This window comes from Rhodococcus sp. YH3-3 (assembly GCF_001653035.1).
Taxonomy (GTDB): Bacteria; Actinomycetota; Actinomycetes; order Mycobacteriales; family Mycobacteriaceae; genus Rhodococcus_F; species Rhodococcus_F qingshengii.
The window spans coordinates 711,610-938,668 of the sequence record NZ_BCWH01000001.1 but is presented as its reverse complement, the minus strand read 5'-3'; the positions used below and the strand labels follow the sequence as shown (position 1 = coordinate 938,668).

The following is a 227,059-nucleotide window of genomic DNA, read 5'->3' as shown; positions in this document are numbered from 1 at the left end:
CGGCGCCAGCGATCGGTGGCCGCGCATCACGGCCGTCAGGGGCAGGCCGAGCATGTCTGCCACATCGGCGCCGCGTAGGCCTCCCGGTGCCGGCCCACGCACGACGAGACCGACGTTGGAGTTGTGTCGCACCACCCAGGCTCCGACCTTCTCGGCCGCGACGCATGCGGCCACGGTGGCCGGAACCACCACGAGCACCGAATCCGACATCTCCAACACGGCCTGACCTACCTCGCTGGGATGACGTGGCACGTCGCAGACCACGAGCCCGCCGGAACTGCGACCTGCGTCCAGCACGGCGCGAACGGCGGTCACTGTCGGGCCGTCGATCTCCCGGCGACTGCTCGCCAGAACCCTCAGAAACTTTCCCTTTGCCGGCAGTGCATCGCGCAGCGCATCCGGGGACAACCGCCCGCCCTCGACGGTCAGTGCACCCCAACGTAATCCGGGAGCAGTCTCGATACCCAACAGCACGTCGGCGCCGGAACCGAGTGCGTCGACGTCCACCAACAGCGTCGGGACGTGACGTGCCGCCGACGTCAACGCGACAGCCGCAGCAGTTGCCGAGGCTCCGCCGCCGCCACAACCACCCACCACGCTCACGACGGTGCCGTCACCACTGACGTCGACGTGATCGGCCAGAACTGCGACCAGCGCGTTCTCTTCCTCGGGCAAGGACAGAACGCTGTCGGCTCCGATCGCGGTGGCGCTCTTCCAATCGTCGACGGTCGGTGTGCCGTCGCATACGAGGAACACTCGCGTTCGCTTGGGGGAACGAGCCAGAGCATCTCGCGCCGCCGACGCGTCCAGTACCACCGCCGAGGCCCGGTTCCACTGTTGCCGGGACACGGGATGTTCGGCCTCGTCCAGCCGGCGGTCCACCGCGGCAGCGACGCGTCGCACGCTCGCGAGGATTTTCGCGTCGTCGACGAGAACCAGAATGGGAGCCCCGGTTTCCTGAGAGCTGATCGTCGTGTTCATGACTGCAGAGCCTGAACGAGCACCGGCAGCGAAAACAGTGGGCCGAACAACCCTGTGGACAACTGGGAGGTTGGGGAGAAACAGGCCTGAGACAGAGGACGGCCCCCGCCAATGGGGGGAGGAGGCGGGGGCCGTCTGAGTTCAGCCCCGGGGGGTCGGGCTGAACTAGTTCGAACGAATCGAACAGCAACGATCTTACACCCGCCATCGGCGAGAAATGCAAGCCTGAGCTGCACTGAACTGCTGTTTTTCGCCGAAAGAGGACGCTTGCCGAAGAGCACACGAACCGCCTGTCGGACTATCCTCAATCCTGTGACCGACAAGCCTGCGAACGGACTGAATACCGGGCGGACAGCCGCTTTCTTCGATTTGGACAAAACGATCATCGCGAAGTCGAGCACCCTGGCGTTCAGCAAGCCATTCTTCGCACAGGGTCTGATCAATCGACGCTCGGTTCTCAAGAGCAGCTATGCGCAATTCCTGTTTCTACTGTCCGGCGCCGATCACGATCAGATGGAGCGCATGCGCGAGCATCTGACGGCGATGTGTGCGGGCTGGGACGTGGAACAGGTGAAGGCCGTCGTCGCGGAGACTCTGCACGACATCGTCGATCCACTCGTCTTCGCCGAGGCGGCCGATCTGATCGCAGATCACAAGCTGCGTGGACACGACGTCATCGTCGTGTCTGCTTCGGGTGAAGAGATCGTCGCACCGATCGCCCGCGCCCTCGGCGCCACCCATTCCGTCGCGACGTCGATGAGGGAGGAAGACGGCCACTACACCGGCGAGGTGGACTTCTACTGCTACGGCCCCGGCAAGGTCGAAGCCATGGAAAAACTCGCCGCGGAGTACGGTTACGACCTCGCCGCCAGTTACGCCTACTCCGACTCGGTGACGGATTTACCCATGCTCGAGGCTGTCGGACATCCGACCGCAGTCAACCCCGATCGAGCGTTGCGCAAGGAGGCGGCCGTAAACGGTTGGCCCATACTGACTTTCTCGAATCCGGTCTCACTTCGTGCCCGATTGTCGGCCCAGTCCACGACCACGGTGGCCACTACCGCTGCGGTGGGAATCGCAGCTCTGGTGGCCGGCGCCATGACCTTCGGGCTACTGCGCCGGAAACGCTGAAATCCAAGGCCCACAAACAAAAATTGGTACTTGCTGTGAGCCCGGACACAGGGTACAAAGGAGTTACGGAAGAACGGAAGGCCAGGAACGGCTCGGAAGAGAAGGACCGTTTCCCCAACCGAAATTCCTAGCACGGGCACTAGGGCACCCACGCGGAGCACAAGCCACTATAAGGGCAGAAGCGTTGTGGGCCTGCGAGATTCGTTCAATTTGAGCGAGGACCCCGCACAGGTTGCGGGGACGACCTCAGAAAGTGCGATCCCTCGCCGAGGCCACCCACACAACCCACCGAGCACGCTTGGTAACGAGTAGTCCGTGCTGACGGGCGGCGAAGTCGATTTATCGGCAGCGCCGCCCGTTCGTTATGTTCCGACAGGCGCAATTTGCCGGACTATCCGGTAGCGGCGTCGGCAATCGAAGTCGCCTCTCGCGCACCGGCTTCGAGAGCACCACAGCACAGAATCACCCAGCTGCCGACGCCCGCCGGATTTCCCGAAGCGAATCCTGCCGCGCCGTCCGTGTACGCCTGTGGTCGCCGAAGCCAACTGACCTCGGGGACCCCGAGATTGTGCGGATCCAGCCCCGACGAGACCGCAACCAGACGCGAGGCCGCGCGGGCGACGATGCCGTCAGCGGTGCCGAACGGGCTCAGCGCCAAGAGTTCTCCGTGTACGACGGCCGCCAGAACAGGTGCCGGTGCACTGGTTCCGCCTGTAACGAGTTGGGCGAGAGCGTCCAACCGCTCCCCCACTCCGCGATCCGACCGTGGCCGCCCCAGTTGATCTGCGTCCTCGACGAGATCCGCCGCGGCCAACAGGTGCAGCCGGGCCAGAGCCTGAAGTGGGGCGCGCTTCCACGTCGACTCCATGAGCGGAAGGCTGTCGCCGTCGAGAGCCTGAGCCACGCGCAGAGCACCCGCGAGAATCGGATCACCGGCCATGCCCTCGGTCGGCAATTCGGTGGTGCCACCGGCGAGCGATGCGGAAGCGCGCGCGGCACGAACCGCGGCTTCGGCGGCAGTGGTGGGCCAACCGCGACGGTTGGTCTTGTGCCGATGAACCTCACCCAGAGCATCGCGCGCATGATCGGCGGCGGCGCGTACGCCTGGAAGATCGACGAGGGGCTGCAAGGGGTCCGTCACGATCAACGACGGTACCCTTGCAGCCCCTCTGCGGACTTGCCTACCTACCTGTTGCGTCAGCTTCCCAGCTTGATGGACCCACCGGGAATCGCGTCGAGCAACTTGCGGGTGTAGTCCTGTTGCGGATTACCGAACACGTCGTCGATCGGTGCCGATTCGACGATCGAGCCACGCGACATCACCAACACGTTGTCCGCGATCTGACGAACCACGGCCAGGTCGTGCGTGATGAAGAGGTACGTCAACCCGAACTCTGCCTGCAGGTCGTTGAGCAGGGTCAAGATCTGATCCTGCACGAGCACGTCGAGAGCGGAGACCGCCTCGTCGCAGATCACGACCTCCGGTTGCAGTGCCAACGCTCGCGCAATTGCGACGCGCTGACGCTGTCCGCCGGAGAGCTCGTTCGGGAACCGTCGCATGACCGACTGGGGCAGACCGACCTTGTCGAGAAGTTCGCGGACGCGAGCCTCCCGTTCGGCTTTGGTCCCGACCTTGTGGGTACGCAGCGGCTCTTCGATCGTGCGGTAGATCGAGTACATCGGGTCGAGCGTGCCGTAAGGGTTCTGGAAGATCGGCTGCACTCGACGACGGAACGCAAATGTTTCCTTCGCACCGAGTTTCGACACGTCCTGACCGTCGAAGACCACGTTGCCTGCAGTGGGCTCGAGCAGACCGAGGACCATCTGCGCGACCGTCGACTTACCGGAACCCGATTCACCGACGATCGCCGTCGTGGTTCCGCGGCGGACCTTGAAGGACACGTCGTTCACGGCTGTGAAGTCGGTGGTCTTGCGGAAACCCTTGCGCAGCTTGAACACCTTGGTCAGATGATCGACGACAAGAACGTCGTCGGTCGCCTTGCCGAAGGACTCTGCCGCAGTTTCCTCGGCCTTGACTGCTTCGGCGACCTCTTCCGCCTGTTCTCGAATCTCGGCGCGCACCACCGACGAGCTGAGTCGCTTCGACGCCAACGACGGCGCAGCAGCGACCAGCTTCTGCGTGTACGGATGCTGTGGACGCTTCAGAATCTCCAGTGCCGGACCGGATTCGACGATACGACCCTTGCTCATCACGATCAGATGCTCGGCGCGCTCGGCGGCCAGGCCCAGATCGTGAGTGATGAGAAGAACGGCGGTGCCGAGTTCCGTAGTCAGACCGTCGAGGTGGTCGAGGATCTGACGCTGGACGGTGACGTCGAGCGCCGACGTCGGCTCGTCCGCGATCAGGAGCTTCGGACGAGCGGACAACCCGATCGCGATGAGTGCGCGCTGACGCATACCGCCCGAGAACTCGTGCGGGTACTGGCCCAACCGGCTCTCGGCTTCGGCGAGGCCGGCCTCCTCGAGCAGTTCGGCGGCCCGAACCTTGGCTGCCTTGCCCTTGGCAATTCCGTTGGCGGCCAGTGCTTCCTCGATCTGGAAGCCCACTTTCCACACGGGATTCAGATTCGACATCGGGTCCTGCGGAACCAAACCGATCTGGCTTCCCCGGATGTGGACGAAGTCCTTCTCCGAGACCTTCGAGATGTCCTTGCCGTCGAAGATGATCTCGCCTGCCGTCACCTTGCCGGTGCCGGGAAGCAGATTGATGATCGAGTGGGCGGTGGTGGACTTACCCGAACCCGATTCGCCGACGATCGCGACCGTCTGACCCGGGTAGACGGTCAGGCTGACGCCTCGAACTGCCGGAACCGGACCGGAATTGGACTGGAAAGACACCTCGAGATCACGAATCTCGAGCAACGGAGTTTCCTCCGAGGTGAGAGTTTCCTTGGTGGTCATCGTGCTCACCGCTTCCGCGACTTGGGATCGAGGGCGTCGCGCAGAGCGTCACCCATCATGATGAATCCGAGAACGGTGATCGCCAAAGCCGTTGCCGGGTAGAACAGAATGGTCGAACCCTGACGCAGCGTCACCTGAGCGTTGCTGATGTCGCCGCCCCACGAAACCTCGGTGGACGGAAGTCCGATACCGAGGAAGGACAGCGTCGCCTCGGCGACGATGTACGTGCCGAGCGAGATGGTGGCCACCACGATGATGGGCGCCAACGAGTTCGGGATGACGTGGCGGATCAGTGTCTTGAGCTTCGAGACACCCAACGCTTCCGAAGCCATGACGTAGTCGTTGTTCTTCGCCGAGATCACCGCGCCTCGAGCAATTCGTGCCATCTGCGGCCAACCGAACAGTGCCAGGACGCCGACGACGGTCCAGATGGTGCGATCGGTGAACAGCTGCATCAGGACGATGGCAGCCAGGATCAGCGGGATGCCGAAGAAGATGTCGGCGACACGGGAGAGGATCGAATCGGTCCATCCGCCGTAGAAACCGGACAGCGCACCGAAGATCACGCCGATCACCAGCACCGACGCAGTGACACCGACGCCCACGAGTACGGATGCGCGAGCACCGTAGATGGTGCGCGAGTACACGTCACAGCCCTGGCGGTCGAAACCGAACCAGTGCCCTGAGGTCGGCCCCTGCATGCTGTAGGTCAGGTCGCAGAACCGCGGATCGGTGCTCGTGAACAAGCTCGGAAACGCTGCGATGACGATGACCGCGAGGATGATGATCGTCGAGATGATGAACAGGGGGCGCTTGCGTAGGTCGCGCCACGCATCGGTCCACATGCTGGTCGGCGCCTGATCGAGTTTGACGGCGTCCGTCTCCCCGGGTGCCGCAACTTCGGGCGGTGCCACGAAATGACTTTGCCGGACGGCGCGTCCGGTCTTCACGGTCTCAGACATAGCGGATCCTCGGATCGAGCGCGGCGTACAAGAGGTCGACGAGCAGATTTGCGATCAGGTAGATCACGATGAGAATGGTGACGAACGAAACCACCGTCGGCGCTTCACCTCTGGTCACGGCCTGGTAGATCGTGCCGCCGACGCCGTTGATGTTGAAGATGCCCTCGGTGACGATGGCGCCGCCCATCAACGTTGCGAGGTCGGCGCCCAGGAACGTGACCACGGGGATCAGCGAGTTGCGCAACACGTGCACGCGAACCACTCGTCCACGGGAAAGTCCCTTGGCGGTGGCAGTGCGCACGTAGTCGGCACTCAGGTTCTCCGCCACGGACGTTCGGGTCAGTCGCAGTACGTAGGCGAACGAGACCGAACCCAGAACCAGGGCGGGGAGCAGGAGATTGGTGAAGCTGGTGTTGCCACCGACCGTCGGCGGGACGATGCCCCATTTGACGCCGATGAAGAACTGAGCCAGGAAGCCGATCACGAAGATCGGGATGGCGATGAGAACGAGGCTGAACAGCAGGACGGTGCTGTCGAAGAATCCGCCCTTACGCAGGCCTGCGATGAGGCCGAAGCCGACACCGAAGACGGTCTCGACGATCAGTGCCATGAAGGCAAGTTTCATCGTGATCGGAAATGCCTGTGCCAGAACTTCACTGACAGGTCGTCCGGAGAACGACGTGCCGAAGTCCAGCGTGAAGATGCCCTTCAGGTACAGCAGGTACTGCTGATAGAAGGGGAGATCGAGGTGGTAGCGCTCCCGAAGCTGTGCTGCCACAGCCGGACTGAGCGCCTTGTCGCCCGCCAACGCGGCAATCGGATCACCGGGAAGCAGGAAGACCATGGCGTAGATCAGAAGAGTGGCCCCGAGAAAAACCGGGATCATTTGAAGCACTCGGCGACCGATGTACCAGAGCATCGGATCACCTCCTTGTCGATGATCGTGTACGTCAGCGGACAGTCCGGTGTGAACACGAGTTCGGGACGGCAGGCAGGGCGCCTGCCGCCCCGAACTCACGTTTCAGATGCGGATCGTTCTACGCGTCAGTTCTTTTCGATGTCTTCGTAGACCGGAACACCGTTCCAGCTGATGGTCACGTTGGAAACGTTCTCCGACCATCCACTGGCAGCGTTGCGGTACCACGTCGGAACTGCGGGCAGGTCCTTGAGCAGGACTTCCTGGGCCTGATCGAGCAGTTCCTGAGCCTTCGCCTGATCGGTCTGGCCGGCCGATTCGCGCAGGAGGCGGTCGAACTCGGGGTTGGAGTACTCACCGTCGTTGGAGCTGCCGCCGGTCTGGTAGTTCTGCGCCAGGAAGCCGTACTGCTGCGGGTAGTCGCCCTGCCAACCGGAGCGGAAAGAGCTCTGGATGGTGCGGTCGGTGGCTTCGGTGCGGATCTGAGCGAAGGTGGCGTACTGCTTGCCCTTTGCGTCGATACCGAGGGTGTTGCGGATGCTGTTCGCCGTGGCATCGACCCATTCCTGGTGTCCGCCGTCGGAGTTGTAGGCGATCTCGAAGCTGCCGGACCACGGTGCGATGGCGTCGGCCTTGGCCCAAGCAGCCTTGGCCGCCTCGGGATCGAACTTCACGTTGCTGTTACCGGTCAGCGAGTCGTTCCAGCCCTTGATTGCGGGGCTGGTGAAGTCGAGTGCAGGCGTCCTGGTCTTGTTGAAGATCTGCTGGGTGATCTGATCGCGGTTGATCGCCATCGAGATCGCCTGACGGCGGAGCATGCCCTCTTCGCCGCTGAAGTGCGGCAGGCGACCCGGGATCGTGAACGTCTCGATGGTTGCCGACGGCTGGTTGACGGTGCGTCCGGGCAGGTCCGACTCGAAGGTCGTGACGGCGCTCGGCGGAACCTGGTCGAGAACGTCGACGTTGTTGGCCAGGAGATCGGTGTACGCCGTGTCGAGGCTGTTGTACATGATGAAGTCGACGCCGGCGTTCTTCGGCTTACGGTTGCCGTTGTAGTCCGGGTTCACGACGGTGTCGATGCGGACGTTGTGCTGCCACGCGCCGGTTCCGTCGAGCTTGTACGGGCCGTTGCCGATCGGGTTCTCACCGAAGGCGGTCATGTCCTTGAACGCGACCTCGGGCAGCGGGTAGTACGCCGTGAAGCCGAGGCGATCGGGGAACGCCGACTCGGGCTGCTTGAGTTCGATGGTGAAGGTGGAGTCGTCCACAACCTTCAGACCCGACATGGTCTGTGCCGTCGGAACCTCGGCGGCAACTTCGTCGTAGCCCTTGATCGGATCGAAGAACGATGCCTGAAGCTGAGCGTTGGTGGAGAGGGCGCCGTAGTTCCACGCGTCGACGAACGACTTCGCGGTGACGGGGGTGCCGTCCGTGAAGGTCCAACCGTCCTTGAGCTTGACGGTGAAGTTCTGACCGTCGGTGCTCTCGATGGACTCGGCAACCTCGTTCTCCGTACCGCCGTCTGCGGTGTACGAAACGAGACCGGAGAACAGCGAGTCGAGGACGCGGCCGCCCATGTTCTCACTCGTGTTCGTGGGGATCAACGGGTTCTGAGGCTCGCCCGCCCAGGCGTTGACGACGCCACTGGACGATCCGCCCGACGAATCGCCGGACGAACATGCCGTGATCAGCACTGCCGTCATTCCGAGCGCGACCGCGCCCGTCGCTATGCGTGAGATACGCAAAGGAATTCCTTCCACATCTAAGTGACCCCGAGCATGCTCGCGGCCTGCCGACAGCCGTAACTGCCGGCGTCGTGTCGCCTACAACTGAAAGTGAACGTGACTTCGAGTTGTGGTCGAATAATGGTTTGACAATAGACACATCCGACGCGGGGCGCGCATCGCACCCATTGTCCGCAATTCCAAGGGAAATCTGTCCGCGCCCATTCACTCGTCGGCGGAAGCGACCACCCGTCGCATCAATTCGACCGATCGTCGCAGGACAACGGGTTGCAACGTGATGCAACGGTGCGTTTACGCGAGCTTGTGACTACCCTCACACGGAGTCAGAAAAGTGTCGATCAAAGTGGAAAGAAGGCCGTCAGCCATGACAAGCGCAGCCGAAACAGACGTCCCCCAGGCATATCCGCCGAGCGCAGAGTTCGCTGCGGCCGCCAACGCGGGACCGGAGTTGCAGGCTGCTGCAGATACCGACCGCCTCGCTTTCTGGGCGAATCAGGCTGAGCGCCTTCACTGGCACGAGAAATGGACCGACGTCCTCGACTGGACCGACGCCCCCGTCGCCAAGTGGTTCGTCGGCGGAAAACTCAACGTCGCCTACAACTGCGTCGACCGCCACGTCCTCGCCGGCAACGGCGACCGCATCGCCATCCACTTCGAAGGCGAACCAGGCGATTCCCGCGACCTGACCTACAACGACCTCCTCGCCGAAGTCAGCCGCGCCGCAAATACTTTCACCGACCTCGGCCTCGTCGCCGGTGATCGCGTCGCGATCTACATGCCGATGATCCCCGAAGCGATCGTCACCATGCTCGCCTGCGCCCGCCTCGGCCTGACCCACTCCGTCGTCTTCGCCGGATTCTCCGCCACCGCCCTACGCTCGCGCATCGACGACGCCCAAGCCAAGCTCGTCGTCACCGTCGACGGCCAGTGGCGACGCGGCGCCGCAGCACCCATCAAAACAGCGGTCGACGAATCCGTCGCCGGCGCCGAATCCGTCCAGAACGTGTTGGTGGTCAACCGGACCGGCATCGACGTCGACTGGACCGACGGCCGCGACCTGTGGTGGCACGAAACCGTCGCACAGGCTTCACCCGAGCACGAGGCGCAGGCCTTCGACGCCGAACATCCCCTGTTCATTCTCTACACCTCCGGCACCACCGGAAAGCCCAAGGGCATCATCCACACCTCCGGCGGCTACCTCACCCAGGCCTCGTACACCCACCACAACGTCTTCGATCACAAAGCGGGACAAGACGTCTACTGGTGCACCGCCGACATCGGCTGGGTCACCGGACACTCCTACATCGTCTACGGACCCCTCTCGAACGGCGTCACCCAGGTCGTCTACGAAGGCACCCCCAACTCCCCGAACGAGCACCGCCACTTCGACATCATCGAGAAGTACGGCGTCTCCATCTACTACACCGCACCCACCCTCGTGCGGACGTTCATGAAGTGGGGCCGCGAGATCCCCGACGCCCATGACCTGTCCTCGATCCGCCTCCTCGGATCTGTGGGCGAGCCCATCAACCCCGAAGCGTGGCGCTGGTTCCGAGAGGTCATCGGCGGCAACAAAGCCCCCATCGTCGACACCTGGTGGCAGACCGAGACCGGCGCGATCATGATCTCCCCACTCCCCGGTATCACCGCCACCAAACCCGGATCCGCGATGGCCCCACTGCCCGGTATCTCCGCCAAGATCGTCGACGACGACGCCAAGCCCCTCGGCCCCGGCGGCAACGGCTACCTCGTCCTCGACGAGCCGTGGCCGGCGATGCTCCGCGGCATCTGGGGCGACATGGACCGCTACCGCGACACCTACTGGTCCCGCTACGCCGAAGAAGGCTGGTACTTCGCCGGTGACGGCGCCAAGTACGACGACGACGGCGCACTCTGGGTCCTCGGCCGCGTCGACGACGTCATGAACGTCTCCGGTCACCGCATCTCCACCTCCGAAGTGGAATCAGCACTGGTGAACCATCACGGAGTCGCCGAAGCCGCCGTCGTCGGTGCCGCCGACGAGACCACCGGACAGGGCATCGTCGCGTTCGTCATCCTCCGTGAAGGCGTCGAGAACACCGGCGACGTCCTCATCGCCGAACTCAAGGCTCAGGTCTCCACCGACATCAGCCCCATCGCCAAACCGCGTCAGATCACGATCGTGCCGGAACTGCCGAAGACCCGGTCCGGCAAGATCATGCGCCGCCTCCTGCGCGACGTCGCCGAAGGCCGCGACCTCGGAGACACCTCGACCCTGGTCGACCCCAAGGTATTCGACGCCATCCGCGGCAAGTAGGGCCTTCGGCCCCTGTGCGCCTTTTTGGTAGTCCCCACTACCGGAAAGGCACACAGGGGCGAAGCCCCTCTCGCAACTTCACTTCCTCTTTCGACGTCAGCCAGGACTCCTCGGCTACCCGGATGTCTGCGGCAACCCTCTTGTGCAAGGACTTTCCGCGCGAGGAGAGAAACACGCGTACCTTCCGACGGTCGTCCTCCCCGACTTCGCGGTAGATGAGCGCGAGCGAGACCAACTTGTCCGCAACTCGCGTCAGCGTCGGAGCCGGTGTTCCCGTTCGATCGCGCAGCTCAGCCATCGTCAGCCCCTCGGTCGACGCCAGGGCTTCGAGCGTCATCCAGTGATCAAGAGTGAGATTCTCTGCCGCCAGCGCCTTCTCCGCCGCTGCCGCGGCCATTCGAGCTGCTCGGACCAGCGCAGTCGTCAGCGACGCATCAAGAATTCCGGAGTCACTTTTTCCCACTGATCGCTCCCCCGCTGTTGCGCAGTTCACACTTCTCGGGCAATACTTTCAAATGAAATGATAGTAACCCAGGCCAGGCCGCTGACTCCCGATTCCGGCGGCGACGCATGAGCGCTACCGGCGCGCTCGAACGCGCGCGCAGCGCGGTGTGGCGCCTGGGCATGGTGGTTCCCCTTCAGGGGCCGGCCGGACTGTTCGGCCCCTCCTGCGAAGCAATCAGCGAGTTGGCCGCCCGCGACCTCAACAACTCCGGTGGCGTGCTGGGACGCGAAGTCCAGATCGAAGTGATCGACGGCGGCGCTTCGCCGAGCGTCGTCGCCGCCCGCGTGGGACAACTACTCGACGCCGGCGACATCGACGCCGTCAGCGGTTGGCACATCTCCTCTGTCCGCCACGCTCTTGCACCCGTGGTCGCGGACCGCATTCCGTACTCGTACACCTCGCTCTACGAGGGCGGCGAGGTCAGGTCCGGCATCTACTGCTCCGGCGAAACACCACGGCAGCAGATCGCGCCGGCGCTGAAGTGGCTGCGCGACAACGTCGGAGCGCGTAAGTGGTTTGTCGTCGGGGACGACTACATCTGGCCGCACAGCTCTCTCGGAGCCGTGAGGCAATTCGCCACCGAACTCGATCTCAGCCTTGTCGGCGGTTCGTTTGTCGACCTGGGGCGCGGCAACATGAAACAACTGGTCGAGACCGTCTCGAACTCCGGTTGCGACGGCGTGATCATGCTCCTCGTCGGCCAGGACGCCGTCGATTTCAACCGCGCCTTCGCCCGCCGCGGCCTCGACGAGTCGATGATCCGGTTCAGCCCGTTGATGGAAGAGAACATGCTGCTCGCGAGCGGGCCGAGGGCAACCCGCAACCTGTTTGCCTCCGCCGCGTACTTCCGTTCGATGGTCGACGGCAACTCCATGGATCTTCTCGGGCGCTACGTTGCACTGCACGGCGCGCACGCTCCGGCGCTGAACAATGCCGCCGAATCGTGTTACGAAGGGATACATACCCTTTCGGCCCTGGTGCGGCGCGCCGACAGCACTCATCCGCGTGACCTGGACGCCGTCGTCGAGGGTGCCGCGTACGACGGGCCTCGCGGAACCGTCGAGTTTCGTGATCGTGTTGCACGGCAGAAGATTCAGCTCGCCGTCGCCGACGGACTCGACTTCTCGATCATCGCAACGCTCTGAGATTTTCCCTGAGATCTCCCTCTTGACTTCTGTGGCGCGCATCACTTAGTTTCATTTGGAATCATTTCATTTGAAAGTAACCCGTCCCGAAGTAACCGTCCCGAAGTAACCGGAGGTGCCCGATGGGCAGTGTTGGTTTGCTTTACGTGGGAGCCGTCCTCTTCGTCAACGGACTGATGCTGCTCGGCACAGTTCCCGTTCGATCCGCCTCGGTCCTCAACCTCTTCGTCGGCGCACTTCAATGCGTCGTCCCCACCGTCATGTTGATTCAGGCTCAGGGAGATTCGAGTGCCGTCCTGGCGGCCTCAGGGCTCTATCTGTTCGGATTCACCTATCTCTACGTGGGCATCAGCAATCTCGCCGGCTTCGAGCCGGAAGGAGTCGGGTGGTTCTCGCTGTTCGTCGCGTGCGCCGCGCTCGTGTACTCCTTCCTCTCTTTCACAGTGAGCAACGACCCCGTCTTCGGGGTCATCTGGCTCGCATGGGCAGCGCTGTGGACGCTGTTCTTCCTGGTACTCGGGCTCGGCCACGAGAATCTCAGTCGCTTCACCGGCTGGGCAGCGGTCCTCCTGAGCCAGCCCACGTGCACGGTCCCCGCATTTCTGATCCTGACCGACAACTTCCACACCACACCCGCCGTCGCGGCCGGTTGGGCCGGAGCACTTCTGGTTCTCCTGGGCCTGGCCAAGATCCTCGCTGCACCCAAAACCGCAGTACCCCAATCCCGTCCAGCCTTCAACTGATCGACACAACCAAGGAGTGAAAGACAATGCGACACGGTGACATCTCCTCGAGCAACGACACGGTCGGCGTAGCAGTGGTCAACTACAAGATGCCCCGCTTGCACGATCGCGCCGGCGTCCTCGAGAACGCGCGCAAGATCGCCGACATGATGATCGGCATGAAGACCGGCCTCCCCGGAATGGATCTGGTGGTCTTCCCCGAATACTCCACGCAGGGAATCATGTACAACGAAGAGGAGATGTACGCGACAGCAGCCACCATCCCGGGCGACGAGACCGCGATCTTCTCCGCAGCGTGCCGCGAAGCCGACACGTGGGGAATCTTCTCCATCACCGGCGAACAGCACGAAGACCACCCGAACAAGCCCCCGTACAACACGTTGATCCTCATCGACAACAAGGGCGAGATCGTTCAGAGGTACCGAAAGATCCTGCCCTGGTGCCCCATCGAAGGGTGGTACCCGGGAGACACGACGTATGTCACCGAAGGCCCGAAGGGGCTGAAGATCTCGCTCATCATCTGCGACGACGGCAACTACCCGGAGATCTGGCGCGACTGCGCGATGAAGGGTGCGGAACTGATCGTCCGTTGCCAGGGATACATGTACCCCGCCAAGGACCAGCAGGTGATGATGTCCAAGGCAATGGCCTGGGCCAACAATTGTTATGTGGCAGTTGCCAATGCGGCCGGATTCGACGGCGTCTACTCCTACTTCGGACACTCCGCGATCATCGGATTCGACGGCCGGACGCTGGGTGAAACCGGCGAAGAAGAATACGGAATCCAGTACGCGCAGCTTTCCGTCTCAGCCATTCGCGACGCACGCGAGAACGATCAGTCCCAGAACCACATCTTCAAACTCCTCCATCGCGGCTACTCCGGTGTCCACGCAGCAGGTGACGGAGACAAGGGCGTCGCGGACTGCCCGTTCGAGTTCTACAAGCTGTGGGTCACCGACGCCCAGAAGGCTCAGGAACGCGTCGAGGCCATCACCCGAGACACAGTGGGTGTAGCGGATTGTCGCGTCGGAAACCTGCCGGTCGAGAAGACAATCGAAGCGTAAGGATCTCACTGTGCCTTATATCACCGACATGCTCCATGACCGGAACAGTGCAGCAGCACCACCGCCGGCCGAGGAACGAACCGAACCCGTACCGGTCGGGGCCTTCGACGCTCGCAAGCTCTCGAAAGCCCTGAGTTCCAAGATCGTCGGACAACAGGCCGCCGTCGACGCAGTGGTTCGTGCGATTTCGATCGCGCATGTCGGTGCCACGGATCCGACGCGTCCGCTCGCAAACATCCTTCTCGTTGGCCCGACCGGCGTCGGCAAGACGGAATTGGTGCGGCGCGTGGCCGCAGAACTACGGTCAGGACCCGATGATCTGTGCCGCATCGACATGAATGCTCTTGCGCAAGAGCATTATGCGGCGTCATTCTCCGGGGCTCCACCTGGATATGCCGGTAGCAAGGAGTCCTTCACGCTGTTCGACAAGAACACTGTCGAGGGCGATCCGTACACCCCCGGAATCGTCCTGTTCGACGAAGTGGAGAAGGCCGACCCCACCGTGCTGCGTGCGCTCCTGCAGGTCCTCGACAACGGCGAACTCCGGTTGGCGAACGGTCAGCAGAAGATCTCGTTCCGCAACAGCTACGTGTTCCTGACCTCAAATCTCGGCTCTGCTGCGGTGGCAGAACGTCGGCGCTCTCACCTGCGGCAGCTCGCCGATCGCGTCCGGATCGATCGACCGCGCCATGGTCATCATCTGGTGCAACGCGCGTTGGAGAAGTTCTTCGACCCCGAATTCTTCAACCGCATCGACGAAACCGTGATCCTCGACGAGTTCGACGAACAGACCGCGGAACAAGTGACCCGTCTCGAGATCGAACTGATCACGACTCGGTTGGCCAGGAGAGGCATCGACGTCGAGGTGGAGGACAGCGCCGTCGCCCTGTTGCAACGGCGCGGGTTCGACCCGGTGTACGGAGCACGTGGCCTGCGCCGGACCATCCGGAACGTTTTGGCCGACCCGGTGGCCGCCGCCGTTCTCGACCTTCGGCCGGTCGGGACGCAACCACTCGCCTTGCAGGCGCGGGCAGTTGGTGATCAGATACAGGTAAAGAAAGTCCCATGAGTGCTCGCTCACGTTGCGGATCGAATCCGCAACGTGGGCGACACATTTCAAACATGTCCGCGTAACGCCACCTCCCTAGGTTGGGTGCCTGCACCACAAAGTGCACATGCACAGGCACCCAGGGGAAGTGACGTCATGACAGCAGTGAACGAGCAGGTGTCCGCCGGCGCACCGGACGGGGCAGATCTCGGTGAGAATGCCGCACTGAAGGAGACTCTGGAGGACTACACCCTCCGATTTGCGCCACGCAGCTACCGCAAATGGGGAACCGGCGTCGTCGCGACCTCCGCGCTCGGCGGAATCGCGTATCTCGCAGACTTCTCGATCGGCGCCAACATCGGCATCTCGTACGGCACCGGTAACGCATTGCTGGGCATCGCCGTGTTTGCCGTCGTCATCATGGCGACCGGCTTCCCACTCGCCTACTATGCCGCGCGATACAATATCGACCTCGATTTGATCACTCGCGGAAGCGGTTTCGGCTACTACGGCTCGGTGGTCACCAACGTCATCTTCGCGACGTTCACCTTCATCTTCTTCGCGCTCGAAGGTTCCATCATGGCACAGGGTTTGAAACTGGGGCTCGGGATCCCACTCTCGATCGGCTACGCGGTCTCGACCCTGATGGTCATTCCACTGGTCATCTACGGAATGAAGGCTCTGGCAAAGCTCCAAGTGTGGACGACGCCTCTGTGGCTCGTCATGATGGTGCTGCCGTTCCTGTATCTGCTGTTCAAGCACCCTGATTCGGTGAGCGCGTTCTTCGCCTTCGGCGGTGAGGACGGCGCAAACGGCAAGGGCGTCAACTTCGGATCGGTGATGCTGGCCGCGGGTGTCTGCTTGTCGCTGATCGCACAGATCGCCGAGCAGATCGACTACCTACGCTTCATGCCGCCCAAGACGCCGGAGAACACCCGTCGTTGGTGGGCTGCAGTAATTCTCGCCGGCCCCGGCTGGGTGATCTTCGGCGCGTTCAAGCAGATCGTCGGACTGTTCCTCGCCGTGTACATCATCGCGAACGTCGTCGACGGATCTTCGATCGCCAACCAGCCCGTGCACCAGTTCCTCGAGATCTACCAGGACATGATGCCGCACTGGCTGGCCATGACGCTGGCCGTGATCCTCGTGGTCATCAGCCAGATCAAGATCAACGTCACCAACGCGTACTCCGGCTCACTGGCCTGGACCAACTCGTACACCCGCGTCACCAAGACCTACCCCGGACGCATGGTCTTCGTTCTGGTCAACCTGGCGATCGCACTGATCTTGATGGAAGCCAACATGTTCGACTTCCTCAACACGATCCTGGGCTTCTACGCCAACTGCGGTATCGCCTGGGTCGTGGTCGTCGCCTCGGACATCGCGATCAACAAGTACTGGTTGAAGCTCTCCCCGAAAGTCCCCGAGTTCCGACGCGGGATGCTCTACGACGTCAACCCCGTCGGCTTCGTGTCGATGCTGCTGGCCGCGGGCATTTCGATCCTGGCGTTCTTCGGTGCTTTCGGTTCGGCGATCAAGCCGTTCTCCCCGATCGTCGCAATCGTCATCGCGCTGGTGATGCCGCCGGTCCTGGCCGTCGCCACCAAGGGAAAGTACTACCTACGACGCACCGACGACGGCATCGATCTGCCAATGTTCGACGAGTACGGGAACCCTTCCGGTGAAACGCTTCTGTGCTGCGTCAGCGGAATCGAATTCGAGCGTCCCGACATGCTCGCGTCGAACGTTCCCGGCCCGAACGGCGAGAAGCAGTACATCAGCTCCCTGGCCTTGAGCACCGACAAGACCGGTGAGCACGTCCTGCCTGCTCAGCTTCCCTGACAACTGCTGTGCGCCTTTATTAACCGCCGGGGGTTAATAAAGGCGCACAGCAGGGTTATGCCCCTACATCGTCGAGCGACTCACCCTTCGTCTCACGCATGACCAGCAGCGCGACAAAAGTCAGCGTCGCCGCTACGAGAAGATAGATGCCGACCCAACCGACGCCGTAGTTCTTCGCGAGGTAGACGGCGATGAACGGCGCCACCGCTGCGCCCAGAATACTGGCCGTGTTGTACGCGATTCCCGAGCCCGTGTAGCGGACGTTGGTCGGGAAGAGTTCCGGGAGAACGGCACTCATCGGGCCGAAGGTCAGGCCCATGAGCAGCATGCCCACGATGAGGAACGCCAACATGCGACCGTCGTTCATTCCGTCCGGTTCGAGGAAGACACCGAAGGTCAAGCCGAACACCATGATCAGACCGGTGATGATCAGCAAGGTGATACGACGCCCGTAACGGTCGGCGAGCCAACCCGAGACCGGCACGGCGGCAGCGAAGAACACGACTGCGATCAACTGCAGGACAAGGAAATCGGTGTACTTGAAGCCCGCACCGGTTCCACCGTCGGCCGGCGTCTTGCCGGTTCCGTGGCTGAGCACCCAGGTGGTCATGATGTAGAACAGCGTGTACGTCGCGAGCATCACGAACGTACCGATGATCAGCTGACGCCAACTGGTCTTGAATACCTCGGCGACCGGAGTCTTGACCTTCTCGCCGCGCTCGACTGCGCGCGCGAACACCGGGGTTTCCTCAAGCTTGAGCCGGACGTACAGGCCGATCATCACCATGATTGCGCTGAGCAGGAACGGAATTCGCCATCCCCAACTCAGGAAGGCACCCTCGAGGTCCGGGCTGGAATTGTCGTGGTTCATGAACAACGTGATGATCAGGAACAGTCCGTTGGCCATGAAGAAGCCGATGGGCGCACCGAGTTGCGGCCACATCGCCGCCCAGGCCCGCTTGCCTTCCTTGGCGGTCTCGGTCGCGAGCAGCGCCGCACCCGACCATTCGCCGCCGAGCCCGAGACCCTGGCAGAAACGCATGAGCGCCAACAACGCCGGGGCCAGCAGTCCGATCTGGTGATAGGTCGGCAGTAGTCCGATGAGGAAGGTCGCTATGCCCATCGTCAGCAACGAGCCGACCAGAGTTGCCTTGCGTCCGACGCGGTCACCGAAGTGTCCGAAGAGAATCGAACCGAGGGGACGGGCGACGAACGCGAGTCCGAACGTCGCCAACGACGCGAGAAGCGCGGTGGTGTCGTTGCCCTTCGGGAAGAACAGGTGCGGGAACACCGATACTGCCGCTGTTGCATAGATGTAGAAGTCGTAGAACTCGATGGACGTACCCACCATGCTGGCGACCACGATTCGGCTGCGCGGCACTCCGGCGACGGTATCTGCGTCGCCGCCCTCCGGCTTGGGTGGATTCTCACTGACTGACGTGCTCAAAACATGCTCCTGCGCCGTTATACGAAAGATGTCCAATTGGTGGGATAGTGTCCCAATCAGTAGGAATTGAACACCCGCGGGGTTTTCCGACGCAAATTCGGTTCGCGAATTCGGCTCAGCGGGCAATCCGCGATAAAATTCCGTAAAGGTGAGCCGGGAAGTCTGGTCGGCACGTGCATTCGATGCGTCACAACGTCGATCACGTTCATGTCTGTTGCATCCGAATTCGGTTGCACGAACAAAGGTCGTCCCCACGCGTGATCTCCACCCTGCGTTCCGAACTGTCCCGCTACCTCCGCACCGAAACGGTGGGCGGATCGATCCTCCTGATCGCTGCCGCCCTCGCTCTGATCTGGGTGAACTCTCCTTTCGGTGAGAGCTACATCGCACTACGTGACTTCCAGATCGGTCCGTCCGCACTCCATCTCGACCTCAGCTTGGGCACGTGGGCGCAGGACGGACTGCTTGCCGTCTTCTTCTTCGTCGCCGGCCTCGAACTCAAACGTGAACTGGTGGTCGGCGAACTCGCGGACCGCAAAGCCGCGATGCTCCCGATCATCGCGGCGTGCGGCGGCGTCCTGGTCCCCGCGATCATCGCGGCGTCCATCGGTTTCGGCACGCCCGGCATGGACAAGGGCTGGGCCATTCCCGTCGCGACGGACATCGCTTTCGCCCTCGGCGTGCTCGCGCTGACCGGCTCGAAGATCCCGGCGAGCGCCCGAGTTTTCCTGCTCAGCCTGGCCGTCGTCGACGATCTGCTCGCAATCATCCTCATCGCCGTACTGTTCACCGGTTCCCTCGCGATGTTGTGGCTGCTGACCGCGGCCGCAGCCCTGGCTGCCTACGCCTACGCCCAACACAAACGCATCACGACGCCGTTCCTCTACGTCCCGCTGGCACTACTGACCTGGTACGCGATGCACGAAGCGGGGATACACGCCACACTCGCGGGCGTCGCGCTCGGCTTACTCACCCGGGTGAGGCGCGATCCGGACGAGGAGTACGCGCCCGGTAACCGTCTCGAGCACCGTATTCAGCCCTACTCTGCAGGCTTCTGTGTCCCCGTCTTCGCACTGTTCGCCTCCGGTGTTCCGATCAACGCGGCGGTGCTCGGCGACATTTTCACCGACCCCGTCGGGCAATCGGTCGTCGTCGGTCTTCTGGTCGGCAAAACCGTCGGAATCTTCGGAATTTCCCTGCTCGCGATCAAATTGGGGATAGCAACCAAACCCAAGACACTGGAATTGAGAGACATGTTTGCCCTCTCAGTTCTCGGTGGCATCGGGTTCACCGTTAGCCTGCTTGTAGCAGACCTCGCATTGGACGGGGTCGGCGATGGCAGCGAGGCCGAGATAGCGAAGGCCGCAGTTCTCGTGACATCGTTGGTGGCATCGCTGATCGGATCAGCGCTGCTGTGGCGACGTGGACGAGTTCATGCGGCTCGAGACGACGCTTCCACCGCCATTGCCACGGACGCGAGAGAACTACCTGGAGAGGTCGACAAGTGAGCTTGACCAACGGAGAGAGCCAGCGCTTCACCGGAGATGGAGTACCGAACACGGTCTCTTCCATCCCTCTCACCGATGTGGACGCCCGCACGCCGGGCGAGGCCACCATCGGGGCCCTCGTCAAGGACGCGACCGCACAGGTCTCCACCCTCGTGCGCGCCGAGGTCGAACTTGCCAAGGCCGAGGTGACGGGCGAGGTCAAGAAGGGTCTGCAGGGCAGCGTCTTCTTCATCCTGGCCTTCACGGTTCTGCTGTTCAGCTCGTTCTTCTTCTTTTTCTTCCTGGCCGAGATGCTCGACACCTGGGTGCCGCGCTGGCTGGCGTTCCTCATCGTCTTCCTGATCATGGTGGTGACCACCGCGATTCTGGCGCTGCTCGGTTATCTGCGCGTGCGCAAGCTGAGGGCTCCGGAGAAGACGATCGAATCGCTCAAGCAGGCCAAGAACGTCATCCCCGGCAGCCATGACGACGCAAAGCCGTCGGTCGATTTCAACGCGCGCCGGTAGCGAGTCTGATCGAAAGTGGCAGCCCCAGATCCATCCACCGTCAGGTTCGACGGCCCCTGGATTCACCGGGACATTCACGCCAACGGCATCCGGTTTCACGTCGTCGAGGTAGGCGACGCGGAGCCGGATGCTCCGTTGGTGGTCCTGTTGCACGGATTCGCCGATTTCTGGTGGTCCTGGCGCCATCAGTTGACGGCACTGTCGGAGCAGGGATTCCGCGTCGTCGCGATGGACCTTCGTGGGTACGGCGATTCCGACAAGCCCCCTCGTGGCTACGACGGTTGGACGCTCGCCGGTGACGTAGCCGGCCTCATTCGTGCGATGGGTTACGGCAAGGCCACGCTGATCGGTCATGCCGACGGCGGGTTGGTGTGCTGGGCGACCGCGCTCCTGCATCCACGCCTGGTGCGGTCGATAGCGCTGATCTCGTCACCACACCCGATGGCGCTCAAGAAAGCAGTCGTCCGCGACCCCTATCAGCGCCGCGCGCTTTTGCCCTCGTTCCTGGCCTATCAGGTACCGCTACGCCCGGAACGTCGGTTGACGGCCGACAACGGCGCCGAAGTGGAGCGTCTGGTTCGCTCGCGGTCCGGCCCCACCTGGCCGCAGCAACCCGAATTCGCAGACGTCATGACCAAGATGCGGTCCGCGATCCGGATCCCGGGCGTCGCGCATTCCACGTTGGAGTACCAGCGTTGGGCCTTCCGCAGCCAGCTCCGCCCCGAGGGCCGACGTTTCATGCGTTTGATGGATCAGGTTCTTCGCATTCCGATCGTCCAGATTCACGGCGAACTCGACCCGTACGTGCTCACCCGTACTGTGCGTCGCGACAAGCACTGGGCTCCCGGCGAGAAACTGCGCACCATTGCCGGAGTCGGTCATTACGCGCATCAGGAAGCCCCCGAGCGCGTCAATCGCGAACTCGGGGACTTCCTCCTTACGGAGAAGTGACCGCTACAGGATGCACGCGCCCGTCGGTACGGGCGTCGATGCCGAGGCAGCCGCGTTCAACTGGCGCGAGACTTCCTGCGCGGTGAGGACGAATCCGGTGTCACTGTCGTCGACGGCAGCGCCGAACACGACGCCGAGGACCCGCCCCTGATCGTCGACCATCGGTCCACCCGAGTTGCCCTGCCGGATGGATCCGCGGACGGTGTAGACCTCACGCTGGGTGGTTCCGGCCTTGTAGATGTCCGGCCCGTTCAGGTTCAGGACCTCACGAACGCGGGCTGCGCTGGCCGTGTACGGACCACCGCCGGGGTAACCGAGCACCAACGCGTTGTCACCGGTCCGAGCCTGCTCCGGAGCGAACGGCAGCACCGGCGCGTCCAATCCGGGAACCGCCAGAATCGCGATGTCCACGGCGGAGTCGAAGAGAACCACCTGCGCGGGCAGTGCGCCCTCCATGGTGTCCACGGTGATGCTCTCGGTTCCGGCAACCACGTGGGCGTTGGTCATGACGCGTTCGGGGGCGACGATGAATCCGGATCCCTCGAGCGCGCGCTGGCAACTCGGTGCGACGCCGTTGATGCGGAGAACACTCGGACGCAACTGCGCCGCCAACGGACTGGCGAGAACGCTCGCGTCGGGTGCTTCGACCTCGGTGATGGGCGTGCGCCCGAACGGGCCGATGACGTCCGGCAGGCCGGAGGTGTCGAGCAGCGCCGAGAACTCGGTCGGGATGCGGCGCAGCCACTGCGGCGCCACTTCGTCCACGCTGGCGAGAACGTCCGAACCACGAACAGCTGCGGCAATCTGTCGACGGATCGCGCCGTCGGACTGTGCATTCCGCTGCGCGCCGCGCGTCCGAGCACCATGCCGGCGACCTCGCCGATGATGACCAACACGACGATCAGCGAGATGCCCGCGAGGATGCGCAGCTTGCCTTCGGTGACGTGCACGAGCAGGTGCGGCGCCAACAGAATCCCGGCGACGGCACCGAGGATCACGCCGACGAACGCCAGCGCCGACGCCACCGCGCCCTGACGCCATCCGGACGTGGCCGCGATGAGGGCGACCAGAACGATGGCGATGTCCACCCAACGAGAACCTGTCATCGCGGCACCGCCGAATCCTCGACACCTTCACCGAACTCGGACAGCGCTGTGTCCAGGTCTCTCACGTCCTCGTAATTCCACGGAATCTCCCAGCCCGACACCGTGAACAGCGCCGCGAGGATTCCTGCTGTGAACCCCCAGACCAGCATGCCGTCGGCGCGGAACGCCGGGCCCTGGTATCCGAGGGGATGTCGAACCTGAAACCGGTTGTCTGGGTCGAGCAACGTGCGCAGCGGCACCCGGGCCACCCGTCCGACCTCGCCCTCGTCCTGAATGCCCACCGTCGTCGGCTGCTCCCAGTAGCCGAGCACCGGCGTCACGTCGAAACCCGACGGCGGGATGAAGATCTCCGGCAGCACGGTGAGCGGCTGAACTCCGCTCGGATCGAGCCCGGTCTCCTCCTGCGCTTCACGCAGCGCGGTGCCGACGGGGCCGTCGTCGCCCGGATCGGCGGCGCCGCCCGGGAATGCGACCTGTCCGCTGTGCTGACGCATCGTCGACGCCCGTTGGGTCAGCAGGACGTCTGCGCCCTCCGGCAAGCCGCCGACGGCGAGAGGGTCGGCCTCACGCGGTCCGCCGAAGAGCACGAGCACCGCGGCCGGACGCGTCACGGTGCCGCGCGGCGCGCGACGCTCGAGGACGGGGTTGATCCGATGGGGATCGGTGGGCTGGGTGCTGGCGACAGCGCGCAACCACTCGGGAACCGGTGTGCTCATACGACGACTCCCAGATATTGCGCCGCAGCGGCGGCGATCTCGTCCGCACTGCGGAAGGGTTGGGGCAAGACCTTGGCGACTGTTCCATCCGCGCGCACGAGCACCGACACCGGCAGCACCGGCGGTGCGCCCACTGCGATCCGTACCTTGCCGTCACCGTCCTGGACGCCGGGCAAACGCACCGAGTAGTCGATGAGTCGCGTCAAAGCGTTCTCCTGATTCGGATCCGAATGCACGGTCAGCACGTTGATGCTGCCGTCGGCGCGCTCCGCGAATTCCTGAAGGTACGGAAGCTCTTCGGCGCATGGCGCGCACCAGTACGCCCACAGATTGAGCAGAGTCGGCTTTCCGCCCACCGCTGCGGCAAGGTCGACGGGCGCTCCGTCGGAGACGCAGTCGAGGGTGATTCCGGCGAGAGCCGAGCCGGCAGGCGCTTCGCCGGTCGGAGTCGGGCAGGAAGCCAGAGCCGCCTGGCTACGGAGTTGATCGAGCGATTCCGACGACGGAGTGAACGTCGGCGGCTGATACGCGGACGAGGACGGGCCCGTCGACGTGGGCGTCGTGTCGTCTCCCCCGCGCGGCCAGATCGCCACGACGAGAGCCGCGACGACCACGAGCGCAGCGAGAGACCATCTTCCGGCACTTGTCATCGGCGATCACAACCCTGCCAGGGCGAGCAGATGATCGGTCTCGGGGCCTTTCACCAGGGCCGCGGCCTCGGTTTTGTCGGTCGGGCCGAGACCGTACGACGGGCAGTCCTTGGCCAGAACACACACACCGCATGCGGGCTTGCGCGCGTGGCAGACCCGTCGGCCGTGAAAGATCACGCGATGCGAGAGCAGAGTCCATTCCTTACGTTCGATCAGTGCCCCGACGGCGTGTTCCACCTTGACGGCATCTTCTTCCTCGGTCCACTTCCACCGACGCACGAGCCGACCGAAGTGGGTGTCGACGGTGATTCCCGGAATGTCGAAGGCATTGCCCAGCACGACGTTCGCGGTCTTGCGTCCGATGCCTGGGAGTTTCACCAGATCTTCGAGCTTGTTCGGGACCTGCCCGTCGTGGCGTTCGAGTAGCGCCTGACCGAGTCCGATCAGCGACGTCGTCTTGTTTCGGTAGAAGCCGGTGGAGCGGATGTACTCCTCGAGTTCGGTCCGATCGGCTTCCGCGTATGCCTTTGCGTCGGGATAACGGGCGAAGAGTGCCGGCGTGACCATGTTGACGCGGACGTCGGTGCATTGCGCCGACAGGATTGTCGCCACTGCCAGTTCCAACGGAGTGGTGAAGTCGAGTTCGCAGTACACGTGTGGGAAAGCCACAGCGAGCTCACGATTCATCCGACGCGCCCGGCGTACCAATCCGAGGTGTGATTCTTCCTTCCGCGCACCCCCCGAACGCGGTTTCTTCCGCTGCTCTGAACTGCCTGTCGGGGTGGTCTGCACTCAGACAACTGTACGGATACGACATGAGTGGAGACTCCGTCGTGTCGATTCTGAGACCTTCGACGTGTTTACTTCCCCCTATGCAAGGACTCGCAGTAATTCTCTTTCCGCTACTGCTTATGCTCTTTGCCCTGGCGATGGAACGAGTCGAAGGGCGATTGCGTCGGCTCTCGGTCCAAGAGCATGAAGTAGAAGACTTCCTCGACCAGGCAAGTCACGACGACGTCGCCCGCCTGGCAAGCGATGGGTTTCCCCATGCGTTCGCCCGCTTCCACCGGAGGCGTAAGGGCCGTCAGTCGGAGGCTCCCGAGAGCGCCAGCCTGGACGAAATCCGGACACAACGGGCAAGTTGACGGCCATACAAAGTAGTCACCGCAGCAGATTCCGGAAGAATTTTCGGCTCTTACGTGGCATCAATCACTCGTCGCGAGCTAACGGGACGTAGACTTCGATGCCGTACCTGTTGCATTGAACACAGATTGCATTGGACACAGTGTCTCACTCATGAGGGCTGAGCCTGTGTACGACGGTTTGTGCGCAGCGCGGGTACAAAGATAGATAGCGCAAAAATGACACCACAAACGAACAAATCCCAACAAGGAGCGCACGTGGACGACGTCCTGGCAAGAGCCGGCATCTTCCAAGGAGTCGAGCCCTCAGCGGTAGCGGCGCTGACAAAGCAGCTGCAGCCCGTCGACTTCCCCCGTGGACATGTCATCTTCAACGAAGGTGAACCCGGTGACCGCCTGTACATCATCGTGTCCGGCAAGGTGAAGATCGGTCGACGCTCACCCGACGGTCGCGAGAACCTGCTGACGATCATGGGCCCGTCCGACATGTTCGGCGAACTGTCCATCTTCGACCCCGGCCCCCGCACCTCGACGGCTACGACCGTCACCGAGGTTCGCGCCGTGAGCATGGACCGCGACGCTCTCAAGGCATGGATCCAGCAGCGCCCCGAGATCGCCGAGCAGCTTCTGCGCGTTCTCGCCCGCCGTCTGCGTCGTACCAACAACACCCTGGCCGACCTGATCTTCACGGACGTTCCCGGCCGTGTCGCCAAGGCGCTCCTGCAGCTCGCGCAGCGCTTCGGCACTCAGGAAGGTGGCGCCCTGCGCGTCACTCACGACCTCACGCAGGAAGAGATCGCCCAGCTCGTCGGCGCTTCCCGCGAGACCGTCAACAAGGCGCTCGCTGATTTCGCACACCGCGGATGGCTTCGCCTCGAAGGCAAGAGCGTCCTGATCTCGGATTCCGAGCGCCTCGCTCGTCGCGCGCGCTAGCTCTTCCTGTTCGACTCTTTCGGCCGCTCCCGCTTCGGTGGGGGGCGGCCGAAGTCGTTCACTGGACTCTTGTTGTACCTATCGGTAAAGTCTGTACCGATAGGTACACATCTGATCGAGAGGCCCCGCAATGACCGTCCGAGCACCGATTCCGCCCTTCACTCACGAAACTGCCGTCCAAAAGGTCCGCCTCGCCGAGGACGGATGGAACTCACGCGATCCGCACAAGGTGTCGCTGGCCTACACGCCGGACAGTTGGTGGCGTAATCGGTCGACGTTCGTCACGGGCCGATCCGAGATCGTCGAACTTCTGACCGAGAAGTGGACCCGCGAACTGGACTACCGGTTGATCAAAGAGTTGTGGGCACACAGCGACGACCGCATCGCAGTGCGATTCGCGTACGAGTGGCACGATCACGACGGGCAGTGGTTCCGCTCCTACGGCAACGAGAACTGGGAATTCGACGCCGACGGACTCATGCACCACCGTCATGCCAGCATCAACGACGTTCTCATCGAGGAGTCCGAGCGAAAGTTCTTCTGGGATCCGACCGGACCACGCCCGCACGATCATCCGGGCCTGAGCGAGTTGGGTCTGTGATGAAAGGATGAATCCATGGCCAGACAGGTAGCTGAACGATCGGACACGATTCCCGCTCTCGCGAACGTGTTTCGAATCTACGGGTTCGACGGAGCAAGCCTGGCCGTCATCACCGAACACACCGGTTTAGGCAAAGGCAGTCTCTACAACTTCTTTCCACGCGGGAAGGAAGAGATGGCCGAGGCCGTACTCGACGAGGTCGACGGATGGTTTCGCATCGAAGTCTTCGAACCTCTTCGAGCAGAATCGGTTCCACCGAGGCAGCGCATCCAGAGCATGTTCGCTACCACGGGCGACTACTTTCGGTCAGGGCAACGCATTTGCCTGTTCGGCGCATTTGCACTCGGTGAAGAGCGAAACCGCTTCGGCGCCAGGGTGCGAACATACTTCGACGAATGGACAGCGGCTCTCGAGGCGGCACTCGTCGGTGCCGAAGATTCCATCGGACTCGCCGAAGAAGCCGTGGCCGGGATCCAAGGGGCGATCGTGATGTCCCGGGCCCTGGACGACGGTTCCGTATACAGCCGAGTGACGACGCGACTCGAAGATCGACTGGTACAGGCACTCACGCCGTAACGCATACCGCACGACCACAAAGGCATTTGTGCCGCGGCATCCACCTGGCATGCTCGAAAAAGCATGCACAAGAAGAAAGGAACCCATGCCCTCGTTCGAGACGGTGATCGCATCCACCCCTTCGGGGAAGGTCCGCGGCCGAAAGCGTGACGGTTCCTACTACTTCGGTGCGATCCCCTACGCCAGCGCACCGCGCTTCGAGAAGCCGCGACCGGTGGAACCGTTCTCCGACGTCTTCGACGCCACAGCGCTTGGAACGGTCTTCCCCCAACCACCTTCACGACTCGAACGCATCATGGGGCCACCGCTCCCCGAACCGGAGCACAGCGAGGACAGCTTCACCGTCACCGTCACAACCCCGTCGCTGACCGGTCATCGCCCGGTGATGGTGTGGCTTCACGGTGGCGGGTACTCCAGTGGCGGCGGCTCACTCCCCTGGTACGACGGCGGCGCTTTGTCAGCCGAGGGCGACGTCGTCGTGGTGTCGGTCAACTATCGCGTCGGCGTGCTCGGATACCTCCTCCTCGACGGCGTCAGCGAAGGCAATCTCGGGGTCCACGATCAGATCGCAGCGCTCGAGTGGGTGCGCGAGAACATCGAGGCATTCGGCGGCAACCCAGACTCGGTCACCGTGTTCGGTCAGTCGGCCGGCGCTCATTCCATTGTGAATCTGTTGAGCAGTAACAACTCTCGAACCCTGTTCCATCGAGCAATTCTGCAGAGCACCCCACGGCCGGACCTCAACTTCACGCAGGCTGCCGCGATCGAGAACGGGGAGACGTTTGCCCGACTGCTCGACGGAGATCCTCGGACCGCGCCGCTCTTCCACATTCTCGACGCATTCCGCGGCACGGCTGTCGAGTTCAGCCGGCGGTCCCCCAATGTCGTGCAACCGCCCTTCGCGCCGATCTCCGAACTGGAACCGGTGATCCGAACTTTCGAAACAGCGCCTGACGTCATCGTGGGATACACCCGAGACGAGGGATCTGCTTTCGTGCGCGACGTAGCGGGAGTACCCGATCCCGAACACGTCGCCGAAAAGGCACTGACACAGAACATGTTTGCCGAACCGGCAATGGAGCTGGCCGAGACCTTCACAGCGGCCGGCGCGTCGGTGTACACGTATCGCTTCGACTGGGCACCGACGGACGACGTCTTCGGAGCAACTCACTGCATAGAACTACCCTTCGTGTTGGGAACCGAGCAGTCCTGGCAGGGCTCACCGATGCTGGGCAGCAGCGACTGGCAGAGCATCGACGCACTGGGCCGTCGGATACGCCGGCACTGGACGTCGTTTGCGCACACGGGAAGTCCGGACAGCAGCGAAACCTGGGAGAAGTACACCTCGTCCCAATCGATCGGAATCACCTTCTCCTGAGCAACTTCGGGCGCCTACCCACCCGGAGAAATCCCGTCTAGGATTGCTCCATGGACATGCCCAAGCTCCTCGACGGGCGACTCAAACTCCGCCATCTCCTGCTCGTCGACGCATTGAGCCGTCAGGGCAGTGTGGTCGGCGCCGCTGCCGCACTTCACATCACGCAACCTGTCGCGACTCGGAGTCTGCACGACATCGAGTCCATTCTCGGCGTCTCGCTCTTCGACCGCGGCCCTCGCGGCATCACCCCGACCATTTTCGGCGAGGCCTTCACAACTCATGCACGGGCCGTGATCGCGCAGCTGACCGAAGCCGGGCGACACGTCGTCGAACTTGCCGACGCCAATCGCGGAACCGTCATCGTGGGAACACATCTCGCCGGATCCAACGTGCTGCTTCCCGGCGCTATCGCGCGCCTGAAGGTTCACCACCCGTTGCTCACCGTCGTCGTGCGCGAAGGTACGCCAGAGCAGTTGCTCACCGATCTGGAAGCGGGCCGAATCGACCTGATCGTCGGCCGGCTCACCTCACCTACCGATGACACCGCGACAAGACGGAACCTCTACGCCGAATCCGTCGAACTCGTCACCCGCGTAGATCACCCGCTCGCTCACCGCGAGGACGTCCAACTCGAAGAACTACGCGGCTTCCCCTGGATCCTTCCCGGGGTCGAGACAGTGCTCCGACGCGAACTCGAGGAGTTCTTCGCCCGGAACGGCTTGCCGTTGCCCGAAAATCGGGTCGAGGCAACCTCTTTCCTCACCGTGCGTCAGCTACTGGTCGAGACCGACATGATCGCGGTACTACCGAGCCTCATCCCCCGCGACGATGCGCGCTTGACCACCCTGTCCATCACACTCGATCCGATCGGGCACAGCGTCGGCATCACCTCGCCGGCGACTCGCACGTCGAGTCCGTCCGCGCAGGCCCTGATCGCGACGCTGGAGTCCTTTGCAACTGAGCTCATGCGACCGTGAAACGCCGATCGGCCCGTTCCCTCCAGAGGGAACGGGCCGATGTCGGATCAACCAGGACTCAGGCGTTTTCGGAGACGCGAATCTCCTCGTGCTCCAAGCCCCGCGACGAATCGGGGACAATCTTGAACAGTGCGATGGCGCCGACCAGGCTGATCGTGCACACCCCGGCGAGATACCAGGTCACACCGACCGAAGATCCGGTGGCGTCGAGCAGAGCCGTGGCGATCATCGGTGCCAGTCCACCGCCGAGAATTGCACCGCTCTGGAGGATCAGAGACGAGCCGGAATAGCGGACCTTGGCCGGGAAGGTATCGGCGATGATGCTGCCCTGGACACAATGTGTGACCGGAACGATCAGGCCCATGCCCAGGAACGCGATGACGGCGACCATTTTGTTCTCGGTGTTGAGGAGCGGGAAGAACACGATGCACCACAACAGGATTGCGGCAGATCCGCCGATGAACATGTGCCGACGCCCGTACTTGTCGGCGATCTTTGTCCAGAACGGGATGGAAAGGAACCACAGGACTGCTGCCGCGGTCACGCTGAGCACCAGGAATTGCTTGTCGTAGCCCAGATGTTGAGTTCCGTACGACAGGGTGAACACCATGAAGGCGTACGCCACGGCGGAGTTCGCCAAGCACGCGGCAAGCGTGAGAGACAAACGGGGGAAGCCGACCTTGAGCGACTCACGCAGCGGGAAGCGGACTATTTCGCCCTTCTCCATGATCCCGGCGAATGACGGCGACTCGGTGACGCGCAGGCGAATCACCAGACCGATCGCCACCAGAACGAAGCTGAGCAGGAACGGGATTCGCCAACCCCACGAAGCGAATGCCGAGTCCGACATCACGGCGTTGGTCGTCAGGAAGATGCCGTTGGCGAGAACCAGTCCGGCGGGTGTGCCCATCTGAGGGAAACCTGCATAGAGATTCTTCTGCCCCGCCGGCGCGTGCTCCATCGACATGAGTGTCGCGCCGGCGCCTTCACCGCCCAGACCGATGCCCTGAACGACGCGCATCGCCACCAGGAGGACGGGCGCCCAGAAACCGATGGAGTCGTAGTTCGGGATGAGGCCGATGAGTGTGGACCCGATGCCCATCATCACCAATGAGACCACGAGCGTGGCCTTGCGCCCGATCCGGTCACCGAAGTGCCCGAACACGAGTCCACCCACCGGCCGTGCAATGAACCCGACGGCGAAGGTGCTGAAGGCAGCCAGCGTGCCGGCCGTGGGGCTCAGGCTCGGGAAGAATTGTTTGTTGAAGATCAACGCGGCGGCTGTGCCGTAGAGGAAGAAGTCGTACCATTCGAGAGTTGTGCCGGCCAGGGTTGCCATGGCAACTCGGCTACGGGCCGCTTTCTCCGGCAACGGCTTTCCGTCGCTCGTAGTGCTGTTGGATATCTTGTCTGACATCGCGGAACCTATCGATTGGATGGGGCAGGCGGACGATGAAGTCTGTAGTCACCGACCCCGTCTTCGGGATTGTCGGTATCACGAGCGTCGTCGATCGTTGTGTTTGGAATTGTGCTCGCTCGAGACATGACTCACAAATGCCGAATTCACCGTCCGCCATACCGGAAAAGGTATAGCCGGGGCCTCAGACGAGACCCAGGAAGCGTTCGGCATTCCCCCGCGAAATCAGTTGGCGCGCAGTATCGTCCAAGAACTCACTCTTGCGAACCACCTCACCGACCGGACGCTCCCCCAAGGGGTACGGGTAATCACTACCCACCATCACACGGTCCACCCCCACCGTGTCCACCAACAGTCGCAGCGCACGCTCGTCGAAGACGACGGAATCCACGTAGAACCTTCCCAGGTAGTGCGAAGGCGGGAACTGCGACGTACCGATGATGTCGTTGCGGCCGTGCCAGGCGTTTTCCATCCGGCCCAACCAGAACGCGAAAGATCCACCACCGTGCGCAAATCCGATCTTGAGACGATCGTCGATCTTGTCGAACACCCCACCGAGAATCAGTGCGAGTATCGACAGGTGCGTTTCGGCCGGCATCGCAGTGAGCCACTGCGCCATCCAGCGATCGAGGCGCGGAGAGTTGGCCATGTCCCACGGGTGCACGAATACCGGCACGTCCAGCGACGCGCAGTGCTGCAGGAACGTCACCACCCCCTCGCTGTCGAGGTCCAGATCGCCGACATGATTGCCGATCTCGACACCGCGGTGCCCGTTCGCGATGCACCGCTCCAACTCACGGCACGCTGCGTCGGTGTCTTGCAGAGGCACCTGGCAGAACGGAATCAACCGATCCTTCGCCGGCTCCACGATCTCGAGTGCGAGGTCGTTGAAGATCCGTGCAATGCGACTTGCCTGCTCACCGCTCCGGCCGTAGTTGAAGAACGCCGGAGTAGGTGAGACGACCTGCGTCTGCACGCCGTCGGCATCCATGTCCCGAAGCCGCACCTCGGCGTCCCAGGCATCGGACTGGATGCGACGGAACTCCTTGGTGCCCATCATGATCATTGCTTCGGTTTCCGACTCGACCTTCAGCCACGGCGCTTGCGGCCCCGCGTCTTCGGTCAGATCCGGCCACCCGTTGGGCACGTAGTGGGTGTGGATGTCGATCAGGTTGCTCATAGCTCAGCCCTTGCCGGGATGGAGCGTGCCGCACTTGTCACACGTGCGGGCTTCTTCGCTCTCGTAGAACTTGACGAACACCGGCGGAAGGTCGGCCACGATGTCGCGCACCTGAAGTTCGACCTCGTGAATCTTGTGATCACATTCGAGGCAGTACCACTGGAACTTCTCGAGCGTGCCTTCCTTGCGGACGCGTTCGATGACCAGGCCGATCGAGCCCGCGGTGGGACGCTGCGGCGAATGCGGAATGTCTCCTGGCAGCAACCAAGTTTCACCCTCGCGAATGTCGACGCGCTGAGGACCGTCTTCGGTCATGACATTGACGTGGATGTCGCCTTCGAGCTGGTAGAACCACTCCTCGTACGGATCGAGGTGGTAGTCGGTCCGCTGGTTGGGGCCGCCGACGACCTGCACGATGAAATCGTCTCCGAGCGCCATCGTCTGATTGTTGACGGGCGGCTGCAGGAGGTGGCGGTTGTCGTCGATCCACTTCTTGAAGTCGATGACGGGAGGAATCGTGGTCATGATGCATTCTCCGTATCTTCGGACGCCGTGCGTTGGGAGGCGGGCACGTACGCCACGCCGGAAATTTCGATGAGCAGGTGAGGGTGGGGCAGCTGGTGAACAGCCACAGTCGTTCTCGTCGGACCGTTTTCGTCGAACAGTTCGGCGTACACCTCGTTGTATCCGCCGAAGTCGTTCATCGACACCAGGTAGGAGGTGACCTGAACCAGATCACTGAGTTCTCCACCCACTTCGGCGAGGATTGCCGCGATGTTTTCGATGACGGCACGCGTCTGCGCCCGAATGTCGAGCGCCGTCGTCCCCATCTCGTCGACCTCGACGCCGACAAACGTGTTGTCGGGTCGACGCGAACTGGTCCCGGAGACATAGACGAAATCGCCGACCACCTTGACGTGGGGGAACTTTCCGCGCGGCTTCGCCAGCTTCTCGATGACCTGCGCCCCACTCATCGCTTCACACCTTTCACCGTGACGGTTCCGAGTCCGTCGATCGTGCACTGTGCGACGCCCTCGTCGAGTCGCACAGCTGCTGTGGCGGCACCGGCCAGAATTACCTGACCGGCGCGCAACGGAATTCGGCGTCGGCGGGCGATGTCGAGCAGTGCATGCAAAGCGCGCGCCGGATCGCCGAGAATGGCCGACGTGGAACCGACTACCGTCTCGCCGCCGACTTCCATACGTACGGAACGGTCTTCGACGTTCTGTAGCGGCAGCCACCTCCCGATCACGTACCCGGCAGCGCTGGTGTTGTCAGCGACGACGTCGGTGTAGGTGAAGCGGAAGTCGCGGTACCGCGAGTCGATGATCTCCATTGCGGGAGCCAGTGCGTCGACGCAGGTTTCGATGTCGACGTTCGGATCGTCGAGATCGACGTCCTTCGACAAGCGGTATGCCACTTCGGGTTCGATCTTGGGATGAATGAACGTCCTCAGGTCGACTTCGCCGCCGTTGCTCACGCACATCGCGTCGGTCAACTGACCGACGATCACTTCGGAGACACCCATCTGCGCCATCTTCGCTTTGCTCGTGAAGCCGAGCTTGATGCCCACAATCGATTCACCACGGCTGGTGCGCCGTTCGAGGAGTTCGTTCTGGATCCGGTAGGCCTGGTCGATGTCGATGGTGTGTTCGTCGGCGAGGCTCGGCGTGTCGGTGCGCGTCTGCGCAGCGTCGTCGAGGCGACGCGCGAGCGCGGATACGGTGTCTTCGGGGGCTGTCATCACGCCTCGCTCATTTCTGGAAATCTTTTGCGGTTTCGATGTTCACAGTTGCACACATACATTCGTCGGTTCGGTGTAGAAGTGCAGCGAGGACTCGCCGCCCTCACGTCCGATGCCGGACAGGCCCATGCCGCCGAAGGGAGATCGCAGTTCGCGGGTGAACCACGTGTTGACCCAGGAGATTCCGACGTTCATCTTCTGCGCGACGCGGTGCCCGCGGCGCAGGTCGTTGGTCCACACGGAGGCAGCAAGGCCGTACTCGGTGTCGTTTGCGAGGGCGATCGCTTCGCCTTCGGTCTCGAACGGAATGAGTGCTGCGACGGGTCCGAAGATCTCCTCGCGCACGACGCGATCCTTGTTGGTCAAGCCTGTCCACAGGGTGGGTTCGATCCAGGATCCGCCCGACAGTTCCTGTCCGAGGTCCGGAATACCGCCGCCGGTCAGCACTTTCGCGCCTTCCCGCTCGGCGATCTCGAAGTAGTCGAGTACCTTCTTCCGGTGTGCCTGCGAAATGAGCGGTCCGGTCGTCGTTGCATCGAGCGTCGGGTCGCCCAGACGCAGTCCTGCTGCCCGCTCGACGAGTCCACCGGCGATGTCGTCGAAAATGCTGCGGTGCACGTACACCCGCTCGGTGCACAGGCAGACCTGGCCGGTGTTGGTGAACACCGACTTGGTCAGACCCGTCAGAGCCTCGTCGATGTCGACGTCGTCGAACACGATCGCGGCGTTCTTGCCGCCGAGCTCGAACGAGACCGGACGGACCCGCGGGGCAACGGTTTTCATGACATGCGAACCCGTTGCCGAAGATCCGGTGAAGGTGACGCCGTCGATACCGGGGTGCGTGGTGAGGAACTCGCCGGCCGAGTTCGCACCGAATCCATGGACGACGTTGTAGACGCCGGCAGGCAGGCCGACCTCTTCGAGCACCTCGGCCAGCAACGACGCAGTCGCCGGGGTCTCCTCGGAGGGTTTGACCACCACGGAGTTTCCGCACGCGAGCGCGGGCGCAACCTTCCAGGTCAGGAGAAGCAGCGGCAGGTTCCACGGAACGATCACGGCGACGACGCCGAGCGGCTTGCGGATCGCGTAGTTCAGCGCCTGCTTGCCGCCCGCGAGATCCGTGACAAACGATTCCTGTCCCGCCGCGGCGACGATGTCGGCGAAGGTGCGGAAGTTCGTCAGGGCGCGCGCGACGTCGAGTTCGCGTGCCTGCGTGATCGGCTTGCCGGTGTCCGCCATCTCTGCGGCGACGAACTCTTCGAATCGCTCCTCGATCCGGTCGGCAGCGCGTCGCAGCAGAGCCGTCCGCTCTCGAACCGGCGTATCGGCCCAACCGTTGTCCAGAGCACGTCTGGCAGAGGTCACGGCCCGATCGACCAGGGCCTTGTCGGCCTCGTGGACCCGGGCGAGAACACGGCCCGTTGCTGGGTCGACCTGATCGAAGCTCGACGACTCGTCGGGTTCGACATAGGAGCCGTCCACGTAATTGCGGATCCATCCGTCGCATTGTGAGGTCATGAACTAACTATTGGCCCGTGACCCATATCAAACAAATGCAAAAACTGCCGCCAGCTATACCTCGATCGGCATAGATGGCGGCAGTTCGGCCACACAACTCAGCTCTTCGTGTCGGCGCCGAGCGCCTCAGCGTCGCAGATACGCCAACTGCACGTTGACGGATTTCTCCGCGACCGGCCACAGCTTCGGGTCGACGTCGGAGTAGACGTGCTCGACTACGTCGCGCACCGAGGCCGACTCGCCCAACGTCGACAGAGCAGCCCGCACCTGATCCAGACGCTCCTCGCGGTGGGCGAGGTACTGCTGCGAAATCGCCTGCAGATCGGGTAGGTCCGGACCGTGCCCGGGAAGAACCGTCAGTCCTTCGCCGAGTGCGGCCAGCGATCGCAGCGAGGTGAGGTAGTCCCCCAGATCGCCGTCGGAGTCGTCGAGAACTGCCGTGCCGCGGCCGAGAATGGTGTCGCCCGTCAGCACGCTCGCATCGTTCTCGATGACTATCGACACCGAATCCGCGGTATGGCCCGGCGTCGCGAGGATCCGCAACTTCAGGCCCGCTACCTCGATCACTTCACCGTCGACAAGCGCCGAAGCGCCCCCGCGAAGAAAAGTTGGGTCGACGGAACGCACTGGAGCCGAAGTCAATTCGTGGAAACGGTCCACCCCGCCGGTGTGGTCGTAGTGCCGGTGCGTGATCAAGGTCAGCGCTACCGGACCGATACCAGCGACACGTTGCAGGTGTTCCTCGTCGTTGTCGCCTGGATCGACGACAACACACTCGACGCTGCCCGGAGCGTGCAAAATCCAAGTGTTCGTACCGTCCAGCGTCATCATGCCCGGGTTGTTCTCGAGCAAGACCGAAGCGATGTCGGTGACGCGGCGAAGCTGCGCGTAGGCGGGATGGACAGTCGACATCAGCGAACTTCGACGATCAGTTCCACCTCGACCGGAGAGCCGAGGGGAAGTTCTGCCACGCCGACTGCCGAACGGGCGTGGATACCGGCGTCGCCGAGCACCTCACCGAGGAACTCGGATGCGCCGTTGATCACGCCGGGCTGACCGGTGAATCCTTCGGCGGATGCCACGAAGCCGACAACCTTGACGACACGGACGACGTTGTCGATGCCGACCAGGGCGTCGATGGCAGCGAGAGCGTTGAGCGCGCAGGTGCGAGCCGCGGCCTTGGCGTCCTCATCCGACACGCCCGCGCCGAGCTTGCCGGTCAGCGCCAGTTTTCCGTCGACGAACGGGAGCTGACCCGACGTGTACACGTGGTTGCCGCTGCGAACCGCGGGAACGTAAGCAGCGACGGGTGCCGCGACGGCGGGAAGTGCAATGCCCAGTTCGGCGAGACGCTCCGACCAGGTCTGTGTTGCCTCTGCCATGTGATTCAGCCCTTCGGACGCTTCATGTACGCGACGTGCTGCTCGCCCGACGCGCTCGGCAGGACGGCGACGAGTTCCCAGCCGTCGACACCCCAGTTGTCGAGAATTGCCTTCGGATTGTGGACCAGCAACGGAGTCACGGTGTATTCCCAGGAAGTTATTTCGCTCATGCGGTGAGCCTATCCCGCGTACATCTTCGGCCCCAGACTTATAGGCTCGCGGTGTGGTTGCATCCCAAGATGAGCTGAGCAGGACCTGGCCCGAGTCTGCGACGAAGGCCCGCCTGCACTTTGTGTCAGGTAAAGGCGGAACCGGTAAGTCCACGGTTGCCGCCGCGTTGGCGCTCGCGTTGGCCGAAGGCGGCAAGCGCGTTCTCCTCGTGGAGGTCGAGGGCCGCCAGGGAATCGCGCAGCTCTTCGACGTACCACCGCTTCCACCGCAGGAGACCAAGGTCGCGGCCGCCGAAGGTGGCGGTGAAGTGATGGCTCTGGCCGTCGACATCGAGACCGCGTTCCTCGAATACCTCGAAATGTTCTACAACCTCGGCTTCGCCGGCCGGGCGATGCGTAAGTTCGGCGCCATCGAATTCGCCACCACAATCGCTCCAGGCCTTCGCGACGTTCTGCTCACCGGCAAGATCAAGGAGTGCGTCATCCGCACCGATCGAACCGGCAAACGCGTGTACGACGCCGTTGTCGTCGATGCTCCCCCGACCGGGCGGATCGGCAGCTTCCTCGACGTCACCAAGGCGATGGCCGACCTCGCCAAGGGCGGCCCGGTGCATTCTCAGAGTGAAGGCGTCGTTCGGCTGCTGCACTCGCCGGAGACCGTCGTACATCTTGTTGCGCTTCTCGAAGCGCTGCCCGTTCAGGAAACCGCCGACGCCGCCGCAGAACTGGCGCGTGACGACCTCAACCTCGGTGCCATCATCGTCAACCGCGCCAGCCCGAGGTTCTTGCCCGAAGACCAACTCTCCGGTGCTGCAGCCGGCAACATCGATGCAGCTTCGATCCGGTCGACGCTCTCCGATGTCGGCATCGATCTGTCCGACGACGACTTCGCCGGCCTGCTCACCGAGACGATCGAGCACGCGTCGGTGCTCGAAGCTCAAGAATCCAGTGCGGAGAAGCTCCGCGAGATCGACGGCGCGCGGGTGCAACTTCCCGCACTCGCCGACGGCGTCGATCTCGGTGGGCTCTACGAGCTGGCCGAATACCTCACGGAACAGGGCGTGTGATGACCGAGACCACCGAGAACGTGACGGTCGGCAGTTCCAGGACCGGCCGACGCGCAGCTCCTGCCCTCGATATTTCGGCGATCATCAAGGACCCGACGGCCCGGATCGTGGTGTGTTGCGGCGCAGGTGGCGTCGGCAAGACCACGACGGCTGCGTCGCTGGCGTTGCGGGCAGCCGAAGAGGGCCGACGCGTAGTCGTCCTCACCATCGATCCGGCCCGTCGCCTCGCACAGGCCTTGGGTGTGGCCGAACTCGACAACACTCCGCAGCCGGTGAAGCTGGGTCCCGAGGCCACGGGCGAACTCCACGCGATGATGCTGAACATGCGTCGGACTTTCGACGAAATGGTCATCGAGCATTCGAGCCCTGAGAAGGCCGAGCAGATCCTGGCGAATCCCTTTTACCAAACCGTTGCCACATCGTTCTCCGGAACGCAGGAGTACATGGCGATGGAGAAGTTGGGGCAGCTGGCGTCGAACGACGCGTGGGATCTGGTGATCGTCGATACCCCGCCGTCGCGCAATGCGCTCGACTTCCTCGACGCTCCACAGAGGCTCGGAACATTCCTCGACGGACGGATGATCCGGCTGCTCTCGGCACCCGGCCGTGGCCTGACCAGGCTCGTGGCCGGCGCGATGGGATTGGCTCTGAAGGGTGTCTCGACCATCGTGGGAAGCCAAATGCTTTCGGATGCATCGGCATTCGTGCAGTCGCTCGACTCGATGTTCGGCGGTTTCCGTGAACGCGCCACGAAGACCTACGAGTTGCTGCGTCAGCCGGGGACTCATTTCCTGGTGATCGCAGCGGCCGAGCCCGACGCTCTCCGTGAGGCGGCGTTCTTCGTCGATCGCCTTGCGGGTGACTCGATGCCGTTGGCCGGTCTGGTTCTCAACCGCACTCACCCGACGTTGACGGCTCTGCCTGCCGATCATGCGGTGACCGCCGCCGACAAACTGGAAGCGAAGGAAAATGCGACCGAGGCCGAGGCCCTCACCGCAGCCGTTCTCCGCATCCATGCCCATCGGGCAGTGATCGCGAAGCGAGAAATCGCCTTGCTGAGTCGATTCACCGCAGCTCACCCGAGGGTGCCGCTGATCGGTGTTCCGTCGCTACCGTTCGAGGTCTCGGACCTCGAGGCGCTGCGCGCGGTGGGAGATCAGCTCACTCGTAAGGGCTGATCCCCCGATCGACCTGGATCAGACTGCTGAGTGATGCTGGCGCTGGTCTTCGAAGAACTCGGACCAGGAGTCGACGTCGGGGTGCTGCTTGAGCAGTGCACGGCGCTGACGTTCGGTCATTCCGCCCCACACACCGAACTCGACACGATTGTCGAGAGCATCTGCTCCGCACTGCATGAGGACCGGGCAGTGACGGCAGATGGTGGCTGCCTTGCGCTGTGCGGCGCCACGAACAAAAAGTTGGTCGGGATCGACCTCGCGGCATCGCGCCTGAGTTACCCAGGCAATTCGTGCCTCGGCCTGCTCGATGTCCAAACGGCTACTCGGGGTGGCTGTGTACATTCTGGGTCCCCTCTACAAAGTCTGACCGTCGCCATGAGGCGAGCAGCGCACCATCTCAGCCGTCTCGCGGTAGCACGTGAAAGCTGAGACACATTCGTGATCGAGTGTTACGTCGATCACACTGATCACAATTTAGGTAAAGAACGCCCCTAACGCAAGACGGTTGGGAGCATTTTTTGGTACGGCAGTACAAAGCGCGTGTTCAGGAGGTTTTGAACACCCGCAAAACACTGAAACCGGTTCCAATGGGTGGGCACACGTACTCTGTAGATCGTGTCGATTGCAAAAACAGTGGCGAAGCTCGCCGGAAGCTCCGCATTGGCGGGTGTCCTGGTCGCAGGGGTGATGTTCCCGGTGGCCGGCGGATTCGGATTCGCGTCCAATCGCGCCGCCGATACCGTCGACAACGTCTCGGCCGAACTGGTCGAAGGCACGGTCCCCGCGGTGTCCACCATGGTCGATGCGGCAGGCAATCCCATTGCCTGGCTGTACGACCAACGACGCTTCGAAGTCCCGAGCGAGAAGATCTCCAACAACATGAAGTTGGCGATCGTCTCCATCGAGGACCGCCGGTTCCCCGACCACAAGGGCGTCGACTGGCAGGGAACGCTGCGCGCCTTCCTCACCAACACGACGACCGGTGAAGTGCAGCAGGGCGCGTCGACACTCGATCAGCAGTACGTGAAGAACTACCAACTGTTGGTCGTGGCCAAGACGGATGCCGAGCGCCGCGCTGCCATCGAGACCACCCCGGCCCGAAAGATCCGCGAGATCCGGATGGCGCTGACGCTGGACAAGGAACTCACGAAAGACGAGATCCTCACCCGGTACCTCAACCTCGTACCGTTCGGCAACGGATCCTTCGGCATTCAGGACGCGGCTCAGACCTACTTCGGCGTCGACGCCGCAGATCTGACCGTTCCGCAGTCCGCGATGCTGGCCGGCATGGTTCAGTCCAGCTCCGCGCTGAACCCGTACACGAACGTCGAGGGCGTGACCGAGCGTCGTAACACCGTGCTCGACACCATGATCACGAACATTCCGGATCGTGCCGACGAGTTCCGTGCAGCCAAGGAAGAGCCCCTCGGCGTCCTCGAAACCCCCAACAACTTGCCGCGCGGCTGCATCGCTGCAGGCGATCGCGGATTCTTCTGTGATTACGCACTGAAGTACCTCTCGGATGCCGGAATCACCCGCGACCAGATCAACGAGGGTGGTTACCTCATCAAGACCACTCTCGATCCGCAGGTCCAGGCGTCCACCAAGGCCGGACTGAACGCGAACGCGAGCGCCAACCTCGACGGCATCGCGAACGTGATGAACGTGATCAGGCCGGGCCAGGATTCACACAAGGTCATCGCGATGGCCAGCAGTCGCACGTACGGACTCAATGCCGACGCCGACGAAACCGTCCAGGCGCAGCCGTACTCCCTTGCCGGTGACGGTGCGGGTTCCGTCTTCAAGATCTTCACGACCGCTGCGGCGATGGAGAAGGGCCTCGGCATCAACGCGACCCTCGACGTGCCCAAGCGCTTCGAAGCCAAGGGCATGGGTAGCGGTGGTGCGGCAGGCTGCCCGGTCTCGACGTACTGCGTGGAGAACGCCGGTAACTATCCGCCGACGCTGTCCGTGACCGACGCCCTGGCGCAGTCCCCAAACACCGCTTTCGTCAAGCTCATCGAGGCGACCGGCGTCACGCCGACCGTCGACATGGCTGTCCGTCTCGGCATGCGCTCGTACGCCGATCCCAACACCTCGGGCTTCGACGAGCGCAGCATGGCCGACTTCCAGAAGGAACAAAACCTCGGTTCGTTCACCCTCGGCCCCACCTGGATCAACCCGCTCGAACTCTCCAACGTCGCGGCCACTCTCGCCTCGCACGGCAAGTGGTGCCCGCCGAGTCCCATCGATTCGGTCTTCGACCGCTACGGCAAGCCGGTGGCCGTCACCGAGCAGGGCTGTGAGCAGGTCGTCGAGCCCGGCTTGGCAGACACACTGGCCAACGCCATGAGCCGTGACGACGTCGGCGCCGGTACGTCTGCCGGTGCCGCGAGCAGCGCCGGATGGAGCCTGCCGATGTCGGGCAAGACGGGTACCACCGAGACCCACAAGTCCTCGGCGTTCCTCGGCTTCACCAACAACCTCGCTGCGGCCGTCTACATCTTCGGCGACTCCCCGACGCCCGGCGAGATCTGCTCGAGCCCGCTACGCCCCTGCTACAGCGGCAACCTGTACGGCGGTACCGAACCGGCGAGATCCTGGTTCGCGGCAATGAACCCGGTCGCCAACAACTTCGGGCCCACCTCGCTGCCCCCGATCGACGAGAAGTACGCACGGGGATCACAGAACGGCCAGGTTCCCGAGGTTGTCGGCCTGAGCCAGTCGGCGGCGACGTCGAGGTTGCAGGCGTCCGGCTTCACGGTCAATTCCGTGACCACGGCATCCGGAGCACGGGCGGGAACGGTCACCGGAGTTTCGCCGTCCGGGTCCGCGATCCCGGGTTCGACCGTCACGATCTACATCAGTGACGGGTCCGTAAGGGCTCCGGCAGCACCCGCATCCCCGGCAGCTCCAGCAGCTCCGGCACCGGGCGCGACTCCCCCGGATGCGACTCCGCCGGGAGGCGAACCCGCACCGCCTGCGGGGACCCCACCGAACTGACGGCCCTGAAAACTGACGGCCCTGAAAACAAGAACGGCCGCGATCTCCGAGTGACTCGGAGTTCGCGGCCGTTTTCGGTTTCCGGTGGCGCGCTTCTACAGGCGGGACTTCACTGCTGCAGAGATACGTGCGCCATCGGCCTTGCCCTTGGCCAGCGCGCTGGCGGCCTTGATGACCTGGCCCATCTGACGCATACCCGGACGCTCACCGAGCTCCTCGGACACCTGAGCGAGGGCGGTGTCGACGACGTCGACGAGTTCGGCGTCGGTCAACGGCGTCGGCAGGTACTCGTCGATGATCTGAGCTTCGGCGCGCTCTTTCGCGGCAAGTTCACCGCGGCCGTTCTCGGTGTAGATCTCGGCCGATTCGCCGCGCTTCTTCGATTCCTTTGCAAGGACTTTGATGATTTCTTCGTCGGTGAGGACCCGTGCTTCCTTACCGGCCACCTCTTCGGTCTGGATGGCTGCCATGAGCATCCGAAGGGTGGCTGTACGTAGCGGATCCTTCGCCTTCATGGATGCAACCATGTCGGTTCGGAGGGTGGCTTTGAGCGATGGTGTCGTGTCGGACATGGTGGAAACGCTACGCGCTCGGCGTTTCGAGCGTGCCGATAGTTACCTCCGCCCGGACACAATTCTCTGTGGAATAGCTGTAAAAGGCAGCGAGAGCGACGCAGAAGAACGCCACACCCGTATCCTTGAGAGGTGTCTTCCCAGTTCCGCACCAATCTGACCCGCACCGCACTTGGTGCCGCGGGCGCCGCTGCACTAGGGATCGGGTACGCATCCGGCATCGAACGCAATGCATTTGCACTGCGTGAGGTGACGATGCCAGTCCTGGCGCCCGGTTCGTCGTCGCTGCGGGTCCTCCATCTCAGCGACCTGCACATGATGCCGAACCAACGGTTGAAACAGAATTGGTTGCGTGAGCTCGAAGGCCTCGACCCCGACCTCGTGGTCAACACCGGAGACAACTTGTCGCATCAGCGCAGCGTCCCGGCAGTGGTCCAGGCGCTCGGCGATCTGTTGGCTCGGCCGGGTCTGTTCGTCTTCGGCAGCAACGACTACTTCGCTCCGAAACCGAAGAATCCACTGAGCTACATCTTCAACAAGGACAAGCGCATCACCGGAGATCCCCTCCCCTGGGGCGATCTGCGGGCCGCGTTCACCGAACGTGGATGGCTGGACATGACCCACGTGCGCCGCGAACTCGAAGTGGCCGGTATTCGCATTGCTGCCGCCGGCGTCGACGATCCGCACCTGAAGCGCGATCGCTACGACACCGTCGCCGGAACACCCAATCCCGTCGCCCAGCTCAAGCTCGGCCTGACGCACTCACCCGAACCTCGAGTTCTCGACCGGTTCGCCGACGACGGCTACGACCTGGTGCTCGCCGGCCACACGCACGGTGGTCAGCTGTGCCTTCCGTTCTACGGCGCGCTGGTCACCAACTGCCAGATCGACCGATCCCGGGTCAAGGGACCGTCGAAGTGGGGCGCACACACCCAGCTGCACGTCTCAGCAGGCATCGGCACTTCGCCGTGGGCTCCGGCACGCTTCTGCTGCCGCCCCGAGGCAACTCTGCTGACTTTGGTTCCGGCGACCAGGCGCGAACCGGAGCATGTCTCCGCACACAGTTCCGCAGAGTCTCCAGCGTCGGTTCTACGCAACTGACCTGCGGATTTAATGTCAGTCGACTCGGTAATGTAAGCTAACCGAGGTTCGACACGGGGTGTGGCGCAGCTTGGTAGCGCGCTTCGTTCGGGACGAAGAGGTCGTGGGTTCAAATCCCGCCACCCCGACAGTGAAGAACAGAAATCGAGGCCCTTCCGCTTACGCGGGAGGGCCTCGATTTCGTTGACGATAAGGTGAAGCCGTGGCATCCGAACCAGACTTCGCGCACAACGACATGGCGAGCCGTAGCCGACGTGAGAAAGCTGTCGGTCTTGCCAAGTTCGCCTGGGATCGCGATATCAGTAGTGCAGAGTTGCTCGACATGCCCGACGATCGGCTGCGCAAGCTTGCGCGGGCGGCGGGCGCCAATCCGCCGAGCACGCGGGAGACCTGGACGATCGCGGCCGGACTGCTCGACGAGAAAGCCGTGTGGGCAGCAGCCAACCCAGACCGTCCCGAAGCTCGGCGTGAGCATCCGGACGAGAAGATCATGTGGGTGAAGAAGCCGATCGAGCCCTGGCTGTGACAGCCGAATTCAGCGCAGGTGTGACAGCCGAATTGAGTGCAGCTGTGACAGCCGAATTCAGCGGAGCTGTGAAGCGGTGATCGGGCAGGTCGATGAAGTAGTTGTGGATTGCTCCGCACCAGCCCAGTTGGCGACCTTCTGGGCCGGAATCCTCGGTGGGCAGCCGGTGGAGCGGAGCGCGGAGTGGGCGTTTGTCGACCCTCCAGGATGGACTCGCCTCGCCTTCCAGCGTGTACCGGAATCCAAGCTGACGAAGAATCGTCTACACATCGACGTCAGTGTGGATGACGTCGTCGCTGCGACCGAAGCTGCCGAGCGCCTCGGCGCAACTCGGGTCGGTACTGTCCAGCAGGACCCGGCCGGCACCTTTCAGGTGCTGCTGGATCCCGAGGGAAACGAGTGGTGCGTCGTCCGAAGTGCCGGAAGGTGATTTACGCTCCCGCTACGGTTTCGCGAGCCCAACGGTAGTCGGCCTTACCGCTGGGCGAGCGGAGGATGGTTGGTACGAGCACGATCGAGCGGGGGATCTTGTACCCGGCGACGTGGGTGCGGCAATGCTCCGACAATGATTCCGTCGCAACATCTTCGAATCCCGGTCGAACCTGCACCACCGCGGCGACCTTCTCACCGAATCGAGTGTCGGGCGCACCCGCTACCAAGGCGTCGAAAACTGCCGGGTGAGTTTTGAGTGCCTGCTCCACTTCTTCGGGGTAGACCTTCTCGCCGCCGGAGTTGATGCACATCGAACCGCGCCCGAGCAGCACGATGGTTCCGTCGGCTTCCATCGTGCCCATGTCCCCGAGTACCGCCAGACGAACCCCGTCGACGACGGGAAAAGTTGCAGCAGTCTTGGCCGGGTCGCCGAAGTAGGCAACAGGAACATGGCCGGCCCGGGCGATGAAACCGACTGTGTCCGAGCCTGGTTCGATGCGACGGAATTCGTCGTCCACAAGAATCATGTTGGGGTTGGATCGAATTCGCTTGGAACCGTCCTCACCGAATTCGACGACGCCGTCGTTGCCGGATTCCGAAGCACCGAATGCATCCTTGATCACCAACCCCGGTAGTCGGGTTGTCAGTTCTGCTTTCAGGTTCGGGGAGAACAACGCGCCACCCGACCCGATCAGTTGGAGAGTCGAAAGGTCGTAGCGGCCTTCGCTTGCGGTGATGGCGTCGGCGATCGGCCGAGCAATTGCGTCGCCGACGACGGTGATTCCGGTGATCTTCTCGGCCTCGACCAGTCGCAACACTTCCATCGGATCGAAGCTGCGGGTCAGCACTCGGGGCGCTCCCATGAGGAATGCCGTGAGCAGTGAATAGATTGCGGCTCCATGCATGAGCGGCGGGATGAGTAGCAGCACAGTTGGATTGGTGTTCGCTGCAGCTGCATCCACAACCTCTTCGAGGCTACGACGCGGCGGCCCGCTGAGATTCGCTCCGGACAGGGCGGCAAAGAAGAAGTCCTCGTGCCGCCACACCACCCCCTTGGGCATTCCGGTTGTGCCGCCGGTGTAGATGATGAAATGGTCGTCGTTGCTGCGAGGGCCGAAGTCGCGGGTATCAGTCTGCGCGGCAAGGGCGTTCTCGTAGTCTTCGCCGACGATCAACACGTGGGTGATCTCCGGACACTGCGGAACCACGGCCAATGCCGTCGGCGCGAATTCCTCTTCGACCAGCAGTGCCACCATTTGAGAGTTGGTGTAGATGTACAGGAGTTCTGCATCGGTATAGCGGAAGTTGACGTTGATCGGTACCGCTCTGATCTTCAAGCAAGCCAGAAGCGCTTCGACGTACTCGACGCAGTTACGCATGTGAATACCGACGTGCTGCCCAGGCTCGACGCCCACCGACTGCAGATGATGAGCGAGTCGGTTCGATCGCAGTTCGAGTTCGGCGTAGCTCAATCGCACGTCTTCCAGAATCAAGGGAACTCGATCGGGGATCGCATCGGCAACGGCCTCGAACAGATCGGCAATGTTCAGGGTCATCGAAATCCTCACTACACGCGTCTTCGCTTACCAGTACAGGTCTTTCGCGAAGCTAACACGTTGGTCGCACCCTGTAGTCCGAATTGCGTAGCGGTCCCGCTGAGCGAGACCTGACGCGCCGCTCACCTGGCATCAACGGTGCGGACACCTCCCTGACCAAGCCCGATAGCCGAAAGGTAGGGTAGCCTAATGCACTCACGCACCACTCTCCGGAGCCGCACGTCGGTCCGGGTCGCCATGGTTGCTCTGGCGACTGTTTTTGCCGCTACGGCCTGCGGCTCTTCCGACGCCGGCGGCAATGCAAACGGCAACACCGATGTCGCGACCGGCGGCAAGCTGTTCAGCACCGCCGACACGGAAACCGCGAAGCTCGGCAGCGATGCCGCGCCAGGCGAGTTCCCTCGCACCATCACCCATGCCCTGGGCGAGACCACCCTCGAGGCCAAGCCGACCCGCGTCGTCGTCCTCGACAGCGGTGAACTCGACGAGGTTCTCTCGCTCGGGATCACCCCGGTCGGCATCGCCAGCCCGGAAAGCGCCGCCGGTCAGCCGTCGTACCTGGCGGACAAGTTGGTCGGTGTCCCCGACGTCGGCACGACCAACAACCTCAACCTCGAGGCGATCACCGCACTGCAGCCCGATCTGATCCTCGGCAGCAAGCTGCGCCAGGACAAGCTTTACCCGCAACTCGCGGCAATCGCTCCGACGGTCTTCAGCATCCGCCCCGGCTTTCCGTGGAAGGAGAACTTCCTCCTTGCCGGTGACGCACTCGGCGAGGAGACCAAGGCTGAGCAGGTTCTCAACGACTACCAAGAGCACGCCGACAAGGTACGTGAGTCGATCGACGGCTCCCCGACCGTTTCACTGGTTCGTTTCATGTCCGGGAAGCTGCGCCTGTACGGCAATCTGTCGTTCATCGGCGTCATCTTGAAGGACGTCGGCCTGCCCCGCCCGGCGATCCAGGACATCGACGAACTGGCCGTCGAGGTCAGCCCCGAAACGATCACCGAGGCGGAGGGTGACCGAATCTTCTACTCCAGCTACGGAAATCCCGCCGACACGGGCCAGACCACGGTTGTTGCCGGACCACTGTGGGCCAGCATGGACGCAGTCAAGGAAGGACGCGCCACCGAGGTGAGCGACGAGACCTGGTTCCTGGGCCTCGGCCCGACAGGTGCCGGCCTGGTTCTCGACGACCTGCAGGCCAAGCTCGGCAAGTAGCCGTCACCGGCACAAAGAACGCCGCCCGACTCTCCGGAGTCGAGCGGCGTTTTTTGTTCAGCGGTTGTCCTGCTCGAGGTGTTCGTTCATCGTCGAGTGAAGGTCGACGAGAAATTCCTCGAATCGACTGAGCAGTTCGGGCGGGTACTTCGCCATCATGGCGTCGAGTCGCACGGCAAGGGGCCCGAAGAACTCGTCCGCCAGGTCCTGCACATGCGCACTGCTGTGCAGCGTGACCACTCGCCGGTCGGCATTCTCTCGGGTCCGGACGATATGTCCCGCCTTCTCCAGGCGGTTGAGCAACGCGGTGGTTGCACCCGACGTCAGCGAGATCCGCTCTCCGAGGCGGGCGGGTGAGAGCGGCGTCCCCTTCTCCTCGGCAGCGGTGATTTCCATCAAGGCAGTCGCGTCGGTGGAATGCAGGCCGAGCCACGACGCGAATCGATGGCTGAATTCGGTGAACGTGCCACCGTACGCGCGGAATTCGTCCATCAGCCGCTCCCGCTCCACGGAGATGTCGCGCGGTGCTTCCACCTCGGTGATCCCACCTTTCCTGTGCCAGACGGCGGCCGGTCGAACCCAGCGCGCACGTTGACAACTTACCGCCTCAAATATACCTTCATAATAAAGTTACTTCACAATGGAGGTTTATTCGTGAACATCTCACCCACCACCCGCAAGTGGTTGGGCCTGATCGCCATTGCACTCGGCGTGGCACTGATCGTCGTCGACACCACGATCGTCAACGTCATAGTTCCCTCGATCATCGAAGATCTCGGGATCAATTCCGTTCAGGCTCAATGGATCCAAGAGTCCTACGCAATCGTGTTCGCGGCACTCCTGCTTCTGGTCGGCAGAGTTGCCGACCTGGTCGGCGCCCGTCGTATCTTCATCGCCGGTGTCGTCGTGTTCGGCGCAACGAGCCTGCTGGCCGGACTGGCGCCGAACGGCGGTCTGCTCATCCTGGCGCGCTTCCTGCAGGGCGCCGGCGCGGCCATGATCCTGCCCACGTCACTGTCGCTTCTGAACGCGATGTTCACCGGAAAGGCGCGCGGCCAGGCCTTCGCGGTCTGGGGCTCCACCATCGGCGCTGCATCCGCCCTCGGCCCATTGCTCGGCGGCTGGCTTGCCGAACATGCCTCATGGCGTTGGGCATTCGGGATCAACATTCCGCTTGCTGCGCTCATTCTCATCGGCGCAGTGCTGTTCATCGCACCCTCGACGCGCACCGCAGGGCGCGTCGACGCCACCGGAGCGGCACTGTCCATCGCCGGCCTGGGCCTGCTGGCCTTCGGACTCGTCGAGGGACGAACGTACGGGTGGCTGACGACGAAGGAACCCTTCGATCTATTCGGTCTGTCATGGTCCAGCGGCCCGTCGCCGGTTCTGGTGGCGCTGGTTCTCGCCGTTCTGTCGCTCGGTGCGTTCGCTTACCGTCAAACCATGCTCACCCGCAGCGCCGATCCGTCGCGGGCGCTGATGGACGTGCGGTTGTTCTCCATCTCGTCGTTCCGCAACGGCAACATCGCGACGCTGATCATCGGACTCGGCGAGTTCGGAATCGTTGCGGTGCTTCCTCTCTGGCTCCAGTTCACGCTCGGATACAGCGCCCTCCAGGCAGGGCTCGCGCTGGTTCCCATTGCCATCGGCAGCTTTGTCGCCAGTGGTGCGAGCTTCGGGCTGGCATCGAAGGTCTCGCCGTTGGGCTTGGTCCGTATCGGCCTGGCTCTCGAAGCGCTCGGTCTCGCCGGCCTCGGATTCATCGCTGCGACAGACAGCCCCTGGTGGACTATCGCCGCAGTGCTGTTCTTCTACGGAATCGGCGTCGGTTTTGCGACTGCCCAGGTGACCAACGTGGTGCTCGAGGAGATTCCCGAGCAGAGCGCCGGTCAAGGCTCCGGCATTCAGAGCGCGTTCCGCCAACTCGGATCCGCACTGGGCATCGCTGTCCTCACCACGGTCTTCTTCAGCACTCTCAATTCGACGCTGAACAACGACCTCACCGGATCCGGTGTCGACCAAGCTCAGGCTGATCAGTTGACGCGGGCAGTCACCGACAGCGCAGGCGCCGCCATCGACTCGCTGGCCGGTTCACCGAACACTGCCTTCGTCGCCGACGCTGCCCAATCTGCGATGACTCACGGCATCACACTCGGCGGATACCTTGCGGCCGGATTTGTCGTGGTGGGCCTGATCGCCACGGCGCTCATCCCGAACAAGCCGGCCCCGTCAAACGAGGAGGAAACGAAAGCAGCAGCCGACGTCGCCTGACGGTCGGATCGGTGCAGTACGGTGCCGGTATGCGATTGCCCTGGTCACGGTCATCACAGTCACGGTCAGCACAGTCACGGTCAGCACAGTCACGGTCAGCACAGTCACGGTCAGCACAGTCACGGTCAGCACAGTCACGGTCAGCACCGGTGCTCAGTGAGGCCGACATCGTCGCCGTAGGTGAGCAAGCACGCGAACTGGTACTCCCAGGTTTCGCGACGTTCGACGAAATCTGCGAAGCCGCCCGAGACTGTGTCGAGGGCGGCTTCGAGAACGACGAACTCGGCAGACAGATCGACGCAGTAGTGCGTGAGGTCTGGGACCACAGACTCGGGGAGCAGACCCAGTGGACGGCTCCCGGCGACTTCGAGCGCCTCTCCGCAGCCTTCGCTGATCTCGAGCGCAACGGCATCGTAGCCCGGATGAACTTCACCTGCTGCATGCAGTGCGGCACTACTGAAATCGACGACGAACGCACGCCGTCCGAACCCGACGAGAACGGGTATCCCTTTGCTCAGTGGGCGTACACGTTCTTCCACATGCAAGATGCGGAGCGTCTCGGCGACGAGCCGTCCGATCTCTACTTGTCCTACAGTGCGTTTCGTCCGGCCCACGATCTCGATCCCGCACTGGTCGCCGCTGCCTTCGGCGGCGACGAAACCGCCAAGGCACACATGATCGCGCACACCGATCAGACCGTCGGGCGCCAGGTAGCCGACGCACTCCGAACTCAGGGGCTGAGCGTCGATTGGAACGGTGACAACAATCAGCGTATCCGTGTCACCGACGTATGTTGGCGCAAACCGCTTCCGCAGTAGGAGATTCAGCTGGGTGGCAATACGCGGTCGAGGAACGTATTGCTGAAGACGCGGTGTGGGTCGTGTTCGTCGAGAGTGGCGAGAGCGAAGTCCCAATTCCCGTCGCCACCGGCACGGAAGGTGGCAGGCACTGTGCTGGTGAGGAATTCGTCGTCCTGGTACGCCGCCTGATCGGTGAATGCCCACCCCTTGGACCACTCCGGACGGAAGGTCGCGTAATCGCCGGAGTAGTTCGCGACCATCCACCGTTCCATTTCGCGAAGGAAGGCAGGCAATCCCGCGGTGCCGGGAATCGAGACCACGTTCATCCAGATCGCTGTGTCCCAGTCCTGACGATCCGCCCGCGGCCGCACCGCTGACAGGTCCGGCACTCCGGCGCTGTCGACCAACACCTCGCCGTCATCGTCGACACCGCAGAGACGCACTTCGAACGGCATGTTGACGGGATACTGCCCCAGCGACGCGTAGTGCGTCATTCGTTCGTTCAGCCAACTCGTCATCTCGTGGACGACTCGGCCGATGTTGGACCGCTTGGTGATCACGGCTCCGCCCCCGGCTACGACGCGCAAGGTCGTGTGCCGGAGGTAGAACAGAACGTCTTTCGACCAGCCCCAGAGATCGTCGGTGTCGGTCAGCACCAATCCTGCTGCTACAGCGCCGAACTGAGAGGCGCCGAACAGCGGTGTCGCACCTTGGAGACCCTGTGCCACCATCCCCAACGGGGTGGTGACCTCTTCGGGAATCGCGTCGGAGAAGAAGTAGTTGTACGGCCCGCTCACCTCTCGGGACTCCGGCGGTTTGACCGGGGTCGGTGTCCAGACCTTGAGCCACGGTGTTTGCGTGAACGGGAACCAGATTGCTTCCACCCGTCCGGATTTCTCGACGAAACTCTCGTAGGTACGCCCTGGCGAACCGGGAGCAGCAAAGAGTTCTTGCCACGGAATGTCGGTGAAACTCTGGCACCGCAGCCGATAATTCTCCCCGGCTTGCAGCGTCACGGAGGTGACGAAGGTTCGACCCAGATGGGTCAGGAAGGCGGTGCTCTCGACGTCCGATCGGTGAAATGTCTTCAGTGCGTACCGATTGATGCCTTCGTCCCACGCCACCACCGTGATCTCGGTGATCAGGTTGCTCAGCGAACCATACGATTGACCAGGGGTGATCGTCTCCCCCACAGCCGGATAGGTTGCCCCGTGAGCACCGATCGCCAGCGCGCCGGCGATGGACAGCTCACCGATCGCCGGAGAGTTGGCCCAGCCGAGCCCTTCTCGCTCGAGCGCTGTCAGAATCGCTTCGATACTGGCGCCGGCGCCCGCCGTGACCGTTGCGGGCGTGCCGTGCTGCACCACAACCGAATTCAGTTTGGCCATCGTATCGACCAGCAGAACTCGATCCGAAGGCGCGCCGGGCACCACCGTCAACGGACTCCACCCGTGCATCGTTCCCTTCGCACGCACTGTGTACCCGTTGTCGAACGCCCAGTTGGCGAGGGTGACGACGTCATCGCTGTGACGTGCCGTGGCCGTCCACACGCTGTCGAGCATGATTTCTCGAGACCAGTTCGCGTACGCCTGCTGTGACAACGGAATGTCCGACGGAAATCCGGGCGGTGGCGCGATGGTCGATGCCGAACCCCAGGGAACTGCTCCAGCCGGCGCCCAGGAAATGCCCGCGAGAGCAGCTGCGCCGGCACTCGCTGCGAGAAATCCGCGCCGGCTCACACCGTCTTCGCTCGAGCTGTGCTCTGCCATGCGCTCTGCTTGATGCACCACTGCTCACTCCGTCAGCCGACTCGGTTCATGTCAGGGACGAACGTAGAACAAATATGATTACGATGCCAGTGGTTCCGTAATAAAAGTTTTCCGAAGCTCACTGCACCATCGGAGCGAAGACCGCGTAGATCGCTTCCGGGGCACCGTCGAACGCACTGATGATCAACCAGGCAGTCAGAACCGTCAACGCCGGCCCGATCAGGATCTTCTCGAGGTTCCCACCTGCACGGATGGACAGGAATGACGGCAGCCGTTGTTCCCACCATCGTTTGCCGCCGAGCGGAATCAGGGGCGCGAGAAACGGCACCCCTTCCTTGGTGATCGCATCGCCGAGACAGTGCGTGGCGCAACCCAGTGCCACCGCAACACCTAGCCCCGTGGATCCAGCCTCACTCGGATACCACTGCCAGGTGAGGGCAGAGAGCACCAACGCAACGGCGGAGACCGCGAGCCAACCCTTCTCCTTGGCCAATTCACCCGCCAATCCACGGATGGCCAACCCGAGGCAGAAGAACAGGGTGATGATGATGGCTGGCTTCCCGAACTGAACAACCAGCGCCGAGACCCCGGCACCCAACCCGGCGGCGAACAGCGCGGTGTGCGTGAGCGTCCGATGCCCACCACGACGCTTGCCGTCCTTCTTGCCTTTGGTGATGCGGTAGAAGGTCACCGAAATTGCGTCGATGCCTTTGGCCAGAGCCTTGCTGAGCGGACCGAATGATCGCGAAACCGTCGACTGACCGGTATCGAGGTCGGGAAGCAAGGCGGCTCCGGCACACACTCCGGCAAAGGTCAAAGTTTCCGCAGTGGATGTGGGCCCTCCCCAGTCGAGAGGCAACAACTCCGCAACCACCAACCCCACAGCAGCACCGGACATCGCGTGGGTGGGGCCCATGACCATGAAACACAACACCTTTCGAAACGCGCCCCGCATCAGGCCGTACCGCACCCTCTGCAAGACACCACACACATGACGCCGTCGGCGACGGCCCCGGCATGCTCGCCGAGACCGCCCCGAACGTAGCAAGTGCTACCGACAGGCTTGACCAACCTCCAGACCCAGTTGAGTACGGCCGTACCGTTCCAGGTCAAAGCGGTTCATGCGGAGCTTTTTTCGCTCGTCAGCCCGCGGCAACCGTGCATGACAGGGCAACGCCTTCCTCCAGCGGAGCGACACCGGCCATGTCGAGCACCTCTGCCGGAACACCTTCGGTCGTCGGAGCCCACTCGACGGTCGGCAACGCCGGCACCCCTTCACGCGCAACGAATGTCGCAGCTTCGCTCGGCACTTCGATAGTGACTGCGGCCGTACCGGCCTCCTCCGCGCGCACGACCTTCCCCTCGTCGATGAGCTTCTGCAGCTCCTCGTCGGAAATCGGCGCCGCGACACCACACGCTACTTCGGGAGCCACACCCAACTCGGCTGGAGCGGTCGCGATCGACCGCACCGCCACCGGTGACCCGTCGGAAATCGGGTTGGAAGCCCAGGCGATTCCCGGCGCCACTGCCATACCGAGGACCGCCACGGACGCCACCACCACACCGGTCCGGCGGGCCCGCTTGCCGTTCACTTTCAATCGCGTCATCGTAGTTCTCCTTGATCGAACGTTCTCGAGTTCTCGGCGCGGTCGCATCCGAGAAACCCGAGGTTATGAAGCCAACACTGCAGATCTGTTGTCGGTTTCTTAGGAGTTGATGAGAATGCGACGGCCCTCGCTCCGAGCGAGGCCCCAGGCCTTGATCCGATGGCACCATGGCTGGGGTGAGTACACGCGAGCGCATCCTGATCGTTGACGACGACGCGAAGGTTCTGAATTCGCTCGAACGTGGACTCCGATTGTCGGGCTTCGACACGGCAACTGCCGTCGACGGACGATCGGCCTTGTCATCGGTGAACAAGCAATGCCCGGCCGCGCTCGTTCTCGACGTCAACATGCCCGGCCTCGACGGCGTCGGGGTGGTGACCGCCCTGCGCGCGATCGGCAACGAGGTTCCGATCTGCGTGCTCAGCGCCCGAAGTTCCGTGGGTGATCGCATCGCGGGGCTGGAGGCGGGCGCCGACGACTACCTCACCAAGCCCTTCGAGTTGGCCGAGCTCGTCGCCAGACTCCGCGCATTGCTTCGACGCACGACGCGAGCCACCCCGTCGGTCGACCATCCGATCACGGTGGGACCGCTGACGGTCGATCTCCGTGGCCATCGAGCGCACATCGACGGTAGGCGAATCGAACTCACCAAAAGAGAATTCGACCTGTTGTCGGTACTCGCCGAGCACGCCGGTGTCGTACTCAGTCGCGCACAACTCCTGCGACTCGTCTGGGGTTACGACTTCGCCGCCGACACCAATGTCGTCGACGTCTTTGTCACCTACCTACGCAAGAAACTCGAAGTCGACGGAGCGCCCCGCGTGATCCACACAGTGCGTGGGGTGGGCTTCGTCCTGAGGGCCGAACGATGAAGCGGCCGCTGTCACTTCAGACTCGCGTAGCCATCGCCTCGGGCCTGGCCGCCGGAATCGTGATTGCCGCGATCGGAATTGCGTTCGCGGTCTTTCTGCGTGTCAACGGATCCGAACAACTCGAACGCACTCTCGATTCCGTCACCCTGGGCGTCGCGGCGAGTGCGCCGAGCCCGCTATTCATCGAGACACCAACTGCAACAACAGAACCATCCGTGGTCAGCCCCGGATTCAACGCCGCGACCGTCAGCGCCTTGGCTACCACCGATGTTCGCAGTCGTGATGTTCTGGTGCCCGGCGACAGCGGCGCCACACTGGCCGTCAGCATCCCCGAAGACCCACTGACCCAGGCAATCCGCGAGCAGCAGTTCCAAGTGGCCGCTGCAGCAGTGGTCGCCATCCTTGCCGCGGCCGGGCTCGGTTGGTTCCTCACCGGCCGAGCCGTCCGGCCACTACAGCAATTGACCGAGACCACCAGTTCGATCGGCAACAACCTCGACGTCGACGGACTCTCGCGCCGGGCACCGTCGGTACGTGGAACGCGAGAAGCCGAAGAACTGTCGGAGGCAATCCAGAGCATGCTCAGTCGCATCGAAAGCGATCGAAGCCGCACCGAGGAGGCGTTGGAGTCGGCACGCGATTTCGCTCGCGTCTCCGCCCACGAACTGCGCACACCTCTCACGTCGATGCGTACCGATCTCGAAGTTCTCGCAACACTCGATCTCACGGAAAGCCAACGGCGCGAACTGTCCGGCGAATTGTTGGAAGCGCAGCGCCAGATCGAGCGCACCCTGACCGACCTCGAGACTCTAGCCCTGGGTGACGTGGCCGATCCCGAGGATTGTGCCGACGTCGATCTCGTCGAGGTTGCCGATCGCGCCGTCGCTGACGCCGGCCGTCTGCACCCGCAGGTCGACGTTCGTTTGAAAGCACCGGAAGAACTTTCGGTTCAGGCCTTTCCCGCGGGTATCCGTCTGGTGCTGACCAACGCCGTCACCAATTCCGTTCGGCACGGCAATGCCGACGAAGTCGAGATCACCGTCCGATCAGGGGCTGCGACGGGTTCGGCGACGGTTTTCGTCGACGACAACGGCACCGTGATCGCGCCTTCGGAACGCGAAGCGATGTTCGAGAGATTCGTTCGTGGTACCGGTGCGGGTGACGCCGGAAGCGGTTTGGGACTGGCCCTCGTCGCGCAGCAGGCGAGGCTGCACGGCGGTAGCGCGCGACTCGACAAGAGCCCACTCGGCGGAACTCGATTGATCTTCTCGATCAACCCAATTCGACGTGCAGAGCCTCGAGCAGCGGCTTGGCCGCCTCGTCGAAGAATCGGTCTTGGGTATCTCCACCGATCTGTACCAGTGCCACATCGGTGAATCCGGCGTCGGTGTATGCCTTGACCGCTTCGACGATCACATCGAGATCGGGACCACACGGAATGCTTTCAGCTACATCCTCTTTGCGCACGAACTGAGTCGCACCCGAGAAGCTCGCCGGCGTCGGCAGTTCGGAGTTCACGGACCACCCTCCGCCGAACCACCGGAACTGCTGATGAGCTCGTGCAATTGCCGTGTCGCGATCAGGGTCCCACGAGATCGGAATCTGACCGATGGTCCGGCCTGCGGGAGCCAATCCGTATGCTCGGCCGTGCACGTGCTTCCACAAGTGCACTAGCTCCGAATCCGGTTGCACGGCAATCAGATCGTCGGCCATCGGACCGAAACGCTCGACGGACTTGTCTCCGGACATGGCCAGCGCCAGCGGAACCGGGTTCTCGGGGAGATCCCAGATCCTGGCGGACTGGACGTCGAAGTACTCCCCCTTCCAGCTCACCAGATCTCCGGCGAGCAGTGCGCGAATGATGCTCACCGCCTCCTGCAGCATGTCCTGGCGGGTGTCGATGGACGGCCAACCCTCGCCGACCACATGCTCGTTCAGGCTCTCGCCACTTCCCAATCCCAGGGTGAAGCGTCCGTCCGCGAGGATCTGGATCGTCGCAGCTTTCTGAGCGACGACGGCGGGGTGGTACCTCACGGTCGGACAAGTCACGTACGTCATCAAACCGACTCGCTCGGTGGCGTGGGCGACTGCCCCCAGCACCGACCAGGCGTAGGGTGCATGCCCCTGCTCGGTCAGCCACGGCGAGTAGTGATCACTCATCACTTCGAAGTCGAAGCCGACTTCTTCGGCCCGAACTGCATGGCGAACCAGTTCTTTCGGACCTGCCTGCTCCGTCATCAAGGTGTAGCCGAATCGTGCCATCACTGATCAACTCCCGGTATCTAGGCCTGAAACGAGTTCGGAAATCACACTGCCGTCGAGGTGGTCGAGGAGGTCGCGGGCGTCGTCGTACACGGCAGCCGCACCCGCACCTTCGAGTTCGTCGGTCGACATGCCACCACTGCGCACTCCCACAGCCACAACGCCCGCCCATGTCGCCGCCTTCATGTCCCAGACGGCATCCCCGACCATGACCGCATTGCCCGCGTCGACACCTGCCTTCGCGAGCGCGACCTCGATCAGGTCCGGATCAGGTTTGGCCTCGTCGACGGATTCCGAAGAGGTGGCGGCGTAGATCATTTCGTCGATGTCGAGCGTCCGGCGTAGCAACTTCAGTTCGTCGTCCGGCGCCGAGGTAGCGAGCACCACATGCAGTCCGAGCGAGTGAACTCGGCGGATCAACTCGCGCGCTCCCGGCAGTACTCGGAGACGGTCGGCCGACTGCCGGTAGTACGTGGTGTGAAGTTCTTTGGCTCGCGGTCCGCACCCGTCGATGTCTTCGCCGAGCAAGGACTCCAGTAGTTGGTCTCCATCCATGCCGATGCTGCGGTGTACCCGCCACGCGTCGACCGGGCGACCTACCTCGAAGAAAGCTCGCGACCACGCTTCTACGTGCAGATAGTTGGAATCGACGAGCGTTCCGTCGATGTCGAAGAGAACCGCACCTATTGCCATGGGAATTGACTGCCCAACACCTCGGTTCGCGAAACTTGTGCCCCGAGCATTCTCAGCTCGAGAAGCGGATCATGGAGAGTGCGAACAGCAGAAGTGCACGTCGAACAGGGGTGTCGTCATGGAGTCAGTCGTTGTATTCCTTCTCGCATGCTTCGTCTATTGGTTTGCGCTTCTGTAGTTGGGTAGACGGAAACGGACCGCTGCCGGGAAGTGATTTCCCTTGCAGCGGTCCGCATTCGGTAGACCTAAGCGATGCTCATGTCAGCGGGTCACTGACCTGCGCGTACACCTTCTTCGACGCGCTTGCCCAAATCTGCGTCGACGTTCTTCCAGTACTCGAAGACACGCAACAGAACTTCCTCACTGACGCCGGCAAGGGCGTGGCCGACGATGTTGCTCACCAGGCGCTCACGAGCTGCGTCGTCGAGAACTTCACGGACCAGCGTTCCGGCCTGCGTGAAGTCGCCGTCCTCGGCGTGCTCGATGTATCCGGCGCGCACTGCCTTGCCGTCGAACGCCCACAGTCCTTCGTCACCGGCAACCGACGGATCGGCATGCGGTCCGCCGTACGAGTTCGGTGCGTACACCGGCGTCGACGGGGAATTGAAGCTGTAACGCATGGCGCCCTCCTTGGAGTAGGAGTTCACCTCGTTCTTCGGGGCATTGACCGGCAGGTCGGCGTAGTTGGTGCCGATGCGGTAACGATGTGCGTCGGCGTAGGAGAAGACGCGGCCGAGAAGCATCTTGTCCGGGCTGAATCCGATGCCGGGCACCACGTTCGACGGCTCGAACGAAGCCTGCTCGATCTGCGCGAAGAAGTTCTCCGGGTTGCGGTTCAGCGTCCACTTGCCGACCTCGATCAGTGGGTAGTCCTTCTGGGACCAGACCTTGGTGAGGTCGAACGGGTTGAAGCGGTAGCCTTCGGCCTCGTCGACCGGCATGATCTGAACCTTGAGTGTCCAGCTCGGGAAATTACCGGCCTCGATGGCGTTGTACAGATCCGCGCGGTGGTAGTCGGGATCGCTACCGGCGAGGCTGTCTGCTTCGGCCTGCGTCAGGAACTCGATGCCCTGATCGGTCTTGAAGTGGTACTTCACCCAGAAGCGTTCACCCGCAGCGTTGACCCACTGGTAGGTGTGCGATCCGAAGCCGTCCATGTTGCGCCAGGTCTTCGGGATCCCGCGGTCACCCATCAGCCAGGTCACCTGGTGAGCGGTCTCGGGACGCAGAGTCCAGAAGTCCCACTGCATGTCGTGGTCACGAAGACCCGAGCCGGGCAGTCGCTTCTGCGAACGAATGAAGTCGGGGAACTTGATGGCGTCCTTGATGAAGAACACCGGGGTGTTGTTGCCGACGAGGTCGTAGTTTCCCTCTTCGGTGTAGAACTTCATCGCGAAACCGCGCGGATCGCGCCAGGTGTCCGGGCTGCCCTGCTCACCGGCGACGGTGGAGAAGCGGACGAGGGACTCGGTCTTCTTACCCGGCTGCAGGAACGCGGCCTTGGTGTACTTGCTGACGTCGTGTGTGATGACGAGTTCACCGAAAGCGCCGCCGCCCTTGGCGTGGACGATGCGCTCCGGGACACGCTCGCGGTTGAACTGCGCGAGCTTCTCGATCAGGTAGTGGTCGTGAAGGAGCACCGGCCCCTGAATACCCGCGGTCAGCGATTCGTCATCACTTGCGACCGCGATACCGAAATTGTTGGTGGTGGGCTTGGTCATGGCGAAGCCTCCTAGCGTTGTGGGCTGGGCGTCAGAGGAGCGGGGCTGCATCCGAGCCGAACGCATGGGCTGCATGCGAGGTGGCTGACTCGGAGGTTCTGGACGCATCAATTCGATTCTGCGAGACCGCGTCCGACTCGGTGTCGGATTCGGCAGAATTCTTCAGGCAATCTTCGCAACGGCCCCAGAACACGACCTCGGCTTCGTCGATTTCGAAGCCGTGATTATCGGAAGGTTCGAGGCAGGGAGCTTGGCCGACAACACAATCGACGTCGACGACCTTGCCGCAGCCGCGACAGACGAGGTGATGGTGGTTGTCACCAGTCCTCGTCTCGAACCGTGCGGGCGAACCCGCCGGCTCGATGCGTCGCAGCAATCCTGCGTTCACGCATGCCTTCAGCACGTCGTAAACGGCCTGTGTGGATACCGATCCGAGCTGCTGCCGCACGAGTGCTGCAACAGAATCGGCGTCTGAATGCGGTTGGGCTGTAACCGCATCCAGCACGGCGAGGCGCGGAGCAGTGACCCTCAACCCGACGGCGCGCAGTTGCGCTCGGGGGTCGAAGTCATGCTCTCCGTCTCGCATGTTTCCCAGTATGCCGCTTTTCTGGAATTAGTCAAGAAAAGGATTGCCTAAGTTGAATCGAGACCGGTGTCACATATCAAGGACGGGAACAAATCCGGGGAGACCGCCGTTGAACACCCTGTCGGCGTCCGAACAAGCCCCGGGCCCCACCCCTTTTGTCGCTGCGAGCGACCACCCGCCGAGAGGCGCCTGTGGGACGTCGACACCTGACTTTCACACCACACGACCAAGGCCGCCCGGTCACTGACGGGCGGCCTTGGTCGCTTTTTCGCAGGTCAAACCCCCGTTACCGACGCCTGGCCGCTCCCGTAGTCATTTTTCCGCCCAGAATCACGACGCCGTGATGGGTGCCCGCAGCCAACCAGTCCGGCAGGGTCTGCCCCTCTGCCTCGACGCTCACGCGCGCGTATCGGAACGATCCCGTCAGCCTTGCCGACGCGATCGCCAGACCTCCGCCGGACTCGGGCTGCGCAAATCCCAACGCCCCGGCAATCGGCAGACGCGGCCCGAGCATCCGCGTATCCGAACGCACCCGCCATCCGTCGCCGGTTGCAGTGAATTTCTGCTGCACGTCTCCGTCGAACTCGGCCAGAACCTTGGGTAGTTGCCAGTGGACTCGCCCACCGTGCACCGACGGTTCCGAATCCACCGCGATGAAAGGGACCGCCATCCGCGGCATAGGCCCGATCCGTTTCCCTGGCGCATGCAAGACCGGACTGGCGAGGATCTCGCGATACGGGCCGACCGGCGAATCGAGGTAGTCCACCATCATGGCCACCGTCATCGGAATCGTTCGACCATCCGGGCCGAGCTCCCGCGCCGCCGACGTACTGCGGTGCCACCACAGTGTCGCGCGAACGCGAGCCGGCCACGGCGGCGGATCACTCACCGGCCAGTCGACGCGGTCACTTGTCGATTCAGGCACGCTCCACATCGGACACCTTCTCAGCTCGAACGGTCAGGGGAAGCCGCAAAGCGCCTGGTGCATGCGTCGGCACCACCGGATCGGACGGCAAAGTCGGATCGATACGTACGTATGGCTCGCCGGTCTTCGGGCGGGCGTCCGCGCCACCCTTGTTCGGCCACATCGCGCACGCTCGTTCCGCCTGCGCAGTGATGGTCAGGGAAGGATTCACTCCGAGATTTGCGCTCACCACCGAACCGTCCATGACGTGCAGTCCCTCATGACCGTATGCACGCAGATACGGATCGACGACGCCACTCGACGCGCTGTCACCGATAGCGCAGCCACCCAGAAAGTGTGCCGTCATCGGGATGTTCACGATCTCGGCGATGGAACCACCCGGGTCGCCGTCGATCTTCTCGGCGACCTTGCGAATGGCTGTATGACCCTGCGGAATCCACTGAGGAGGTGGATCGCCCGGTCCCGGTCTACTGGTGAGGGAGCGCCCGAATCGTTTGGTGTTCTTGGAAAGTTCGAGGGAGTTGTCGTCGGTCTGCATCACCAGCGCGATGACGGTTCGCTCGGACCAGTTCCGTACCGACAACGATCGCAAGAACGCTCCTGGGTGCCGGGCCGCGACTGCCAGAGTCTTCAGCACCCGGGGAGTTCGCCCACCGCCGTCACTCAGGACGGTCTGCAGAAGTCCTATTGCATTGCTGCCCTTGCCGTATCGCACCGGCTCGATGTGCGTGTGATCATCCGGGTGAAAGGACGACGTGATGGCTACGCCCTGCGTGAAGTTCCGTCGACGCGACTTCGACGTTGCGGCCAGTACGGCTTCGGAATTGGTACGTACGACGGTGCCGAGAGTATCCGACAGGCCCGGCAGGGCACCGGATTCCTTCATACCGAGCAGCAGTCTCGCCGTTCCGTACGTTCCGGCGGCAACCACCACCTGATCGGCGGTGAACCGAACTTCTCGCCGGCGGACGCCGTCCGTTCGCCTCGCGAGCAGGCGGTAACCACCGCTTGCCGCCGGCCGAAGGTCGGTGACGGTCGTGAGCGGATGAACCCTGGCGCCCGCTTGCTCGGCGAGATGGAGGTAGTTCTTGACCAGCGTGTTCTTCGCACCGACTCGGCACCCGGTCATACATCCCCCGCATTCCGTGCAACCTGTGCGTTCGGGTCCTTTTCCGCCGAAGAACGGGTCCGGCACGGAAACTCCTGCCTCCCCGAAGAAAACCCCGACGGGGGTGGACGTGAAGGTCTCCCCCACGCCCATCTCTTCGGCTACGTCCTTCATCACCGCATCGGCAGGAGTGAAGGACGGATTGGTGCGAACACCCAACATCCGTTTGGCCTGGTCGTAGTACGGCGCCAGTTCGTCGTGCCAGTCAGTGATGTGCGCCCACTGACGGTCTTCGAAGAACCGATTGGGTGGCTGATACAACGTGTTGGCGTAGTTCAACGACCCACCTCCGACGCCGGCCCCCGCCATCACGAGCACATCCGGAAGAAGATGGATGCGCTGAACCCCATAACATCCGATCCACGGCGCCCACAGGTACTTTCGAAGTCTCCAACTGGTTTCAGGCAACTCGTCGTCGGCAAACCGTCGACCGGCTTCGAGCACCCCGACGCGGTAGCCCTTCTCCGTCAGGCGAAGAGCGGCGACACTGCCACCGAATCCCGAACCGATAACCACCACGTCGTAGTGCGTCGCGGTCATGCCTCGACGCTTTCGATCTTGCGAGCGGAGTAGTTCTCCCGATCGAAATGCTCCAGCAGCGAACGGAATTTGAAAGTGAACGTCGGCCACTGCACCGAGTTGCGCCCCTCCGGATCGATGTACCAACTCGAGCATCCGCCCCTGTTCCACACCGTGTGCTGCAACTCGTGCTGAATTCCCTTGTTGTAGTGCACCTGCACCGTCTCGTTCACGTCGAGGGCATCGATCCGCTCTCGCTTCATGGTGTTCACGGCGTCGTTGACGTACTCGGCCTGGGACTCGAGCATGTACACGATCGAACTGTGTCCGAGGTTGGTGTTCGGACCGTACATGAGGAACAGATTCGGGAACCCGCTGACCGCAGTACCCTTGTACGCGTTGGGGCTACCGTTCCAATGTGCGGCCAGCGTCTCGCCACGTTTTCCGGTGATCAGATGCGCAACAGGCGGTTCCGTCGGCGTGAATCCCGTGGCGAAGATGATGGTGTCGACCTTGTGCTCGACTCCGCGTCCGTCGACCACTCCGTTTTCGGTGACCGAGACGAGCCCACTGTCGACCAGACTCACGTCCGCGCGGTCAAGGGTGCGCAACCAGTCGTTGGACAGGAGCATTCGCTTGCAGCCGATCGTGAAATCGGGAGTCAGTTTCCGGCGCAACTCCGGATCTTTGACCTGCCGGCGCAGATGGAGACGCGCGGCCACCTCGAAGGCCGGCAGCACCCACGTCGCGTGCGACATCGCGGCACCGAGTAGTTCACGGAAGCCGTAAACCCATCCCCGAACCACCTTCTGCGTAGCGGGAATCCGCGAGTACACGGCCTTCTGTGCAGCAGGTAGGGTGCGATCCATTCGCGGGATCACCCAGGCCGGAGTTCTCTGGAACACGGTGACGTGGGCCGCCGGATCGGCAATTTCGGGAACGAACTGAACCGCCGACGCTCCCGTTCCGATCACGGCTACGCGCTCACCACGCAGTTCGTGTTCGTGGTTCCACGTCGCCGAATGGAAAGTGGTCCCCGAGAATTGGTCGAGACCTGGGAAATCCGGGATCTTGGGCGTCGACAACGCTCCGGTCGCGGCGACCAGAGCTTTGGCCGTCAACGACCCTCGAGATGTCCGAATACGCCACAGCGCCGCATCCTCGTCCCACACAGCAGCTTCGAGTTCGCAGTTCAGGACTACGCGTTCCACGATGCCGGTGTCTGCGGCCACCTTCTTCAGATAGTTGTAGATCTCGGGTTGACGAGCAAAGGTATGACTCCAATCGGCGCTCGGCGCAAAAGAATACGAGTACAACGCCGTCGGCACGTCACAGGCACAGCCTGGATAGGTGTTGTCGCGCCAAGTGCCGCCGATGTCAGCTCCACGCTCGATCAACACGACGTCTGCAGCGCGGTTGTCGCGAAGCATTCTGGCGGCCAAGCCCATACCGGCAAATCCGGCACCGACAATCAGCGTTTCGACATGTTCGGGAAGCTTCACTTCTTCTCCACTCGGGATTGCCAGGCCGGCAACAGTCGCGCTCTGAGCGCGTCGTCGGCTTCGGATGTACGAAACAGGGCTGAGACGGCAAGCCCACGAACGAGTTCGATGGTGAGTTCGACCGACTCGGAATCGAACCGATCACCGAACAACTCGGCGCTGCCGAACTCGAGCGCCTCACTCACCTTGCGTTCGAGGGGCACCGTCGCCGCATGCAGAACGGGATCGGTCCGCGCCGCGACCCACAATTCGAGGGCGGCATAGAACAGCGGCCCGGAGAACGCGTCCGACAGGACCTCGAGGCCTCGACCACGATCCACTTCAGCGGTGAGGATTTCTTCCAGCCGCTTGTCGACCAGATACTCGACGGCCGCGACGACCAGCGATTCCTTGGTCGGAAAATGATGCAGTTGCGTACCCCGCGAGACGCCTGCGCGGCGGGCGATCTCTTGCGTGCTGGTCCGTGCGTAGCCCAGCTCGACCAACGATTCGACGGCGGCGTCGAGGAGGCGCCCACGCATCGCCGCTGTACGTTCGGCCTGGGTACGGCTTACTTTCGCATCGGAAGTGGTCTCGGTCACAAGACAACTGTAGAGCCGAAACGTAAAACAGTCCAGGCTGACTTCAAATCTTGACACGTAACATACCGGTCAGTCAGCTCTGCCTGATAACGTCCTCGCATCGAGCGGAGGGAAACAATCGCTATGCCAGAGCAAACAGCATTTCCACACCGCCGTGTCGGGTTGGTGGAAGACCACGAGTCGGTAGCAATCGGCGTGTCCGTGATGCTCGAGGACGAGCCGGACCTCGAATTGGTGTGCATCGCGACCACTGTGTCCGAGATGCTCGCTCAGAACGTCGCCTTGGATCTGGCAATCCTCGACCTCCGGCTGGCCGACGGTTCATCGCCCAAGAGCAATGTCGAGCAACTGCGGGCCGCCGGGCTCGAGACATTGATCTTCACCGGGGCGGAAAACCCGTACCTCGTTCGCTCGGCCGCCCGTGCCGGCGTACTGGGTGTTGTACGCAAGTCCGAACCGACTGCCGTCGTGGTTGATGCGATACGCGCCGCCGCGTCGGGAAGGCAGGTGGTGACGACAGAGTGGGCTGCCGCAATCGACGGGGATCCAGGTCTCGACGAAGTGGGTCTGAGCCCTCGACAACTCGAGGTCCTCGAACTTTACGCATCCGGAGAGAAGGCGGATCGAGTTGCGCGACTCACCGGTTTGGCGCCGCAGACGGTTAACGACTACCTCCAGCGCATCAGGCAGAAATATGCGGCTGTCGGACGACCCGCACCGACAAAAACGGATTTGTACAAACGCGCGGTCGAAGACGGGGTGTTACCAATTCCTGAACGGCCTACTTCCGGAAAAAAGCTGACTTTGACTAACAATGAGGTTCGGCAACAATAACTCTCACAGCGCTGCCCCTGAAAATATGGGCAGAGGAATTGATGTCTGGGAAAAATTTCCCTCTTCGAATTACATTCATCTGACAAGAAGACGGCACTGTCGGGGGTCTGTCATTCCGCTACAGAGAAGTAAGGACGAAACTCATGACAGTCACTGTGGAAAACTGCATGGCACAGGACCCCGTCGGACCGCACCTTTCGGAGCGCGAAATCGAGGTTCTCAGGGAATGGCTACTGAGTGATTCGAAGTCACGCGTTGCTCAAAACCTCTACATCAGCGTGGGAACGGTGGGGACCCACCTGTCGCGGATTCGCGAGAAGTATGCCGACGTTGGAAGGAACGCACCGACGAAATGCGAATTACTCGTGCGAGCGATACAAGATCAGATAGTGACGATCGACGAACTCTGATCAGACTGCCTCACCCATCCTTGGCGAATGATTCAGCAGAGAGTCAATCAAGTACTACCGATTCCACCTTCACCGACAAGATCCTTCGTCTGTTCGGTAGATTCGTGTGCGCCGGCTACCTGTTCTACCTGCTCATCCTGATTCCGAATATCAGAGACGCAGCGGCAACCACCGCGGCCTGGTGGACACCTGTGGCCATCTTCGCGATATTCGGAACAGCCATGGTGTTGGGACTTTCGACGTTCCTGCCCCAGACAATCTGGATTCGTCGAGCTGCCGCAATTAATGCGATTGCCTATATTCTCGTTGCGTGCGCGTGGTGGCCTGCGTGGACCGGTGAACATGTCCAAGGCTTCGGGACGTGGCTCGCCAACATCCCTGGTGTCGCCGGGCTAGCAGCCGCAGCTGCATGGCAGCCTGCCTGGGCTCTGCTATACCTCGGGGTGGGAGTCACGCTCGTCCAACTGATCAATCACGCCATCCGCGAAGCACCCCTGTTCTATCTTCTGATTCCGGATCTCAGTGCTGCGCTGATGTTCTGCACAGTTTTTGTTGCAGCATCTGTTGTCGCACTTCGCACCGGGCAAACCCTTGACGCCACCATCGCGAGTACCCACGCTGCGGCCGCCGGAGCCGCGGCTGCAGCTGCAAAAGACGTCGAACGCGAACGCTTCAACGCCCTGATCCACGACACCGTGATGTCGACCTTGTTGGCTGCTGCACGAACGGACTCCGACTCCACCGTCGCCGGGCAGTCACGGCGCACACTGGCCCGCCTGGACCATCTTCGTTCGGGAGTCGAGACCGCAGAGCGATTGGACCCGGATGCGGTTCTTGCTCAACTCCGTTCGGCAGCCTCGGAAGTCGATGAGAATGTCACCTTCACATCACACGTGGAGTCAAACGCCAACAATGCCGAGTTCCCGTCGGAACCGGTGAGTGCTCTCGCAGGAGCCTTGAGTGAAGCACTGCGTAACAGTAAGAAACACGCCGGGCCGGACGCACGTCGTTCGGTCGACGCAATTGTCGAAGAAACTCGAATGGAGGTGACGGTATGTGACAACGGAATCGGTTTCGATCCTCGCACCGTACCGACGCATCGACTCGGCATCGCCGTGAGCATTCATGCCAGGGTACGCAGTATCCCCGGAGGGGCAGCAGACGTCGCGTCTTCTCCAGGAGCAGGAACCAAAGTCACTCTGTCCTGGCAACGAGCTGAGATGGCTCCTCGATGAACTTCGATGCGGGAAACATCACCGTAGGCAAAGACATCCGCGACCTACTCGGAATGCGTAGTAGATCCGCTCTCCTTCTCGTTGCCTGCTTCACCGTCACGTATTCGATTTCCGCCGCGTACGGGACAAGCGGAGTCAGGTCCTCGTGGCCGCTGGCAGTCGCGGTACTCGTTGGGTCAGCAGCTGCCTTCTCCATCGTCCTGACTGACGGGGACCCCATGCCCCTTCACCAGAGCATCCTGCTCAGTGCTACCGGCTTAGTCGCCTGCGGCGCGGTGTTCATGGTATTGCCGGTACCTGTGCATAATCCGGCCCAACTCTGGCCTTTCGGAATGTGTACTGTCGTCTTCACCTTCATGTGTGTGCGGGGAAGGACGGGCTACGCCTGGCTTGGCGTGATTCTTTTGATTGCCTCCTCGGTTGCCTGGGCGACTGTGACAGGTCAAGGACCGTTGTACGGCTTCGCCGAGTCTTTCGCCAACGTCGGACCAGTTCTAATGTCGACGGTCTTCGCACTTACGATTCGGCCACGAGCCAAGACGATCTTCGAACTACGCCAAGCGTCTACCGAACGCATCGCCGCAGGAGCAGCCACGTCGGCAGTCATCGAAGAAAGAGACGCCCAACTCGACAGACTCAACATACTGGCCCGGCCTCTGCTCGAGCGGATTGCTTCAGGCGTGCCAATGGATTCCACCGAGAAATTGGCATGTGAATTACTCGAAGCTCAACTACGTGACTCGCTCCGAGCGCCGGGATTTCAGAAGAATCACGTGATCGATGCTGTGCGTGCCGCTCGAAACCGCGGCGTCGAAGTGGTCCTGCTCGACGACCACGGAATGGATGGCGCGAACGCCGACGTGCGCGACCGAATCCACTCGAGCATCGTCCGGGAACTCACCGCGATCTCGCGAGGAAAAGTGACCATACGGATCCTTCCACCTCGGCGTACCGCTATGGCCACGATGCTGGTCGATACTGAAGACGTTCGACGAATCGAGTTCGATCACAACGGAATGCAGCTGCTACGGCAGGGGGACCGGGGAGAGCTCGGCACCTCGTCCATGTCCGTCGATCCGACTACAGACAGCGCCGTCGAACCCGAATAGCTTTCGAGGAGAGTGAGATTCACCGGGTCGATCACCAGGAGAAATGAATGATCTTCGAACTGCGTCCAGCGCATGTCGCACGTGCCCTCGCCGCACTGTGTGCCCTTCCGATTCTGTGGACCTTCGCAGTAGAGGGAATCACCACGACAACGGAATACGACTACAGCACAGGCGAAGTGTCCTCGTCGAGCGACCTGGGCTCTCAGATCGGAAGCGTCGCGATCTGGATCGTCCTCGCGATCGCATTTGCCGCCGGTGCCTGGTATCTGGAGAAGCAGCGCATCGGTTGGCCGGCCGCGGCGCACGAGCAGCTGGTCAAACTGCAGCTGGCATCACCCAACCGAGAAGAGTAAAGGTCCCTACCGCTTCCGATCGCCGGCGCGGAGAAGATTACTGGGAACCGTATGGCCCACTATCTCCTCTGCAACGGCAGCGGCACGAATGCTCGCATCCAGGTCGATACCTGTCGCGATGCCCATGTCTTCGAGCATGTAGACCAGTTCCTCCGTCGCGATATTGCCACTGGCACCGGGAGCGAACGGACAACCACCGAGACCTCCGGTGGACGCGTCGAGGTTTCGAACACCGTGCTGCACAGCCGCAAACGCGCACGCAAGACCAGCGCCACGCGTGTTGTGGAAGTGCGCACCCAAGCCGAAGTCACCTACTCTTTCGCCCACAGCGTCGATCAATCGTCCGACACGTCCCGGCGTGGCAGTGCCGATGGTATCTGCGATCGAGAATTGATCAGCACCGAACTCCTTGGCCTGCTCCGCAATCCGCAGAACACGATCCGGGTCGGTTGGACCGTCGAACGGACAGTCCCAGGCTGTGGCCACGATGACCTCCACCCGTCCTCCGGCGTCGTGGACGATCCGGACGACCTCTCCGATACGTTCGGTCGCTTGCTCCGTCGTCGACCGAGTGTTGGCCTCGCTGTGGCCATTCGATGCCGACACAACATATTCGACGGTTTTCATTCCTGCGGCGACGGCCCGTTTCGCTCCACCGATTCCGGCGACCAATGCCGAGAACTCGATGCCGGGCCACTGGTGCAGTTCTGCTGCCAACAATTCCGCGTCGGCCAACGCCGGCACAGCGCGCGGTGAGACGAACGACGTCGCCTCGATACGCGAAACACCCGTCGCAGCCAGAGCGTCGACAAGACGAAGTTTCTCCGCCAGCGACACCGGGTCTTCGATCTGCAACCCGTCCCGTGGTCCGACTTCACGAATACTGACTGCTGGAATACCCACGCCAGGTACCGACATGTCAGATCACGCCCTTCATCTTCAGTTCTGCCTGCTCGTCGTCCGAGAGTCCGAGGAGCCCGCCCCACACCGAGGAGTTGTCGTGACCCGGCGCCGACGCTCCCGCGTTGCGCACGGATCCGGGTGTCTCACTGAAGGTAGGCACGACGCCCAAGCCGAGGACGTTTTCACCGATCCGCTCGTCGTAGTGGTCGACGAGCATCCCCCGCTCGATCAGCTGCGGATCCTTGACGACATCTTCAACCGTATTGATCGGCCCGGCAACAACTCCCACTTCGGTGAGGCGTTCCACCAGGCTGGTGGGATCTTGGAGCGCGACCCAGGCGCTGATCAGTTCGTCGAGCTCGTCCTGATGTTTGCCACGGGCAACATGATTGGAGAAGCGGTCGTCATGCGCTAGTTCCGGTCGCCCCATGATGGTGCACAGACGCACGAAGAGCGTATCCTGATTGGCTGCGATCACCACCCAGTTTCCTTCAGAGGTCTGATAGATGTTGGACGGCGCAATACCCTCCAATCTCGTTCCCGAGGGCTGCCGGATGATCCCGCCCCGATCGTAATCCGGGATCGTGGATTCCTGCACCGCCAGACAGGATTCCGTGAGGGCAACGTCGACCACCTGACCACGGCCGGTCCGCTCTCGTGAGAGCAACGCCGCCAGCACTCCCTGAACGGCGAACATCCCGCCGAGAGAATCTCCGAGCGAAAGGGCAATACGCGGAGGCGCCTGCCCTGGATAACCGTTCAGATGCCGAAATCCGCTGACCGCTTCGGCAACCGAGGCGTAGCCGGCGCTCTTGGCTTGCGGTCCACTCTGCCCGTAGCCGGATACCCTGGCCAACACCAACTTCGGATTGCGCGCACTGAGAACGTCGAATCCCAGGCCCCACTTCTCGAGGGTGCCCGGCCGGAAGTTCTCGACTACCACATCGGCATGTTCGATCAGATTCAGAAACAGGTCTCGTCCCGCGTCGACGCGAAGGTCCAACGTCACACACCGCTTGTTGCGGGCGTGAACCGTCCAGAAGAATCGATGACCGTCCTGCTCGGCCTGACCCCAGGTACGAAGCGGGTCCGGGCGGTCCGGCGATTCGATCTTGATCACGTCGGCGCCCATGTCGCCGAGCAGTTTCCCGGCGAAGGGCCCGGCGATCAAGGTTCCGAGTTCAATCACCCGATATCCGTCCAGGGGCCCGGTGGGCGCACCTTCCGACACAGCTGCCTCCTCTGGGAACTTTTCTCCCCTTGAAGGCTACGTCACCACCCGATATCGCAACATCATGTCGTGGTCTTCGTGATCGAGCATGTGGCAGTGCCAGACGTACCCCTGAAGGTCCCCCATGCCGACTTCTCCGTGTGCCGAGTGATCTGCCATGGAACCTCTCGCGAAAGTTGCATCCGGATCGAAGCCCAACTCGTCGGCCGTCGGAAAGCGCACGATCACGCGGGTAATCGAGTTGGCATCCACGATGACAGTGTCCTTCTCCCCCGTTTCCCACACTTCGGGAGGCCGCAGCGGGGAGGTCACGAATTCCTCGGCCGACGGCGTCCACCGGACTCCCAGGTCAGGTACCGGATACCGCTGCATGAGCGCTGCAGTGTCGATGTTCTGGCGCCCCACAACGCGGAACGCCACCAAGTGCAGATGAATCGGATGCGGTTCTGTGGTGATGTTGATCAAATTCCATTGCTCGATGGTTCCCTGACGCGGCAGTTCGATATCTGAATCAGTGAACCGCAAATTATTGAGCGACATGGTGATCGACGGGTAATCCGAGGGACGCGACAGCTGCATGATCGTGAGATTTCGCACCACATCCGGGGACGCCGGTTCGGCAGCAACGGAATTCAGCTGCTGCGGGATCGAGCCGGTGAATCCCTTTGCGCTGCCCACGTCGAACCGACAGAAGACCGGCATCACCTGCGTGCCGCGTTGCGCCACCGCAAGGGGTACCGGTTCGTCGTTGCGCAATTCCACCGTCGTGCCCGGCTCGAGCATACTGAAGTCGACAAGCAGATCAGCGCGTTCACCCGGACTCAGCCGGACGTGATCCGTCGGCGCAGGAGCGGCCAAAAATCCTCCTTCGGAACCGATCACCCAGAACCGCATACGATTTGCGAAGTGCAGATTCCACACCGAATAGGTTGCGGCATTGAGCAGTCGCAATCGGTACAGTCCGCGAGCCACCTCCACTTTCGGCCATACGACGCCGTTCACTACACCCACGTCACCGGGGGTCGCCGGATCCCATGAACCTTGCGGAGTGAGCCACGTGGAACGGACACTCTGTTGACCGTCGGAGGTGAAGACCTTGTCCTGCAGAATCATCGGAAGCTCGAATTCGCCGGACGGCAAGCCGAGAGAATTCCCGGTGGTGCCTGTATCTGCGTCGTCACGGAGAAAATACATCCCGACCAGCCCGGCGTAGACGTTGAGGCGCGTCATTCCCATGGCGTGATCGTGATACCAAAGATTGCCGGCTGCACGACCATTCGTGTACTCGTGAACCAAACCTTCGCCCGGACGCTGGATCAGCTCCGGATGCCCGTCGAACTGCGGTGCAGTAACTCCTCCGTGCAGGTGAAGCGAGGTGGGGACCTGTGTGCGGTCGAGGTCGCTGACGCCGTGCAGACCCGGATCGACATCCGCGGCAAGCGGATACGCAGAAATGTCATTGGCATATCGGACTGTGACGAGCTGATCGACGTGAGCTTCGATGGTGGGGCCCAGATAATCCATTCCGCCGTAACCCAGCGACGGCGACGACGGTAGGTCCGGATGGAATCGGTGCATCGACGATGCCGCACGAAGCTCCAGGTTGCCACCCGAAATGCCCGGCAGGACAGGAAGGGTCTCCCGAAACGGTTCCAGACGGGGCGACGGAAGTTGGAACGGGCGCAGTGGATCGACATCAGGTGGTCGAGCCGTCGCTGATCCAGCGGACAACGCGCTCAGACCGGCCAGCAGGCCAAGCCCTTGAACAAAGGATCGGCGACGGATCTTGTGTGACTCGTCCACTCACGGCCCCCTCACGCTGACGGCATCCGGAGCGGGTTACCCGTGTGCCCGCACGGTCAAACACCGACCACCTTCTCCAACCAAAGCTCGAAAATCGGCGACCTTACCCCACCGCACCGGTCGCCGTACTCGACGACCTCCTCCGTCCCGACGAAACACGTTTGCGGACAACGGATGCACTCTTGCAGCTTTGCGAGAAGCCGAAGATTCGAAAACGCTCTTGACTCGAACGCATGTTCGAGTATGATTTGGGTTGGGGATCGGGGGATTCAATGAGTGTCTTGTTGTCGGATGTGGTGTCGGGTTCTGCGGTGGGGTTACGCGGACGGTTGTGGCAGTTGACTGCTGCAGAGTTGCGCGCTGCTGCGGTGTCGGCGAGTGCGGAGATTCTGCGCCTCGAAGCCGTTCGAGTGGCCGTGGTGGACGAGTTGTCGTTGCGCCCGGATGATCAGGTGATTGCCAGCCGCGGTGTGGGTGCGTGGCTGGCGGCCAACACGATGCTGCAGGTTCGGGACGGGAAGAAGATCGCCGCATTGGGTGCGGCTTTGCGGCCGTTTCCTGCGGTGGCTGCTCGGTTCGATTGCGGGGATTGCTCGTTCGATCATGCCGTGTTGATCGTGGCGTTCTGTGAGTCACCACCGAAGGGGATGCCGGAGGAGGCGCTCCCGAAGTGCATCGATTTGTTGCTCGCTGCCGCGTCGGGGGTGGAGGCGACAACGACGAAAGTGCGGAACGTGATCGCGACCTTGGAGCGGTTGTTCGAGTCCGATGAGATCCCGCCCGCCGAAGACGTCGACCGGAATGAGCTGCGGATCGCGTCGACATTGAACGGTCGAGTGGTGGTGCGCGGGGATTTCGACGCCCTCACCGGCGAAATGCTGCTGTCGGCGTTGTCGAATCTGACGATGCCCACCCCGGCACCCGATGGAACCCCGGATTCTCGGTCGGCAGCGAAACGAACTGCCGACGGGTTCACCGAACTGATCCGCCGTTATCTCGATTGCGCCAAAACCGGTTTCGATGGTGGGCAACGCCCGCACGTGAACGTGCACATCAACGCACGGGATCTGGCCGAGCACCGAGACTGCGCCGCCTCTTCTGATGGTGAAGAGTCTGCGTCGGATCTTGACGTCGGGCACATGCCCTGGCTCGGGCCACTGTCGGTGTCGCAGACCCGATTTCTCGGGTGTGATTGTTTCCTCTCGACCGTTCTGCTCGACGATCACGGCGCGCCCTTGGATGCGCAACCAGGAAAGAGGTTGGTCACCGCCGAACAACGCGTCGCCCTCATCGCCCGAGACAAAGGCTGCGCCTTCCCGGGCTGCACATGCGTGCCCGCCTGGACTGATGCGCACCATATCCGGCACTGGGCCAACGGTGGCCCGACGGTGATGAACAACCTGGTCCTGCTGTGCCGTTCACACCACCGACTGATGCACCGCAAATCCGGGTTCGTCGGGAAATGGGAAATCCGAATCGGAGTCGACAACAAACCCTGGTTCATCCCGCCACCCTCGATCGACCCCGGACAGCACCCACGACCGGCGAACACCACATTCAAAACCTGAGAACGAACCTCAGGCACAACAGAACACGGCCGAGCACCGCATCGAAGGGATCCCCCCGATGCGGTGCCAACAGACCGTGGCGAACCCGTCAGACGGCCTGCGCAACCTTGGCGGCTCGCGGGAATCGCTCCCGAATCTCCGCTGGCGTGACAACTCTCGGGTCCAGGGGTTGCTCGTCACGCAGGTGGCGCTCCAACACCTTGCCCGTCATCGGCGCAATGACTTTCAGAGCAGTGGTCATGTTCTTCGGTGAACTACCCAACCGGACTGCCGTTCGCACCGCGGGCGCAATTGCTCTGTCCAACAACGCTGGCTGATCGAACCCACCCATCGTTCGCATCCAGCCGGGCAAAGTCGCGATAGTGGCCGGCGCGACCAATCGGCTGAATGTCGCGAACTTCGTCTTCCCCTGCGCTCTCGGTGTTCTCAACAAGTAGTGCATCGCCCGGTTGGCACGCTCGGAGGTACACAATCTGGGCCTGACTTCAGCGAAGTACTCACGTACCTCGTCTCGGGAGCGTGGAACGTCGGAGGTCTTGCATGTCTGTAGTTCGGCAGCGATCACGCATTCTTCCCAGTACCGCTGCTCTTCGACAGCTGAAAGCGGGCCCGGCCCATACATCTCGTAGCACTTGAGCACCGAATGCCAACCCGTCACGTGGATCCAGAGTTGTGACGCCGGATTGTTTGCGCTGTAACGAGTTCCGGTGATCGGTTCGATGCCCGTAGCCTGAGCATGAACTGTCATGAGGTGGTCGGACAGCGCCAGTGCTGTCCGCCCGTCGGCAGTGGCGACGGTCAGGAAGTACGCCAAGGTTCGGTCGAGTCGCCCGGCCGGATCGCTGTAAATCCCGCTCATGTCTGCCACTGCGGCAGCCAAGAAGGGGTCGAAGTGCTCGAGCACCACCGACCGCTGGAACCCGATCAGCGCTGTCGGCGCGGCCCAGATCTTCCAACTGGGTGATCCTGGGCCGAAGAAGCCGTAATCCTCACGCGGTCGATTCATCGTCAGTTCAGACATTTCATTCCTCCCCGTTCGTTGAGCCGGCACCGTTCATTTCGTAGGCACCAGACAAGGCGACTACTTGCTGCCAGACGTACTCGAATCGCTCCGCCGCGAACGTGGGGCGCCGAATAGATGCGAGTGCCAACCGTTGCTGATCTTCACTGGCGCTGGGTTTTCCGTACAACTCCACCGCTGCAGCACTGAAGTCGCGGACCAGGACATCGAAGATCTGATCCAGCACCCCACCGCTCCGCTGTCCCTCGTCCAATCCCAAGATCTCGGCTTGTTCGAGGATCAGCTCGCCGTAGACGACGAGGGTGAAGAGTTCGGTGATCGCAAGGCCGAAGTCCAAGTCGACCTGCTGCGCCGCATCCGGTGCAGCTTCGGCTAGAAGGGTCACGAGCGCTTCTGCCTGCTCCACGAACAGTGCAACGTTGGGAACATCCGCAAACTTCGCGTATACCGCTCGTCAGTCGTCGAATCGAACCTTGGACAACCCCCGTGCCGGGCCCTGACGGAACAGGAACTCGTCGTCGGCTGCGTCGTTACGCGTCGGAATCGCCGGAAATGACTCGGGGGCAAAGAGGTACGCCGGCATGAACTTGGCGATCAGGGCGAGATTGACGGCGACGGTCCCCTCGAGCTTGGGCAGCCCGTCGACATCCATCTTGGCCACCGCGAGGTAGCTGTCCTTCTCGAAGCCCTTTGCCGCAGCGATGTCGGAGAGCAGTCCGATCACCTTCTGTGCCTCGGTTGTCACCTTCATCTTGGTGACGGGATTGAACAAGAGGTAGCGGCGGTCCTCGGGCGATGCGGTGCGGAAGTAGTCCACCGCACGATCCGAGAAGAGCCTCATCGCCAGCAGGCGCGCGTACGCGTCGACGAATTCACGTCGTACGTGTGGGAACGCCGTGACGGGATTGCCGAACAGGATTCGATTGTGCGCGTGGGTAATCGTCTCGTACAAGGCATGAGTCGACATACCGATTCCGCCGAAGCACAGGTTGAACTTTCCGATGTTCACGGTGTTGAGTGCGGCACTGAATGCTGCCTCGCCGGTATGCAGGATATCCTCTGCCGCAACGGGATAGTCGACGAGTGAGAACTCCGCTACGTACATCTGGGCCGGAACGATGTTCTTCACCACGGTGAATGCCGGATGGTCCGAGTCGGCGTAAAAGAAGACGTACTGATCAGTGCCCTCCACTCCGTCGACACGGCCGAAGACAGAGACCGTGTTGGCGCAGTTGCCATTTCCGATGTAGTACTTCGAACCGCTGGCCAGGTACCCGCCGCTGCCGTTGGGCGTCAAGACCATGTCCGTGGAGTAGACGTCCGCGCCATGCTCTTTCTCGGACAGTCCGAATGCCGCAACGCCTCCGGAAGCCAAAGCGGAAGCTGCTCGCGCCCTTGCAGTCTCGTTGCCGCTCTGCCACACCGGCCCCAGGCCGAGAATGGTCACCTGCCACGGGTACCAGTAGTTGAGTCCGTAGAAACCGAGGATCTCGGACAGCGCGGCGATACGACTGGTATCCCAGCGCTTGTCAGAGTCGCCACCACTGTCGCGGGCGGGCGTCAGAAATGTGGCGAACAGACCTTCCTTCGCCGCGAAATCGAGGAAATCGGAGTAGAAGATCTTGTCGTGATAGTCGGCCAGGAGTCGGTTCTTTCCACGCGCCTCGAACCAGTCGACGGTCGCGCCCAGCAGTCTCCGCGTGGTCGCGTCGAACTCCGGCCGATCGTACGTGGAGGGATGGAGCAGCAGATCATTCGGCACTAAAGAGGTCGACGCTGTCATAGCGGTTGTTCTCCTCGAGATCTCGGCAGAGGCGCCTCACTGAGCACCATTCGAATACAACGCCACCGTAACAATTGCAGACGATGAATACAACGGTTGCGTATTATTCACGAAGAAGTGGCAGGCAGATTAGGGTGAGACCGGAGGTGATGCACACGATGACCAGGTCACAAGCTGACGCAACGGATACACCGCGGCGCAAGTACGCCCCTCGCATGGCGCCGGAGCAACGTCGCGAGCAGCTCCTCGACGCAGCATTCGAGGTCACCGGCCGCGTTGGCCTGCACAACCTCAGCATGGAATCCGTCGCTGCCGAAGCCGGTGTCGGCAAGCCCGTCCTCTACACGATTTTCGATACCAGGACCGATCTCGTCGCTGCACTGCTGCGCCGCGAGCACGAGCGAGCCATCGCTCAGGTACTCGAAACCATGCCGACAGATCTGAGCGAACTCGGCCCAGCCGCGTCGTACACCGGGACCGTTGGCGCCTTCGTCGACGCCGTACTGGAGAACCCGACGCGCTGGCGCCTGATTCTGACGTCTGTCGAGAACGCCCCCAGCGAGTATCACGGCTTGTTGAAGCTCTCTCGCGGAGCTGTCTTCGCCCGCGCCGAAGAACTGGCCCGCGCCGGGATTGCCCTCGAGTCGAAGCTCGAAGGCCTTGATCCGGTTCTCCTCGCACACACCATGATGTCGTTCGCCGAAATGCTCGGACGACTGGCCGTCAGTGATCCCGAAACCTATACCCGAGAACGACTTTCCAGTTTTGCCGTGGCTCTCGCACAATCGGTCGGGCGTTAGCGGCCGACTGAAACCTGTCGGTCGGATCTGCTTCAATACACGCATGACATCACCATCGATCGAACCGCTACAGCTTTTCGAAACGTCTCCGGGCAACTGGTCACTGATGCTCACCGACCAGCATTTCGGCAAGGTGGCATCGATATTCGAGCAGGTAGAGGGTTTCGAAGGCTCCGGTTACGACTGGGCGTCGGTCGCCCACGCAGTGGTAGGCCGCGATGCACCGCATCTGGAGGGCCGCTTCGGCACCGATCCCGAAGCGGGCATGTTTGTTGCGTACGGCAGCGACAACGGAGCTCTCGGTGAGCTCGGAGCGCTACTCGCCAAAGCGTATTCGGATGCCGAGTACCTCGGTGGCCTGGTCGCCATTTCCGAACTCGACTAGAGCGCCTGCCGAAACGACACCGGCCCCACACCTAGGTGCGGGGCCGGTACCGAACGAAAGATCTAGCCGACCAACAGCTCGGCAATCTGAATCGTGTTGAGCGCGGCACCCTTACGCAGGTTGTCGCCCGAAACGAAGAGCGCGAGTCCGCGTCCCTCCGGGACACCCGGATCCTGACGGATACGACCGACCAGCGACGCGTTGCCACCGGCAGCGGCCAGCGGCGTCGGAACCTCGACCAGCTCGACGCCCGGAGCGTCGGCGAGGATCTCCTTGGCGCGAGCAACCGAGAGCGGGTTGGCGAACTCTGCGTTGATCGCGAGCGAGTGCCCGGTCACGACGGGAACGCGCACGCACGTACCCGAAACCAACAGATCGGGAAGTCCGAGGATCTTGCGGCTCTCGTTGCGGAGCTTCTGATCCTCGTCGGTCTCGCCGCTTCCGTCGTCGACCAGCGAACCTGCCAGCGGCAGGACGTTGAACGCGATGGGGGCGACGTAGTTGTTCGGGGCGGGGAAGTCGACGGCACTGCCGTCGTGAACCAGCTTCTCCGCGTCTCCGACTACGGCGCGCACCTGGCCGAGGAGTTCCTCGACGCCGGCGATGCCGCTACCGGACACGGCCTGGTAGCTGGAGACGATCAGACGCTGCAGACCGGCTTCGTCGTGCAGAACCTTCAGCACCGGCATCGCTGCCATGGTGGTGCAGTTGGGGTTCGCGATAATGCCCTTGACCAGGTTCTGCGTGTCCTGCGGGTTGACCTCGCTGACCACGAGGGGAACCTCGGGATCCTTGCGCCATGCCGAAGAGTTGTCGACAACGGTCGCGCCGGCAGCAGCGAAGCGCGGAGCCTGGGCGCGCGAGAGCGTCGCACCGGCTGAGAACAGGGCGATGTCGATGCCCTTCAGGTCCTCATCCGATGTGGCGGCCGCATCCTCGACGATGATCTCTTCGCCGCGGAAGGGCAGCTTCTTACCGGCGGAGCGTGCAGATGCGAAGAACCGCACCTTGTCCGCGGGGAAGTTCCGCTCTTCGAGCAAAGTGCGCATGACGATGCCGACCTGACCGGTCGCACCGACAACAGCGATAGTCGTCATGAGAAATTACCGTCCCGTTCCAGCGTGTACTACTGCTTCTTCTTCGCCACCGAGCCCGAAAGCGTCGTGGATGACACGTACAGCGTCGTCCAATTCGGTGTCCTTGACCAGCACTGAGATGCGAATCTCAGAGGTCGAGATGAGGTCGATGTTGATGTCTGCCTTGGCCAGCGCCTCGCAGAACGTGGCGGTGACGCCCGGGTGGCTCCGCATTCCGGCGCCGACCAGGGAAACCTTGCCGATGTGGTCGTCGAACAAGATCTGCGTGAAGCCGATGTCTTCCTGACGCTTGGTCAGGATCTCGACGGCGCGGGGGCCGTCGGCCGTCGGAAGCGTGAAGGTGATGTCCGTCTTGTTTGTCTCCACCTTGGAGATGTTCTGCAGCACCATGTCGATGTTGATCTCGGCATCGGAGACTGCGCGGAACACCTTGGCAGCGTGTCCCGGTGTGTCCGGCAATCCGACAACGGTGATCTTGGCTTCGCCGCGATCGTGCGCGACTCCGGTGATCAGGGCCTCTTCCACAGGAATGTCCTCCATCGATCCGGACACGATTGTTCCGGGCTTGGTGGTGTATGACGAACGGACGTGCACAGGCACGTTGTAACGACGGGCGTACTCGACGCACCGGAGCATGAGCACCTTCGCACCACACGCTGCGAGTTCGAGCATTTCCTCGAAGGAAACCGTCTCGAGGCGGTGAGCGTCGGGGACGATGCGCGGATCGGCGGAGAAAACGCCGTCGACGTCGGTGTAGATCTCGCAGACGTCGGCGTTGAGTGCAGCTGCCAACGCCACGGCAGTGGTGTCCGAGCCACCGCGTCCGAGCGTCGTGATGTCCTTGCTGTCCTGGCTGACGCCTTGGAATCCGGCGACCAGAACGATCGAGCCTTCGTCCAGCGCAGTGCGAACACGGCCCGGCGTGACGTCGATGATCTTGGCGTTTCCGTGGCTGCCGGTCGTGATGACTCCGGCTTGTGAGCCCGAGAACGAACGAGCTTCGGCGCCGAGGGAGTGAATTGCCATCGCTACCAAGGAGTTGGAGATGCGCTCACCCGAGGTCAGCAGCATGTCCATTTCACGGGCCGGCGGGGAAGGGCACACCTGCTGAGCCAGATCGAGCAGCTCATCGGTGGTATCGCCCATCGCTGACACCACGACGACGACATCATTGCCGGCCTTCTTGGTCTCGACGATCCGTTCAGCGACTCGTCGGATGCGCTCGGCGGTTGCCACCGAGGATCCGCCGTACTTCTGGACGACGAGAGCCACGCGTTTCTACCTCCAGGTCGAAATTGTTTACAGATACCAGAGGTCGAGCTTACCGAGGTGGTCCTGGGACTTCCCGATGCGTACTGCTGTTCGCCTCAGATCCGCGCGGGATCAGTTGCGAGATCCGCGATCGCATCAACGTCGCAGAACGCGAGCCACCGGCAACGTAACCGACCACCGTGACGGCAACTCCGCAGGCGAGAAGCACGCGGATACTGCTGACCAGCGAAACTGCCAGCGCGTCGTACACCGCGACTGCCGCCTCAGATGACGGTATGTCTGAATTCTGTAAATAGACTCGCCGCACGACGGCCAGCGCCACCAACAGGGCGATCATCGCCACCGCCGTCGCCAGCCCGACCAGGGACAGTGCGCGCATTCGCCTCGGCGCAACTGCGACGGCCGCGATCGCACAGGCCAGCGACACCCACGGCAGCCAGGCCGCTGCCCGGTCGAGAGTGTTCGAGAGGTCCTGGGCCCGCACCAGCTCGTCGGACTGCAGGATCTCGAACTGCGGATCGAACGTCGGAAGACGATCGACGACGGTGAATCCGCGATCGCGGAGGTTCGTCCGCAGTTCTGTCATGATCGGCTCGAGGGACAAGGTGACTGTTCCGCTGTCGTCGGACCGAACGATGCCGTCGGTGGCTCTGCCGGTCACCATCGCAGCAAGTTGCGCGTGCGCCTGACGGTTGGCCGCGGTCCAGAGCGTCGCGAACTGGTCGCTGGAGACCAACGACTGAGCCGCCTCCCGAACAAGTTTCTCGGCTTGTCTCGTCACCACCTGCGGAAACCGGTCCAACCGCTGCGTCAGTTCCTCGGTCAGCCGATCAACGACAGCCGCTTGGACAGCAGGTTCGGAAGCCAACGGGGCAACCGTCTCGACGTAACTGTCGGTGTCGTTCACCTGGGTGTGGACGAACAGCGCGAGCACCGAGCCGGCAGCACCGAGACCAGCGAGAACGATCAGCAGTGAACAGACGATCCAGCGGATCGAGCGCATCACGTGTGCTTGGCGCGCGCCGGTCGAATCTTCGCGGTGATGTGGTGAATGCGGTGATCGTCAGCGGGTATCCGGAAGGTCTCGGTAACCCGAACGGTCATCAGGTTCCGCCCGAACAACCCGGCGTCGAGGAGGTAGTCAGCCGTCAGGTCGTCCCCGTCGACCGTCCACTCCACCTCACGAATGTCGCGGATCACGCGATACTGAGGACCTCCGGAAAGGCTGCGCCGCAAATGATTCCCCGAAAATCCGGTCTTGAGCCCGACCTCGTGGCGTACCGCGTCCGGAGCCAGCGGTACGGAACTGCCATCGTGACTGCGGAGCGCGTCGAGGTACGTGCTCGCCACGGCGATTCGGGGATCCATGGACGACAGTCCACCATTTTCGGGGCCGAAACGGCAGCACAATTCGGCGACAAATTGGACATGAGGGCGAACCCCACCGATTTCTCGCGAAATCCAGGAGTAGAGTGCTGTGCATGCAGCGCGCACTCCTTCTTGGTTGCCGCGACGGGGTCTGATCCAGACTGGCCTCCCGCCGCGGGGTTTTTGTGCGCCGGTCGACCAAGCCTTCCGGACTCATGGTCTTGACCAACAGGTCAACAGGCCGGGTCCACAATCCTGGAGATCACACCCATGTCCCCCGCTGACGCATTCACCACCGGCACTCGCACCATCACCCCGCCCACGAAGCCGGCACCGTCCGACCAGCCTGCGTGGAACACGCAGAAGAACTCGTCGATGCCGACGTTCCGCTACCGCCCGTTCGCCGAAGAGGTCGAGACGGTCACGCTGCCCGACCGCACCTGGCCGGACAAGATCATCGACCGAGCACCCCAGTGGTGTGCCGTTGACCTGCGCGACGGCAACCAGGCGCTGATCGATCCGATGAGCCCGGCGCGCAAGCGTCGTATGTTCGATCTCCTGGTTCGTATGGGCTACAAGGAGATCGAGGTCGGCTTCCCGTCCGCGAGCCAGACGGACTTCGATTTCGTTCGCGAGATCATCGAGGACGGCGCCATCCCGTCCGACGTCACCATCCAGGTGCTGACGCAGTCGCGTCCCGAGCTGATCAAGCGCACGTTCGAGGCCTGTGAAGGTGCCGAGAACGCGATCGTGCACTTCTACAACTCCACCTCGATTCTCCAGCGCCGCGTCGTGTTCCGCGCCGACAAGGACACGATCAAGAAGATCGCCACCGACGCCGCCGAACTGGTCCTCGCCGAGTCGAAGAAGTACCCGGACACGAACTGGCGCTGGGAATACTCGCCCGAGTCCTACACCGGCACCGAGCTCGAGTACGCCAAGGAAGTATGTGACGCCGTCACCGAAACCCTGGGTGCGACGCCGGCCAACCCGGTCATCCTGAACCTGCCCGCCACCGTCGAGATGGCTACACCCAACGTGTATGCCGACTCCATCGAGTGGATGCACCGCAACCTGGCCCGCCGCGATTCGGTCATCCTGTCGCTGCACCCCCACAACGACCGCGGCACGGGTGTCGCTGCAGCCGAGCTGGGCTACCAGGCCGGCGCGGACCGCATCGAAGGCTGCCTGTTCGGCAACGGTGAGCGCACCGGCAACGTCTGCCTGGTCACTCTCGCTCTGAACATGTTCACGCGCGGCGTCGACCCGCAGATCGATTTCTCGAACATCGACGAGATCCGTCGCACGGTCGAGTACTGCAACCAGCTGCCCGTCCACGAGCGTCATCCGTACGGCGGCGACCTGGTCTACACCGCGTTCTCCGGCAGCCACCAGGACGCGATCAACAAGGGCCTCGACGCCATGAAGGTCGACGCCGACAGCCAGAACTCCGACGTCGACGACATTCTCTGGCAGGTCCCCTACCTGCCGATCGACCCGAAGGACGTCGGCCGCAGCTACGAGGCCGTCATCCGTGTGAACTCGCAGTCCGGCAAGGGCGGCGTCGCATACATCATGAAGGCCGATCACGGTCTGGTGCTGCCGCGTCGTCTGCAGGTCGAGTTCTCGCAGTCGGTCCAGAAGATCACCGACGGCGAGGGTGGCGAGGTCTCGCCGAAGGAAATGTGGGACGTCTTCCACGAGGAGTACCTCGCTCCCATCACCCCGCTCGAGCGCATGAAGCAGAAGGTCACCGCGTCCGAGGAGGACGGCGGCACCGATGCGATCACCGCGATCGTCAAGGTGAACGGCAAGGAGCAGGAGATCTCGGGTACCGGCAACGGCCCACTCGCTGCCTTCGTCGACGCGCTGGGAAGCATCAACTTCGACGTTCGTGTCCTCGACTACTCCGAGCACGCGATGTCCGCCGGTGACGACGCCCAGGCCGCGGCCTACGTCGAGTGCGCCGTGACGGGCCCGGAGGGTCAGAGCACCGTCGTCTGGGGTGTGGGTATCGCCACGTCGATCACGACGGCCTCGCTGCGCGCTGTGGTCTCGGCAGTGAACCGCGCCAGCTGACACTCAGCTCCCGACTCGTGAACAATCCCTGGTCTCACCCGATTTTCGGGTGGGGCCAGGGTCGTTTTCAGAGCACTGAAGATTTTCGGTCGATGTTTTCGATTCGGCATGACATTGGTCCCGAAAGAGTCGGTTAGCGAAGTTAACAAAAAGAATTCACCCATCGAGGATGATGCAGACGCCCCGTGCGCGTGAGATAGTCAGCTCAGACAAATCCGACTTGTGAAATGGAGCTCGACAATGGATTCCTTTTGGGACTTCCTCTGGCTGATCATCATCAGCTTCGCGTTCATCGCGTACTTGATCCTGCTCTTCTCGATCATCACCGACCTGTTCCGCGATCACAAGACCTCCGGCTGGGTGAAGGCAATCTGGATCGTCTTCCTGTTCTTCATTCCGCTGCTCACCTCGCTCGTCTACCTGATCGTTCGCAGTGACGGAATGGCACAGCGGTCCCTCGAGGCTGCGCAGCAGGTCAAGAACGCGCAGGACAGCTACATTCGTGAGGTTGCCGGAAAGTCCCCGGCCGAATCCATCGCAGATGCAAAGGCACTTCTCGACGCCGGCACCATCAGTGAAGAAGAATTCGCAGCACTGAAGGCCAAGGCTCTCGCCTGATACCGGCCCTCACTAAGCGACCCTCACTAATCCGTGAGGATTGCACTACCGAAACGGGAGCGACACTAATCGTGTCGCTCCCGTTTTGTGTTCATTCACCAACAGCTGCTCATTCACCGACAGCCGTTCATTCACCAACGGCCCTTCATTCACCGACGGCCTTCATTCACCGACAGCACGCGCGACGTTACGAAAGGCGTCGAGCACGACTCCGATAGCCGGACTGCGGTTGGCGTGTAACCGAGTTGCCAATTCATAAACTCGTGCAGCGCGCACTCCCGCCACCGGTTTCCTCGACACTCCGGGATGCGTGATCGCGTATCGCGGCATCAAAGCCACGCCGTGGCCCGCCGCCACCAGTTCTTCGATGACGCGGAAATCGTTGATCCGATGAGCGACGCGAGGCTGGACGCCGGTTACCGACGCAACCGACAGCAGAACGTCGTCGACCGGAAACCCGCCGCGCACGCTTATCCAGTTCTCGTCGGCCAATTGTTCCAGCCGGACCGAATCCTGCTCGGCGAGTGGATGATCAGGCCGCAGCACCAGATCGATCGGTTCACGCATCAGCGGTTGCACGCTGACCCGGGGAAACGACGTCTCGGCTCCGCGTTCGTCACGGTGGGTGAGGATCACATCGTGATCGGCCAACAGTCCAGGGACAGCGGACGCCGGTTTGTCGACGTCGTAGGCGTCGATGTCCACGTCCGAGTTCTTCAGCGCCGTCAGGACACCGGGCAGCAGGAGCGCCGCGCCGGAGGGAAAGAACGCGACTCGCACCTTTCCCCGCGGCGAGCCTCGGTACGACGCCATCTCGTCCGCCGCCCGGTCTAGCGCCGCCACCACGTCGTCGGCGCGAAGCACCAGCGCTCGACCCGCGTCGGTGAGGCGCAGCGTGCGCCCGTCCGGTTCGAGGAGCGAGACCCCCGCTTCTCGTCCGAGGATCTTGAGTTGTTGCGAGACGGCGGACGGCGTCATCGAGAGGGCGAGAGCAGTAGCGCCGACGGTTCCTCGGTCGGCGAGCTCGCGGAGGATTCGCAGGCGCGTGGCATCCATACGGTGACGAATATCCATGTAGCAAAACTACATGGATAGTGCATCTATATTCGCTTGTTCTGATGCTTCGTACGGCTCACGATTAACGCATGACTCCCCGCGACCGTCTCCTCGGCCTGACCGTGATCGTCTTGTGGGGTCTGAACTTCCTGGCCATTCGCGTCGGCCTGGATCATTTCCCGCCATTCTTCTTCGCAGCGCTGCGGTTTCTGATCATCGCGATTCCGGTGGTCATCTTCGTGCCGCGTCCACAGGTGCCGCTCCGCTGGCTGCTGCTCTACGGATTCGGTTTCGGATTCGGCCAGTTCGTCTTCCTCTTCTGGGCGATGCATTCGGGGATGCCGACGGGCCTTGCATCACTTGTCCTGCAGTCGTCAGCACCGTTCACCGTCCTACTCGGCGCTTTCCTGCTCCGCGAGAAGCTCAGCGTCTGGCAGGTCTCCGGTATCGCCGTCGCCGTTGGCGGGATGTCCTTGATCGGCTGGGACCGCTCGCACCACGCGGCACTGCTGCCCGTCGTCCTCACACTCCTCGGCGGCCTGTCCTGGGCGTTCGGCAATCTCGGCAGCCGCTTGGCTGCGGCAAACACCGTCGGCGAGCCTGCACCGATGCGCTTGATGTTGTGGATGTGTGTCATCCCGCCGTTACCGATGCTCGCTCTGTCAGCCGTGGTCGAAGGCCCCACAGTCGGCTGGCACGCACTCGGCACCGCATTCAGCGCCGACGCCTGGCCGTCGCTGGTCGGGCTGGCCTACATCATTCTGCTCGGCACCATCGCCGGATCCGGGCTCTGGACGATGCTCATGGGCCGCTATCCCGCCGGCATGGTGGCGCCGCTCTCCTTGCTGGTGCCAGTCGTGGGAATCGGCGCGTCCTGGCTGTTCCTGCACGAGGATCCGAGCCCGTTGTCACTGGTCGGGGCGGTCATCGTGATCGCCGGAGCGAGCGCCGCACAGATGAGACGTAAGCCCGCGAACACTGTTTTCTCGGACACACCTGCAGCCTCACCACCGGCGCGACTCGGCGTCTGACGACGCCCTGTGCCAAACTCGGGCCGTGGGAACTGGACTATCGATCACAGCGCGCGGAAAGCTCGCCATGCGAGCTGCCGCAGCAGCATCTTGGGCATCGCAGAAGGCCGGTCGCGGCAAGGGTTCGATGATCGGCGGGCTGATCGCCCTCAAGATCGACCCGACGCTCATGACTCAGCTCGGACGCGGCAAGCGCACCGTCGTGGTCACCGGCACCAACGGCAAGTCGACGACCACGCGTATGACCGCCGCAGCGCTCGCGACACTCGGTGACGTCGCCACGCAGGCCGACGGCGCCAACATGGATGCCGGGATCGTGGCCGCCCTGGCCGCGCGTACCGATGCGACGCTGGCGGCACTCGAGGTCGACGAACTGCACGTCCCCCACGTAGCCGACGCCGTGAACCCGGAAGTGATCGTGCTGCTGAATCTCAGCCGCGATCAGCTCGACCGGGTCGGCGAGATCAACATGATCGAACGGAAACTGCGCGCGTGCGTCAACGCGCATCCGAATGCGGTGATCGTCGCCAACTGCGACGACGTACTGGTCACCTCCGTGGCATACGACGCCACCAACGTCGTGTGGGTTGCTGCCGGCGGCGGTTGGGCCGGCGATTCCGTCAGCTGCCCGCGCACCGGCGAACCCATCGTGTGGGAGGGAAAGCACTGGCGCAGTACCGGTTCCGACTTCGCGCGGCCCGAGCCGACCTGGTGGCTCGACGACGACAATCTCTACGGCCCCGACGGCCTGAAGATTCCGATGACGTTGACCCTCCCCGGAAAAGCCAACCGCGGCAACGCAGCTCAGGCCGTAGCGGCTGCAGCGGCTTTGGGTGCAGATCCGGTCGGGGCAGTTGCCGCCGCATCGACGGTTCAAGAAGTCGCAGGTCGATACAGCACCGTCGAGGTCGGACCGCACTCCGTTCACATGCTGCTCGCGAAGAATCCCGCCGGCTGGCAGGAAGCGTTGTCGATGATCGATCCCACGGTGGACGGTCTGGTCATCGCGGTGAACGGTCAGGTGCCGGACGGCGAGGACCTCTCCTGGCTGTGGGACGTGAAGTTCGAGCACTTCGAAGGTGTCAAGGTAGTGGCCGCCGGTGAACGCGGAACAGATCTGGCAGTTCGCCTCACGTACGCGGGCGTCGAGCACACTCTCGACCCGGACCCGTTGCGCGCCATCGCTTCCTGCCCTCCCGGACGTGTGGAGGTACTGGCGAACTACACGGCCTTCCGTGACCTCAACACTGCCATCGCGAAGGAGTCTCGCAATGTCTGACTCGACAGTTCGCATCGGTCTGGTACTCCCCGACGTCATGGGCACCTACGGCGACGGCGGCAATGCCCTGATCCTGCGTCAGCGTCTACGGATGCGCGGCTACGACGCCGAAATCGTGGACATCACCCTCAGCGATCCGGTCCCCGATTCGCTCGACGTGTACACGTTGGGTGGCGCCGAGGATTCCGCTCAGCGCCTCGCCACGCGTCACCTCGCGAAATACCCTGGTCTGCAACGCGCCGCCGAGCGTGGCGCACCGGTTCTGGCGATCTGCGCTGCCATTCAGGTGCTCGGCAACTGGTACGAAACCTCCAGCGGCGAACGCGTCGACGGTGTCTCGATGCTCGACGTCACAACCTCGCCGCAGGAGAAGCGTTCCATCGGCGAAGTCATCACGAAGCCGCTGATCGACGGACTCACCGCGCCCCTCTCAGGTTTCGAGAATCACCGCGGCGGAACAACTCTGGGTAGCTCAGCCTCTGGATTCGCACGTGTCACCCATGGTGTCGGAAACGGCGTCGGCGACGGATTCGAAGGCGTCGTGCAGGGTTCGGTGATCGGGACGTACATGCACGGACCCGCTTTGGCTCGCAACCCCGAACTCGCGGACCTCCTGCTCATGCGCGCCTTGGGTGTGAACGAGCTTGAACCCCTGCATCTGCCCGAGGTCGACAAGCTCCGCAAGGAGCGACTCGCGATTCGCTGACCCGGTTCAGACGGTTTCGGATTTGCCCTCGGTCAGAATCAGTTCCACGGCCAACAGCGCGGCGCAGGCCAGTCCCGCGACCAGTTCGGGCACCGCGGTGTAGGTACCACCGAGCACGACGACTATCGCGACCGAGAACGGCACGAGGGTGCGTACCGAGGAGTCGTGTAGTCGAATGTGGATGAACCACAAGGCGGCAAGGATGACCGCGACCGGAACGGTGACGGCAGCACCCGTCACCAACGCGCTGCCGTCACCGTGATGAGTCCAGAAGTCGACGCGCGAGGCCAACCCCGCACCGATGGCGGCAGCGGCGGCGAAGATGAAGTAGTGACCGAACCCCCAGACGAAGGGTGAGACGTTGTGACCGCCGATCACTTCGCCTGCATTGCGTTGGAAGTACAACCACCACAGGCTGAAGACAATCAGAATGCCGCCGATCACGACGTAGGTGACCTGCGCTGCCGGATGCTCACCGTCCACGGCGTCCTGAATCGCGATGGTGGTCGAAAGGATCGTCTCGCCCAGAACGATGATGAAGAACAACGAGTACCGCTCCGCGATGTGATGCGGGTGCCACGGCGTCATGCCCGGCTTCTCCGACCAGATCGGTACCGCGAATTCGCACAGAACCAACACCAGGAACGTCGGGACGTAAACGGCGGACGGCACGAAGTAGAAACCGATCCAACCGATCTGGACCAACACGATTCCGAGAGCGTATCGACGCGCCGTGAGCGCATGTTCGGGGTCGTTCCGCGAGACCCTGAGCCATTGGATGACCAGTGCTATTCGCATGATGACGTAGCCGACGATGATCAGCAGGGCGTCGTCGTTGAAGAAGCGGACGATGCCGGCTGCAAGGACCAGCGATCCGAGGATCTGGAAGATGGTCAGCAGCCGGGCGATTCCGTCGTCGTTGTCGTACGCCGAGGTGAACCACGTGAAATTCAGCCACGTCCACCAGATCGCGAAAAACGCCATCGCGAAGTGCCCGACGCCCGAAGCCGCGTGCCCTTCGCTGATCGCGTGGTGCAGGCCGGTGGCCGCTTGAGCGACCGCCACGACGAAGCAGAGGTCGGTGAGCAGTTCGAGCGGCGTCGCCACCCGGTGCGGCTCGTGCGGGTCCCGCGGAACCAACGGCCTGATGAACGAACTAGTGCGATTCACGAAGGGCAGAGTAGCGCGATGATTGCCGACGCGCTGCCCGTGACTGGAACCTGTCGTCTCAGATATTCACGCCGACGCCCCGATCTGGGCTCGGATCTCCAACTGATCGGCGAGTTCGGCGCCTATCGCCCCCGCGCTCCCCAAAGTGAAGGCGATCTGCCGTCCCCACAGGAAATAGCGGTGAATCGGATAGTCGACATCCGCGCCGATTCCGCCGTGCATGTGCTGGGTCGCGTGCACCACGCGCAAACCGCCGCGCGACGCCCACCATTTGGCGACCAGCGCAGCCGCTTCCGCTTCACTCTCGACTCCGCTGTCCATCAGCCAGGCAGCGCGGTGGGTGGTCAATCTTGTGCTCTCGGTGTCGAGGTACGCGTCGGCGGCCCGGACGGCAACTGCCTGGTTGGTCGAGAGTGGACGTCCGAATTGCACTCGCTCGGAGGTGTATTTCGCCGTCATCGCCAGCGCTTCCTCGCAGACGCCGGTAGCCAGGGCCGCCAGAGCGACCCGCGCACGTCGTAACGTCCAGTCTCGAACCACCGCGCCGTCCGCGGGAAGTGCGTCAGCTGCAGTAACCGCAACCCCGTCGAACTGCACAGCGCTGTTGCTCTCGCGGTTCGTCACCGCAAGCGGTGTACGCACCAGCGCGTCCCGGTCCGTCGGCACGATCATCACGGTGACACTGCCGTCCGGCATCGTCACCGGAACCACCAGTGCGGCAGCGAACTCGGCGGCCGGTACGGAGTCGACGTGGCCCGACAGAACCCAGCCGTCAGGAGCCGGCTCGGCGCGAACTGCCGTCTCGGCGTTGTAGCCGGTGTCGAAGGCGCCGGTGACGATCACCGAGCCGTCGAGCAGTCCCGGAAGCCACGACGCTTTCTGCTCCTTACTGCCGAACTCGGCAATCGGCAGCGCTGCCGTCGAAATCACCGACCAGAGCGGCACCTGGGCGACCCGGCGGCCCTGTTGTTCGAGCACCGCTGCCAGGCCTAGCATTCCGAGTCCCGCTCCCCCGACCTCCTCTGGCAGAGGAATTCCCAGAACGTCGGAATCGGCGAGGAGCTTCCACAGTTCGGCGTCGAAACCGCCGGCGCCCTCCACTTCCCGCAGTCGGTCCACTCCGGACTTCGCCGAGAAGATCGATTCACTCAGATCCCGCACGGCGGACAAGTTGTCGTCGAATTCGAATTCCATGTCAGCTCTTTTCGTTCTGTGCAGCGGGCCGGCGACGCGCAGCAAGCGCCATGCCCAGACATTTTGCGGCGACAATTTCACGCATCACTTCGTTGGTTCCACCGCCGAAGGTGTTGTTCTGTGCGCGTCGACCCAGGTTCTCGACCCGCCCTTCCAGTACCGCTCCGGGTGTGCCGGGGCGCAGTAAGCCCTTGGCGCCCAGCACTTCCTGCAGCATGCCGTACGCACTGACGACGGCTTCGGTACCGAAGATCTTGGCCGCGGCCGAATCCCCGCCGCCCAAGGTGTTGGCGGCGACGTCCGCCACCAGTCGTAGGTTCATCAGGTCGGCAGCACTGAGCAGCGCGTAGACTTCCGCCAATTTCTCACGTACCCAGCCGATGTCGTAGACGTGGCCGTCACCGGCGGGTTCGATCTTTGCCCATTCGACCACCTCGGCAAAGAGCTCGTTGGCTATACCACCGCGTGCCGCCAGGGCAACACGTTCGTGGTTGAGCTGGTTGGTGATGAGCTTCCACCCTTGATTGAGCTCACCGACGACATTGGTGATCGGCACCCGAACATCTTCGTAATAGGTTGCCGAAGTGCTGATTCCGCCCACGGTGTGAATTTCGGTGACCGAGAACCCCGGCGAATTGGTCGGCACCAGGACCACGGAAATGCCCTGATGCGTAGGCGCGTCGGGATCGGTGCGAACGGCAAGCCAGACCCAGTCGGCAAACACACCGGCGCTGGTGAAGATCTTGTTGCCGTTGATGACAAGCTCGTCACCCTCGATGCGGGCGCGTGTTTCGAGGGCCGCGAGATCGGTGCCCGCATTGGGTTCGGTGTAGCCGATGGCAAAGATCAACTCGCCCGCCAGGATCGGACGCAGGAAGAAGTCCTTCTGAGCTTGCGTCCCGTGCTTGATCAGAGCGGGTCCGACGGTGTTCAGCGTGACCAGCGACAGCGGCGCATTGGCGCGAATCACCTCGTCGTAGAACACGTACAGAGCTTCGGGGTTCTCGCCCCGACCGCCGAATTCCTCCGGCCACCCCAAGCCCAGCCAACCGTCTTTACCCATTCGGCGCAGAATGCGATCGAAGACGGGGCCGCCTTCGGTCTGATCCACGAGAGCACGGCGGTCTTCGTCGTTGATGATCTCCGCGAAGTACGCCCGCAATTCCTTGCGCAGAGTCTTCGACTCCTCCGACAAATCCAAGTACATGGTGAAACTCCTAAGATCTACGAACGCGGCAGGCCGAGTACGCGCTGCGCGATGACGTTGAGTTGAATTTCGACGGTTCCGCCGCCGAACAGAATCGAGGGAAGTCCGATGTGGTCTATCGCGTAATTCGCCGACGGGTCGACAACGGCGGCACGAGGTCCGAGCAGTCGCAACAGATCCCGCGAGCCCTCACGCTGCGCCAGGGCGTTGTACACCTTCGACACGCTGATCTCGGCGCCCGGTTCCTGACCCGCCAGTCGCGCCGACACCCCGCGTAGATTCATCGCGGACAGTGCCAACTCACGAGAGATACTGCGGCCGAGGCCCTCCACTGCGTCTTCGCGAGGGCAGTCGTGGCTCGCGTCGGCGATAACCTGACGGAACAGCCGACTCGAACCGTGGTGCAGCGTGCTGCCCATACTCAGGCGTTCGTTGGACAGCGTTGTCGCAGCAAGCTTCCACCCTTGCCCCGGCTCCGCCACCAGGCAGTCGTCCGGGACGAAGACGTCGTCGAGGAATACCTCGTTGAACTCCGACTTACCGGTGGCTTGTTTCAGCGGACGTACGTCGATACCTTTCGAGGTCATGTCGACCAGGAAGTACGACAGCCCACGATGTTTCGGAGCGTCGGCGTCGGAACGCGCCAGGCATACTCCCCAATCGGCCTCGTGCGCGCCCGAGTTCCACACTTTCTGACCCGACAGGACCCAGCCACCGTCGACCTTGCGCGCTTTCGTGCTCAGACCGGCCAGGTCTGATCCCGCGCCCGGCTCACTGAACAGCTGGCACCAGATGATGTCGGCGCGCAGCGAAGGCTCGACGAACCTGTCCTGCTGCTCGGCGTTGCCGTGTTCGAGAATCGTGGGCAGCACCCATTCCCCGATCACCGTGGACGGTTGAGCCCAACCTCGCATCGCGAATTCGTGTGCGATGACGGCCTGTTCTCTCGGTCCTGCTCCCAGCCCGTACGGCGCCCGATAGTGCGGGGCTACCAGTTTGGCGTCGGCAAATCGGGCGCGTCGAGCGCTCCCCTTGGCCGGCGCCCAACTGGCGCTGGTGGTTCCGTCGTCGGGCAGCAGCGCAACCTCGTCCAGAACCCTGCGAACCTGCTCTCGTAGTTCAGGCAGCATGTCCGGGTCTACAAAGGAGAAATCCCGTTCCGAATCGGCGGACCGGTCTCCCAACGTGTGTGCCCACTTCACCTCGGAACCCGCCACCGCAGCGATACTGATTGCCCGGCGCCAGTACAGATGCGCGTCATGCTCCCAAGTGAATCCGATTCCGCCGAGCAACGTGACACATTCGAGGGCGTTCTCGATGCCGACGGGCAAAGCGGCCAACGCAGCTTGAGCCGAGACAAGTCTCTGCTGATCCTCGCCGTGCTCTTCGGACCGAGCTGCGTCCCACGCTGCGGCACAGGCAATCTCGGAGCGGACCAGCATCATGGCCGCCTTGTGCTGAACTGCCTGGAAGCTTCCGACCGGACGGCCGAACTGCTGCCGGGACTTCACGTAGTCGACCGCGGTGCGTAGCGCCCACCCGGCGATACCGCTCGCCTCCGCAGCCAACACCGTGTTGACGATCAGTTCGACTCGGTGCGCCTGGAGACCCTCGACGATCAGCCCAGCGTCGACCTTGTGATCGGTCAACGTCAGCGTCCCGATCGAGCGTGTCAGATCCACTCCGTCTTCGACCTCCACCGCAGCGGAAGACGACTGCTCGAGCCGGAACCACAACTCGCCGTCTTCGCTGTTCGCTTGCACGAGAACGACATCGGCTCCGGGTAGACCTAGAGCCGGGTCGGCAGAACCGCTCACGGTCCACCCTGCATCGCTGCGAGCCGCGCGCAATCCCACGCCGGTGCAGACTGCTCCGGTTGCGCCGGTGGCCAATTCGATCAGCATTGATTCCGCAGCCGGGCCGGCAGCTTTCGCGAGGATCCCACTGGCGATGACCGTCGGAACGTACGGTCCCGGGTAAAGCGCATCACCCAATTGCTCGACTACCACCGCCAGTTCGGCAAGCCCTGCCCCGTCACCGCCGTACTGCTCCGGCAGGTGCACTGCGTGCAGTCCCTGACGGACCAATCCATCCCACGAGTCCGGCCGATCACCGGCGGCGTACCGCTTGACGTTGCTCCGCGTGTCGGCGATTCCACCGAAGCGGTTCGCGAATGCGGCTACCGCTTCCGCCAGGTCACGGTGATCTTCGAGCAGGGGCAGTGCCATGGCAGGTTCCTCAATCTTCGGTTCTTGTCAGATGCGTTCGAGAATCAGGCAGGTGGTTGCGGCGGACGCGCAGATCGCGATCAGCGCGATGGACTTGTCCCGGCGCTCCAGTTCGTCGATGGCATTGGCCAACAGTCTGATTCCGGTTGCACCGGCCGGGTGGCCCAGCGCGATTGCACCACCGTTGACGTTCAGCAATTCGGGATCGACGCCGTGAACCTGCGCGAACGACATCGGTACCGAAGCAAATGCCTCGTTGACCTCGAACAGATCGATGTCGTCGATCGTCAGACCGGTGCGGCCGAGCACGATGTTTGCCGCGTCCACGGGACCGTCGAGCATGTACTCGATGTCTCCGCCGATGACGCACTGCGCCAATATCTTTGCCCGCGGCCGCACCCCGAACATCCTGGCTCGATCCTCGGACATCAGCAGAGCGGCACTCGCACCGTCCGAGACCTGCGAAGACGTTCCAGCGGTGTGCAATCCGCCCTCTTGAACGGTCCGCAGTTTCGCGAGTCCTTCGAGACTCGATTCGCGCAGACCCTGATCCCGATGAACCGGAGCGTCAGAGCCCGGAGCGACCACATCGATGATGTGCGAGTCGAAGCGTCCTGCCTCCCATGCTGCTGCGGCTCGCTGCTGCGAGCGCAGCCCGAAGGAGTCGAGATCCTCGCGGCTGAAACCGCGCTTGACAGCAATCCGATCGGCTGCGGTGTACTGGTCGACGGTATCGAGTGACCACGACTCCGGACGTGGTGTTCCGAGGCCGGTACCCACCTTGTAGGTGAGTGGTGCCCGCGACATCAGTTCCACACCGCACGCCACACCCACGTCGACTGCACCGATGGCAATCTGCCCGGCAATCAACTGCACCGATTGCTGCGCGGTTCCGCACTGCGCGTCGATCGTGGTGCAGCCCGCTTTCAACGGAAGGCCCGCATGCATCCAGGACGTACGCACGATGTTTCCGAACTGCTCACCGAGAGGCGTCACACAGCCGCCGATGACCTGGTCGACCGCGTCAGGATCCACGCCCACCCGATCCAGCACGCCTTTCTGCGCATAACCCAACAGTTCCGCCGCGTGGACTCCGGACAGCCAACCCTCACGCTTGCCGAACGGCGTTCGTGCTGCGTCCACGATGACGGGCTTCATGCCAACTCCTCGGTTCGTAATGCCGGGTTCTCCGGTAATGCCGTTCCGTCCAGACCACGCACGGTAAGGGACCACTCGTCGATCAGGTCCAAGCTGACGCTCGAGCGCGCGGTGAACTCGGTGTCGCAATCACACAGCGCTGTGACCGCTTCCACCATTTCTTCCATAGATTCGACCTGATCCGGCCGGATAGTCTCACCGACCAGGACCCTGGCGCCCTCACTGAGCACCGCTGCCCGCGGTTGAACCGTGTTGACGCGAACCCCCTGGCCGTAAAGCTCCACGCCCATGCCGTTGCTCATCCTGTTGAGCGCTGCTTTGGACGCGCCGTACACGGTCATGGCAGTTCCCGGTTCGACCCACGTGAACGGCGGGCCATGCCACGGTTTGACGGTGCCACTGGACACGTTCACGATCCAGCCGTATCCGTTTGCCACCATCCCCGGCACCACGGCTTGCATCAGATCGAGCGGTGCATGGACATTTGCCTCGAACATCAACCGTCGCCGCCGCAGTGGGTAATCCGAGAGCGGCTGATAGATCGCCGCTGCCGCGTTGTTCACCAGGATGTCTATAGTCCCGCCAAGCTTCTCGATCGCCAGCGGCACAACGGTGTCGCGCTGCTGCTCGTCCGTCAGATCTGCGACAACTATCTCGACTTTGGTTCCGTACTTGGCAATTCGAGCCGCAGTCTCTTCGAGACTGCCGGGCAGGGTTGCATGCGTGCCGAGCGTCCGAGCCACGAGGGCGACGTCGGCACCCTCGGCTGCCAGTCGCTCCGCGACGCCCGCACCGATTCCGCGACTGGAACCGGTGACAAGCGCTCGGCGGCCGTCAAAGCGCCTCGTCATGCTATTTGAACTTCGAGGCGAAGCGATTGATGCTCTCCGCAATCCGTGCAACTTCGTCTTCACGCAGGCCGTGACTCATGCCGAGTGTCATTCCTCGGGCGAAAACCGCGTCGGCTTCCGGCAAACCTTCGGCCGGCTGGCGAAATTCGATGTTGTTCATCATGGGGTGACGAGTGACGTTGCCGCTCCACACAGTTCGGGTGTCGATGCCGTCGGCCTCGATGGCTTCCTGCAGGTCGCTGCGCGTGAAGGGGGCGTTCTCGTTGATCATCACCGGGTAACACAGCCACGCCGTGTCGAGACCGTCGAGTTCTACCGGCGTCGTGAAGAATTCAGGATGGGCGCCGTATGCCGCCGAGAAGGCCGCAAATGTTGCCTTACGCGTCTTGTAGTTCTGTTCCAGCTTGTCGAGCTGCACGACGCCGTATGCTGCGCCGAGTTCGGAGGGCTCGAAGTTCCACGACATGAGCTCGAAGATGAAGTCGTTGTCGTAGTCGACGCCGTCGAGTTCTTCACGGAAGACTCGGCCGGACTTGGTACTGCCGAACAGGTTCGGCTCGCTACGACGGCCCCAGCGGCGAAGCAGCAAAGCCTTGTCACGGCTGGCTTCGTCGTCGACGCACACCATTCCACCGGTTCCCGCGCACGTGATGATGTGTGCCATCGAGAAACTGGTGACGACGATGTCCGCCCGAGACCCGGTGGGAGTACCGCGGAGCGTGGCGCCGATCGCGTCACACGAATCCTCGATCACCTTGAGTCCATGGCGATCAGCGATATCACGGATGACGTCCCAGTCTGGGCAGTTGCCGGCCAGGTTCGGCATCAGGATGGCACCGGTCTTCGCGGTGACCATGGCTTCGATCTTGGTGACGTCGACGTTGAACGTGTTGGGTTCCACGTCCACGAACACCGGCACCAGACCGGCACGCACGATCGGTGCGATGTCGGTGGAGAACGTCAACGGCGACGTGATGATCTCACTGCCGGCAGGCAGTCCGAGCAGCTCGACTGCCAAGTACAAACCCGAGGATCCCGAGTTGCACATGACGCCGAACTTCTTGCCGGCCAAGGCCGCGATACGTTCTTCCATCTCGAAGACGTTCTTGCCGATGCGCAATCCTTGATGCCCGCTGCGCAAGACGTCGACAACAGCCTGTATTTCTTCCTCGCCGTGGGTGGCCCTGGCGTAGGTGATCCGCTCGCTCATCTTGTTCCTGCTTTCTCGAATAGGCGGCAGATTCAGCGATCTGCCGAGAGGACGAGCGCACTGTGCGGGACGGGAGAGCCGCCGGTCACGAGCACGTTGTCCAGAGTTTTGGTCGGTTGATTGGTGGAGGTGCCGCGGATCAGGCGAACACCTTCGGCAATACCGTTGACGCCGTGGATGTATCCCTCACCGAGTTGACCGCCGTGGGTGTTGATCGGCAGGCGACCGTCCAGCTCGAGATTGCCGTCGGCGATGAAGTCTTTTGCCTCGCCCCGACCGCAGAATCCGTACTCCTCGAGTTGAAGCAGAACCATCGGGGTGAAAGCGTCGTAGAGAATTGCGGCATCGATGTCGTCCGGCCCGATACCGGCCTGGTCCCACAGTTGGCGCGCCACGAGTTCGACTTCCGGCATGCTGTCGATGTCGTCGCGGTAGTAGCTGCTCATCGAAATCTGTTGCGGACCTACACCTTGCGCAGCGCCACTGATGACCGCAGGTTTGTGCGGCAGGTCGCGGGCGCGCTCCGCACTGACGATGACCAGCGCCTGTCCGCCGTCACTTTCCTGGCAGCAGTCGAGCAGGCGGATGGGATCGGCGATCATGCGTGAGTTCTGATGGTCCTCGATAGTGATCGGGCGTTCGTAGAACCAGGCCTTGGGGTTGTTCGCCGCATGCTTGCGTGAGAGGACCGAGATCTGGCCGAAGTCGGCGCTTGTTGCCCCGTACTTGTGCATGTACAGCTTGGCGAGGAAGGCTTCCTGCTGCGCCGGGGTCAGAAGCCCGTACGGGTTGATCCAGTTCCGATACTCCTGGTCCGTCGACGCGTTGTACGCAAAAGGTGGCGGGCCGGCGCCGAATCGGTGACCTGATCTTTCGTTGAAGGCACGGTAGACGACCACAACGTCGGCAACTCCGCTGGAGACGGCAAGCGCTGCTTGTTGAACCGGTGCGCAGGCACCGCCGCCGCCGTGTGGAATTCGACTGAAGAACGTCAATTCCGGGATCCCGAGGGCGCGTGCGACCGCAATCTCGGGATTGTTCTCCATGGTGAACAGCGCAAATCCGTTCACCTCTTCTGCCTCGATGTGAGCGTCGTCGAGTGCGGCGATCACGGATTCGCACGCCAACTGCCATTCGCTACGGCCGGAGTTCTTGGAGAACTCGGTTGCGCCGATTCCGGCGATGGCTGCTTGCCTCGAAAATCCTCGTGTCATGCGATTACCCTTTCCACCGGTTCGAGAGTCACGTCGGCCGTCACGTGTGTTCCACGGGCGTTTTTCCCGAGAACCGTCACGGTGAGCGCCCGGCCGTCTGTGGCGGTGACCTCGCCGGTGAATGTCATGGTGTCTCCGGGAAAGTTCGGAACACCAAGCCGTAGTGATGTTTTGACGATCCGTGATGCCGGGCCGGACCAGTCGGTGATATAGCGGTCGATGAGCCCGTTGGTGGTGTTGATGCTCATGAAGATGTCGGGAGTTCCGCGATCCTGGGCCTTGCCCGGATCGTGATGCACGTCCTCGAAATCCTGAGAAGAGATCGCAGTGGCGACGATCAGCGTTCGATCCAACGGCAATTCGAGGCTGGGGAGGACCGAACCCACTTCGCAGTCAATCAGTTTCGTCATTGCACCGAACCCCGTCGCCTCAGTTGCGGCAGCATCTCGCCGTGAGCGTGCTCGGAGAAGGTCACTTCGAGTTCCAAGCCGAAGTCGAGTTCCTCGTGATCGATCCCCGCGATGTCGGCAACCAGACGCGTGCCTTCTTCGAGATCGACGAGTCCGACGGCGAGTGGGTACTCGAAAGCAGGATCCTTCGGGTGATGGATGACCGTGAAGCTGTGCAACGTGCATCGCCGCGTGGATTCGACTGTGTCCCAACTGAACGAGCGGCATTCCGGGCACGCGGGTGCGGGTGGGTGGCGCAGAGTCTTGCAATCCGCACACCGTTGGATCTCGAGGCGACCCTCTTTGGCCGCAGAGAAGAAGAAATCGTTGTCGTCGGTGACGGTCAGTCTCGGAACAGCGGTGTTGCGGGAGCCAGTCTCGCTCATGCGATTACCTCCTGGACTTCGAGTTGAGTATCTGTCTGGGCATCTGGTTTGAACCTGAGCAATCGAAAGCGCTCTTCGACCAACGTCTTTCCGTCCTGGTCGACGTACTCCTTGAACAGAGTGATGAAGCACCCGTGACCGAGGGCAGTCTGTTTGAACGGCGAGATCGCTTCGATGGTGAAATGCGCGGTGACGTGGTCTCCGGGGCTCAGCTCCGCGAAATACTCCTGCTCGACGTTGGTCGCGACAACGGACGTGTATCCGGCCTCGTCCAACAACGCCAGCAGTCGTGAATACGCGAAGTCCTCGGAGGCTCCGTCGGCACGAAGTTGCTGGACCTGCCGATAACGTCGGTAACCCGCCATCACCCAGGTCGAAATCATGGCGGGCGGACAGACGACGTCTCGACGGCCGGTACTGCGGGCGGCCTCGGCGTCGACGTAGATCGGGTTGCGGTCGTCGTGTGCCTCGACCCAGTTGCGGATCATCGCCTCGTTGACCGCGTAGCGAGCGACCCGGGCTGGTTCGGCCTCTGTGCCGATGAAATTCGGAAATTGCGTCTGCAGGCTCTGCACTGAAATCCTCCGTGAACGAAAGTTGAGCAAGCGCTTGATTCTGAAGCTAGCATAGGAATCTGGAAGTGGAAACACGCGATCTCACCGACGAATTGGTTCGAGCCGGAGCTATCGGGCAGGATTGCGCTACGTTCGACGCCGGCAGCCCGGCACCCCCGAAACCCTGCCCTGAGCAGGACCGACAACCAGTGGAGATTTCAGTGGCATCACCAGATCGTCGGGAGAAGATCCTGGAGAGCTCAGCCGAGCTGTTTGCCAGAAAGGGTGTCGCCACCACGACCGTTCGCGAGATCGGCGACGCCGCCGGTGTGTTCTCGGGCAGCCTCTACCACTACTTCAAGTCGAAGAATGCGATAGTTGCCGAGCTCATGCGCGGCTTCATCACCGACATTCAGCTCCGCTTCGATCAGGTGGAGAAGACGGCAAACGACCCCGAGGAAGTCCTGCGCGGCTTGATCCGCGAGACGCTGGTCGTCATCGAACTACACCCGCACCCGACGGCGATCTACCAGAACGATCGGGCTTATCTTCGCGACAACGATCTCCTGCAATCCGTCGACGGGCCTTCCCGCCAAGTCCGCGAGCATTGGATGAAAGCGATTGCCGAAGGCGTCGATCAGGGAATCTTCCGCAAAGACGTGGCACCGGAAATTTTCTATCGATCGGTACGAGACACCTTGTGGTCGACAACGCATTGGCCGGATCGCCAGAAGTACACCACCGACGAGTTCGCGGATCTGATGATCACGCTCTTCCTCTCGGGATTCAGGGTCGCCTGACCAGATCCGGCAAATCCAGATGTTTCGGGGTTCGTCCCTGCGGCAACAGGATCGACACCGCGAACACGACCACCGCGCAGCCCGCGCACACCAGGTAGGCGACGGAGAATCCGGTCCACGACGTGGAATGTTCCGAACCGCTGATCACGAATGCTGCGAGAATGGTTGCCACCGTCGCACTGCAGATCGTGCTTCCGGACGTCCGCAGAAGTGAGTTCACCCCGTTGGCAGCCGCCAGTCGCTGACGAGGTACGGCAACCAGAATCAGCAGCGAGAGCGTGCTGTACACGATGGCAGTCCCGACCGCTGTGATACCCAGTGCTGCAACCACTCCCCACAGCGGCTTACCGGCAACGGCGTGAATCCCGTACCCCCCGGCGAGGAACACGGCGCCGGTCAACATCGCGGTCCGTGAACCGAAGCGGTCGGTGATACGCACCGCAACCGGTGAGAACAGCACCATCGCGATACTCGCCGGAATCTGGCAGAGCGCTGCCGCGATGATCGACAGGCCGTACCCGGCACCCGGCCCCTTCATCCCCTGCAGCAGTTGTGTCGTGATCAGCGTGTTCCCGAAAAACGCGAACCCGACCAGCAGAGCCGCCAGATGCGGGATCAACACCGCACGTTTCACGAGAGCACGGACGTCGACCAGCGGATTGACGTTGCGCCGCTGTTGAATTACCCAGAGCGTGAACAGCACCGCCGACGCGGCCAGCATGGAGATCACCGCTCCACTGGTCCACCCCCAACTCGACCCCTGAGTGATCGGCACAAGCAGAGCAATCATCGCGGCGCTCAGACCAACCGCCCCGACGCCGTCGAATCTTCCCGACGGATTCGGCTCGGACTCTCGAATGAACAGCACCGCAGCAAGAGTCACGGACAGCCCGATGGCGGTGGTTACCCAGAACAGGACGTGCCAATTCGAGTACTGCGCGATCATCGCGGAAAACGGTATGCCCAAAGCGGTTCCGACGCCGAGCGTCGAACTCATCATGGCCACTGCGCCGTTGACCTTGTTCCGTGGCAATTCGTCACGCAGCATGGAGATTCCGATGGGGATGACTGCCGACCCGGCCCCCTGCAACGCTCTCGCGAAGATGAGTACAGCGATGTCCGACGACAGCGCACACAACATCGAGCCGAGAGTCATCATCGAGAAAGCAACCAGAAGCATCTTCTTCTTGCCGAACATGTCGGCGAGTCGACCGAAGATGGGAGTGACGACAGCGCCGACCAGCAACGTGACGGTCACCAGCCAGGACACGGCCGTGCGTCCAGCGCCGGTGAAGTGCGGCAACTCCGGCAGCAGTGGAACGATGACCGTCTGCAGAACAGCCTGGAACACTGCGGCGGCGACAACGATGGGGAACAGGAAGCGGGAGCGCGGCTGCGCGAGTCCCGCATCGGAGGTGGTGACTGCAGGCGTGCCCGGCGGACGGTCGAGCGTCGTCACCCCACACCGCCTGTTCTCACTAGGTAAATATCCGTTCACCTACATTAGGTGAACGGATATTTACCTAGCAAGAATTGTGACGCCGCTCACCCGTCGAGCAGCTTTTGCACCAGCGGTGCGTACAGCGCAACCACCTCGTCCTGGGTGCCGGTGGCATGGCCGGCCATCATCCGTCGGCGCATGATCGCCACTCCGACCACCATCGACATCGCCAGTTCCGCGCGCAATCTCGCGTCGGGGCCGGACAGGCGAGCGGCGAGGGTGTCGATCATCTGCGTCGAATAGTTCTCGCGCAGCTTGCGGTTGCTCTCTTCACTGACGCCGCTCATGAACAACAAGCTCATGGACAGCGGCTTGTACGACTCCAACGGCTTGGTGAACAGCGAGACCATGCGCTCGCCGAGCGAGTCGTTCGGGGCATCGAAGACCGTGACCGCCGCTGCCCGGAAGTCGACCAACTCGTCGTACAACTGCTCTTTGGAACCGAAGTACTTGATGATCAGAGGCGCGCTGACGCCTGCGTCTTCGGCGATGTCCTTGAGCGTGATTTCGCGGTACGGCCGAGTCGCGAATGCTTTCCCGGCCGACGCGATGATCTGCGCACGCGTCTGCTCGGACGTACGACGCACCTGCTGACCTTGCTCCGTGCCGCTCATCAAGCGTTCCGCGACAATTCACGACGGCCGGACAATGCGCGACCCAGCGTCAACTCGTCTGCGAATTCGAGATCGCCACCCATCGGAAGACCCGAAGCCAACCGAGACACCGTCAGCCCCGGAATGTCTCGCATCATGCGAACGAGATAGGTAGCTGTCGCCTCACCCTCGGTGTTGGGGTCGGTGGCGATGATGACCTCGGACACGTCGACGCCGTCCTCCTGATTTGCGATGCGAGCCAACAACTCCCGGATACGCAACTGGTCAGGCCCGATCCCCGAGAGCGGATTGAGCGCACCGCCGAGCACGTGATAACGACCCTTGAACTCACGGGTGCGCTCGACGGCCTGGACGTCCTTCGGTTCCTCCACGACGCAGATCACCGTGCGATCGCGACGTGCGTCGGCGCAGATGCGGCACTTCTCCTGATCGGAGACAGTTCCGCACACCGTGCAGAACTGAACGCCGTCACGGATGCGCTGCAATGCATTTTTCAAACGGTCGATCTCGGGAGGCTCCACGGAGAGCAGGTGAAAAGCGATGCGTTGAGCGCTCTTCGGCCCGACTCCGGGAAGCTTCCCGAGTTCGTCGATCAGATCCTGAACCGGACCTTCGTACACGCGTTCTCGTTTCTAGAAGCCGGGGAGACCGGGAAGGCCTCCGCCGAGTCCGCCGGCCAACGGGCCGAGCTTCTCAGCAGCGACTTCCTGTGCCTTGCGCGAAGCGTCCTCGATCGCGCCGATCACCAGATCCTGCAGCGTCTCGACATCTTCGGGGTCGACGACCTTGGGATCGATCTGCAGACCGACAACCTCGCCGGTGCCCTTGACAGTGGCGACAACCAGTCCGCCACCGGCCTGACCGGTCACTTCGGCCTGAGCCATTTCCTGCTGCGCCGCCATCAATTGCTGCTGCATCTGCTGAGCCTGAGCCAACAGAGCAGACATGTCGGGTGCTCCACCTGGTTGCACGAGCGGTCCTTTCTACAGAGTTATCCCCACCAGCGTAGTCGGTGCGCGCTACCGTGAGCGGGTGCGCCGGAACCAGTCAGACACCGTAAAACCGTCAAGAGGGTCAAACATGGCATCACGTGTGTTCCGCTCCACTGCCCTGATCGCCGTGGTCGGGGCCGGGCTTCTGAGCGCTGCGTGCACGATTCCGACCGAGACTGCCGAGGCCACGACTTCGGTCGAGGTGTCTCCGCTGAGCACTGTCGCCGCTGACGTCCCCGCTGCGCTCACCGGCAAGGTCGTCTTCCTCGATCCCGGGCACAGCGGGGCGAACGACGACAGCATCAACACCCAGGTCCCCACGGGCCGCGGCGGCACCAAGAACTGCCAGACCACCGGCACCAACACCGATGCCGGGTTCCCCGAGCACACCTTCAACTGGGAAGTCGCGAGCCTGGTCAAGAGCGAACTCGAAGGCCAAGGCGCCACAGTGGTCCTGAGTCGACCGGACGACATCAGCGTCGGATCTTGCGTCGACGCACGCGCCGAAGCTGCCAATTCCTCCGGCGCCGACGTAGTGGTGAGCATTCACGCGGACGGCGCAGCAGCCGGAGCCGAGGGCTTCCACGTCTGCTACTCCGCGCCCCCGCTGAACGCGGTGCAGGCCGGCCCGTCCGTCACCTTTGCCGAAACCATGCGCGACTCACTCGTCACAGCCGGGCTCACCCCGTCGACCTACATCGGTGACGACGGGCTGGCACCACGCGCCGATCTGACGGGACTCAATCTGTCGCAGCGGCCGTCGATTCTGGTCGAACTCGGCAACATGCGAAATGCCGACGAGGCAGCGCGCATGACGAGCCCGGACGGTCAGCAGGAATATGCGTCCGCCGTCACCAGCGGAGTCACGGCCTTCCTCACAACCCCCTGACCTGTCTTCTGTGGAGAAATTCCACTTGTCCACAGGTATGTCGGCACCGCCGAAGTAGCCCGCTCACCTGGATACGGTTCTGCCATGGGGCCGATACTTCAGGTAGATTTCGCTGCTCTGCAGCAACTTTCGGCTGATCTGTCTCGAATCGCGGATCAGATCTCGGGGATCGATTCCGCCGGCCCGATTTTCGAAGCCGCGGCGGCCCTGAACTCGTCCGCTGTCGCGGCTGTGTCGACTGGGAATGCCGGCGTCATCGCCGACGCGTACCGGCACCTGGCTACGCAATTGGGACTCATGGCGTCGGGAACCGCTGCCGCAGCACGTCTGTACGACGCTGCCGAGGGCGAAGTGGTGTCCGAACTGCGCGGAGCCTACTGATGCAGCCCACCGTCTCTCAGCTTCGAACGTGGTCACCGGAGAAATTGCGCACAAGCGCTTCGGAACTGATCGACATCGACCGGCAGATCGAAGTCCTCGGCAATGACGCCGGACGCAGCATCGACGCCGTCCGCGAATTCTGGCAGGGACAAGCGTCGAGCGCAGCCGCAGTGCAGTGGTCTGGCATCTCGCTTTCCTCGTCGCGGCTGTCGATTGCAGTTCGCGTAGTTGCGGATCTGTATGCCGGAGCGTCCAATACGATCGGTGCGGCGCGAAAATCAGTTCTGGACCTGGTCGAGGAGGCGACTCTCGAACACGGCTTGACGGTGTCAGACAGTGGAGCGGTATCGGCACCTGAGACGAAGCAGCCGTGGAATCTGGCCGACGCCATGCAAGATTCCGAAAACGACACGGCTGCAAAGGTTTTTCAGCAGAAGATCTCCACTGCATTGACGGCACTCGACGACGAAGACAACCGGGCCGCGACTGCTCTGGGTGCGGCATTCCGAGAGATCGGATCACTCCTTGGCAATCAGCCTGATCGCCTCGACCGCACTGTCCTCGACATCCTCGACGGGAGGTCGACACTCCCCGGGACACCAACGGAGCTACACCGACTCTGGGAATCGCTCACGCCCAACGAGAAAGACGCGTTGGCGAGGTGGGATCCGTCCATCGGTAGCCGGGACGGCCTTCCCGCTCTGGACCGGGACTACTACAACCGGCGGTACCTCTCTGCGCTCGAGCAGTTGCCGGATCGAACGGTAGCTGCCGGATACACGGCCGTGCGCGGCGAACTTCGACCGGACACGTTCCTTCTCTCGGTCACGGATGGGCATGCCGTCGTGGCAGTCGGTAATCCCGATGCCGCCGGCAACGTCGCAACACTGGTTCCCGGAACCGGCTCCGGGCTGTCGGGCGTCGGCGGAGACCTGCAACGAACCAAGGCCATGTACGACGCGGCGGTCAGGGCGGCGCCAACGGAAGCCACATCAGTGATCCTGTGGTCCGGATACGACGCTCCCCCAGGCATTCCCGACGCAGCCTCGGATCGGTACGCCACCTCCGCAGCGCCGAGGCTCGACAGCTTCCAGGACGGGTTACGAACCTCGCATGACGGCCCGCCTTCGCACAACGTGGTGATCGGTCATTCCTACGGCAGCACCGTCATCGGTGCTGCGACTACCCGTGGCGCTTCTCTCGACGTCGACGAACTGGTTTTTGTCGCAAGCCCCGGCGTCGATGCCGAGCGCGTGAACGAACTGAGCCTGGACGGCGTCGACTCGGCCGAGATGGCTCACCATGTTCATTCGACGACGGCCTTCTGGGATCCGGTCCAATTGATCCCCAAGATCCTCGGAGTCCACGGGTTCGACCCGTCGGATCCGGAATTCGGCGCGCAGGTATTCACCGGATCTCCCGGGGAGCCTGGGTTCGGAGTTCACAGCGATTACTGGGAAAGCGGAAACCCCGCACTCACCGAATTGGGGCGGATCATTACCGGCCCGTGAAAGAAAGCGCCGTACCGGTGAAGGTACGACGCCATCTCGGTGATGCAGGATCGGTTAGACGAGTTCGCGCTTGAGGTTGTCCAGGACCTGGGCCTGGATGCGCTGCAGACCCTTCGGAGCGAACGTGCGCTCGAAGAAGCCGCCGATACCGGTGGCACCCTGCCACTGGGTGAGCGTCGTCACCGTCGTTCCGGTGCCGTTGGGGGCAACGGTCCAGGTGGTGACGAGGCTGGAGTTCGCGTCCTTCTCGGTGATGACGTTGCCGTCGACCGTCACTGTCGCCTTGACGTTGCGCGAGCGCTTTTCCGTCGCCTTGAGCGTCCACTGCGCGACGGTTCCGTCACCCTGGCCACCTTCGACGACCTTGTAGTCGAGGTACTGCTCGGACAGGATTCGCGGGCGAACCGTCTCGTAGTCCGAGAGCGCCGCGAGCACCTTGTCGGGTGCTGCTGTGACGACTGTCGAACTCATTGCATTGACCTGACCCATATGCCCTACGTCTCCTTGCTCGACCAACGCGGCTCGATACCGCGAATGACTACCCGAATCCGCACCTCGAACTGCGCAGATATTCCTTTCCATACTGCCTGCTGCGCCCGGGTATCTCGACCATCTACCCATTCCGTGTGAGCTGGTTCACCACTCGGAGCATTTACCGAGTTCGATTGCAACAACTCGATCAAATTCGGGCATTAATACCCCTCCGGATAGCTTGCACACGCAACTACCGATAGCGTCAGGGTGTGACTCTCTCGTTCAATGGGGTAGTTCAGAAGTTAGATCGAATCCGGACAAAGCAAGGCCCGGGTTCCGATGCTGCGCGTGAAATGGGGTTCGAGCAGCACAGAGAAGGCGTCGAACGCCTACTCGCGTCATACCGCGCCATTCCCGCCGATGCTTCTGTACGCCTGGCAAAGAAGACATCCAATCTGTTCCGCGCTCGCGCCAAGACGTCGGCCCCCGGCCTCGACGTCAGCGGTCTGGCAGGTGTCATCGCCGTCGATGCGCAGGCGCGCACAGCCGACGTCGCCGGCATGTGCACGTATGAGGACCTCGTCGACGCGACGCTGCCCTACGGGCTGGCGCCCCTGGTCGTGCCTCAACTCAAGACCATCACCCTGGGCGGTGCGGTGACCGGCCTGGGCATCGAGTCCACCTCGTTCCGCAACGGCCTGCCGCACGAGTCGGTACTCGAAATCGACGTACTGACCGGAAGCGGCGAGATCATCACCGCAACACCGGACGGCGAACACGCCGAACTGTTCTTCGGTTTTCCCAATTCCTACGGCACCCTTGGCTATTCGACGCGATTGAAGATCGCACTCGAACCCGTCAAGAAGTACGTCGCCTTGCGCCACGTGCGCTTCGATTCGTTGAAGAAACTCGAAGAAACGATGGATCGCATCGTCACCGAACGCGAGTACGACGGGATCGCCGTCGACTATCTCGACGGGGTGGTCTTCACCGATTCCGAGAGCTACCTCACACTCGGCGTGCAAACCGACGAGGAAGGCCCGGTCAGCGATTACACCGACCAGGACATCTTCTACCGGTCGATCCAGCATTCGTCACTCACCCAGCCCAAGACGGATCGCTTGACCATTCGCGACTACCTGTGGCGCTGGGACACCGACTGGTTCTGGTGCTCACGAGCTTTCGGTGCACAGAACCCGAAGATCCGGCGCTTCTGGCCCAAGCAGTACCTGCGCAGCAGCTTCTACTGGAAGCTGATCGCCCTCGACCACAAGTACGACATCGGAGATCGCCTCGAAAAGCGCAAGGGCAAGCCCCCGCGCGAACGCGTCGTCCAGGACGTCGAGGTACCCATCGAACGAACCGCGGACTTCGTCTCGTGGTTCCTCGAGGAAATCCCGATCGAACCACTGTGGTTGTGCCCGTTGCGTCTTCGCGAGCCAAGCCCTGCCGCCGCTTCTGCATCACGGCCGTGGCCCCTCTACCCCCTCGAACCCAAGCGCACCTACGTCAACATCGGCTTCTGGTCTTCGGTGCCGATCGTTCCCGGTGAGCGCGAGGGGGCAGCAAATCGACTGATCGAAGAAAAGGTCAGCGATTTCGACGGACACAAATCGCTCTACTCCGACTCCTACTACTCGAAGGAAGACTTCGAGGAGCTGTACTACGGCGGCGACCGGTACATCGGACTCAAGGAACGCTACGACCCGAAATCCCGTTTATTGGATCTATTCTCTAAGGCGGTGCAACGTAAATGACCACGTTCAAAGACTCCAAAAGCCAGGACAAGCTCTCTATTGCCGAGATTCTCGAGACGCTTTCCGACGGCATGCTGCCGCTTCGATTCACCGCGTACGACGGCAGCACCGCCGGCCCCGAAGATGCCGACTACGGACTGCACCTCAAGTCGACTCGCGGAACCACTTATCTCGCAACGGCGCCCGGCGATCTCGGCATGGCCCGCGCGTACGTCTCCGGCGATCTCGAAGCCGAGGGTGTCCACCCCGGTGATCCGTACGAGATCCTGCGCATCATGGGTGACGAACTCCACCTCAAGCGCCCGTCCGCACTGACGCTCGCCAGCATCACGCGCTCCCTGGGCTGGGATCTGTTGCGGCCCATCGCCCCGCCGCCCCAGGAACATCTCCCACGGTGGCGTCGCGTCGCAGAAGGACTGCGTCACTCCAAGACTCGTGACGCCGAAGTCATCCATCACCACTACGACGTCTCCAACACCTTCTACGAGTACGTCCTCGGCCCGTCCATGACGTACACCTGTGCCGCTTACGACAATGCGGAACAGACGCTCGAAGAAGCCCAGGAGAACAAGTACCGCCTGGTGTTCGAGAAGCTCGGACTCCAGAAGGGTGATCGACTTCTCGACATCGGCTGCGGCTGGGGCTCGATGGTCCGCTACGCGGCCAGGCGCGGCGTCAAGGTGATCGGCGTGACTCTCTCTCGCGAGCAAGCGGATTGGGCACAGAAGGCCATCGAGGACGAGGGCCTCGCCGATCTCGCCCAGGTCCGTTTCTCCGACTACCGCGACGTGGCCGAGACCGGATTCGACGCAGTGTCCTCCATCGGCCTGACCGAGCACATCGGCGTCGGAAACTACCCGGCGTACTTCGAGTTTCTCAAGGGCAAGCTGCGTGAGGGTGGGCGTCTGCTCAACCACTGCATCACCCGTCCGGACAATCGAAGCAGCGCCAAGGCAGGCGGATTCATCGACCGGTACGTCTTCCCCGACGGGGAGCTCACCGGTTCGGGTCGCATCATCTCCGAGATCCAGAACGTCGGCCTCGAGGTGCGTCACGAAGAGAACCTTCGCGAGCACTACGCACTGACGCTCGCCGGATGGTGCCAGAATCTCGTCGACAACTGGGACGCGTGCGTCGCCGAGGTCGGCGAAGGAACCGCCCGCGTCTGGGGCCTGTACATGGCCGGCTCACGACTCGGGTTCGAGCGCAATGTCGTTCAGCTGCACCAGGTTCTGGCCGTCAAGCTAGGCCCCAAGGGTGAGGCGCATGTGCCGCTTCGCCCGTGGTGGAAGGCCTAGGGGCAAAGCCCCTGTGCGCCTTTTTGGTAGTCGGCACTACCAAAAAGGCGCACAGGTGCCGCAGGCACCCGACTGCGTCCTCACCCAGCCTCCCCGCCGCAAGACCGTCTCCACCTCGTGCGCAACCTGGCACGGGGTCTTCATCACCTCGTCGAATCCGTAGACCAACCGCGGACGACCTGCCAGCTCTGCCGCATTGTCACGGCGGCGATCACGGAATGCCACCTCGGCCATGGAATGCGCCCACCGACCGTCGAGACGCACGATCAGCGGCACACCGAATTCGCTGTAGTCGCAATCCTCGTACAGCGTGCGGCCGTCGACGCGGACCGGAGACTGGCGTCTGGCCGACGGCAACCCGTGCGCCTGCTCCACGTCGACCGCATAGTGGTATTCGAGCGTTGACTGCACCCCGTCTGCCAGGAGGCGTACCGCATCGGAAAGCGCACCCTTGAATCGATGTGGTGTTCGTTCGTCAATCCGACGACGCACATCGTTCAACGGAATTCGCGCATTTGTCACTGTGGTGATGAGTGAAACGTAGGCGCTTCGCGCTGTGGATTCGGCGGTCGCAAGATCAATCGCGGTATCCGCCCGCGACGTTCGAGGTATGACTGACGGCACGCCGATGTATCGGTGGGCTCGGGATCGGTGGACGACTACCCCGGGGTGAACCACGCCACCCACTCTGACAAGTGCACCCGACGTTCGCGCTGGAACTCGGCGGATTGTCGCGGACTGACAGCGAGCCGACTTGCCGTAGGGCACGGTGACATGGACTGGCTTGTCTGCGTCGATGCGACGCATTCCCCATTCCTCAGCTGCAGTGTCGTGGCTCAGAATCGCTTGCGGGCCACCATAAAGCCAAGCGGCGTTCAAGATCATTTCTCTGGTGAGCGGGCCAGCGGTCACTGCATACACGCCTTGTAGAACGCGCTGCCATTCGCCGCGGTCCAGAAAGTTCCGCAGCATCCCTCGGTTGTATCCGAATGACGAGAGTTGCTGTTGCCGTACCAGACCGGATTGCGCATCGAGAATCCGGAGAAACTCGCTTCCACCATGAGACGTAGTCATGGCACCAAGCGTCAGGCCGAACTCCGACAGGACTGACGTGAAATTCGCTGTCGGAGTTCGTCTGTGGATAACTCACCAGCTGGGGATAAACCCCTGTGCGCCTTTTTGGTAGCCGTAACTACCAAAAAGGCGCACGGGGGCTATGCCCCTAGCGAAGCCGGCGGGGTGAACCGCGGGCCGTACTGCGCAGCGAGTTCCTTTGCGCGAGCGACGAAGCCGGCCGTGCCGCCCTCGTAACCGACGATGAACTGGTGAACGCCACCGGTCCAGGCCGGGAATCCGATACCCATGATGGAGCCGATGTTGGCGTCCGCCGTGGTGATCAGGACGTTCTCGTCGAAGCACTTCTGCGTCTCGATCGCCTCGATGAACAGCATGCGGTCGATGAGGTCCTGGATCGGAGCATCGGAGGTTCCGGAGTTGAAGTTCTCGCGGAGTCCGGACCACAGGCCGGTGCGCTTGCCCTCGGCGTAATCGTAGAAGCCGGCTCCACCGAGCTTGCCCTTACGATCGAACTTCTCGACGAGGGTGTTGATGACCTCGCCGGCCGGATCTGCCGGCAGTTCCTTGCCCTCGGCCTTGGCGGCGTCGGCAGATTCCTTGCGGATCTTCTGCATGAGGGTGAGGTTGAGCTCATCCGAAAGCTGAAGCGGCGCAGCCGGGTAACCGGCCTGCATACCGGCCTGCTCGATGGTGGCGGGCTCGACACCCTCGGCGAGCATGCCGATGGCCTCGTTGATGAAGGTTCCGATGACACGCGAGGTGAAGAAGCCACGCGAGTCGTTGACCACGATCGGCGTCTTGCGGATCGCCTGGACGTAGTCGAACACGCGAGCCAGAGTCTCGTCGGAGGTCTTCTCACCGCGGATGATCTCCACCAGCGGCATCTTGTCGACGGGCGAGAAGAAGTGGATGCCGATGAAGTCTTCCTGACGCTTCACGCCGGTGGCGAGACCCGTGATGGGCAGCGTCGAGGTGTTCGAGCCCAGCAGCGCCTTGGGATCGACGATGTCCTCGATCTCCTGGAACACCTTGTGCTTGAGTTCCTGGCTCTCGAAGACTGCTTCGATGACGAAGTCGACGCCGGCGAAATCTGCCGGGTCAGCCGTCGGGGTGATCTTGGCGAGGAGTGCGTCGGACTTCTCCTGCGTGGTCTTGCCGCGCGAGAGCGCCTTGGCCTCAATGCCTTCGGCGTACGCCTTGCCCTTGTTGGCAGCCTCGATGCTGACGTCCTTGAGGACGACGTCGAAGCCGGCCTTCGCGGAGACGTACGCGATGCCCGCGCCCATCATGCCTGCGCCGAGGACGCCGACCTTCTTGATGGTGGACTTCTCGATGCCTGCCGGACGTGAACCGCCGCCGTTGATCGACTGCAGGTCGAAGAAGAACGCCTGGATCATGTTCTTCGCGACGCGGCCGGTCACCAGCGAGGTGAAGTAGCGAGCCTCGATGAGCAGCGCGTTGTCGATGTCGACCTGCGAACCCTCGACGGCTGCGGCCATGATGGCGCGCGGAGCCGGCATCGGAGCGCCCTTGAGCTGCTTACGCAGGTTCGCGGGGAACGCCGGAAGGTTGGCAGCGAATGCCGGAGTGGACGGAGTTCCGCCAGGGATCTTGTAGCCCTTGACATCCCACGGCTGAACGCCGCCTTCGGGGTTGGCCTTGATCCATGCCTTCGCAGCCGGAACCAGTTCTTCTACCGAGCCGACGACCTCGTCGATGAGGCCGACTTCCTTGGCCTGAACGGGTCCACGCTGCTGCCCCTGGAGCAGGACGCCCATGAGCGCGTTCTGCAGGCCGAGCATCCGCACGGTGCGCACGACGCCGCCGCCGCCGGGCAGCAGGCCGAGGGTGACCTCGGGCAGGCCGATCTTGACGCCCTTGACGTCTGCCGCGATGCGGTGGTGGGTCGCGAGAGCGATCTCGAGGCCACCGCCGAGCGCCGCACCGTTGATGGCGGCGACGACCGGCTTGCCGAGAGTTTCGAGACGACGCAGGTCTGCCTTGATCTCGACGCTGTGGTTGTAGATCTCCTCGGCCTGCTCGGGGCCGACCTTGATCATGTTCTTGAGGTCGCCACCGGCGAAGAAGGTCTTCTTGCCGGAAGTGATGACGGCACCGGTGATGGAGTCCTTCTCGGCGACCAGACGGTCGACGGTGGCCTTCATCGACGCGATGTACGCGTCGTTCATGGTGTTTGCGCCCTGGTTGGGATCGTTGATGGTGAGCACGACGATGCCGTCGGCGTCCTGGTCCCAGTTGATGATGTTCTGATCAGTCACTTTGCTTGACTCCTGGTAAGCCTCGTTGGAAGGACGGACGCCGCGTCAGACGCGCTCGATGATGGTGGCAACGCCCATACCGCCGCCGATGCACAGGGTGATGAGGGCGCGCTTGCCGCCACGACGCTCGAGCTCGTCGACCATCGTTCCGGTGATCATCGCGCCGGTTGCACCGAGCGGGTGACCCATGGCGATCGCGCCACCGTTGACGTTGAGCTTCTCGTCCGGGATGTTCAGGTCCTTCTGGAACTTCAGGACGACGGAAGCGAATGCCTCGTTGATCTCGAAGAGGTCGATGTCGTCGACCGTCAGGCCGGCAGCTGCCAGAACCTTCTTCGACGCCGGCGTCGGGCCGGTGAGCATGATGGTGGAGTCGGCGCCGCTGGTGGCGGTGGCGACGACGCGAGCGCGCGGCGTCAGACCCATGTCCTTGCCGGCCTGCTCGCTACCGACGAGCACGAGGGCAGCGCCGTCGACGATTCCCGAGCTGTTGCCGCCGTGGTGAACGTGGTTGATCTTCTCGACCCAGTGGTACTTCTGCAGCGACACGGCGTCGAATCCGCCGATTTCACCGATCACACCGAACGCGGGAGCCAAGCCGGCGAGGTTCTCTGCCGTGGTGCCCGGACGCATGTGCTCGTCGTTGTCGAGGATGGTGATGCCGTTGATGTCCTTGACCGGCACTACCGACTTGGCGAAGTATCCGCCGGTCCACGCCTTGGCGGCGAGGTCCTGCGAGCGCACGGCGTATGCGTCGACGTCGTCACGCGAGAAGCCCTCGATGGTGGCGATGAGGTCTGCGCCGACGCCCTGCGGCACGAAGTAGTTGTCGTAGTTGGTGGCGGGGTCGAGTGCCCACGGTCCACCGTCGGATCCCATCGGAACGCGGGACATCGACTCGACGCCACCGGCGATCACCAGTTCGTCCCAGCCGGACCGAACCTTCTGAGCAGCCATGTTCACGGCCTCGAGGCCGGAAGCGCAAAAACGGTTGAGCTGAACGCCGCCGACGGTGTCGGGCAGTCCCGCATCGTTGACTGCAACGCGGGCGATGTCCATTCCCTGATCGCCAACGGGGGTGACGACGCCCAGGATGAGGTCGGAGATCCGGTCCTCGTCGAGGTCGGGAAAGCGCACGCGCAGTTCCTGGATCAGACCCGTGACCAGCGAGATCGGCTTGACCGAGTGCAACGACCCGGTCTTCTTGCCGCGGCCTCGCGGGGTACGGATGGCTTCATAAATGAATGCCTCTGTGGTCACTGTGAGGTGTTCCTTCCGTGTAATTCGTCGAACCGGTCTGCAGATCGTCCGCGCCACCTTCGGTGGTGGCGCATGGCCGAGGTACAGACCTCAGCCCTTTCACTGTAGAACGTGTTCCAAATTCATGGGAAGGACCGAAGCGATCCTGCTAGGTGACCGAGGTGATCAGGTGCGCGAACGCCTGCCCGCTTCGGTTCATTTCGGGTGCGCCCCCGGAAGCACTCACGGCACGATGCGATACGGCAACATCATGTCGTGATCTTCGTGATCGAGTAGATGGCAATGCCACACGTATCCCTGGAGTCGACCAGAATCAGCCATATCGTGGCGCCCACCGCCCGTCATCCCACTACCCGTCATCACACCGCTCGGAAGACGATCGAACATCGCGTCGGGATCGAAACCCAGCTCATCCGCGGTGGGGAATCGCACGATGATCCGGGTGACAGTGCCGCCGTCCACCCTGACGGTGTCCTTCATCCCCGCTTCCCACGGCGCCGGCGCGATCATCGGCCCCGCCTCGAACCCGTCGGGCGACGGAGTCCACTTGTTGCCGATCACCGGCTGCGGATGGCGGATCAAGTACTCCAGCGTCCGCATCGGTGTTCTGCCGAGAATCCGGAAATTCACCAAGTGCAGGTGTATCGGATGCGGGTCCGGCGTGGTGTTGACGATGTTCCACTGCTCGACGGTGCCTTGCCGCGGCCTCTCGACGTCCGTGGTGCTGAACGTCAGGTTGTTCAACGTCATCTGAGCCGGTGGATTCCGCAGTTCCAGTTGCTGGCTCACCGTCACCGTGCGAATTACCGTCGGCTGCTCCAACGGGGCGAGAACGTCACGTTGCCGGCGCCCACCGCGCAGTTGCGACGGAACACCACCGGTGAATCCGCGCCTGGCGTCACCGCGGAACCGGCAGAACAGCGGCATAGTCACTTCACCGATGACAGCGGCGGGTAGCGGGGGCGCCTCGTCGTTGCGAAGCTCCACCGTCGAACCCTCCGACAGTCCGGTGAAATCGACGAGGAGGTCGTACCGCTCCCCCGGTGCGCAGCGGAAGGCATTGACCGCGACGGGTGCGTCGAGCATTCCGGCGTCGTTGCCGATGACCCAGAACGTCATCATGTTCGAGAAGTGAAGATTCCACACACTTGCCGACGCCGCATTGACGATGCGGAAGCGGTAAAGGCCCCGAGCCACAGACAGTTCCGGCCACACCTTGCCGTTGACCAAGCCGACGTCGCCCACCGCGCCGCCTTCCCACGATCCTTCCGGGATCAAGATGGTGGATCGGCCGTTCTGGGCGCCTGTCGGCGTGAAGATCTTCTCCTGCAGGATCAACGGGATCTCGAATTCCTCGGCCGGCAACCCCAACGGATTTCCCAGTTCGCCGGTGTCGAATTCATCCCTGATCAGATAGTTGCCGATCAGACCGGCGTAGACGTTGAGCCGGGTGATGCCCATCGCGTGATCGTGATACCAGAGGTGGGCGGCTTCCTGACCGTGCAAAAAGTGATGCATCGCAGCCTGTCCCGGCATCACCAGCAGTTCCGGGTGGCCGTCGCTCTCAGGTGAAGTGACTCCACCGTGCAAGTGCAACGACGTCGGCGGGTGCGCACGAAAGTCGGCCTGCATTCCGTGCAGCGTCATATCCATGTCCGCTGCCAACGGATGTCCGGTCAGATCGTTCTCGAACGTCAACATGATCGGCTCGCCGGAATGCGCCTCGACGGTAGGGCCCAGATAACCGCCACCGATCTCTCCGCTGCGGTACGACAGTGCTGGGTACGAGGGAAAATCCCGATGAAAGGCATGTTGCCCCACTTGCGCTGTCAGTGTGATCTCGTTTCCGGAAAGCGTTGACAACGAATGTAGTTCGTCACAGAACGGCTCGAACTCCGGCGAATGAAAAATCAACGGAGACTCGATATCCACACTCCCCGCCGGAGCAGCACCTGCCTTTGCACCCAAAGCAACAGCCGCTGTGCCGACTACCGACCCTTTCAGAACCGATCTTCTGGAAACCCCGATACCCATACATTCCCCTCCCCATCGAAACGGGTTGCGTTCTCCCGCAAGGAAAACGCAACCCGTCTCTCCACTTCGATCTCGGAAAATCCCCCGTCTACTTTCCGTCGATCGCCTCCAGCACCGAATCGATCAGCGACTGTGGAAGTTTCGACGGCGGAGAGATTTCCAGTTCTCCCGGAGCGCCCGGCATCGTCCAGACAGTTCTGTGCCGAGCGATCGCGAGCTTCTCCCGTGATCCGTCCTCATTGACCTTGAAGTACTCGAACTCGAGGTCGATCCCCCTCTCGTAGAGGGCAGACAAGGACATCGTGACCAGGACGTCGTCGAACGGCATGACCTCGCGCAGATGCTCAACCCTGGTGTGCACACAACGAAGTTCCCCGAGAGCGCCTCTGGCCGCCATGGCCTCACGCTGAGAACGGACCAGGAACTTGTCCCGAACCCTCGACTGCCAGATGTAATAGTTGCCGAAGTAGATGTTGCCCACGACGTTTCCGTCCTGCAACGTCGTCGAGAACACCTCGGATTCGAGCAGGTACGGATTGCGCGGCACCATCGGAGCCGAGCGGATCACGGAACCACGATCGACGTTCTTCGGTTCGGTGGGAACAGCGATGTTCTTCGTCCCCGTCGGAATCGTCATCGGCTCGATGAAATCGTGGAAGTACTGCGGCATCGGCCGTGCCGCCACCACACCGTGGGAGAGGATTTCCACCCACGTCGTCTGCATCGCACTCCACCCGATGTGAGTGCGCGTCTCGCCGTCGACCCGGGACCATTCGACATGCAGATTGGTGGTTGCCCGATCCGGACCGGTGAGTTCGGTGATCCAGATCGTCCCCTCGACAATGTCGTCGGTGTACAGGTTCGCATCGATGAACACCTCGGAGTTGTTGGTCACCATGCCCCAACGACCCGTCGCCATGTCCTCCACGATCTGCTTCGAGATCGGTCCGGTTCCCCTCTCTCGCAAAGCGCCCAACCACAGCGCGAAGCTCGCGAACCCCACTGATCCACCGACGTTGCACGCGTCCCGGAACCCGACGGGGAACCGGATCGTCACCGCCGGATAGCCGCTCCGGGCCACCACATGCACGTCGGAGCCGTAGGCCATCGGATCGAACTGCGCGAGAGACTTCGCCGACAACGGGCCGGAGTCGAACTGTGGTGCCGAGTCCTGCGCCGGTTCTTCCGCATCCTCCTCATGAGTCACAAACGCGAGAATCCGCTCCTCGTTGTCCGTCAACAGAGCTGGAAAAGTCAGAACCACCACGCTTCCGTCTGCGCCGCCGCGGAAGGTCACTGCGTCGTCCTCCCTGGCGCCCATCGCCAGAGAAACCGACATCTGCCCCGTGGCCTTTCGGATCGCCTCGGCCGCCGCCCACAGCCTGGTTCCCGCACGATCGAGTGATTCGCCGCCTGCGATCAACTCGTCCAGCAGCGGAATCCGCGCCGAACCCAGAAGCGCCTTCCACTGCACGGCGGTTCGGGAGCGAATCGGTTCGATGTCACACCCCTGAGGCCAGTCGCCGGCCGAACTGAGTGACTTGCTGCCGTCGTGCGAGAGCGAGACATCCACAGAGGGCGGAATATCACCGACGACGACGGGCTTTCCGGTTTCCTGCCATTCGATGGCAAAGGCATTACTCATTTGATCACCACATCCTCATCGAGATGAATGTTCACGGCCGCCTCGGCGATCGGTTTCTCCTGCTCGTGGCGTTCCGACTTGGTCAACTCGTGAATCCCCGGGGTATGCGCGACCACAACCCGCGGGCTCTTCACTCCCAACGCCCGGCTGTGTTGCGCGAGCTTGTCGAGAATGATCTGTGCGTCGCGCGCAGTCGGATTCGCGATTTCCTCAGCCGTAGGACGGCTTTCGTCGTGGGAGAGAATCTGGGAGCGATATCCCTCGAGCTGCATCACCACTCGTCCGTCCTTCACCACCGCCACGTCGGCTTGCATGTGGGTCACTGTCTGCACCTTGTCGTAGGCGTACGCGGTGAACGAACGAGCCTCGAATCGTCCGTCGTACATGTCGATTCGCGCAATGTTGACCGGAAGGCAGATCTCCCGCGGAACCATGATCTGGCCCGATTGGAGCAGGGAATCGAGGAAGTAGGGATCACCGAGGAGGTGCTGCCTACGGTCGGCTCGCGAAATAGCGCTGAAGAGGATGTGCTCGGAATCGAGGCTCGAGATCTCTTCGAGTCGGCGGAAATCTCCCTCCTGGAACAGCAACCACGAGTAGAGATCGTCCAACGGATCGATGTCGAGCACCGGTCGCGGCAACTCCTTCTCGAACTCCGGCAGTGTTTCGTCCAGCCCGAAGATGAAGTCGGCCGAGAAATGGGGCCGTCCGTACCCGGTCCGTTCGGTGCCGATCGTGACATGCACCCGCGTTCCTGCAGCATCACGATCCTGCTCCACGACGCTTGCCTTGATCTCGACTCTGGTGCCCTCGACCGTGTCGACGACGATCGGTCGATCCAGCTTGATGTCGTCGATGCGGACGCGGCCCAGAGTCACGCGTCCGGTGACATAGGCCGCCGCCTGCGACATCGCCTCGAGTCCGAACACCGTCGGAAGCAGCGCCGATCCTTTCCAGACATGGTCGAGGACAAAAGGATCTGCCGAGGTGGACAACGTCGTCCGGGTAACCAGTTCTACCTGCGGCTCGAAGGTCACCACTTGGTCGATGTACCGCGACACCGCCGGCAGAGCCGGTGCTGCCGGCGCCCAGGTGTCCAGACCGCCGAGTCGACTGGTCACGACGATACGACTCGCCTCGGGTCCGCTGTCGACCAGGCGAAGGAAATGATCCACTCCCGCAGCCGTGGAAATCGGCATGACACCCATCTTCGCGAGGTGGTTGACACTGCCCATGCGGGCGCCCATGCCTGTCTCCCCCCACACGCTGTACGCGAGCGAGAACGTCCGAGTCTTCGGGTGCCCGGCGGCATACCGCATCACCATTTCGTCGAGAAGCTCGTTTCCGTATGCATACCAGCTGTTTCCGGGCATACCTGTGAATCCGATGATGGAGGAGAAGCCCACGAACAGCTTCAAGTCGCGATCAGCGAGCGCTTCGACGAAGTTGGCTGCGCCCAGGACCTTAGGTGCAACCTCCTTGAAAGCCGCAGCGCTGTCGACTCTCTCGAACCGCCGCGGAACATTCGCCCCCGCACCGTGGACAAACCCGGTGATCGGCCCAACCTCGACCTCGATCTGGGCGACGACGCCGGCCACCGCCGCAGCATCCGTGACGTTGCAGCGATAGTAGTGAGCGCTCAAACCGGCAGACGTGAAGTCTGCAAGAGTGGAAGCGATTTCGTCACCCGCTTGTCGCTGAGAGCTTCCGATCAGCACTAGTTCGGCGCCTGTCTTTCGGCCGAGAGCCAGAGCGCATTGCGCCATGATGCCTTTCGCGCCACCGGTCACGACCACTACATCCGAACTCCCCAACCCGCTCTCGCGGACGGTGTAGTCGCTCGAGGCGAGAACCCGCGGTTGCAGTGCCGTGCGTCCCATCTCGGTGTCGTAAGTCGCGAACACATAGGGTGCAACCGAATCCAACTCGGAGACGACGGTGGTTGCCACCACCGCGTCCGCAGTCGAGCCGTCGAATCCTATGACGCGGACATCCAGTTCGGGGCGCTCGTGATGCACCGAAGCGGCAAAAGCCGCCGCACTCGGTACCGGCGCCGGATTGCCCAACTCGACATCGGTGAACTGAATCACTGCCAATGTGGTTCGTGCGCCTCCACTTTGCTGCGCCGGAACCATCTTGTGCATGTGTTCGATCCCACGGCGCAAGCCGATTTCGGTGACGGAATCATCGGTCACACGCGGCATTACGGCAACCACGTGCTGTGCATTCGCAGGAGCGCCGTCGGAGAATGTGCGAATGTGGACCTGAGCACCACGCCCTCGCAGTTCGGATTCCAACCTTCCGACCAAACCGGCGTCGTCACCGATGACGACAAACGTCGTGTCCGTGAGGTCTCGGACTCCGTGCAACGCTGTCTCGCTCCGAACCTTTTCCAGGGTGTAATCGCGAACCCAGGTGAAGCTGTCGGCTGATAGACCCTTTGCCTTCACCGGCAGCGCCCGCGCAACCGGCTGCTGCTGCCCCGACTTCTCTTTCGCGGATCGATCGAGCACTTCGATCAGTTCACCCAGGCTGACGTTGACGAGTTCGGCCGGATCCAGATCACCCTGAACACCCAATCGCGTTGCCACAGTTGCTATCGCATCGGCAGCCTTGATCGAGTCCATGTTCAGGTCGTCGAGCAGGTGGAGATCCACATCGAGAGACTCCACCGGAAATCCGGTGTCCTCCGCGATTACCTCGAGCAGTATTCGCGACACGTCCGACTGCACCGAACTCGCTGCTGGAACGGCAGAACCGAGATTCGGTGATGCCGCAAGGATCAGCGATGCTGCTTCTCCGATCGTGGCATTGGCCAACTCGGCAGGGTCGAGGTCGACAACCTCGAACTGATGCGCAACCTTCGAAATAGCCTCTGCCGCACTGATCGAGTCGAGATTCAGATCATCGAGCAGACGCAGATCCGTCGTGATCGACTCGGCGGGGAATCCCGTCGTATCGGCGAGGATCCTGATCAGCTCACTTTCCACGGACCCAGCGCCCGCGTCAGCCGGCTCTTCGACTACCGGAGCCGAAACCGGCGAAGGAGCTTTCGCTGCCACGGATTCGTGGCCGTTGGTGACTGCCCGCGAAGTCGGAGCAGATGGAGAAGACGGAGAAGTCGCTCCAGTGCCTACATCAGCACGAATCACGTCGACGAGGAAGGTCCCGCGTCGGCTCAGGTAATCGGCCAGCGCCGCAGCCGGATCCCCGCCGGACGTACCAAGTGCGAGCGGTTCGGGAGCAGAGGTAACCGTCAGCTTCGCCTCGGCCAGGTTCTCGATGAACACCTTCTGATCGGCAGGAACGAATTCGCGCACGAACCGGCCGTCGAAAAGTTCGTTCCATCGGACCTGAGCGCCGTGTACGTACATCGCGGCCAGTGCGACATTGAAGTCCTCGTCGCGTCCGGACTTGGACGCAACGGGGAAGCAGCGCACGCCGTCGGTCCCATTGATCGCCTTGGTGAGCCCGGTCAGCACACGGCCGGGACCGACCTCGACGAGCAGGTCCACGTCCTGCGAGATTCCACTCACCGTCTTGACCCAGTCGACCGGTGAGACAACCTGTTTGGTGACCAATTCACGAAGTGCCAGTGGCGTCTGTACGCGTTTCCCTTCGACGCAGGAATACACGGGGCAAGTCAGCGAATCGACTTGCTCGTCAACGGGCGCAGTGGACTTCAGCTCCCGCTCGGCCTCGTTCATCATCTCGGAGTGGAAAGCATTCGACACGGCAAGCGCCTGAGCCGACACTCCGCGCGTCTTCGCGATGGCAACCACATCGTCGACCGCGTCTTTGGTGCCCGAAACCACTGTCTGTGTAGGCGTATTCAGATTCGCGACGGTCGCGTAACCCTTTGTTTCCGCGATGATCGCCTCAGCCGTCGATCGGTCGCAGGTCAGGCTCGCCATCGCGCCGTTTCCACCACCACTGACAGCCATGGCCGCACCCTTCGCCGCAGCCAAGGTGATCAGCGTCTTCTGGTCGTAAGCTCCTGCCGCGTAGAGCGCGGTCAACTCGCCGAGACTGTGGCCGGCGACAGCACTGGGTGTGACACCCAATCGGCGGAGGTACTCGAACCAGAGCAGCGAAGCCAAAGCGACGGCAGGCTGGGTGAACTGCGTACGGGCGAGATCCCGCTTCCACTTCGCCAATTCCGCAGCGTCAGCGCTCTTGACCGGGTTCCGCAGAATTCGAGGCGTGATCGCCTCCGCTCCAACTCCCTCCAACCAGCCGTCCGCCTCGGTCGCCAGTTCGCGTGCCCACTCGAAGCGCTCGATCAGCACGCGCGCCATCTCTAGTTGTTGGGATCCCTGTCCCGGGAACAGGAATCCGATGTCGTGGTGGACGGCGTTCGAGATCGAGATCTCGTTGCTCACGACCTTCACCTGACCGGATGCAGGAGCGGAGTTCTCGCAGATCACGGCAAGCTGACGCATGCGTTCGGCCAACTGCGCGGGACGTCCGGCCACCACTGCGGCACGGAAGGGCGCGGTCGGCGAGATCACTCGAGAGAGTTTCGCCGAAAAGTCCAGCAGCTCGGCAACACTCAACGGAACCGCCAGATCTGCAACATCCCGCGCTCGGGTCGCCAAGTCCACCGCGGAATCTGCAGAAAGTACGAAAACCTCGGTGTCCTGATACGACGCCATCATCGTGCGGACGTCTTGCGAGGGTGTCAGCTTGCTGGATGGTGCATCAGCCGATTCGATCGCGACGTGGCAGTTGATACCGCCGAAACCCATGGCTTGCGCACCGGCACGCATCTTCTCGGACGGATCTCTGATCTCACCGTTGACGAGCGGAAAGAGTGCCGGCGCTTCGGTTCCGAACGCCGGGTTCGGGTCGGTGCAACCGGCGAGCGGCGGAAGGATTCGTTGATTGACGGCCATGGTCGCCTTGATCAGCGCAAGGATGCCCGACGCCGCCTTCGTGTGCCCGATCAACGACTTCAGTGACGTCATGCCGATGCTACGAGCCTCGACGGGCCCGTCCGTCTGAGCGGCCTGCTGGACGCCGGCCAGTTCGACGGGGTCTCCGACGGGAGTACCAGTTCCGTGTCCTTCGACGAAGGCAACCTCGCTGGCCGCGAATCCCGCTCGCGAGTATGCGCGACGGATCATCTCGGCCTGAGTTTCGGCGCGGGGCTTGGTGATTCCACCCTTGCCATCGGTGGAGATGCCCCAGCCGCGAATCGTCGCGTACACGTAGTCGCCGTCCGCCCTGGCGTCCTCGAGTCGTTTCAAGGCCACGAATCCGCAACCTTTACCCGGGATGAATCCGCTTCGGCTTGCGTCGTACACGTTCATGTCGCCACGGGTCAGTGCACCCAAACGGGCGAATCCCACCAGTTCCAAAGGATCCAAGCTGACGTCGACTCCCCCTGCCAAGACGAAGTCGGCCGCGCCGGACGCCAGCTTTTCGGCTGCAGTCGCCACCGCGAGCATTCCGGACGCGCACGCACCGTCCACGACGTACCCGCCGCCGTTGAAGTCGAGATAATTGCAGATCCGGCCGGCAATCGTATTCGACAACATGCCGGCGAGAGTGTCTTCACTCGGCTCCACCAATGGGCCCTTGTAGACCTCTTCCATCGTCTCGGCGAGAGCATCGGCGACGGAACTGTCCAACTGGCGCGCTTCGGCTGCGACAGCGAGTGCGCGCTTGACGTAAGGCCAACGCAAACGCATCGACCACATCCGGGATTCTTCACCGGTGAGGGAGTTGCCGACGATTGCGGCGCTGCGTCCAGTGGGTACCGATCCTCGGCTGTAGCCCGCGTCGGTCAAAGCCCCGAGTGCTGTTTCCAGAGCCAACCAGTGTGTGAGATCTGTCGACTTGAAGGTCCGCTCCGGTATCCGGCGACCGACCCAGTCGAATTCGAAACCATCCATGAACGCGCCGCGATCGGCGTATGTCTTGTCGACGTCGTCAGGGCTCGCGCTCCAGTAGTCGTCGAGGGACATCCGTGACTCCGGAAACTTTCGGAATTGCATCCGACGCGCGAGGACGTTCTCCCAAAATCCTTGCAGATCATGTGCACCGGGGGACCACATGCTCATCCCGACTATCGCAATCGCAGGATTAGTTGAATCTTCAGTCATCTTACACTTCCTATTTTCGCGCGCATCCACGGGAGACTCAATCGACCGAAGACTAACCACGCCCTCATCGGTGTGTAAAACGCAGATTCACCTCAAGGCATAAACAAATAACAAGGGTTGTTCGGCGCAATGAACGTGTTTCAGCAATTTGACAGCAATCGAGAGTTAGCTGTAACTCGGAGTTACTTATTTGCTTCGTAACCGGTCATGCTCCTGCTTGAACATCCGTACCGGATCCCGGTTTCACGGCCGCCATTTTCTCGCGATCGGCAATTATTCAGTTGAATATGCACCGAAATGCCGCAATGCCGAATATGTGGCCAAATCGCCGAATGTCCCAAATTGGTCGATCCCCGCAAATCAAACATCCGACAACTATCAATCTGAACATTCGTGACACACCGAAATTTAACAGCAGCACTCGAATGCCCATCAGACAACGAGAAATTCCAGATATTCTTCGGCGACCATCGTCCGAATCGACGTTTCGTTACACCGGAACTGAGCGAACGAATGTGCCAGCAAACCAGCCACATACAATTCAGCTTTGCGAGGCCGAGCCGGCGCGCTTTCGAGACGCGCGCGCACAAAGGGAACGGCACTTATAACAATTCGATCACACAGTGGTGCAGCTGGATTCCGACAGCTGTTTCACGCACACGGACCGAGACGGCAACTCAGCTTTCGAGGCGGCGAGCTCCGAGGACGTCCTTGAGGAGTTCCTTTGCAACATCCTCAGGATCACGTCTGGCAGTCGGATCAGCGGGCTCAGCCGCCTCCGCAAACATCTCGTCCTCGTCCTCCGGCGTTGCAGGCGGAGGAGTTGCCTCGTAGTCGACCTCAGGAGCAGGCGCCGGTCCAGGGTCTTCCGGATAGTCGGGGGCCTCGGGCGGCGGAATGTCGTCCGAATCGCCGCGCTGGGGCTGCGGGGCCTTGGGCTGCTGCGCTGCGCGCTCCTGACTGGGCCGCGAGAAGCGGGGCGCAGCGGCAGGGCGGCTCGGAGCTTCCGTCGCCTTGGTTGCGCTCGATACTGTCGGCGCTGTAGGCGCACCTTCTTGATACTCGACCTGCCAAGTGCCACCGAACATTTCGGCAAGGACCTCGCAAATGACCGCCGCGTTGTGCGGTTGCGTCACACGAGCACCCAGGACCGGTGAGCCGTGAGCGATGACAACGACATGTCCACGCACGTCGTGAACCGTCGCAGCGGACAGCATGGCCGGAAGAACCTTGTTTCGTTCACCGACCTTGTTGCGCAAGGTGTTCCACGATTCACGGAGAGTCTCGACTGTGGGGCCTGCCGAGACCGGCGCAGCTTCGGCAACCGCCGGCTCGTCGAACTCGGGCTCGGGCTCGTAGTCGGGTTCCGGCTCGGCAAGCCCGATCAGCTCTTCCGCCTCGACAGAAGCAGTAACCGGTGGTTCAACCACAGGAGCTTCAACTATTGGAGCTTCGGCAACCGGAGCTTCAACCACCGGAGCTTCGGCAACCGGCGGTTCCACGATCTCGACAGTGGGAGTCTCGACGACGGGAACTGCCGCTACCGGAGGTTCGACGACAGGAGCCTCCACAACCGGCGGCGCCGCAGCTGGAGCAGGCGCGGCTGGTTCCGGCCGTGCCTCAGGCTCGGCCTTGCGTTGAGAGGGCCGTTGGAACTTGGAAGCAATCTCCGGTTCGAGCGGCGGCACGGTGGGTGCCGGCGTTGCTGCCGCGCGAGGAGCAGCCGCGACTCCGGCAGCCGGAATACCTTGTTCCAGGCGCTCCAGCCGCTGCAATACAGCTGACTCGGTGTCGGAGGCCGACGGCAGCAGCATTCGCGCGCACATCACTTCGAGCAGCAGCCGCGGCGCCGTCGCACCACGCATTTCGCTGAGTCCGGCATGGACAGTCTCGGCGAAGCGGGTGAGCGTGGCCGGGCCGACTCGTTGAATCTGCTCACGCATCGTGACCAGCTCCGCTTCCGGAGCGTCGACCAATCCTCGTTCGCTGGCATCGGAAACAGCCTGCATCAAGATGAGATCACGCAGGCGCTCGAGAAGATCGAGCGCGAATCGGCGTGGATCGTGACCGGCGTCCATCACGCGATCGACAGTGCCGAACAACGCGGCCCCGTCACTGGCAGACAGGGCGTCTACTGCTTCGTCGATGAGCGCGACGTCGGTGACTCCGAGAAGAGAGAGCGCGCGCGGATACGTGACACCTTCTTCTCCTGCGCCCGCGAGCAGCTGATCGAGGACACTCAACGAGTCACGAGGGGAACCGCCGCCGGCCTTGATGACCAGTGGATACACCGCAGGCTCGACCGGTACGCCCTCCTGGGCGCAGATCTTTTCCAGGAGTCCGCGCATGGTCGACGGCGCCAACAGGCGGAACGGGTAATGGTGTGTACGCGAACGGATGGTCGGGAGAACCTTTTCCGGTTCCGTCGTCGCAAAGATGAAGATGAGGTGTTCCGGCGGCTCTTCGACGATTTTGAGCAGCGCATTGAAACCCGCCGCCGTCACCATGTGTGCCTCGTCGATGATGAAGACGCGGTAGCGAGATGCGGCGGGTGCGTGGAACGCCTTGTCTCGGAGTTCTCGGGTGTCGTCGACGCCACCGTGACTTGCGGCGTCGAGTTCCGTCACATCCAGGTTGCCTGTGCCGCCCGGGCCCAGCGAAACGCACGAGTCGCACACGTTGCACGGCGTCGACGTCGGTCCCTGCTCACAGTTCAGCGAACGCGCCAGGATTCGCGCCGACGACGTCTTTCCGCAGCCGCGCGGGCCGGAAAACAGGTAGGCATGGTTGATGCGTCCGGTGTCGAGGGCCGTGCTGAGCGGTGCGGTGACATGCTCCTGCCCCACCACCTCGGCGAAGGACGCGGGTCGATACTTCCGGTACAGGGCCACGCGCAAAGACTACCGGCGACCCACGACAGGTGGTCCGGTGCGGGTGCAACGCCGACTTCTGCCGAAACATGTTCGCAACACAATCGCAGTGCGGAGGAAACCGCACGCACTCATCGTGGGTTCCGTGCACGCGGGCTGGTCCGCGTGCGTGAGGAGAAAACTGTGCCCGCCACCATCGATGCCGGAGCAACTGCCTGGTTGCTCGTCAGTACTGCACTCGTACTTCTGATGACGCCAGGACTCGCACTGTTCTACGGCGGCATGGTCCGCTCGACGGGCGTACTCAACATGATCATGATGAGTTTCGTCTCGATCGCACTCGTCACGGTTGCGTGGTTGTTCGTGGGCTACAGCCTCGTGTTCGGCGACGATCACGGTGGCATCATCGGCGGACTCGAGCACATCGGCATGGCGGGCATCGACCCGTCGACGGTGCACGGGAATGTCCCGGAAGTGTTGTTCGCAACCTTCCAATTGACGTTCGCAATCCTTACTGCAGCGCTCATCAGTGGTGCGATCGCCGACCGCGCGAAGTTCTCCGCCTGGATGATCTTCGTCCCCATCTGGTCCTTGCTCGTCTATGTCCCCGTCGCTCACTGGGTGTGGAATCCGCAGGGATGGCTCGCCCAGATGGGCGCACTCGACTACGCCGGTGGCCTCGTGGTCGAAATCGTGTCCGGAGCGTCGGGTCTGGCATTGGCACTGGTCCTCGGCCAGCGGATGGGTTTCAAGGCCGAGTCGATGCGTCCGCACAATCTGCCGTTCGTCCTGCTCGGCGTAGGCCTGCTCTGGTTCGGTTGGTTCGGATTCAACGCCGGCTCGGCCCTTGCGGCCGACGGTATGGCCTCGCAGATCTTCCTCAACACACTCGTCGCCGGTTGCACCGGACTACTCGGCTGGCTGTTCGTCGAGCAGAATCGTGACGGACACCCCACGACGTTCGGCGCAGCTTCGGGCGTCGTCGCCGGTCTGGTCGCGATCACCCCGTCGTGCGGAACGGTGAACATGTTCGGTGCGCTCGTCATCGGTCTGATCGCCGGCATCGTCTGCTCGTACGCCGTGGGATGGAAGCACAAGCTCGGCTACGACGACTCCCTCGACGTCGTCGGCGTGCACCTCGTCGGCGGAATCGTCGGCTCGTTGCTGATCGGACTCCTCGCGACGGCCGTGATGACGGGCGGTCCGGAAGGTTTGTTCTTCGGCGGTGGATTCGCGCAGTTGGGCAAGCAGTTCGTCGGCGTCGTCGTGGTCGCGCTCTATGCCTTCGGTGTGACCTACGGTCTCGGAAAGCTCATCGACAAGACCTTCGGCTTCCGCATTTCGCGTGAAGACGAGGCCCGCGGAATCGACGTTGCCCTGCACGCGGAGTCGGCCTACGAGCACGGAGTACTCGGCCACGGTCCGATCGGCGGACAGAACCCGAGCCCGTTCCTCCAGCGTCAGCGGGAGGAACGGGAGAACCGCGAGCGGGACTGACCGCCCTCACCGGTTCGCGATTTCCTCCATCAGGATCGGAACGCCGACATTGCAGGAATGAATCCCGACGACGGTGGTCAGTTTCAGCACCTCGAGAATCTCCTTCGGGGTCACTCCCATGTCGAGCGCGGCGCGAATATGGCGTCGTACGCCGGGTGCGTACATGTGTGTGCTCGCCGCATCGACGGCTATGCACAGCAACTGGATCACCTGAGGTGACAGCACCCCGCTGTTCCAGGGCTGCATCGCTGTCTTCATGTACAGCTCGGTCCACTCGGGATCCAGCTCCGAAAGTCCGTCCCACAACGGATTCCAGCCACCCGAATCCTTCATGGCCTGGGTCACGGGAAAAGCTTCACTTGCTCGAACGTCAGTCATCGATCTCCTCAGACCATCGAAAATGCTTGATTCAGTTCACGTTTGAGAATCTTTCCGGTTGCCGTCATCGGCAGCGACGGCACGAACTCGATGCGACGCGGATATTTGTAGGCGGCCATCTGTTCCCGCGTCCATTCCACGAGATCCGATTCGGAGATCTCTTCACTCGGCTCTCGGATCACGAACGCGACAACTTCTTCGCCGAGGCTCGAGTCCGGCACCCCGACGACGGCGACGAGTGAGACGGCTGGGTGAGTGAGCAGAACCTCTTCGATTTCGCGTGGGTAGACGTTGAATCCGCCCCGCACGATCATGTCCTTCGCGCGATCGACGATGTAGTAATTTCCGTCGGTATCGACCCGTGCCAAATCCCCGGTGCGAAACCATCCGTCGCGCATGACTTCCGCCGTCGCCTCGGGTCGGTTGAAATAGCCCTTCATGACGTTGTGCCCGCGAATGGCCAACTCTCCCACTTCATCGGGGCCGGCGATCGTGTGCCAAGAGTCGTCGACAAGCCGCGCTTCGACGCCCCAGATCGGCACGACGATCGAACCGGGCCGGGGGTCGCTCTCCGGGGCACTGAACAAGGCCAGCGGAGAGGTCTCGGACAACCCGTACCCTTCGAGGATCTGAACACCGAAGCGTTCCCTGAACTGTGTCAATATTTCCACGGGAAGCGCTGCGCCACCGGAGATCGCGCACCGCATGTTCTGTGCAACGGTCTCGATATCCACCCCGGATTTCACTACCTCGTCCAGCACGCCGAGCAGTCCCCAATACATGGTCGGGACGCCCGCGAAGACCGAGATCTTTTCGCGTTCCATGATCTCGAGTGCCGCGGTCGCATCGAAGCGCGGCATCAACACCAAGGTGGCACCGACGCAGATTCCCGCATTCATGGTCACTGTCTGGCCGAACGAGTGGAACAACGGCAAAGTCAGGAGATAACGCTCATGCATGGACGGAACGCTCTCGAACAACCGGTTGGTCGACAGTGCATTCAAGACCATGTTGCAGTGAGTGAGTTCGGCGCCCTTGGGCTTTCCGGTCGTGCCGCTGGTGTAGAGGATGACCGCGGTGTCCGTCGGTTCACGAACAACCGCGACTGCAGGCGTTTCCGTGCCGGACACGGACGCCAGTGCTTCGCCTAGAGTCTCGACTCCGAGGATCGACGACGGTGCACCCGACTCGGCGCTGATCACGATCAGGGCCGAACAGGTCTCGCTCTGCTCGAACCCGGCGATGGCGTACTCAGCGATCGGCAATTCGGGACTTCCCTCGAAACAGAAGTACAGCTTTGCTTCCGAATCAGCCAGGTGATAGGCGATTTCGCGCCCCTTGAGCAGAATGTTCAGAGGAACGACGACGCCGCCGGCCTTGAGAATGCCGTAGTAGACGATCGGGAACTCGAGAACGTTCGGGCAGGACAACGCCACCTTGTCACCTGGCTCGACACCCCGCGAGACGAGCAGATGGGCGATGCGATTCGCGTACGCGTCGAACTGCGCATACGTCAGCCTCGCTTCCCCGAGAACCAGCGCATCCCGTTCCGGGTACCGCCGGGCCGAGTCTTCCAGCAGAGCAGCAAGATCAAGCATGACTGTGTTCCTCCTGCGCATCGGAATCCGTGGCATGAGACGAGGCAGCGCGCGACACCGACTCGAGCAGTTCCCGCACCAACGATTCCGCCCGCGGCCAATACCCGTATCCGGACGCCGGATTGAGATGTCCGACCTCACCCAGATCCAGCAACCGACTCCCCCATCCTTCAGCCAAACCCACAACTCGGCGATACCCGGCGAGCGGATCGTTCCGACTCGCCGCGACCGTGCTCGGAAACGGCAGACGCTGACGCGGTATCGGTAGCCACCCGTGTCGGTCGAGATCTTCGAGAGACGGATAAGACTCGGGCAGCGGAAGTTCGAGATCCGCCGGCGTGACCAGAAGTGCGCCCGCAACCTCTCGATGATTCGCCCTCGCCCAGTGAGCAACTGTCATGACTCCGGCGCTGTGCCCGACCAGGACCACCGGCCCGCAGACACTTGTCAGCACCTCGTTCAATGCCGCAACCCGCGCATCGCGGCTGAGCTTGTCGGTCTCGAGGGGAGGAACCGTCAGAACGTTGTCGAGCCTGCGCGCGAGGTGAGTCTGCCAATGATCTTCGACATGATCCCGCAGACCGGGAACCATTACTACCGTAGTTGATTCATTCATCATGAGCTCCGAACGTCTGTTACTTCAGTGGCGCCGAGGATCTCGGGCCGATTCTGCAACGTCGCCAGCCGCCTCATCCCGGCGGGATAGGCACGCTTGCCGGCTACCAACGCGAGGGCCGCGACGACATAGACGAAGGGCGAAAGCTGTAGAGCGCCGAGAAGACCCAGGTGATCGGCGAGGATGCCGACAACGAAGGGACCGAGCGCCAGCCCGAGAAGGTTGTTGGCGACGGTGAGCGTTCCCATGGCCGACGCTCGAATCGAGTGATGGGTAAGGTTCGCGACCATCGCTGCCGTCGGCCCCGACGAACCGGCGGAGAAGAATGCACCGATACCGAGCAACACGAGTTGTGCTGTCCCCGTGCCTAACCGGAGCCCGATGCTCAGCGTCACCAACGAGATGGCGCAGTAAACGATGGCGGTGGTCCATTTTCGCGCCGAATCGTCGCGGCTGAATCGATCTGTGATGAAACCGCAGACCACCATCCCGCTTCCGACCAGGAGGACGAATACGGAAGCTGTGACGCCGGCCTTGTCCGGGGCCAAATCGTAGTAGCGATTGAAGAAGCTCGGCAACCACGCCAGAAGTACAGCGGCGGTGAACATCTGGAGACCACCACCGATGTAGGCGAACAACACGGCGGGATTGGTGAACAGCGAGGACACCGGCGCACGAAAACCGTCGTGTCTCACCGCTTCCCCGGCGGCATCCGGCGCGGCCTCGACGGCGTAAGCGGTGAGCTTCTTCTCGGTGACGAGGGCACGGAAGAGCGCGACCAGAATCAGACCGAAGATTGCCATGGCGGCAAAAGACCACCGCCAACTGAACTGGACTGCGATGAACCCACCGATTGCCACACCGATGACCGAACCGAACGATCCACCGGCCATGAAGGCACCGGCAAGAGCTGCGTGCACGCGGGGCGCAAACACACTGAGGACCACGGCGATACCCACGCTGCCGTACGCCGCTTCACCGACACCGACCAGGAACCGGGCGCCCAACATCTGTTCGTAGGTCTGAGCGATTGCGCACAGCAACGTCGCGACACTCCACAACACCGCCATCAAGATCAAGCTCTTGACGCGGCCCCAGCGGTCCGCGAGCAGCGACAACGGGAACGTCAACAGCCCGACCATCAATGCCACCACGCTGCTCAGGGAGGCGAGGTGCGAATCGGAGAGATCCCAGTCCGCTTTCAGGATCGGGAAGACTGCACTGAGCACCTGCCTCGACATGTAGTCCGAGAGCAGAAGACCGAAAGCCAGGGCGAAAACGATCCACGGGTATAACTTTCGTCGTCCGCCGATTCCGAGCGCGGTGTCCACACGTGGCGTGGCGGGAGCTTGCAGTCCCATGACTCTCCTAGGAAGTACTCGAGGTAGACGGGGGGATTCGGGGGTACGAACCGTCGCGGTTCGTACCCCCGGAACTGTTGTACGAGAGGGTGCGAACTCAGGCGTGCTGCGTGAATCCCAGCTGGCCGATCCGGCGGTTGGGCGCGTAACCCAGCTTCGCCAACGTCTCGTCGGTGTCGGCATACGTCTCACCGATCCGGTAGATGTCCCGAGCTTCCTTCGCGGTAGCCACCTCGCGGCCCAATTCGCCTGCAATGCGCACCAACTGCTCGATCTGCTGCACCGACGTCATCTTCTCGCCCTTGCGGCCCCAGATGGTGTCCTCGTTGCCGCAGCGAGCGTGCAAGCCCATCGCGATGGCCATCGTGTTCACCGGCAGGACGCTACGCATCAGCGTTTCCAGCGTCAGGCACGCACCGTCGGGAACACGCTGGACGAAGTTCATCATGTTGTACGGGTTGGGTCCGTCGAAGCCGCCGCCGATTGCGACCCACGTGAGGTTGACCGGACCCGTGTAGATGCCGCGTCGGATCAACCGCTCCACCGTTTCGAGCTGCGGAATACTGGACAACTGGAAATGCGGCTGGATTCCGGCGGCCTGCAACCGGCGCAGGTGCTCTGCCACCCACTCCGGACCGGCGGGCACAGTCATTTCCCGATACGTATCGGCCAATTCCGGACGCTGCATCGACGTACCCGCGATGTCGTCGTCGGTCATCAGTTCCATGATGTTCATCTGGCTGGTATTGATCGCGATCGTCACCTGATCGGGAGCCGGCTCCAATTCCGCCAGCATGTGACGCACGTCGTCGGACAACCACTTCGCATCGGCACCTTCCCCCTCCGGGGCAAACGAAATCGACCCGCCGACCTGCAGAATCATCTCGGGAACGGCCTCACGCAAGCGACCGAGAAGCTCGTTGAACTTCGACAGACGCTTCGAGCCCTTGCCGTCGAGTTCACGCACGTGGATGTGGAGAACTGTGGCACCGGCGTTGAAACAGTCGACGGCTTGCTGGACGTGCTCGTCCATCGACAGAGGGAGGTCTTCTGCAAAATCGTCCGGCTCCCACTCCGGTCCGTAGGGAGCAACGGTGATGACAAGCTTGTCCTGGGTTTCGGGGAACAGTGAATCGTCGTGGAAATGCATAGCGTGACTCCGATCGAGTGAATGAATTTATCTTCGGGGCTGGGAAGAGAGATCAGAACGGTGCGTCGCCGATGATTCCGGCGCGCTCCATCTTTCGAACCGCGGGCCAGTAGTCCTGCACCGCGTAATGCTGTGTCGAACGGTTGTCCCAGATCGCGACGCTGTTTTCGGTCCAACGCCACCGAACCTGGTACTCGGGAATCTGAGCCTGGCTCGCCAGGTAAGTGAGCAGATTCCCGGCGCCGGGGGCGTAATCGATTCCATAGCGGACGTTCTCGGGCGTGTGATAGTTCACGAGGTGTGTGGCGAACGAATTGACGAAGAGAATCTTCTCGCCGGTCTCCGGATGTGTTCGTACCACGGGATGTTCGGCGTCGGGAAAGCGTTCCTTCAGCTGGTGCCGCTGTTCGATCGGCATCCGAGCGCCGAAGGTCGACTCGATACTGTGCCTGGCACGCAGATCCTTGATCTGCTCCTTGACCCGCGCCGGCAGATTCTCGTAGGCGAGTGCCATGTTCACCCAAATCGTGTCGCCGCCGACAGGAGGTGTTTCCACACAACGCAATACACATCCCATGGGCGGGTTAACGCGCCAGGTGGCGTCGCAGTGATATGCATTCTCGAAATGCTCCGGCGGGCTGTCCAGATCCTTGTAGATGCGGACCAGGCCCGGGTGGTCGGGGTCGCTGCCCAGAGCCGGATGATCCTCGAGTTCACCGAATCGCTGGGCAAGTTCTACGTGCTCGGCTTTGGAGAAGGTCTGGTCGCGAAAGAACAGAACCTTGTGTTCGAGCAACAATGCCTTGATTTCGGCGAAGAGTGCATCATCTCGCGCGACCTCGCCGAGATCCACCCCGGACAACTCTGCCCCGATCGAACAGGTCAATTTCTCGACGCGGATCGTATTCCTCGACGAGGGAAGGTTTTCTGTGAGCGTTGCGGTGTTGGTCATGACAATTCCTCTGGGAAGTGCTGTTTCGGTTCAGACGGAGAAGACGGAGGAACCGATACTGCGACCGGACTCCATGTCGTGGTGCGCACGCACCGCATCTTCGAGGGGGTATCGCTGGTTGATCTCGATCTTGATTCGCCCGGACTCGACGTGTGAGAACAGTTCACCCGCCAGTTCGGCACGTTCTTCGGGATCCGCGATGTAATCGGCGAGAGCCGGACGTGTGAGGAAGAGTGATCCCTTGACTGCCAACTGCATTGCCTGAATCGGCGGAGTCGGTCCGGACGCCGTTCCGAAGCACACCAGCAGCCCCCGCCTGGCAAGGCAATCGAGAGAGATGTCGAACGTGGATTGCCCGATACTGTCGTAGACAACCGGCACGCCGACGCCCCCGGTGATCTCCTTGACACGCGCGACGACGTCCTCGCGGGTGTAGATGACGACTTCATCGCACCCGTGAGCTCGGGCAACGCTCGCCTTCTCGTCGCTCGACACCGTTCCGATCACTTTGATTCCCAACAGTTTTGCCCACTGGGTGAAGATCAGTCCAACCCCGCCCGCCGCAGCATGTAGCAACACGGTGTCTCCCGCTTTCAACGGGTAGATGCGACGCAGAAGGTAGGCGGCAGTCAGTCCTCGCATGGTCATGGCGGCCGCGGTGTCGAAGGCGATGCCGTCGGGTAGCGCGATCAGGTCGGACGACGCCATGATCCGCTCGGTGGCGTACGCACCCAGCGGACTGCCGGTGTAGGTCACACGGTCCCCCACTGCAAAATCGACTACTCCCTCGCCGATCTCTTCGACCACACCGGCGCCCTCGACGCCCATCCCGGCAGGCAATTGCGCAGGATAGAGGCCACTTCGAAAGTAGGTGTCGGCGAAGTTCAACCCCACCGCTTCATGACGAACCCGAACCTCTCCGGCGCCCGGTCGTCCTACCTCGATCTCTTCCCAACGCATGACGGACGGTGTGCCGATCTCGTGGAACCGAATGGCGTTTGCCATCAATGCTCTCCAATTCTGTGGGCGGGCTCGACTCGATTACGGTCGAGCTGTATTCGTACGCAACAACTTCCAGAAGTCGGTGCTCGGCTTCGTGGTCGTGCCGAACTGATGTGAACAAAACTATGTGAGATCCGGCTCACATGCTTAACTTGACGAGACACACAACACAACATTTCGGGACATCGAGTAAAGGGGGCCCTATGAAGCCACTCGCCCGCTACGCGTCACTGAACCGATACGTCGACCTGTGCCGAACAGTGGACGTGGACGCTGTGGCCCTCATGAGAAGTGTCGGCCTGAGCCCGGCAAGCCTGGCGAACCCCGACCAATGGGTACCGGCCGCCTCCATCGCATCGCTCCTGGAGCGATCGGCAGCGGAGTCCGGACACGAAGACTTCGGGCTTCTACTCGCCGGCCTGCGTCGACTGTCCAATCTCGGCCCCCTCAGCTTGGTCATCAGGGAAGAACCAGACGTCAGGAGCGCACTCGACGTATTGATGCGATACGAGCACACGTACAACGAGTCATTACGCATTCGATTGAACGAGGTCAACGGACTCGCCACCCTGCGAATCTCGCTCGAGGTCGGCGAACCGGTCGACACCAGACAGAGCGTCGAACTCGCAGTCGGCGCGACACTGCAGATCCTGCGGAGTTTCCTGGGTTCTCGATGGCAACCGGTCAGCGTGGGATTCACGCACAATGCCCCGAAGGACACGAGCACGCATCGGCGAATCCTCGGCGAGACGGTGGAATTCGATCACGAGTTCACCGGTATCGTTTTCTTCGCCGCCGACCTGGATGCGGCTAACCAACTTTCCGACGAGTTACTCCGGCCGTACGCTCGCCAGTTCCTCGACTCGCTTCCCGCCTCGGAAACCTCCGATACCCTCAGCCGCACCAAGGAATTGATCGAAGTTCTGCTTCCGACCGGCCGCTGCTCTGTCGAGCAGGTGGCACGCAGTCTCGGATTCGACCGGCGGACACTGCACCGTCATCTCGCCGAATCCGGAGATACGTTCACGGCCGTTCTCAATTCGGTTCGAAGCTCCCTCGCGGAACGATTTGTCACCAACCCTCGCTATTCGTTGACCGAAGTGGCTGTGCACCTAGGGTTTTCGACGCAGGGTAGTTTCTCGCGCTGGTTTCGCACTCAGTTCTCGATGAGCCCGAGCGCGTGGCGGACTCAGCGCTCGATCAGCTGACCAGCACGACTCCGACGTAGGCGATCGTTGCCACCCACACAGTGGAAATCGCGGCCAGCACGAATGGCCGGGCGCCAACTCCACGAATGACGCTCAACCGCACCCCCAGCCCGAGTGCGAACATCGCGGCGGCCAACAGCGCCGTCTGCACCGTCTTCGCCAGCCCCAGAAGCTCATCCGGCAAGATGCCCGTGGAGCGCAAGCCCATGCAGCCGATGAATGCCACGACGAACAACGGAATCAGCGGGGGACGCTTGGCGGCAGTGCTGTCGACCATCCTGCGTTGCCGGATACTCAGAAACGCCATGACCGGCGCCAACATCAACACGCGCGCAAGTTTCACCACGGTCGCGACACCCAACGCGGTGGCGCCGAGAGCGCTGCCGGCAGCCACCACTTGCGCCACTTCGTGGATCGACCCACCGGCCCACATGCCTGCACCGACCTCGTTCATACCGAAAGCGTTGGCCAACAGTGGGATTGTCGGAATCATCAGAGTTCCGAAGATCACCACCAACGCAACAGCGGTGAGCAACTCTTCCTCTCGCGCATTCACCACACCGTCCGCAGCAGCCACGGCGGCAGCGCCACAGATCGAGAAGCCGCAGGCAATCAGAATTCTCTGCGACCAACTCAATCCGAGAAGTTTTCCGGCATACATGGTCCCGGCGATACCGAGGAACACAATCGCAACCACAACGGCGATCACTCCCCAGCCCAAACCGACGATGTCGGAGAACATCAATTGCAGCCCGAGCAGAGCGATACCCACCCGAAGTAGCCGTTTCGCCGAGAATGCCAGGCCAGGTTGGAATTTCGCCGGCAAAGAGACGGTATTCGCCAACACCGCACCCGCCACGATCGCAATCAGCAACGGACTCACGGCGGAGGTGAACCGACCGGCTATCAGCGCGACCGTGGCCCCCAAGGCGCACAACGCAACTCCGGGCACCAATGCAGCCACACTGGACCACCGTCGTACTTCTGACGAAGGGGCGACTGCGGGTTTCTCGGCCACGGACTTCACATCACGGTTCACTCATCCAGCGTCCTTGAGCCACCATCGCTCCGGTAGGGCGATTTCTACCATCACGGCATATCAAATCGATATGAACGTGAAGTTCGGTATAGCCTGTTTGCATGACCAGACGGTGGCCCGACCTCACCACTCTCGAGCTACTCATCGGCATCGATGATCACGGAAGTCTCAGTGCGGCAAGCCGTTCAGCAAACATTGCGCAGCCGAATGCCAGCCGCGCCGTCAAAGCCCTCGAGCGGCAGCTCGGGATGCCCCTCATACACCGAAGGTCGACGGGGGCGACTTTGACTCCGCAGGGGACCGTCATCGTCCACTGGGCGCGCCGCGTCCTCGCCAACTCGAGGCAGCTTCTCGACGTCGCCGAAGGGATGCGGACCGAACGATCCGCGGAATTGACCGTGTGTGCCAGCATGACCGTCGCCGAACATCTGATTCCGGCCTGGCTCGGTATCTTTCGGTCACTACATCCTGGTGTCACCGTCCACCTTCAGGTCTACAACTCGACCCGCGTCCTCGAGGCTGTCGAGGTGGGAATGTGCGACCTCGGATTCGTCGAGTCACCGACCGTTCCGAAGAGCCTGTCCAGCGTCACCGTCGCGCGTGACTCGCTGGTCGTGGTCGTTCATCCGGATCATCCATGGGCGCGTCGACGAAAGCCGCTGACCGTCGCCGAACTGGCAGCGACGCCGCTGCTGGTGCGCGAGCCCGGATCGGGAACCAGAACGACTCTCGACCTGGCGTTACACGAATACGAGCGCGGTGCACCGTTGTTGGAACTGGGTAGTTCGGCCGCGATTCGAACCAGCGTGCTCGGTGGCGTCGGCCCGGCGGTACTGAGCACGCTGGCCGTCGAGGACCAGGTGAAGCAGGGAGAACTTCGGGTCGTAGCCGTCGAAGGCTTGGAACTCGACCGATCCCTGCGCGCAGTGTGGCGCCCGCCGCGTCAGCTCGAGGGCCCCGCAGGCGACCTGATGAAAGTAGTGCGTGCGAGCGGGTCCCGGAAGTCCTGAAAGCGGCTTACTTCTTGTCGGCCTTCGCTGCTGCCTTTGCGGCCTTCTTGAACTCGCGGACCTCGAGCAAAGACTGTTCGTCGACCACGTCTGCAATCGAGCGCCTCGAACCTTCGAGCCCGTAGTCGCCGGCCGCTTGGCGCCAACCTTTCGGCTCGACGCCGATCTGTTTTCCGAGCAACGCCAGGAAGATCCGGGCTTTCTGATCCCCGTAACCGGGTAGGGCTTTGAGCCGCTTCAGTACTTCCTTGCCGTCGGGATTTCCCGAAGTCCAGATCGCCGCGGTGTCGCCGTCGTAGTTCTCGACGATGAACTGGCACATGAGCTGGATACGCTCGCCCATCGACTTGGGGAATCGGTGCACAGCCGGAGGCTCGGCGCAGACGGCGATGAACTCGTCGGTGTCCATGTCGGCGATACGCCTGACGTCGATACCGCTGAGCCGATCCGCCAGCTTCTTCGGACCGAGGAAGGCCGTTTCCATCGGAACCTGTTGATCGAGAAGCATTCCGATCAACAACGCCAACGGGTCCTCGGCCAGGAGGGCATCAGCTTCGGGGTCACCGACAAGGTTCAGTTGAAGTGCCATGAGTCCGATACTGCCACGTCAGACGGCAGTTGTGACCGGCGCCGACGCATCCGGGGCCGGAATCTTCCACTTCTTCCAGCCGAACAGAACCAACGTCGAGACCGCGGCAAGCGTGAAGACCCAGAGGTAGACGCCGACGGTCGGAATCCGCAGATACTCGGGCGGCACGAACATGAACAGGCCCATTCCGATGAAGCGATCCGTACCCGGAATGACCGACGGGTCCCACCAGGTGTGAGACCAGTTCAAGACCGGGAGCAGGAAAACGAACGGCGCCACCCACGCCCAGCGCTTCTTCGACACCATCGCGTAGTGCGCGGCGAGGACGACCAGCGGGACGAACCACACCCAGTGATGGCCCCACGAGAACGGCGAGACAGTGGTCGCAGTCAACCCCGTCATGGTGAGGCCGAGCAATTTCTGGCCGTGGCGGTGAGCAATCCACGCGGCACCGAGTCCGAGGCATACCGCTAGCGCACTGAAGACTAGGACCAGGACCCGCGACGGCGTCGGAGTGTGAGTGAGCTGAGCGATCAGACCGGACACAGACTGGTTGCTCGGAGCATCCGTCGGTCCGACGCGTTCGCTGTCGACAAGAGTGCCGGTCCAGTACTTGTACGCATCGTTGTAGATCACGACGAAGCCGATCGCAACGGTCGCAGCGAACGTCACGACGGCCGTCACCAACGCACGCCATTGACGAGTGATGAAGAGGTACGCCCAGAAGAAGGCCGGAGTGAGCTTCACGCCGGCGGCGATGCCTGCCCCGATTCCTCGGAGCCGACTCTTCTCGTCCCGACCGAGGTCCCACACGATCAAGAGCAGCAGGAAGATGTTGATCTGCCCGAGCCAGAGCGTCGTACGTATCGGTTCCATGAACAGAAAGATCGTCGTCGCCAACGCACTCACGGCGTACGCCTTCACGTCGAGCCGATAACCGAGGTACTTCCAGCACAACAAGATCACTGCGAACAACGCAGCGATGTTCAAACCCGTCCACACAACAATCGCCTGTTTGAACGAGAGCACCGCCCACACCGTGAACAGCAAAGCCGCAAACGGGGTGTACGTGAACATCATCCCTTCCAGGACTGGCCCGTCGTACAACGGAAGGCCCTGAACCACAACGCTGCCGCCGTGGCGGTAGACGTCGAGATCGAGGAAATTTTCGAAGATGCCCCAGTACCGCGTATTCATCGGCACGGCGAAAAGAACCATCAGCACGGACGCGACTGCCAGAACACCGAGTACAGAGAATCCGAGAACACCGACACGGAGGGTGCGTCGCGGTATGTCAGCTTCGACGACCGACTCCGAGTTCGCGGTGTGCGCCTCGAAAGAAGGCCCATCCGAAGCGTTGATCGCGCCCGTCACTACAACCTCCGGGATTCACACCCTATGTCGGGAATTGATGCTCCGAACGGTACAAGACAAGACCGAAAAGTACCGACCGGGCACGCCGCTTCGAGAACTCAGATCTCGGAGAGACGCGATTCGGTAGCTGCGAGCAGAACACACGTAGCCACGCCGTCCATGGCAACTTCGAGTTCAGCCGTGGACGGGAAGCTCGGGGCCAACCGGATGTTCCGGTCGTCCGGATCCGTGCTGTACGGGAAAGCCGATCCGGCAGCGGTGAGCGCGATACCCGCGTTCTTCGCCAGTTCGATGACGCGCTTGGCCGTGCCGTCGACCACGTCGAGGCTGATGAAGTATCCGCCCTTCGGCTCCGTCCAGGACGCGACCTTCGAAGCACCGAGACGATCCTCGAGGATCCGCAGTACGAGCTCGAACTTGGGCGCGAGGAACGCGCGATGCTTCTCCATGTGCGCACGAACGCCGTCGGCATTGCCGAAGAAACGCAGGTGGCGAAGCTGATTGACCTTGTCCGGTCCGATGCTCTTCTTGCCCAGAAACTTCTGGTACCAGGCAAGGTTTTCCGCCGAGCTACCGAAGAAGCTCACACCAGCGCCGGCGAAAGTGATCTTGGATGTCGACGCGAACACGAGCGGACGGTTGGGGTGTCCGGCCTCCGCTGCCATCGAGAGAATGTCGTAGGAAGGCGCAGTCTCGCCGACAAGCGGATGTACGGCGTACGCGTTGTCCCAGTACAGGCGGAAGTCGGGCGCGGCCGTCGGCATCGACGCGAGCGTACGGACAATTTCTTCGGAGTACACGGCACCGGTGGGGTTCGCGTAAACCGGAACCGCCCACATGCCCTTGATCTGCGGATCTGACGCAACAAGTTCGGCGATCTTGACGACATCCGGGCCGTCGTGGTTCATCGGCACCGCGATCATCTCGATGCCGAGGGACTCGGTGATCGCGAAGTGGCGGTCGTAGCCCGGTGCCGGGCAGAGAAACTTGATCTTCTCTTCCTGTGCCCACGGCCGGGCCGAATCCGGTGTGCCATGAAGCAGTGAGAACACGACGTTGTCGTGCATGATCTCGAGGCTCGCGTTGTTTCCGGCGAGAAGGTTCGCAACGGGGATACCCAGCAGCTCGCCGAAGATGGCGCGCAGTTCCGGCAGACCGGTGAGTCCGCCGTAGTTACGGCAGTCGGTGCCGCTTCCGTCACGGAAATCACCGTCGCCGGGCAGCGTCAGCAGCTCTGCGGAAAGGTCGAGTTGTTCCGGGGAAGGCTTACCGCGGGTCAGATCGAGTGCGAGCTTCTGCGCCTGGAGCTGCGTGTACTTCGCGCTCTGGCTCTCATGCTCGGAGGTGAGTTCTTCATGGCTCATCAACCCGATCTGGGTTTGGATAGGCATCCGGAGCGGCCTTTCACCGACGAGGCGGGGTCGGGTATGTGAAAAAATAGAGGACCCCGCGCACCCGGCAGAGCCCGTTGACCCTTGCTGCCTTCCGGCCCTGGGGGAGTTCACAGGATGCGCGCCGCGCGGGATCCAATGAACAGTGTAGACGGCTTTCTCCGGCCGCTGCACACCACCTACCGGGGCCGAGATGCAAACCTCGAGTTCCACCGGTTCTTCGCAGGTCAGGTACCCGTTTAACGCTTCGCGCCCGCAATTGGGTATGCTGCTCCACGGAGGATTCGCCTAGTGGCCTATGGCGCTCGCCTGGAACGCGGGTTGGGTTAACGCCCTCAGGGGTTCAAATCCCCTATCCTCCGCCAAAGGAACCCCTGTGAACTGCTGAGAAGCGGTTCACAGGGGTTCTTTTCTGTCCTCATGCAACGAGTAATGCAACAGGGTCTCGGTTCAGCTCGATGTTCTGCGAGCTCAGACGGTCTGCCGACTCGTGGTGGTTTCGATCCCGCAGCGCGCCGAATCGGAATGCTGCTGCGTGATTTCGAGTGGCCCGCCGATGGCCCGAACCCGATTCGGGAAGCTATGGCCACATCTGCTCCTGCAGCCCGCGTTGGTCATGAAATGACACCCGCGCCGCAAGTCTTATTTATCCAGATCCCATTCTGGATAAGATAGGCATGGAAAGCAAGGCGGCAATATAGCGTGGATACAGGGAGAGACCAGATGGCGTACAGGACGTTGAAATCGATCTTTCACCAACGAGATCGTGCTGGTGCCGATGCTGAGGAGCGAGCGCGACGCGATTCTCCCGCCGCCGTCCACTGGGACCTACTGATCGGCGAACACTCGACGTTCGCACTGATGACACCCGAAGTCGCAGCGCTGATCGAACGGATCATGAGCTTCGAGCCGAAGATCCGGGCTGAGTGGAACGGGCTGCCGGCCCTCGCGCGCACCCACTACCTGCATCGCATGGTGATCGACGAGATCCAGGCAACGAACGAGATCGAACAGGTCCGCTCAACCCGGAAGGAGATCAGCGAGGCAATCGAGATGGTGTGGGCGGAGCAACCCCTCGCGAACAAGCGGTTCGCCGAGATGGTGCGGCTCTATCTCAATATCGGCAACGACCAGGCCGAGAGTCCACAGACGCTCGACGACATCCGAGACGTCTACGACGCGGTAACTCGGGGCGAGATTCGCGACGAGGACGCCCCCGATCGGAAGCGGTTCCGGCAAGGGCCAGTATCGATCACGTCAGGAATCAAGGTCGTGCACACCGGTGTGGTACCCGAAACAGCGATCGACGACGCGCTGACCCTCATGCTGAGCCAGGGGGGCGACGACTCGATTCCACGACTGATCAGGGCAGTGGTCGCGCACTTCATCTTCGAGTACACGCACCCGTTCTACGACGGCAACGGCCGAACCGGACGCTACCTTCTCGCGCTGGACCTTCGACAGGTGTTGGCTCCGTATGCGAGCCTGGCATTGTCGGCGACCGTCGCCGACAACAAGGATCGTTACTACAAAGCATTCTCTGACGCGGAGAATCCATTGAACCGCGGAGATCTGACGCCCTACCTGATCGATATGCTGGAGATCATCGCCGAGGCGCAACATCGACTGCTGCTCGACCTCTCCGAGAGGCGGCATAAGATCGACACACTCGAGGCGCGTATCCGCGTTCTGGTGGAGGATGAGGAATTTCCGCTGAACTTGGGACTCGATCGCGAGTCGACGCCGCCGGTTGATAGCAACCACATCGGCGCAGTCCTGTTCACCCTGGGTCAGGCCCACTGCTTCGAGGCGAACCGCGCCATCAAGTTGAACACCCTGGTCGAGGTGGTGGGTCGATCCAGCCAGTTCGCCCGCCCGCGACTTCAGCGCCTGGACGATGCCGGGATCATTGAGACGGTTACGAAGAGACCGCTGCGCTTCCGGCTCACGGCACGGGGGGTATCGCTCCTCGATCTGGATGGGGAGTGATTTTCGCCAGGTCGCAGATGGGCTAGGCGAGCTGGGCCGTCCACCCGATTTTCGACCTACTTCACGAGCGTGGTCCAGAATCACGTCTGCCGGATTGGTACCCCGCAATTGCGCGGGATACGACCTCGGAGCCGCTGGACTTCTTGCTGCCGAACCACGCAATTTCGTTTGACAGACTCACAAACCCGAGGACAGACTTTCCGTCCAACCCAACCATCGGGAGTACGCGTGATTGCCGGCCAGACCAATCTGCTCGCAGATTGCAGCAGTTGCTTCGGTCTGTGCTGCGTCGCACTCCCCTTTTCCAAGTCCTCCGACTTCGCGACCAAAAAGAATGCCGGCGACCCCTGCAAGAACCTGCAGCAGGATTTCCGTTGCGGCATTCACACCGGATTGCGAAAGAAGGGCTTCACCGGTTGCACCGTCTACGACTGTTTCGGTGCGGGACAGAAGGTTTCACAGCAGACCTACGACGGCGTCAGCTGGCGTGATGCCCCGGAGACCGCGTCAGACATGTTCGAAACCTTCCCTGTCATACGCCAGTTGCACGAACTGCTCTGGTATCTCGCCGAAGCCCGCTCGCTGAAGCAAACCCACTCGATACGAAAGGAACTCGACGCTGCACTCGCAGAGACGGAAAGCCTGACCAACGGCACACCTTCGCAGATTCAAACCGTCGACGTCTCAGCACACCGAGCGGCAGTCAACACACTGCTCTTGCAGACGAGTAACCTTGTGCGCTCACCGATCTCAACCAAGAAGGGTCGAAAACTCGACCACCGCGGCGCAGACCTCATCGGCGCCAAATTTCGTGGTTCCGATCTACGTGGGGCCAACTTTCGCGGGAGTTACCTGATCGGTGCAGACCTCCGCGACTGCGAACTCGATCGAGCCGATCTGATCGGTGCAGACTTGCGCGGCACCGACATTCGCGGCGCAAAACTCCGCGGCAGTATCTTTCTCACGCAGTTCCAGATCAACGCGGCGATCGGCGATTCGGCTACCACGCTGCCCGATTCACTGACCCGCCCCAGCCACTGGGCCTGAACCCGACTGTCAACTCCGTCGTCTGTCGGCGACTGTCAACTCCGTCGACGGAGAACGACCTTGTTAGCTTCCGGATCGACAGACACCCACGGCGGGTCACCGTCCGTTCCGTCCTCACGATGCATCAATGCGCTCTGACGCTGTTCGAATTCATGATGCTTGGACCCCTGAAACAGGGCAGCAACCTCTTCGAAGCCCGCGGCCGAGACCGGACGAGTCGTACGTCCCCGAGTCCACGGCAGTGCCCGGCCGCCGGTGAGCCGGTTCCAGAGAGTCTCGGCGAAAGCGAACAGGACCAGCAGCACGAGCAAGCCTGGCAGCGTCAACGCGAACAGAGTGCCCATGAAAGAAGTCTAGCGACGAACGCCCCCGGTTCCCTCGACTTCCGATCGGCCGCCCTATGTCTGGTCCCGCGGTCGATGATCTGCCAGAATGCAAGCTGTTACGACTAGTAACACCTTCGGGGGGAGGATTTCACGTGAGCTTGATACTTGCAGCTACCGACCGTTCGGAGCTTGCCCAGACACTCGGTACCGAATTAATACATTTCGGGCACCAGATACAGCTCGTCCGCACCGGGCGCCGCCTACTCGATGACCTGGACACCGACAGTTTCGATATCGCCGTGATCGATCTCCTTCTGCCGGACATCGACGGCTACGAGATCGCACGGCAGATCCGCTTGCGCAGTTCGATGCCGATCATGATGCTGGTGGATACCTACGAGGACATCGACGAAGCACCACATCGCGCTGTCTCGGACTTTGTGCTGAACCCGATCGATTCTCACGCGCTCGATCTTCGGGTCACCGCAATCCTTCGTGAAACCGCACATCCCGCCCCCGGCAAACACCAACGTCACGGTGACCTGCTCCTCGATCGACGTGCGATGACGGCGACGATGGGCGGAAAGCTGCTGGTCCTCAGTCGGACCGAATGGCGGGTACTCCTGGAGCTGTCGACCGAGCCTGGGCGCGTGTACTCACGTGATCACCTGATCCGAAACGTGTGGGGTTCCGACCACGAAAGGACGCGTGTAGTCGACGCAACCATTCTCAGCCTGCGGTCCAAACTCGAATCCGATCCCGCGAAACCGAAGTACATCAAAACCATCAGGGGATTCGGATACCGCTTCGGCCCGGTCGACTGAAGTCGCCTTCGTGTCGGTGCCGCTCGATAAGCTCTTGTCATGGGTTGGTACACACCACAATCGGTCGCCCCGGATCTCTCCGACATCCTGGTGTGTGGCTGGACGGCGTGCGCAGAAGGAGAACACCTCCTCGTGCCCGATGCTTGCATGGACGTGCTGTGGATACGCGGCGTCGGCATACGCGTCTGTGGCCCCGAAACCGCTGCATGGTCATTCACTCTTCCGCCCGGAACACGCTCCGTGGGTGTTCGATTCCGCCCTGGATCGGCATCGCCGATGTTGCGAACCTCGGCGTCCGAGCTTCGGGATTCTCGCGCCGATCTCAGCGATGTAACCGACGCACGCACGGAACGAATACTGTTGAACCGCTTGGAAAATTCCGAAGACCACGAACAGGTCTCCATCCTCGAAAGCGCTGTTCGGAGTTGGGTAAGTTCGAGTTTCCGTCACGATCCGGTGATCAACCACGTTCGCACCGCACTGTCCGAACATTCGTGGAATGTCAGCTCTCTCGCCGACGCGGCGGCACTGACTTCGCGCCAACTCCAACGTCGATGCAACGACGCCTTCGGATACGGCCCGGCAACGCTGCGCTCGATCCTGCGCCTCCAGCGCTTCATGGCGCTCGCTCGCAGTCGACCCGCGCTGGGACTCGCTGAATCCGCCGCCCACTGCGGATTCAGCGATCAGGCCCACTTGACCCGTGAATGCCGCCGAATCTCGTCGCTGACCCCGGCGGCTCTACTCCGCACCCAAGCCCCCGACTGGCACGGGTCGGATACCGTTGTCGCGCTGGCGGAGGGAGACGCGGTCGCGTAATCCCGACCGCGCTCCCCCGCCGTCACTTCTGGCTGAAAAGCGTCCTTGCCGACCACAGCCCACCGAGGGAAAGAACTGCGACCGTCATGTAGTAGTAACTGGGGGCGTCGAGCGAGCCTGTTGTACTGATCAACCAGGTCAAGACCAACGGCGCGATTCCGCCTAGCAAAGTCACTCCGAGGTTGTACGACAATGACATTCCGGTAGCCCGGATCTCTGCCGGGAACAGCGAACTCATCAGGGCGGGCAAGGGACCGAAGGCAAACGCCATGATGACACCCAGGACCGAAACAACCAGGACGAGGGTCAGAGTCGACGGGTGATCGACCATCAATTTGAAGAGCGGCCAGGCCAAGACGATTGCCGCAACGGCGGCCCAGGTCATAACTCTCGCCGGTCCGACCCGGTCTGCAAGATGCCCGATCAACGGCACGGTGATCAAGGTGACCAGTCCGGCGACGATGCCGCCGAGATAGCCGGCCGAGGCGGAAACTCCGAGGTTCTTCACGGCAAACGTCGGCATGTACAAGATGAGGTAGATCGAGATAGTCGCGACGCCCACTACGGCGGCACCGGTCAGCACCCGGCCGAGATGCCTGGTCAGCGTCGTCTTCAGCGGAGCCCTTTCCGGAACGCTCGTCTTGAAATCGTCCGTTTCGTCAAGCTTGGCACGGATGTAGAGTCCGACCGGCCCGACGATGATGCCGAAGAAGAACGGAACGCGCCAGCCCCACGAGTAGAGCGCTTCATGCGAAAGGTGAGTGTTGAGCACGTATCCGAACAGCGATGCCAGGAAAACCGAGGCACCCTGGCTGGCAACTTGCCAGGAAGAGTAGAACGCCTTCTTGTGTGGCGCAGTCTCCACGAGGAAGGTTGTAGCAGTACCGAATTCACCGCCGGCGGAGAATCCTTGAATGAGACGTGAGACAAGGATGACGACGCCGGCCCACGGTCCGATCATCGAGGTCGTCGGCGCCACGGCCATGATGAGCGTGCCGATCATCATCAGCATCATCGTCAACGTCAAGGCGTTCTTGCGCCCGCGACGATCGGCGTAGCTACCGAGAACCATCCCGCCAAGCGGCCGGATGACGTACGAGATCGCGAACGTCGCGAACGTCAGTATCAAACCGAGCGTGTTGTCGCCGCCGGGAAAGAAATTATGGGCGATCACCACTGCGAATGATGCGTAGACGATGACGTCGAACCATTCGAGCGCAGCGCCGAGCGAACTGCTGATCACCGCCTTGCGAGCAGCGGCCAGGCGTTCCGGGGTGACTGTTCCGGAGGTTGGCGTAGTTGCCGTGGACATGGTTTTCCTTAGGGGGTCAGGGTGGGTCAGGCGCGGGCGTGAGCGATGACGTTCCGAACGAATTGCTCGCACTGTGCCAATTGGTCAAGTGTCACGTACTCGTCAGGTGCATGCGCCTGAGTGATGCTTCCCGGCCCACACACGACAGTGGGGATACCGATAGTCGCGAACATCCCGGCCTCGGTGGCGTACGCGACCTTTTCGTCCGAGGCCCGACCACCCCATTGTTCGACCAGTGCGGCCGCCGAAGCATTCGCATCCGTCTCCAGGGGAGGGACCGAGGCCGACACGTGCATCGTCACGGAGGCTGACGGGTTTTCTTCCTGCATCAGGTTCTCGATCCGATTCGTCTCGGCGGCAAAGCGTTCGAGCAAATCTGCGGCGCCAGCTGAGCTGATGCTCCTGAATTCGAAAGTGATGGAGCAATCCTCGGGGACAGTGTTCACTGCGATCCCGCCGGATACGAGATTGACCGAACACGTCGTCCAGGCCACGTCGAATGCGTCGTCGTACGGGCCGGACGCACGGAGCTCGTCGGCCGCGCTTCTGACGAACCGAATCAACTCCGCGCCGTATTCGATCGCGTTGACTCCTTGCGGAGTAAGCGACGAGTGCGCCGAAACACCATGCAGATCAACACGTATGACGTTCATCGACTTGTGTGCGCGAATGACCCGCATCTCCGACGGCTCTCCGACGACGCACACATCAGGGCGCAGGTTCCGGGAAACAACCTCCTCGACCAACCCGGCCGCACCGATGCAGCCGACTTCCTCGTCGTAGGAGAATGCAAAGTGAATCGGCTTCGCCAGCGGCCGAGCAACGATGTCGGGGATCGCAGCGACGACGATCCCGATGAACGACTTCATGTCGCACGTGCCACGTCCGTACAGGCTTCCGTCGCGAACGTCGGGCGTGAAAGGCTCGCTACTCCAGTCTTGATCGTCGACCGGCACTACGTCTGTATGGCCGGAGAACATCACACCGCCGGCAGTACTTCCGTCAGGAGGAGTGAACGTTGCCAACAAGTTGAGCTTCGTTCCCTCGTCATCGGCAACAAGTACCGGCTCGACCCCATGGCGACGTAGTTCCGCCGCAATGAGATCGATCAACGGTCGATTGCTCACGGCACTCGTCGTATCGATTCCGATGAGGCGTTGCACCCACTCGAGGCTTCTCTCTGTCGGAACAGCGGGCAACGTGGTCGATGACATCTGGTTTCTCCTTTCACAGCATGAACGCGGTGGGCACTCGCCACCGCGTTCTGCCCTTCGAGCATGAATGAAGTGATCCCAGACACAGTGAAGATGCACGATACTTGCACCATGATCGAAGAAACGCAGGATTCCGCCGTACTGGACGACGTCGACCTCGCCCTGATCAATTGCCTGCAACTCGACCCGCGAGCGTCGTGGCGCACGGTTGGCGACGCGCTCAAAGTGGATCCGGTTACCGTGGCTCGCCGCTGGCAGCGGTTACAGGATTCCGGCACCGCCTGGGTCTCTGCCAGGGCAACCGGCCATGGCCGTCCGGAGTCGTGTCTGGCTTTTGTCGAAGTCGACTGCACGACTTCGAACGCGTTGACGATTGCAGAACGACTTGCCCGCTGGCCGCACGTACTGAGCGTCGAACACACAAGCGGCCCAGGCGACTTGACACTTCTCGTCGAGGTCAGAGACATGGCTTTCCTGTCGCGCTTCCTGCTTCGGTCGCTCGCGTCGGTACCCGGGATCGTCAGTTCGCGTGCACACCTCGTCACCGAGGTCTTCGCGATCGGAGACGATTGGAAATTGCAGGTACTCGATGCCACGCAGCGGGCGGTGATGACAGACCGGCCTGTGCGCTACAAATATGCTCCGACGGATCAGCGCCATCACGGGAAGACCTTCGACGCGGTCGACCGCCAATTGATATTGAAGCTGGGCGAGGACGGTCGATCCTCGATTGCCGAGCTCACGGTCGGTACCGGCCTCAGCGAAAGTACGGTCAGGCGGCGACTTGCCGAATTGACGTCGCGCAACCAGATCGTGTTCCGCTGCGACGTGTCTCTGCCACTGTCCGGCTGGCCCCTCGTGACCTGGGTGTGGGGATATGTCGATCCCACGGACCGGTCGACGATTCGTGCCCTGGTGGAGCGAGTGCCGGGAACGCGGGTGTGCATGCGGATATCCGGTGGACGCGCCAACACACTGCTCGCGATCGCCGCACACTCCCTTCGCGAAACTCCCATTACCGAAGTACAACTCGCACAAGAGGCACCGGGCCTGGTGGTGCTGAACAGGTCAGTGGTGCTGCGATCGATGAAGAGGGTGGGCCGACTTCTCGACGACGAGGGCAAGAGTGCCGGGGTCGTACCGATGGACATCTGGGCGGAAGCCCCGGAGATCGAGTGAATGTCCGAAATAATCAATCACGATGCGCTGTGGCGGTGAAGGATTGTTGTCATGACTTCAACAGAGATCTCCCCCGCCCAGCGTTATCGGGATCTGGCCGCCGGATTCACGGCCCGGATCGACGCCGTACCCGCCGACCGCTGGGACGACGATTCCCCCTGCGAGGGCTGGACTGCCCGCGACGTGGTGAGACACGTGCTCGACAGCGAACGAGACATGGTCAAGGTAGTCGGCCTGGAATTGGCACCCGGTCCGTCGGTCGACGACGACCCGTCGGCAGCCTGGGCGGCCGTCCGCGATTCGATGCAGGAAATTCTGGACGATCCGGCAAAGTCCACCCTGGAATACGACGGACACTTCGGCAGGACCAACCTCGGGGCCACGGTCGAAGGGTTCTTGTGTTTCGATCTGGTCATCCACGGTTGGGACCTCGCGGCCGCAACCGGCACCGATACGACGATGCGAGACGCGGACGTGGAGTGGGTGTCGGAGATCGCCGCGGGCCTGGGCGAGTCGATCCGCATGAGCGGTGTGTGCGGCCCGGAAATACAGGTTCCGGACAACGCTGACAAAGCGACGAAACTCCTTGCCTTCCTCGGCCGGAAGGCGTGAAAAAGCACCCCTGACGTGGGCATTACTTCCATACGCATGTAATGTCGCGGTATGCCGGAACGCCGAAAATCCTCCACGAGTCCAGACCTGCTTGCGGCGGCATTGTTCGATGTCGCCGCGGAATCCGGACTGGAAAATGCCAGCGTTCGCGAGGTCGCAAAACGGGCGGGTGTCTCGATCGGCGCAGTGCAACATCATTTCTCGACCAAGGACGAGATGTTCGCATTCGCACTGCGAACACTCGTCGATCGATTGTTGACGCGACTGGCCGAATCGTCCGCCGACGCAGACCCGCATACCGCCCTGTTCCAGGCACTCTCGCAACTCCTGCCCCTCGACGAGCAACGCACGCGCGAGGCACATGTGCTCGCCGCGTTTGCCGTGCGTGCCGCAACCAGTGAGTCACTCTCCGAAATCCGCCGGACAACCCTGTTCACAATCCGCACCGGCATCTCGACAGTTCTGATCGGCATCGGAACTCCCGAAGCGGAAACCAGAGCGGCACTTCTGCTTTCAACCGTCAATGGATTGGCACTCGACGCACTCGGAAGCCCCGCCATGTATCCGCCGCAGTACCTCGATCACGCTTTGGAAACCCAGATCCGCCTCACCCTGCACGACGCCGAGAACCCGCTCGCCTCCGTCGGGCTCGCCAGCTGACGTGGAAGGAGCAGGACGCTTCGCGCCGAGCCCGTCTGGCGATCTCCATCTGGGAAACCTCCGAACCGCCCTCTTGGCTTGGCTTTTCGCCCGCACCAGCGGGCGCGACTTCCTCATTCGGGTAGAGGATCTCGACCGTGTCCGCCCCGGCGCGATGGAACGACAACTCGACGATCTGCGCAGGCTCGGCCTCACGTGGGACGGCCCAGTCGTATTGCAGTCACACCGTCTTCCCTTGTACCACAAGGCTATCGACCAATTGCGCGAGCGTGACCTGACCTATCCCTGCTTCTGCACACGCAAGGAGATCCTGCAGGCACCGTCAGCGCCCCATGCTCCAGACGGCGCCTACCCCGGCACGTGTCGGAACCTTTCGGAGGCCGAACGCGCCGAGAAATCGGCAAGTGGCCGATCTCCCGCGCTGAGGCTACGGGCCGGCATCGACTCGTTCACCGTCCATGACGAACTGTTCGGCGAGGTGACGGGACCAGTCGACGACGTCGTCCTGCTCCGCGGAGACGGGGTGCCCGCTTACAACCTTGCCGTTGTCGTCGACGACGGTGCACAGAACATCGACCAGGTGGTTCGCGGCGACGACCTCCTGACCTCGGCTCCGCGTCAGGCATACCTTGCCCAGCTGCTCGACATCGAACCACCGTCGTACGCCCACGTTCCTCTTGCCTTGAACAGTGAAGGCAAGCGACTCGCGAAGCGCGACGGCGCAGTGACTCTGGCAGATCAACTCGAGGCCGGACGCAGTACCGAGCAGGTTCTGACGATGATCGCGTCGAGCATCGGTCTCGCCGAACCCGGCGAGGTTGTCACACCACCCCAATTGGCGGATCGATTCGACTCTCGCAAGATCCCCCGGACCCCGTGGATTTTCCCGGCGAAGTAAGTGACGTATCAATCGGTGCCTCGTCGGAACAAAACTACGATTGTCCGATATGACAAAGCCGTCCGCAATAGCTATTCGTTGGCAATTCTCGAATAGTGAAGTACGGTCGAGACTGGCGAAGGAAATTCAGGGCGAGTTGTTCCTGCAAAACCACGCCCGGGATCTGAACCTGGAATCCGACCACAGTACCCACTTGCAGCATCCACGCTGACACGCACGTGCGGCACGGGCGACTCAGGACGAAAAGGAATACGCATGGTCCGCGAGCTTCGCGAGGCACTCGACGACCATCAATTCGAGGTGTTGTATCAACCCCAGGTCAATCTGAACTCGTCAGCAATTATCAGCTATGAAGCTCTTTTGCGTTGGCGCCATCCGCTGCGAGGGTTGATCGAACCTCAAGATTTCATGCGCTCCGCCGAATCCTCTGGGCTCATCATTCCCATCGGGCTACAAGCTCTGGAAATGATTTGTGCCCAAACAGCGTCGTGGCCTGAGCACATGATGGTCGCGGTCAACTTTTCGCCTCGCCAACTCGCTACCCCGCACGCCGCTCACGAGATCCTCGGAGCGCTCGACAGTTCACAAACGCCACTGAGCAGAATAATCGTGGAAGTCACCGAACTCGGCGTCGTAGGCCGGCATGCCGCCGAGACTCTTCACGTCTTGCACAACGAGGGAATTCGAATCGCGCTGGATGATTTCGGGGCGGGCTTCGCGTCCTTCTCCGCATTGTCGGAATTGCCGCTCGACATTCTCAAGATCGACCAATCCTTGACCTGGGCTGTCAGCGCAGCGGGTCGTGCTGGAGACCGCGCCTTCATGGTCATGGAGTCCATCGCCGACATCGCTCGGAAGCTAGGGCTTGATTCGATCGCAGAGGGCGTCGAAACCGCGGAACACGCAGCCAACGTCTTGCGGGCCGGCTGCGACATGGGCCAGGGCTATTACTTCGGCAAGCCACTTCCTGCGTCGTCCGTCGTCACTCCCGTGTGAGCGCTCGCCACTTCAGCACGACGACACTTCAGTACGACGACGATGCACTCGCTATGAGTGCGACCACGAGAATCACGGCAAAAATTGCCAAGAAGGCCGCGCCGACCGCAATTCCGGCTATCGCAAGCCCGCGCCCCTGTTGACCTGTCTGCTTGATCTGATTGAGCGCGACAATTCCCAGAATGATTCCGACGATTCCGCCGAGACTGTAGAAGCAACCACCCGCAAGCGATACAACCAGCGATGCAATTGCGAGACCATTGGTGCCGACCGGCTGCATCGGCGGTGCGTACCCACCCGCGAATTGATTCGGTTGACCGTACGCATTCGGCGGCTGAGCGTACTGAGCCTGTCCGTATTGAGCTTGTCCGTATTGTCCGGGTTGCTGATATTGATTCTGCTGATATTGATTCTGCGGTCCGAAATTTTGCGGCGGCAGGTACGGGTTCGGTTCACCGATTCCGCCCGGCTGGGGGTTATTACCGGGCGGGTTGTACGACGGCGGTGGATAACCCGGGTACTGCTCGTTGGGAGTGGTATATCCGGGAACTTCAGGTGAAGACTGCGTTTCGGACGGGGACACGCCGTACCCCTCAGGAGGCAGGCTCGGAAATTCTCCGTACCCAGGTTTTGCCTGGTAATCGCTCGAAGAATCGTCGTTGTTGCCCCCGGAACTCGTCATACAACGCAGCCTAAACCACAGGTGACCTCCGAATCCAAGTGAGCAGATGTCATCCACATCGCTCTTTGATCCCAGTAGGGTCATATCCACTGTCACACTCGAGCGCGATATTTACGACTGAGGGGAACACATGACAACCGGTGGGTACGACCCCAACCAGAATCCAGAAGGCGGGAAGCAATTCCCACCCCAGGATCCATATGGCCAGCAGGGAACACCTCCTCCCGGAAGTTACCCCCCTCCCGCAGGCCCCCCGCAAGGCGGAAGCTACCCGCCCCCGCAGGGCGGAAACTTCCCGCCCCCTCAGGGTGGCAACTACCCGCCTCCCGGTGGATACCCGCCGCCGCCCCAGGGCGGAAACTTCCCGCCGCCTCCGCAGTTCAACGACCAAGGTGCGTACGGCGGAGGAAACCGGCTGCCCTCTGGCGCCGAAGCCGGTGGACTGGGTATTCGATTCGGCGCTCGCCTTATCGACTACATCATTCTCGGCCTAGTGGTCGGGCTCCTGATCATCTTCGTCGATTCGGGATACTGGATAACAGGCCTGCTGACTGCCCTTCTGACATTCGCATATTTCGTTGGGTTCGAGGTCACACAAGGTTGGACCCCAGGCAAGAAGCTCCTTGGGCTGTCGGTGAAGGCCCCGGGAGGCGCGGGCCTTCCCACTCCGCAGCAGTCCGCAATTCGCAACGCATTCAACCTCTTGTCGATCATTCCGATCATCGGAGGACTTCTCTCGCTCGTTGCGTACATCGTCATCGCGGTCACCATCAACAACAGCCCCACCAAGCAGGGCAAGCATGACGAGCTCGCTGGTGGAACTCAGGTAGTCAAGGGTTAGGTGCGCATATGACAACCGGTGGGCACGACCCCAACCAGAATCCCGAGGACGGAAAGCAATTCCCGCCCCAGGATCCCTACGGCCAGCAGGGAACGCCTCCTCCTGGGAGCTATCCCCCGCCGGCGGGGCCTCCGCAGGGCGGAAGCTACCCGCCGTCTGGTGGATACCCCCCACCTCCTCAAGGTGGCAATTACCCGCCGCCAGGTGGATATCCGCCGCCTCCACAGGGTGGAAGCTATCCCCCTCCCGGTGGCAACTACCCACCGCCCGGTGGATACCCGCCACCTCCCGGAGGCGGTAACTTCCCACCGCCGCCCGCCAACGACTACGGCGCAGGATTCGGTGGACCGCAGCTTTCTGTGGGTGCGGCAATTACCTACGGCTGGAACAAGTTCAAAGACAACGCATTGGTTTGGATCGGAATCTCGATCATCGCGTTCTTGATCGCCGGACTGATCCAGGGCGCTTTCAACGGTTTCGACTACACCAATACCGAATTCAGCGCGCTGTCGATCGTGGGTGGATTGGTCACCGCTATCGTCGGCTACATCATCCAAGCCGCATTCCTTCGTGGAGCGTTGAGCGAATTGGATGGAATCAAGCCGGCTTTCGGCACCTTCTTCCAATTCACCAACATCGGCGCAGTTGTTCTCGGCGGTTTCCTGGTAGCAGTGGCAACTTACGTCGGTTTGGCTCTCTGCATCATTCCCGGCATCATCGCGGCGTTCCTGCTCTACTACACGCTGACCTTCATCGTGGACAAGAATCAGGATGCGATTTCGGGCATCAAATCGAGTTACGCGTTGACCTCGTCGAACGTCGGAACGTTGGTCCTGCTGGCGCTCGCTCTGATCGGTATCAACATCGTCGGTGCGCTGCTGTGTGGAATCGGTCTTCTGGTGACGGCGCCCGTCGCGTTGATCGCCAGCACCTACGCATACCGCGTGCTGACCGGCGGCCATGTAGCTGCCTGATCCGTTCGTTTGCATCACCGAAGGCCCTGCGGTTCCACGTGAAACCGCAGGGCCTTCGGTGTGTTCTGCGCAACTGGACGGTCGCCAACTCGCATCCGAGCGCCTTGTGGTGCTTGGATGACGGACGTGACAGCTCAGGATCAGCAAGACGAATCGACCCACGAAACCAAATTTGCGCACGTCAGCCGGGGTTATTACCCGACGATCGTCGCGCTCTTCACCGCAACGCTGCTGATCTCGAACGTGGCGGCGACCAAGGGGGTCGCCTTCTTTGCGGATTCCGACTTCTCGCTCGGTCCCTTGCAGATTCTGCCCATCATCACCGATGGTGGATTCTTCTTGTTCCCGCTCGCCTACGTCCTCGGTGACGTGCTCAGCGAGGTCTACGGCTTCAAAGCGACCCGACGCGCGATCTACCTGGGCTTCGGCGCACTGATTCTTGCCGCTGCGTGCTTCTGGATTGCAGTGCAACTCCCGTCGGCAGAGTTCTACGAGAACCAGGCCGCCCTCGAAACCGTGGTCGGTGTCATTCCCCGGCTGCTGGTCGCAGGCTTGGCCGCCTACCTCGTCGGACAGCTACTGAACTCACTGGTTCTGGTCATGATGAAAAAGCGCATGCAGGAGAAGCATCTGTGGGCGCGACTGATCGGCTCGACCGTCGTCGGCGAATTCGCCGATACCCTCATCTTCTGTTCCATAGCGGCCGGTGTCATCGGCATCAGCACATGGGAAGACTTCATCAACTACGTGCTGGTCGGCTTCCTGTGGAAGACGCTTGTCGAGGTTCTGGTCATGCCGATCACCTACCGCGTCATCGCATACGTGAAGAAGCGCGAACCGACCTACGCCTGAGGTGCAGGCGTCTTCGCCGCGTAGAACTTTCCGAGCATGTCAGCCTTGAAGTCGTGGAAATACCCGCCTTCGATGCTGGCTCGGATGTCGTCGACCAACTTCACGGTGAATCGCTCGTTGTGGATGGTGCAAAGCGTCGACGCGAGCATTTCCTTCGCCTTGAAGAGGTGATGGATGTACGCGCGGGTGTAATTGGCGCACGTGTAGCAATCGCACTCGTCGTCGATAGGCGTGAAGTCACGACGGAATCGGCTGGTGTTGATGTTGAACCTGCCGGAGCGGACGTAAATCGCAGCATTGCGAGCAACACGCGACGGGTTGACGCAGTCGAAAGTGTCCGCGCCGTTCTCGATTGCGACGAAGAAGTCGTCCGGTTCACTGATGCCGAGCATATGACGCGGCTTGTTCTCGGGTAGTTCCTCGTTACACCAACGCACGATCGTTCCGAGGTTCTGCTTCTCGAGGGCGCCGCCGATGCCGTAGCCGTCGAAGCCGTATCCGTTCTCGCCTTCGATCGACTCGAGTCCGCGGCAGGCTTGACGTCGCAGATCTTCGTACTGCGCGCCTTGGATCACGCCGAAGAGAGCCTGATAGGGCTTGTCAGCGCGTTCGGCGGTGAGCTTCTCGTGTTCATTGATACAGCGGATCGCCCACGCCTGCGTGCGCTCGACCGATCGCTCCTGGTAGCCGCGGGTGTTGAGCAGCGTTGTGAGCTCGTCGAACGCGAACATGATGTCGGCGCCGAGCTGATGCTGGATCTGCATCGACACCTCGGGGGTGAAGCGATGCTTACTGCCGTCGAGGTGCGATTTGAACGTCACGCCCTCGTCGTCGACTGTCGCGAGACGCTCCTTGCCCTTCGCGATGACGTCGTCGGACTGCACACCGACGGCCTCCATCGCGAGCACCTTCTTGAACCCGACACCAAGCGACATCACCTGGAAGCCACCGCTGTCGGTGAAGGTGGGCCCGTCCCAGTTCATGAACTTGCCCAGCCCGCCGGCCTCGTCGACGATGTCGGGGCCCGGCTGCAGGTACAGGTGGTACGCATTGGCGAGCAACGACTGCGCACCGAGTTCCTTCATGGACTCGGGCAGCACGGCCTTGACCGTGGCCTTGGTTCCGACAGCCACGAACGACGGCGTCGCGATATCGCCGTGCGGTGTGTGGATGGTTCCGGTTCGTCCGAGCCGGTCCTCGAGCCTGGTCCCTATCGTGAAAATCGACTCGGGACGCTTGTCGACGGAGGGCGCGGGCGGTGTCGGTACTGCAGAAGTCACGGGCTCAATCCTGTCACAGGAGCAAATATCGCCGTGATCACAGCGAAGAAAGTTCCTACGCGATCAGCATCCGCATTGGTCTACTGACCGAACCCGAGCGGTACCGCCGCGTGAGGGTCCCCACCATACTTCCCACTACACATCCCCCGGCTCGACCGGTTTACCCCGCCAACCCGCTGACAGGAGCTCACTTGACGAGACAGCCCGGCCAGACCTACAACTTCGTCACCGTCGACGTCACAGACTCGATTGCCACCGTGACTATCGACAAACCTCCAGCCAACGCATTCAACCCCAGCATGATCGCCGAGCTTCTGGAGATACTGCCGGTACTCGCGTCGGACCAGACCGTCCGCGTCATTGTCGTGACGGGCACTGGACGGTTCTTCGTCGCCGGTGCGGACATCACCGTGATGCGCGAGCTGACGGAAGAAACTCAGCGCGCGATGCGCCCGTGGGTCGACGTACAGCGGATCCTCGAGTCGGCTCCCAAACCTGTCGTCGCGAAGATCAACGGGCACGCACTCGGCGGCGGAGCAGAACTGACGTTGGCCTGCGACTTCCGCATCATGGCGCAGTCGGCGACCATCGGCTTCCCCGAGATCGGACTTGGGCTTTTTCCGGGTGCCGGTGGCAGCCAGCGACTTCCACGCCTCATCGGGGCTCACCGAGCCAAAGTGCTCATGATCGAAGGCAAGCGCCTCAGCGCCGAGCATGCACTCGATATCGGCCTGGTCGACACCGTCGTTGCGGACGCCGACCTCGATGCGCATTGCGCTGACCTCGCACGCGAACTCGCGACGAAACCCACTGCCACCATCGGAATGATCAAACGCATTGTCGACGAGGGCATGTCGTTGCCGCTCGATCAAGCGCTGGATCTCGAATTCGAGGCAGTGCTCGACCTGATCAAGACGGACGACGCTGCTGAGGGACTTCAGTCATTCCTCGACAAGCGGTCCCCCACCTTCACGGGACGCTGACAGCTCCCATTTACCGAGAGGCCATCATGCTCAACAAATTTCAGAAGAAATGGGTGGGCGCAGTCGCTTCTCTCGCCGCCCTGACGATCGCGGTCAGCGGATGCACCCGGCCCGCTACCGACAACTCCGCGGAAAGTGGTGGCCTGGTACGGATCGCGGTGGGTGTAGACCCGTCGTACGCCCCGATTTTCCTGGCCGACCACGAGGGCATGTTCGAGGCCGCCGGCCTCGACGTCCAGGTCATCCAGACGGAAGGCGGGGCGGCGGGCGCCCAGAACGTCGTAGCCGGAACTTCGGAACTCTCCGGCAATGCCGACTCGACGGCACTGTCCGTCATGGCCGCCAATCCGAGCCTGCGGGCGCTGGGCGTATTTCAGGAATCCGACCGATACTTCCAGGTTGTACTGAGGAATGGCGTCGAGCCGAAGTCGATCAAGACCATGGGCGTCTTCCCCGGCATCGGCCTCTACTTCACGAACCAGTACCTGGCCAGTCTCGGCATCGACCCCACGACGGTCACACTCGTGAGCACAAGCCCGCCCGAACAGCCTGCTTTGCTGGCGCGCGGTGACATCGACGGCTTCCTGTCCTTCGACCCCTGGGTGACGCAGAGTGTCAATACCGGCGGGCGCGTTGTTGCCACGACCGGCGACTTCGGCGCCAAGTACGCCCAATGGATCATCGCTTCGGACAACTGGTTGTCCGCGAACGAAGAAACCGCAGGCAAGGTGTTCAAGGTGATCTCGGAAGCGTCGGCAATCGTGAACTCGGATCCGGATCGGGCTGCAACCGCAATTGCCGCGTCTATCCAGATGGACCCGGCCGAGGCCGCAGACCGGGTGACCCAAATCGATTTCGGTGGACGCGGATTCACCGAGGACGACGTGGAGCGCGCAAACGAACTTGTTGCATTCTTCCGCGAGCAGGGCAAGATCTCCGCGGACATCGATCCGTCCGCTGTCCTCCTCTCGGGATGGTTCGAGCAGAACGCCGCCTGAGCGGAGAGTGAGAACGGGTCCGGTGGGCAGACCGAAATCATGTCGCCCACCGGGCCGCAGAACTACGTTCGACACCAGTCGGTTCGGCGATATCTTTCGATTGAAACGGAGTAGTTGTGGTGCATCCCCCGGTACGGGTCGTAGAGATTTCCAGTCCGTTTGCGCGATTCGCCGGGCGCATCCTGGTCGGGCTGGGTTTCGAAGTCATTCTGGTAGAACCACCCACCGGTGACCCCAGTCGCACCGAGTCCCAGGGTGATTCGTACTTGCATTGGCATGCGGGCAAGAAGTCCGTTGTCCTCGATATCGACGACAGCAACGATCGCCTCGCTTTCGAAGCACTGCTGCGCAGTGCCGACGTCCTGCTCGACGGCAGCGCGACCGGCGCTCTACGCGACAACCGAGGATCTCTCGTTCACGTACGAGTGACACCCTTCGGCACAACCGGACCGCGAAGTGACTGGAAGGCAACAAATCTGACCGTCGCGGCACTCGGCGGGATGATGGCCCAGGTCGGCGATCCCGAGCACCCTCCACTGCTGCTCCCCGAACTCCAGGCTGAGCAGCTCGCCGGAATCAATGCCGCAATCGGCGTGCTTCTCGGACTGCGTTCGCGATCCAAGGGCCACAACCCGTTGCTGGAGATCAGCGCTCAGGAATGTGTTGCCGCCGCGCTGGAAGCGGGCACTCTTGCCTACATTCACGAGGACCGCGTACCACCGCGTCCGGGCCGGGTACATCCGCTCGTTCCGCACGGACTGTTCCAGGCCGCCGACGGTTATGTCGGTGGCGGCCTCGGCGGTAGCCCCCGCATGTGGGACGGCATGCTGGCCTGGCTGATCGACAACGATGCTCAGGACGATCTCGATCAACCGGAGTGGTCCGACGCGGTCTACCGAAAGACGCATCAGGAACACATTTTCGACGTTCTGTCCGCCTTCATCGCGAAGTGGCCGAAGGAAGAATTCGCGGTCAGCGCGCAGTCACGCAAGTTGCCGTGGGCAGCGGTCGACCGGCCCGAAGAACTGCTGCGTAACCCGCAACTCAACGACCGGGACTTCTTCACCGACGTGACCGGAGATCACGGTACCTACCGCGATCTCGGGTTCGGCTTCGCTTTCCCCGAAGGCCGGCGCATCGGAACGCTCGAGGCTGCCCGGTTGGGCCAGCATCAGGAACTCTTGAAGGCCACCTCGCCTGTGGCAGTGAACGAAACCCACGAGTTCAGCGGTGGCAGCACGCCCAGCCTCGAAGGTGTCCGCGTCCTGGATCTCACGTGGGTGTTGGCGGGCCCGTACGGCACCAGAATCCTTGCCGACCACGGTGCCGATGTCATCAAGGTCGAATCGATCGGACGCCCGGACCCGACTCGCTTTGCACCTTTCATGCATCTCTCGCGAGGACCGCACGACAATCCGAACACCAGCGGGTACTTCAACGACGTCAACCGCAACAAGCGCAGCATCACACTCGATACCCGATCCGCAGAGGGCCTTTCGGTACTGCGCGACCTGATCAGGAACTCCGACGTCGTGGTCGAGAATTTCAGCTCGTCGGTCATGGACAAGATGGGGCTCGGCTACGAACAACTCCGGGAGCTCAAACCGGACATCATCTACGTGTCGATGTCCGGGATGGGTCACACCGGTCCTCGCAAGGACTGGGTGTCGTATGCCGACATCGTTTCGGCAAGTACCGGTTTGACCGCACTGACCGGCTGGAACGCCGATGACGTTGTCGGAGTCATCTACGGCCATGGCGACATCGTCGCCGGACTGCAAGCCGGCGTCGCGATGCTGGCAGCCCTCGACTACCGCGACCGGACCGGCCGGGGACAGCACGTAGACCTGTCACAACTCGAAGCCATGGCAGCGCACATGGGTACCAGCGTTCTCCGAGCCGCCCGGTCACAGTCCCCCGATCCGATCGGCAACAGCCATCACGAACTGGCACCACACGGCGTGTACCCGTGCCTCGGCAGCGACCGGTGGTGCTCGATTGCCGTTCGCGATACCACGGAATGGAATGCATTGTGCCGCATCATCGAAGCAGAGAAATGGATCGGCAATCCTGACTTCGCGAGTGCAGAAAGCCGCCAAGCCGATCACGAACGTATCGACGACGCCATCGCCGACTGGACCAGGACTCTGTCACCCGAAACCGTCATGGAACGCTTGCAATCGGCGGGTATCGCGGCCGGCACCGTCCAGGACGGACGCGACCTGGTCGAGAGCGATCCACATCTTCGGGCACGCAGTTTCTATTCGGCACAGGAACATCCCCTCGCCGGAACATTCCTCCACGAAGGCATCCCCGTTCGCCGGAACTCCGAACCCGGCTCGATCCGACGCGCTGCGCCGGTGCTGGGCGCGGACACCGACGACGTCCTCGAGTCGGTGCTCGGATACAGCGACGAACTGATCGCCGGACTTCGCGACCAGTCGATCCTGTCCTGACCGCACTCATATTCAGTACATCCATTCACAGATCGCTACTAGGAGAGACAATGCGCGCGGCCCGACTCCATCAGTTCGGCACTTCACCGGTCATCGACGACATCGACATTCCCACACGTGAATCCGGTCAGACGCTCGTGCGCATCGACGCTGCCGCGCTCGGCCATCTCGACATCACCGTCGCGAGCGGAAACTTCGGAGTCAAGCCGAACCTGCCACATATCGGTGGAACAGACGGAGCGGCGACGGTAATCGAATCCGACACCTATGAGCCTGGCACCCGCCTTCTGGTCCGAGGCGGCGGAGTCGGCCTGTTCAAGAACGGTTGCTGGGCTGAGTATCTGGTAGCGGCAGACAAGGCGTTCACACCCTTTGATCCCGCACTGTCGCCGGCCGTCGCCGCAACCTTCTTCCTGCCCAGCACAACCGGCTATGTTGCCGTCAACGACATTGCAGCCGTCGCTCCCGGCGAACGAGTTGTTGTCGCCGGAGCATCCGGCGCTGTCGGATCGATGGCAGCACAGTTCGCTCTGCTTGCCGGAGCGTCCGAGGTAATCGGTGTTGTACCGCGCGAAGATCAGGCTGCCTTGCTTCCGGAGGGTGTGCGTCCCGTCGTCGGGCAAGGCGACGAACTTGCCGGAGTGGTGGGATCCGAGCCTTCCGTCGACGCCGTGATCGACACGCTTGGCGGCGACGGCTTGCCGCACCTTCTGGCGAGTGTTGTCCCCGGTGGCCGGGCTGCCCTGATCGGATATACCTTGGGTAAGAGCCTCACCCTGGACTTGCCGAACTGGTTGCTCAGCGATGTCCGGATCCTGCCCGTCAACATGATTCGCAAGACTGCCCGGCAAGCCGAACTGGCACCTGAAATGATCCGGCTGCTCATCGAAGGCAAGATTTCCGTTGCAGTGCAGGAGTTTCCGCTGGATGACATCGCAACGGCACTGCAGTTGATGGGTGAGGGCAAGGTTGCCGGCCGGGCCGTCGTCGTACCCTGAGGGATACAATTACCCATGCCCCACGACGCACATGCCATTCCGCGCTCGCTTCCGGATTTGATCCGGAGGCGAGCTTTGGAGCGTCCGGAGCACCCGGCGCTCGTCGTCGACGGGATCACGGTCACCTACCGCGAATTGCGGGATCGTGCAGCGTCGATGGGGGCGGATCTCCGTAATCACGGTGTCGGCCGTGGGGAGCGCGTGGCGGCACTGTCCGGCAACAGGATCGAACTGGCAGACCTTGTTCTCGGATGCGCGTGGATCGGTGCGGTTGTCGTCCCACTCAATACGGCCCTCCGAGCCGACAGTGTTGCCGGCGCACTCGAACAGGCTGGTGTACAACGGATCCTGGTTTCACCCGAATACTCAGGCGCTGTAGCCGGATTCGACGGCACCGTGTGGGTCATGGGTGAACAGTGCGTCCCCACTGCCGGTTCGCATCCGGGCTGTGAGCCCGAGACCCTCGATCCGCTCGACCTGGCCGCGATACTCTTCACCTCCGGCACCACCGGTCTGCCCCGAGGCGTCCGATGCCCGCACGCGCAGTTCCTGCAGTGGGGCAAAGGCGTCGGCGCCTCACTCGGGCTCACCGGGGACGATGTGCTGTACAACTGCCTGCCGCTGTTTCACACCAATGCTCTCAATGCCTTTGTTCAGTCCCTTTGGGCCGGGTCTACTTTTTTCCTGGGACAACGCTTTTCGGTCCGCAATCATTGGCGCGAAGTTCGCGAGATCGGCGCAACTGTCGACTACCTGCTGGGTGCGATGGTGGCCATGTTGATGAACGCGGACCCATCGCCGCAAGACCGACAGCACAGCGTCCACGTGGCACTTGCCCCCGCAACGCCGGCTCATCTGATCGAACCGTTTGCCCAGAGATTCGGTGTAGAACTCGTGGACGGATTCGGAAGTACCGAAACCAATCTCGTGATCGGCACACTTCCGGGAGATCGGCGGGCCGGGTACATGGGGCGGGTGATGAGTGGCTACGACGCCGCAGTCGTCAACGACGGTACTGCGGCCGCAGACGGGGAGCCCGGCGAACTGGTGGTCCGCAGCACGATCCCCGGCGCCTGTTCACTGGGCTATCTGGGCGAGGAGATTCCGGCGACGGAGAGTTGGATACAGACCGGTGACAGGGTGATTCGGGAAGCAGACGGCTGGTTCCGATTTGTCGATCGCATCAAAGACGTGATTCGGCGCCGCGGTGAAAATATTTCCGGGGCCGAAGTGGAAACCGTTCTGGCGTTGCATCCGTCGGTCGGTCAGGTTGCCGTCTTCCCGGTACCGTCGGATCTGGCCGAGGACGACGTCATGGCAACTGTAATACTGCGCCCCGGAGTATCTTTCGACCCCATTTCGATTCTGGAGTTCTCCCAGCAACAGCTGCCGTACTTTGCACTTCCCCGGTACATCGACGTCGTGGACACGTTGCCACTCACCGAAACCGGCAAGGTACAGAAAGCAGTGCTACGTGAGAGGGGCGTCGGCCCACACACCTGGGACTGCGAGAAGAGCGTGTTCCGCGCCCGGCGATAGACCGCGCCTCGCTACTTGCCGCAACCGTTGAACGAACACATCACCGGACTGCAGATCGTGCGCAGAGCCAGCGGGTCGCTCGGCGAATGTGTGCACTTCATGGCATGAAGTTTTCGGGTGATTCCGGCGCCGGCAGTGCGCAGGGCCCCGGTGATGCGGCTGACGTTGAGGCGAGCCGTCGGCGCTGTCACAGACAACGCGCCGGCCAGAGTGCGCGGGCCGCTGAACACCGGCACTGCGACGCTCATGTACCCGAGCCGTGTCTCCTCGACCTCCACCGCGAGTTGTTCCTTACGCATCCGCTCGGTTTGCTGGCGCAGCACGCTGACGGACATCGTCGTTCGACTGGTCAAGGCGGTGAAACCCTGCTCGACTACCTCGTCGAAGACCGATTGCGGGGAGAAGGCAAGGATGATCTTGCCGGTGGCGGTGCAGTACAGCGGGAGCCGACCGGCCACCCGCGACTGCTGATTGAGCCCGCGGTGTCCGATGATCTTCTCGATGTAGAGGACGTCGATGCCGTCACGAACCGCAAAGTGAACCGTCTCCTGCGTCGCCAGTAGTAGGTCCTCCATGTACGGCAGCGCCGCGTCGCGCAGAATCCGCTGACGCGGCACCAATTGGCCCAGCTCGAACAATCGCAGGCCGAGCCGGTACTTGGTACCCGCGCGCTCGAGCAATCCCCACTCGACCAGCTCGCCGGCCAACCGGTGAACCGTCGCTTTCGCGACCCCACTGCGCCGGGTGAGCTCCGTCAGAGACAGGTCACTGTGGTCGGTGTCGAAAGCGTCCAAGATCATTCGAGCCTTGCCCAGGACCGAGGACAGTTCACCTGCAGGCTGCGATGCAGCGGTCGTTTCCGACGCGATGGGTAGTACGGATCCGAACCCGACGGATTGTTGTGGAGCGGCCATGAGTGTCCTCCTGAACGATCTGTGACAGCCTGCCGAGACCGAGTGCCACAACGACCGAGATCGGTCGGGGTCCTCGTTAGGTGCAGGTGCTTCGAGACTGACACTATGGTGACGACACGATGAGACGCACGCCACACGGTCCGCTCAGTGAACCCGTCCCGCAGAGTTTACACGGGGCGCCTACCTGCGTAATTCTCCAGAAACATGCGGACGGCGGATGCAACCTGCGGAGCGTGCTCCTCGACGAGTGCGACGGTCCCCGATTCGACGATCTCCGTTTCCACCACTGCCGCACCCGTCAGGTGTGCACGCAACGGCGCAATGTTAGGCATCGAGAAGGGATCCTTCTGCGCGCCGATCAGCAAAACCGGCGCAGTCACCGAACCGACTCTCGCCTCCATGACGTAGCGGGCGCAGGCTTTGTGCCCCTCCGCCGGATCTACCCGGTAGGCAAGCGCGTCTCGGATGAACCTGTCGAGCAGTGCGGTGCCTGGTTCGGGGTAGTAGGGGCGACGCATCTCCCACAGCCTGGTGAGATGGCTACCGTCTGCGGCCCGGTCGACGCAGTCGATCCCACCGGGTCCCGAGTGCCCCTCGCGGTAGTTGCGGTCGGTCCACGGGCACGACGAGAGCACGGCAGCGTGCACCCTCTCGGGGCGTGATGCCGCCATCTCGAGCGCCACTGCCGCACCGGTGTGGTGACCGATGACCGTGACTCGATCGACGCCCAGGGTGTCGAGCAATTCCCACGCGCCTCGCGCATAGGTCTCGATGGTCTGCGGGCCGGGCACCGGAGCACTGTTGCCGTACCCCGGCATGTCCATCGCGACAACGCGGAAGTCGTCGGCAAGGAGTGGAATGAACTCGCGGAACTCGTCCCACGACCGGGGCGCCTGATGAAGCAGGAGAATCGCCTCACCCGAACCTTGCTGCGCGTAATGCAATTGCCCGAAAGACGAATCAACGTATCCGAGTTGCAGGCCGCCAGCCATCAGAACGCCGCAACCATCGGGGTATCGACGCCGACGATGTCGATCTTTGCCGAACCACCCGGATTTCCGACGGGCTCGCTACGGGTAGGCAAGACCTCGAGGAAGAAGCGCTTGTTGTCTTCCTTGAAATCCGGGTCTGCTTTCCGGTCGACGGTGATCGCCTCCACCGGGCAGGCCAATTCGCAAGCGCCGCAATCGATGCATTCGTTCGGGTTGATGTAGAGCTTGCGATCACCCTCGTAGATGCAATCCACGGGGCATTCTTCCATGCACGATCGGTCCGTGTAGTCGATGCATGCTTCACCGATGACAAATGCCATTGCCTAGCTCTCCTGTTCGGTGGAGTGTCCAGGGAAGATTTCTGCTTCCGGATCCAGCACTGCCGCAGCGTTGTTCACCGCAGTCGCGGCCTCGCCGAAACCGACGGCGATCAAGCGGACCTTGCCGGGATAGTCCGTGATGTCCCCGGCGGCATACACACGCGGAACATTCGTCTCCATCCGTGTGTTCACCGCGATGTGGCGATTGTCGATCTCGATTCCCCACTCCATCATCGGACCGAGGTCGGCCGTGAATCCCAATGCAGCGATGACGGATTGAGCGGGCAGCGTGGACGTGCTCTTGTCTTGTCTGTGGGTGATGTCGACCTCGCCGATCCACCCGTTTCCACGTACCGCCGAGACATCGGCGTTGACGAGAACCTGGACACTGCTTTCCTGCACCTTGGCGACTGTGGATTTGTGCGCGCGGAAACGATCTCGCCGGTGAACCAGGGTGACGGACTTGGCAATCGGTTCCAGGTGAACGGCCCAGTCGAACGCGCTGTCGCCGCCACCGACGATGACAACGTCTTTCCCGGTGTGCGCCGACAAATCCGGGACGAAGTAACTCAGCCCCCGATCCATGAACTCCGAACCCTTCGCCAACGGACGCGGGGTGAAGGTTCCGATGCCGCCGGTGATGACAACCGCGCCGGCCACCACGACCTGGCCCGTGCTGGTGGTGATCCGCACCCGGCCGTCGTCGTCATGCGACAGCTCACGAGCCTGCATGCCCAGAAGGTACACCGGATCGAACGGGGCAGCCTGCGCCATCAAACCCTCGATGAGGTTGCGTCCCTTGACCGAAGGGAATCCCGCGATGTCGAGGATCGCCTTCTCCGGGTACATCGCACTGACCTGTCCCCCCGGTTCCGCAAGGGCATCGATCACGGCAACCGAGAGGCCGCGGAAGCCTGCGTAGTACGCGCCGTACAGCCCGGCGGGGCCGGCACCAATGATCAGAATATCGACGCCGATCTCGTTGTCGGTCGCCGTGGAAGACGTTTTGTTCACACTCGATACGGTATTGCGCCGACGGACTCACGCAAATGAAACCGGTCCGCTCAACAGACCTCGGTAACAGTTGCGGGACAACACGAAAAGGGCCCGCCGACCTCTCGGTCGACGGGCCCAATGCTCGCAGGAATTCAGTGCGCGAAGAATTCAGTGCGCGAATACCTCGGGTTCGTCTGCTGCGATCTTCTGGATGATGGTCGAGTACGCAAACCACCCCACCTTCTCGGTGCCGACTGCTTCGTAGGTCTGCGCCGCGATCTTCTCGTGCAGGACAACCGGATCACCGGCGGCTCGCGCCGTCAACTCCGCCTGCATCGACCGCTCCATCGACACATACCACCACACTGCGCTCTCCACGGAAGTTCCGACGGTCAGATGACCGTGGTTGGTGAGGATCACGGCCTTGTTCGATCCGAGGGCATCCGCGATGCGAATCCCCTCCTCTTCGTCCAGCGCCACCCCGTGATACTCCTCGTAGATCGAGTGATCCTCGTGAAAGGCGCACGCGTCCTGAGTGATCGGCGTTAGGCGGGTGTGCAGCGAGGAGAACGCCTTACCGTTCAAACCGTGAGCGTGAACAGCTCCGATGACGTCGGGACGAGCCTCGTGAACCTTGCTGTGGATGACAAACGCTGCTCGGTTGAGCGGTCCGTCTCCGGAAATGACCGCGCCGTCCGACGCCACATGCAGCAATTCCTCCGGCTGAACCTGGGAGAAGTGCCGCCCGAACGGCGCAGTCCAGAAAGTCTCCGGATCTTCTGGGTCTCGGGCGGTGATATGTCCCGAGATTCCCTCGTCCAAACCGAATTTCGACAAAATCCGATACCCGCCGATGACAGCGGTCTTGCGACGACGCCGCTCACTCTCGATATCGGTGAACTCGGGCGGTCCCGGAATTCCGGCCTGCTCGGCAATGCTCAGCGGGTGATTCATGCTGCGCTCCTGACTATTTGACGCCGTAACGGGCGAGGTACCGCGAGGACAGAATGCGGAGAATCCGGTCGAAGATGAAGCCCATGATGCCCAGGACGATGATGCCGACGAACGTCCAGTCGATCCGGCCGTAGTTTCGAGCCTGCCAGATCATCGAACCGATACCCTGGTCGGCGGCGACGATCTCCGCCGACACGATGGTGAGGAAGCTGTTGCCCATCGCCAGGCGAGCGCCCGTGACGATGCCGGGGATCGACGACGGCAAGACCACCGTCTTCATGATCTGAAGTTTGTTGGCACCAAGATTTGCCGCTGCCTGCAGTTTGTTCTCGCTGATCGCTACAGTCGCGGCAATCGTGCTGACCGTGACGATGAATACCGAGGTGTAGAAGATCAGAACAACCTTCGACGTCTCACCGATGCCGAACCAGACGACGGCGAGAGTGACAAACGCAATAGGCGGAATGAACCGGAAGAACTCGATGTACGGATCGAGGAGCTGTCGCACGATGGAAATGCGGCCCATCAGAATTCCGACGGGAGCACCGATCACGACACCCAGGAACCAGCCGATGAGAATTCGCTGACCCGATGCGGTGATCGACGACCACAGAACGCCGCTCTCCCACAGTTCCTGTGCCGCCGACCATACTTCGGCCGGTGATGCAATGGTGGTCGGCCCGTACCACCACGCCAGGAACGACCAGATGCCCAAACCGATTGCCGCTGAGGCTGCATACATCAGCGTCGCTTTGACAATCTTGGATCGCCGCGCCGACGAACGCTTTTTTGTCTCCGCCACCTTCGCTGTTCTCACACCGGCTGAACCACCGGTCACTACAGCCGTCACAGCTCGTCCTCCTCAATGCCTTGGTTCCGCAGCGACGCAACCACTTCTGCCCGAATGTCGTCCCGCAGCTTCTCGTAGAGCTCGATCACGTCGGGATCGTTGCGGTCTCGCGGACGAGCCGCATTGACCTCGTAGACGCTCTTGATCCGGGCCCGCGGGCCGGCCGACATCACGATCACACGGTCAGCCAACGTCAGTGCCTCGTCGATATCGTGAGTCACGAATACCACGGTGCAGCGGGTGTGCCGCCAGATACGGTCGAGTTCGGTCTGCAGAACCTGACGAGTCTGAGCGTCCAACGCACCGAACGGCTCGTCCATGAGAACCAACGACGGCTGGTTGGCAAGAACTCGTGCGATCTGAACACGTTGCCGCATACCGCCGGACAGCTGCGAGGGGAACTTCGCACCCGCGTGGGGCAAGCCGACCATCGCGAGGTACTCGGCCGCGATACTCGCCTGCTCGCTGCGGTTCGCTCCACGCATCCTGGGGCCGTAGGCCACGTTCTGGCTCACGGTCATCCATTCGAACAACGCTTCGGAGCTCTGAAACACCATGCCGGCGTGGCGGTTACTGCCGGCGACGACATCTCCGTCGCACACGATCTCGCCGGCGCTGGGTTCCACGAAGCCGGCCATGGACGACAGCAGCGTCGACTTGCCGCAGCCACTCGGACCGAGCAGACAGACGAATTCACCTGGCTGCACGTGCATGTCGATTCCGGCGACGATCTCCGCCGCGCCGAAGCTGATTCCGAGGTCGACCACGTCGATGGCAACACCGGTGTTCTTCTTGCCGGGGCCGGCTGTCCCCGCGCTATTCGTCGAGCTGGTCGTTGAACCACTTGTTGCGATACTCACTGTGCACCATCCTTGTACCAATCCAGAAGCATTGCCGATTCGAGATCCGGCTGGTCGCTGAGAACACCGATCGACTTGTAGAAATCTACGATCGACTGAGCCGACTCGACATCCGCAGCTTCGAGATTCACCACGGCGAAGTCGATCTCGTCCACCGCGGCAATAGTCTGATCCTCGCTGACGTTCACAGCCGCCTTGGTCGCGGACGCTGCCACGCCCGGATCCGACTCGACCTTGCGCGTTGCCTCGTCGAGCACCTTCGCGACGGTTCGCGCTGTCTCTTCGTTGGCCGACAACCACGGAGCCGTCGTGATCGCCCAATGATGATAGAACCAGCCGTAGTCTCCGGTTACTGCCACCACGTGGCCGGTTCCCTGATCCAGGGCGGTGGCCGGCCACGGCTCCCACAGGACAAACCCGTCGATGTCGCCGCGACTGAGCAGTGCGGGCATGTCCGTCGGGGTCGCCGAGATCATCTCGACCGAACCGGGGGCAATGGAGTTGGCAGCGAGGTACTTGTCCGTCGAAATCTGGCTGAGACCCGGGACGATGCCCATCTTCTTGATCGCAGCCGGTGAGTCGACACCGTTACGCAGCACGACCTTGATGTAGTCACCCGACGCCTCGTACGAGTACATCGCGCGCAACGACGGATTCTGACGCAACTGGGCGATCGTTGTCGTATCGGAGCTACCGGCGATCTGGACCTGCCCGGTCGAGAGTGCGTCGACGGCCTCGCCACCACGACCGAACTGGACGAGTTCGACGTCCAAACCGGCAGCGTCGAACATGCCTTCCTGATCCGCTACGAAGAACGGAGCGTAGGAAGCATCGATTCCGACTGCGATACGCAGTGGTCCACTTCCGGCAGAATCAGCTGTGCTTTGCGTCGCCGGGCGGCTGCATGCGCCGGTTGCAACGGTCAGCAGCAGCGCAGCCGAAACAAGAGCAGTCCTTCCAAACTTTGACAGCGAGGCCATCTACTCACACCTTTGTTTGTGATCTGTGCCGCAGTTGCGGGTCGTGGAGAGCAAACCTAGCTGTGTGTACCTACACCCGAGAACCAACCGGGTCCACCGTGCGGACCGGGGACAGGAACTTACCTCGGCGAAACACTGCACCTGGAGGAACGTGCGGACCGAAATACTTCGGTAACACGGCCCTCGATCACAATGTCCACCGAATCACAATGTCCACCGAATTGTCTGCGAGCGCAGCGCACTGGCGACATTCTGCGCCGTCATCGAATAGATCGACGCACGCGCTCCGGCGCTGCCGCCGGCGACGTGCGGGCTCAGGAGGGTCGAATCGAATCCACGGAGCGGGCTCGAAATCGGTAGTGGTTCAACGTCGAACACATCGAGGGCAGCGCCGCCGACATGCCTGGAACGCAAGGCACGCGCCAATGCCGCGTCGTCGACGACAGCGCCGCGCGCCACATTGACCACGATCGCTCCGGTGGGCAACTGCGCAACTCGATGGGAATTGATCAGTCCCCGAGTTGATTCCGTAAGCGGGACGGCCAGCACCAGGACATCCGCGAGAGGCAGTAACTCGTCGAGTGACACAAACGTCGCAGCCACAGTGTCACGCGGTCTCGAACGCGCGGTGACGTAGACGTCGCAACCGAAGGCGGCAAACAATTCTGCACACCGGCGGCCGATCGAACCGACACCTACGACGCCGACCCGGCGCTGCGCCAGATCGCGGCAATCGCGCGTCAGGATGGATTCCTGTGGCCATCGACCATCGGTAACCGCGTTGTGCGCCCAGAACATGGAGCGGCACAACACACCTGCCGCGAGCACTGCCCACTCCGCAACCGAATTCGCGTTTGCACCGGGAGTATTCGCCACCGGAACTCCGGCGGCGCGCCAGGCTTCGGCATCGATGAAATTGGTTCCGGCACCGGGCTGTTGGACGAGGAGCACATTCCGGCCGAGCTCTGCTTCCTCCTTGCCCAGTGGCAGATCACCACTCCAGTCCCCCACCACGACGTCGCATGTCGGCAACTCCGCACGGAGCGCCCCCGTGGTGCGCTCAGGTAATCGAACTACCTCCGCCTCACCCCTGACGGCGTCACGGATTGCGGTACCGAGTCCGTTGTCGGCGTCGGCCGTCAGCAGAAGTACTTTCTTCACGAGAACTCCTTCGCTGTAAGACGATGACTGTACTTTCGAAAACGCGGAAGCCGGCCTCCCAATCGAGAGACCGGCTCCATTACGCAGCAGCATATTTGGCAGGAACTTCTCAAATAGCTGCCTTCGCGCTGGCTGATGCCTTTGCCAAGAACTCGAGGCTCAGCGGGTTGTACTTCGCTGCCTGCTCGTGCTGCGGCCAGTGACCGCACTCCGAGTAGAGTTCGAGCTGAGCGCCCGGAATATCCTCGGCCATCTTCTTCGCTTCCGGAACATCACCGAACGGATTTTCCTGACCCCAGACCACAAGAGTCGGCGCCTTGATGAGTGCCATTCGATCCGGGCGCAGCAGGTTCCGCTGGCGAACCTCCATCTCCTGCAAGGAAAGGAGGTTGTGGATGTTGGCGACAAAATCAGGCTGATGGTAGATCCGGTGACGAGCCTGAACCAATTCCTCGGTTGCATCGGCGGGATCATGCATGAGCAACTGCATACGTGCGCGGGTCAATTCGATGTCGTCGCTCTGGACGGCCTTCGCAGTCGACGTCTTGATGCGCTCCATGACTACCGGGTTCGCGACTGTTCCGCCTGCTGCCAGCAACTGCAGCGACAGAACACGTTCGGGCTGCTCGCTGGCCAGGTAGGCAGCGACCCAACCACCGAGGCTTTCACCCACCAAGTGCACACGGTCCAGCCCGACCGCGTCGAGGTAGTTCACCAAATGCTCGACGTAGCGCTGAATCTCGTACGGGTAGTCAGGCTTGCCGGTGTAACCATGGCCGAGCATGTCGATCGCGTGAACCCGGTAAGACTCGGCGTGCGGTGCAATATTGCGTGCAAATGCCTCGAGGTGTCCGCTGGTGCCGTGCAGGAAGATCACGGCCTCGTCACCGGATCCTGCCTGCAGAGAGCGCGTGGGCACACCGCCGGCGTCGACGGTCGTCAACTCGAAATCGAGCCCGGCAAGTTCGTTCCAGATTGTCATCAGAGAAACTTCCTTTACTGAAGGTGCAGATTATGTTGTTGCGCTGTCTGTTCCAGCTGGATCGAGAATCGTGACACCCATACCGGTGAGCCACTCGGGAATCGCTTCGTAGGCAAGGCGTTCACCCGGAACGTAGTCGAGCATCGCGGCCATCATGAGCCAGGTCCGCAACTCCTGCGCACCGTTGCCCGCCTCGTCTTCGATCTGCTGCGTCGTGAACTCGGCAAGCTCACTTGCCTTGCCGCTGGCAAACAGATCAAGAATTCGGTCATCGAACTCCGGAGTGATCGCGGCATCGGCTGCGCGGATGATCTGGCGTCGCCGGACGTCGTAGTCGGACCAGTTCTCCCGGCCGTCCAGCCAGGCTTGAACCATGAAATCCTCGTCCTCACCGTGCGGATCCCGCCAGTCCGGCCAGGGCAGACGATGAGACAATCCACCGGACGCGATCACCACGACCCGGGTATCCGCCGGATACGACGCAACGGCATCCCGCAGGGCCTTCGCCACTTCCTCACATCGCTTGAACGTCGGGAGGGGCGGCGCGAATACGTTGACCACCAACGGAACTATCGGAACATCGATTCCGTCGAGAAGGTACTGAATCGCGTGAGACTGACCATGATCGATCTGCAATCGCGCCGAGTAGGCAAGATCGAACCGGCCACCTTCGATCAGCTCGTTTGCAAGGTGCCTGGCGAACTCCACGTCGACCCGTTGCGGCCCCTTGGGTGTTCCTGACTCGCCACTGGAAATGCACTCTCCGACGCCGAGAGTGAACGCCGGAATCAGATCCAGCCAGAAACCGCGAAAGTGGTTGGAGCCGAGAATCAAGACAACATCGGGTTTCGACGCCGCGATCTTCTCCCGGCTCAGATACAGCGCGTCCCGGAAGCGTTCGGCCTCCGCCTTGTGCGTCGTCTCTTCCCAATGGGTGTTCATCAAGGTGCTGTGGGAGGCACCGATACCCAGAACTATCTTCGCCATCAGTCGATTCCTACTTCCTCGAGCGAGCGGGTGACGGTGTCGAGGGCCACTCGGATCAGATACTTCGTAAATCTCTCCGCCGCAGCCAGATCCACAGTGTTCATCCCCATCGCGAAGTCCACCTCGAACGGTGCGTCGACCACCTTGGGCATACCCACCCGAATCGTCGGGATGCCGCGGCTGCGCAGGATGTTTGCGTCGGTGGCTCCACTCGCGTCGAAGAAGTTCTGATGCGGCTCTCCTTCGGCAGCTTCCCACGCGTGGACTGCGGCGCGGCGCAACCACATTCGAGGGTCGGAACCCTCACCGGGGATGGCAAGAACCTGTTCGACGTCGATCTGCAGATCCAGCGATTGTGCGATCTCCGCAACGACGGCTTTGAGTTCGCGCTTGGCCGCGGTGGGCGTCGTCCGCGGGCTGAGCCGTAGATCAACGGTAAGGCGCACCTGCTCGGGGGTGAACGACGCTGTTCGCTCCCACCCGCCGCGGATGTTGGCAACGATCCCCTGAGGCGCAACCAAACCGTCCTGATGCGCCGCCGAGTACTTCGGGAACCATTCCTCCAACTTGGCGACCACCTCGCCGGCTGCGGTAATCGCGTTGCGGTACGGCAACCGGTGGCGCGAGCCGACGTAGGTGTGCAGACCGTGCACCGTGATCTCGAACCAGGCCAGTCCCACTTCTTCCCAGGAAACCGTCCAGCCGGGCTTGGCGATCAACGCGCAGTCCGCCCACACTCCCTGTTCCAGGAGGAACGAGCAGCCGACGCCCTGGCCGGTGTTGCGTCGGGGGTTTCCGACACCGGGGCGGGCATTGGTTGGCATACCACCGGCGCCGAATCCGAGCACCAGGTCACCGCGGAGCGGAATACCGGCTGCGGCAATTGCTTCGGCCGCCGCGACAATGCAGACGGCGTGGCCTTTGGGGTTCGACGCACCCAATCCGATCACGTAGTTCTCGTCGAACTGGGCGTGCGGCGTCAGATCCGCTCGCAGCTCATTTCCCACCCACGGCAGGTCTTCCGCCGGATCGCCGGTCGTGACGGTGTCGATCGGCGCATACAGCAACAGGTCCGGTCCGGACCCGTCACCGCGGAGCCTTCCCCACGAGTTCGCCTGCCGATCATCGAGATCCATTGTGTGGGCCTCGATGCCCTGGGGGGCCCCCGCCCCCCGACGCTGCCAGGACCGCCGTGATGTGGCGGGCCAGCGGTGCTTCGTCACCCGTCGGACTGGGAATGTTGACCACCGAAGTGGCGAGATCCCGCAATCGCGCACGATCGACATGGGCGTAGGCTCGCTCGACCCATTCCCGGCGCTCGTCGCCTAGGCCTGCGAGAGCATCGGCCCTCGCAGTGGTCATGGATTGACCTGATGTACCTGAGTATTGCTGCGCTCGCCGGCCAGCTGCCACAGCTTGGGAACTGCCACTGCAACAGCGGCACCGATAGCGACAGCCGTCAGAATCTTGAACATGTATCTCTCCTATTCGCTGGTGCCGGTGGGAATCTGAGCGTCGGCGACAGGGGCCGAGCGGGGCGTTGGCGTCCGGCGCTCTCGGGTGGGCCTGACCGGCGCCTTGGGGGTGTGCTTGGCCGCGTCGGCGATCTTCTCGGCGTACTCTTCCTCTGCCAGATTTCGCCACGTCGTCAGCGACACGTCCGGTCGGTACAGCTTCTCCGGCGGTGCGTCGGTGACCTCGACCATCCACGCATCCTGACCCGAGAACTGACCGTGGAACAGCCAGCGGATCGCGCCGAGGTACTTGGCGTAGAAGCCCAATTTTGCTGCGCCGGAGACGAAGTTGACCATGAGGCCGACGTACTTGTGGTTGTCTTCGTCCACCGGGACGTAGAACTCGTAGTGAATGAACTTGGGGTACGCGATGCGCAGGACACCCGGCATGGACAGTGAAGCAAAACCGGGGAAGTTCTGAGCTGCGATCACAGGATTGACGTCCAGACCGGCGCCGACGTTTCCGATCTGCGAAATCTGGGTCTCGTCCGGCTTCTTCTTCCACCACCGCTTGTTCGTCCAGGTTCCCACGCCCGGGAATTCCGCCTCCCAGTACACCTCTTCCTGCACGCGGTAGATCCAGCGTCCCTCCGGAACGATGCTCGTGATGTTCCACGTCGGCATCGGCTTGAACAGACGCCACAATGCGGTGCGGTGCAGGTACTTCGCATGTCCCTCGTCGAAACCGTTCTCACATGCGAAGCGCCAGTTGCCTTCTCGGGGCTGAATCCGACCACCGACGATACCCTTGTTCTCCACCAGCTCACGCGGCAACTGGTCGTCGATGGACGGCGCCGGCTCGTTGGCGATCGGGATGTACACCCACACCAGACCGAGTCGCTCCTCGATCGCATAGGTCTGGACGTTCAGCTTGCCGCAGATCTTGGAATCCGGACCGTCGGTGATGACCGCGGCCAGCTTGCCGTCAGTGAGCCGGTACGTCCAGCCGTGGTACGGGCAGCTGACAGTTCCCGGGAACTGCTGATCGCCCTCGGACAACGGAACGCCGCGGTGCGGGCACCGATCGTGCAGGGCATATGCCTTGCCTGCGTCGCGGATGATCGCCAGCTTTTCACCACAGATGGTGAAGCTCTTGGGGTCTTTGGTGATGTGGTTCGACCACGTGACCGGGTACCAGTAACCGCGGTATCCGCTGCCGGCTGCGTTGTAACCCGGCCATGCCGTCCAATCCTGCCGACCGGCCGCTCGTGGCCGCTCGGGCAGCGCGAACGTGGCTTCCGACGCCTCGACACCAGTCATGTGAAGTCCTCTCGACACTGAACGTTTGAATGAAACAGATCTTGGGTGAGATTGCGGTCTACGCCAATGGATTCGGTTCGCTCAGCAGACCCGGACCACCACAGCGGTTCCGACGGCACACAGCACGCCATTGTCCGAATGCTCCCGCAATGCCAAAGTTATTTGGTCACTGTTGATCTGGGACACTTCACCCGACACCTCGAGTGTGGTTCCGACGGGCGCGGGCGCACGATTCTGCCAGGAGACGGACACAACTCCTTCGTATCCACCGGCAAAGTGTGACGCGGCACGAAAGAACAGCGTGCCCTGCAACTGGGCCATGACCACCGGTGCGGACAACCCCTCCGTCTGCGCATAGGAGGCGTCGTAGTGAATACGGTGCGAATTGTGCGTCGACGCCCCGAATCGAAGGATCCGAACCGGATCGCAGACCAAGGTCACCGATTCGATCGGCGTGCCCACGACTACTGTTTCGGTCATCGGACGATGAACTTCTCGACGACCTCGGCGAATGCGCCGGACTGCGCACCCCGGTAAGTCTTGGTGACCGAGAGCAGCAGAAACTCGTCCGGAGCCCGGCCCTTGGTCGTCACGGTATCGAGTACTCGCCCTACGACGACAGCCTCACCCAGCGGGGCCGGTCGCAAGAAAGTCACACTCTGCCCGCCGGCCATCAAGCGCACGTCGATACCGTCTGTGCCCGGCACTTCGTCACGGAACATGCCGTCTGCTCGGTACTCTCGATCGGAGCCACCTTGCGGTCCTCGCAAAAGCGAAGGCAGATACATCGGATGGACGGCAAATGCCGGGTGCTCCGGGTCGAGAAACCGGGGGTCCGTCTCGGCGGTGGCAACCGCAAACGCAACCGACTCCGCCGGACGCACCGTTCCCAACTCTCGCGTTTCCCGCGTACCGATCATCGCCTCTGCGCGATCACGCGCGTGCTCGAGTTCTGTTCTCATGCCAGCACGCTAGGCATTCGGAAGTCTCACAGCCACGAACCGGGTTCGCCTGCCGGACCGCGATACTTCCCATACCGCTCACCTCGAGGTCAGGTATAGCCATGGCTGATCAACCGAAGAGCTTGTACGCCAAAGCAGATGGCGTCACATTCCATTACTACGACCTCGGCGAGGGCGACCCCACGATTTTCCTGCACGGAGGCGGCCCCGGCTGCACTGCGTGGTCCGACTTCGGGCCGGTGGCACCGCTCTTCGCCTCGGATCGACGAGCGATTCTCGTTGATCTGCTGCAATACGGTCGGTCCGACAAGTGCACCATCGCCGGCCCAATGTGGGACTTCCACGCCGCCAAGGTGGTTGCCCTGCTCGACGAACTCGGAATCGAACGCGCAGACTTCGTCTGCAACTCGTGGGGCGGCACCATAGCGCTCAATCTTGCGGCAAAGTACCCGGAACGCGTTCGCTCCCTGGTGATCACGGGCAGCATGCCCGTCTTCTACGGTCCACTCGCGCCGCTCCCCGAGGATGGCCGTCGTGGCCGCAACGCCCGCGACGTCTACTACGGCGGCACCGGCCCCACCCTCGAAAAACTCCGCACCTTGATCACCAGTCTCGAATGGTTCGACGGATCGAAGTTGCCCGCCGAAACCCTCCAGATGCGATACGAGCAAAGTCTCGACCCCGAAGAAATGGCCCTGGCTGCCTCGGCGGACTCACCTCGTGGCGATTGGCAGGATCTCACAGCTGAACTCGGCCAGATCCAGGCGCCGACGCTCTTCGCCTGGGGCATGCACGACGCATTTCTCACCCCGGACTACCCGCTCATGCTTGCGCGGATGATTCCCCATGGCCATCTCTACATCATGGACAAGGCGTCGCATCATCTTCAGGAAGAACGACCATACGACTACTACAGTGTAGTTTCGGGTTTCCTTGACCAACAGCACAACTGAACGAACGGTGATCGCCCCGAGGGGCGGTGCACGGATCCGATTGGTACTGCTTCTCGGAATTCTCACCGCCCTCGGGCCGTTCACCGTCGACATGTATCTTCCTGCGCTGCCACAGATCACGCAGGAATTCGGTACGTCGGACACGATGGTTCAGCTGACCCTGACGGGCACACTGCTGGGTCTGGCTTTCGGCCAGTTGCTCATCGGCCCACTGTCCGACATCTACGGACGTCGACGTCCCCTGCTCGTGGGCACAGTAATTCACGTCGGCGCGTCGTTGGCCTGCTTCTTTGCTCCGTCCATCGAAGTCCTCACTGCGCTGCGAACCCTTCAAGGTTTCGGCGCCGCCGCGACAGGCGTGATCGCGATGGCAATCGTTCGTGATCTATTCACCGGACACGATGCGGCAGTTGTACTTTCGCGGCTGATGTTGGTCATGGGCGTAGCGCCCATCCTGGCCCCCTCCATCGGCGGGGCACTGATGTCCGTAACACAGTGGCGCGGAGTCTTTCTCGCTCTCTTCATCCTGGGCATCGCGATGATCGCACTCGCGGCAGTATCGCTGCCGGAAACACTTCCACCCGAGAATCGGTCGGGCAAGGGCATCGGCGCCATCGCGCGAAACTACATTGCGCTCGGCAAGGATGCCCACTTCATGGTGTTGGTGCTCGTGTGCGGTCTCGGCCGCGGCGTTTTGTGGTCGTACATCGCCGCGTCGTCCTACGTGATGCAGGAACAGTTCGGACTGAGCGCCACCGCATACGGATTTGCCTTTGCCGGCGGCGCCGTCGTTCTGATCGGTTCGTCCCAGCTCAACGTCGTGCTTCTCGGCCGGTGGTCGCCGAATTCCATCACGATCTGGGCAATGTGGGGCAGTAGTGCCGTCGGCGCTGCATTTGTTGTTGTTGCCGCCACCGACTCGTGGGGATTCGTCGGGTTTGCCGTCCCCATCCTGCTGATGCTCTGCGCAACGGGTTTTGTCATGCCCAACGCACCGGCGGTTGCACTGTCCCGTCACGGAGAAGCCGCAGGCTCAGCAGCCGCGCTGATCGGATTTGCGCAGTTCGGCGCTGCCGCTGTGGTTGCGCCCATCGTCGGCCTTCTCGGCAACACCAGTCTTGCCGTGGCCATCTCCATGACCGGGGCTTCGGTTCTCGGCGTGATCGCGCTGCTCTGCGTGCGTCGATAAAACGGTTATGCCGAGCGTTCGAGAACCGATACCTTCCGGCTGATCCCTTCGGCCGCCGCGCGCAACGGTTCGGCAAAACGCTCGGTGTCCATTCGATACCGCGGACTCGACACACCGATCGCGGCAACTGCTTCACCAAGTCCACCGAAGATCGGGGCAGCGATACTCGATGTTCCCAGGCGAACCTCTTCGGTCTCGACCGCCAACTGCTGCGAACGAACAGCGTCGAGTTGCCTACGTAACCCGTCTTCCGAGTTCACCGTCCGATCGGTGAACTCGACAAATCCGTTGCCTGTCACCGCTCGAAAAACGGAATCCGGTGAGTACGCGAGTATCGCTTTGCCGGTTGCCGTGGCATACATCGGCAGCCGGCCAGCCACCCGCGACGGCAGGTCCACCCCGTGATGACCGGAGATCTTGTCGATGTACAGAACATCGAGGCCGTCGCGAATCGCGAGGTGAACCGTCTCCCGGGTCGCCGCGTGAAGATCCTGCACATACGTCAAGGACACCTCGCGCAGAATACGTTGACGAGGAACCAACTGCCCCAGTTCGAAGAGCCGTAACCCCAACCTGTACTTGGTTCCGACCCGTTCCAGTAGACCAAGAGACACCAGTTCACCGGCTATTCGATGCACCGTCGCCTTCGCAACACCACTCCGATTCGCAAGTTCGGTCAGCGACAGCGCACCCGAATCCGCATCGAAGGAATCGAGTATCAGGCGCGCTTTCCCCAGCAACGAATGCATCGCCGAGCGCCTCCAGTACACAGAATGTGGTCCACCCAGCGGACCAAGTCTGCTCCAGTCTACTGAGGCATCAGATCTCCGCGCCCACGAATTGGCTGTTGTACAGACGGAAGTACGCGCCGCGGGATTCGAGCAGAGCCTCATGGCTCCCCTGCTCCACGATCCGGCCTTCCTCCATCACCACGATCAGGTTCGCATCACGAATTGTCGAAAGACGGTGCGCGATGACAAAGCTGGTGCGGTCGTTGCGCAGAACCGCGGTGGCGCTCTGGACCAGCAGTTCGGTGCGTGTGTCCACCGAACTGGTCGCCTCGTCGAGGATCAGGATGGACGGCTGCGAGATGAAGGCGCGGGCGATAGTGATGAGCTGCTTCTCGCCCGCACTGACGTTGCTGCCTTCCTCGTCGATGACCGTGTCGTAACCCTCAGGCAGAGAGTGCACGAACTTGTCGACGTAGCTCATCTCGGCCGCACGACGAATCTCCTCGTCGGTGGCACCAGGCTTGCCGTAGGCGATGTTCTCGCGGATGGTTCCACCGAACAGCCATGCGTCCTGCAGAACCATGCCGATGCGCGAGCGCAGATCGTCTCGCGTCATGTCGGCGATGTCGATGCCGTCCAAAGTGATACGGCCCGAATTGAGTTCGTAGAACCGCAGGATGAGGTTGACCAGGGTGGTCTTGCCGGCGCCGGTGGGTCCGACGATCGCAACCATCTGACCCGGCTCGGCAGTCAGGGACAGGTCCTCGATCAGCGGCTGTTCCGGCTTGTAACTGAAGGTGACGTTCTCGAACTTGACGCGCCCCTTGTCGACCGTGGGCGACTTCGCACTCTTCGGGTCCTCCGACTGCTCCTCTTGGTCGAGCAGCGCGAAGACCCGCTCGGCCGAAGCGACACCGGACTGCAGCAGATTGGTCATCGACGCGATCTGCGTGAGCGGCTGGGTGAACTGCCGCGAGTACTGGATGAACGCTTGCACATCGCCGAGCGTCATCGTTCCGGATGCGACGCGCATGCCACCCACCACTGCGATGGCGACGTAGTTGAGGTTGCCCAGGAACATCACGGCCGGCATGACCAGACCGGAGATGAACTGCGCCTTGAAGCTGGACTCGTACAGATCCTCGTTCTGCTTGCGGAAGCGCTCCTCGACCTCCTGCTGGCGGCCGAACACCTTGACCAACTCGTGGCCGCTGAACGCTTCCTCGACCTGTGCGTTGATTCCGCCGGTGCTCTTCCACTGCGCCACGAAGTGCTTCTGTGAACGCTTCGCGATGAACGCTGTGACCATGATCGACAGCGGAACAGTTGCCACCGCGATCAAGGCGAGCAACGGTGAGATCCACAGCATCATCACCAGAATGCCCAGGACGGTCATCACCGACATGACCAACTGGCTGAGCGTCTGCTGCAAGCTCTGCGCGACGTTGTCGATGTCATTGGTCACGCGTGAGAGAACATCACCGCGGGCATGGGTATCGAAGTACCGCAAGGGAAGTCGGTGAATCTTCTGCTCGACATCCTCACGCAACCGGCGAACGGTTCGCTGGACCACGATGTTGAGCAGATACGCCTGCAACCAACTGAACAGCGACGCACAGACGAACAGCAGCAGCACGATCATCAAGACCTTGCCGACTGCGTCGAAATCGATTCCGGTTCCAGGCACAACTGCCATGCCGGAAACCATGTCCGCGAGCTGACCCTGCCCCGAAGCGCGCAATCCTTCGACAGCCTGTTCCTTGGTCGTCCCCGGCTGGAGTTGCTTGCTGACGATGCCGTCGAAGATCAGGTTGGTGGCGTTTCCCAGGATCTTCGGCGCGATCGAGGAAAGTACGACGCTTGCGGTCACCAAAGCGAAGATCAGGACGACGATCGGCTTGTCGGGGCTCAAGCGACCGAGGAGACGTTTGAGCGAAGGGCCGAAGTTCATGGCCTTCTTTGTGGGATCGCCGCCGCCGGGCGGGCCGATGGGAGGCGAGGAAGTCGGTCGATTGCTCATGATGCGTCCTGTACGGCTAGCTGAGAGGCGACGATTTCGCCGTAGGTGGGACAACTGACCACGAGTTCGTCGTGCGTGCCGATCCCCACGATGGCGCCGTCGTCGAGCACGATGATCTGATCGGCTTCCACGATGGTGGAAATGCGCTGCGCGACAACGACGATGCAGGCGTCTTGCGTGACCGGCCGGAGCGCCGCACGCAGCCTCGCATCAGTAGTGAGGTCGAGTGCCGAGAAGGAATCGTCGAACAGATAGATCTGTGGCTTACGCACCAACGCTCTGGCGATGGCGAGTCTCTGACGCTGACCGCCCGATACCGTCGTACCGCCTTGTGCCACCGGTGTGTCCAGGCCTTCGGGCATGGCGCGGACGAAGTCGGCGGCTTGGGCGATCTCGAGGCACTCCCACAGCCATTCGTCGGTAGCTTCGGGGTTTCCGTAGCGGAGATTGGTGGCGACAGTGCCCGAGAACAGATACGGCTTCTGCGGGACCAGACCGATCACCGAGCAGAGCAACTCCGTGTCGATGTCGCGGACGTCGACTCCTCCCACCGATACCGATCCGGAGGTGGAGTCGATCAATCGCGGAATCAGGTTGAGCAGAGTGGTCTTTCCCGATCCGGTGCCGCCGATGATCGCCGTCGTCTTGCCGGGTTCGGCACGGAACGTGATGTCGCGCAATACAGGTTCCTCGGCTCCGGGGAACTGGAACTGAGCGCCACGAAGTTCGACGACTCCCGGGTCCTTCAGTTCTCGGACCGGATTCTCGGGCGGAATCACCGACGAATCCGTGTCGAGCACCTCGGAGATACGTTCGGCGCACACCGACGCACGCGGCAGCATCACCGCCATGAAAGTGGCCATCATGACGGCCATCAGGATCTGCATGATGTAGCTGAGCATCGCGGTGAGCGAGCCGATCTGCATCGAGCCCTCGTTGATCTGATGGCCACCGAACCAGATGACCGCGACGCTGGTGACATTGCTGATCAGCATCACGAGCGGGAACATCAGTGCCATGAGGCGGCCGACGCCGAGTGCAGTCTCCGTCAGCTCACGGTTGGCATCGCCGAAACGCTCTACCTCGTACGGTTCCCGTACAAACGCTCGGACGACACGGATGCCCGTGATCTGTTCGCGAAGAACACGGTTGACGGCGTCGAGGCGGCCCTGCATGACCCTGAATCCGGGGACCATCCGGGCAATCACGAAACCCATCGAGACTACGAGAAGCGGGACGCTGATCCCCAGGATCCAGGACAGATTCAGGTCCTGGCGCAGAGCCATGATGATGCCGCCGACGCACATGATCGGCGCCATGACGAGGATGGTGCAACTCATCACGACCATCATCTGCACTTGCTGGACGTCGTTGGTGTTGCGGGTGATCAGCGAAGGCGCACCGAAGTGCCCGACCTCTCGGGCCGAGAACGTCCCGACCTGATGCAGCACCGACGCTCGGAGATCGCGTCCGACGCCCATGGCGACTCGCGCACCGAAGAAGACGGCCCCCACCGAGCACAGGATCTGCGTGAGCGTGACCATCAGCATCATCCCGCCGGTGGAGAGGATGTAGCCGGTGTCGCCTTTCGTCACGCCGTTGTCGATGATGTCGGCATTGAGACTCGGAAGGTAAAGGGCCGCCATAGTCGAAATAAACTGCAGGACGACAACGCCCGTGAGTTCACCCCGGTACGGCGTCAGATAAGTGCGCAGCAGCCTGATCAGCATAGTGAGCGAAGGTTACCAATCCTGGCCGACATGTGCCGCTGGATATTTCGATACACAAAAACTGCTGTGCGCCTTTATTAACCGCGGGGGGTTAATAAAGGCGCACAGCAGAGATCAAGCAGATGCGGGCTGAAGCTCCGCTTCCTCTTCTTCACGGAGGGCCTTGCTGAGCTTCTCGCCCTCGATGTCGACGTTCGGCAGAATCTTGTCCAGCCACTTCGGCAACCACCACGCCTTGTCGCCGAGCAGTGCCATGACGGACGGGATGATCACCATGCGCACGATGAAGGCGTCGAAGAACACCGCCGCGGCAAGCGCGAAGCCGATCGACTTGATGAACGAGTTCGGTTCCGCGATGAAGGCACCGAACACGGAGATCATGATGACCGCGGCCGCACTGACGACCCGGGCGCCATGGTTGAAGCCGATGGTCACGGCCTCCTTCGCGCTCGCGCCGTGGACGTACTCCTCACGCATACGCGTCACGAGGAACACCTGATAGTCCATCGCGAGTCCGAACACCACACCGATCAGGAAGATCGGCATGAAACTCACGAGTGGTTGCGGGTTCGAGATGATGCCCAACCAACCGTGCTGGAAGATCGCCACCGTCGCACCGAATGTCGCGAGCACGCTGAGCAGGAAGCCGAGCGTCGCCGTCAGCGGAACCAGGATCGAACGGAACACCAAGAGCAACAAGATGAATGCAAGGCCGACGACGACGGCCAGGTAGGGCACCAATGCATCCTTCAGCGTGTCCGAGACGTCGCCTTCGAGTGCGGTCTGACCGGTGATGCCGTAGCTGACGCCGATCGAATCGTTGAGTCCGCCTTCGGCTCCACGAAGGCTGGACACCAGATCCATCGTGGCGGGGTCGGTCGGACCACTCTTCGGAGTGATCAGTACCTGCGCGGTGTCGCCGGCCTCGTTGACCCCGACGACCTGTGCGTTCTGGACGTCATCGAAGCCCGAGATGGTCGAGACGACCTCCGCAAAGGCCTCCCCGGCGGGAACGCTGGCCCCCTTCGCGTCGACAACGGCGATAAGCGGTCCGTTGCGACCGTCACCGAAGCCCTCGTCGATCAGGTCGTATGCCTGACGCGCACTGGTCGCCGGGTCACCGGTGGCCTCCGACGGCAGTGCCAGGCTCAATCCCGTTGCGGGCAGAGCCAATGCGCCCAGAAGCACTACTCCACCGATCAGCGGCACGAGCGGACGACGGACGACGGCACTGATGAAGCGCAGAGCCAACTTCGGCTTGCCCGAATCTTCGTCTTCGGACTCCTCAGCGCGCTTGCTGAGGAAGGGAATCTTGCCGGCAAAAGCCTTGCGTCCGAACATACCCAGGATCGCAGGCAGCAAGGTCAAGGCGATCAGAACCGCGATCAGCACGGTAAAGGCCGCTGCCGCACCCATATCGGAGAGGAACGGGATGCCGACGACGCGCAATGCAACCAGCGCGATGATGACCGTCAAACCAGCGAATACCACTGCGGAACCGGCGGTTCCGACGGCGCGACCTGCTGCTTCGGCACGGTTGTCGGTAAGGGTGAGCTCATGCCTGAACCTGGACATGATGAACAGCGAGTAGTCGATCGCCACGGCCAGACCGATCATGATCGCCAACGTCGGAGTCATCGAACTGAGATCCATGAATCCGGTGGCAACCGTGATTCCGAGGCTGCCGATAGCGATACCGATGATCGCGGTGAGGAGCGGAAGCCCCGCGGCCACAAGCGAACCGAACGTGATGGCCAGAACGACTGCGGCAACGGCGATACCGATCAGCTCGGTGACACCACCGGGCATCTCCGCTTCCTGAGCAGCAGAACCACTGACCTGGACGTTGAGTCCCTCGGCCCGACCGACATCGGCTGCGGAGTTGATCGAATCACGCAACGCCTGATCGAGATCGGCGAAGTCACCGCTGAACGGAACCTCGACGTACCCGACTGTGCCGTCGGCACTGAGCGGCGACAACGCACGCGCGTCGTCCACGGCCTGTGTCTCGGAAGTTCCAGCCGCAGCAGCCTTTTCCTTGAACATCGCAACCATGGAGTCGTTGCCGGTAACCGGATTGACCAACGCCTTCGCGGCCTGTTCCGGAGTGGCAGTCGCCGGGTCCACCTTGGCAGAGTCGGCGACCTTGTCGATGCCACGAATACTCGCGAGCATGTCGTCCATGGCCTTGACGTTCGCCGGATCGGCCAGCGTCGTGCCTGCCGGAGCTTGCACTACGTATCGCGCGCTCAGCGAATCCATAGGATTGGGCGCGTCGGGAAAACGCTCCGCCATCAGGTCTTGCGCCTGCTGCGCCGGGGTTCCCGGAATGGAGAACGAGTCCTTGGTGGGGCCGGACAGAGTCGCTGCCCCGACGCCCATCAGGACCAGGATTATCAGCCAAACGCTGAGGACCGCGCCTTTTCGCCGGTAGGCGAACTTGCCGATCCGATAAAGATAGGTGGCCACGACGGGCTCCTTGCTGTTTCGGTGCGTGTACGTGGACAGGTATTACGTGTGGGGCTCAGAGACGAGACATCTCAGGGACGCGACATCTCAGGGGCAGGCGGCGGCGCGGGCAACCCGGCACGAATCTGCCGAAAAGCGTCGTGAACCAACTCTTCCGGACTGGAAGCCTCCGACTTTCCGCCAGTCCAGACGTCGATCACCGATTTAGCGGCTCCGCCCACCGCTCCCAGGAGGAGCGTCGGGTACAGGTCCTTCTCGGCGTCGGTACCGGTGCGCTCCGCCAATGCCTGAACGACTGCACGGTTGATCCGCTGATGCATGTCTGCGGCATCCCGGTAGAGCGCGGGACTCGAATCCGACAGCAGCCAGATACTTGCCTTCTCACTCCCACTCGGACCTGAGTCGTTCACGATTTCGACCACAAGTTCTTCGAGGACGTCGAGAATTGGTTCGTCCGCGGGCCGTGACGCAAGCGCCTCGATCCACAGGTTCACCGATTCCTCGAAACTGGCGAGCACTGCCTCCTCCTTGCTGGAGAAGTAGTTGTGGAACGTCCTCGTCGACACTCCGGCCTCGGAGGCGATTGCGTCAGCGGTGACGCATTCGATCCCCAGCGCACGAGCGAGCCGTGCTGCCGCGCCGCTGAGTGCGGCACGGGTTGCTGCCTTCTTGCGGTCACGAAGGCCTTGTTCGATGATCACCCCAACACGGTACCCAACTTGCAGAGCTCTGCAACTTTGCAGAGGTCTGCAATATTGTGCGATCGAACACACGGCACGGAAACTCGAGGCGTACCTCACACTCACGCACGGCAAATGCCTGAACAGCGCAACAGAGAGAGTTGCGAGCAACTTCACCGCGTGACGCCCCCTGCCAAGTTGACGCGTGAATCAACATGGCCTGACATACTTTGCGGTGAATTAACCGCAATGTGCTCGGCGAAGGAATCTGATGGACCCGCTCCTGCATACCTGGCCGGTTTCGTCCACGGTGATGCTGTGGGGATCGAAGTCCGGACGAGGCTCCGTACTACGTCTCGTCCGTCTCACCATCGGGTTCTGCTCACTCAATTTCTCGATCGTGGCGTTCCTGTTTCTCCTCAGCGGAGAGGGCCCGGACGGACCGTTTGCGCGCAGTTGGCTCGTCGGCATTGCGGCCGTCAACCTGATCCCTACGATTCTCTGGTTTGTCGGCCGAATCAGAGGTTCACGCATGCTCAAGCTCTACGGACTGTGGGCGGATCTCGGAACTGCCTCGGTTCTCATCACCTTCACCAGCCATAACGCCGCCCTCTTCGGCGCGGCACTCTTTGTCGCCACCGGCGCCTACTTCACCTATTTTCTCGATTACCGCTGGTTGGCCTTCCATCTCGCCTTTGCCACGACATTTGTCATCGCCCTGACGGTGCTCGGCCTGACGAACGGCGACTACTCGACAACCAGCGTGATCGCACGCACGGACGTCGTCCTGTGTGCCGTGATCTTCATTCCGGCCACAATTCAGTTCACTTGGCGGCAATTACTCGCGCGCGCAACGGGATCCAAAGTGGATGCGCTTACCGGCCTGTTGAACCGACGAGGACTGTGGGACATGTCGGAGCGCATCTGGTCGGTCGCGTCGGCAAATCGTGCCGACATTGCTGTTGCCGTCGTCGACATCGACAAGTTCAAGGCGGTGAACGACACGTTCGGCCACGAAGTCGGTGACGCCGTCATCATCCGGACCGGAACGCGCCTGCAGGCGCATGTGAACGGTTTCGGTTACGCCGCGCGCACCGGCGGCGAGGAGTTCACCGTTGTGATGATCGGTACTCCGTACGGACTTCGCAAACGAATCGCGACGCTCCCCAAAGCCGTGGTGAACGCCTCCGACGACCCCCTGGCCACGGTCAGCGTCGGCGCAGCGACGCTACCTTTCATCCCACATCAGGAAGAGTTCGACTACAACGAGTTCTCCCGAGCAATCGTTGCGGCCGATCATCTGATGTACGACGCAAAATCCGCGGGAGGCAACACCGCGAACACTGCTCCTATGGCAGTTCCGCGTCGACGGGCACACTGAAACCGGGCTGTATCAGCGCCGATTCCACGCCTCGGGATCTGCCGTCAGTTCGTGAATGAACTCGGGCAACTCTCCACCTGCGACATCGGTGAGTGTGACATTTTCGAGCACAGCACGGAGGTTGACTCGCACTGCAATCCACACCTCCTTGAGGGGCGTTGCCGGTCCCCCGTAGTCGACGTCTTCCGGTCGCTGACCCCGAATCGAAGCCAGCGGTCCCTCGACAGCTCGTATGACGTCGGCAATCGTGATCTCGTCCGCGGACCGAGCGAGCCAGTATCCCCCGTCCGGGCCTCGACGGCTGTTGACCAAGCCGCCGCGCCGCAGGTCCGAGAGCACCGCTTCCAGGAACTTGTGGGGTATTACCTGGGATTTGGCGAGAAACTCGGCCTTGGCCGGGTCAGGACCGACTGCCGCGAGCTCGACCAGAGTCCGCACGGCGTAGTCCACCTTCGCGGTGATATGCACCGGCAATTCCTACCATCGTTCTATGAATAGTCGCAACAAACCTGCGAGTTCTTCGCCGCAAAGGGTTCCCTGACGTTACATTTTAATGCATGATGTAACGATCAGAGCTAGAGAACAGGACAAATCGCGTGTGGGAAACCCTTCTCGAATCATGGAAGTCACTGCTCGAACCGCTCCATGATCCCGTTACGCTCGCAATCCCCGCGTTTGTCATCTTCCTCGCAATCGAATGGTTCGCGGCCCGTGCGCTCGAAGATCATCCCGACGACGCCGACGGACGCGCACGGCCGGCACAGGGCGGCTACCGAAGCGTCGACGCCAGAACCAGCGTTCTACTCGGACTCGTGTCGATCGCAACGAGCACCTTCTGGAAAGTGCTGGCGCTGATCGGCTATTCCGCAATCTGGGTGTATCTCGCTCCGTGGCACCTCTCGCCGACTGCCTGGTACACCTGGGTGATCCTGCTGCTCGGAATCGACGTCCTCTATTACGCGTATCACCGCATCGCACACCGAGTTCGAGTCATCTGGGCCACACACCAGGCTCACCATTCGAGCGAGTACTTCAATTTCAGCACCGCACTGCGGCAGAAGTGGAACAACAGCGGTGAGGTCATCATGTGGTTGCCGTTGCCGTTCCTCGGGATCCCGCCGTGGATGGTGTTCGTCGGCTTCTCCGTCAGCCTCGTCTACCAGTTCTTCGTCCACACCGAACGTGTCGGAAAACTCTGGCGGCCCATCGAATTCATCTTCAACACGCCGTCACACCATCGCGTCCACCACGGCTCCGACGCCGAGTACCTCGACCGCAACTACGCCGGAATCCTCATCATCTGGGACCGGATGTTCGGAACCTTCGCAGCCGAAACCCACCGGCCCACCTACGGACTCACGACGCCGGTCGGAACGTACAACATCTGGAAGCTCCAAACGCGCGAATATGCTGCCATTGCTCGTGATTGGAAGGCGTCGACATCGTGGCGGCAGCGAGCCGGCTACGTGTTCGGCCCGCCCGGCTGGGCGCCGAAAGCCGAGGTCACTTCAGCAGAATCCAAAGCCCCGTCGCACTGAGCAGGAGCAGAGCGACCGCGAGAGTTGCTCCCATACCCAAAGCGGGCGTTGCCTTTTCGGCCGAAAACTGGGCCAACCGCCTGGGCCGCGACCGACGTTCGTAGACCGTCACCGCGACGACGAGCACGGCAGCGACGGACGGGCCGATCAGGGCCACCGACCCGAACTGCGGCAACCATCTCAGACAGGCGGCAGACAAGCCGAGGATCGACAGACTCGTACGCACGAACGAGAGCGATGTGCGCTCGGACTGCAAGCCCTTGTCCGGAGGCTTGACACCTTCCGACGGTTCCAGCGCGGTCAATCAGTTCACGACCTCGACCACCAGGACGGTCGCGCAGATCACCAGCACGATGCCGACGACCGGCGCCATGAGCGGCACCGGCAACGAGCGCTCAGTTCGCAGTGCACGCTCGGCGCTGATCCAGTGGACAAAGGAAGTGATGGCGATCAGAGCACCGCCGACGAGCAACAACGCGGCCAAGCCGGAACGAACCGTCGGGTTGAGAATGTCGCCGCCGAACGCTTCGAGTCCGACGCCCGACGCGACGAAGGCCGTTGCAGTGCGGATCCAAGCCAGATATGTCCGCTCATTGGCGAGCGTGAACCGTGGATCGGGGTCTTCGCCCGTTCGGAACGGTCTCCACCGGGGCATCACCTGTTCATTCCGTCCGGGCAGAGATCGCACACTGCCTTCGGAACGGACAAGAAGAAAGGAAGGTCATGTCCTTAATCTTCCCTGCCCGCCCCGAAGCAGTGCGAATCGGGTGGACGTAATTCAGCTCGCGGCGAGTGAGACCAGGAAGTCCACCGAGCCGCTGCCGTCGACGGTGACGAAACCGAGGGACGGAGGCTCGACTCCGAAATCGGTCCAGGTGACCGGAATCGAGCCCGATGCGATCAGCGAATCACCCGAATGCAGCACGGTCATGTCGACCGACACCGGCTTGGACTGACCCTTGAGCGTCAGCGTTCCTGACACCGTGACCGTCGCCGTTGTTCCGTCCGTCGGTACAGCAGACAAGTCCACCGGCGAGTCGATCGTGAACGTCGCCGTCGGATACGTGCTGGTATCCATCACATTGCCCGTGAACTGGCCGTCGCGCCGATCCGAGTCGGTCTTGATGCTTGCCACCTGCACCGTTACTTCGCCGGAAGTGAGCTTTTCACCCTCGACAACCGCGTTTCCGCTCACCTCGCCAGTGGTTCCGACGACGGTCACACTCGATCCGTTGAGAATCTCGTGCACGGTGTACCCAGCTGCCGTCTGGTTGTCCCCCTGCCCGGCGACGACGGTCCATTGCCCGTCGATCGATCCGGACGCCGCCTCCGCGCCCTCAGTGGACACCACGGCCGCCGGTGCATCGTCTTCAGCGATGAACTTCCCGTACGCCCACGGCCCCACGAGCAGGGCGAGTACGACCACAACTACTGCTCCGCCGATCCACCAGATCTTTTTCATGGGCTCGACGATAGTTGCAGCTTCAACAGTTGTCAGGACTTACGACCTGGGAGAACCCTGTGAAAGTGCTCCACGAACACCGAAGGGTGAGCCGCGCCTACAGCCATTAGTAATCATTTGGTAAAGTCGACTGTGCATTCCGGCCCCCAGCCTGGAATGCCTGGGCCGTGCGCATCGAATCATGCATCGATCCCGATGCGCACGGTCTGCCCGAAACACGAATCACACCGATCGAGGGAGCTCGCGATGGCGGACCTGACGCTCCTGACCGACGACGAGTTACGCGAGCGTCGGATCGCCCTCAGTCGATCCCTCACTACCGCAGCAGATTTGATCCCCACCCCGCCACCCTCGTTCTTCGAGAAGCTGAAGCAGGACATCGATGCCGCCGCTGCAGAGTGGATCGCCCGCCGCTCCTGAACGTTCGAATTGCGCACGCAGAACCGGTTTTCGATTTCCTCACCGGTTCACCCCGCAAGGGTGATGATGCAGCGGACGGTCACCGGCACCATGACTTCATGGACTCCCCGACCGACTCAATCGCACAAGGTTTCACGCCGGCACACGCTCAACTGGCGAGATCGGCCGGAGTTCCAGCAACGCTCGCCGCTGAGAGTTACGTGGAAGCCCTCGCCCGGATCGTCTATTACTGGGGCTATCCAGCTGTGGACACCTTCGGCCGAACAAACATGTGGGAGATCATGGATGGCAAGACCGGACTCCAACTCGGTCTTCTGCCAGGCGCCGCCAAGAATTACACAGGTGCCCTCACCGACTACATGAGCCCGGCGCAGCGGTGGGTCGTCTCACCCAACAACGACACGATCTACGGCGCAGGATTCGCCGATCTCACCGACGAAACCGCAGTGATACAGACCCCGACCGAGGTACCCGACGGCCATTACTGGACTATCCAGATCGTCGACGTGCTGACCAATGTGACTCACCAACTTGGTTCGGCGACAGGCACTCCCGGCGGAAAGTTCCTTCTGGTCGGACCTGATTGGGATGGCGAGTTGCCGGAAGACTTCCTCGATGTGCTTCGATCACCGACGAACGTGGCTGGTGTCTTCCCTCGCAGTTTCGCAGCACGTTCCGAGGCGTCCAAGCAGCAGGCGCGGTCGGTGCTCGACCAGATCGGCATGTACCCGTTCAGCGAGGATCGACCCGGCCCGCGGTCCTTCGGCTACGAGGCCCACGCCGCGAACTCGATCTACCCTCAGGGCGTCACCGCCGAAATGTTGGCGGTCGATCCCGACGCCAGTCGACCTCAATGGGTGAAGCCGGAATCTTTCTGGACTGATCTTGCAGCAATGCTCGACTTCAACCCGACCATGGGCGCAGCAGACACCCCGATGGCTGATCAAGCCAAGACGCTTGTCGCACTGTATCGTTCGGACAAGTCGTACCGAGCGCTGCTCGACCGCGCCGCACTCCGCGCCGACGTCGCCCTCCATCAATCGGCGAGCTACGTCCAAACCGGGGTCGACGCAGGCAACGGATGGCAACGGCAACGCAACAGTGGCCTGTGGGGCACCGACTGGTTCGGACGGGCGCTCGCGGCCGTCATCTACATTTACGTCAACGACTTTCACGAGGCTGTCTACCTCATCCGGGGTACCGACCACGACGGAGCGTTACTCCACGGCCGCGAGCGGTACACCATGACCTTCACAGAAGACGCGCTCCCACCCGTCGACCGCAGTCGCGGCGGCTTCTGGTCTCTGACCATGTACGACAAGGACGCATTTATGCTCGCCGACGCACCGGGTAACCGCGTCAACCTCGGCACCGTCAATCTCGACGCGGGCGATCTCGTCTTTCGTGACGGGAAGCTCACCTTGCACCTGTCTCACGACGAGCCGACCGATCCGGATGCTCGTGCCAACTGGCTACCCGCTCCGCACGACAAATTTCGACTGATCATTCGCAGCTATGTCCCCGACAAATCAGTCCTCGATGAAACCTACCGATTCCCCGACGTCGTCCGAGCAACGGGACTATAGGCGCCACCAAGCACAAAAAAGCTCCCCACCTGCGTGAACAGGTGGGGAGCTTTGGCGGTGGCGGAGGGATTTGAACCCTCGGACGGGGGTTACCCGTCACACGCTTTCGAGGCGTGCTCCTTAGGCCGCTCGGACACGCCACCGTTGGTGACTTTACCGGATGGAGTGCCCGTGGCTGAAATCGCCAGGTGGAGCGGTATTACGTGAGCTTGTCCTTGATGCTGGAAGCGGCGTCCTTGACCTTCTCGCCTGCATCCTTGACGGCCGATTTCACCTGGTCGCCCTTGCCTTCGTTTTCGAGGTCCCGGTCACCGGTAGCGCTGCCAGCAGCTTCCTTGGCCTTGCCCCCGAGGTCTTCGGCCTTGTTCTGAGCCTTGTCTGCGATTCCCATGAGTACTCCTCTGTGAACGCGAACGAATCGCCTTCCGACGATCCGCCGATGCCCTGACGGCATCTGCCTCCACCATGCCCTCGATTGATGGATCCGGCTACCCGAGTGTGCGATCACTCTCGATGGGGAATACCGAATTCAGGCCCGCTGCTCGCGGAAGAAATCTTCCAAAAGCCCAGCGCATTCGTCCTCGAGGACCCCGCCGCGCACCTGCGGCCGATAGGTCAATCTTTTATCTCGAACTACGTCCCATAATGATCCGACGGCTCCGGTTTTCGGCTCCCACGCCCCGAAAACGACCCGAGAAACCCGGGCGAGGACCAGAGCGCCCGCACACATCGTGCATGGCTCGAGGGTCACGGCAAGCGTCGCACCTTCCAGGCGCCAGCCGTCACCGTAGGTTTTTGCGGCAGCACGCAACGCGAGGATTTCGGCGTGCGCGGTCGGATCGGACGACGCTTCCCTGGCATTGGAGGCCCGAGCAACTTCAACGCCGTCTGCGTCGAACACCACTGCCCCGACCGGGACGTCTGCGTCGGAGGCGGAACGTGCGGCCACGATGGCCGCACGGATCATGCGCTGGTCGTCAGCGAGAGTCATCTAGCGCGGGAGCTTGTCGAGCGCTGCGCCGAACTCGGATGCGAACCCGAGTCGCTGCGCGATCATCCCCAACTGCTCGTCCGGATAGAGATCGGTCTCGGCCGCAATGACGGCGAGCACGGGTTCCGGCAGGCCCAGATCGGCCAGCACGGACAGATCGCCCTCTTCCCAGGGTTCGACATCGTCGAGGTCGTCCGGGTCGATGTCGGGGATCTCGATGTGCAAGGCGTCGAGGACGTCGGCTGCGATGTCGTAGTCGATGGCGGCGGTCGCGTCGGAAATCAGCAACTGCGTGCCCGACGGCGCCGGACGCAACACGATGAAGAACTCGTCGTCGACGTCGAGAAGACCGAAGACGGCACCCGAACTTCGCAGCTCACGCAGCTGCGTTTCGGCGGCCGAGAGCGAGGTCAACGCGTCGGGCGTCAGTGCCTTGACCGTCCAACGCCCCTCTTCACGGACCACCGCGACACCGAAGCCTTCAAGCTCCTCCGACTGGTTCGAAGAGGCGCTCTTGTTACCCGCGCGCTGTGCACCCATGGCGCAACGGTAGCCCGCCTGGTGCCAGTGAGTGAAGTCCGAGCATCGATGTGCCAACCTGAACTCGTGTCTGCGATCGATTCCGCCCCACCAGTCTGCGTTCTCGGCCTCGGATTGATCGGCGGTTCGCTACTTCGCGCCGCCGTCCGATCCGGCCGCCGGGCGTGGGGTTACAACCGTTCCAGCGAGTCCGCCGACGCGGCCCGAGCCGACGGTTTCGACGCCGACACCGATCTGGTTTCAGTGCTGCAGAGAGCAAACGAAAGCGGCGCGATCATTGTGATCGCCGTGCCGATGCCTGCCGTCGACGCCACCTTGGAGGCAATCGCCGCGCATGCGCCCGACAATCCGATCACGGACGTCGTCAGCGTCAAGGGTGAAGTGAAGGCCGCGGTCGAACGAGCGGGCTTGAGCGCCAAGTTCGTGGGCGGTCATCCGATGGCGGGGACGTCAGCTTCGGGTTGGGCGGTCGGGGATGCCGATCTGTTCGTCGACGCGGTATGGGTCGTTGCCACCGACGAGGGCGTCGACGCAGACGTGTGGTCGCAGGTCGCCGACCTCGCGCTCGACTGCGGCTCGGTCGTCGTGCCGGCCGAATCTCTGGAACACGATCGAGCAGTCGCGCGAATCTCGCATCTGCCTCACCTGCTCGCGGAAACGCTTGCGATCACCGGAGCTGCCGGAGGCGAACTGGCTCTCGGGCTGGCTGCCGGATCATTTCGCGACGGCACTCGCGTGGCCGGGAGCGCTCCTGGCCTGGTGCGGGCGATGTGCGAGGGCAACCGCGACGCCCTGCTGGTCGCGCTGGACGAGGCGCTCGACCTTTTGCAGGGCGCACGTACCGATCTGCTCGACAACGGCTCGACGGCACGATTGGTGGACGCAGGGTTCGCGGCGCGCGGCGCCTACGAGTCGCACGAGCGGTGGGACATCGAAGACGTTCAGGCCGGAGAACCCGACTGGATCAACCGGATGCGAGACGCCGGTCGACGCGGCGGCGTCATCCGGCGATCCGCAACCTAGAACTACGCAACCTGGAGATACGAAACCTAGATACGAGTTGCCAGACCCGGGTAGTCGAGGACAAAACCTTCGGTGTCGACGGACAGCGTCGAGCTGGACACCGGGGACAGCACACTGATTCCGTCGGCGCCGGAGCTGTAGGTGATGGTCGCACCCTCGACGCGCAGGTCGAGGAGATTGACGTAGACGACCGGGACCTCGGCGTCTTCGATGTCGTTCTGCAAGCCGACGCGGCGGATGGGCAGCGTGTTGAAGAACGGGCTGAGGATCACGTCGACATCGAGTGCGCCATCGAACGCAGAGCGCTGGTGACTGGCGCCGTTCTCGACCATCCAGGTGCCTTCTTCGTCCCGGCTGATCGACATCTGACGCTCACCGGCGGCCAGGGCGGTCCGCACGGACAACCGGCGGGTGATGCCGGCCTCGTCGGTGACCAGGTCGTACGACGCGCTGAATGCCGGGTGCTCACTGCAGGCTCCACCGATGATCCGGCCGGAAGCCTTGATGCGATTTCCGTTCAGCTGCACACGAACAGACTCCATACGAGGAGCGTTGTGGGCCTGCCAGGTCAATACCGCGGGCCAGGACGCGTCACCGGAAGGTTGGATGCTCACCCGACCACGGTAATGGACGAACGGGCACGGAGCACCGCTGGTTCGGGTTATTGCTTCGATCAGGGACCTTTTAGGGACTTCGATCGGCCCCGAAGATCTCGATGTAAGGCGTTTCACAACGGTTCTTCCGTAAGGAGCACGCCGCGGACCGAATAGTTGGCAAACGGTGTCGGAGTTCTCGAGTACCGTGCTTCTAGGTCGGTTCGTGAGGAAGGGTGCTGTGACGTCGTCGCGGAGCATGGTGGGTTTGTTTGCCGGTATCGGTGGTCTCGAGTTGGGGCTCTCGGAACATGGGTGGAACACCGAACTGCTGTGTGAAATCGATCCGGGCGCGCAGGCAGTTCTCCGTTCGCGTTTCGCCGACGTGCCGTTGCACGGTGACGTCACCAAACTTCGCGCGCTGCCCAGTGACATCGAATTGGTGGCCGCCGGTTTCCCCTGCCAGGACCTCTCTCAGGCCGGCAAAACGGCAGGCATCACCGGCGCACGCTCAGGCCTGGTGGACGAGGTGTTCCGTCTGGTCAAGCGTAAGAAGGGCCCGCGCTGGCTGTTGATCGAGAACGTTCCGTTCATGCTCCAGCTCGGCAAGGGCGCCGCCATGCGGCACATCACCGACGCCCTCGAAGACCTCGGATACACCTGGGCGTACCGGGTGGTCGACGCCCGCGCCTTCGGACTCCCCCAGCGTCGCCAGCGAGTCATCATGCTTGCCTCGCGCACAGACGATCCCCGCGAAATCCTGTTCGGCCAGGACGCCGGCGAGCGCCTGGGTGGCGATCCCGCGGACTACCCCTGCGGCTTCTACTGGACCGAAGGCACTCGCGGTCTCGGATGGGCCGTCAATGCCGTGCCGACGCTCAAGGGCGGCTCGTCCGTCGGCATCCCCAGTCAGCCGGCAGTCCGGTTGCCGTCAGGTGAGATCGTCACTCCCGGTCTAGTCGATGCCGAGCGACTGCAGGGTTTCGATCCCGACTGGACGCTGCCGTCCGTCGAGGTTCCCGGCCTACGCCACAGCCATCGCTGGAAGCTCGTCGGCAATGCCGTGAGCGTGCGGATGGCGTCGTGGGTCGGTGGCCGGTTGAGCGATCCCATCGAATACGACGCCGCGGGCGAGACGCCACTCGAACCGGGCGACGCCTGGCCGAGTGCGGCCTGGGGCCGTAACCGCCAGGCCTTCCGCGTCCATACCTCGACCTGGCCGGTCCAGTACGACTACGAGGATCTGAGCGGCTTCCTCGAAGACACGCGGTTGCTGTCGGCTCGGGCCACCGCCGGCTTCCTCAAGCGCGCACGCATGGGTAATCTTCGGTTCATCCCCGGTTTCATCGAGGACGTCGAAAGCCATCTCGAGCGGATGGGCGGATATCCCGAGGCCGCGGCATGACGGACTCACTGTTTCCCGAACCCCTGTTTCCGGAGACACTGTTTTCCGAGCCGGAACACGAACCACTCTGGAGCGCACTGCAACTCGCGGGTGACAAACCCCCGGCCGACGCCGATCGCGGCGAGAAGAAGAACTACGCGCAGCGACTGTCCAATCAACTGGCACAGACGGTGGCCGATGCTCTGCGTCCGCTGTATCCCAACATCACCCCGACGGCATCCGGCGAAGGCCAGGAGGCAACGGTCGATGTCGCCAAGGGACGAAAGCGCTTGGACGTCAAGGCACTCGACCCCACCCTCGGCCTGATCCTCTGCGTCTCCATCAAGACGTACAACTTCCAGGACTACAGTCCCCGCAGCGGCAAGCTGGGCCGCTGGACCAAGAACATCGTCCGCAACGACCACGAATTGCGCGGCGAGGCAATGGTTCTGCATCAGCGGCAGCCGTACAGCGTGTTGGTGGCCGTCATGTTCGAGCCGTACGCCACGTGCGACGACGGCGACCCGACCAAGACCAGCGACACCGGCAAATCCTCTTTTGCACACCACGTCACGACGCTCTCGAAGCGCTCGGGCCGAGGCAAGCGCGCGGTGGTCGGCGTTCCGGGAAAGGCCTGGGTGGATCTCGGCGCCGAGGACACGCGCTACGACCTCTTCGAGAAGGTCTACATCGGACTCTACGAACCCGATGGCGCAGTTCGGTTCTTCGACGTCGACGAGCCGCCGCCGCGCAACGGACGCCCCACCGAAGCTCAGACGCTCTCGTTCACCGACTTCGTGACCGTCGTGCACGGTGAAGTGGAGCGTCGCAACAGGTTTGCGCCCACCTGGTCCGATCCCGAAGACAGCGAAGATTCCGACGGCTGAGGGAACCACGGTGCCTGCGACGGATCCTGCCACCAGCGCTCGGATGAGCGCTCAGCGTCGGCGCGACACCAAACCCGAAATCGCACTTCGACGCGAGCTGCATCGACGCGGACTCCGGTACTTCGTGGATCGGGCGCCTGTCAAAGGTGTTCGCCGACGGGCCGATCTGGTATTTCCACGCCGCAAAGTCGCGGTGTTCGTGGACGGATGCTTCTGGCACAGCTGCCCGCAGCATGCGACGTTTCCCAAGAACAACGCGCAGTGGTGGACGGACAAGTTGGCCGCCAACGTGGTTCGAGACCGCGACACCGATGCACGTCTGGCAGAGCAGGGTTGGACCGTCATCCGCATCTGGGAGCACGAAGATCCGCTGGTAGCGGCCGAATGCGTCCAGAAAGCCCTGCTAGGTCCGTAAGCTCGATTTCGTGAAGGAACGCAACGTTGCGCGGTGGGGTTTGGTGGCTGCGCTGGCTCTGGGCGGAATCGTCTACTCGTCGTGGATTCTCGAATTCTTCCTGGACACCGGCCTCGACCCGGTGACATCGTTCCTCAGCGAACTCGATGCCGAGAACCAGAAATACCGCGATGTCTTCGGTAACGCCGATGTCCTGTCCGCAATCTTGATGTTGATCTCCGGAGCGCTGGGTCTGCTGATCACGCCCCGGCGAAGGCTCTACGTCACGGGCTGGATTGCGCTGGCAGTGTTCGGCATCGCGACCATCGCCGACGCGTCGTTCCCCCTCGAATGCTCGGGCGAGGGTTGCCCGTCGAGCGCACCCGACGGTCTACTTCCGCAGCTCCACCATGTTCACGCGTTGACGAGCAGCGTGGCGGTCTTCGCGATCTTCACCGCGATGATCGCATTCACCGTGGGAGCGTTCAGGTATCGCGAGCACCCTTCTTTGCGGACGACGGGTCTGACCATTCTGATCCTGACTTCCCTTGCGACGGTGTGGATGTTGACGACCAACAGCATCGAAGTCTCCGGCGGCGGTAATCTCGGACTGGGTATCGCTCAACGTGCGCAGGTGCTGGGAATGTCGTTGTGGTTGTGCACCCTGGCATTTGCGATGTCGAGGCCGCCATCCACCGGGCTCCCGGCGTCGCCGCGCTGACAGGTTTTCCGGCAAGCGATTCGGGCGATCCTGGAACTACAACTGAAAATGGCTGCCCCGAACTAGCGAAGGTGTGCCCATGTCTCTCGCGTCGTCGTTCTTCGCCCATCCGCACCAGGCGTTCACTGCTGGTTTCTATCGCAACGAGTCCTTCGACTTCGAGCTACGAGTCGTTCTCGGGCAAGCCACCTTCGGCGCGGCAGATACCGGCGAAGTGCTCTCGGCCATCGCTCACGTCGGCGAGAAGGACCTCGAAGGCTGGTACGAGGCCTGGTTCGACCTCGGCACACGGGTATTCGGGCAGGCCGATGAGGCAGCCGAGGCCGGGCATTCGCGAAGCGCGTCCAACGCGTACCTGCGGGCGGCGTCGTACTTCGGTGTGGCGATCAACGCCGTCGACGGTCTCAGCGACGATTCGGTTCTGGTCCCCACTTTCAAACGTCACCGACAGGCGTGGGACCGCTTCGTCGACACCACCGCCCAGCCCGTCGAACGCGTCCGGATCCCTTACGAGGACACCTACCTGCCCGGGTACTTCTTCCGGCCGCCCGGGGACGTGCGACGGCCGACTTTGATCATGGTGAACGGTAGCGACGGCCCGATCAGCGGGCTGTGGGGCAGCGGCGGTGCCGGGGCGCTCGAGCGGGGCTACAACGTGTTGATGTTCGACGGTCCCGGTCAGCAGTCGATGCTCTTCGAGCGCAACATCCCGTTCCGTCACGACTGGGAAGCCGTCATCACGCCCGTTGTCGACTATCTCGTGGACCGGCCGGACGTCGATGCGTCGAAGCTGGCGATGTACGGGATCAGTCAGGGCGGGTACTGGGTGCCCCAGTCGTTGGCGTTCGAGCATCGGATCGCGGCAGCGATCGCCGATCCGGGGGTCGTGGACGTGGCCGCGTCGTGGCTCGCCCATATCCCCAAGAACATGCAGAAGCTACTCGACGAGGGAAAGTCGGAGGCCTTCGACCGCGACATGGCGATAGGGCTGGGAATGAAATTCTCCAAGGACAGCGCCCGAATCTGGCGTTTCCGAGCGCGTCCGTACCTCGCCGACGGCTACTACAACACTCTCGCCGAGGTTCGGAAGTACCACCTCGAACACGTCGCCGGCTCGATCTCCACTCCCCTGCTCATCACCGATCCGGAAGACGAGCAATTCTGGCCCGGTCAATCCAAGCGGCTTGCCGCCCTATCCGGCGGACCGACGACGGTGGTTCCCTTCACCGCTGCCGAGGGCGCGAACTTCCACTGCCAGCCCATGGCGAGGCGTCTGACTGATCAGCGGATGTTCGACTGGCTCGACGAGCAGTTGGATCTCTGAATCAGGCCCTCGAATCAACGATCGAATGATGGCGTATTTGCTGTGCGCTCGATGGAGTTCGGCATTCGTCGGGTATCAATCTGTGGAAGCGTGCGAGTGTGCCTACCTATCACGACTATGTGTGGATTCAGCAGTACCTCAACACGAGCCTGTCTCTCGGGTACTGCGCTGCACTCATCCCTCGGTCCACTCACGCACAGGTGTTGAGTGCCCTCGGCGCCGACGAGAACACACAATCGGAGGCAATCGGGATCGCCGAACTCGGCGAGGTGATGTCCGATCTCACTGAACAGCCCGAGACAGCCGGGGCTGGGCAGGTAGTCGCAGTCGCGGCGGTGGGCGACGACAGCACACTGTTGATGCAGATCAACGGCGGTTCCTTCGCTATCTCCGAAGAATTGATGCGGCCCCTTCTATCCGATCGCGAGGTGGCTTCGCACTATCTCAGCGTCAATGCCGACAGCCAGTTCATCTGGTGGTCGAACGGCACACGCGTGGCTGAATTCGAACTCTTCGGATCCAGCCCGGTCGTCGGGGACGATCGGATGGTGGATTTGATTCTCGATGTCGGCGGAATCGGAATCGACGATGACGCCCAAGGCTATGCAGGTGAGCATGCGTTGGAGGGCGCCTTTGCTCTCGCCGAGCAGATCACCGGCGTCGCAGTCCCCGCCTCGCTATTCGTGGAAGGCCAATTTATGGTGGCCGTTGTCACCAAGTCAGGACAGTCCCCCTCGGCAGATGTGCCATCTGAGGCTTCTCCGCGAAAGTCGCCCGCTGCGTGGAGCGAGGTAGCGCGACGTTACAAAGCGGCGGAACGGATTCCGCTACACGGGGTGATGTTCCGCGGGCGCCCCCCGGGCGGTGTTCCCTCCGCGCGTCTCGAATTCTGGTTCAAGCCCCGCACGTGCATCCGTCTCGCAGATGAGCAGGGCGTGCTGTTTCTGCAGAACCGGCAAAAGCAGACGTGGTTCCGCACCGACGGGGTTCTCGAACGACGAAGCGCCGGATACAGTCTCGACATCCATATCGAACAACTTTTCCAGATACACAGAACCTGGCCGTACACACCTTTCGCCGACCTACTCCCACCCGACACGACAGGGCGGGAAGTAGAGGTCGACGGGCGGAGAGCGTGGGAATTCGCGATGCCACCGGATTGGGCCGGTCGTGATGCCACGGTGGCGTTCGACGCGGAAACCGGGATCCCTTTGCGGTGGGCCGACCGAACGGGCAGCCATGAGATATCGGCGCTGGAAACCGGTATCGACGTCGACGACGGCTTTTTCTCCGGCCCCTGATAATCGAAGCAAGCGAGGCGTCTGACGGATCATCGGATGTTCGACTGGCTCGACGAGCAGTTGGATCTCTGAATCAGGACACTTTCTCTTTCTTCGTCAACAGAGTGGCAATCATCGGCAACAGCAGAACCGTGATCGCCCCGGCCGCGACAAGAATCGACGCGTTGTCCGAGGACATCTGATGCGCGTCGACGGCCGCGCCCGTGACCGCCACGATCATGGGCAGGCCGGTAGCCCCGTACAACGCGACTTGCGCACTTTCGCGCGTGGTGAAGGGCGGTTCGACCTTCTCGAACTTGGTCACGAAGAACACCGGCACGCCCCGGACGACAACGATCAGGATCAAAAACGCAATCAGTATGCCGGGACTGGCGGCGACCGCCGAGACGTCGATCGCCATGCCTGAAGTGATGAAGAAAATCGGGATGAGGAACCCGAAGGCGATCCCGTCGAGCTTGATCTCGAGGCGCTCGTCGCCCTCTGGCATCAGTCGCCGCAGGATGAAGCCGGCGGCAAACGCACCGAGAATGACGTCGAGTGAGAACACGGCCGACAGCACTCCGAGGCTGACCAACAACAGAATTGTGAGGCGGACCGTCGTCTGCGCCGTGGTGTCCGCTCCTGCCCGCACCAGGCGATGTGTCCACGAGCCTTCGTGAATCAGCTTGCCGGGCAGCACCGCCACGATGATGGCGATCACGGCGAAGACGGCAAGAACGATCAGCGACAGGATGGCGCCGCGGGCACTCAGCAGCACCGCCATCGCGACGACCGGCCCGAGCTCGCCGACGGCCCCGTGGTTGAGGACGGTCCTACCCAAGCGTGTGTCGAGGAGTTTGTTGTCCTTGAGGATCGGCAGCAGCGTGCCCAGAGCGGTCGACGTCATCGCGATGGCAACTGCGGCTTCGGCGGAGATCACGTTCCTCATGCCAAGCAGCGCGACCACCGTGAACGCCAGCGCGAGGCAGAACAGCCACGTGTAGAGGGCTCGACGTCCGCCGCGCCCACTGAGTTCCTGTCGGTCGATCTCGTAGCCGGCGAGCAGGAACAGCATGCCGAGGCCGAGTTCGCGGAGGATTCCGATCGCTTCGCTGTCAGCTGCGATGTTGAGGGCGAACGGCCCGACCACTGCGCCCGCGACCAGTAGCAACACCACTTCGGGAACCAGTCGACGCGGGATCAGGCCCGCGACTATCGGCGCGATGGCCGCGATCAGCGCGATCCAGAACAGCGATGAGGCAATTGAAGGCACGGATCATTATCGGACATAGGTGACGGATCTGCGCTCAGTACAGGTACTTGCGGTACGCCTCCTGCCGAGCCGGCTCCAGATCCTCGACCAGCAGGCTGTGCTGCTCGGCCATCATGTCGCGCAGACTCGGTACGTCATCGGATGCGGGCCACGTCGACGGATCCCACAGCTTCGCCCGCAGAATTGCTCTCGCGCAATGCAGATACGCCTCGTCGATCTGCACGATCACCGCAAGCTGTGCAGGCTTGCCGTTCATCGCCATCGAATCCAACAGATCAGGATCGGTGGACAGAGTCGCCGTGCCGTTGACGCGCACGATCTCGTCGTGCCCGGGCGCGAGAAAGAGGATCCCCACGTGAGGATTCTCGATCATGTTCCGGTACGAGTCGGCGCGCCGGTTGCCCGGACGATCCGGGAGCACCAGTGTCTTCTCGTCGGGGAAGAGAACCTGACTGACCAAGTCTCCGCGCGGCGAGCAATCGCAATTTCCGGCCGCATCGGATGTCGCGAGCACAAAAAACCGTGCCTGCTCGATGAATTCACGGATCAACGGAGTCGTGTAAGCGGTCTGCTTCTCCATGATCGTCGGATGGGGCTGTCCGAGAATCGCATTGAGTTGTTCCACGGATTCGATCCGCCCGCCCGGGGCGTTCGACGCCGTCACGTCGACACGTCGTCGAGCACGTGGTGGCGCCCGAGCGGCAACACCAACGGCTTACCCGACATGGGGTCCGGGATGATTCGGCTCTCGAGACCGAACACGGTGCGGACGTTGTCGCTCGTGAGCACCTCGGCAGGATCACCCGCCGCGTAGACCCGGCGATCGGCCATGGCGACGAGGTAGTCGGCGTAGCGGGCGGCGAGATTGAGATCGTGCAGAACCATGACAATCGTTGTACCCCGAGTCCGGTTCAGGTCGGTGAGCAGGTCCAAGACCTCAACCTGGTGGCTCACGTCCAAGAAGGTGGTCGGCTCGTCGAGTAGAAGCAGATCGGTTTGTTGGGCGAGCGCCATCGCAATCCACACACGTTGGCGCTGACCACCGGAAAGCTCGTCCACCGATCGTTCGGCCAATTCGGTTGTGTCCGTGGCCGCAAGCGCCTCGGCGACAGCTGCGTCATCCTCGCGGCTCCACCTCGACAGCACCCGCTGATGTGGATGACGACCACGGCCGACGAGATCGGCGACAACTATCCCTTCCGGTGCGATCGGTGACTGCGGCAGCAGACCGAGCGTGCGAGCGAGCTTCTTCGCAGGCAGGCGATGCACATCCTTGCCGTCCAACAGAACATGACCGCTTCGGGGACTGAGTAGCCGCGACATCGACCGCAGCAGTGTCGATTTGCCGCACGCGTTGGCGCCCACGATGGTCGTGATCTTTCCCGGCGGCACCGCGAGGTCGAGCGATTCGACGACGGTCCGTCCTCCGTAACCGAGTTCGAGGTTTTCGACAGTCAGAGAGTGGGATTCGGTCACAGCGAACCTCCCGTTCGGTTGGAGCGAATGATGAGGTAGACAAGATACGGCGCTCCCAGCGCGCCGGTCACCACGCCAACGGGGTAGCGGGTGCCGAAGGCGTACTGTCCGCAGAAATCGGCAACGAGCACCAGCAGAGCTCCGACCAGCGCCGACGGAATCAAAAGTGATGTTCCCGGACCGACGATGCGGGCGGCAATGGGGCCGGACAGAAATGCGACGAAGGCGATGGGCCCCGCAGCGGCAGTGGCAAAGGCGATGAGTCCGACGGCCGCAATGATCGTCAGAATGCGCGTTCGTTCCACTCTGACGCCGAGCGCTTGTGCTGCGTCGTCACCGAGCTGGCTGGTCGAAAGGTTGCGCGATTGGCTCAGCAGCACCGGTCCGAGGACAACCAGCGCCAGGAGCACGGGAACCGTCGAACCCCAGTTGGCACCGTTGAGACTGCCGGTGAGCCAACGCATCGTCTCCTGCAGATCCCACGCGGCGGCGGTACTGAGAAGGTAGGCGGTGACGCTGTCGAGCATCGCAGCGATGCCGATACCGATCAGTATGAGCCGAGTGCCCGCCACACCGTCCCGGAAAGACAGAACGTAGATCAAGACTGCGACGCCCAGACCGACGGCGATAGCAAAAACCGATACCTGTGAACCGCCGAGTGAAAGCGAGATGATCGCGAAAGCCGCTGCAGCGCTTGCGCCGGAGCTGATTCCGATGATGTCGGGGCTCGCGAGCGGGTTGCGCAGCATCGTCTGGAACGTGATGCCGCCCAAGCCGAAACAGATTCCGGCGACCACAGCGAGGACAGCGCGAGGCAGACGGAGGCGACCGACGGTGAACGAGGCACCAGGCACGTTCTCCCCCAGCACGACGCGAAGCACATCTGACGGCGGGTAGAAGGTTTTTCCCACCATCAGAGTAACCGCGAAAGAGGCGACGGCGAGGACGGTCAGCACGGCAATCACGATGCGGCGGCGTCTACCTCGTCGGATACGGCTTGCTCCGACTGCGTCGACCTCGACCTCGGGAGTAACGAATGTAGTGGTCACAGCTCACGTATTTTCTGACGGCGGACTATGTAAATGAAGAAGGGCGCTCCGATGAGCGCGGTGATGATGCCGACGTCGATTTCGCTCGGCCGGGCGACAATTCGTCCGAGAATGTCGGCGGCGACGAGAAGGCCGGCACCTGTCAGCGCAGAAAACGGTAGTAGCCAACGGTTGTCAATCCCGATCAGCAACCGGCACAGATGCGGGACAACCAAACCGACGAAGCCGATCGGTCCGGCAATGGCAGTGGCTGCACCGCAGAGCAGCACTGCACCGAGCGCTGCCACTGCACGAACCACCGCGACGCGTTCGCCGAGACCTGATGCAACCTCGTCGCCGAGCGCAAGAGAGTTGAGGCTGCGCGCTGACAGCAGACAGATCACGAAGCCGACAATGAGGAAAGGCAGACCGTGCCGGATCACCTCGAAACTCGCGCCACCGACGCCGCCGATCTGCCACGAACGAATGTTGCCCGCAATATCGTTTCGCGGCAGCATGATCGCAGTGATGAACGAAGCAAACGCAGCCGATGTTGCGGCCCCGGCGAGAGCCAACTTGAGTGGGGTGGCTCCACCTCGCCCGAGTGACCCGACCACGTAGACGAACAACGCCGCCCCGGCTGCACCGAGTACGGCCACCCAGATCATGCTGGTCTGGGTCCACAGTCCGAACCACGCCATTCCGATCACCACGGCGAGCGAAGCGCCCATGTTGACGCCCAGGATTCCGGGATCCGCCAAAGGGTTTCGGGTAATCCCCTGCATCACAGCGCCGGCAAGACCGAGCGCAGCTCCCACGATTATCGCGAGCACCATCCGCGGAATGCGCTTGGCAATCGCACCCTGACCGATGTTGTCCGTTGAACCGCCTAGTGCGGCAACGATATCGGACCAGTCGACCTCACGAGAGCCGATGACGATCGAAGCGCACATGAGCACCGCGAGGACAACGAGAAGGGCGATCAACCACAGCGAATTGCCGAACGTCGGGCGCCGCGTATCGCGAGCGCCCGACGTCGAATCCTGCGAGGTTACAGTCACTCCGACTTTCCAGCGGCCCCGGCGAGCAGATCGACGTAGTCGCCGAGTACCCACGAAATCGCGAGTGGAGTCGGGTTGGCCGCCGTTCCCATCGGCCCGGTTCCATTGAGGAACACGATCGCGTTGTTGGCGACGGCAGGCATCTGCGAGAGCAGCGGGTCAGCCTTGAGTGCGTCGACAAGTGCCTGGTCACCGTAGGTGACGATCAGTTCGACGTCGTCGAAGACGTCCACACGCTCGGCACTGACCTTCTTCGAGAACTCACCACCCGTCGAGGCGTCGGCAACGCTCTTCGGCGTCGAAAGTCCGAGGTCCTCGAAGAACGCGGCGCGCGTGTCGTTCGCCGTGTAGAAGCTGACCTGGCTCAGATCAGCGGTGTCGACGTGCGTCAGGAACATGGTTGCCTTGCCGGCAAGCTGCGGATGCGAGGCAACCTCGTCGGCGATCTCCTTTTCGATGGTGGAGATCAGTTCCTGCCCTTCGGATTCCATACCCAAGCCCATGCTGTTGAACTTGATGACGTCGCGCCACGACGTCGCCCACGGCCCCTCGGGGTATGCCACGACCGGAGCAATCTCGCTGAGGGTGTCGTAATCCTCCTGCGTCAACCCGGAGTACGCGGCAAGAATGACGTCAGGGTTCGTATCGGAGACGGCTTCGAAGTCGATGCCGTCGGTCTCGTCGAAGAGCACCGGCGGCTTCGCGCCGAGTTCGTCGAGCTTTTCCTCGACCCACGGCAGCATTCCGTTGCCGTTGTCGTCACCGAAAGTCGCCGCTGCCATTCCGACGGGAACCACGCCGAGAGCAAGGGGCACTTCGTGATTGGCCCAGGCAACGGTGGCAACTCGCTCCGGCTTGGCGTCGATCGTCGTAGTTCCGAAAGCGTGCTCGATCGTGACAGGGAAGGAGCTGGATCCGCTTCCGGCGCTGCCGCCGTCGGCGGTCTCCGAGGAGTCGGAACTGCAAGCTGTCATGCCGAGGGCGACTGCGACCGCTGCTGCGGCCACCGCCAAGAAGCGTTTTGAACGCATGAAAACAGAACTCTCTCGAGAAGGGGTACGGCCCTCAACCCGGCTCAATCAGGCACTTAGGTGAGGTTTGCCTAAACCGTATACGGGAGGGCAATGTGGCGCAATCGCGTGTTTGGGACACCCCGTGTAGCGATCGAGTCAGAGCGAGATGACCGATTAGCTAGCCCGAAACATCCCTGGCGTAGCGCCTGTAGTGCGTCGGAATGCCGCCCCGAATGCGCTGGTCGAGTGGTAGCCCACACGCTCGGCAACCTCTTGTAGATCCAAGCCGTGGGCAAGAAGGGTCACCGCTCGTTGGGCGCGCACAGCCGAGACCCACTGCCCGAAACTCATCCCGGTCTCCGACCGAAATACCCGGGTGATGGTTCGCGGGCTGACACCGAGGAGCCTTGCCCAGTCGGACAGCGTTCGCATGTCACTCGGATCGTCACCGATCGCATCGACGATGGGTTGCAGAAGTGGCGAGTCCGGCACCAGCACCAGCAACTCGTTCGGCGACGGTGCCAGCACGTCGATCACCATCTGCTCCGTGAGCGAGCGTGAAGAGGTTCCGAGTGAATCGTCTGCCAGTCGCTCGAGGAGATTCCGCAGCAGCGGAGTCACCTCGATCGCCACCGGCACCTCGGACAGAGAAGGAACTGACGCGATGTCGAGCTGAGCGGCCCGATACCAGGTGCCGGCCGGCGCGATCGCCGAGTGCAGGACGCCGGCGGGCATCCACAGACCGACGGTCGGCGTAATGGTCCACGTGCGCGATCCCACCGTGGCGCTCGACGCTCCCCGCTCGTTCCACAACAATTCGTGAGTCGGGTGCGAGTGCGCATCCCACCGGGTCTCGCGGGAGACAAGTTCGTCCATGCCCGCAATGACAAAGGGCACCTCGACCGCCCCGGCCGAGTAGACCGGGAGCGTCCGACTGTCGACGGTCTCCAACGGGTTCTCCTCGGTTCGCGTGGCTGCTCCGCAGAAAGCATAGGTCGCGTGGATCGATTGTCGGTTCCCACGATCGCGAGGATCACTGCCCGAATCGCCGAGGTGACCTCACACACATTCAAGAATTGCGTATGCACCAAAACAAAAAGAAGGTCACAGACCTGAAGTCTGTGACCTTCTTTCTTGTGCGCCCGAAGGGATTCGAACCCCTAACCTCTTGATCCGTAGTCAAGTGCTCTATCCGTTGAGCTACGGGCGCATGTTCTGTTGTCTTGCTGGTCTTGCGTGTCTTACCGTCGTAATTTCTATCATTTCTAACCCGCCGGTCAAAATCACCGGCTTGGCGGAGGCGAGAGGATTTGAACCTCCGGTCCCTCGTAAAAGGGACAACTCATTAGCAGTGAGTCCCATTCGGCCGCTCTGGCACGCCTCCCTGGGGGTTCCGATCCTTTCGGACCGCCGGATCGAAAGATTACACACCCTTCGCCACCAAAGGCAAAACGTGTGGTCAGCGGACTGTTTTGTGGACTTACCGCAGGTGGCTGTCGAACCAGTCGAAGATCCGGGTCTGAGCTTCGATGATCGAGGCCGAATCAGGGTCGTCGAGGTCAGCGTCCTCGGACAGCTGTGGCGGCTCGTCCGCCCGGTGAGCCAGTCCGGCGTAGCTGACCACCAGTGTCGCGACGTCGGCCTTCGCGGTCGCTTCCCGGAGCAGAGTCACGTGTTCGCGAGGCGTGCTGGGATCGTCCTCGCCGTACAGCGCCAGCCACGGCGCCTGCAGGGAAGTGGCCGCGTCGACAAGCGCCTGAGCATCCACCGACAAGGCTTCGACGATTCCCCGGGCGGCGACGCTCACCGCGGCGCCGACCGGACGGCTGGTGGCCACGAGCATCGCGGCGGTACCGGCGTCGTCGAATCCGAGCACCCCGATGGTGTCTGCGAGAACTTCGCGTCCGACGAGCCAATCGAGGGTCGCGTCGAAGTCGGCGAAGAGGTTGTCACCGAACACCTCACCCTGCATGTGTTCGGGTTCGCGGTGAAACAGGTGAGGTGCGACGCTCACCCACCCTTCGCCGGCAAGCGCGCACATCAGATTCAGCAGAGCCGGGCTGAACTTCCGGGCTTCATGCAGGACGACGATCCCGCCCCGCGTCGGGCCGTCCGGCTCCACCACGGTCAGCGGAACAGCCGTGGCGACCTCCCCTTCGGCTCCGCGCAGATACGCGGTGGCTCGGAAGATTTCCGACATCTTCTAACTCTGACACGCAGACGGCCGCTACGCACCAAATCAGTGCGCGCATAATCGACTCGTGACCGCACACATTCGCCCTGACCTCGCCTCCATCCCCGCCTACGTTCCCGGACGCAATTTTCCGGGTGCGATCAAGCTGGCGAGCAACGAAACGACAGTAGGGCCGTTGCCCGGTGTGCGTGACGCCGTCGCCGACGCGGTCGCCAATGCCAACCGCTACCCGGACAATGCCGCGGTCGCACTCATCGAGGCGCTGGCCGCCTTCCTGAAAGTCGAGCCGGCCAACGTCGCCGTTGGTTGCGGTTCCGTGACGCTGTGCCAGGAACTCGTGCAGATCACGTGCGATCAGGGTGACGAGGTCATCTACGCGTGGCGTTCGTTCGAGGCCTACCCCGTGGTCACTCAGGTCGGCCACGCCGTCTCGGTCAAGGTTCCGCTCACCGAGGACTTCGGCCACGACCTCGATGCGATGCTGGCCGCGATCACCGACCGCACGCGGTTGATCTTCGTGTGCAACCCCAACAACCCGACCGGCAATGCACTGTCGAAGGCAGAGCTCGAGAGCTTCCTCGACGCTGTGCCGGCTCACGTCGTCGTCGCACTCGACGAGGCGTACTTCGAATACTCACGCTCGGACGCCGACGGCATCGAGCTGTTCCGCAGCCGCCCCAACGTGGTTGTTCTGCGCACCTTCTCGAAGGCGTACGGCCTCGCGGGAATCCGCGTGGGTTACGCGGTCGCGGATCCGGAGATCATCGTGGCCCTCGGCAAGGTGCACACCCCGTTCACCGTGAGCGCTGTCGCGCAGGCCGCCGCAATCGCTTCCCTGGCTGCAGCAGACGAACTGCTTGCCCGCACCGAAGGTGTCATCGCCGAGCGGACGCGAGTTCGAACCGCTCTGATCGAAGCCGGGTACACCGTCCCCGAGTCGTCGGCGAACTTCGTCTATCTCCCCCTCGGAGAACTCTCTCCCGCTTTTGCTGAGGCGAGTACCGAAGCGGGCATTCTGATCCGCCAGTACGGCGTCGAGGGCGTCCGGATGACCATCGGCGATCCACACGAGAACGACGCATTCCTCGCTTTCGCGAACACCGACGTCGCGAAGCAGGCCGCGGGCATCGGCGTCACCGCGTGACACTCGATACATAACTGTTACGCCGAGGACTGGAATTCGTTTCGGCAGACGGGCACACTCAGGGAGGTTCGAGGCCGGTCCGAGTGAGGGAGCACGACGCATGACGCGACGCATGACACGAACGTGTGCCGTGCTCGCAACGACCCTTCTCGCCACCACCGCGACCTCCCTGAGTGGCGTCGCCAACGCAGAGTCCCAGGACACGGTGTCGGTACGTCTGTTGGCGTTCAACGATCTGCACGGCAGTCTCCGCCCGCCGGAAGGTGTTCGCAGCGAGATCAGGCAGGCCGACGGCTCGCTCACTCCCGCAGGTGGCGCGGCGTATCTCGCTGCTTACGTGACGCAACTTCGCAGCCAAGCCACCAACTCGCTGCTGTATTCGGTCGGTGACAACTGGGGATCGTCGGCGCTCGAGTCGGCGATGTTCAACGACGAACCGACGGTCGAACTCCTGAACCGGATGAAGATCGACGCTTCCGCGATCGGCAACCACGAACTGGACAAAGGGCTCGCCGAGTTCCGTCGCATGCAGTCCGGCGGTTGCTCCGCCGTCGATGCGTGCACGTTCAGTCCGTCCTTCGGCGGCGCCAACTTCCCTCTGATGGCCGCGAACATGACGTACACCAACGGCGCTCCGGCCACGCTGCCGTTCACCGTGAACATGGTCGACGGCATTCCGCTCGGAGTCATAGCGATTTCCCCCGCCAACACGTCGCAGATCGTGACACCGGGCGGGATCGCCGATCTGCAGTTCGGCGACGAGGTCGAAGCGATCAACCGCACCGCCGACGTCCTCGACTTCTTCGGCGTCAAAGCCATCACCGTCCTCCTGCACCGTGGGGACGAACCGGCCGTCGAAGGTGGGCCCAACGACTGCAACGTCGAGTCCGGCCCGGCCCGCGACATCGCCCTCCGCGCCTCACCGAAGGTGGACGTCATCTTCACCGCCGACAGCCACCAGCAGTACAACTGCGAATTCCCTGATCCCGCAGGCAATCCCAGAGTCGTGATGCAGGGCGCTTCGCACGGCCGGATCGTGTCCGTCGCAGACGTCACCATCGACCGCAACACACGCGAGGTCGTTCGCGATCAGACGTCCGCGTTCAATCAGATAGTGACACACGATATTTCGCCGGATCCCGATATTCAGGCTCTCGCCGACCGGGCCTGGTCGGAGGCGTCGGACAGCGCTCAGCGGCCGGTGGGGACCATTACCGCCGATCTGACACGCGACCGCGTCCCCAGCGGCGAATCGACACTCGGCAACCTGGTCGCCGACGCTCAACTCGCCGCCGGATCGACACGAGGCGCCCAACTAGCGTTGACGAACCCCGGCGGCATGCGCGAGGACTTGGACTTCGGCACTTCCGGCCAGGTCACCTACCGCCAGGCCTACGGTGTTCAACCCTTCGGTAACAGCCTCGAGGTGCTCTCCGTCACAGGAGCGGTGTTGAAGGACGCTCTCGAACAGCAATTCCAGATCGACCTCGACGGCACCGCTACCGAGCGCATCCTCTCCCCGTCCGCGGGCTTCACCTACGCCATGGACCGGCGAGCAGCGCCGGGCTCGCGAATCTCGGAAATGCGTCTGAACGGGCAGGACATCGCGCCCGACGCCGTCTACAGCGTCGTGGTGAACAAGTTCCTCGCCGAGGGCGGGGACGGCTTCACCGCACTGAAGAACTCCACCCAGATGACCGGTGCTGGCAACGACCTCGACGCCTTGACCGCCCTGTTCGCAGCCGGGTCGCCGGTCTCGCCACCTGCCACCGACCGCATCCGCACCATCGGCTGACTAGGCATCCCCGCGCTCGATTGCCTAGTCTCGACGGGTGATCATCGCGACCCATAACGGCAAGTTCCATGCAGACGACGTCTTCGGCGTATCGCTGCTCAAGCAGCTGTACCCCGACGCCACCGTCGTTCGCAGCCGTGACGAGTCCGTCCTCGACAGCGCGGACATCGTGCTCGACGTCGGCGGTCGCTACAACCCGGCCGAGGGACGCTTCGACCATCACCAGCGTGATGCCGGCGAGCGCAGCAACGGCATCCTGTACTCCGCCTTCGGTCTGCTCTGGCAGGAATACGGCCTGCAGTTCTGTGAAGGCGACGCCTCCGTGTTCCGCCGTATCGACAGCCGACTGGTCGAGGGCATCGACGCCGTCGACAACGGCCAAGAGATCTACACCCTCAACGACTACGGCACCAAGCCTTTTGATCTGTCGTCCGTGCTGGACCTTTTCAATCCGATCTCGTCCACCGACGAGGAGTTCGACACCCAGTTCGAGCTGGCCGTCGTTCTCGCAACCCAGGTCTTGATTCGCCTGCGCGCCAAGTATGCCGGCGACGCGGCGGCCGAGCGCGAGTTCACCGAGACCTACGAAAAAGCAACGGATCCGCGCTTCGTCGTGCTGGAACGCTTCGTTCCCCACGGCCGCGCCGCGTCGGCCCAGCCAGAGCTGCTGTTCACCATCTTCCCGAACACCAACGGCGGCTGGTCGATTCAGACGGTCAAGCCTGCTGACTCCAAGTTCGGTTCACGAAAGCTGTTGCCGGAGCCGTGGCGCGGCCTGAACGGCTCGGATCTTGCCGCCCAGACGGGCGTCGACAGTTCGGTCTTCTGCCACAAGGCCGGGTTCATCGCGGCTGCGCAGACCCGTGACGGCGCCCTCCAATTGCTCGAACTGGCACTGGCCGAGTAGTTCTCAGCTCACATTCCCAGCGCCGTCTTCACCGTCGGCCAGGAATCGTGAAGCGCGTCTTGCCAGTACGGCCACGAATGGGTGCCGTCGTTCCGATACGCGAACACTGCGGGAATCGACAACTCCCCCAACCTCGCTTCGAACAGTTGTGTGCACGTATTAGCGAGCGCCTCGAGCGGTCCGCCTTCGATGGCGGTCTGCAGTCCACTCGGGGTGAAGACGTTGTCGTATTCTCCGGGCGCACCTGTACCGGAGGACACGTAGATCGTCTTCCCACGCAGCGTTTCCGCGTTGGTGGACGGGTCGTGCTTTTGCCAGTCGGGGTCCGACGCCGGGCCCCACATGTTGGTGGCGTCGCCCGCCTTGCTGGCCACGGTGAGCCGCACGGAATCCTGCGAGGACGATTCGGAGTTGTCGAGACAGCCACTGTACGAGGCCAATCCGGTATAGAGCTTCGGGTGATGTGTGATGAGGTTGGCCGCGCCGAGCGCACCCATGGACACCCCGCCGACCACATTCGTCCCATTTCCGGAAAACGCAGAATCGATCAACGCCGGAAGCTCTTCAGCGAGAAACGATTCCCACTTGTTCACACCGAGGTTCGGATCGTCGTTCTTCCAGTTGGTGTAGAAACTGCCGGTACCGCCAACAGGGAGAACGACGTTGACGTTCTTGTCGGCGAAAAACGCTTCGATGTCGGTCTTTTGAGTCCAGGTGCTTTCGGAGTATCCGGATTCCGAACCGGCACTGACGCCGTCGAGTAGGTAGAAGGACGGACGCGAACCGGCACTCGACGCTGGATGCAGAACCTGCACTTGCACCTCGCGCCGCATGGCCGGCGACTCGACGAAGACGGCACTGCGTGTGGGCGACAACTGCTCTATGCGATTGATATGAGCCCCGGCCTGACCGGCCGAATCTCCTGGTGGGTTTTCAGGTGCCGGTTCGGCATACGCCACTCCGCCCACGACAAGCGCGAGCACGACCAACACAATCCCGACAAACCCAAATCTCCGCATCCGTCAAGCGCCCCCTGAGCATCGCACGACTACCGCTGACCCTCGATTGGACAGGACGAACGTCCCGGGGTCAACCCACTGGTTGGGATTTATTACTCGCGGGTATCCAATGGAGTTGGACAGTTCTCCACCGATGCACACACAGGTGTGGATAACTTCATTCACATCCACTTCCCAGTTGTGCATAACCTGTGGACAAAAGGATGAATTACAACAGAGTTATTCCTCCTACCTGCAACGATTCGTTTCCCCACAGTGTGCATAACTCTGTCGAACAGGGCTCGCGAGACGCCGGTTTCCGGGCGTGTCCATGCAGTTCACACCGCCGCGCCACTCTTTGTTCACAGGCCCGACACCACCGGCCGACAATGCTCCCCACCCCGACTTCATACTTGTTGCATGCTGACCGCTCTGCTCGCCGCCACAGCTGTGCTCGCCCTACTGACTCTGGTCCCCGGGCCCGACATGGCCGTCGTGACGCAGGCTGCTCTCGGCGCGGGCAGATCCGCCGGTTTCCGGGTAGCGGCCGGCATCGTCTCGGGCCTTCTGGTGTGGGGTCTGTTGACCGTCCTCGGGCTTTCGGCGATCCTCGCCGCGTCGGCCGAGGCGTACACGGTGGTCAAGCTCGCCGGCGCGGCTTACCTGATCTATCTCGGTGTGCGAGCACTGTGGGAGAGCCGGACGTCGCGGATGCAACACAATGCCGACGCTCCACGATCGCAGAAGGCCGGGACATGGAAGACGGGCTTCACCACCAACCTGCTCAACCCCAAGATCGCCGTCTTCTACACCGGACTGTTGCCGCAGTTGGTTCCGGCCGGGTGGCCGACGGGACCGTCGCTTGCATTGCTGGTGCTCATCCACGCAGCCATCACCATCGTGTGGCTCAGTGGCTACGTGGTCCTTCTCTCGCGAGCGCGTAGCACCTTCGAAAAGCCCCGAGTGCGACAGGCACTCGAGCGCATAACCGGAACAGTTCTTCTAGGATTCGGAGCGAAGATCGCGCTCGAAGCGCGCTGAGACGGCAATCGGAAAAGAGTAGACAGTGGGCGCGTGGGGATCGGGACCGTTCGAGAACGACGGTGCAGGGGATTTGATCGCGTCCATCGGGCACGGTGACTTCACCTTCGAATCGGTGGAGTGGGCATTCGAGGACGACTACCTCGAGGTGGACGGCGGCCAAATCGCCATCGCCTTGCTCGAATTGGTGCTGATCGTGCGCGCCGATCACAAGCGCGACCCCGCCACCGAAGACCTCGATCTCGATTCCTTCACCGCGGCCCTGACCAGCGAACGGCTCACCTGGTTGATCGAAATGGTGGAGCGCACCATCGCATCGACCGATTCGGAACTGTTCGAATTGTGGGACGAGCAGGGACCGGAAGAGCTTGCGTCGTGGCGAGTTCCCGTCGTGGACGGTCTCGAGGATCTGCGCGTTCTGTCGGTCTGATTCCGTCACCGCTCCATCACGTTTACTTATCGGGCCACAACGGTTCGGTCTTGGTCAGATTCCCTGGTAGGACCCTATGGTCGAACGGATCACCGAGTGAGAACTGTGGCTCGTCGACGACGGGAATCCACGCTCACCCCGGACCCAGGAGCAGACCATCATGGCGACTTTCGTTCCGGCTGCGCGCGTCGACAGAATCAGGGAGTCGCCGAGTGTGGCTGCCGCACAACGAGTGCGCGAGCTGAAGGCCCAGGGCCGTGAAATACTCGACCTGACCGTCGGGGAGCCCGATTTCGACACACCCGACAACATCAAGTCTGCGGCGATCACTGCGATCAACACGGGTCAGACCAAGTACACCGCAGTCAACGGCATCCCGGCTCTACGCGAGGCAATCGCAGCACGCGCGGCTTCGCGAACCGGAATCCAGTACGCGGACAACCAGATCACCGTCGGCGGCGGCGCGAAACAGGTCATCTTCCTCGCTCTCATGGCGACGGTCGAAGCCGGCGTCGAGGTTATCGTTCCCGCCCCTTACTGGGTTTCGTACCCGGATATGGTCCTCGCTCACGACGGAACTCCGGTGATCGTTCAGTGCGAGGAGTCCGACAGCTTTCTTCTCACAGCCGAAGCACTATCCGCTGCAATCACTTCGAACACCAAGTGGGTCATCCTCAATGCCCCGGGCAACCCCACCGGATCTGTGTACACCCGCGAGCAGCTGCAGGCCCTCGCCGAAGTGATCGAGGCCAATCCCCATGTCAGTGTGTTGGTCGACGAGATCTACGACGAGATCAACTTCGGCGACGCTCCGATCCCGAGTCTGCTGCAGGTCGCTCCGCACCTCCGTGATCAGGTACTGGTCACCAACGGAGTCTCCAAGTCTCATGCCATGACCGGGTGGCGACTCGGATACGGACTCGGAAATTCCGGATTGATCGGCGCCGTCAACAAACTGCAGGGTCAGAGTTCTTCCTGCCCGTCCTCGATCAGCCAGGCCGCAGCCGTGGAAGCCCTTACCGGCGACCAGAGTTTCCTCACCGAATCCGTACGAAGTTACCGACGACGACGCGACCTCTCGGCTCACCTCCTCAGTGTTGTCCCCGGGCTCGAGCCCGTCGTGCCGCAGGGTGCGTTCTACCTGTTCGTCAACTGTGCCGGCTTGATCGGCAAGCAGACCCCGGATGGCACCGTGATCGAGTCCGACCAGGATCTCGTCCTCTATCTCCTCGACGAGGCGTCGGTTGCCACCATTCAGGGTTCGGCTTACGGCGCATCGCCGTACTTCCGTATCTCCTTCGCCACCTCCGAGGCCGTCCTCGAAAAGGCCGCGGCACAGATCGCCGCGGCAGTCGAACGCCTTTCCTGATCTTTCATACTTTCTGGAGTACAAGATGATTCACGTCAAGACGAAAATTGATCGCGCGGACAAGGACCTGATTGCCGAACTGGGGACGTTCTCCGCGGCCACGATTCACGAGGCACAGGGACGTAAGGGGTCGCTGCATCCGGCGATCAAACCGATCGACCGCGACATGAAGTTCTGCGGCTCCGCCTTCACAGTCAAGTGCCATCCCCGTGACAACCTCATGCTGCAGGTTGCGATCAGCTACGCACAGCCGGGTGACGTCCTGATCGTCTCTTCAGGTGATCAAGCCGCCGGCCAGTTCGGCGATGTCCTCGCCAATGCCTGTGTTGCGCGCGGCATTACCGCACTGGTCACCGACGGCGGAGTGCGCGATACCCGGGAGATCCGCGAACTCGGATTCCCCGTCTTCTCCAAGCACGTGTACATCGAGGGAACCGTCAAGGAATCTCTCGGCCCGATCAACCATCCCCTGGTCTTCGGAGAACAGGTCATTTATCCCGGTGACGTCGTCAAGGGTGACTGCGACGGCGTTGTCGTGGTCCGCCGCGAGGAGGTTGCCGAGGCAATCGAACTCTCGCGTGCCCGTGACGAAGCCGAAGCCGGGTATATCGAGCGTTACAAGCGGGGAGAGACCCCACTCGAGGTGAGCAATCTGACTGCTCTGCTGGAAGCCAAGGGCCTGGTGGTCGAATAACCTGCTGTGCGCCTTTATTAACCGCCCGCGGTTAATAAAGGCGCACAGGGTCGAAGGACTCAGAACCGCAACAGCACCTTCCCCGACACCGAAGCATCCTTGGCGACTGCGAAGGCTTCCAGAGCTTCCTCGACCGGATATTCGTGTGTGAGAACAGCATCGACAGCAAGCGAACCGTCGGCGAGGGCGAGCAGCACCTCGTCGATTTCGTCGTTGAAGCGGAATGAGCCCACCAACTCCAACTCTCGCGTGATCGCCAGCGAAATGTGTACCGGTTGAGGTCCGGACGGAAGAAGCCCGAGCATGACCACCCGTCCACCGCGCGTCGCCCCGCGAATAGCGGATTCGAGCCCGCGATGATTGCCGGTGCACTCGACGACCACGTCGGCATCGGATGCGGCGACTGCCTCGGCGTCGGTGGCCTTGAGAACCCGATCCGCACCGAGCGTCGACGCGATCTGCAGCGGAACGTCGTGCACGTCGACCGCGGTGATCGACTGCGCGCCTGCTCGTTTGAGCACAGCCACGACCAGTGCGCCGATGGGTCCGCAGCCGACGACCAGCGCCTTCTTCCCGCGTACGTCTCCCGCTCGCGAAACAGCGTGCCAGGCAACGCTTGCCGGTTCGGCTACCGACGCAGTCCGCAGGTCCAACCCCTCGGGCAGTTCCCGGAGCATGCGCGTCGGGAGCACTGCGTATTTCACGAAGGCGCCCTCGGTGTGTGGGTACTGCGCTGCACTTCCCAGGTATGTGCAGCAGGGCGAGAGGTTGGGCCGATCGCTCGGGAACCGAGGCGCGGTCCCACCGGGCGTTGCGGGGTGTACGGCCACGGAAGTTCCAACTGCCGGCCCCGTTCCGTCCGCCGCGGCCGTCACGACCGTGCCGACCACCTCGTGACCGAGCAGCATCGGTGCCTTCAGAATCGACTCCCCCGCCGCGCCGTGCGTCCAGTAGTGCAGATCTGATCCACACACACCGCCGTAAGCGATCTCGATCACTGCCTGCTCGGCGGTCGGCGCAGTCAACGCAACATGCTCGACCCGCAGGTCACCTGCCGCATGGGCCACCACTCCGAGCGTCGTTTCCGGTAGTACAAAACTCATGATGCGCTCTCTCAGTCGTTGCGACGGATGAAGTCGAGGCCACCGGGCACCTGGAAGGTGGGGAGCACCTCGATGAGACCAAGATTGACGTGACCAGGGGCGTCGATCGCGAACTCGATGGTATCCGCGATGTCCTTGGTAGTGATGGATTCGTAGCCTTCGTAGAAGGTCTCCCACGCTTCCTTCATGGCTTCGGGCGTGCCGCCGAGGTTGCGACCGAAGATCTCGGTCTCGACCCGGCCGGGGCAGATCTCGGTCACTCGAATCCGCTTGCCGATGCAGTCGTTTCGCAGCTGGCGCGAAATCTGGTGCACCGCAGCCTTGGTCGCGTGGTAGGCAGTGTGGCCGTAGAAGTTGTACAGGCCGGCGATGGAGCTGATGTTGACGACATGACCTAGATCGCGCTCCACCATTCCCGGCAGCAGAATGCGGCACAGGTGCAGCACCGCACGAAGATTCACGTCCACCATCGCGTCGACCGATGCTTCTTCGGCGTCGAGAATGTTTCCGGTTGCGGACACCCCCGCGTTGTTGACGAGGATGTCGATCTCCAGTCCGCCGACAGCTTCGGCGAGCGCGGCGGTGTCGGTGATGTCCACGGGCAGAGGGATCATTCCGGTGCGATCGGCAACCTCACCGAGCTTGTCGGCATTGCGGGCGACGCCGTAGACCGTCAGTCCGCGCTTGGTGAACATCTCGGTGACGGCGGCACCCATTCCGGTGTTGGCGCCGGTGACGAGAGCTGTGCGGTAATCGGAGAAAGGCATTGTGTGCTCCTACAGGAAGAAATTGGTATGACCCGGCGGCCGCCGCGGACTGCAGGCGGCCACCGGGCCGGATCAGGAGTGACTCACGCGAGAAGTCACAGAGTGTCGCGTAGCGGAACGTGGGCGCGATCGGTGATGGTGCTGACCGCGATCAGCGTGCCGATTGCAGTGATGACCGCGTAGAAGGCGGGAACGTAGATACCGAATTCGGGGATCAACCAGGTCATCAACAACGGTGCGGTACCACCGAAGAGTGCGGACGAGATGTTGTAACCCAAACCGTAGGCGGAGTAGCGAACCCGCGTGGGGAACAGTTCGACGATCAGGATGTGGATGACGGCTGTGTGCCCGGCGAAGATCACTGCCATGAGGCAGGCACCGAGAACGGCGAGGCCGACGTTGCCGGTCACGATCATGGCATAGCAGGGGATCGCTCCGATCGCCATTGCCGCAGCTGCACCGGCGATGACCTTCTTGCGACCGATCCGGTCGGAGAGAGCACCCATGAACGGAATCGCGAAGCAGATCGCGACCAGGCTGGATGCGGTGACGAGAAGCGCTGTCCCGGTCGAGAATCCGATCTGATCGCCTTTGAGGAACGTGGGCATGTACGAGAACAGAACGTAGTAGCCGGAACCATTCATCAAGGGGATGAACAGGGCGAGGATCATGGCGCGACGGTGTTCGGGAGTGGAGAATGCTTCCTTGAGCGGATTGCGCGACAAACCGCCGGATTCCTTGAGCCGCTCGAAGTTCGGGGTATCGGAGATCGCGCGGCGGATGTACCAGCCGATGATTCCCATCGGAATGGCCATGAGGAACGGGATGCGCCACGCCCACGATGCGAGTCCGCCGCCGTTGATCGCGTCGGCGTTGAGCCACGGCGACATGGCAAACGCGATCATCGTTCCGGTCAGCAGTGCGAGGAACGACGCGATCTGCGCGTAGCTCGTGATCAAGCCGCGCTTGCCTTCCGGGGCGTGTTCGGCGAGGAACGTCATGGCGCCGGCAGCTTCACCACCGACGGAGAATCCCTGCACGATCCGCAGAAAGATCAGCAGTGCCGGTGCCGCGATACCGATGGCCGCGTAGGTGGGCAGCAAGCCGATACCGGCGGTCGCCACGCTGATCAGCATGATGACGAACACCAACATCTTCTGTCGACCGATCCGGTCGCCGAGGATGCCGCAGACCACCGCGCCGAGGGGCCGAACGAAGAACGAGACCGCGTAGCCGGCGAACACCAGCATCAGCGCGTCGCTCGACTTCGATACGTCGAAGAACACGATGGCCAGTGCCGTCGCCATGAACGCGAAGACACCGTTGTCGTAGAGCTCGACGAAGATGCCGACGCAGCCCGCTGCGACGACTTTCCGGACCTTGCGCGGGTCGGCTATCTGGCCGTCTACCGCTTCGATGGTGTTGGTCATGCTGTCTCCAAAATAGACGCGCGGCGCGGAGCGCTCGCGGGGCGTGTGGTGCCGACGTGGCTCGGTACTCGGGCTTCCGAGGTGTGAAGAGGTATCCGGAGGGTGGTGAATACGTTCTCCACACGCCGCCTCAGCAAGGCGATGCGGTGCTGCTGTTCGCGGTGCTCTGCAACCGCCGTTGCGACGCTGCAGTTCCGGAATCGGACGCGGTGCCCGGGTCGGGCCTGTCCCAGCTGTGAGAGTGAAACGGTGGTGACGACTGCCAGCACCGGATAACCGGCGGTGACGCCTCTACCTCGATGCAGGACCAGAAGTTCGTTGCCAGCGGGTACTTCGACGGCACCGATGGGGACGCCGCGCGAGAGGACCTCGCCGGTGCCGGTGCGCTGTGGGAGCGGCTGCTCATCGGTAGATGCCAGCCGAAGCCCGATGTGATTGCTCTGATCGCCCACCACGAATTCGGTGCCGAACAGCGCGGCTGCACTCTCCCCGAAGTCGTCGATGTCGGGGCCGTCGGTCACCTCGAGCGTCCACACGTTGCCGAAGGACGGTCGGTCGGGCAACAACCGGAACAGCGGTAGCCGGAAGACCGGGTGGTCGATCGGCGGGCAGTCGGTGTCGACGACCAGCGTCTCCCCCGCGGTCAAGTGACGGCCGAATCCGAGGACCTGGTCGGGAGCGCAGCTGCCCAGGAGGTAGTCGGCCGTCAGCTCTCCGTGGACGGCGACGTAGACGCGCAATCCGTCGTGGATTCCGGTGACGGCAAGCCGCTGACCGGCTCGCCAGACGATCGGTTCCCACTGCGGTTGCCGATGTCCGTCCACCGTCACCGTTGCGGGTGCACCCGTGACGGCGATCAGCAGATCCGTGGACGCCGACGCTGAAAAGTCGAGGGCCGTCAACTCCAGTAGCGGGGCCTCGCGCCTACTACCCACCAACGCGTTGGCGATCTCCGCGCTGATCTGGTCGGCTGCGCCGCCCGTCGCCTGACCGAACTGTGACGCCGATCCACGCCCCAAATCCTGGACGGAGCTGATTCCGGGAGTCAGGACGGTGACGGTCTCAGCCATGGGGATCACCCCCTACGGGCAGGAGCGAGCGTCCGTCGAAGTCGTCCCAGCGATCGGCGTCGATCGCACGGAAGACGAACAGATCGCCCGGGCGGTAGGCAGAAATCTGCTCCGACGCCGGATCGACCAAGATGAGCGGGGTCCGGCCGATCACTGCCCAACCGCCGGGCGCAGGCCTGGCCGAAACGACTGCCTGACGTCCGGCCACCGCAACGGAACCGGCCGCGACGTGCGGTCGCGGGCTCGATCGGCGCGGGATGGGAAGGCCGAACGCCGGGCCGTCGAGCATCGGGGCGCCGCCGGGTGAGCCGTAGCAACGCATGACCAACGGGGCTGCGGAGTGAAGGCGCACCACTTCGGCTTCGGTGACGCCGAGAAACCGCGCTGTATCACCCAGGTCCGGGCCGTG

The 227,059-nt window shown here is 62.2% G+C and carries 211 protein-coding genes, 5 tRNA genes, 1 other RNA gene and 2 pseudogenes; 88 read left to right on the top strand and 131 right to left on the bottom strand.

What is annotated here, in order from left to right; genetic code table 11:
• Nucleotides 1-981 (bottom strand): septum site-determining protein Ssd (gene ssd, locus YH3_RS04455; protein ID WP_064443036.1); only part of this gene is annotated, 981 nt, incomplete at its 3' end.
• 312 nt (nt 982-1,293) lie between these two features.
• Here ssd and YH3_RS04450 point away from each other — a divergent pair.
• Nucleotides 1,294-2,112: an HAD-IB family hydrolase gene (locus YH3_RS04450; protein ID WP_003946123.1), complete on the top strand. Its 819-nt coding sequence runs from the start codon at nt 1,294-1,296 to the stop codon at nt 2,110-2,112.
• 391 nt (nt 2,113-2,503) lie between these two features.
• On the opposite strand, the gene YH3_RS04445 is transcribed toward YH3_RS04450, so the two are convergent.
• The 5 genes from YH3_RS04445 to YH3_RS04425 all read right to left on the bottom strand — a co-directional run bounded on the left by YH3_RS04445 (nt 2,504) and on the right by YH3_RS04425 (nt 8,657).
• Entirely contained in the window at nt 2,504-3,253 is a 750-nt protein-coding gene (locus YH3_RS04445; RefSeq protein ID WP_003946100.1) for a hypothetical protein, read from the bottom strand.
• A 56-nt stretch (nt 3,254-3,309) separates the two neighbouring features.
• Nucleotides 3,310-5,034: an ABC transporter ATP-binding protein gene (locus YH3_RS04440; protein WP_154100279.1), complete on the bottom strand. Its 1,725-nt coding sequence runs from the start codon at nt 5,032-5,034 to the stop codon at nt 3,310-3,312.
• A 5-nt stretch (nt 5,035-5,039) separates the two neighbouring features.
• On the bottom strand, nt 5,040-5,996 hold the full coding sequence (locus YH3_RS04435; protein ID WP_019746638.1) for an ABC transporter permease: 957 nt from the start codon (nt 5,994-5,996) through the stop codon (nt 5,040-5,042).
• Nucleotides 5,989-6,915 carry an ABC transporter permease gene (locus YH3_RS04430; protein ID WP_007732434.1) on the bottom strand — a complete coding sequence of 309 codons (927 nt, stop codon included), beginning with the start codon at nt 6,913-6,915 and terminating at the stop codon, nt 5,989-5,991. The genes YH3_RS04435 and YH3_RS04430 overlap by 8 nt, the downstream gene beginning before the upstream one ends.
• 125 nt (nt 6,916-7,040) lie before the next feature.
• Nucleotides 7,041-8,657, bottom strand: a complete 1,617-nt coding sequence (locus tag YH3_RS04425; protein ID WP_007732431.1) for an ABC transporter substrate-binding protein — start codon at nt 8,655-8,657, stop codon at nt 7,041-7,043.
• A gap of 364 nt (nt 8,658-9,021) precedes the next feature.
• Here YH3_RS04425 and acs point away from each other — a divergent pair, with 364 nt between their 5' ends.
• Nucleotides 9,022-10,953 (top strand): acetate--CoA ligase, encoded by a 1,932-nt coding sequence (acs, locus tag YH3_RS04420; protein ID WP_050655293.1) that lies wholly within the window; start codon nt 9,022-9,024, stop codon nt 10,951-10,953.
• A 37-nt stretch (nt 10,954-10,990) separates the two neighbouring features.
• On the opposite strand, the gene YH3_RS04415 is transcribed toward acs, so the two are convergent.
• Entirely contained in the window at nt 10,991-11,416 is a 426-nt protein-coding gene (locus YH3_RS04415; RefSeq protein WP_042446697.1) for a MarR family transcriptional regulator, read from the bottom strand.
• A gap of 107 nt (nt 11,417-11,523) precedes the next feature.
• Here YH3_RS04415 and YH3_RS04410 point away from each other — a divergent pair, with 107 nt between their 5' ends.
• The 5 genes from YH3_RS04410 to YH3_RS04390 all read left to right on the top strand — a co-directional run bounded on the left by YH3_RS04410 (nt 11,524) and on the right by YH3_RS04390 (nt 17,300).
• Nucleotides 11,524-12,603, top strand: a complete 1,080-nt coding sequence (locus YH3_RS04410) for a substrate-binding domain-containing protein (protein WP_007732424.1) — start codon at nt 11,524-11,526, stop codon at nt 12,601-12,603.
• A gap of 122 nt (nt 12,604-12,725) precedes the next feature.
• Nucleotides 12,726-13,346 carry an AmiS/UreI family transporter gene (locus tag YH3_RS04405; RefSeq protein WP_064443035.1) on the top strand — a complete coding sequence of 207 codons (621 nt, stop codon included), beginning with the start codon at nt 12,726-12,728 and terminating at the stop codon, nt 13,344-13,346.
• Between the two features lie 26 nt (nt 13,347-13,372).
• Nucleotides 13,373-14,410, top strand: a complete 1,038-nt coding sequence (locus YH3_RS04400) for an aliphatic amidase (protein WP_003946093.1) — start codon at nt 13,373-13,375, stop codon at nt 14,408-14,410.
• A 10-nt stretch (nt 14,411-14,420) separates the two neighbouring features.
• Complete coding sequence (locus YH3_RS04395; protein WP_007732419.1) at nt 14,421-15,479, top strand: AAA family ATPase; 1,059 nt, start codon at nt 14,421-14,423, stop codon at nt 15,477-15,479.
• Between the two features lie 135 nt (nt 15,480-15,614).
• Nucleotides 15,615-17,300, top strand: coding sequence for a cytosine permease (locus YH3_RS04390; RefSeq protein ID WP_064443034.1), 1,686 nt, complete (start codon nt 15,615-15,617; stop codon nt 17,298-17,300).
• 55 nt (nt 17,301-17,355) lie between these two features.
• Here the strand turns inward: YH3_RS04390 and YH3_RS04385 are convergent, their stop codons facing one another.
• A complete protein-coding gene (locus YH3_RS04385) occupies nt 17,356-18,747 on the bottom strand; it encodes an MFS transporter (RefSeq protein WP_003946096.1) in 1,392 nt (463 codons plus the stop codon).
• Nucleotides 18,748-18,920: 173 nt separating this feature from the next.
• On the opposite strand from YH3_RS04385, the gene nhaA reads away from it, so the two are divergent.
• Genes nhaA through YH3_RS04370 form a run of 3 tightly spaced genes read left to right on the top strand, consistent with a single transcriptional unit; the run spans nt 18,921 to nt 21,712 of the window.
• Complete coding sequence (gene nhaA / locus YH3_RS04380) at nt 18,921-20,255, top strand: Na+/H+ antiporter NhaA (RefSeq protein WP_370333109.1); 1,335 nt, start codon at nt 18,921-18,923, stop codon at nt 20,253-20,255.
• Nucleotides 20,252-20,761: a phage holin family protein gene (locus tag YH3_RS04375; RefSeq protein WP_007732413.1), complete on the top strand. Its 510-nt coding sequence runs from the start codon at nt 20,252-20,254 to the stop codon at nt 20,759-20,761. The genes nhaA and YH3_RS04375 overlap by 4 nt, the downstream gene beginning before the upstream one ends.
• Before the next feature lie 15 nt (nt 20,762-20,776).
• Nucleotides 20,777-21,712, top strand: a complete 936-nt coding sequence (locus YH3_RS04370) for an alpha/beta fold hydrolase (protein WP_064443032.1) — start codon at nt 20,777-20,779, stop codon at nt 21,710-21,712.
• 3 nt (nt 21,713-21,715) lie between these two features.
• Here the strand turns inward: YH3_RS04370 and YH3_RS04365 are convergent.
• The 4 genes and pseudogenes from YH3_RS04365 to nth all read right to left on the bottom strand — a co-directional run bounded on the left by YH3_RS04365 (nt 21,716) and on the right by nth (nt 24,976).
• A pseudogene (locus YH3_RS04365) lies at nt 21,716-22,818 on the bottom strand (MarP family serine protease).
• Nucleotides 22,815-23,534 carry a CoA pyrophosphatase gene (locus tag YH3_RS04360; protein WP_007732411.1) on the bottom strand — a complete coding sequence of 240 codons (720 nt, stop codon included), beginning with the start codon at nt 23,532-23,534 and terminating at the stop codon, nt 22,815-22,817. The pseudogene YH3_RS04365 and the gene YH3_RS04360 overlap by 4 nt, the downstream one beginning before the upstream one ends.
• Nucleotides 23,531-24,184, bottom strand: coding sequence for a TlpA disulfide reductase family protein (locus YH3_RS04355; protein WP_003943500.1), 654 nt, complete (start codon nt 24,182-24,184; stop codon nt 23,531-23,533). The genes YH3_RS04360 and YH3_RS04355 overlap by 4 nt, the downstream gene beginning before the upstream one ends.
• A gap of 6 nt (nt 24,185-24,190) precedes the next feature.
• Nucleotides 24,191-24,976 (bottom strand): endonuclease III, encoded by a 786-nt coding sequence (gene nth, locus YH3_RS04350; protein ID WP_003943471.1) that lies wholly within the window; start codon nt 24,974-24,976, stop codon nt 24,191-24,193.
• A gap of 80 nt (nt 24,977-25,056) precedes the next feature.
• Between nth and YH3_RS35520 the strand changes: the two genes are divergently transcribed.
• The 6 genes from YH3_RS35520 (at nt 25,057) to YH3_RS04320 (ending at nt 29,791) form a co-directional block, all read left to right on the top strand.
• The gene (locus tag YH3_RS35520; RefSeq protein WP_064112040.1) at nt 25,057-25,329 is read left to right on the top strand and encodes a hypothetical protein; all 273 of its coding nucleotides are present in this window, start codon (nt 25,057-25,059) and stop codon (nt 25,327-25,329) included.
• A 255-nt stretch (nt 25,330-25,584) separates the two neighbouring features.
• Nucleotides 25,585-26,259, top strand: coding sequence for a Crp/Fnr family transcriptional regulator (locus YH3_RS04340; protein ID WP_003943506.1), 675 nt, complete (start codon nt 25,585-25,587; stop codon nt 26,257-26,259).
• Between the two features lie 130 nt (nt 26,260-26,389).
• The gene (locus YH3_RS04335; RefSeq protein ID WP_064443031.1) at nt 26,390-26,860 is read left to right on the top strand and encodes a nuclear transport factor 2 family protein; all 471 of its coding nucleotides are present in this window, start codon (nt 26,390-26,392) and stop codon (nt 26,858-26,860) included.
• A gap of 15 nt (nt 26,861-26,875) precedes the next feature.
• Nucleotides 26,876-27,436 (top strand): TetR/AcrR family transcriptional regulator, encoded by a 561-nt coding sequence (locus tag YH3_RS04330; RefSeq protein WP_064443030.1) that lies wholly within the window; start codon nt 26,876-26,878, stop codon nt 27,434-27,436.
• A gap of 85 nt (nt 27,437-27,521) precedes the next feature.
• On the top strand, nt 27,522-28,814 hold the full coding sequence (locus YH3_RS04325) for a carboxylesterase family protein (protein ID WP_064443029.1): 1,293 nt from the start codon (nt 27,522-27,524) through the stop codon (nt 28,812-28,814).
• 50 nt (nt 28,815-28,864) lie between these two features.
• A complete protein-coding gene (locus tag YH3_RS04320; protein WP_064443028.1) occupies nt 28,865-29,791 on the top strand; it encodes a LysR substrate-binding domain-containing protein in 927 nt (308 codons plus the stop codon).
• Between the two features lie 58 nt (nt 29,792-29,849).
• Here the strand turns inward: YH3_RS04320 and YH3_RS04315 are convergent, their stop codons facing one another.
• The 9 genes from YH3_RS04315 to YH3_RS35940 all read right to left on the bottom strand — a co-directional run bounded on the left by YH3_RS04315 (nt 29,850) and on the right by YH3_RS35940 (nt 37,202).
• A complete protein-coding gene (locus YH3_RS04315; RefSeq protein WP_042446679.1) occupies nt 29,850-31,208 on the bottom strand; it encodes an MFS transporter in 1,359 nt (452 codons plus the stop codon).
• 184 nt (nt 31,209-31,392) lie between these two features.
• Nucleotides 31,393-32,388 (bottom strand): amidohydrolase family protein, encoded by a 996-nt coding sequence (locus YH3_RS04310; protein WP_042922846.1) that lies wholly within the window; start codon nt 32,386-32,388, stop codon nt 31,393-31,395.
• A gap of 3 nt (nt 32,389-32,391) precedes the next feature.
• On the bottom strand, nt 32,392-32,913 hold the full coding sequence (locus YH3_RS04305) for a 3-hydroxyanthranilate 3,4-dioxygenase (protein WP_003943511.1): 522 nt from the start codon (nt 32,911-32,913) through the stop codon (nt 32,392-32,394).
• Complete coding sequence (locus YH3_RS04300) at nt 32,910-33,362, bottom strand: RidA family protein (protein WP_064443027.1); 453 nt, start codon at nt 33,360-33,362, stop codon at nt 32,910-32,912. The genes YH3_RS04305 and YH3_RS04300 overlap by 4 nt, the downstream gene beginning before the upstream one ends.
• Nucleotides 33,359-34,132: a 2-keto-4-pentenoate hydratase gene (locus tag YH3_RS04295; protein ID WP_042446669.1), complete on the bottom strand. Its 774-nt coding sequence runs from the start codon at nt 34,130-34,132 to the stop codon at nt 33,359-33,361. Before YH3_RS04295 ends, YH3_RS04300 begins: the two co-directional genes overlap by 4 nt.
• Nucleotides 34,133-34,174: 42 nt before the next feature.
• Nucleotides 34,175-35,650 (bottom strand): 2-hydroxymuconic semialdehyde dehydrogenase, encoded by a 1,476-nt coding sequence (locus YH3_RS04290; RefSeq protein ID WP_054187035.1) that lies wholly within the window; start codon nt 35,648-35,650, stop codon nt 34,175-34,177.
• Nucleotides 35,651-35,776: 126 nt separating this feature from the next.
• On the bottom strand, nt 35,777-36,562 hold the full coding sequence (locus YH3_RS04285; RefSeq protein ID WP_007732381.1) for an MBL fold metallo-hydrolase: 786 nt from the start codon (nt 36,560-36,562) through the stop codon (nt 35,777-35,779).
• The gene (locus YH3_RS04280) at nt 36,562-37,032 is read right to left on the bottom strand and encodes a RidA family protein (RefSeq protein ID WP_003943508.1); all 471 of its coding nucleotides are present in this window, start codon (nt 37,030-37,032) and stop codon (nt 36,562-36,564) included. Before YH3_RS04280 ends, YH3_RS04285 begins: the two co-directional genes overlap by 1 nt.
• Nucleotides 37,033-37,037: 5 nt before the next feature.
• Nucleotides 37,038-37,202: a hypothetical protein gene (locus YH3_RS35940; protein WP_003943454.1), complete on the bottom strand. Its 165-nt coding sequence runs from the start codon at nt 37,200-37,202 to the stop codon at nt 37,038-37,040.
• A 53-nt stretch (nt 37,203-37,255) separates the two neighbouring features.
• Between YH3_RS35940 and YH3_RS04275 the strand changes: the two genes are divergently transcribed.
• Entirely contained in the window at nt 37,256-38,269 is a 1,014-nt protein-coding gene (locus tag YH3_RS04275; protein WP_037130910.1) for an ArsA-related P-loop ATPase, read from the top strand.
• Entirely contained in the window at nt 38,269-39,447 is a 1,179-nt protein-coding gene (locus YH3_RS04270) for an ArsA family ATPase (RefSeq protein ID WP_007732380.1), read from the top strand. Before YH3_RS04275 ends, YH3_RS04270 begins: the two co-directional genes overlap by 1 nt.
• Nucleotides 39,448-39,465: 18 nt before the next feature.
• Here YH3_RS04270 and YH3_RS04265 read toward each other — a convergent pair whose 3' ends face one another.
• A complete protein-coding gene (locus YH3_RS04265; protein WP_007732375.1) occupies nt 39,466-39,789 on the bottom strand; it encodes a WhiB family transcriptional regulator in 324 nt (107 codons plus the stop codon).
• A 291-nt stretch (nt 39,790-40,080) separates the two neighbouring features.
• Here YH3_RS04265 and YH3_RS04260 point away from each other — a divergent pair, with 291 nt between their 5' ends.
• Nucleotides 40,081-42,450 (top strand): transglycosylase domain-containing protein, encoded by a 2,370-nt coding sequence (locus YH3_RS04260; RefSeq protein ID WP_003943525.1) that lies wholly within the window; start codon nt 40,081-40,083, stop codon nt 42,448-42,450.
• 95 nt (nt 42,451-42,545) lie between these two features.
• On the opposite strand, the gene YH3_RS04255 is transcribed toward YH3_RS04260, so the two are convergent.
• The gene (locus YH3_RS04255) at nt 42,546-43,022 is read right to left on the bottom strand and encodes a GatB/YqeY domain-containing protein (RefSeq protein WP_003943491.1); all 477 of its coding nucleotides are present in this window, start codon (nt 43,020-43,022) and stop codon (nt 42,546-42,548) included.
• Nucleotides 43,023-43,154: 132 nt separating this feature from the next.
• Between YH3_RS04255 and YH3_RS04250 the strand changes: the two genes are divergently transcribed.
• The 4 genes from YH3_RS04250 (at nt 43,155) to YH3_RS04235 (ending at nt 45,079) form a co-directional block, all read left to right on the top strand.
• A complete protein-coding gene (locus YH3_RS04250) occupies nt 43,155-44,123 on the top strand; it encodes a metallophosphoesterase (RefSeq protein ID WP_003943461.1) in 969 nt (322 codons plus the stop codon).
• Between the two features lie 54 nt (nt 44,124-44,177).
• Nucleotides 44,178-44,251, top strand: a tRNA-Pro gene (locus YH3_RS04245).
• A gap of 74 nt (nt 44,252-44,325) precedes the next feature.
• A complete protein-coding gene (locus tag YH3_RS04240) occupies nt 44,326-44,649 on the top strand; it encodes a hypothetical protein (RefSeq protein WP_003943496.1) in 324 nt (107 codons plus the stop codon).
• Between the two features lie 76 nt (nt 44,650-44,725).
• Nucleotides 44,726-45,079: a VOC family protein gene (locus YH3_RS04235; protein ID WP_042446659.1), complete on the top strand. Its 354-nt coding sequence runs from the start codon at nt 44,726-44,728 to the stop codon at nt 45,077-45,079.
• Nucleotide 45,080: 1 nt separating this feature from the next.
• On the opposite strand, the gene YH3_RS04230 is transcribed toward YH3_RS04235, so the two are convergent.
• Nucleotides 45,081-46,637 carry an acyl-CoA synthetase gene (locus YH3_RS04230; RefSeq protein ID WP_054827461.1) on the bottom strand — a complete coding sequence of 519 codons (1,557 nt, stop codon included), beginning with the start codon at nt 46,635-46,637 and terminating at the stop codon, nt 45,081-45,083.
• A gap of 189 nt (nt 46,638-46,826) precedes the next feature.
• Between YH3_RS04230 and YH3_RS04225 the strand changes: the two genes are divergently transcribed.
• Nucleotides 46,827-47,858, top strand: a complete 1,032-nt coding sequence (locus YH3_RS04225; RefSeq protein ID WP_003943522.1) for an ABC transporter substrate-binding protein — start codon at nt 46,827-46,829, stop codon at nt 47,856-47,858.
• A 57-nt stretch (nt 47,859-47,915) separates the two neighbouring features.
• Here the strand turns inward: YH3_RS04225 and YH3_RS04220 are convergent, their stop codons facing one another.
• Nucleotides 47,916-48,392, bottom strand: a complete 477-nt coding sequence (locus tag YH3_RS04220) for a MarR family winged helix-turn-helix transcriptional regulator (RefSeq protein WP_003943458.1) — start codon at nt 48,390-48,392, stop codon at nt 47,916-47,918.
• 120 nt (nt 48,393-48,512) lie between these two features.
• On the opposite strand from YH3_RS04220, the gene YH3_RS04215 reads away from it, so the two are divergent.
• Together YH3_RS04215 and YH3_RS04205 are read left to right on the top strand one after the other, a co-directional pair.
• Nucleotides 48,513-50,129, top strand: coding sequence for a DHA2 family efflux MFS transporter permease subunit (locus YH3_RS04215; protein ID WP_064443026.1), 1,617 nt, complete (start codon nt 48,513-48,515; stop codon nt 50,127-50,129).
• Nucleotides 50,130-50,278: 149 nt separating this feature from the next.
• Nucleotides 50,279-50,947 carry a hypothetical protein gene (locus tag YH3_RS04205; protein ID WP_042446741.1) on the top strand — a complete coding sequence of 223 codons (669 nt, stop codon included), beginning with the start codon at nt 50,279-50,281 and terminating at the stop codon, nt 50,945-50,947.
• A gap of 5 nt (nt 50,948-50,952) precedes the next feature.
• Here YH3_RS04205 and YH3_RS04200 read toward each other — a convergent pair whose 3' ends face one another.
• The 3 genes from YH3_RS04200 to YH3_RS04190 form a co-directional block, all read right to left on the bottom strand.
• A complete protein-coding gene (locus YH3_RS04200) occupies nt 50,953-52,698 on the bottom strand; it encodes a cholesterol oxidase substrate-binding domain-containing protein (RefSeq protein WP_064443467.1) in 1,746 nt (581 codons plus the stop codon).
• A 118-nt stretch (nt 52,699-52,816) separates the two neighbouring features.
• Nucleotides 52,817-53,620: a metal-dependent hydrolase gene (locus YH3_RS04195; RefSeq protein ID WP_007732353.1), complete on the bottom strand. Its 804-nt coding sequence runs from the start codon at nt 53,618-53,620 to the stop codon at nt 52,817-52,819.
• Nucleotides 53,621-53,840: 220 nt separating this feature from the next.
• On the bottom strand, nt 53,841-54,305 hold the full coding sequence (locus YH3_RS04190; protein ID WP_003943487.1) for a hypothetical protein: 465 nt from the start codon (nt 54,303-54,305) through the stop codon (nt 53,841-53,843).
• A 167-nt stretch (nt 54,306-54,472) separates the two neighbouring features.
• On the opposite strand from YH3_RS04190, the gene YH3_RS04185 reads away from it, so the two are divergent.
• The gene (locus tag YH3_RS04185) at nt 54,473-55,177 is read left to right on the top strand and encodes a response regulator transcription factor (protein ID WP_003943475.1); all 705 of its coding nucleotides are present in this window, start codon (nt 54,473-54,475) and stop codon (nt 55,175-55,177) included.
• Nucleotides 55,174-56,553, top strand: a complete 1,380-nt coding sequence (locus YH3_RS04180; protein WP_064443024.1) for a sensor histidine kinase KdpD — start codon at nt 55,174-55,176, stop codon at nt 56,551-56,553. Before YH3_RS04185 ends, YH3_RS04180 begins: the two co-directional genes overlap by 4 nt.
• On the opposite strand, the gene YH3_RS04175 is transcribed toward YH3_RS04180, so the two are convergent.
• From YH3_RS04175 to YH3_RS04140, 8 genes are all read right to left on the bottom strand, one after another.
• Nucleotides 56,450-57,439 carry an LLM class F420-dependent oxidoreductase gene (locus tag YH3_RS04175; RefSeq protein ID WP_007732341.1) on the bottom strand — a complete coding sequence of 330 codons (990 nt, stop codon included), beginning with the start codon at nt 57,437-57,439 and terminating at the stop codon, nt 56,450-56,452. The two genes, YH3_RS04180 and YH3_RS04175, sit on opposite strands and share 104 nt — an antisense overlap.
• 6 nt (nt 57,440-57,445) lie before the next feature.
• Nucleotides 57,446-58,132 carry an HAD family hydrolase gene (locus tag YH3_RS04170; RefSeq protein WP_003943463.1) on the bottom strand — a complete coding sequence of 229 codons (687 nt, stop codon included), beginning with the start codon at nt 58,130-58,132 and terminating at the stop codon, nt 57,446-57,448.
• Between the two features lie 269 nt (nt 58,133-58,401).
• Complete coding sequence (locus YH3_RS04165) at nt 58,402-59,853, bottom strand: catalase (RefSeq protein ID WP_003943483.1); 1,452 nt, start codon at nt 59,851-59,853, stop codon at nt 58,402-58,404.
• 31 nt (nt 59,854-59,884) lie between these two features.
• Nucleotides 59,885-60,439 carry a Fur family transcriptional regulator gene (locus YH3_RS04160; protein ID WP_054187028.1) on the bottom strand — a complete coding sequence of 185 codons (555 nt, stop codon included), beginning with the start codon at nt 60,437-60,439 and terminating at the stop codon, nt 59,885-59,887.
• A gap of 286 nt (nt 60,440-60,725) precedes the next feature.
• Nucleotides 60,726-61,373: a hypothetical protein gene (locus tag YH3_RS04155; protein ID WP_007732330.1), complete on the bottom strand. Its 648-nt coding sequence runs from the start codon at nt 61,371-61,373 to the stop codon at nt 60,726-60,728.
• Nucleotides 61,357-63,072: a GMC oxidoreductase gene (locus YH3_RS04150; protein WP_064443023.1), complete on the bottom strand. Its 1,716-nt coding sequence runs from the start codon at nt 63,070-63,072 to the stop codon at nt 61,357-61,359. Before YH3_RS04150 ends, YH3_RS04155 begins: the two co-directional genes overlap by 17 nt.
• Entirely contained in the window at nt 63,069-64,553 is a 1,485-nt protein-coding gene (locus YH3_RS04145) for an NAD(P)/FAD-dependent oxidoreductase (RefSeq protein WP_064443022.1), read from the bottom strand. Before YH3_RS04145 ends, YH3_RS04150 begins: the two co-directional genes overlap by 4 nt.
• Nucleotides 64,550-65,074, bottom strand: a complete 525-nt coding sequence (locus YH3_RS04140) for a TetR/AcrR family transcriptional regulator (RefSeq protein ID WP_202427151.1) — start codon at nt 65,072-65,074, stop codon at nt 64,550-64,552. The genes YH3_RS04145 and YH3_RS04140 overlap by 4 nt, the downstream gene beginning before the upstream one ends.
• A gap of 183 nt (nt 65,075-65,257) precedes the next feature.
• Here YH3_RS04140 and YH3_RS04135 point away from each other — a divergent pair, with 183 nt between their 5' ends.
• From YH3_RS04135 to YH3_RS04115, 5 genes are all read left to right on the top strand, one after another.
• Nucleotides 65,258-65,968 (top strand): LuxR C-terminal-related transcriptional regulator, encoded by a 711-nt coding sequence (locus YH3_RS04135; protein ID WP_007732315.1) that lies wholly within the window; start codon nt 65,258-65,260, stop codon nt 65,966-65,968.
• Nucleotides 65,969-66,111: 143 nt separating this feature from the next.
• A complete protein-coding gene (locus YH3_RS04130) occupies nt 66,112-66,378 on the top strand; it encodes a response regulator transcription factor (protein WP_370333094.1) in 267 nt (88 codons plus the stop codon).
• Between the two features lie 20 nt (nt 66,379-66,398).
• A complete protein-coding gene (locus YH3_RS04125; protein WP_082920527.1) occupies nt 66,399-67,613 on the top strand; it encodes a sensor histidine kinase in 1,215 nt (404 codons plus the stop codon).
• Nucleotides 67,610-68,722, top strand: coding sequence for a hypothetical protein (locus YH3_RS04120; RefSeq protein WP_064443021.1), 1,113 nt, complete (start codon nt 67,610-67,612; stop codon nt 68,720-68,722). Before YH3_RS04125 ends, YH3_RS04120 begins: the two co-directional genes overlap by 4 nt.
• Nucleotides 68,723-68,769: 47 nt before the next feature.
• Nucleotides 68,770-69,075, top strand: a complete 306-nt coding sequence (locus tag YH3_RS04115) for a hypothetical protein (RefSeq protein WP_007732306.1) — start codon at nt 68,770-68,772, stop codon at nt 69,073-69,075.
• 6 nt (nt 69,076-69,081) lie between these two features.
• Here the strand turns inward: YH3_RS04115 and YH3_RS04110 are convergent, their stop codons facing one another.
• The 3 genes from YH3_RS04110 to YH3_RS04100 are packed head-to-tail and all read right to left on the bottom strand — an operon-like array spanning nt 69,082 to nt 73,012.
• On the bottom strand, nt 69,082-69,978 hold the full coding sequence (locus YH3_RS04110; protein WP_370852725.1) for a hydroxymethylglutaryl-CoA lyase: 897 nt from the start codon (nt 69,976-69,978) through the stop codon (nt 69,082-69,084).
• 16 nt (nt 69,979-69,994) lie between these two features.
• The gene (locus YH3_RS04105; protein WP_007732303.1) at nt 69,995-71,209 is read right to left on the bottom strand and encodes a CaiB/BaiF CoA-transferase family protein; all 1,215 of its coding nucleotides are present in this window, start codon (nt 71,207-71,209) and stop codon (nt 69,995-69,997) included.
• Between the two features lie 36 nt (nt 71,210-71,245).
• Entirely contained in the window at nt 71,246-73,012 is a 1,767-nt protein-coding gene (locus tag YH3_RS04100; protein ID WP_058227103.1) for a multicopper oxidase family protein, read from the bottom strand.
• A 272-nt stretch (nt 73,013-73,284) separates the two neighbouring features.
• Between YH3_RS04100 and YH3_RS04095 the strand changes: the two genes are divergently transcribed.
• Nucleotides 73,285-74,580 carry an HNH endonuclease signature motif containing protein gene (locus YH3_RS04095; protein ID WP_064443466.1) on the top strand — a complete coding sequence of 432 codons (1,296 nt, stop codon included), beginning with the start codon at nt 73,285-73,287 and terminating at the stop codon, nt 74,578-74,580.
• An 88-nt stretch (nt 74,581-74,668) separates the two neighbouring features.
• Here YH3_RS04095 and YH3_RS04090 read toward each other — a convergent pair whose 3' ends face one another.
• Together YH3_RS04090 and YH3_RS04085 are read right to left on the bottom strand one after the other, a co-directional pair.
• Nucleotides 74,669-75,601 (bottom strand): oxygenase MpaB family protein, encoded by a 933-nt coding sequence (locus YH3_RS04090; RefSeq protein WP_080961232.1) that lies wholly within the window; start codon nt 75,599-75,601, stop codon nt 74,669-74,671.
• A gap of 1 nt (nt 75,602) precedes the next feature.
• A pseudogene (locus YH3_RS04085) lies at nt 75,603-77,384 on the bottom strand (acyl-CoA dehydrogenase).
• A gap of 149 nt (nt 77,385-77,533) precedes the next feature.
• Between YH3_RS04085 and YH3_RS04080 the strand changes: the two are divergent.
• A complete protein-coding gene (locus YH3_RS04080; RefSeq protein WP_007731498.1) occupies nt 77,534-78,184 on the top strand; it encodes a TetR/AcrR family transcriptional regulator in 651 nt (216 codons plus the stop codon).
• Between the two features lie 43 nt (nt 78,185-78,227).
• Nucleotides 78,228-78,569 (top strand): Imm51 family immunity protein, encoded by a 342-nt coding sequence (locus YH3_RS04075; protein ID WP_003943507.1) that lies wholly within the window; start codon nt 78,228-78,230, stop codon nt 78,567-78,569.
• Between the two features lie 62 nt (nt 78,570-78,631).
• Here the strand turns inward: YH3_RS04075 and YH3_RS04070 are convergent, their stop codons facing one another.
• From YH3_RS04070 to YH3_RS04055, 4 genes are read right to left on the bottom strand one after another with little or no spacing between them, the layout of a single operon-like run.
• Nucleotides 78,632-79,666: an aspartate-semialdehyde dehydrogenase gene (locus YH3_RS04070; protein ID WP_003943474.1), complete on the bottom strand. Its 1,035-nt coding sequence runs from the start codon at nt 79,664-79,666 to the stop codon at nt 78,632-78,634.
• Between the two features lie 6 nt (nt 79,667-79,672).
• Complete coding sequence (locus YH3_RS04065) at nt 79,673-80,938, bottom strand: aspartate kinase (RefSeq protein WP_003943494.1); 1,266 nt, start codon at nt 80,936-80,938, stop codon at nt 79,673-79,675.
• 49 nt (nt 80,939-80,987) lie between these two features.
• Nucleotides 80,988-81,941 carry a hypothetical protein gene (locus YH3_RS04060; protein WP_007731502.1) on the bottom strand — a complete coding sequence of 318 codons (954 nt, stop codon included), beginning with the start codon at nt 81,939-81,941 and terminating at the stop codon, nt 80,988-80,990.
• Entirely contained in the window at nt 81,941-82,306 is a 366-nt protein-coding gene (locus YH3_RS04055) for a hypothetical protein (RefSeq protein WP_003943492.1), read from the bottom strand. The genes YH3_RS04060 and YH3_RS04055 overlap by 1 nt, the downstream gene beginning before the upstream one ends.
• A gap of 270 nt (nt 82,307-82,576) precedes the next feature.
• Between YH3_RS04055 and leuA the strand changes: the two genes are divergently transcribed.
• Both leuA and YH3_RS04045 read left to right on the top strand, forming a co-directional pair.
• Nucleotides 82,577-84,385: a 2-isopropylmalate synthase gene (leuA, locus tag YH3_RS04050; protein ID WP_003943488.1), complete on the top strand. Its 1,809-nt coding sequence runs from the start codon at nt 82,577-82,579 to the stop codon at nt 84,383-84,385.
• A gap of 240 nt (nt 84,386-84,625) precedes the next feature.
• On the top strand, nt 84,626-85,003 hold the full coding sequence (locus tag YH3_RS04045) for an SHOCT domain-containing protein (RefSeq protein WP_003943489.1): 378 nt from the start codon (nt 84,626-84,628) through the stop codon (nt 85,001-85,003).
• 162 nt (nt 85,004-85,165) lie between these two features.
• Here the strand turns inward: YH3_RS04045 and YH3_RS04040 are convergent, their stop codons facing one another.
• Complete coding sequence (locus YH3_RS04040) at nt 85,166-86,059, bottom strand: LysR family transcriptional regulator (RefSeq protein ID WP_064443020.1); 894 nt, start codon at nt 86,057-86,059, stop codon at nt 85,166-85,168.
• 89 nt (nt 86,060-86,148) lie between these two features.
• On the opposite strand from YH3_RS04040, the gene YH3_RS04035 reads away from it, so the two are divergent.
• From YH3_RS04035 to YH3_RS04025, 3 genes are read left to right on the top strand one after another with little or no spacing between them, the layout of a single operon-like run.
• The gene (locus YH3_RS04035) at nt 86,149-87,090 is read left to right on the top strand and encodes an EamA family transporter (protein WP_003943484.1); all 942 of its coding nucleotides are present in this window, start codon (nt 86,149-86,151) and stop codon (nt 87,088-87,090) included.
• A gap of 25 nt (nt 87,091-87,115) precedes the next feature.
• The gene (locus tag YH3_RS04030; RefSeq protein ID WP_003943457.1) at nt 87,116-88,369 is read left to right on the top strand and encodes a MurT ligase domain-containing protein; all 1,254 of its coding nucleotides are present in this window, start codon (nt 87,116-87,118) and stop codon (nt 88,367-88,369) included.
• Nucleotides 88,362-89,075, top strand: a complete 714-nt coding sequence (locus tag YH3_RS04025; RefSeq protein ID WP_007731510.1) for a type 1 glutamine amidotransferase — start codon at nt 88,362-88,364, stop codon at nt 89,073-89,075. The genes YH3_RS04030 and YH3_RS04025 overlap by 8 nt, the downstream gene beginning before the upstream one ends.
• A 6-nt stretch (nt 89,076-89,081) precedes the next feature.
• Here the strand turns inward: YH3_RS04025 and YH3_RS04020 are convergent, their stop codons facing one another.
• From YH3_RS04020 to YH3_RS03970, 11 genes are all read right to left on the bottom strand, one after another.
• Nucleotides 89,082-90,245, bottom strand: coding sequence for a low temperature requirement protein A (locus tag YH3_RS04020; protein WP_064443019.1), 1,164 nt, complete (start codon nt 90,243-90,245; stop codon nt 89,082-89,084).
• 66 nt (nt 90,246-90,311) lie between these two features.
• Complete coding sequence (locus YH3_RS04015; RefSeq protein WP_064443018.1) at nt 90,312-91,439, bottom strand: acyl-CoA dehydrogenase family protein; 1,128 nt, start codon at nt 91,437-91,439, stop codon at nt 90,312-90,314.
• 1 nt (nt 91,440) lies between these two features.
• Nucleotides 91,441-92,646, bottom strand: coding sequence for an acyl-CoA dehydrogenase family protein (locus tag YH3_RS04010; protein WP_064443017.1), 1,206 nt, complete (start codon nt 92,644-92,646; stop codon nt 91,441-91,443).
• Between the two features lie 17 nt (nt 92,647-92,663).
• Complete coding sequence (locus YH3_RS04005) at nt 92,664-94,874, bottom strand: acyl-CoA dehydrogenase (protein ID WP_058038229.1); 2,211 nt, start codon at nt 94,872-94,874, stop codon at nt 92,664-92,666.
• Nucleotides 94,875-94,901: 27 nt separating this feature from the next.
• Entirely contained in the window at nt 94,902-96,032 is a 1,131-nt protein-coding gene (locus YH3_RS04000) for a steroid 3-ketoacyl-CoA thiolase (protein ID WP_064443016.1), read from the bottom strand.
• Nucleotides 96,029-96,883 carry an SDR family NAD(P)-dependent oxidoreductase gene (locus YH3_RS03995; RefSeq protein WP_064443015.1) on the bottom strand — a complete coding sequence of 285 codons (855 nt, stop codon included), beginning with the start codon at nt 96,881-96,883 and terminating at the stop codon, nt 96,029-96,031. Before YH3_RS03995 ends, YH3_RS04000 begins: the two co-directional genes overlap by 4 nt.
• A gap of 1 nt (nt 96,884) precedes the next feature.
• Nucleotides 96,885-98,093, bottom strand: coding sequence for a DegT/DnrJ/EryC1/StrS aminotransferase family protein (locus YH3_RS03990; RefSeq protein WP_064443014.1), 1,209 nt, complete (start codon nt 98,091-98,093; stop codon nt 96,885-96,887).
• A gap of 32 nt (nt 98,094-98,125) precedes the next feature.
• Nucleotides 98,126-99,307, bottom strand: coding sequence for a lipid-transfer protein (locus YH3_RS03985; RefSeq protein ID WP_030535711.1), 1,182 nt, complete (start codon nt 99,305-99,307; stop codon nt 98,126-98,128).
• Entirely contained in the window at nt 99,304-99,717 is a 414-nt protein-coding gene (locus YH3_RS03980; RefSeq protein ID WP_047271582.1) for an acyl dehydratase, read from the bottom strand. The genes YH3_RS03985 and YH3_RS03980 overlap by 4 nt, the downstream gene beginning before the upstream one ends.
• Complete coding sequence (locus YH3_RS03975) at nt 99,714-100,142, bottom strand: Zn-ribbon domain-containing OB-fold protein (protein ID WP_058227088.1); 429 nt, start codon at nt 100,140-100,142, stop codon at nt 99,714-99,716. The genes YH3_RS03980 and YH3_RS03975 overlap by 4 nt, the downstream gene beginning before the upstream one ends.
• The gene (locus YH3_RS03970) at nt 100,139-100,717 is read right to left on the bottom strand and encodes a MaoC family dehydratase N-terminal domain-containing protein (RefSeq protein WP_064443013.1); all 579 of its coding nucleotides are present in this window, start codon (nt 100,715-100,717) and stop codon (nt 100,139-100,141) included. Before YH3_RS03970 ends, YH3_RS03975 begins: the two co-directional genes overlap by 4 nt.
• Before the next feature lie 65 nt (nt 100,718-100,782).
• On the opposite strand from YH3_RS03970, the gene YH3_RS03965 reads away from it, so the two are divergent.
• Nucleotides 100,783-101,496, top strand: a complete 714-nt coding sequence (locus YH3_RS03965) for a TetR/AcrR family transcriptional regulator (protein WP_175280092.1) — start codon at nt 100,783-100,785, stop codon at nt 101,494-101,496.
• Here the strand turns inward: YH3_RS03965 and YH3_RS03960 are convergent.
• From YH3_RS03960 to YH3_RS03945, 4 genes are all read right to left on the bottom strand, one after another.
• Nucleotides 101,483-102,955 carry an MFS transporter gene (locus YH3_RS03960; RefSeq protein WP_007731537.1) on the bottom strand — a complete coding sequence of 491 codons (1,473 nt, stop codon included), beginning with the start codon at nt 102,953-102,955 and terminating at the stop codon, nt 101,483-101,485. The genes YH3_RS03965 and YH3_RS03960 overlap by 14 nt on opposite strands.
• Nucleotides 102,956-103,041: 86 nt before the next feature.
• Nucleotides 103,042-103,611: a TetR/AcrR family transcriptional regulator gene (locus YH3_RS03955; RefSeq protein ID WP_007731538.1), complete on the bottom strand. Its 570-nt coding sequence runs from the start codon at nt 103,609-103,611 to the stop codon at nt 103,042-103,044.
• On the bottom strand, nt 103,611-104,231 hold the full coding sequence (gene recR / locus YH3_RS03950; RefSeq protein WP_003943917.1) for a recombination mediator RecR: 621 nt from the start codon (nt 104,229-104,231) through the stop codon (nt 103,611-103,613). Before recR ends, YH3_RS03955 begins: the two co-directional genes overlap by 1 nt.
• 12 nt (nt 104,232-104,243) lie before the next feature.
• Nucleotides 104,244-104,582, bottom strand: a complete 339-nt coding sequence (locus YH3_RS03945; protein ID WP_003943929.1) for a YbaB/EbfC family nucleoid-associated protein — start codon at nt 104,580-104,582, stop codon at nt 104,244-104,246.
• Between the two features lie 109 nt (nt 104,583-104,691).
• On the opposite strand from YH3_RS03945, the gene YH3_RS03940 reads away from it, so the two are divergent.
• The 3 genes from YH3_RS03940 (at nt 104,692) to YH3_RS03930 (ending at nt 107,384) form a co-directional block, all read left to right on the top strand.
• Nucleotides 104,692-105,492: an Rv3717 family N-acetylmuramoyl-L-alanine amidase gene (locus YH3_RS03940; protein WP_003943843.1), complete on the top strand. Its 801-nt coding sequence runs from the start codon at nt 104,692-104,694 to the stop codon at nt 105,490-105,492.
• A gap of 84 nt (nt 105,493-105,576) precedes the next feature.
• Nucleotides 105,577-105,873: a hypothetical protein gene (locus YH3_RS03935; protein WP_021332904.1), complete on the top strand. Its 297-nt coding sequence runs from the start codon at nt 105,577-105,579 to the stop codon at nt 105,871-105,873.
• Nucleotides 105,873-107,384: an alpha/beta hydrolase gene (locus YH3_RS03930; RefSeq protein WP_030535718.1), complete on the top strand. Its 1,512-nt coding sequence runs from the start codon at nt 105,873-105,875 to the stop codon at nt 107,382-107,384. Before YH3_RS03935 ends, YH3_RS03930 begins: the two co-directional genes overlap by 1 nt.
• A 54-nt stretch (nt 107,385-107,438) precedes the next feature.
• Here the strand turns inward: YH3_RS03930 and YH3_RS03925 are convergent, their stop codons facing one another.
• Nucleotides 107,439-107,873, bottom strand: coding sequence for an SRPBCC family protein (locus YH3_RS03925; RefSeq protein ID WP_003943959.1), 435 nt, complete (start codon nt 107,871-107,873; stop codon nt 107,439-107,441).
• Nucleotides 107,874-108,211: 338 nt separating this feature from the next.
• Here YH3_RS03925 and YH3_RS03920 point away from each other — a divergent pair, with 338 nt between their 5' ends.
• Nucleotides 108,212-109,615, top strand: a complete 1,404-nt coding sequence (locus YH3_RS03920) for an FAD-binding oxidoreductase (RefSeq protein ID WP_007731548.1) — start codon at nt 108,212-108,214, stop codon at nt 109,613-109,615.
• Entirely contained in the window at nt 109,612-110,913 is a 1,302-nt protein-coding gene (locus YH3_RS03915) for a class I SAM-dependent methyltransferase (protein WP_003943932.1), read from the top strand. The genes YH3_RS03920 and YH3_RS03915 overlap by 4 nt, the downstream gene beginning before the upstream one ends.
• Nucleotides 110,914-110,949: 36 nt before the next feature.
• Here the strand turns inward: YH3_RS03915 and YH3_RS03910 are convergent, their stop codons facing one another.
• From YH3_RS03910 to YH3_RS03880, 7 genes are all read right to left on the bottom strand, one after another.
• A complete protein-coding gene (locus YH3_RS03910; protein WP_058227083.1) occupies nt 110,950-111,987 on the bottom strand; it encodes a type IV toxin-antitoxin system AbiEi family antitoxin domain-containing protein in 1,038 nt (345 codons plus the stop codon).
• A gap of 140 nt (nt 111,988-112,127) precedes the next feature.
• On the bottom strand, nt 112,128-114,269 hold the full coding sequence (locus YH3_RS03905; RefSeq protein WP_003943799.1) for a 3-hydroxyacyl-CoA dehydrogenase NAD-binding domain-containing protein: 2,142 nt from the start codon (nt 114,267-114,269) through the stop codon (nt 112,128-112,130).
• A gap of 45 nt (nt 114,270-114,314) precedes the next feature.
• Nucleotides 114,315-115,529, bottom strand: a complete 1,215-nt coding sequence (locus YH3_RS03900) for an acetyl-CoA C-acetyltransferase (RefSeq protein ID WP_007731553.1) — start codon at nt 115,527-115,529, stop codon at nt 114,315-114,317.
• Nucleotides 115,530-115,751: 222 nt separating this feature from the next.
• The gene (locus YH3_RS03895) at nt 115,752-117,563 is read right to left on the bottom strand and encodes a multicopper oxidase family protein (protein WP_064443012.1); all 1,812 of its coding nucleotides are present in this window, start codon (nt 117,561-117,563) and stop codon (nt 115,752-115,754) included.
• Between the two features lie 88 nt (nt 117,564-117,651).
• A complete protein-coding gene (locus tag YH3_RS03890) occupies nt 117,652-119,208 on the bottom strand; it encodes a hypothetical protein (RefSeq protein WP_064443011.1) in 1,557 nt (518 codons plus the stop codon).
• The gene (locus YH3_RS03885) at nt 119,205-125,315 is read right to left on the bottom strand and encodes a type I polyketide synthase (RefSeq protein ID WP_064443010.1); all 6,111 of its coding nucleotides are present in this window, start codon (nt 125,313-125,315) and stop codon (nt 119,205-119,207) included. The genes YH3_RS03890 and YH3_RS03885 overlap by 4 nt, the downstream gene beginning before the upstream one ends.
• 677 nt (nt 125,316-125,992) lie before the next feature.
• On the bottom strand, nt 125,993-128,206 hold the full coding sequence (locus YH3_RS03880) for a DNA polymerase III subunit gamma and tau (protein ID WP_064073540.1): 2,214 nt from the start codon (nt 128,204-128,206) through the stop codon (nt 125,993-125,995).
• Nucleotides 128,207-128,368: 162 nt separating this feature from the next.
• Between YH3_RS03880 and YH3_RS03875 the strand changes: the two genes are divergently transcribed.
• Nucleotides 128,369-129,682 (top strand): ammonium transporter, encoded by a 1,314-nt coding sequence (locus YH3_RS03875; RefSeq protein ID WP_003943791.1) that lies wholly within the window; start codon nt 128,369-128,371, stop codon nt 129,680-129,682.
• A gap of 6 nt (nt 129,683-129,688) precedes the next feature.
• On the opposite strand, the gene YH3_RS03870 is transcribed toward YH3_RS03875, so the two are convergent.
• From YH3_RS03870 to YH3_RS03840, 7 genes are all read right to left on the bottom strand, one after another.
• Nucleotides 129,689-130,060, bottom strand: coding sequence for a carboxymuconolactone decarboxylase family protein (locus YH3_RS03870; RefSeq protein WP_020905896.1), 372 nt, complete (start codon nt 130,058-130,060; stop codon nt 129,689-129,691).
• A gap of 8 nt (nt 130,061-130,068) precedes the next feature.
• Nucleotides 130,069-131,658, bottom strand: coding sequence for a long-chain fatty acid--CoA ligase (locus YH3_RS03865; RefSeq protein ID WP_064443009.1), 1,590 nt, complete (start codon nt 131,656-131,658; stop codon nt 130,069-130,071).
• The gene (locus YH3_RS03860) at nt 131,651-132,274 is read right to left on the bottom strand and encodes an alpha/beta hydrolase (RefSeq protein WP_064443465.1); all 624 of its coding nucleotides are present in this window, start codon (nt 132,272-132,274) and stop codon (nt 131,651-131,653) included. Before YH3_RS03860 ends, YH3_RS03865 begins: the two co-directional genes overlap by 8 nt.
• Nucleotides 132,274-133,635, bottom strand: coding sequence for an MFS transporter (locus YH3_RS03855; RefSeq protein WP_064443008.1), 1,362 nt, complete (start codon nt 133,633-133,635; stop codon nt 132,274-132,276). Before YH3_RS03855 ends, YH3_RS03860 begins: the two co-directional genes overlap by 1 nt.
• A gap of 97 nt (nt 133,636-133,732) precedes the next feature.
• Nucleotides 133,733-134,785 carry a 3-keto-5-aminohexanoate cleavage protein gene (locus YH3_RS03850; RefSeq protein WP_003943988.1) on the bottom strand — a complete coding sequence of 351 codons (1,053 nt, stop codon included), beginning with the start codon at nt 134,783-134,785 and terminating at the stop codon, nt 133,733-133,735.
• Nucleotides 134,786-134,837: 52 nt separating this feature from the next.
• The gene (locus YH3_RS03845) at nt 134,838-135,737 is read right to left on the bottom strand and encodes a TauD/TfdA family dioxygenase (RefSeq protein ID WP_007731564.1); all 900 of its coding nucleotides are present in this window, start codon (nt 135,735-135,737) and stop codon (nt 134,838-134,840) included.
• A 30-nt stretch (nt 135,738-135,767) separates the two neighbouring features.
• Nucleotides 135,768-136,742 carry a quinone oxidoreductase gene (locus tag YH3_RS03840; RefSeq protein ID WP_003943928.1) on the bottom strand — a complete coding sequence of 325 codons (975 nt, stop codon included), beginning with the start codon at nt 136,740-136,742 and terminating at the stop codon, nt 135,768-135,770.
• 200 nt (nt 136,743-136,942) lie between these two features.
• Here YH3_RS03840 and YH3_RS03835 point away from each other — a divergent pair, with 200 nt between their 5' ends.
• Nucleotides 136,943-137,947, top strand: coding sequence for an AraC family transcriptional regulator (locus YH3_RS03835; RefSeq protein ID WP_064443007.1), 1,005 nt, complete (start codon nt 136,943-136,945; stop codon nt 137,945-137,947).
• On the opposite strand, the gene YH3_RS03830 is transcribed toward YH3_RS03835, so the two are convergent.
• Nucleotides 137,940-138,986, bottom strand: a complete 1,047-nt coding sequence (locus tag YH3_RS03830; protein WP_082920526.1) for a YeiH family protein — start codon at nt 138,984-138,986, stop codon at nt 137,940-137,942. The two genes, YH3_RS03835 and YH3_RS03830, sit on opposite strands and share 8 nt — an antisense overlap.
• A gap of 101 nt (nt 138,987-139,087) precedes the next feature.
• Between YH3_RS03830 and YH3_RS03825 the strand changes: the two genes are divergently transcribed.
• Entirely contained in the window at nt 139,088-139,996 is a 909-nt protein-coding gene (locus tag YH3_RS03825; protein WP_003943906.1) for a LysR family transcriptional regulator, read from the top strand.
• A gap of 7 nt (nt 139,997-140,003) precedes the next feature.
• Here the strand turns inward: YH3_RS03825 and YH3_RS03820 are convergent, their stop codons facing one another.
• The 4 genes from YH3_RS03820 to ffs form a co-directional block, all read right to left on the bottom strand.
• A complete protein-coding gene (locus tag YH3_RS03820) occupies nt 140,004-140,585 on the bottom strand; it encodes an HhH-GPD-type base excision DNA repair protein (RefSeq protein ID WP_003943868.1) in 582 nt (193 codons plus the stop codon).
• 18 nt (nt 140,586-140,603) lie between these two features.
• Complete coding sequence (locus tag YH3_RS03815; protein ID WP_064443006.1) at nt 140,604-141,959, bottom strand: glycosyltransferase 87 family protein; 1,356 nt, start codon at nt 141,957-141,959, stop codon at nt 140,604-140,606.
• A gap of 98 nt (nt 141,960-142,057) precedes the next feature.
• On the bottom strand, nt 142,058-143,350 hold the full coding sequence (locus tag YH3_RS03810) for an aminotransferase class I/II-fold pyridoxal phosphate-dependent enzyme (RefSeq protein WP_019746524.1): 1,293 nt from the start codon (nt 143,348-143,350) through the stop codon (nt 142,058-142,060).
• A gap of 41 nt (nt 143,351-143,391) precedes the next feature.
• Nucleotides 143,392-143,491, bottom strand: an RNA gene (ffs, locus tag YH3_RS03805) — signal recognition particle sRNA small type.
• Between the two features lie 136 nt (nt 143,492-143,627).
• Between ffs and YH3_RS03800 the strand changes: the two genes are divergently transcribed.
• The 3 genes from YH3_RS03800 (at nt 143,628) to YH3_RS03790 (ending at nt 146,386) form a co-directional block, all read left to right on the top strand.
• A tRNA-Ser gene (locus YH3_RS03800) sits at nt 143,628-143,715 on the top strand.
• Nucleotides 143,716-144,073: 358 nt separating this feature from the next.
• Nucleotides 144,074-145,339 (top strand): Fic family protein, encoded by a 1,266-nt coding sequence (locus YH3_RS03795; protein ID WP_064443005.1) that lies wholly within the window; start codon nt 144,074-144,076, stop codon nt 145,337-145,339.
• 228 nt (nt 145,340-145,567) lie between these two features.
• Nucleotides 145,568-146,386 carry a pentapeptide repeat-containing protein gene (locus YH3_RS03790; protein ID WP_064443004.1) on the top strand — a complete coding sequence of 273 codons (819 nt, stop codon included), beginning with the start codon at nt 145,568-145,570 and terminating at the stop codon, nt 146,384-146,386.
• A 35-nt stretch (nt 146,387-146,421) separates the two neighbouring features.
• On the opposite strand, the gene YH3_RS03785 is transcribed toward YH3_RS03790, so the two are convergent.
• The gene (locus tag YH3_RS03785; protein WP_007731580.1) at nt 146,422-146,730 is read right to left on the bottom strand and encodes a DUF6191 domain-containing protein; all 309 of its coding nucleotides are present in this window, start codon (nt 146,728-146,730) and stop codon (nt 146,422-146,424) included.
• 134 nt (nt 146,731-146,864) lie between these two features.
• On the opposite strand from YH3_RS03785, the gene YH3_RS03780 reads away from it, so the two are divergent.
• Both YH3_RS03780 and YH3_RS03775 read left to right on the top strand, forming a co-directional pair.
• Nucleotides 146,865-147,536, top strand: a complete 672-nt coding sequence (locus YH3_RS03780; RefSeq protein ID WP_007731581.1) for a response regulator transcription factor — start codon at nt 146,865-146,867, stop codon at nt 147,534-147,536.
• 39 nt (nt 147,537-147,575) lie between these two features.
• Nucleotides 147,576-148,355, top strand: coding sequence for a helix-turn-helix domain-containing protein (locus YH3_RS03775; protein ID WP_003943809.1), 780 nt, complete (start codon nt 147,576-147,578; stop codon nt 148,353-148,355).
• 22 nt (nt 148,356-148,377) lie between these two features.
• Here the strand turns inward: YH3_RS03775 and YH3_RS03770 are convergent, their stop codons facing one another.
• Together YH3_RS03770 and argE are read right to left on the bottom strand one after the other, a co-directional pair.
• Nucleotides 148,378-149,667 (bottom strand): MFS transporter, encoded by a 1,290-nt coding sequence (locus YH3_RS03770; protein ID WP_030535736.1) that lies wholly within the window; start codon nt 149,665-149,667, stop codon nt 148,378-148,380.
• Between the two features lie 26 nt (nt 149,668-149,693).
• Nucleotides 149,694-150,881 carry an acetylornithine deacetylase gene (gene argE / locus YH3_RS03765; RefSeq protein WP_064443003.1) on the bottom strand — a complete coding sequence of 396 codons (1,188 nt, stop codon included), beginning with the start codon at nt 150,879-150,881 and terminating at the stop codon, nt 149,694-149,696.
• 111 nt (nt 150,882-150,992) lie between these two features.
• Here argE and YH3_RS03760 point away from each other — a divergent pair, with 111 nt between their 5' ends.
• The 5 genes from YH3_RS03760 to YH3_RS03740 all read left to right on the top strand — a co-directional run bounded on the left by YH3_RS03760 (nt 150,993) and on the right by YH3_RS03740 (nt 155,226).
• Nucleotides 150,993-152,060, top strand: coding sequence for an Lrp/AsnC family transcriptional regulator (locus tag YH3_RS03760; protein ID WP_003943972.1), 1,068 nt, complete (start codon nt 150,993-150,995; stop codon nt 152,058-152,060).
• 51 nt (nt 152,061-152,111) lie between these two features.
• The gene (locus YH3_RS03755; RefSeq protein ID WP_007731584.1) at nt 152,112-152,672 is read left to right on the top strand and encodes a TIGR03086 family metal-binding protein; all 561 of its coding nucleotides are present in this window, start codon (nt 152,112-152,114) and stop codon (nt 152,670-152,672) included.
• A 51-nt stretch (nt 152,673-152,723) separates the two neighbouring features.
• On the top strand, nt 152,724-153,332 hold the full coding sequence (locus YH3_RS03750) for a TetR/AcrR family transcriptional regulator (RefSeq protein ID WP_019746515.1): 609 nt from the start codon (nt 152,724-152,726) through the stop codon (nt 153,330-153,332).
• Between the two features lies 1 nt (nt 153,333).
• Complete coding sequence (gene gluQRS / locus YH3_RS03745; RefSeq protein ID WP_042447725.1) at nt 153,334-154,230, top strand: tRNA glutamyl-Q(34) synthetase GluQRS; 897 nt, start codon at nt 153,334-153,336, stop codon at nt 154,228-154,230.
• Between the two features lie 255 nt (nt 154,231-154,485).
• A complete protein-coding gene (locus YH3_RS03740) occupies nt 154,486-155,226 on the top strand; it encodes an EAL domain-containing protein (RefSeq protein ID WP_003943863.1) in 741 nt (246 codons plus the stop codon).
• Between the two features lie 28 nt (nt 155,227-155,254).
• On the opposite strand, the gene YH3_RS03735 is transcribed toward YH3_RS03740, so the two are convergent.
• Nucleotides 155,255-155,908 (bottom strand): DUF4190 domain-containing protein, encoded by a 654-nt coding sequence (locus tag YH3_RS03735; protein WP_007731588.1) that lies wholly within the window; start codon nt 155,906-155,908, stop codon nt 155,255-155,257.
• 130 nt (nt 155,909-156,038) lie between these two features.
• Here YH3_RS03735 and YH3_RS37265 point away from each other — a divergent pair, with 130 nt between their 5' ends.
• The 3 genes from YH3_RS37265 (at nt 156,039) to YH3_RS03720 (ending at nt 158,575) form a co-directional block, all read left to right on the top strand.
• The gene (locus YH3_RS37265; RefSeq protein WP_007731590.1) at nt 156,039-156,749 is read left to right on the top strand and encodes an RDD family protein; all 711 of its coding nucleotides are present in this window, start codon (nt 156,039-156,041) and stop codon (nt 156,747-156,749) included.
• 8 nt (nt 156,750-156,757) lie between these two features.
• Nucleotides 156,758-157,723, top strand: a complete 966-nt coding sequence (locus YH3_RS36555; protein ID WP_238592518.1) for a hypothetical protein — start codon at nt 156,758-156,760, stop codon at nt 157,721-157,723.
• Between the two features lie 117 nt (nt 157,724-157,840).
• The gene (locus tag YH3_RS03720; protein WP_030535741.1) at nt 157,841-158,575 is read left to right on the top strand and encodes a queuosine precursor transporter; all 735 of its coding nucleotides are present in this window, start codon (nt 157,841-157,843) and stop codon (nt 158,573-158,575) included.
• On the opposite strand, the gene tgt is transcribed toward YH3_RS03720, so the two are convergent.
• Nucleotides 158,566-159,855, bottom strand: coding sequence for a tRNA guanosine(34) transglycosylase Tgt (gene tgt, locus YH3_RS03715; protein ID WP_007731594.1), 1,290 nt, complete (start codon nt 159,853-159,855; stop codon nt 158,566-158,568). The genes YH3_RS03720 and tgt overlap by 10 nt on opposite strands.
• 191 nt (nt 159,856-160,046) lie before the next feature.
• On the opposite strand from tgt, the gene YH3_RS03710 reads away from it, so the two are divergent.
• The 5 genes from YH3_RS03710 (at nt 160,047) to YH3_RS03690 (ending at nt 166,829) form a co-directional block, all read left to right on the top strand.
• Nucleotides 160,047-160,838 (top strand): enoyl-CoA hydratase/isomerase family protein, encoded by a 792-nt coding sequence (locus tag YH3_RS03710; RefSeq protein WP_064443463.1) that lies wholly within the window; start codon nt 160,047-160,049, stop codon nt 160,836-160,838.
• A 26-nt stretch (nt 160,839-160,864) separates the two neighbouring features.
• Nucleotides 160,865-161,836: an ABC transporter substrate-binding protein gene (locus YH3_RS03705; RefSeq protein WP_007731596.1), complete on the top strand. Its 972-nt coding sequence runs from the start codon at nt 160,865-160,867 to the stop codon at nt 161,834-161,836.
• A 119-nt stretch (nt 161,837-161,955) separates the two neighbouring features.
• On the top strand, nt 161,956-164,292 hold the full coding sequence (locus YH3_RS03700; protein WP_228232382.1) for a CoA transferase: 2,337 nt from the start codon (nt 161,956-161,958) through the stop codon (nt 164,290-164,292).
• 50 nt (nt 164,293-164,342) lie between these two features.
• Complete coding sequence (locus YH3_RS03695; protein ID WP_007731598.1) at nt 164,343-165,290, top strand: zinc-binding alcohol dehydrogenase family protein; 948 nt, start codon at nt 164,343-164,345, stop codon at nt 165,288-165,290.
• A gap of 15 nt (nt 165,291-165,305) precedes the next feature.
• Nucleotides 165,306-166,829: an AMP-binding protein gene (locus tag YH3_RS03690; protein WP_064073555.1), complete on the top strand. Its 1,524-nt coding sequence runs from the start codon at nt 165,306-165,308 to the stop codon at nt 166,827-166,829.
• Between the two features lie 11 nt (nt 166,830-166,840).
• Here YH3_RS03690 and YH3_RS03685 read toward each other — a convergent pair whose 3' ends face one another.
• The 15 genes from YH3_RS03685 to YH3_RS03615 all read right to left on the bottom strand — a co-directional run bounded on the left by YH3_RS03685 (nt 166,841) and on the right by YH3_RS03615 (nt 180,561).
• On the bottom strand, nt 166,841-167,743 hold the full coding sequence (locus YH3_RS03685; RefSeq protein ID WP_007731601.1) for an IclR family transcriptional regulator: 903 nt from the start codon (nt 167,741-167,743) through the stop codon (nt 166,841-166,843).
• A gap of 167 nt (nt 167,744-167,910) precedes the next feature.
• Nucleotides 167,911-168,735 (bottom strand): alpha/beta fold hydrolase, encoded by an 825-nt coding sequence (locus YH3_RS03680; protein WP_064443002.1) that lies wholly within the window; start codon nt 168,733-168,735, stop codon nt 167,911-167,913.
• Nucleotides 168,735-169,055, bottom strand: coding sequence for a DUF362 domain-containing protein (locus tag YH3_RS03675; protein WP_007731605.1), 321 nt, complete (start codon nt 169,053-169,055; stop codon nt 168,735-168,737). Before YH3_RS03675 ends, YH3_RS03680 begins: the two co-directional genes overlap by 1 nt.
• 3 nt (nt 169,056-169,058) lie before the next feature.
• Nucleotides 169,059-170,069 carry an NAD(P)/FAD-dependent oxidoreductase gene (locus YH3_RS03670; protein WP_064443001.1) on the bottom strand — a complete coding sequence of 337 codons (1,011 nt, stop codon included), beginning with the start codon at nt 170,067-170,069 and terminating at the stop codon, nt 169,059-169,061.
• 150 nt (nt 170,070-170,219) lie between these two features.
• Entirely contained in the window at nt 170,220-171,005 is a 786-nt protein-coding gene (locus YH3_RS03665) for a class II aldolase/adducin family protein (protein ID WP_054188628.1), read from the bottom strand.
• A 13-nt stretch (nt 171,006-171,018) separates the two neighbouring features.
• Nucleotides 171,019-171,855 (bottom strand): ABC transporter permease, encoded by an 837-nt coding sequence (locus YH3_RS03660; RefSeq protein WP_019746502.1) that lies wholly within the window; start codon nt 171,853-171,855, stop codon nt 171,019-171,021.
• A complete protein-coding gene (locus tag YH3_RS03655) occupies nt 171,852-172,715 on the bottom strand; it encodes an ABC transporter ATP-binding protein (RefSeq protein ID WP_202970096.1) in 864 nt (287 codons plus the stop codon). The genes YH3_RS03660 and YH3_RS03655 overlap by 4 nt, the downstream gene beginning before the upstream one ends.
• A complete protein-coding gene (locus YH3_RS03650) occupies nt 172,712-173,695 on the bottom strand; it encodes an ABC transporter substrate-binding protein (protein WP_007731624.1) in 984 nt (327 codons plus the stop codon). The genes YH3_RS03655 and YH3_RS03650 overlap by 4 nt, the downstream gene beginning before the upstream one ends.
• Before the next feature lie 204 nt (nt 173,696-173,899).
• A complete protein-coding gene (locus YH3_RS03645) occupies nt 173,900-174,856 on the bottom strand; it encodes an NAD(P)-dependent oxidoreductase (RefSeq protein WP_064443000.1) in 957 nt (318 codons plus the stop codon).
• A 109-nt stretch (nt 174,857-174,965) separates the two neighbouring features.
• Complete coding sequence (locus tag YH3_RS03640; RefSeq protein WP_064442999.1) at nt 174,966-175,838, bottom strand: alpha/beta fold hydrolase; 873 nt, start codon at nt 175,836-175,838, stop codon at nt 174,966-174,968.
• Nucleotides 175,839-175,868: 30 nt separating this feature from the next.
• Nucleotides 175,869-176,825: a 3-(2,3-dihydroxyphenyl)propionate dioxygenase gene (locus YH3_RS03635; protein ID WP_007731630.1), complete on the bottom strand. Its 957-nt coding sequence runs from the start codon at nt 176,823-176,825 to the stop codon at nt 175,869-175,871.
• Nucleotides 176,825-177,961 (bottom strand): peptidase dimerization domain-containing protein, encoded by a 1,137-nt coding sequence (locus tag YH3_RS03630; RefSeq protein WP_238592516.1) that lies wholly within the window; start codon nt 177,959-177,961, stop codon nt 176,825-176,827. Before YH3_RS03630 ends, YH3_RS03635 begins: the two co-directional genes overlap by 1 nt.
• 348 nt (nt 177,962-178,309) lie before the next feature.
• Nucleotides 178,310-179,599, bottom strand: a complete 1,290-nt coding sequence (locus tag YH3_RS03625; RefSeq protein ID WP_007731634.1) for a Rieske 2Fe-2S domain-containing protein — start codon at nt 179,597-179,599, stop codon at nt 178,310-178,312.
• Between the two features lie 81 nt (nt 179,600-179,680).
• Entirely contained in the window at nt 179,681-180,079 is a 399-nt protein-coding gene (locus tag YH3_RS03620) for a hypothetical protein (protein WP_064442998.1), read from the bottom strand.
• Complete coding sequence (locus YH3_RS03615) at nt 180,076-180,561, bottom strand: MaoC family dehydratase N-terminal domain-containing protein (protein ID WP_007731639.1); 486 nt, start codon at nt 180,559-180,561, stop codon at nt 180,076-180,078. Before YH3_RS03615 ends, YH3_RS03620 begins: the two co-directional genes overlap by 4 nt.
• A gap of 101 nt (nt 180,562-180,662) precedes the next feature.
• Here YH3_RS03615 and YH3_RS03610 point away from each other — a divergent pair, with 101 nt between their 5' ends.
• Nucleotides 180,663-181,514, top strand: a complete 852-nt coding sequence (locus YH3_RS03610; protein WP_007731641.1) for an alpha/beta fold hydrolase — start codon at nt 180,663-180,665, stop codon at nt 181,512-181,514.
• A gap of 7 nt (nt 181,515-181,521) precedes the next feature.
• The gene (locus YH3_RS03605; protein ID WP_019746495.1) at nt 181,522-182,703 is read left to right on the top strand and encodes a multidrug effflux MFS transporter; all 1,182 of its coding nucleotides are present in this window, start codon (nt 181,522-181,524) and stop codon (nt 182,701-182,703) included.
• Between the two features lie 5 nt (nt 182,704-182,708).
• Here the strand turns inward: YH3_RS03605 and YH3_RS03600 are convergent, their stop codons facing one another.
• The 5 genes from YH3_RS03600 to YH3_RS03580 all read right to left on the bottom strand — a co-directional run bounded on the left by YH3_RS03600 (nt 182,709) and on the right by YH3_RS03580 (nt 190,354).
• The gene (locus YH3_RS03600) at nt 182,709-183,452 is read right to left on the bottom strand and encodes an IclR family transcriptional regulator (protein ID WP_007731643.1); all 744 of its coding nucleotides are present in this window, start codon (nt 183,450-183,452) and stop codon (nt 182,709-182,711) included.
• Nucleotides 183,453-183,522: 70 nt separating this feature from the next.
• Complete coding sequence (locus tag YH3_RS03595; RefSeq protein WP_003943946.1) at nt 183,523-185,454, bottom strand: ABC transporter ATP-binding protein; 1,932 nt, start codon at nt 185,452-185,454, stop codon at nt 183,523-183,525.
• On the bottom strand, nt 185,451-187,184 hold the full coding sequence (locus YH3_RS03590) for an ABC transporter ATP-binding protein (RefSeq protein WP_064442997.1): 1,734 nt from the start codon (nt 187,182-187,184) through the stop codon (nt 185,451-185,453). The genes YH3_RS03595 and YH3_RS03590 overlap by 4 nt, the downstream gene beginning before the upstream one ends.
• Before the next feature lie 114 nt (nt 187,185-187,298).
• Nucleotides 187,299-189,653 (bottom strand): MMPL family transporter, encoded by a 2,355-nt coding sequence (locus YH3_RS03585; protein ID WP_064442996.1) that lies wholly within the window; start codon nt 189,651-189,653, stop codon nt 187,299-187,301.
• 71 nt (nt 189,654-189,724) lie between these two features.
• Nucleotides 189,725-190,354, bottom strand: a complete 630-nt coding sequence (locus tag YH3_RS03580) for a TetR/AcrR family transcriptional regulator (protein WP_007731646.1) — start codon at nt 190,352-190,354, stop codon at nt 189,725-189,727.
• Between the two features lie 250 nt (nt 190,355-190,604).
• On the opposite strand from YH3_RS03580, the gene YH3_RS03575 reads away from it, so the two are divergent.
• Nucleotides 190,605-191,714: a GGDEF domain-containing protein gene (locus tag YH3_RS03575; protein ID WP_020968182.1), complete on the top strand. Its 1,110-nt coding sequence runs from the start codon at nt 190,605-190,607 to the stop codon at nt 191,712-191,714.
• Between the two features lie 12 nt (nt 191,715-191,726).
• Here YH3_RS03575 and YH3_RS03570 read toward each other — a convergent pair whose 3' ends face one another.
• Nucleotides 191,727-192,182: an Rrf2 family transcriptional regulator gene (locus YH3_RS03570; protein WP_003943908.1), complete on the bottom strand. Its 456-nt coding sequence runs from the start codon at nt 192,180-192,182 to the stop codon at nt 191,727-191,729.
• Nucleotides 192,183-192,310: 128 nt separating this feature from the next.
• On the opposite strand from YH3_RS03570, the gene YH3_RS03565 reads away from it, so the two are divergent.
• On the top strand, nt 192,311-193,252 hold the full coding sequence (locus YH3_RS03565) for a sterol desaturase family protein (RefSeq protein WP_064442995.1): 942 nt from the start codon (nt 192,311-192,313) through the stop codon (nt 193,250-193,252).
• On the opposite strand, the gene YH3_RS03560 is transcribed toward YH3_RS03565, so the two are convergent.
• The 3 genes from YH3_RS03560 to YH3_RS03550 form a co-directional block, all read right to left on the bottom strand.
• The gene (locus YH3_RS03560) at nt 193,218-193,556 is read right to left on the bottom strand and encodes a DUF202 domain-containing protein (RefSeq protein ID WP_050655588.1); all 339 of its coding nucleotides are present in this window, start codon (nt 193,554-193,556) and stop codon (nt 193,218-193,220) included. The genes YH3_RS03565 and YH3_RS03560 overlap by 35 nt on opposite strands.
• The gene (locus YH3_RS03555) at nt 193,557-193,907 is read right to left on the bottom strand and encodes a YidH family protein (protein WP_003943804.1); all 351 of its coding nucleotides are present in this window, start codon (nt 193,905-193,907) and stop codon (nt 193,557-193,559) included.
• 123 nt (nt 193,908-194,030) lie between these two features.
• Nucleotides 194,031-194,714, bottom strand: coding sequence for a YceI family protein (locus tag YH3_RS03550; RefSeq protein ID WP_003943876.1), 684 nt, complete (start codon nt 194,712-194,714; stop codon nt 194,031-194,033).
• Between the two features lie 246 nt (nt 194,715-194,960).
• Here YH3_RS03550 and YH3_RS35935 point away from each other — a divergent pair, with 246 nt between their 5' ends.
• Together YH3_RS35935 and YH3_RS03540 are read left to right on the top strand one after the other, a co-directional pair.
• Nucleotides 194,961-195,134, top strand: coding sequence for a hypothetical protein (locus YH3_RS35935; protein ID WP_003943953.1), 174 nt, complete (start codon nt 194,961-194,963; stop codon nt 195,132-195,134).
• A 98-nt stretch (nt 195,135-195,232) separates the two neighbouring features.
• On the top strand, nt 195,233-196,720 hold the full coding sequence (locus tag YH3_RS03540) for a DUF1254 domain-containing protein (RefSeq protein ID WP_238592515.1): 1,488 nt from the start codon (nt 195,233-195,235) through the stop codon (nt 196,718-196,720).
• A 52-nt stretch (nt 196,721-196,772) separates the two neighbouring features.
• On the opposite strand, the gene YH3_RS03535 is transcribed toward YH3_RS03540, so the two are convergent.
• From YH3_RS03535 to YH3_RS03520, 4 genes are all read right to left on the bottom strand, one after another.
• Nucleotides 196,773-196,863, bottom strand: a tRNA-Ser gene (locus tag YH3_RS03535).
• Nucleotides 196,864-196,919: 56 nt separating this feature from the next.
• Nucleotides 196,920-197,111: a CsbD family protein gene (locus YH3_RS03530; protein WP_003943869.1), complete on the bottom strand. Its 192-nt coding sequence runs from the start codon at nt 197,109-197,111 to the stop codon at nt 196,920-196,922.
• A 138-nt stretch (nt 197,112-197,249) separates the two neighbouring features.
• A complete protein-coding gene (locus tag YH3_RS03525; protein WP_003943976.1) occupies nt 197,250-197,711 on the bottom strand; it encodes a nucleoside deaminase in 462 nt (153 codons plus the stop codon).
• Complete coding sequence (locus YH3_RS03520; protein ID WP_003943823.1) at nt 197,712-198,251, bottom strand: tRNA adenosine deaminase-associated protein; 540 nt, start codon at nt 198,249-198,251, stop codon at nt 197,712-197,714. It abuts the gene before it with no gap.
• A gap of 48 nt (nt 198,252-198,299) precedes the next feature.
• Here YH3_RS03520 and YH3_RS03515 point away from each other — a divergent pair, with 48 nt between their 5' ends.
• Nucleotides 198,300-199,274 carry a prephenate dehydrogenase gene (locus YH3_RS03515; RefSeq protein ID WP_031332706.1) on the top strand — a complete coding sequence of 325 codons (975 nt, stop codon included), beginning with the start codon at nt 198,300-198,302 and terminating at the stop codon, nt 199,272-199,274.
• Between the two features lie 26 nt (nt 199,275-199,300).
• Here YH3_RS03515 and YH3_RS03510 read toward each other — a convergent pair whose 3' ends face one another.
• Nucleotides 199,301-199,888: a putative glycolipid-binding domain-containing protein gene (locus YH3_RS03510; protein WP_073512852.1), complete on the bottom strand. Its 588-nt coding sequence runs from the start codon at nt 199,886-199,888 to the stop codon at nt 199,301-199,303.
• A 238-nt stretch (nt 199,889-200,126) separates the two neighbouring features.
• Here YH3_RS03510 and YH3_RS03505 point away from each other — a divergent pair, with 238 nt between their 5' ends.
• The 6 genes from YH3_RS03505 (at nt 200,127) to YH3_RS03480 (ending at nt 205,878) form a co-directional block, all read left to right on the top strand.
• Nucleotides 200,127-201,272, top strand: a complete 1,146-nt coding sequence (locus YH3_RS03505) for a DNA cytosine methyltransferase (protein ID WP_030535749.1) — start codon at nt 200,127-200,129, stop codon at nt 201,270-201,272.
• Nucleotides 201,269-202,138, top strand: a complete 870-nt coding sequence (locus YH3_RS03500) for a hypothetical protein (protein WP_064442993.1) — start codon at nt 201,269-201,271, stop codon at nt 202,136-202,138. The genes YH3_RS03505 and YH3_RS03500 overlap by 4 nt, the downstream gene beginning before the upstream one ends.
• Nucleotides 202,139-202,148: 10 nt before the next feature.
• Complete coding sequence (locus tag YH3_RS03495) at nt 202,149-202,553, top strand: very short patch repair endonuclease (RefSeq protein ID WP_064442992.1); 405 nt, start codon at nt 202,149-202,151, stop codon at nt 202,551-202,553.
• A gap of 10 nt (nt 202,554-202,563) precedes the next feature.
• The gene (locus tag YH3_RS03490) at nt 202,564-203,253 is read left to right on the top strand and encodes a DUF998 domain-containing protein (protein ID WP_007731663.1); all 690 of its coding nucleotides are present in this window, start codon (nt 202,564-202,566) and stop codon (nt 203,251-203,253) included.
• Between the two features lie 79 nt (nt 203,254-203,332).
• Complete coding sequence (locus YH3_RS03485) at nt 203,333-204,577, top strand: S9 family peptidase (RefSeq protein WP_064442991.1); 1,245 nt, start codon at nt 203,333-203,335, stop codon at nt 204,575-204,577.
• 98 nt (nt 204,578-204,675) lie between these two features.
• The gene (locus YH3_RS03480) at nt 204,676-205,878 is read left to right on the top strand and encodes a DUF6461 domain-containing protein (RefSeq protein WP_064442990.1); all 1,203 of its coding nucleotides are present in this window, start codon (nt 204,676-204,678) and stop codon (nt 205,876-205,878) included.
• Between the two features lie 73 nt (nt 205,879-205,951).
• On the opposite strand, the gene YH3_RS03475 is transcribed toward YH3_RS03480, so the two are convergent.
• The 10 genes from YH3_RS03475 to YH3_RS03430 all read right to left on the bottom strand — a co-directional run bounded on the left by YH3_RS03475 (nt 205,952) and on the right by YH3_RS03430 (nt 213,908).
• Nucleotides 205,952-207,130 (bottom strand): cation:proton antiporter, encoded by a 1,179-nt coding sequence (locus tag YH3_RS03475; RefSeq protein ID WP_064442989.1) that lies wholly within the window; start codon nt 207,128-207,130, stop codon nt 205,952-205,954.
• Between the two features lie 34 nt (nt 207,131-207,164).
• A complete protein-coding gene (locus YH3_RS03470) occupies nt 207,165-207,794 on the bottom strand; it encodes a pyridoxamine 5'-phosphate oxidase family protein (RefSeq protein ID WP_064442988.1) in 630 nt (209 codons plus the stop codon).
• Entirely contained in the window at nt 207,791-208,606 is an 816-nt protein-coding gene (locus YH3_RS03465; protein ID WP_064442987.1) for an ABC transporter ATP-binding protein, read from the bottom strand. The genes YH3_RS03470 and YH3_RS03465 overlap by 4 nt, the downstream gene beginning before the upstream one ends.
• Complete coding sequence (locus YH3_RS03460; protein ID WP_003943885.1) at nt 208,603-209,655, bottom strand: iron chelate uptake ABC transporter family permease subunit; 1,053 nt, start codon at nt 209,653-209,655, stop codon at nt 208,603-208,605. The genes YH3_RS03465 and YH3_RS03460 overlap by 4 nt, the downstream gene beginning before the upstream one ends.
• Entirely contained in the window at nt 209,652-210,695 is a 1,044-nt protein-coding gene (locus YH3_RS03455; protein WP_064442986.1) for an iron ABC transporter permease, read from the bottom strand. The genes YH3_RS03460 and YH3_RS03455 overlap by 4 nt, the downstream gene beginning before the upstream one ends.
• Nucleotides 210,692-211,726, bottom strand: a complete 1,035-nt coding sequence (locus tag YH3_RS03450; protein ID WP_064442985.1) for an iron-siderophore ABC transporter substrate-binding protein — start codon at nt 211,724-211,726, stop codon at nt 210,692-210,694. The genes YH3_RS03455 and YH3_RS03450 overlap by 4 nt, the downstream gene beginning before the upstream one ends.
• 156 nt (nt 211,727-211,882) lie before the next feature.
• Nucleotides 211,883-212,659 (bottom strand): AraC family transcriptional regulator, encoded by a 777-nt coding sequence (locus YH3_RS03445; RefSeq protein ID WP_064442984.1) that lies wholly within the window; start codon nt 212,657-212,659, stop codon nt 211,883-211,885.
• Nucleotides 212,660-212,845: 186 nt separating this feature from the next.
• Nucleotides 212,846-212,918, bottom strand: a tRNA-Arg gene (locus YH3_RS03440).
• Between the two features lie 82 nt (nt 212,919-213,000).
• Nucleotides 213,001-213,092 (bottom strand) — tRNA-Ser (locus tag YH3_RS03435).
• 96 nt (nt 213,093-213,188) lie between these two features.
• Entirely contained in the window at nt 213,189-213,908 is a 720-nt protein-coding gene (locus tag YH3_RS03430; RefSeq protein WP_003943860.1) for a dienelactone hydrolase family protein, read from the bottom strand.
• A gap of 61 nt (nt 213,909-213,969) precedes the next feature.
• Here YH3_RS03430 and hisC point away from each other — a divergent pair, with 61 nt between their 5' ends.
• The 3 genes from hisC to YH3_RS03415 all read left to right on the top strand — a co-directional run bounded on the left by hisC (nt 213,970) and on the right by YH3_RS03415 (nt 217,748).
• Nucleotides 213,970-215,046 (top strand): histidinol-phosphate transaminase, encoded by a 1,077-nt coding sequence (gene hisC, locus YH3_RS03425; protein WP_064442983.1) that lies wholly within the window; start codon nt 213,970-213,972, stop codon nt 215,044-215,046.
• 100 nt (nt 215,047-215,146) lie between these two features.
• On the top strand, nt 215,147-216,841 hold the full coding sequence (locus YH3_RS03420; RefSeq protein ID WP_030535773.1) for a bifunctional UDP-sugar hydrolase/5'-nucleotidase: 1,695 nt from the start codon (nt 215,147-215,149) through the stop codon (nt 216,839-216,841).
• Nucleotides 216,842-216,878: 37 nt separating this feature from the next.
• Nucleotides 216,879-217,748, top strand: a complete 870-nt coding sequence (locus tag YH3_RS03415) for an MYG1 family protein (protein WP_003943978.1) — start codon at nt 216,879-216,881, stop codon at nt 217,746-217,748.
• An 8-nt stretch (nt 217,749-217,756) separates the two neighbouring features.
• Here YH3_RS03415 and YH3_RS03410 read toward each other — a convergent pair whose 3' ends face one another.
• The gene (locus YH3_RS03410; protein ID WP_030535774.1) at nt 217,757-218,767 is read right to left on the bottom strand and encodes an alpha/beta hydrolase family protein; all 1,011 of its coding nucleotides are present in this window, start codon (nt 218,765-218,767) and stop codon (nt 217,757-217,759) included.
• A 399-nt stretch (nt 218,768-219,166) separates the two neighbouring features.
• On the opposite strand from YH3_RS03410, the gene YH3_RS03405 reads away from it, so the two are divergent.
• From YH3_RS03405 to YH3_RS03390, 4 genes are all read left to right on the top strand, one after another.
• Nucleotides 219,167-219,787 carry a LysE family translocator gene (locus tag YH3_RS03405; RefSeq protein WP_007731691.1) on the top strand — a complete coding sequence of 207 codons (621 nt, stop codon included), beginning with the start codon at nt 219,167-219,169 and terminating at the stop codon, nt 219,785-219,787.
• Between the two features lie 25 nt (nt 219,788-219,812).
• Nucleotides 219,813-220,217 carry a DUF4259 domain-containing protein gene (locus YH3_RS03400; protein WP_007731693.1) on the top strand — a complete coding sequence of 135 codons (405 nt, stop codon included), beginning with the start codon at nt 219,813-219,815 and terminating at the stop codon, nt 220,215-220,217.
• 160 nt (nt 220,218-220,377) lie between these two features.
• On the top strand, nt 220,378-221,586 hold the full coding sequence (locus YH3_RS03395; protein ID WP_064442982.1) for an aspartate transaminase: 1,209 nt from the start codon (nt 220,378-220,380) through the stop codon (nt 221,584-221,586).
• Between the two features lie 25 nt (nt 221,587-221,611).
• Nucleotides 221,612-222,280, top strand: a complete 669-nt coding sequence (locus YH3_RS03390; protein ID WP_007731695.1) for a 4-carboxy-4-hydroxy-2-oxoadipate aldolase/oxaloacetate decarboxylase — start codon at nt 221,612-221,614, stop codon at nt 222,278-222,280.
• A 59-nt stretch (nt 222,281-222,339) separates the two neighbouring features.
• Here YH3_RS03390 and YH3_RS03385 read toward each other — a convergent pair whose 3' ends face one another.
• The 5 genes from YH3_RS03385 to YH3_RS03365 form a co-directional block, all read right to left on the bottom strand.
• Nucleotides 222,340-223,383, bottom strand: a complete 1,044-nt coding sequence (locus YH3_RS03385) for an L-idonate 5-dehydrogenase (RefSeq protein WP_064442981.1) — start codon at nt 223,381-223,383, stop codon at nt 222,340-222,342.
• Between the two features lie 11 nt (nt 223,384-223,394).
• Nucleotides 223,395-224,150, bottom strand: coding sequence for an SDR family oxidoreductase (locus tag YH3_RS03380; RefSeq protein WP_007731698.1), 756 nt, complete (start codon nt 224,148-224,150; stop codon nt 223,395-223,397).
• A 95-nt stretch (nt 224,151-224,245) separates the two neighbouring features.
• Entirely contained in the window at nt 224,246-225,580 is a 1,335-nt protein-coding gene (locus tag YH3_RS03375) for an MFS transporter (RefSeq protein ID WP_064442980.1), read from the bottom strand.
• On the bottom strand, nt 225,577-226,650 hold the full coding sequence (locus YH3_RS03370; RefSeq protein WP_042447693.1) for a biotin-dependent carboxyltransferase family protein: 1,074 nt from the start codon (nt 226,648-226,650) through the stop codon (nt 225,577-225,579). Before YH3_RS03370 ends, YH3_RS03375 begins: the two co-directional genes overlap by 4 nt.
• Nucleotides 226,643-227,059, bottom strand: a 417-nt coding sequence (locus tag YH3_RS03365; RefSeq protein WP_154100291.1) for a carboxyltransferase domain-containing protein, incomplete at its 5' end; no start/stop codon positions are given. The genes YH3_RS03365 and YH3_RS03370, both read right to left, overlap by 8 nt.

Coding starts and splice junctions, on each gene's coding strand:
- YH3_RS04310 (WP_042922846.1), bottom strand. CDS start 32,388: ATGAGCAACCTGATCGACATCCACACCCACTACGTGCCCAACGGGTGG.
- YH3_RS03555 (WP_003943804.1), bottom strand. CDS start 193,907: ATGCCCCGGTGGAGACCGTTCCGAACGGGCGAAGACCCCGATCCACGG.
- YH3_RS03680 (WP_064443002.1), bottom strand. CDS start 168,735: ATGGCTGGCGGCCTGCAACTCGGATACGTTGATTCGTCTTTCGGGCAA.
- YH3_RS03685 (WP_007731601.1), bottom strand. CDS start 167,743: ATGGCCGCTCCACAACAATCCGTCGGGTTCGGATCCGTACTACCCATC.
- YH3_RS04060 (WP_007731502.1), bottom strand. CDS start 81,941: ATGCGCTCGATCCGCTGGATCGTCTGTTCACTGCTGATCGTTCTCGCT.
- YH3_RS04355 (WP_003943500.1), bottom strand. CDS start 24,184: ATGACAAGTGCCGGAAGATGGTCTCTCGCTGCGCTCGTGGTCGTCGCG.
- YH3_RS04290 (WP_054187035.1), bottom strand. CDS start 35,650: ATGACCTCACAATGCGACGGATGGATCCGCAATTACGTGGACGGCTCC.
- YH3_RS03750 (WP_019746515.1), top strand. CDS start 152,724: ATGCCGGAACGCCGAAAATCCTCCACGAGTCCAGACCTGCTTGCGGCG.
- YH3_RS03640 (WP_064442999.1), bottom strand. CDS start 175,838: ATGACAATCTGGAACGAACTTGCCGGGCTCGATTTCGAGTTGACGACC.
- YH3_RS04190 (WP_003943487.1), bottom strand. CDS start 54,305: ATGACGCGATTGAAAGTGAACGGCAAGCGGGCCCGCCGGACCGGTGTG.
- YH3_RS03385 (WP_064442981.1), bottom strand. CDS start 223,383: ATGAGTTTTGTACTACCGGAAACGACGCTCGGAGTGGTGGCCCATGCG.
- YH3_RS04005 (WP_058038229.1), bottom strand. CDS start 94,874: ATGGCACTGCCCCTGCTCGAAGATCACCGTGACCTGGCGGAAGCGGTA.
- YH3_RS03665 (WP_054188628.1), bottom strand. CDS start 171,005: ATGAATCACCCGCTGAGCATTGCCGAGCAGGCCGGAATTCCGGGACCG.
- YH3_RS03990 (WP_064443014.1), bottom strand. CDS start 98,093: ATGAGCGAGCGGATCACCTACGCCAGGGCCACCCACGGCGAGGAAGAA.
- YH3_RS04230 (WP_054827461.1), bottom strand. CDS start 46,637: ATGACCCTGAACATTGCCGATCTGTTCGAGGCCGTTGCCGATGCGATC.
- YH3_RS03980 (WP_047271582.1), bottom strand. CDS start 99,717: ATGACGAAACTGATTGACTGCGAAGTGGGTTCGGTCCTCCCCAGCCTC.
- YH3_RS03595 (WP_003943946.1), bottom strand. CDS start 185,454: ATGAGCAATCGACCGACTTCCTCGCCTCCCATCGGCCCGCCCGGCGGC.
- YH3_RS04225 (WP_003943522.1), top strand. CDS start 46,827: ATGCACTCACGCACCACTCTCCGGAGCCGCACGTCGGTCCGGGTCGCC.
- YH3_RS04015 (WP_064443018.1), bottom strand. CDS start 91,439: ATGGAATTCGAATTCGACGACAACTTGTCCGCCGTGCGGGATCTGAGT.
- YH3_RS03775 (WP_003943809.1), top strand. CDS start 147,576: ATGGGTTGGTACACACCACAATCGGTCGCCCCGGATCTCTCCGACATC.
- YH3_RS35520 (WP_064112040.1), top strand. CDS start 25,057: ATGCAAGGACTCGCAGTAATTCTCTTTCCGCTACTGCTTATGCTCTTT.
- YH3_RS04335 (WP_064443031.1), top strand. CDS start 26,390: ATGACCGTCCGAGCACCGATTCCGCCCTTCACTCACGAAACTGCCGTC.
- YH3_RS03500 (WP_064442993.1), top strand. CDS start 201,269: ATGACGGACTCACTGTTTCCCGAACCCCTGTTTCCGGAGACACTGTTT.
- YH3_RS04055 (WP_003943492.1), bottom strand. CDS start 82,306: ATGGATCCCCGAATCGCCGTGGCGAGCACGTACCTCGACGCGCTCCGC.
- YH3_RS04165 (WP_003943483.1), bottom strand. CDS start 59,853: ATGACCAAGCCCACCACCAACAATTTCGGTATCGCGGTCGCAAGTGAT.
- YH3_RS03810 (WP_019746524.1), bottom strand. CDS start 143,350: ATGCCTATCCAAACCCAGATCGGGTTGATGAGCCATGAAGAACTCACC.
- YH3_RS03865 (WP_064443009.1), bottom strand. CDS start 131,658: ATGCTTGATCTTGCTGCTCTGCTGGAAGACTCGGCCCGGCGGTACCCG.
- YH3_RS03915 (WP_003943932.1), top strand. CDS start 109,612: ATGACCACGTTCAAAGACTCCAAAAGCCAGGACAAGCTCTCTATTGCC.
- YH3_RS03395 (WP_064442982.1), top strand. CDS start 220,378: ATGGCGACTTTCGTTCCGGCTGCGCGCGTCGACAGAATCAGGGAGTCG.
- YH3_RS03410 (WP_030535774.1), bottom strand. CDS start 218,767: ATGCGGAGATTTGGGTTTGTCGGGATTGTGTTGGTCGTGCTCGCGCTT.
- YH3_RS04135 (WP_007732315.1), top strand. CDS start 65,258: ATGCCAGAGCAAACAGCATTTCCACACCGCCGTGTCGGGTTGGTGGAA.
- YH3_RS04045 (WP_003943489.1), top strand. CDS start 84,626: ATGGATTCCTTTTGGGACTTCCTCTGGCTGATCATCATCAGCTTCGCG.
- YH3_RS04400 (WP_003946093.1), top strand. CDS start 13,373: ATGCGACACGGTGACATCTCCTCGAGCAACGACACGGTCGGCGTAGCA.
- YH3_RS03430 (WP_003943860.1), bottom strand. CDS start 213,908: ATGTCGGAAATCTTCCGAGCCACCGCGTATCTGCGCGGAGCCGAAGGG.
- YH3_RS04120 (WP_064443021.1), top strand. CDS start 67,610: ATGAACTTCGATGCGGGAAACATCACCGTAGGCAAAGACATCCGCGAC.
- YH3_RS03530 (WP_003943869.1), bottom strand. CDS start 197,111: ATGGGAATCGCAGACAAGGCTCAGAACAAGGCCGAAGACCTCGGGGGC.
- YH3_RS03370 (WP_042447693.1), bottom strand. CDS start 226,650: ATGGCTGAGACCGTCACCGTCCTGACTCCCGGAATCAGCTCCGTCCAG.
- YH3_RS04160 (WP_054187028.1), bottom strand. CDS start 60,439: ATGCGAGACGGAGAGCATGACTTCGACCCCCGAGCGCAACTGCGCGCC.
- YH3_RS04010 (WP_064443017.1), bottom strand. CDS start 92,646: ATGTACTTGGATTTGTCGGAGGAGTCGAAGACTCTGCGCAAGGAATTG.
- YH3_RS35940 (WP_003943454.1), bottom strand. CDS start 37,202: ATGAGCGAAATAACTTCCTGGGAATACACCGTGACTCCGTTGCTGGTC.
- YH3_RS03525 (WP_003943976.1), bottom strand. CDS start 197,711: ATGACTCTCGCTGACGACCAGCGCATGATCCGTGCGGCCATCGTGGCC.
- acs (WP_050655293.1), top strand. CDS start 9,022: ATGACAAGCGCAGCCGAAACAGACGTCCCCCAGGCATATCCGCCGAGC.
- YH3_RS04270 (WP_007732380.1), top strand. CDS start 38,269: ATGACCGAGACCACCGAGAACGTGACGGTCGGCAGTTCCAGGACCGGC.
- YH3_RS04000 (WP_064443016.1), bottom strand. CDS start 96,032: ATGAAGCCCGTCATCGTGGACGCAGCACGAACGCCGTTCGGCAAGCGT.
- YH3_RS04410 (WP_007732424.1), top strand. CDS start 11,524: ATGAGCGCTACCGGCGCGCTCGAACGCGCGCGCAGCGCGGTGTGGCGC.
- YH3_RS03925 (WP_003943959.1), bottom strand. CDS start 107,873: ATGGGTCAGGTCAATGCAATGAGTTCGACAGTCGTCACAGCAGCACCC.
- YH3_RS03375 (WP_064442980.1), bottom strand. CDS start 225,580: ATGACCAACACCATCGAAGCGGTAGACGGCCAGATAGCCGACCCGCGC.
- YH3_RS04175 (WP_007732341.1), bottom strand. CDS start 57,439: ATGGCACGATTCGGCTACACCTTGATGACGGAGCAGGCAGGTCCGAAA.
- YH3_RS04090 (WP_080961232.1), bottom strand. CDS start 75,601: ATGTCTGAACTGACGATGAATCGACCGCGTGAGGATTACGGCTTCTTC.
- YH3_RS03450 (WP_064442985.1), bottom strand. CDS start 211,726: ATGCGTTCAAAACGCTTCTTGGCGGTGGCCGCAGCAGCGGTCGCAGTC.
- YH3_RS03760 (WP_003943972.1), top strand. CDS start 150,993: ATGATCGAAGAAACGCAGGATTCCGCCGTACTGGACGACGTCGACCTC.
- YH3_RS03785 (WP_007731580.1), bottom strand. CDS start 146,730: ATGGGCACTCTGTTCGCGTTGACGCTGCCAGGCTTGCTCGTGCTGCTG.
- YH3_RS03625 (WP_007731634.1), bottom strand. CDS start 179,599: ATGACTGGTGTCGAGGCGTCGGAAGCCACGTTCGCGCTGCCCGAGCGG.
- YH3_RS03940 (WP_003943843.1), top strand. CDS start 104,692: ATGGCATCACGTGTGTTCCGCTCCACTGCCCTGATCGCCGTGGTCGGG.
- YH3_RS03850 (WP_003943988.1), bottom strand. CDS start 134,785: ATGCATTTCCACGACGATTCACTGTTCCCCGAAACCCAGGACAAGCTT.
- YH3_RS04130 (WP_370333094.1), top strand. CDS start 66,112: ATGACAGTCACTGTGGAAAACTGCATGGCACAGGACCCCGTCGGACCG.
- YH3_RS04155 (WP_007732330.1), bottom strand. CDS start 61,373: ATGTGGAGCGTGCCTGAATCGACAAGTGACCGCGTCGACTGGCCGGTG.
- YH3_RS04195 (WP_007732353.1), bottom strand. CDS start 53,620: ATGGTCATGGGCCCCACCCACGCGATGTCCGGTGCTGCTGTGGGGTTG.
- YH3_RS03740 (WP_003943863.1), top strand. CDS start 154,486: ATGGTCCGCGAGCTTCGCGAGGCACTCGACGACCATCAATTCGAGGTG.
- YH3_RS03755 (WP_007731584.1), top strand. CDS start 152,112: ATGACTTCAACAGAGATCTCCCCCGCCCAGCGTTATCGGGATCTGGCC.
- YH3_RS03615 (WP_007731639.1), bottom strand. CDS start 180,561: ATGAGAACAGAACTCGAGCACGCGCGTGATCGCGCAGAGGCGATGATC.
- YH3_RS03720 (WP_030535741.1), top strand. CDS start 157,841: ATGACGGACGTGACAGCTCAGGATCAGCAAGACGAATCGACCCACGAA.
- YH3_RS03675 (WP_007731605.1), bottom strand. CDS start 169,055: ATGGCATTTGTCATCGGTGAAGCATGCATCGACTACACGGACCGATCG.
- YH3_RS04295 (WP_042446669.1), bottom strand. CDS start 34,132: ATGACAGCCCCCGAAGACACCGTATCCGCGCTCGCGCGTCGCCTCGAC.
- YH3_RS03550 (WP_003943876.1), bottom strand. CDS start 194,714: ATGAAAAAGATCTGGTGGATCGGCGGAGCAGTAGTTGTGGTCGTACTC.
- YH3_RS03505 (WP_030535749.1), top strand. CDS start 200,127: ATGGTGGGTTTGTTTGCCGGTATCGGTGGTCTCGAGTTGGGGCTCTCG.
- YH3_RS03650 (WP_007731624.1), bottom strand. CDS start 173,695: ATGGCCTCGCTGTCAAAGTTTGGAAGGACTGCTCTTGTTTCGGCTGCG.
- YH3_RS04080 (WP_007731498.1), top strand. CDS start 77,534: ATGCACACGATGACCAGGTCACAAGCTGACGCAACGGATACACCGCGG.
- YH3_RS03735 (WP_007731588.1), bottom strand. CDS start 155,908: ATGACGAGTTCCGGGGGCAACAACGACGATTCTTCGAGCGATTACCAG.
- YH3_RS04265 (WP_007732375.1), bottom strand. CDS start 39,789: ATGTACACAGCCACCCCGAGTAGCCGTTTGGACATCGAGCAGGCCGAG.
- YH3_RS03620 (WP_064442998.1), bottom strand. CDS start 180,079: ATGACCGAAACAGTAGTCGTGGGCACGCCGATCGAATCGGTGACCTTG.
- YH3_RS03420 (WP_030535773.1), top strand. CDS start 215,147: ATGACGCGACGCATGACACGAACGTGTGCCGTGCTCGCAACGACCCTT.
- YH3_RS03575 (WP_020968182.1), top strand. CDS start 190,605: ATGGACCCGCTCCTGCATACCTGGCCGGTTTCGTCCACGGTGATGCTG.
- YH3_RS04255 (WP_003943491.1), bottom strand. CDS start 43,022: ATGTCCGACACGACACCATCGCTCAAAGCCACCCTCCGAACCGACATG.
- YH3_RS03825 (WP_003943906.1), top strand. CDS start 139,088: ATGACCAGACGGTGGCCCGACCTCACCACTCTCGAGCTACTCATCGGC.
- YH3_RS03540 (WP_238592515.1), top strand. CDS start 195,233: ATGGACTCCCCGACCGACTCAATCGCACAAGGTTTCACGCCGGCACAC.
- YH3_RS03975 (WP_058227088.1), bottom strand. CDS start 100,142: ATGAGCGAGACTGGCTCCCGCAACACCGCTGTTCCGAGACTGACCGTC.
- YH3_RS04140 (WP_202427151.1), bottom strand. CDS start 65,074: ATGCGTGGGCGCCTCCTCGACGCCGCCGTCGAATCGTTGGTCGAGCTG.
- YH3_RS36555 (WP_238592518.1), top strand. CDS start 156,758: ATGACAACCGGTGGGCACGACCCCAACCAGAATCCCGAGGACGGAAAG.
- YH3_RS03515 (WP_031332706.1), top strand. CDS start 198,300: ATGTGCCAACCTGAACTCGTGTCTGCGATCGATTCCGCCCCACCAGTC.
- YH3_RS03855 (WP_064443008.1), bottom strand. CDS start 133,635: ATGGGACTGCAAGCTCCCGCCACGCCACGTGTGGACACCGCGCTCGGA.
- YH3_RS04025 (WP_007731510.1), top strand. CDS start 88,362: ATGTCTGACTCGACAGTTCGCATCGGTCTGGTACTCCCCGACGTCATG.
- YH3_RS04185 (WP_003943475.1), top strand. CDS start 54,473: ATGGCTGGGGTGAGTACACGCGAGCGCATCCTGATCGTTGACGACGAC.
- leuA (WP_003943488.1), top strand. CDS start 82,577: ATGTCCCCCGCTGACGCATTCACCACCGGCACTCGCACCATCACCCCG.
- YH3_RS04285 (WP_007732381.1), bottom strand. CDS start 36,562: ATGTCGACTGTCCATCCCGCCTACGCGCAGCTTCGCCGCGTCACCGAC.
- YH3_RS03845 (WP_007731564.1), bottom strand. CDS start 135,737: ATGACCAACACCGCAACGCTCACAGAAAACCTTCCCTCGTCGAGGAAT.
- YH3_RS04280 (WP_003943508.1), bottom strand. CDS start 37,032: ATGGCAGAGGCAACACAGACCTGGTCGGAGCGTCTCGCCGAACTGGGC.
- YH3_RS04075 (WP_003943507.1), top strand. CDS start 78,228: ATGACATCACCATCGATCGAACCGCTACAGCTTTTCGAAACGTCTCCG.
- YH3_RS03795 (WP_064443005.1), top strand. CDS start 144,074: ATGGCGTACAGGACGTTGAAATCGATCTTTCACCAACGAGATCGTGCT.
- YH3_RS03405 (WP_007731691.1), top strand. CDS start 219,167: ATGCTGACCGCTCTGCTCGCCGCCACAGCTGTGCTCGCCCTACTGACT.
- YH3_RS04320 (WP_064443028.1), top strand. CDS start 28,865: ATGGACATGCCCAAGCTCCTCGACGGGCGACTCAAACTCCGCCATCTC.
- YH3_RS03630 (WP_238592516.1), bottom strand. CDS start 177,961: ATGGATCTCGATGATCGGCAGGCGAACTCGTGGGGAAGGCTCCGCGGT.
- YH3_RS03995 (WP_064443015.1), bottom strand. CDS start 96,883: ATGACGAGGCGCTTTGACGGCCGCCGAGCGCTTGTCACCGGTTCCAGT.
- YH3_RS03635 (WP_007731630.1), bottom strand. CDS start 176,825: ATGGCGAAGATAGTTCTGGGTATCGGTGCCTCCCACAGCACCTTGATG.
- YH3_RS35935 (WP_003943953.1), top strand. CDS start 194,961: ATGGCGGACCTGACGCTCCTGACCGACGACGAGTTACGCGAGCGTCGG.
- YH3_RS04150 (WP_064443023.1), bottom strand. CDS start 63,072: ATGACCGCGACGCACTACGACGTGGTGGTTATCGGTTCGGGATTCGGT.
- YH3_RS03695 (WP_007731598.1), top strand. CDS start 164,343: ATGCGCGCGGCCCGACTCCATCAGTTCGGCACTTCACCGGTCATCGAC.
- YH3_RS04390 (WP_064443034.1), top strand. CDS start 15,615: ATGACAGCAGTGAACGAGCAGGTGTCCGCCGGCGCACCGGACGGGGCA.
- YH3_RS04200 (WP_064443467.1), bottom strand. CDS start 52,698: ATGGCAGAGCACAGCTCGAGCGAAGACGGTGTGAGCCGGCGCGGATTT.
- YH3_RS03890 (WP_064443011.1), bottom strand. CDS start 119,208: ATGAGTAATGCCTTTGCCATCGAATGGCAGGAAACCGGAAAGCCCGTC.
- YH3_RS03600 (WP_007731643.1), bottom strand. CDS start 183,452: ATGCATTCGTTGCTGGGGAAAGCGCGCCTGATACTCGATTCCTTCGAT.
- YH3_RS03705 (WP_007731596.1), top strand. CDS start 160,865: ATGCTCAACAAATTTCAGAAGAAATGGGTGGGCGCAGTCGCTTCTCTC.
- YH3_RS03770 (WP_030535736.1), bottom strand. CDS start 149,667: ATGTCCACGGCAACTACGCCAACCTCCGGAACAGTCACCCCGGAACGC.
- YH3_RS03590 (WP_064442997.1), bottom strand. CDS start 187,184: ATGCTGATCAGGCTGCTGCGCACTTATCTGACGCCGTACCGGGGTGAA.
- YH3_RS03955 (WP_007731538.1), bottom strand. CDS start 103,611: ATGAGCGGCACGGAGCAAGGTCAGCAGGTGCGTCGTACGTCCGAGCAG.
- YH3_RS03885 (WP_064443010.1), bottom strand. CDS start 125,315: ATGACTGAAGATTCAACTAATCCTGCGATTGCGATAGTCGGGATGAGC.
- YH3_RS04405 (WP_064443035.1), top strand. CDS start 12,726: ATGGGCAGTGTTGGTTTGCTTTACGTGGGAGCCGTCCTCTTCGTCAAC.
- YH3_RS03860 (WP_064443465.1), bottom strand. CDS start 132,274: ATGAATGAATCAACTACGGTAGTAATGGTTCCCGGTCTGCGGGATCAT.
- YH3_RS04095 (WP_064443466.1), top strand. CDS start 73,285: ATGAGTGTCTTGTTGTCGGATGTGGTGTCGGGTTCTGCGGTGGGGTTA.
- YH3_RS04330 (WP_064443030.1), top strand. CDS start 26,876: ATGGCCAGACAGGTAGCTGAACGATCGGACACGATTCCCGCTCTCGCG.
- YH3_RS04360 (WP_007732411.1), bottom strand. CDS start 23,534: ATGAGCACACCGGTTCCCGAGTGGTTGCGCGCTGTCGCCAGCACCCAG.
- YH3_RS04170 (WP_003943463.1), bottom strand. CDS start 58,132: ATGGCAATAGGTGCGGTTCTCTTCGACATCGACGGAACGCTCGTCGAT.
- YH3_RS04315 (WP_042446679.1), bottom strand. CDS start 31,208: ATGTCAGACAAGATATCCAACAGCACTACGAGCGACGGAAAGCCGTTG.
- YH3_RS03380 (WP_007731698.1), bottom strand. CDS start 224,150: ATGCCTTTCTCCGATTACCGCACAGCTCTCGTCACCGGCGCCAACACC.
- YH3_RS04035 (WP_003943484.1), top strand. CDS start 86,149: ATGACTCCCCGCGACCGTCTCCTCGGCCTGACCGTGATCGTCTTGTGG.
- YH3_RS04300 (WP_064443027.1), bottom strand. CDS start 33,362: ATGAGTGGGGCGCAGGTCATCGAGAAGCTGGCGAAGCCGCGCGGAAAG.
- YH3_RS04115 (WP_007732306.1), top strand. CDS start 68,770: ATGATCTTCGAACTGCGTCCAGCGCATGTCGCACGTGCCCTCGCCGCA.
- YH3_RS03390 (WP_007731695.1), top strand. CDS start 221,612: ATGATTCACGTCAAGACGAAAATTGATCGCGCGGACAAGGACCTGATT.
- YH3_RS03910 (WP_058227083.1), bottom strand. CDS start 111,987: ATGACTACGTCTCATGGTGGAAGCGAGTTTCTCCGGATTCTCGATGCG.
- YH3_RS04430 (WP_007732434.1), bottom strand. CDS start 6,915: ATGCTCTGGTACATCGGTCGCCGAGTGCTTCAAATGATCCCGGTTTTT.
- YH3_RS04435 (WP_019746638.1), bottom strand. CDS start 5,996: ATGTCTGAGACCGTGAAGACCGGACGCGCCGTCCGGCAAAGTCATTTC.
- YH3_RS04180 (WP_064443024.1), top strand. CDS start 55,174: ATGAAGCGGCCGCTGTCACTTCAGACTCGCGTAGCCATCGCCTCGGGC.
- YH3_RS03840 (WP_003943928.1), bottom strand. CDS start 136,742: ATGGCAAACGCCATTCGGTTCCACGAGATCGGCACACCGTCCGTCATG.
- YH3_RS03835 (WP_064443007.1), top strand. CDS start 136,943: ATGAAGCCACTCGCCCGCTACGCGTCACTGAACCGATACGTCGACCTG.
- YH3_RS03985 (WP_030535711.1), bottom strand. CDS start 99,307: ATGACACGAGGATTTTCGAGGCAAGCAGCCATCGCCGGAATCGGCGCA.
- YH3_RS04070 (WP_003943474.1), bottom strand. CDS start 79,666: ATGACGACTATCGCTGTTGTCGGTGCGACCGGTCAGGTCGGCATCGTC.
- YH3_RS03895 (WP_064443012.1), bottom strand. CDS start 117,563: ATGGGTATCGGGGTTTCCAGAAGATCGGTTCTGAAAGGGTCGGTAGTC.
- argE (WP_064443003.1), bottom strand. CDS start 150,881: ATGTCATCGACCACGTTGCCCGCTGTTCCGACAGAGAGAAGCCTCGAG.
- YH3_RS03520 (WP_003943823.1), bottom strand. CDS start 198,251: ATGGGTGCACAGCGCGCGGGTAACAAGAGCGCCTCTTCGAACCAGTCG.
- YH3_RS37265 (WP_007731590.1), top strand. CDS start 156,039: ATGACAACCGGTGGGTACGACCCCAACCAGAATCCAGAAGGCGGGAAG.
- YH3_RS03930 (WP_030535718.1), top strand. CDS start 105,873: ATGCAGCCCACCGTCTCTCAGCTTCGAACGTGGTCACCGGAGAAATTG.
- YH3_RS04305 (WP_003943511.1), bottom strand. CDS start 32,913: ATGACCACGATTCCTCCCGTCATCGACTTCAAGAAGTGGATCGACGAC.
- YH3_RS03485 (WP_064442991.1), top strand. CDS start 203,333: ATGTCTCTCGCGTCGTCGTTCTTCGCCCATCCGCACCAGGCGTTCACT.
- YH3_RS04040 (WP_064443020.1), bottom strand. CDS start 86,059: ATGGATGCCACGCGCCTGCGAATCCTCCGCGAGCTCGCCGACCGAGGA.
- YH3_RS03920 (WP_007731548.1), top strand. CDS start 108,212: ATGGGGTTCGAGCAGCACAGAGAAGGCGTCGAACGCCTACTCGCGTCA.
- YH3_RS04440 (WP_154100279.1), bottom strand. CDS start 5,034: ATGACCACCAAGGAAACTCTCACCTCGGAGGAAACTCCGTTGCTCGAG.
- YH3_RS03820 (WP_003943868.1), bottom strand. CDS start 140,585: ATGGCACTTCAACTGAACCTTGTCGGTGACCCCGAAGCTGATGCCCTC.
- YH3_RS03935 (WP_021332904.1), top strand. CDS start 105,577: ATGGGGCCGATACTTCAGGTAGATTTCGCTGCTCTGCAGCAACTTTCG.
- YH3_RS03690 (WP_064073555.1), top strand. CDS start 165,306: ATGCCCCACGACGCACATGCCATTCCGCGCTCGCTTCCGGATTTGATC.
- YH3_RS04325 (WP_064443029.1), top strand. CDS start 27,522: ATGCCCTCGTTCGAGACGGTGATCGCATCCACCCCTTCGGGGAAGGTC.
- YH3_RS03610 (WP_007731641.1), top strand. CDS start 180,663: ATGGCTGATCAACCGAAGAGCTTGTACGCCAAAGCAGATGGCGTCACA.
- YH3_RS03870 (WP_020905896.1), bottom strand. CDS start 130,060: ATGACTGACGTTCGAGCAAGTGAAGCTTTTCCCGTGACCCAGGCCATG.